General features: G+C 58.9%; 223 protein-coding genes and 3 pseudogenes (2 of these 226 running past the window's edge). 127 read left to right on the top strand and 99 right to left on the bottom strand.

Features of this window, described 5'->3' with window-relative positions; genetic code table 11:
- Window positions 1-30: the 3' portion of a hypothetical protein gene (locus FHT78_RS10090; protein WP_183743040.1), read on the top strand. It extends 189 nt beyond the left edge of the window; the window shows 30 of its 219 coding nt (coding positions 190-219); its start codon lies beyond the left edge, outside the window; it ends in the stop codon at window positions 28-30.
- 66 nt (window positions 31-96) lie between these two features.
- Window positions 97-471: a hypothetical protein gene (locus FHT78_RS10085; RefSeq protein WP_183743038.1), complete on the top strand. Its 375-nt coding sequence runs from the start codon at window positions 97-99 to the stop codon at window positions 469-471.
- Window positions 472-504: 33 nt separating this feature from the next.
- On the opposite strand, the pseudogene FHT78_RS10080 reads toward FHT78_RS10085, so the two are convergent.
- The 3 genes and pseudogenes from FHT78_RS10080 to FHT78_RS10070 form a co-directional block, all read right to left on the bottom strand.
- Window positions 505-714: pseudogene (locus FHT78_RS10080) on the bottom strand (DUF2934 domain-containing protein); the annotation flags it as partial.
- A gap of 32 nt (window positions 715-746) precedes the next feature.
- Entirely contained in the window at window positions 747-929 is a 183-nt protein-coding gene (locus FHT78_RS10075; RefSeq protein WP_183743034.1) for a hypothetical protein, read from the bottom strand.
- Between the two features lie 144 nt (window positions 930-1,073).
- Window positions 1,074-1,595, bottom strand: coding sequence for an SIP domain-containing protein (locus FHT78_RS10070; protein ID WP_183743501.1), 522 nt, complete (start codon window positions 1,593-1,595; stop codon window positions 1,074-1,076).
- Window positions 1,596-1,898: 303 nt separating this feature from the next.
- Between FHT78_RS10070 and FHT78_RS10065 the strand changes: the two genes are divergently transcribed.
- On the top strand, window positions 1,899-2,210 hold the full coding sequence (locus tag FHT78_RS10065; RefSeq protein ID WP_183743033.1) for a DUF982 domain-containing protein: 312 nt from the start codon (window positions 1,899-1,901) through the stop codon (window positions 2,208-2,210).
- Window positions 2,211-2,244: 34 nt separating this feature from the next.
- The gene (locus FHT78_RS10060) at window positions 2,245-3,171 is read left to right on the top strand and encodes a lytic transglycosylase domain-containing protein (RefSeq protein WP_246715244.1); all 927 of its coding nucleotides are present in this window, start codon (window positions 2,245-2,247) and stop codon (window positions 3,169-3,171) included.
- Window positions 3,172-3,206: 35 nt separating this feature from the next.
- On the opposite strand, the gene FHT78_RS10055 is transcribed toward FHT78_RS10060, so the two are convergent.
- Together FHT78_RS10055 and FHT78_RS10050 are read right to left on the bottom strand one after the other, a co-directional pair.
- Window positions 3,207-4,697: a glycosyltransferase family 39 protein gene (locus FHT78_RS10055; protein WP_183743029.1), complete on the bottom strand. Its 1,491-nt coding sequence runs from the start codon at window positions 4,695-4,697 to the stop codon at window positions 3,207-3,209.
- Window positions 4,698-5,271: 574 nt separating this feature from the next.
- Window positions 5,272-5,418, bottom strand: coding sequence for a DUF1127 domain-containing protein (locus FHT78_RS10050; RefSeq protein ID WP_183743027.1), 147 nt, complete (start codon window positions 5,416-5,418; stop codon window positions 5,272-5,274).
- 410 nt (window positions 5,419-5,828) lie between these two features.
- Here FHT78_RS10050 and FHT78_RS10045 point away from each other — a divergent pair, with 410 nt between their 5' ends.
- A complete protein-coding gene (locus FHT78_RS10045; RefSeq protein ID WP_183743025.1) occupies window positions 5,829-5,978 on the top strand; it encodes a hypothetical protein in 150 nt (49 codons plus the stop codon).
- Window positions 5,979-6,085: 107 nt separating this feature from the next.
- On the opposite strand, the gene FHT78_RS10040 is transcribed toward FHT78_RS10045, so the two are convergent.
- A complete protein-coding gene (locus FHT78_RS10040) occupies window positions 6,086-6,865 on the bottom strand; it encodes a DUF1194 domain-containing protein (protein ID WP_183743499.1) in 780 nt (259 codons plus the stop codon).
- Between the two features lie 224 nt (window positions 6,866-7,089).
- Here FHT78_RS10040 and FHT78_RS10035 point away from each other — a divergent pair, with 224 nt between their 5' ends.
- On the top strand, window positions 7,090-7,332 hold the full coding sequence (locus tag FHT78_RS10035; protein WP_183743023.1) for a DUF6074 family protein: 243 nt from the start codon (window positions 7,090-7,092) through the stop codon (window positions 7,330-7,332).
- Window positions 7,333-7,336: 4 nt separating this feature from the next.
- Here the strand turns inward: FHT78_RS10035 and FHT78_RS10030 are convergent, their stop codons facing one another.
- From FHT78_RS10030 to FHT78_RS10020, 3 genes are all read right to left on the bottom strand, one after another.
- On the bottom strand, window positions 7,337-7,639 hold the full coding sequence (locus FHT78_RS10030) for a hypothetical protein (protein WP_183743021.1): 303 nt from the start codon (window positions 7,637-7,639) through the stop codon (window positions 7,337-7,339).
- 139 nt (window positions 7,640-7,778) lie between these two features.
- Window positions 7,779-8,000 (bottom strand): hypothetical protein, encoded by a 222-nt coding sequence (locus FHT78_RS10025; protein WP_183743019.1) that lies wholly within the window; start codon window positions 7,998-8,000, stop codon window positions 7,779-7,781.
- A gap of 46 nt (window positions 8,001-8,046) precedes the next feature.
- Window positions 8,047-8,766 carry a Crp/Fnr family transcriptional regulator gene (locus FHT78_RS10020; RefSeq protein ID WP_183743018.1) on the bottom strand — a complete coding sequence of 240 codons (720 nt, stop codon included), beginning with the start codon at window positions 8,764-8,766 and terminating at the stop codon, window positions 8,047-8,049.
- 119 nt (window positions 8,767-8,885) lie between these two features.
- Here FHT78_RS10020 and FHT78_RS10015 point away from each other — a divergent pair, with 119 nt between their 5' ends.
- Both FHT78_RS10015 and FHT78_RS10010 read left to right on the top strand, forming a co-directional pair.
- Window positions 8,886-9,119, top strand: coding sequence for a hypothetical protein (locus tag FHT78_RS10015; protein ID WP_183743497.1), 234 nt, complete (start codon window positions 8,886-8,888; stop codon window positions 9,117-9,119).
- 283 nt (window positions 9,120-9,402) lie between these two features.
- Window positions 9,403-11,064, top strand: a complete 1,662-nt coding sequence (locus FHT78_RS10010; RefSeq protein ID WP_183743016.1) for an alpha-amylase family protein — start codon at window positions 9,403-9,405, stop codon at window positions 11,062-11,064.
- A gap of 72 nt (window positions 11,065-11,136) precedes the next feature.
- On the opposite strand, the gene FHT78_RS10005 is transcribed toward FHT78_RS10010, so the two are convergent.
- Both FHT78_RS10005 and FHT78_RS10000 read right to left on the bottom strand, forming a co-directional pair.
- Window positions 11,137-12,477 carry a sorbosone dehydrogenase family protein gene (locus FHT78_RS10005; protein ID WP_183743014.1) on the bottom strand — a complete coding sequence of 447 codons (1,341 nt, stop codon included), beginning with the start codon at window positions 12,475-12,477 and terminating at the stop codon, window positions 11,137-11,139.
- Window positions 12,474-12,923 (bottom strand): DUF2231 domain-containing protein, encoded by a 450-nt coding sequence (locus tag FHT78_RS10000; RefSeq protein WP_246715224.1) that lies wholly within the window; start codon window positions 12,921-12,923, stop codon window positions 12,474-12,476. The genes FHT78_RS10005 and FHT78_RS10000 overlap by 4 nt, the downstream gene beginning before the upstream one ends.
- Window positions 12,924-13,029: 106 nt before the next feature.
- Here FHT78_RS10000 and FHT78_RS09995 point away from each other — a divergent pair, with 106 nt between their 5' ends.
- From FHT78_RS09995 to FHT78_RS09985, 3 genes are all read left to right on the top strand, one after another.
- Window positions 13,030-14,250: an HlyD family secretion protein gene (locus FHT78_RS09995; protein WP_246715222.1), complete on the top strand. Its 1,221-nt coding sequence runs from the start codon at window positions 13,030-13,032 to the stop codon at window positions 14,248-14,250.
- Between the two features lies 1 nt (window position 14,251).
- On the top strand, window positions 14,252-15,862 hold the full coding sequence (locus FHT78_RS09990; protein ID WP_183743012.1) for a DHA2 family efflux MFS transporter permease subunit: 1,611 nt from the start codon (window positions 14,252-14,254) through the stop codon (window positions 15,860-15,862).
- 106 nt (window positions 15,863-15,968) lie between these two features.
- On the top strand, window positions 15,969-16,160 hold the full coding sequence (locus tag FHT78_RS09985; protein WP_183743010.1) for a hypothetical protein: 192 nt from the start codon (window positions 15,969-15,971) through the stop codon (window positions 16,158-16,160).
- Window positions 16,161-16,217: 57 nt separating this feature from the next.
- On the opposite strand, the gene FHT78_RS09980 is transcribed toward FHT78_RS09985, so the two are convergent.
- The 6 genes from FHT78_RS09980 to FHT78_RS09955 all read right to left on the bottom strand — a co-directional run bounded on the left by FHT78_RS09980 (window position 16,218) and on the right by FHT78_RS09955 (window position 22,362).
- Window positions 16,218-17,288: an ABC transporter ATP-binding protein gene (locus tag FHT78_RS09980; RefSeq protein WP_183743008.1), complete on the bottom strand. Its 1,071-nt coding sequence runs from the start codon at window positions 17,286-17,288 to the stop codon at window positions 16,218-16,220.
- Window positions 17,285-18,112, bottom strand: coding sequence for a carbohydrate ABC transporter permease (locus tag FHT78_RS09975; protein ID WP_183743006.1), 828 nt, complete (start codon window positions 18,110-18,112; stop codon window positions 17,285-17,287). Before FHT78_RS09975 ends, FHT78_RS09980 begins: the two co-directional genes overlap by 4 nt.
- Complete coding sequence (locus FHT78_RS09970) at window positions 18,109-19,011, bottom strand: sugar ABC transporter permease (RefSeq protein WP_183743004.1); 903 nt, start codon at window positions 19,009-19,011, stop codon at window positions 18,109-18,111. Before FHT78_RS09970 ends, FHT78_RS09975 begins: the two co-directional genes overlap by 4 nt.
- Window positions 19,012-19,115: 104 nt before the next feature.
- Window positions 19,116-20,348, bottom strand: coding sequence for a sugar ABC transporter substrate-binding protein (locus tag FHT78_RS09965; RefSeq protein ID WP_183743002.1), 1,233 nt, complete (start codon window positions 20,346-20,348; stop codon window positions 19,116-19,118).
- A 65-nt stretch (window positions 20,349-20,413) separates the two neighbouring features.
- Window positions 20,414-21,316: a sugar phosphate isomerase/epimerase gene (locus FHT78_RS09960; protein WP_183743000.1), complete on the bottom strand. Its 903-nt coding sequence runs from the start codon at window positions 21,314-21,316 to the stop codon at window positions 20,414-20,416.
- 11 nt (window positions 21,317-21,327) lie between these two features.
- Window positions 21,328-22,362 (bottom strand): Gfo/Idh/MocA family oxidoreductase, encoded by a 1,035-nt coding sequence (locus FHT78_RS09955; protein ID WP_183742998.1) that lies wholly within the window; start codon window positions 22,360-22,362, stop codon window positions 21,328-21,330.
- Window positions 22,363-22,651: 289 nt separating this feature from the next.
- On the opposite strand from FHT78_RS09955, the gene FHT78_RS09950 reads away from it, so the two are divergent.
- Window positions 22,652-23,698 (top strand): substrate-binding domain-containing protein, encoded by a 1,047-nt coding sequence (locus tag FHT78_RS09950; protein WP_183742996.1) that lies wholly within the window; start codon window positions 22,652-22,654, stop codon window positions 23,696-23,698.
- Between the two features lie 95 nt (window positions 23,699-23,793).
- Here the strand turns inward: FHT78_RS09950 and FHT78_RS09945 are convergent, their stop codons facing one another.
- Window positions 23,794-24,387, bottom strand: a complete 594-nt coding sequence (locus FHT78_RS09945; protein ID WP_183742994.1) for a transglutaminase-like cysteine peptidase — start codon at window positions 24,385-24,387, stop codon at window positions 23,794-23,796.
- Between the two features lie 688 nt (window positions 24,388-25,075).
- Here FHT78_RS09945 and FHT78_RS09940 point away from each other — a divergent pair.
- The 4 genes from FHT78_RS09940 to FHT78_RS09925 all read left to right on the top strand — a co-directional run bounded on the left by FHT78_RS09940 (window position 25,076) and on the right by FHT78_RS09925 (window position 29,293).
- Window positions 25,076-26,152 carry an O-antigen ligase family protein gene (locus FHT78_RS09940; RefSeq protein WP_246715220.1) on the top strand — a complete coding sequence of 359 codons (1,077 nt, stop codon included), beginning with the start codon at window positions 25,076-25,078 and terminating at the stop codon, window positions 26,150-26,152.
- A 254-nt stretch (window positions 26,153-26,406) separates the two neighbouring features.
- Entirely contained in the window at window positions 26,407-27,615 is a 1,209-nt protein-coding gene (locus FHT78_RS09935) for a polysaccharide biosynthesis/export family protein (protein ID WP_183743491.1), read from the top strand.
- 236 nt (window positions 27,616-27,851) lie between these two features.
- On the top strand, window positions 27,852-28,376 hold the full coding sequence (locus FHT78_RS09930) for a hypothetical protein (RefSeq protein ID WP_246715216.1): 525 nt from the start codon (window positions 27,852-27,854) through the stop codon (window positions 28,374-28,376).
- A 146-nt stretch (window positions 28,377-28,522) separates the two neighbouring features.
- Window positions 28,523-29,293: a hypothetical protein gene (locus tag FHT78_RS09925; RefSeq protein ID WP_183742988.1), complete on the top strand. Its 771-nt coding sequence runs from the start codon at window positions 28,523-28,525 to the stop codon at window positions 29,291-29,293.
- A 14-nt stretch (window positions 29,294-29,307) separates the two neighbouring features.
- Here FHT78_RS09925 and FHT78_RS09920 read toward each other — a convergent pair whose 3' ends face one another.
- On the bottom strand, window positions 29,308-30,285 hold the full coding sequence (locus tag FHT78_RS09920) for a metallophosphoesterase family protein (protein WP_246715214.1): 978 nt from the start codon (window positions 30,283-30,285) through the stop codon (window positions 29,308-29,310).
- Window positions 30,286-30,654: 369 nt separating this feature from the next.
- Between FHT78_RS09920 and FHT78_RS09915 the strand changes: the two genes are divergently transcribed.
- The gene (locus FHT78_RS09915; protein WP_183742986.1) at window positions 30,655-32,955 is read left to right on the top strand and encodes a polysaccharide biosynthesis tyrosine autokinase; all 2,301 of its coding nucleotides are present in this window, start codon (window positions 30,655-30,657) and stop codon (window positions 32,953-32,955) included.
- A 61-nt stretch (window positions 32,956-33,016) separates the two neighbouring features.
- Here the strand turns inward: FHT78_RS09915 and FHT78_RS09910 are convergent, their stop codons facing one another.
- From FHT78_RS09910 to ung, 3 genes are all read right to left on the bottom strand, one after another.
- Window positions 33,017-33,625, bottom strand: a complete 609-nt coding sequence (locus FHT78_RS09910; RefSeq protein WP_183742984.1) for an alpha/beta hydrolase — start codon at window positions 33,623-33,625, stop codon at window positions 33,017-33,019.
- Window positions 33,626-33,639: 14 nt separating this feature from the next.
- Window positions 33,640-34,572, bottom strand: coding sequence for a VOC family protein (locus FHT78_RS09905; protein WP_183742982.1), 933 nt, complete (start codon window positions 34,570-34,572; stop codon window positions 33,640-33,642).
- A gap of 128 nt (window positions 34,573-34,700) precedes the next feature.
- Window positions 34,701-35,393, bottom strand: a complete 693-nt coding sequence (gene ung / locus FHT78_RS09900) for a uracil-DNA glycosylase (protein WP_183743487.1) — start codon at window positions 35,391-35,393, stop codon at window positions 34,701-34,703.
- A gap of 300 nt (window positions 35,394-35,693) precedes the next feature.
- Between ung and FHT78_RS09895 the strand changes: the two genes are divergently transcribed.
- From FHT78_RS09895 to FHT78_RS09885, 3 genes are all read left to right on the top strand, one after another.
- Window positions 35,694-37,118, top strand: a complete 1,425-nt coding sequence (locus tag FHT78_RS09895; RefSeq protein WP_183742980.1) for a phosphomannomutase — start codon at window positions 35,694-35,696, stop codon at window positions 37,116-37,118.
- A gap of 42 nt (window positions 37,119-37,160) precedes the next feature.
- Entirely contained in the window at window positions 37,161-38,588 is a 1,428-nt protein-coding gene (locus FHT78_RS09890; protein WP_183742978.1) for a mannose-1-phosphate guanylyltransferase/mannose-6-phosphate isomerase, read from the top strand.
- 102 nt (window positions 38,589-38,690) lie between these two features.
- Entirely contained in the window at window positions 38,691-40,007 is a 1,317-nt protein-coding gene (locus tag FHT78_RS09885; RefSeq protein WP_183742976.1) for a UDP-glucose/GDP-mannose dehydrogenase family protein, read from the top strand.
- Between the two features lie 201 nt (window positions 40,008-40,208).
- Here the strand turns inward: FHT78_RS09885 and FHT78_RS09880 are convergent, their stop codons facing one another.
- The 3 genes from FHT78_RS09880 to FHT78_RS09870 all read right to left on the bottom strand — a co-directional run bounded on the left by FHT78_RS09880 (window position 40,209) and on the right by FHT78_RS09870 (window position 44,643).
- A complete protein-coding gene (locus tag FHT78_RS09880) occupies window positions 40,209-41,699 on the bottom strand; it encodes an SGNH/GDSL hydrolase family protein (RefSeq protein WP_183742975.1) in 1,491 nt (496 codons plus the stop codon).
- A gap of 307 nt (window positions 41,700-42,006) precedes the next feature.
- Entirely contained in the window at window positions 42,007-43,206 is a 1,200-nt protein-coding gene (locus tag FHT78_RS09875) for an O-antigen ligase family protein (protein ID WP_183742974.1), read from the bottom strand.
- Between the two features lie 582 nt (window positions 43,207-43,788).
- Window positions 43,789-44,643, bottom strand: coding sequence for a calcium-binding protein (locus FHT78_RS09870; RefSeq protein ID WP_183742973.1), 855 nt, complete (start codon window positions 44,641-44,643; stop codon window positions 43,789-43,791).
- Window positions 44,644-45,652: 1,009 nt separating this feature from the next.
- Here FHT78_RS09870 and FHT78_RS09865 point away from each other — a divergent pair.
- Window positions 45,653-46,918, top strand: a complete 1,266-nt coding sequence (locus tag FHT78_RS09865) for a nucleotide sugar dehydrogenase (protein ID WP_183742972.1) — start codon at window positions 45,653-45,655, stop codon at window positions 46,916-46,918.
- 68 nt (window positions 46,919-46,986) lie between these two features.
- The gene (locus FHT78_RS09860) at window positions 46,987-48,240 is read left to right on the top strand and encodes a glycosyltransferase family 4 protein (RefSeq protein ID WP_183742971.1); all 1,254 of its coding nucleotides are present in this window, start codon (window positions 46,987-46,989) and stop codon (window positions 48,238-48,240) included.
- A gap of 178 nt (window positions 48,241-48,418) precedes the next feature.
- Here FHT78_RS09860 and FHT78_RS09855 read toward each other — a convergent pair whose 3' ends face one another.
- The 4 genes from FHT78_RS09855 to FHT78_RS09840 all read right to left on the bottom strand — a co-directional run bounded on the left by FHT78_RS09855 (window position 48,419) and on the right by FHT78_RS09840 (window position 55,321).
- Window positions 48,419-49,675: an HlyD family type I secretion periplasmic adaptor subunit gene (locus FHT78_RS09855; protein ID WP_246715241.1), complete on the bottom strand. Its 1,257-nt coding sequence runs from the start codon at window positions 49,673-49,675 to the stop codon at window positions 48,419-48,421.
- A gap of 48 nt (window positions 49,676-49,723) precedes the next feature.
- Window positions 49,724-51,472, bottom strand: coding sequence for a type I secretion system permease/ATPase (locus tag FHT78_RS09850; protein ID WP_183743483.1), 1,749 nt, complete (start codon window positions 51,470-51,472; stop codon window positions 49,724-49,726).
- A gap of 383 nt (window positions 51,473-51,855) precedes the next feature.
- The gene (locus FHT78_RS29625; protein ID WP_183742970.1) at window positions 51,856-54,234 is read right to left on the bottom strand and encodes a calcium-binding protein; all 2,379 of its coding nucleotides are present in this window, start codon (window positions 54,232-54,234) and stop codon (window positions 51,856-51,858) included.
- Window positions 54,235-54,397: 163 nt separating this feature from the next.
- Window positions 54,398-55,321, bottom strand: coding sequence for an endonuclease/exonuclease/phosphatase family protein (locus tag FHT78_RS09840; RefSeq protein ID WP_183742968.1), 924 nt, complete (start codon window positions 55,319-55,321; stop codon window positions 54,398-54,400).
- A 255-nt stretch (window positions 55,322-55,576) separates the two neighbouring features.
- Here FHT78_RS09840 and FHT78_RS09835 point away from each other — a divergent pair, with 255 nt between their 5' ends.
- Window positions 55,577-56,071 carry a DapH/DapD/GlmU-related protein gene (locus tag FHT78_RS09835; RefSeq protein WP_183742966.1) on the top strand — a complete coding sequence of 165 codons (495 nt, stop codon included), beginning with the start codon at window positions 55,577-55,579 and terminating at the stop codon, window positions 56,069-56,071.
- Between the two features lie 9 nt (window positions 56,072-56,080).
- Here FHT78_RS09835 and FHT78_RS09830 read toward each other — a convergent pair whose 3' ends face one another.
- A complete protein-coding gene (locus tag FHT78_RS09830; protein ID WP_210289802.1) occupies window positions 56,081-57,316 on the bottom strand; it encodes an alginate lyase family protein in 1,236 nt (411 codons plus the stop codon).
- 44 nt (window positions 57,317-57,360) lie between these two features.
- Here FHT78_RS09830 and FHT78_RS09825 point away from each other — a divergent pair, with 44 nt between their 5' ends.
- From FHT78_RS09825 to FHT78_RS29760, 3 genes are read left to right on the top strand one after another with little or no spacing between them, the layout of a single operon-like run.
- Window positions 57,361-58,272 (top strand): hypothetical protein, encoded by a 912-nt coding sequence (locus FHT78_RS09825; protein ID WP_183742962.1) that lies wholly within the window; start codon window positions 57,361-57,363, stop codon window positions 58,270-58,272.
- A 48-nt stretch (window positions 58,273-58,320) separates the two neighbouring features.
- Window positions 58,321-59,757 carry an oligosaccharide flippase family protein gene (locus FHT78_RS09820; protein ID WP_183742960.1) on the top strand — a complete coding sequence of 479 codons (1,437 nt, stop codon included), beginning with the start codon at window positions 58,321-58,323 and terminating at the stop codon, window positions 59,755-59,757.
- A 19-nt stretch (window positions 59,758-59,776) separates the two neighbouring features.
- Complete coding sequence (locus FHT78_RS29760; protein ID WP_183742958.1) at window positions 59,777-60,325, top strand: serine acetyltransferase; 549 nt, start codon at window positions 59,777-59,779, stop codon at window positions 60,323-60,325.
- An 88-nt stretch (window positions 60,326-60,413) separates the two neighbouring features.
- Here the strand turns inward: FHT78_RS29760 and FHT78_RS09810 are convergent, their stop codons facing one another.
- From FHT78_RS09810 to FHT78_RS09800, 3 genes are all read right to left on the bottom strand, one after another.
- Window positions 60,414-61,043, bottom strand: a complete 630-nt coding sequence (locus FHT78_RS09810; RefSeq protein WP_183742956.1) for an SGNH/GDSL hydrolase family protein — start codon at window positions 61,041-61,043, stop codon at window positions 60,414-60,416.
- A complete protein-coding gene (locus FHT78_RS09805; RefSeq protein WP_183742955.1) occupies window positions 61,043-62,164 on the bottom strand; it encodes an acyltransferase in 1,122 nt (373 codons plus the stop codon). The genes FHT78_RS09810 and FHT78_RS09805 overlap by 1 nt, the downstream gene beginning before the upstream one ends.
- A 317-nt stretch (window positions 62,165-62,481) precedes the next feature.
- On the bottom strand, window positions 62,482-63,546 hold the full coding sequence (locus tag FHT78_RS09800; RefSeq protein ID WP_183742954.1) for an acyltransferase: 1,065 nt from the start codon (window positions 63,544-63,546) through the stop codon (window positions 62,482-62,484).
- A gap of 314 nt (window positions 63,547-63,860) precedes the next feature.
- Between FHT78_RS09800 and FHT78_RS09795 the strand changes: the two genes are divergently transcribed.
- The 6 genes from FHT78_RS09795 to FHT78_RS09770 all read left to right on the top strand — a co-directional run bounded on the left by FHT78_RS09795 (window position 63,861) and on the right by FHT78_RS09770 (window position 69,607).
- Window positions 63,861-65,120 carry an ABC transporter substrate-binding protein gene (locus FHT78_RS09795; protein ID WP_183742953.1) on the top strand — a complete coding sequence of 420 codons (1,260 nt, stop codon included), beginning with the start codon at window positions 63,861-63,863 and terminating at the stop codon, window positions 65,118-65,120.
- A 63-nt stretch (window positions 65,121-65,183) separates the two neighbouring features.
- Entirely contained in the window at window positions 65,184-66,053 is an 870-nt protein-coding gene (locus tag FHT78_RS09790) for a sugar ABC transporter permease (protein ID WP_183743482.1), read from the top strand.
- Window positions 66,043-66,852, top strand: a complete 810-nt coding sequence (locus FHT78_RS09785) for a carbohydrate ABC transporter permease (protein WP_183742952.1) — start codon at window positions 66,043-66,045, stop codon at window positions 66,850-66,852. Before FHT78_RS09790 ends, FHT78_RS09785 begins: the two co-directional genes overlap by 11 nt.
- Window positions 66,853-66,877: 25 nt before the next feature.
- Window positions 66,878-67,627: a glycerophosphodiester phosphodiesterase family protein gene (locus FHT78_RS09780; protein WP_183742951.1), complete on the top strand. Its 750-nt coding sequence runs from the start codon at window positions 66,878-66,880 to the stop codon at window positions 67,625-67,627.
- The gene (locus tag FHT78_RS09775; protein WP_183742950.1) at window positions 67,624-68,670 is read left to right on the top strand and encodes an ATP-binding cassette domain-containing protein; all 1,047 of its coding nucleotides are present in this window, start codon (window positions 67,624-67,626) and stop codon (window positions 68,668-68,670) included. Before FHT78_RS09780 ends, FHT78_RS09775 begins: the two co-directional genes overlap by 4 nt.
- A gap of 49 nt (window positions 68,671-68,719) precedes the next feature.
- A complete protein-coding gene (locus FHT78_RS09770; RefSeq protein WP_183742949.1) occupies window positions 68,720-69,607 on the top strand; it encodes a MurR/RpiR family transcriptional regulator in 888 nt (295 codons plus the stop codon).
- A 78-nt stretch (window positions 69,608-69,685) separates the two neighbouring features.
- Here FHT78_RS09770 and minE read toward each other — a convergent pair whose 3' ends face one another.
- The 3 genes from minE to minC are packed head-to-tail and all read right to left on the bottom strand — an operon-like array spanning window position 69,686 to window position 71,529.
- Window positions 69,686-69,943 carry a cell division topological specificity factor MinE gene (minE, locus tag FHT78_RS09765; protein ID WP_183742948.1) on the bottom strand — a complete coding sequence of 86 codons (258 nt, stop codon included), beginning with the start codon at window positions 69,941-69,943 and terminating at the stop codon, window positions 69,686-69,688.
- The gene (gene minD, locus FHT78_RS09760) at window positions 69,940-70,755 is read right to left on the bottom strand and encodes a septum site-determining protein MinD (RefSeq protein ID WP_183742947.1); all 816 of its coding nucleotides are present in this window, start codon (window positions 70,753-70,755) and stop codon (window positions 69,940-69,942) included. The genes minE and minD overlap by 4 nt, the downstream gene beginning before the upstream one ends.
- Window positions 70,756-70,785: 30 nt before the next feature.
- Window positions 70,786-71,529 (bottom strand): septum site-determining protein MinC, encoded by a 744-nt coding sequence (gene minC / locus FHT78_RS09755; protein ID WP_183742945.1) that lies wholly within the window; start codon window positions 71,527-71,529, stop codon window positions 70,786-70,788.
- A gap of 746 nt (window positions 71,530-72,275) precedes the next feature.
- Here minC and FHT78_RS09750 point away from each other — a divergent pair.
- A complete protein-coding gene (locus FHT78_RS09750) occupies window positions 72,276-73,001 on the top strand; it encodes a sugar transferase (protein WP_183742943.1) in 726 nt (241 codons plus the stop codon).
- A gap of 24 nt (window positions 73,002-73,025) precedes the next feature.
- Here the strand turns inward: FHT78_RS09750 and FHT78_RS09745 are convergent.
- A pseudogene (locus tag FHT78_RS09745) lies at window positions 73,026-73,367 on the bottom strand (helix-turn-helix transcriptional regulator); the annotation flags it as partial.
- Window positions 73,368-73,523: 156 nt separating this feature from the next.
- Between FHT78_RS09745 and FHT78_RS09740 the strand changes: the two are divergent.
- Window positions 73,524-74,153 (top strand): alpha/beta family hydrolase, encoded by a 630-nt coding sequence (locus tag FHT78_RS09740; protein WP_183742941.1) that lies wholly within the window; start codon window positions 73,524-73,526, stop codon window positions 74,151-74,153.
- A gap of 189 nt (window positions 74,154-74,342) precedes the next feature.
- Window positions 74,343-75,611 carry an acyltransferase gene (locus tag FHT78_RS09735; RefSeq protein WP_183742939.1) on the top strand — a complete coding sequence of 423 codons (1,269 nt, stop codon included), beginning with the start codon at window positions 74,343-74,345 and terminating at the stop codon, window positions 75,609-75,611.
- 64 nt (window positions 75,612-75,675) lie between these two features.
- On the opposite strand, the gene FHT78_RS09730 is transcribed toward FHT78_RS09735, so the two are convergent.
- Window positions 75,676-75,870: a hypothetical protein gene (locus tag FHT78_RS09730; protein WP_183742937.1), complete on the bottom strand. Its 195-nt coding sequence runs from the start codon at window positions 75,868-75,870 to the stop codon at window positions 75,676-75,678.
- A gap of 66 nt (window positions 75,871-75,936) precedes the next feature.
- The gene (rpsU, locus tag FHT78_RS09725) at window positions 75,937-76,173 is read right to left on the bottom strand and encodes a 30S ribosomal protein S21 (protein ID WP_183742934.1); all 237 of its coding nucleotides are present in this window, start codon (window positions 76,171-76,173) and stop codon (window positions 75,937-75,939) included.
- A gap of 480 nt (window positions 76,174-76,653) precedes the next feature.
- Between rpsU and xth the strand changes: the two genes are divergently transcribed.
- On the top strand, window positions 76,654-77,451 hold the full coding sequence (gene xth, locus FHT78_RS09720) for an exodeoxyribonuclease III (RefSeq protein WP_183742932.1): 798 nt from the start codon (window positions 76,654-76,656) through the stop codon (window positions 77,449-77,451).
- On the opposite strand, the gene FHT78_RS09715 is transcribed toward xth, so the two are convergent.
- Window positions 77,405-77,701 (bottom strand): hypothetical protein, encoded by a 297-nt coding sequence (locus tag FHT78_RS09715; protein WP_183742930.1) that lies wholly within the window; start codon window positions 77,699-77,701, stop codon window positions 77,405-77,407. The two genes, xth and FHT78_RS09715, sit on opposite strands and share 47 nt — an antisense overlap.
- A 196-nt stretch (window positions 77,702-77,897) precedes the next feature.
- On the opposite strand from FHT78_RS09715, the gene FHT78_RS09710 reads away from it, so the two are divergent.
- Complete coding sequence (locus FHT78_RS09710) at window positions 77,898-78,449, top strand: hypothetical protein (RefSeq protein WP_183742928.1); 552 nt, start codon at window positions 77,898-77,900, stop codon at window positions 78,447-78,449.
- 66 nt (window positions 78,450-78,515) lie between these two features.
- Here FHT78_RS09710 and FHT78_RS09705 read toward each other — a convergent pair whose 3' ends face one another.
- Window positions 78,516-78,779, bottom strand: a complete 264-nt coding sequence (locus FHT78_RS09705; protein ID WP_183742926.1) for a hypothetical protein — start codon at window positions 78,777-78,779, stop codon at window positions 78,516-78,518.
- A 327-nt stretch (window positions 78,780-79,106) separates the two neighbouring features.
- On the opposite strand from FHT78_RS09705, the gene FHT78_RS09700 reads away from it, so the two are divergent.
- The 3 genes from FHT78_RS09700 to treS all read left to right on the top strand — a co-directional run bounded on the left by FHT78_RS09700 (window position 79,107) and on the right by treS (window position 81,462).
- Window positions 79,107-79,370: a hypothetical protein gene (locus tag FHT78_RS09700; RefSeq protein WP_183742924.1), complete on the top strand. Its 264-nt coding sequence runs from the start codon at window positions 79,107-79,109 to the stop codon at window positions 79,368-79,370.
- Between the two features lie 12 nt (window positions 79,371-79,382).
- Window positions 79,383-79,757 (top strand): GFA family protein, encoded by a 375-nt coding sequence (locus tag FHT78_RS09695; RefSeq protein WP_183742923.1) that lies wholly within the window; start codon window positions 79,383-79,385, stop codon window positions 79,755-79,757.
- Window positions 79,758-79,818: 61 nt separating this feature from the next.
- On the top strand, window positions 79,819-81,462 hold the full coding sequence (gene treS / locus FHT78_RS09690) for a maltose alpha-D-glucosyltransferase (RefSeq protein ID WP_183742920.1): 1,644 nt from the start codon (window positions 79,819-79,821) through the stop codon (window positions 81,460-81,462).
- 21 nt (window positions 81,463-81,483) lie between these two features.
- Here the strand turns inward: treS and FHT78_RS09685 are convergent, their stop codons facing one another.
- Both FHT78_RS09685 and FHT78_RS09680 read right to left on the bottom strand, forming a co-directional pair.
- Window positions 81,484-81,876, bottom strand: a complete 393-nt coding sequence (locus tag FHT78_RS09685; RefSeq protein ID WP_183742919.1) for a hypothetical protein — start codon at window positions 81,874-81,876, stop codon at window positions 81,484-81,486.
- 231 nt (window positions 81,877-82,107) lie between these two features.
- Entirely contained in the window at window positions 82,108-83,619 is a 1,512-nt protein-coding gene (locus FHT78_RS09680) for an oligosaccharide flippase family protein (RefSeq protein ID WP_281412838.1), read from the bottom strand.
- Window positions 83,620-83,850: 231 nt separating this feature from the next.
- Between FHT78_RS09680 and FHT78_RS09675 the strand changes: the two genes are divergently transcribed.
- The 8 genes from FHT78_RS09675 to FHT78_RS09640 all read left to right on the top strand — a co-directional run bounded on the left by FHT78_RS09675 (window position 83,851) and on the right by FHT78_RS09640 (window position 90,942).
- The gene (locus FHT78_RS09675; RefSeq protein WP_183742915.1) at window positions 83,851-84,522 is read left to right on the top strand and encodes a hypothetical protein; all 672 of its coding nucleotides are present in this window, start codon (window positions 83,851-83,853) and stop codon (window positions 84,520-84,522) included.
- The gene (locus tag FHT78_RS09670) at window positions 84,519-85,148 is read left to right on the top strand and encodes an HAD family phosphatase (protein ID WP_183742913.1); all 630 of its coding nucleotides are present in this window, start codon (window positions 84,519-84,521) and stop codon (window positions 85,146-85,148) included. Before FHT78_RS09675 ends, FHT78_RS09670 begins: the two co-directional genes overlap by 4 nt.
- A complete protein-coding gene (locus FHT78_RS09665) occupies window positions 85,145-86,638 on the top strand; it encodes a glycosyltransferase family 2 protein (RefSeq protein WP_183742911.1) in 1,494 nt (497 codons plus the stop codon). The genes FHT78_RS09670 and FHT78_RS09665 overlap by 4 nt, the downstream gene beginning before the upstream one ends.
- A complete protein-coding gene (locus FHT78_RS09660) occupies window positions 86,631-87,380 on the top strand; it encodes a hypothetical protein (RefSeq protein ID WP_210289800.1) in 750 nt (249 codons plus the stop codon). Before FHT78_RS09665 ends, FHT78_RS09660 begins: the two co-directional genes overlap by 8 nt.
- 102 nt (window positions 87,381-87,482) lie before the next feature.
- Window positions 87,483-88,460 carry a glycosyltransferase gene (locus FHT78_RS09655; protein WP_183742909.1) on the top strand — a complete coding sequence of 326 codons (978 nt, stop codon included), beginning with the start codon at window positions 87,483-87,485 and terminating at the stop codon, window positions 88,458-88,460.
- Window positions 88,461-88,699: 239 nt separating this feature from the next.
- On the top strand, window positions 88,700-88,870 hold the full coding sequence (locus FHT78_RS09650; protein ID WP_183742907.1) for a hypothetical protein: 171 nt from the start codon (window positions 88,700-88,702) through the stop codon (window positions 88,868-88,870).
- 58 nt (window positions 88,871-88,928) lie between these two features.
- The gene (locus FHT78_RS09645) at window positions 88,929-90,317 is read left to right on the top strand and encodes a sensor histidine kinase (RefSeq protein ID WP_183742905.1); all 1,389 of its coding nucleotides are present in this window, start codon (window positions 88,929-88,931) and stop codon (window positions 90,315-90,317) included.
- A 1-nt stretch (window position 90,318) separates the two neighbouring features.
- Window positions 90,319-90,942, top strand: coding sequence for a response regulator transcription factor (locus FHT78_RS09640; protein WP_183743478.1), 624 nt, complete (start codon window positions 90,319-90,321; stop codon window positions 90,940-90,942).
- Here FHT78_RS09640 and FHT78_RS09635 read toward each other — a convergent pair.
- Window positions 90,939-91,448, bottom strand: a complete 510-nt coding sequence (locus FHT78_RS09635; protein WP_183742903.1) for a hypothetical protein — start codon at window positions 91,446-91,448, stop codon at window positions 90,939-90,941. The genes FHT78_RS09640 and FHT78_RS09635 overlap by 4 nt on opposite strands.
- Window positions 91,449-91,633: 185 nt before the next feature.
- The gene (locus FHT78_RS09630) at window positions 91,634-92,212 is read right to left on the bottom strand and encodes a BA14K family protein (protein ID WP_183742901.1); all 579 of its coding nucleotides are present in this window, start codon (window positions 92,210-92,212) and stop codon (window positions 91,634-91,636) included.
- 216 nt (window positions 92,213-92,428) lie between these two features.
- On the opposite strand from FHT78_RS09630, the gene FHT78_RS09625 reads away from it, so the two are divergent.
- The 10 genes from FHT78_RS09625 (at window position 92,429) to FHT78_RS09580 (ending at window position 102,448) form a co-directional block, all read left to right on the top strand.
- The gene (locus FHT78_RS09625; RefSeq protein WP_183742899.1) at window positions 92,429-93,721 is read left to right on the top strand and encodes a DUF763 domain-containing protein; all 1,293 of its coding nucleotides are present in this window, start codon (window positions 92,429-92,431) and stop codon (window positions 93,719-93,721) included.
- A gap of 97 nt (window positions 93,722-93,818) precedes the next feature.
- A complete protein-coding gene (locus tag FHT78_RS09620) occupies window positions 93,819-94,118 on the top strand; it encodes an acylphosphatase (protein WP_183743476.1) in 300 nt (99 codons plus the stop codon).
- 150 nt (window positions 94,119-94,268) lie between these two features.
- Window positions 94,269-94,910 (top strand): Rieske (2Fe-2S) protein, encoded by a 642-nt coding sequence (locus tag FHT78_RS09615; protein WP_183742897.1) that lies wholly within the window; start codon window positions 94,269-94,271, stop codon window positions 94,908-94,910.
- Entirely contained in the window at window positions 94,907-95,755 is an 849-nt protein-coding gene (locus tag FHT78_RS09610; RefSeq protein WP_183742895.1) for an aromatic ring-hydroxylating dioxygenase subunit alpha, read from the top strand. The genes FHT78_RS09615 and FHT78_RS09610 overlap by 4 nt, the downstream gene beginning before the upstream one ends.
- Window positions 95,752-96,411 carry a glutathione S-transferase family protein gene (locus FHT78_RS09605; protein WP_183742893.1) on the top strand — a complete coding sequence of 220 codons (660 nt, stop codon included), beginning with the start codon at window positions 95,752-95,754 and terminating at the stop codon, window positions 96,409-96,411. Before FHT78_RS09610 ends, FHT78_RS09605 begins: the two co-directional genes overlap by 4 nt.
- Window position 96,412: 1 nt before the next feature.
- Window positions 96,413-97,792 (top strand): amidohydrolase, encoded by a 1,380-nt coding sequence (locus tag FHT78_RS09600; protein WP_183742891.1) that lies wholly within the window; start codon window positions 96,413-96,415, stop codon window positions 97,790-97,792.
- A gap of 23 nt (window positions 97,793-97,815) precedes the next feature.
- Window positions 97,816-98,916: a BMP family ABC transporter substrate-binding protein gene (locus tag FHT78_RS09595; protein ID WP_183742889.1), complete on the top strand. Its 1,101-nt coding sequence runs from the start codon at window positions 97,816-97,818 to the stop codon at window positions 98,914-98,916.
- Between the two features lie 3 nt (window positions 98,917-98,919).
- Window positions 98,920-100,443, top strand: coding sequence for an ABC transporter ATP-binding protein (locus tag FHT78_RS09590; protein WP_183742887.1), 1,524 nt, complete (start codon window positions 98,920-98,922; stop codon window positions 100,441-100,443).
- The gene (locus FHT78_RS09585) at window positions 100,440-101,540 is read left to right on the top strand and encodes an ABC transporter permease (protein ID WP_183742886.1); all 1,101 of its coding nucleotides are present in this window, start codon (window positions 100,440-100,442) and stop codon (window positions 101,538-101,540) included. The genes FHT78_RS09590 and FHT78_RS09585 overlap by 4 nt, the downstream gene beginning before the upstream one ends.
- Entirely contained in the window at window positions 101,537-102,448 is a 912-nt protein-coding gene (locus tag FHT78_RS09580; RefSeq protein WP_183742885.1) for an ABC transporter permease, read from the top strand. Before FHT78_RS09585 ends, FHT78_RS09580 begins: the two co-directional genes overlap by 4 nt.
- Window positions 102,449-102,490: 42 nt before the next feature.
- Here the strand turns inward: FHT78_RS09580 and FHT78_RS09575 are convergent, their stop codons facing one another.
- Both FHT78_RS09575 and FHT78_RS09570 read right to left on the bottom strand, forming a co-directional pair.
- Complete coding sequence (locus FHT78_RS09575) at window positions 102,491-103,405, bottom strand: proline iminopeptidase-family hydrolase (RefSeq protein ID WP_183742884.1); 915 nt, start codon at window positions 103,403-103,405, stop codon at window positions 102,491-102,493.
- Between the two features lie 53 nt (window positions 103,406-103,458).
- A complete protein-coding gene (locus FHT78_RS09570; protein ID WP_183742883.1) occupies window positions 103,459-104,241 on the bottom strand; it encodes a LuxR family transcriptional regulator in 783 nt (260 codons plus the stop codon).
- 120 nt (window positions 104,242-104,361) lie between these two features.
- Between FHT78_RS09570 and FHT78_RS09565 the strand changes: the two genes are divergently transcribed.
- The 5 genes from FHT78_RS09565 to FHT78_RS09545 are packed head-to-tail and all read left to right on the top strand — an operon-like array spanning window position 104,362 to window position 110,330.
- Window positions 104,362-105,252 carry a proline iminopeptidase-family hydrolase gene (locus FHT78_RS09565; protein ID WP_183742882.1) on the top strand — a complete coding sequence of 297 codons (891 nt, stop codon included), beginning with the start codon at window positions 104,362-104,364 and terminating at the stop codon, window positions 105,250-105,252.
- Between the two features lie 51 nt (window positions 105,253-105,303).
- On the top strand, window positions 105,304-106,242 hold the full coding sequence (locus FHT78_RS09560; protein WP_183742881.1) for an ABC transporter permease: 939 nt from the start codon (window positions 105,304-105,306) through the stop codon (window positions 106,240-106,242).
- The gene (locus FHT78_RS09555; protein WP_183742879.1) at window positions 106,239-107,090 is read left to right on the top strand and encodes an ABC transporter permease; all 852 of its coding nucleotides are present in this window, start codon (window positions 106,239-106,241) and stop codon (window positions 107,088-107,090) included. The genes FHT78_RS09560 and FHT78_RS09555 overlap by 4 nt, the downstream gene beginning before the upstream one ends.
- Entirely contained in the window at window positions 107,087-108,796 is a 1,710-nt protein-coding gene (locus FHT78_RS09550; protein WP_183742877.1) for an ABC transporter ATP-binding protein, read from the top strand. Before FHT78_RS09555 ends, FHT78_RS09550 begins: the two co-directional genes overlap by 4 nt.
- Window positions 108,797-108,815: 19 nt before the next feature.
- Complete coding sequence (locus FHT78_RS09545; protein ID WP_183742875.1) at window positions 108,816-110,330, top strand: ABC transporter substrate-binding protein; 1,515 nt, start codon at window positions 108,816-108,818, stop codon at window positions 110,328-110,330.
- Window positions 110,331-110,457: 127 nt separating this feature from the next.
- Here FHT78_RS09545 and FHT78_RS09540 read toward each other — a convergent pair whose 3' ends face one another.
- The 9 genes from FHT78_RS09540 to FHT78_RS09500 form a co-directional block, all read right to left on the bottom strand.
- Window positions 110,458-110,988, bottom strand: a complete 531-nt coding sequence (locus tag FHT78_RS09540) for a winged helix DNA-binding protein (RefSeq protein WP_183742873.1) — start codon at window positions 110,986-110,988, stop codon at window positions 110,458-110,460.
- Between the two features lie 24 nt (window positions 110,989-111,012).
- Window positions 111,013-114,639, bottom strand: a complete 3,627-nt coding sequence (locus tag FHT78_RS09535) for a hydantoinase B/oxoprolinase family protein (protein WP_183742871.1) — start codon at window positions 114,637-114,639, stop codon at window positions 111,013-111,015.
- A gap of 228 nt (window positions 114,640-114,867) precedes the next feature.
- Window positions 114,868-115,662, bottom strand: coding sequence for a transporter substrate-binding domain-containing protein (locus FHT78_RS09530; protein ID WP_183742869.1), 795 nt, complete (start codon window positions 115,660-115,662; stop codon window positions 114,868-114,870).
- Window positions 115,663-115,768: 106 nt separating this feature from the next.
- Window positions 115,769-116,497: an amino acid ABC transporter ATP-binding protein gene (locus FHT78_RS09525; protein WP_183742867.1), complete on the bottom strand. Its 729-nt coding sequence runs from the start codon at window positions 116,495-116,497 to the stop codon at window positions 115,769-115,771.
- Window positions 116,481-117,134, bottom strand: a complete 654-nt coding sequence (locus tag FHT78_RS09520) for an amino acid ABC transporter permease (RefSeq protein WP_183742865.1) — start codon at window positions 117,132-117,134, stop codon at window positions 116,481-116,483. The genes FHT78_RS09525 and FHT78_RS09520 overlap by 17 nt, the downstream gene beginning before the upstream one ends.
- 8 nt (window positions 117,135-117,142) lie before the next feature.
- Complete coding sequence (locus tag FHT78_RS09515) at window positions 117,143-117,826, bottom strand: amino acid ABC transporter permease (protein WP_183742863.1); 684 nt, start codon at window positions 117,824-117,826, stop codon at window positions 117,143-117,145.
- A gap of 87 nt (window positions 117,827-117,913) precedes the next feature.
- Window positions 117,914-118,669, bottom strand: coding sequence for a 2-dehydro-3-deoxy-D-gluconate 5-dehydrogenase KduD (gene kduD, locus FHT78_RS09510; protein ID WP_183742861.1), 756 nt, complete (start codon window positions 118,667-118,669; stop codon window positions 117,914-117,916).
- Between the two features lie 5 nt (window positions 118,670-118,674).
- On the bottom strand, window positions 118,675-119,511 hold the full coding sequence (gene kduI, locus FHT78_RS09505) for a 5-dehydro-4-deoxy-D-glucuronate isomerase (protein WP_183742860.1): 837 nt from the start codon (window positions 119,509-119,511) through the stop codon (window positions 118,675-118,677).
- Window positions 119,501-120,286: a GntR family transcriptional regulator gene (locus tag FHT78_RS09500; RefSeq protein WP_183742858.1), complete on the bottom strand. Its 786-nt coding sequence runs from the start codon at window positions 120,284-120,286 to the stop codon at window positions 119,501-119,503. Before FHT78_RS09500 ends, kduI begins: the two co-directional genes overlap by 11 nt.
- Before the next feature lie 485 nt (window positions 120,287-120,771).
- Between FHT78_RS09500 and FHT78_RS09495 the strand changes: the two genes are divergently transcribed.
- From FHT78_RS09495 to FHT78_RS09480, 4 genes are all read left to right on the top strand, one after another.
- Window positions 120,772-121,770, top strand: a complete 999-nt coding sequence (locus FHT78_RS09495) for an ABC transporter substrate-binding protein (RefSeq protein WP_183742856.1) — start codon at window positions 120,772-120,774, stop codon at window positions 121,768-121,770.
- Between the two features lie 102 nt (window positions 121,771-121,872).
- Complete coding sequence (locus FHT78_RS09490; RefSeq protein ID WP_183742853.1) at window positions 121,873-122,760, top strand: proline/glycine betaine ABC transporter permease; 888 nt, start codon at window positions 121,873-121,875, stop codon at window positions 122,758-122,760.
- Complete coding sequence (locus FHT78_RS09485; RefSeq protein ID WP_183742851.1) at window positions 122,753-123,772, top strand: glycine betaine/L-proline ABC transporter ATP-binding protein; 1,020 nt, start codon at window positions 122,753-122,755, stop codon at window positions 123,770-123,772. Before FHT78_RS09490 ends, FHT78_RS09485 begins: the two co-directional genes overlap by 8 nt.
- A 141-nt stretch (window positions 123,773-123,913) precedes the next feature.
- Window positions 123,914-124,114, top strand: coding sequence for a hypothetical protein (locus tag FHT78_RS09480; protein ID WP_183742850.1), 201 nt, complete (start codon window positions 123,914-123,916; stop codon window positions 124,112-124,114).
- A 238-nt stretch (window positions 124,115-124,352) separates the two neighbouring features.
- On the opposite strand, the gene katG is transcribed toward FHT78_RS09480, so the two are convergent.
- Entirely contained in the window at window positions 124,353-126,536 is a 2,184-nt protein-coding gene (gene katG / locus FHT78_RS09475; protein WP_183742849.1) for a catalase/peroxidase HPI, read from the bottom strand.
- A gap of 203 nt (window positions 126,537-126,739) precedes the next feature.
- Between katG and FHT78_RS09470 the strand changes: the two genes are divergently transcribed.
- Complete coding sequence (locus FHT78_RS09470; protein ID WP_183742847.1) at window positions 126,740-127,654, top strand: hydrogen peroxide-inducible genes activator; 915 nt, start codon at window positions 126,740-126,742, stop codon at window positions 127,652-127,654.
- Between the two features lie 184 nt (window positions 127,655-127,838).
- A complete protein-coding gene (locus FHT78_RS09465) occupies window positions 127,839-128,543 on the top strand; it encodes an MgtC/SapB family protein (protein ID WP_183742845.1) in 705 nt (234 codons plus the stop codon).
- Between the two features lie 44 nt (window positions 128,544-128,587).
- Here FHT78_RS09465 and FHT78_RS09460 read toward each other — a convergent pair whose 3' ends face one another.
- Window positions 128,588-130,102: an FAD-dependent oxidoreductase gene (locus FHT78_RS09460; RefSeq protein WP_183742843.1), complete on the bottom strand. Its 1,515-nt coding sequence runs from the start codon at window positions 130,100-130,102 to the stop codon at window positions 128,588-128,590.
- 50 nt (window positions 130,103-130,152) lie between these two features.
- On the opposite strand from FHT78_RS09460, the gene FHT78_RS09455 reads away from it, so the two are divergent.
- Window positions 130,153-130,638, top strand: coding sequence for a MarR family winged helix-turn-helix transcriptional regulator (locus tag FHT78_RS09455; protein ID WP_183742842.1), 486 nt, complete (start codon window positions 130,153-130,155; stop codon window positions 130,636-130,638).
- 82 nt (window positions 130,639-130,720) lie between these two features.
- On the opposite strand, the gene FHT78_RS09450 is transcribed toward FHT78_RS09455, so the two are convergent.
- From FHT78_RS09450 to FHT78_RS09425, 6 genes are all read right to left on the bottom strand, one after another.
- A complete protein-coding gene (locus tag FHT78_RS09450; RefSeq protein ID WP_183742841.1) occupies window positions 130,721-131,494 on the bottom strand; it encodes an SDR family oxidoreductase in 774 nt (257 codons plus the stop codon).
- Window positions 131,495-131,505: 11 nt separating this feature from the next.
- Window positions 131,506-132,231, bottom strand: coding sequence for an SDR family oxidoreductase (locus FHT78_RS09445; protein WP_183742840.1), 726 nt, complete (start codon window positions 132,229-132,231; stop codon window positions 131,506-131,508).
- 24 nt (window positions 132,232-132,255) lie between these two features.
- Window positions 132,256-133,530, bottom strand: a complete 1,275-nt coding sequence (locus FHT78_RS09440) for a class II D-tagatose-bisphosphate aldolase, non-catalytic subunit (RefSeq protein ID WP_183742839.1) — start codon at window positions 133,528-133,530, stop codon at window positions 132,256-132,258.
- Entirely contained in the window at window positions 133,530-134,507 is a 978-nt protein-coding gene (locus tag FHT78_RS09435; RefSeq protein WP_183742838.1) for a sugar kinase, read from the bottom strand. Before FHT78_RS09435 ends, FHT78_RS09440 begins: the two co-directional genes overlap by 1 nt.
- Before the next feature lie 27 nt (window positions 134,508-134,534).
- Entirely contained in the window at window positions 134,535-135,749 is a 1,215-nt protein-coding gene (locus FHT78_RS09430) for an ROK family protein (protein WP_183742837.1), read from the bottom strand.
- Between the two features lie 64 nt (window positions 135,750-135,813).
- Window positions 135,814-136,698: a sugar phosphate isomerase/epimerase gene (locus FHT78_RS09425; protein WP_183742835.1), complete on the bottom strand. Its 885-nt coding sequence runs from the start codon at window positions 136,696-136,698 to the stop codon at window positions 135,814-135,816.
- Between the two features lie 293 nt (window positions 136,699-136,991).
- Between FHT78_RS09425 and FHT78_RS09420 the strand changes: the two genes are divergently transcribed.
- The 6 genes from FHT78_RS09420 (at window position 136,992) to FHT78_RS09395 (ending at window position 142,310) form a co-directional block, all read left to right on the top strand.
- Window positions 136,992-138,425: an extracellular solute-binding protein gene (locus FHT78_RS09420; protein ID WP_183742833.1), complete on the top strand. Its 1,434-nt coding sequence runs from the start codon at window positions 136,992-136,994 to the stop codon at window positions 138,423-138,425.
- Between the two features lie 96 nt (window positions 138,426-138,521).
- A complete protein-coding gene (locus tag FHT78_RS09415; protein ID WP_183742831.1) occupies window positions 138,522-139,397 on the top strand; it encodes a sugar ABC transporter permease in 876 nt (291 codons plus the stop codon).
- A 4-nt stretch (window positions 139,398-139,401) separates the two neighbouring features.
- On the top strand, window positions 139,402-140,238 hold the full coding sequence (locus FHT78_RS09410) for a carbohydrate ABC transporter permease (RefSeq protein ID WP_183742829.1): 837 nt from the start codon (window positions 139,402-139,404) through the stop codon (window positions 140,236-140,238).
- 4 nt (window positions 140,239-140,242) lie between these two features.
- On the top strand, window positions 140,243-140,449 hold the full coding sequence (locus FHT78_RS09405) for a DUF2160 family membrane protein (protein WP_183742825.1): 207 nt from the start codon (window positions 140,243-140,245) through the stop codon (window positions 140,447-140,449).
- Window positions 140,450-140,510: 61 nt separating this feature from the next.
- Window positions 140,511-141,572 (top strand): sn-glycerol-3-phosphate ABC transporter ATP-binding protein UgpC, encoded by a 1,062-nt coding sequence (gene ugpC, locus FHT78_RS09400; RefSeq protein WP_183742823.1) that lies wholly within the window; start codon window positions 140,511-140,513, stop codon window positions 141,570-141,572.
- Window positions 141,573-141,584: 12 nt separating this feature from the next.
- Window positions 141,585-142,310 carry an SDR family oxidoreductase gene (locus FHT78_RS09395; protein ID WP_183742821.1) on the top strand — a complete coding sequence of 242 codons (726 nt, stop codon included), beginning with the start codon at window positions 141,585-141,587 and terminating at the stop codon, window positions 142,308-142,310.
- A gap of 142 nt (window positions 142,311-142,452) precedes the next feature.
- Here the strand turns inward: FHT78_RS09395 and FHT78_RS09390 are convergent, their stop codons facing one another.
- From FHT78_RS09390 to FHT78_RS09375, 4 genes and pseudogenes are all read right to left on the bottom strand, one after another.
- Window positions 142,453-143,247 (bottom strand): aldolase/citrate lyase family protein, encoded by a 795-nt coding sequence (locus FHT78_RS09390; protein WP_183742819.1) that lies wholly within the window; start codon window positions 143,245-143,247, stop codon window positions 142,453-142,455.
- Window positions 143,248-143,282: 35 nt separating this feature from the next.
- Window positions 143,283-143,438: pseudogene (locus FHT78_RS09385) on the bottom strand (aldehyde dehydrogenase family protein); the annotation flags it as partial.
- A 108-nt stretch (window positions 143,439-143,546) separates the two neighbouring features.
- Window positions 143,547-144,407 (bottom strand): TIM barrel protein, encoded by an 861-nt coding sequence (locus FHT78_RS09380; RefSeq protein WP_183742817.1) that lies wholly within the window; start codon window positions 144,405-144,407, stop codon window positions 143,547-143,549.
- Between the two features lie 70 nt (window positions 144,408-144,477).
- Window positions 144,478-145,848 carry an amidase gene (locus FHT78_RS09375; protein ID WP_183742815.1) on the bottom strand — a complete coding sequence of 457 codons (1,371 nt, stop codon included), beginning with the start codon at window positions 145,846-145,848 and terminating at the stop codon, window positions 144,478-144,480.
- A 234-nt stretch (window positions 145,849-146,082) separates the two neighbouring features.
- Between FHT78_RS09375 and FHT78_RS09370 the strand changes: the two genes are divergently transcribed.
- Entirely contained in the window at window positions 146,083-146,415 is a 333-nt protein-coding gene (locus FHT78_RS09370; protein WP_183742813.1) for a hypothetical protein, read from the top strand.
- 71 nt (window positions 146,416-146,486) lie between these two features.
- The gene (locus tag FHT78_RS09365; protein WP_183742812.1) at window positions 146,487-146,927 is read left to right on the top strand and encodes a DUF1810 domain-containing protein; all 441 of its coding nucleotides are present in this window, start codon (window positions 146,487-146,489) and stop codon (window positions 146,925-146,927) included.
- Here the strand turns inward: FHT78_RS09365 and FHT78_RS09360 are convergent.
- Both FHT78_RS09360 and FHT78_RS09355 read right to left on the bottom strand, forming a co-directional pair.
- A complete protein-coding gene (locus FHT78_RS09360) occupies window positions 146,924-147,109 on the bottom strand; it encodes a hypothetical protein (protein ID WP_183742810.1) in 186 nt (61 codons plus the stop codon). The two genes, FHT78_RS09365 and FHT78_RS09360, sit on opposite strands and share 4 nt — an antisense overlap.
- An 87-nt stretch (window positions 147,110-147,196) precedes the next feature.
- Complete coding sequence (locus FHT78_RS09355; RefSeq protein WP_183742808.1) at window positions 147,197-147,820, bottom strand: TetR/AcrR family transcriptional regulator; 624 nt, start codon at window positions 147,818-147,820, stop codon at window positions 147,197-147,199.
- Window positions 147,821-147,950: 130 nt separating this feature from the next.
- Here FHT78_RS09355 and FHT78_RS09350 point away from each other — a divergent pair, with 130 nt between their 5' ends.
- Both FHT78_RS09350 and FHT78_RS09345 read left to right on the top strand, forming a co-directional pair.
- On the top strand, window positions 147,951-148,166 hold the full coding sequence (locus tag FHT78_RS09350; RefSeq protein WP_183742806.1) for a hypothetical protein: 216 nt from the start codon (window positions 147,951-147,953) through the stop codon (window positions 148,164-148,166).
- A 548-nt stretch (window positions 148,167-148,714) separates the two neighbouring features.
- Window positions 148,715-149,545 carry an IclR family transcriptional regulator gene (locus FHT78_RS09345; protein ID WP_183742804.1) on the top strand — a complete coding sequence of 277 codons (831 nt, stop codon included), beginning with the start codon at window positions 148,715-148,717 and terminating at the stop codon, window positions 149,543-149,545.
- 126 nt (window positions 149,546-149,671) lie between these two features.
- Here FHT78_RS09345 and FHT78_RS09340 read toward each other — a convergent pair whose 3' ends face one another.
- Window positions 149,672-150,541, bottom strand: a complete 870-nt coding sequence (locus tag FHT78_RS09340; RefSeq protein ID WP_183742802.1) for a sigma-70 family RNA polymerase sigma factor — start codon at window positions 150,539-150,541, stop codon at window positions 149,672-149,674.
- 166 nt (window positions 150,542-150,707) lie between these two features.
- Between FHT78_RS09340 and FHT78_RS09335 the strand changes: the two genes are divergently transcribed.
- The 3 genes from FHT78_RS09335 (at window position 150,708) to FHT78_RS09325 (ending at window position 152,874) form a co-directional block, all read left to right on the top strand.
- Entirely contained in the window at window positions 150,708-151,370 is a 663-nt protein-coding gene (locus FHT78_RS09335) for an HAD-IA family hydrolase (RefSeq protein ID WP_183742800.1), read from the top strand.
- 31 nt (window positions 151,371-151,401) lie between these two features.
- On the top strand, window positions 151,402-152,094 hold the full coding sequence (locus FHT78_RS09330; protein ID WP_183742798.1) for a RibD family protein: 693 nt from the start codon (window positions 151,402-151,404) through the stop codon (window positions 152,092-152,094).
- Between the two features lie 321 nt (window positions 152,095-152,415).
- Window positions 152,416-152,874, top strand: coding sequence for a carboxymuconolactone decarboxylase family protein (locus FHT78_RS09325; protein WP_183742796.1), 459 nt, complete (start codon window positions 152,416-152,418; stop codon window positions 152,872-152,874).
- Window positions 152,875-152,892: 18 nt separating this feature from the next.
- On the opposite strand, the gene rhaI is transcribed toward FHT78_RS09325, so the two are convergent.
- Together rhaI and FHT78_RS09315 are read right to left on the bottom strand one after the other, a co-directional pair.
- Window positions 152,893-154,185 carry an L-rhamnose catabolism isomerase gene (rhaI, locus tag FHT78_RS09320; RefSeq protein ID WP_183742794.1) on the bottom strand — a complete coding sequence of 431 codons (1,293 nt, stop codon included), beginning with the start codon at window positions 154,183-154,185 and terminating at the stop codon, window positions 152,893-152,895.
- 50 nt (window positions 154,186-154,235) lie between these two features.
- Entirely contained in the window at window positions 154,236-156,332 is a 2,097-nt protein-coding gene (locus FHT78_RS09315) for a bifunctional rhamnulose-1-phosphate aldolase/short-chain dehydrogenase (protein WP_113114428.1), read from the bottom strand.
- Between the two features lie 208 nt (window positions 156,333-156,540).
- Here FHT78_RS09315 and FHT78_RS09310 point away from each other — a divergent pair, with 208 nt between their 5' ends.
- The 12 genes from FHT78_RS09310 to FHT78_RS09255 all read left to right on the top strand — a co-directional run bounded on the left by FHT78_RS09310 (window position 156,541) and on the right by FHT78_RS09255 (window position 169,827).
- Window positions 156,541-157,353, top strand: a complete 813-nt coding sequence (locus FHT78_RS09310; protein ID WP_183742792.1) for a DeoR/GlpR family DNA-binding transcription regulator — start codon at window positions 156,541-156,543, stop codon at window positions 157,351-157,353.
- Between the two features lie 47 nt (window positions 157,354-157,400).
- Window positions 157,401-158,396, top strand: a complete 996-nt coding sequence (gene rhaS, locus FHT78_RS09305) for a rhamnose ABC transporter substrate-binding protein (RefSeq protein ID WP_183742790.1) — start codon at window positions 157,401-157,403, stop codon at window positions 158,394-158,396.
- A gap of 72 nt (window positions 158,397-158,468) precedes the next feature.
- Window positions 158,469-160,004 (top strand): sugar ABC transporter ATP-binding protein, encoded by a 1,536-nt coding sequence (locus FHT78_RS09300; protein WP_183742788.1) that lies wholly within the window; start codon window positions 158,469-158,471, stop codon window positions 160,002-160,004.
- 10 nt (window positions 160,005-160,014) lie between these two features.
- Window positions 160,015-161,004, top strand: coding sequence for an ABC transporter permease (locus FHT78_RS09295; RefSeq protein WP_183742786.1), 990 nt, complete (start codon window positions 160,015-160,017; stop codon window positions 161,002-161,004).
- Window positions 161,001-162,011, top strand: coding sequence for an ABC transporter permease (locus FHT78_RS09290; RefSeq protein ID WP_183742784.1), 1,011 nt, complete (start codon window positions 161,001-161,003; stop codon window positions 162,009-162,011). Before FHT78_RS09295 ends, FHT78_RS09290 begins: the two co-directional genes overlap by 4 nt.
- On the top strand, window positions 162,008-162,328 hold the full coding sequence (rhaM, locus tag FHT78_RS09285; protein ID WP_183742782.1) for an L-rhamnose mutarotase: 321 nt from the start codon (window positions 162,008-162,010) through the stop codon (window positions 162,326-162,328). The genes FHT78_RS09290 and rhaM overlap by 4 nt, the downstream gene beginning before the upstream one ends.
- Window positions 162,325-163,692 carry an FGGY-family carbohydrate kinase gene (locus FHT78_RS09280; protein ID WP_183742780.1) on the top strand — a complete coding sequence of 456 codons (1,368 nt, stop codon included), beginning with the start codon at window positions 162,325-162,327 and terminating at the stop codon, window positions 163,690-163,692. Before rhaM ends, FHT78_RS09280 begins: the two co-directional genes overlap by 4 nt.
- Window positions 163,693-163,770: 78 nt before the next feature.
- The gene (locus FHT78_RS09275) at window positions 163,771-164,526 is read left to right on the top strand and encodes a fumarylacetoacetate hydrolase family protein (RefSeq protein ID WP_183742778.1); all 756 of its coding nucleotides are present in this window, start codon (window positions 163,771-163,773) and stop codon (window positions 164,524-164,526) included.
- A 116-nt stretch (window positions 164,527-164,642) separates the two neighbouring features.
- Window positions 164,643-165,527: a helix-turn-helix domain-containing protein gene (locus tag FHT78_RS09270; protein WP_183743472.1), complete on the top strand. Its 885-nt coding sequence runs from the start codon at window positions 164,643-164,645 to the stop codon at window positions 165,525-165,527.
- A gap of 162 nt (window positions 165,528-165,689) precedes the next feature.
- The gene (locus FHT78_RS09265; protein ID WP_183742776.1) at window positions 165,690-167,864 is read left to right on the top strand and encodes a TonB-dependent siderophore receptor; all 2,175 of its coding nucleotides are present in this window, start codon (window positions 165,690-165,692) and stop codon (window positions 167,862-167,864) included.
- An 86-nt stretch (window positions 167,865-167,950) separates the two neighbouring features.
- Entirely contained in the window at window positions 167,951-168,730 is a 780-nt protein-coding gene (locus FHT78_RS09260) for an ATP-binding cassette domain-containing protein (protein WP_183742774.1), read from the top strand.
- Window positions 168,731-168,777: 47 nt separating this feature from the next.
- Complete coding sequence (locus FHT78_RS09255) at window positions 168,778-169,827, top strand: siderophore-interacting protein (protein ID WP_183742772.1); 1,050 nt, start codon at window positions 168,778-168,780, stop codon at window positions 169,825-169,827.
- A gap of 7 nt (window positions 169,828-169,834) precedes the next feature.
- On the opposite strand, the gene mmsB is transcribed toward FHT78_RS09255, so the two are convergent.
- The 7 genes from mmsB to FHT78_RS09220 all read right to left on the bottom strand — a co-directional run bounded on the left by mmsB (window position 169,835) and on the right by FHT78_RS09220 (window position 177,016).
- Window positions 169,835-170,716 carry a 3-hydroxyisobutyrate dehydrogenase gene (gene mmsB, locus FHT78_RS09250; protein WP_183742770.1) on the bottom strand — a complete coding sequence of 294 codons (882 nt, stop codon included), beginning with the start codon at window positions 170,714-170,716 and terminating at the stop codon, window positions 169,835-169,837.
- A gap of 9 nt (window positions 170,717-170,725) precedes the next feature.
- Window positions 170,726-172,321, bottom strand: a complete 1,596-nt coding sequence (locus tag FHT78_RS09245; protein ID WP_183742768.1) for a GMC family oxidoreductase N-terminal domain-containing protein — start codon at window positions 172,319-172,321, stop codon at window positions 170,726-170,728.
- Between the two features lie 110 nt (window positions 172,322-172,431).
- A complete protein-coding gene (locus tag FHT78_RS09240; RefSeq protein WP_183742766.1) occupies window positions 172,432-173,421 on the bottom strand; it encodes a branched-chain amino acid ABC transporter permease in 990 nt (329 codons plus the stop codon).
- Between the two features lies 1 nt (window position 173,422).
- The gene (locus tag FHT78_RS09235; RefSeq protein WP_183742764.1) at window positions 173,423-174,310 is read right to left on the bottom strand and encodes a branched-chain amino acid ABC transporter permease; all 888 of its coding nucleotides are present in this window, start codon (window positions 174,308-174,310) and stop codon (window positions 173,423-173,425) included.
- A gap of 4 nt (window positions 174,311-174,314) precedes the next feature.
- On the bottom strand, window positions 174,315-175,016 hold the full coding sequence (locus tag FHT78_RS09230; protein ID WP_183742762.1) for an ABC transporter ATP-binding protein: 702 nt from the start codon (window positions 175,014-175,016) through the stop codon (window positions 174,315-174,317).
- Window positions 175,016-175,801, bottom strand: a complete 786-nt coding sequence (locus tag FHT78_RS09225) for an ABC transporter ATP-binding protein (protein ID WP_183742761.1) — start codon at window positions 175,799-175,801, stop codon at window positions 175,016-175,018. The genes FHT78_RS09230 and FHT78_RS09225 overlap by 1 nt, the downstream gene beginning before the upstream one ends.
- A 3-nt stretch (window positions 175,802-175,804) precedes the next feature.
- Window positions 175,805-177,016 (bottom strand): ABC transporter substrate-binding protein, encoded by a 1,212-nt coding sequence (locus tag FHT78_RS09220; RefSeq protein WP_183742759.1) that lies wholly within the window; start codon window positions 177,014-177,016, stop codon window positions 175,805-175,807.
- 252 nt (window positions 177,017-177,268) lie between these two features.
- On the opposite strand from FHT78_RS09220, the gene FHT78_RS09215 reads away from it, so the two are divergent.
- Window positions 177,269-178,213: a LysR family transcriptional regulator gene (locus FHT78_RS09215; protein WP_183742757.1), complete on the top strand. Its 945-nt coding sequence runs from the start codon at window positions 177,269-177,271 to the stop codon at window positions 178,211-178,213.
- Here FHT78_RS09215 and FHT78_RS09210 read toward each other — a convergent pair whose 3' ends face one another.
- Entirely contained in the window at window positions 178,214-178,552 is a 339-nt protein-coding gene (locus tag FHT78_RS09210) for a cupin domain-containing protein (protein WP_183742756.1), read from the bottom strand.
- A 171-nt stretch (window positions 178,553-178,723) separates the two neighbouring features.
- On the opposite strand from FHT78_RS09210, the gene FHT78_RS09205 reads away from it, so the two are divergent.
- The 4 genes from FHT78_RS09205 (at window position 178,724) to FHT78_RS09190 (ending at window position 182,431) form a co-directional block, all read left to right on the top strand.
- Window positions 178,724-179,911 (top strand): acyl-CoA dehydrogenase, encoded by a 1,188-nt coding sequence (locus tag FHT78_RS09205; RefSeq protein WP_183742754.1) that lies wholly within the window; start codon window positions 178,724-178,726, stop codon window positions 179,909-179,911.
- A 96-nt stretch (window positions 179,912-180,007) separates the two neighbouring features.
- Window positions 180,008-180,466, top strand: a complete 459-nt coding sequence (locus FHT78_RS09200; RefSeq protein ID WP_183742752.1) for a DUF4126 family protein — start codon at window positions 180,008-180,010, stop codon at window positions 180,464-180,466.
- On the top strand, window positions 180,466-181,827 hold the full coding sequence (locus FHT78_RS09195) for an FAD-containing oxidoreductase (protein WP_183742750.1): 1,362 nt from the start codon (window positions 180,466-180,468) through the stop codon (window positions 181,825-181,827). Before FHT78_RS09200 ends, FHT78_RS09195 begins: the two co-directional genes overlap by 1 nt.
- A gap of 34 nt (window positions 181,828-181,861) precedes the next feature.
- Window positions 181,862-182,431 (top strand): VTT domain-containing protein, encoded by a 570-nt coding sequence (locus tag FHT78_RS09190; RefSeq protein ID WP_183742748.1) that lies wholly within the window; start codon window positions 181,862-181,864, stop codon window positions 182,429-182,431.
- Between the two features lie 6 nt (window positions 182,432-182,437).
- On the opposite strand, the gene FHT78_RS09185 is transcribed toward FHT78_RS09190, so the two are convergent.
- Window positions 182,438-183,481: an NAD(P)-dependent alcohol dehydrogenase gene (locus FHT78_RS09185; RefSeq protein WP_183742746.1), complete on the bottom strand. Its 1,044-nt coding sequence runs from the start codon at window positions 183,479-183,481 to the stop codon at window positions 182,438-182,440.
- Between the two features lie 238 nt (window positions 183,482-183,719).
- Here FHT78_RS09185 and FHT78_RS09180 point away from each other — a divergent pair, with 238 nt between their 5' ends.
- The 9 genes from FHT78_RS09180 to FHT78_RS09140 all read left to right on the top strand — a co-directional run bounded on the left by FHT78_RS09180 (window position 183,720) and on the right by FHT78_RS09140 (window position 193,346).
- On the top strand, window positions 183,720-183,920 hold the full coding sequence (locus FHT78_RS09180) for a hypothetical protein (protein WP_183742744.1): 201 nt from the start codon (window positions 183,720-183,722) through the stop codon (window positions 183,918-183,920).
- Between the two features lie 71 nt (window positions 183,921-183,991).
- On the top strand, window positions 183,992-184,354 hold the full coding sequence (locus FHT78_RS09175; protein WP_183742741.1) for a copper resistance CopC family protein: 363 nt from the start codon (window positions 183,992-183,994) through the stop codon (window positions 184,352-184,354).
- Window positions 184,355-184,701: 347 nt separating this feature from the next.
- Window positions 184,702-184,791, top strand: a complete 90-nt coding sequence (locus FHT78_RS09170; protein WP_007825856.1) for a K(+)-transporting ATPase subunit F — start codon at window positions 184,702-184,704, stop codon at window positions 184,789-184,791.
- Window positions 184,792-184,842: 51 nt separating this feature from the next.
- Complete coding sequence (gene kdpA / locus FHT78_RS09165; RefSeq protein WP_183742739.1) at window positions 184,843-186,546, top strand: potassium-transporting ATPase subunit KdpA; 1,704 nt, start codon at window positions 184,843-184,845, stop codon at window positions 186,544-186,546.
- 209 nt (window positions 186,547-186,755) lie between these two features.
- Window positions 186,756-188,816 (top strand): potassium-transporting ATPase subunit KdpB, encoded by a 2,061-nt coding sequence (gene kdpB, locus FHT78_RS09160; RefSeq protein ID WP_183742737.1) that lies wholly within the window; start codon window positions 186,756-186,758, stop codon window positions 188,814-188,816.
- An 11-nt stretch (window positions 188,817-188,827) separates the two neighbouring features.
- Window positions 188,828-189,397 carry a potassium-transporting ATPase subunit KdpC gene (kdpC, locus tag FHT78_RS09155; RefSeq protein ID WP_183742736.1) on the top strand — a complete coding sequence of 190 codons (570 nt, stop codon included), beginning with the start codon at window positions 188,828-188,830 and terminating at the stop codon, window positions 189,395-189,397.
- 63 nt (window positions 189,398-189,460) lie between these two features.
- Window positions 189,461-192,172, top strand: coding sequence for a sensor histidine kinase KdpD (locus FHT78_RS09150; protein WP_183742734.1), 2,712 nt, complete (start codon window positions 189,461-189,463; stop codon window positions 192,170-192,172).
- Complete coding sequence (locus FHT78_RS09145) at window positions 192,169-192,861, top strand: response regulator transcription factor (RefSeq protein WP_113430669.1); 693 nt, start codon at window positions 192,169-192,171, stop codon at window positions 192,859-192,861. The genes FHT78_RS09150 and FHT78_RS09145 overlap by 4 nt, the downstream gene beginning before the upstream one ends.
- A 29-nt stretch (window positions 192,862-192,890) precedes the next feature.
- On the top strand, window positions 192,891-193,346 hold the full coding sequence (locus tag FHT78_RS09140) for a PTS sugar transporter subunit IIA (RefSeq protein ID WP_183742732.1): 456 nt from the start codon (window positions 192,891-192,893) through the stop codon (window positions 193,344-193,346).
- Window positions 193,347-193,435: 89 nt separating this feature from the next.
- Here FHT78_RS09140 and FHT78_RS09135 read toward each other — a convergent pair whose 3' ends face one another.
- Window positions 193,436-194,461, bottom strand: a complete 1,026-nt coding sequence (locus FHT78_RS09135) for a porin (RefSeq protein WP_183742730.1) — start codon at window positions 194,459-194,461, stop codon at window positions 193,436-193,438.
- Between the two features lie 355 nt (window positions 194,462-194,816).
- On the opposite strand from FHT78_RS09135, the gene FHT78_RS09130 reads away from it, so the two are divergent.
- The 5 genes from FHT78_RS09130 to FHT78_RS09110 all read left to right on the top strand — a co-directional run bounded on the left by FHT78_RS09130 (window position 194,817) and on the right by FHT78_RS09110 (window position 199,604).
- Window positions 194,817-195,842: a sulfate ABC transporter substrate-binding protein gene (locus FHT78_RS09130; protein ID WP_183742729.1), complete on the top strand. Its 1,026-nt coding sequence runs from the start codon at window positions 194,817-194,819 to the stop codon at window positions 195,840-195,842.
- 8 nt (window positions 195,843-195,850) lie between these two features.
- On the top strand, window positions 195,851-196,708 hold the full coding sequence (gene cysT, locus FHT78_RS09125; protein ID WP_183742727.1) for a sulfate ABC transporter permease subunit CysT: 858 nt from the start codon (window positions 195,851-195,853) through the stop codon (window positions 196,706-196,708).
- Window positions 196,698-197,585 carry a sulfate ABC transporter permease subunit CysW gene (cysW, locus tag FHT78_RS09120; RefSeq protein WP_183742725.1) on the top strand — a complete coding sequence of 296 codons (888 nt, stop codon included), beginning with the start codon at window positions 196,698-196,700 and terminating at the stop codon, window positions 197,583-197,585. Before cysT ends, cysW begins: the two co-directional genes overlap by 11 nt.
- 10 nt (window positions 197,586-197,595) lie before the next feature.
- Window positions 197,596-198,636 carry a sulfate/molybdate ABC transporter ATP-binding protein gene (locus tag FHT78_RS09115; RefSeq protein WP_183742723.1) on the top strand — a complete coding sequence of 347 codons (1,041 nt, stop codon included), beginning with the start codon at window positions 197,596-197,598 and terminating at the stop codon, window positions 198,634-198,636.
- 158 nt (window positions 198,637-198,794) lie between these two features.
- Window positions 198,795-199,604, top strand: coding sequence for a cell wall hydrolase (locus FHT78_RS09110; RefSeq protein ID WP_183742721.1), 810 nt, complete (start codon window positions 198,795-198,797; stop codon window positions 199,602-199,604).
- Between the two features lie 17 nt (window positions 199,605-199,621).
- Here the strand turns inward: FHT78_RS09110 and pepT are convergent, their stop codons facing one another.
- From pepT to FHT78_RS09065, 9 genes are all read right to left on the bottom strand, one after another.
- Window positions 199,622-200,854 (bottom strand): peptidase T, encoded by a 1,233-nt coding sequence (gene pepT / locus FHT78_RS09105; RefSeq protein ID WP_183742719.1) that lies wholly within the window; start codon window positions 200,852-200,854, stop codon window positions 199,622-199,624.
- Window positions 200,855-200,980: 126 nt separating this feature from the next.
- The gene (gene ugpC / locus FHT78_RS09100) at window positions 200,981-202,039 is read right to left on the bottom strand and encodes a sn-glycerol-3-phosphate ABC transporter ATP-binding protein UgpC (protein ID WP_183742717.1); all 1,059 of its coding nucleotides are present in this window, start codon (window positions 202,037-202,039) and stop codon (window positions 200,981-200,983) included.
- Window positions 202,040-202,043: 4 nt separating this feature from the next.
- Window positions 202,044-202,874 carry a carbohydrate ABC transporter permease gene (locus FHT78_RS09095; protein WP_183742715.1) on the bottom strand — a complete coding sequence of 277 codons (831 nt, stop codon included), beginning with the start codon at window positions 202,872-202,874 and terminating at the stop codon, window positions 202,044-202,046.
- A gap of 3 nt (window positions 202,875-202,877) precedes the next feature.
- Window positions 202,878-203,813 (bottom strand): sugar ABC transporter permease, encoded by a 936-nt coding sequence (locus FHT78_RS09090; RefSeq protein WP_183742713.1) that lies wholly within the window; start codon window positions 203,811-203,813, stop codon window positions 202,878-202,880.
- Between the two features lie 94 nt (window positions 203,814-203,907).
- Window positions 203,908-205,167: a sugar ABC transporter substrate-binding protein gene (locus FHT78_RS09085; RefSeq protein WP_183742711.1), complete on the bottom strand. Its 1,260-nt coding sequence runs from the start codon at window positions 205,165-205,167 to the stop codon at window positions 203,908-203,910.
- Window positions 205,168-205,203: 36 nt separating this feature from the next.
- The gene (locus FHT78_RS09080; RefSeq protein ID WP_183742708.1) at window positions 205,204-206,370 is read right to left on the bottom strand and encodes a PLP-dependent transferase; all 1,167 of its coding nucleotides are present in this window, start codon (window positions 206,368-206,370) and stop codon (window positions 205,204-205,206) included.
- The gene (locus tag FHT78_RS09075) at window positions 206,367-207,089 is read right to left on the bottom strand and encodes a FadR/GntR family transcriptional regulator (protein WP_183742707.1); all 723 of its coding nucleotides are present in this window, start codon (window positions 207,087-207,089) and stop codon (window positions 206,367-206,369) included. The genes FHT78_RS09080 and FHT78_RS09075 overlap by 4 nt, the downstream gene beginning before the upstream one ends.
- Window positions 207,090-207,316: 227 nt before the next feature.
- Window positions 207,317-207,583, bottom strand: a complete 267-nt coding sequence (locus FHT78_RS09070; RefSeq protein ID WP_183742705.1) for a DUF2277 domain-containing protein — start codon at window positions 207,581-207,583, stop codon at window positions 207,317-207,319.
- 192 nt (window positions 207,584-207,775) lie between these two features.
- A complete protein-coding gene (locus FHT78_RS09065; protein WP_183742703.1) occupies window positions 207,776-208,249 on the bottom strand; it encodes a hypothetical protein in 474 nt (157 codons plus the stop codon).
- A 309-nt stretch (window positions 208,250-208,558) separates the two neighbouring features.
- Between FHT78_RS09065 and FHT78_RS09060 the strand changes: the two genes are divergently transcribed.
- Window positions 208,559-208,999 (top strand): hypothetical protein, encoded by a 441-nt coding sequence (locus FHT78_RS09060; protein WP_246715211.1) that lies wholly within the window; start codon window positions 208,559-208,561, stop codon window positions 208,997-208,999.
- A gap of 198 nt (window positions 209,000-209,197) precedes the next feature.
- Here FHT78_RS09060 and queE read toward each other — a convergent pair whose 3' ends face one another.
- From queE to FHT78_RS09035, 5 genes are all read right to left on the bottom strand, one after another.
- Entirely contained in the window at window positions 209,198-209,926 is a 729-nt protein-coding gene (gene queE / locus FHT78_RS09055; RefSeq protein ID WP_246715209.1) for a 7-carboxy-7-deazaguanine synthase QueE, read from the bottom strand.
- Complete coding sequence (gene queD, locus FHT78_RS09050; protein ID WP_183742699.1) at window positions 209,923-210,279, bottom strand: 6-carboxytetrahydropterin synthase QueD; 357 nt, start codon at window positions 210,277-210,279, stop codon at window positions 209,923-209,925. The genes queE and queD overlap by 4 nt, the downstream gene beginning before the upstream one ends.
- Window positions 210,279-210,989 carry a 7-cyano-7-deazaguanine synthase QueC gene (queC, locus tag FHT78_RS09045; protein WP_183742697.1) on the bottom strand — a complete coding sequence of 237 codons (711 nt, stop codon included), beginning with the start codon at window positions 210,987-210,989 and terminating at the stop codon, window positions 210,279-210,281. The genes queD and queC overlap by 1 nt, the downstream gene beginning before the upstream one ends.
- A 269-nt stretch (window positions 210,990-211,258) precedes the next feature.
- A complete protein-coding gene (msrA, locus tag FHT78_RS09040; RefSeq protein ID WP_183742695.1) occupies window positions 211,259-211,771 on the bottom strand; it encodes a peptide-methionine (S)-S-oxide reductase MsrA in 513 nt (170 codons plus the stop codon).
- Between the two features lie 195 nt (window positions 211,772-211,966).
- Window positions 211,967-213,070 (bottom strand): NADH:flavin oxidoreductase/NADH oxidase, encoded by a 1,104-nt coding sequence (locus FHT78_RS09035; protein WP_183742692.1) that lies wholly within the window; start codon window positions 213,068-213,070, stop codon window positions 211,967-211,969.
- Between the two features lie 353 nt (window positions 213,071-213,423).
- On the opposite strand from FHT78_RS09035, the gene FHT78_RS09030 reads away from it, so the two are divergent.
- Window positions 213,424-213,801: a hypothetical protein gene (locus FHT78_RS09030; protein ID WP_183742690.1), complete on the top strand. Its 378-nt coding sequence runs from the start codon at window positions 213,424-213,426 to the stop codon at window positions 213,799-213,801.
- Window positions 213,802-213,854: 53 nt separating this feature from the next.
- A complete protein-coding gene (locus FHT78_RS09025) occupies window positions 213,855-214,751 on the top strand; it encodes a LysR family transcriptional regulator (protein ID WP_183743470.1) in 897 nt (298 codons plus the stop codon).
- Window positions 214,752-214,807: 56 nt separating this feature from the next.
- On the opposite strand, the gene FHT78_RS09020 is transcribed toward FHT78_RS09025, so the two are convergent.
- The gene (locus tag FHT78_RS09020) at window positions 214,808-215,779 is read right to left on the bottom strand and encodes an alpha/beta hydrolase (RefSeq protein WP_183742689.1); all 972 of its coding nucleotides are present in this window, start codon (window positions 215,777-215,779) and stop codon (window positions 214,808-214,810) included.
- A gap of 262 nt (window positions 215,780-216,041) precedes the next feature.
- Here FHT78_RS09020 and FHT78_RS09015 point away from each other — a divergent pair, with 262 nt between their 5' ends.
- From FHT78_RS09015 to FHT78_RS08975, 9 genes are all read left to right on the top strand, one after another.
- Window positions 216,042-216,989, top strand: coding sequence for a sensor domain-containing diguanylate cyclase (locus FHT78_RS09015; RefSeq protein ID WP_246715205.1), 948 nt, complete (start codon window positions 216,042-216,044; stop codon window positions 216,987-216,989).
- Between the two features lie 24 nt (window positions 216,990-217,013).
- Window positions 217,014-217,367: a hypothetical protein gene (locus FHT78_RS09010; RefSeq protein ID WP_183742688.1), complete on the top strand. Its 354-nt coding sequence runs from the start codon at window positions 217,014-217,016 to the stop codon at window positions 217,365-217,367.
- 188 nt (window positions 217,368-217,555) lie between these two features.
- Window positions 217,556-218,578: a LacI family DNA-binding transcriptional regulator gene (locus FHT78_RS09005; protein WP_183743466.1), complete on the top strand. Its 1,023-nt coding sequence runs from the start codon at window positions 217,556-217,558 to the stop codon at window positions 218,576-218,578.
- A gap of 41 nt (window positions 218,579-218,619) precedes the next feature.
- Window positions 218,620-219,858, top strand: coding sequence for a sugar ABC transporter substrate-binding protein (locus FHT78_RS09000; RefSeq protein ID WP_183742687.1), 1,239 nt, complete (start codon window positions 218,620-218,622; stop codon window positions 219,856-219,858).
- Window positions 219,859-219,936: 78 nt separating this feature from the next.
- Window positions 219,937-220,848 carry a sugar ABC transporter permease gene (locus FHT78_RS08995; RefSeq protein ID WP_183742686.1) on the top strand — a complete coding sequence of 304 codons (912 nt, stop codon included), beginning with the start codon at window positions 219,937-219,939 and terminating at the stop codon, window positions 220,846-220,848.
- Complete coding sequence (locus FHT78_RS08990; RefSeq protein ID WP_183742685.1) at window positions 220,848-221,711, top strand: carbohydrate ABC transporter permease; 864 nt, start codon at window positions 220,848-220,850, stop codon at window positions 221,709-221,711. The genes FHT78_RS08995 and FHT78_RS08990 overlap by 1 nt, the downstream gene beginning before the upstream one ends.
- 27 nt (window positions 221,712-221,738) lie before the next feature.
- Window positions 221,739-223,667, top strand: coding sequence for a glycoside hydrolase family 127 protein (locus FHT78_RS08985; protein WP_183742684.1), 1,929 nt, complete (start codon window positions 221,739-221,741; stop codon window positions 223,665-223,667).
- 1 nt (window position 223,668) lies between these two features.
- The gene (ugpC, locus tag FHT78_RS08980; RefSeq protein ID WP_183742683.1) at window positions 223,669-224,748 is read left to right on the top strand and encodes a sn-glycerol-3-phosphate ABC transporter ATP-binding protein UgpC; all 1,080 of its coding nucleotides are present in this window, start codon (window positions 223,669-223,671) and stop codon (window positions 224,746-224,748) included.
- A 100-nt stretch (window positions 224,749-224,848) separates the two neighbouring features.
- Window positions 224,849-225,391, top strand: a complete 543-nt coding sequence (locus tag FHT78_RS08975) for a transcriptional regulator (RefSeq protein WP_183742682.1) — start codon at window positions 224,849-224,851, stop codon at window positions 225,389-225,391.
- 3 nt (window positions 225,392-225,394) lie between these two features.
- Here the strand turns inward: FHT78_RS08975 and FHT78_RS08970 are convergent, their stop codons facing one another.
- On the bottom strand, window positions 225,395-226,282 hold the full coding sequence (locus FHT78_RS08970) for a LysR substrate-binding domain-containing protein (protein ID WP_183742680.1): 888 nt from the start codon (window positions 226,280-226,282) through the stop codon (window positions 225,395-225,397).
- A 273-nt stretch (window positions 226,283-226,555) separates the two neighbouring features.
- Between FHT78_RS08970 and FHT78_RS08965 the strand changes: the two genes are divergently transcribed.
- Window positions 226,556-227,001: the 5' end (the start) of an aldo/keto reductase gene (locus tag FHT78_RS08965; RefSeq protein ID WP_183742678.1), read on the top strand. It continues 550 nt past the right edge of the window; only the first 446 of its 996 coding nucleotides appear in the window; its start codon is at window positions 226,556-226,558; its stop codon lies beyond the right edge, outside the window.

The following is a 227,001-nucleotide window of genomic DNA, read 5'->3' as shown; positions in this document are numbered from 1 at the left end:
CTGTCGGAAGATTTTTCCGGCGCCGCCTGAGGCGCCCCACTTGTTTTTGCCGTATTGGCGCTACCTCACTCTGGACGATATCAGGAGGCGACGCCTTTGCGTAAACATCTAGTATTATTCGGCATTATCCTGTTTCCGGCAGCAGCTTTCGCGCAATCCCCGGATCTGGAGGCGACATGTCAATCCGTCGCCAAGGCCTTCTTCATGAGCGATCAGCTTTCGATCGGCATGGTTCAATCCTTTCCGGAACTCAAGCCGCCGGGTGTTCGCATGACCTATTCGACACGACAGGGAACTGCACCGGGCGAGATGACCGATGCGTTCGAATGCGAGTTCGACAAGGTCGGCAAGCCGCATCAGCTTACGCGGTTCTGCGTGTCAAATACCTGTTATTCGCCGAGTGAAGATGATGCCGATCGAAAGCGTCGCTTCGAGGAAGCCCGGATTCTGCTGGAGCGTAGTGAGAAGTAATCTACCTATACGTGACTAACGGCGCCCGTGAATATCACCGCTCTCGCCGGCACCCTGGAGCAGAGCCGCATCGTTGCGATCGTCTTCGTCGATCAGCTCCTGCATCGTCTCGTGTTCGTCATCCTCGCTGAGCTCGTCGGATGCCTGCAGCCAATGGCGAAGTGCCGCTCCTTCCGGACGGCCTTCCTGCTCCCAGATCTCGTAGGCGCGCTGCCGAATTGCTTCTTCCTTGTCTCTGGCCATTCTCTTACCTCCAATCTGCCGGCTTCCTCTCGTCATTGGGCGACGCCGGTGATCGGATCGACGATTGGCCGCTCGCTTTCATCCCGGGCGCCCGGCGGCTGGACCGTCGCGGGAGCGATGGACTGTTTATCTGCACGCTCTGGCGCTTCCGCGATCGGCCCGACATCCCTGGGACGGCGCTGTTCGGCTTTGGCGTTGGTATCCTTTGTGCCCATGACGCATCTCCTTTGCTAGGAAACACCGGCATTCGTTCGAGGTTCCGCCGCCGAATTCAAATGAGTGCTGGGCAACAGGCTCCCTTCCCTATCGCTCCAGCCAACCGGCAGGAGCGATAGGGGGAATCGGGAATTTTCCGGCTGTCAGAACTTCTCGGTCGTATCGGCCTTGCCCTTGACCCAGTAGCCCGAGGCCTTGATCCAGCTCAGCGGATAGCCGCGTTCTTCGACACGATACGCACGGACGGATCGCACCACCGATGCTTCGGCTGCGATCCAGACGAATGTCTGGGGAACGATATCGATCCCTGCCAAAGCAGCAATCAGCGGTTCGGCATCCGTTACGTTGAAAAGAGGACGGTAGACCCAGCGCGTTGTGAGCGCTGCCGCTGTTTCGAAAGATTGCTCTTCTTCCGGGCCTGCGACTGCGGCGATTGCCACAATGGTGGTATCGGCCCCGCTCTCCTCGATACGCCGGCCGATGGCAGGCAGAGGCGCAAGGCTGGTAAAATCGGCGAGGTCTTCTCCCGTCAGCACGATGCGCCGCATGCCAGGGGTGATATCGGTGACACTTTCGACCGTCAGCGAACGGCGGCGCAATTCGTGGCGGACCCGCTCGATAACGGGTGCGGGAAACTGATGATTTATGGATCGATTATTGTCCATCATGTCCTTCCGGGGCCTCAGGAGACGATCCGCAGGACACAGTCGCGCAGACCGAAGCCGCAAAGCCGTTCGATCATACGCGTTGAGTGACGTTAACGCTTACGTGGCCGAAAGGTCATCAGCCAATGATGTTTCCTTTAGCGAAAGCCGGAATAGGAGGCAATAAAAACTTGAACCACATTCTCCGTTTTTGACATTGCCGGCAGAGCCACCCTGAAGTTGTCATATACATTATCTTTCACACGCAGTCGGTATGGTTCTTGCAACGTTACCAATATCCATACGTTGGGGAGACCAAGTGTAATGGAATGGAACATATACGAGCGCTTTCCCCCTCTGGTGCTGATGCTGGGTGGCCGGGAAAAATACAGGGTCCTCAGAACGTTGAGAGACGCCGCTGAGGTTTTGATAGCGGACTGGCCGTCCGAGGACGGCGAGGAATATGTCGTGGCCGTCAAGGCCTGCGTCGATGCGATCACCGGGCAGATCGATGTCAGTGAACTGCAGGACGCTATTCGCCGTGCGGCAGCTGAGGCTGGCATTGGGGTCTTGACGGTTGTGCAAGCACATCGCTCGGAGCAACGGACCGACAAGGACGCTTGCCGTCTAGCCTGAAAACCGCGACGATGTCGCCAGAAGGTTGGTGACGATGAGATGCGGCATAGGCTTAATAGCTGCAGTGTTGGTTTGCGCAGCATGGGTTATCGTGGCGGCCACGGCTAGCGCTGGCGAGCCGTCAGCTTCCGAAGCGGCTTGCCTTTACCAGGGTGACGCTGGTGACGGACAAACCATGTGCATTCGAAAAGATCACTTCAATGCCGATCTCTGCGCCGTGATGGACCGTTTCGCGGCGATCCACAACCTTCCGCCTGCTTTCTTCGCCCGCCTGATCTGGCGCGAAAGCCTGTTTCGCCCGGAAGCGGTCAGTCCGAAGGGCGCGGAGGGCATTGCTCAATTCATGCCGGGAACCGCCCGGCTGCGAGCGCTCGAAAACAGCTTCGATGTCGTCCAGGCGCTCAAGGCGTCGTCCGGCTATCTTGACGAACTCAGGCTTCGTTTCGGCAATCTCGGACTTGCTGCCGCTGCCTATAATGCCGGTGAATTCGGGCTCAGCCGGTTTCTCTCCTCCGGCCGTTTGCCGATCGAGACCCGCGACTATGTGTTCGCGATTACCGGCCAGACCGTGGAAACCTGGCGGGACAGCACTCCGGAAATCGCTGCGCCGGAGCTGCGGGACGGCATGCCGTTCCATCAGGCATGTGTGGCGCTCGCAGAAACCCGGCAGATGAACGAGCCGGTGCTGACCGGATCGGCCGACTGGGCGCCATGGGGCGTACAGCTTGCCGCCCACTACAATCCGTCCGTGGCGGACCGGCTTTTTACCGTATCGCTTACAAAGCTTCCTGAGCCGCTGAACGCCGAGCGCGCCCTGATCGTGCGCCAAAGGGGCGGAAACTTCGGCTACCGCCCCCGCTATGCAGCGAGAATCGGCCGGGAGACCCGCGCCGAAGCGGCCGAGCTCTGCAGCACGATCCGCGCTGCAGGCGTTGCCTGCACTGTCTTCCGGAACCGCTGACGTGGATTTAGCGAGTTTCGGGCACAGTAGCGGGGCTACTTCGCCCCACCTTCGATCCAGGCATAGCCAATAGCAAACGCGTGTTTCCGATGTCCGAAGAGATAGGGCATCGCAAGGGTGTTTGTTTGCGCCACCTCGATGCCTGCGGCTTTAAGCCTGGCCGCAAAATCTGGCGTCATCGTCGCTTCCTTATCGCTGGGGCCGCGCCAAAGGACGAGAACAGGGCCTTTCGTGTTGGCGTAGTCGGTCGCTGCCGTGTCCGGGAAGTCCGGAAGCACGGTCGGCACCTCTGGCAATTGCAAACGAAAGTTGCCGGCAAGGTATTTGTTGGAGGCGATGATGAGGTTCGGTCTTCGAGTCGCCGTCAGCTCTGACGCGAAACCCGCCATGGGGGCGTTCAGGATCGGATAGTTGCCGACATATTGAGCCCCAACGATCCTGACGGTCAGAACCGTCACGATGATGACCATTGCCACCGGCACAACAGGCAGGAGGCGGCGAATCCCGACAGACAGGTCGATGCCTGCAGCCTGCATTTTCAACAGCATGTAGATGGGCAGGACCAGCAGAAACGGGTCAAGCCAGCGCTCATGGATATGGCTTGCGCCACCAACGACGACGAGGGCTACGGCAAGCAGGCTTGCCATCATCATCCGCTCGATCAGGCGGATCATCGGGCTCGTCGCCCTGAGCGCGCGCAAGAGGTCGCGACGGAAGGCGGCGGCGAACAGCACGATCGGCAAGGCTGAGAACCCGATGACGGCAACGACAAGGGAAACGAGCCCCTGACCGATACGCAGGATGGCGCTCGAGGCTTCGTGCCTTGCCGTCATCCGCTGCAGGGTCGCTGTCGAGGCGCTGTCGATATTGTCCTTCAGCCAGAGCGCGTGCGGCAGGACGATCAAAACGCTGATGGCAATTGCAGCAAGCACGCGCCAGTCGAGCAGACAGCGACGCCAATCCTTATCCGCCAACACCGCGAGCAGAGCGGCGGCAGGCAGGATGGCAAAATTATACTTGGAAATCATCCCGATGCCGGCAGCGGTGCCGACCAGGAGATAGGAGGTGAGTGTCGGCTTTTGCAGCGTTCTGAACAGGCCGTAGAGAAACAGCCCGGTTGCGACGAGCAGCGCCACGGTATGGGTCAGCTCGCGCTGCGCAAGAAAGCCAACCTGTGGGAGGGTGATGAGGCTTAGCATCGCGACTGCGGCAAGCGCCCTGTCCTTCAACGCCTCTCGAGCAGCGAGTCCATAGAACACGTAACAGAGAAAAAGAATGATGTTTTTGGGGATCACCAGCGTCCATATCGACAGGCCGGCTACTGAGACGACCGCATATTGCAGCCAATTGTAGAAGGGTGGCTGAGGGCCGTAGCCTAAGAAGAGATACTGCGAGAAGAACGCCTGCTCGGATTCATCAAGACCAAGCGTGTCGGGAAGCGCGATCCGAATGAGTGCGTGGGTGATAAAATAGGCAGCCAGAAACAGCATTGCGGCAGGAAGGCTGCTGCCGATCCGCGACAGCATCGATCGCCGGCCCGTGTCGCTTTTCTCAGGCGGCGGAAAAGGAATGCTTTCGACGCTCACGATCTGACGACCGATTTGGCGACAGCATAATCCGCAGCTTCTCGAATTGCTTGTCGAAACTTTGGGACTTCTCTTCGAGGCATTCCTGGCATTCCCCCTGTAAGCGCTACCCTGAATAGCAGGCCACTCCGCCTGATGAAAGTCTAAATGGGTTCAAGAGAGGGAAACCGTGCGGCGGTAGACTCTGGATAGACCAAGACCGTCGCCTAAAAGAGTAAGGCTATGCCGGGGAGGAGGAGATCCGGCAGACGCCTTTCATGACGCATGGCGGCGGGAGGAGGAGGCCACCACGTTGACGCCGGCCTGGGAGAAGGTAAACCGCGTCTCAGACAAAGCGACGGGGAGGAGTTTCATCGCTTCGCTTAATCAGGATATGCGCCGATCGCTGCCAATCTTCTAGGCACATATTTGCAAAGGTGCCATGCGCTATGCGCCAGAAGAAGAGCTCACGTGATACGAAAAACGCGCCCGCCTTGGTCGGGCGAGCGCGTTTGATATTCGTTAAGAACCGGTCTTAGCGGCCAACGGCAGCGCGTGCGACGTCGCGGATATCGCTACGGGCAATACCCAGATCGTTCAGTTCGCGGCCCGACATACGGCCAAGCTCAGTAACGGTTTGCCGATACTTGCGCCAGTTGTTGAAGGTGCGTGCGATGTTCATTTTAATCCCCTTTCCTTGGGTCCAGCGATAGCTGCCAAATAGCGGCGCTTCGTTCGCTTTGATGAGAGATATATAATATGGGGCGGCGAGAAAGAGTAGCGTTCAGACTACAGTTCACCTATGCAGGAAATGCATGACTAACCAGACTGATGGCCTCTTTTGAGGCACCGTCCTATCCGTGAGTATAGTTTGAACGACGCCTGCTTAAGCCCCATGTGATCCCTACGATCCTTCCAAGCCGATGAGGGGCACATTCGATGTCTAAATCAGTCTGCGAAGCCTATCCTAGAATATGCAGTAAATCCCGTCTCGCGCACCCTCGTCCTGTCCGCCTGTTCCATCCCGCAAACGACAACCGACAAAATGCGATCCGGCCAACCCTCGTCGTCGCCCTACCCACAAGCCTTTCAGTGCCCGAGGCCAGATCGATATCTGCCCTGGAAGTCGGATCAGCTATTTCACTGCTGGGGCTGCTGATCTTCGCCGCCCATGAGGAGATCATGGCGGCCGCTTCCGCTCTCGAACAGTTTCTCGCGAGTGCGCCGGTCGCCCTCTGGTAGCCACAGCATCTCATCCTGCCCCAAATCTTGGCGATCACCCAGGTGGTTCTGCCACGGCTGGACCAGCGGGCAGAACTTCAGGCGTCTTGATAATTTGGGGGCGGCGGTCAACGATCGAACAAATTCTGCCAGAGCTTCTCGCCAACCAGGCAGTCTGTTGTCGGAGGATTCATCGCAATTTTGCCGATCTCTGCCGGTAGTTCGCGCCCGCTGATTTCCCAGACCAGCTTCCTGCGAACGGCAACGGCAAAATCCTCGATCTTATAGACAGGCAAAACGAAGGAGCCGGGGCCGCCGATCACGCAGTCACCGTAATATTTGTCGAGCCCTTCGGGCACATCGGATGGTCGCAGCATGATGGCCAGCCCGTTGATGACGATGCCCGCCTCCAGAGCCGCATCGCGCGCAGGTGTGACCGGATCGCCGGAATTATTGGGACCGTCGCCGGAGACGTCGATCACCTCGCGATGCCCGTTATACGGGCCCGCGGCAAGCATTGACGCCCCTTGAACAATCGCTGCGGATATGGAGGTGCGGCGCTGGGTAGCGATCGGCCGCATCTCCAGCTTGTCGGCAAAATCCAGCGCATCCTTTTGCGTCTCGATCACCTGCCAATCGATGACGGAACCAGGCACGACATAGCCGGCCCATTCGAAATAGCTGACAGCAATCCGCCCGGTCAGGCCTCCTTTCACAGCGTCGAGGAACTCCCTGTGCCGCAGCGCCTCGACATAGCCCTCGCGCTGGATGCGGACTTCTTCGTAATCCATCGAGCGGGACGTATCCACGGCCAGCACCAGCTCGACATCGACTTCGTTTTGGCTTGACTGCGCGATCGTGGCGGCAGCGCCGGACAGGCTCGCGAGGATCGCAAGTGTCGTGAGCATCATCACTTCCCATCACTGCGTCATGGGGAGAACTCTAACATAGCTCGGCGTGACGACGGCGACTGCTGCCAGATACATTCTGTCAATTTTCGGTGATCTGTCGCCAGCGAACGAACGGGCAGCAGACGAGGAGCGGTGTCCTCGGTTGGTTCACCACTTGTGAAGAACTCATAGCCATTCTGCGGGACACTTGGCGATTCGCCCAGCACAATGACGGAGATAGCATGCCGCTTCTGCAGTTTCCCGCCGACCGACGCACAGCCGATATCAGGCGCTGCGCCGAGGCCCTTCAGACCCTTCACGGCGAGGCCGCCAACCGCTTCTGGCGGTCGGAGATGGCCGGGTTCGCGGCCAACTTGAGAGAACAGGGCTGCAGCGACGCTGAGCTGTCGCGGCAGGCTGCCCTGTTCATGGATGCGGTACAGATGGAGCTTCAGGTCGCCTACGCCACAGCGGCAGAGCGATAGAAACTTACTTGGGAAAGCGGTTGTAGAAGGATTGCGGGTCGTAAACGCACTCGTAGTCGAGCACGCACATCTCCCCGTTGGCGGCGCGCACCCTTGCGACATCATATTTGTCGCCGAGCCGGCATTGCGCAGGCGGGTAACGGAAGCTCCTGCCGCCGATGCCCATGCGAACGAAGACGGCCTTTTTCTGCTGGATAATCTGCCGGAGTTCGCGGCAGGAATGGTCGCGCGCATTGACCTCCACCGCCTCGAGAGCAAAGGCAGCCGTGGGGGCCAGAAGGGCGACCGCTAAAACCAAACTTCTCATAAGACCTCCGGATGCGGACGGCTTGGCAGCAGCCGTACGGCCCTCAACGGCGACGGCTGCGCCGACGTCGCGCGATAAAGGTAGGGTTTGGGCGGATGGCATACCAGATCGACGCACCCATATCGATGATACGGTTGCTTCAGATCTTGCCGCGCGTGGCAAAGACCAGCGTCTTCAGTTGTTCTTCGTCGTGGACGCCCTGGCGGTAGAGTTCGATGATGATCGCAGCCGAACGGCTCACCTCCTCCTCGTCATCGGCAAACTTGAATTCGGCCTTCACAGCATCCAGCACTTTCTGGCAGACGGCGAGATCATCCGATGTCAGCGCTTCGTCGCGAGGCTTGATGTAACGGCTGATCATGATGCGTTCCCACGTTGGATCCGACAGGTTTCTGGCACAGCTACTCCTAACGCGCTTCGACCGACAACGACAGATACCCAGCGTCGAAGCCCGCAATCTTCTGCAGCTTGTCCCAGTCAAGAATGGTGATAACCCTACCCTCCCAAGCGAAAGCCTTTTCTTTCCTGAGCGACTGCAGCGTCTTGTTCAAATGAACCAGGGAAACACCGAGAACATCTGCCATGGCGTTCTGCGTCAGCGGCAGCTGAAAGGTCGGCCCGTTCGTCCGGCGCACCGTGCGAAGCCGCACGTAGAGTTCACAGATGAGATGGGCGATATGCGCCTTCTTAGACCGGCGCCCCATGGCAACGATCCATTCGCGGTGCACTGCACCGTCCACCAGCGTATCAAGCCACAACAGCCGCGTCAGATGGGGATTGGTTTCGGTGATCGCCTTCAGTTCCTGATGATCGACGGAGGCGATGCGACAGTTGGAGATTGCCAGGACACCGTGGTCCACCACTTTCAATGGGAAGGCATGCAGATCGACGAAATCACCGGCAACCTGCAACGCGGTGATTTGGCGAGTGCCATCCTCCAGAACCTTATAGCGGGCCGCAAATCCATCCAGCAGCAGCGTCGAATGATTGGGTCTGCTTCCCTCCGATACGAGATCTTCACCCGCGGCCACGGATCTTTCCCGTCCGACGATCGCGCGCAAGAGCTCGATCTCCGCAGTGGAAAGCACATCGTGACTTTCGAGATTGAGAAGGAGCGGCTCGATCAAGAACGGCTCTCCCCGCATAGGACGAAAGCGGAAAAACGGTGACTTCCCAACAGAATAGACGAATGGAACAATTTGACCGGTCGGCACTTCATGATGAAACATTTCAATGGGGTGAGCAGATGGCCCGATACTTCTTTGACCTTCACAACGGTGACGGCCCGATTCGGGACGATGCGGGAACGGAACTTGCGTCACGAGACGAGGTGCTTAAGGAAATGGCGCGAATTCTAGTAGATGTCGCACGCGACGAACTGCCAGCCGGCGAGCGGACGATCATCTCGGTGACTGTCCGTTCCGAAGAGCGGCCGATTTCCGTCGCGAGTCTCGCTTTTTCGAACGAATGGCTGGATTGATTCCGCGCCATGCGAGGCTGTGTAGCCCATAAATAACGGATCAAACCTGCCAAACTCGCGCCCCCGACATGACATGCAAGACCATGCATGCGGCGGGACCATAGCTGGCAGTCCATCTGCCGGCATTTAAATTTGACACAACCGGCTGCCGCTTCGAGATGCCGGCGGGCCGGCTCGGCATGTCCTCCGACTCCATCAAGAAGACCGTCTGACAGCGCCATTTCCGCGGTACCGGAACAATCCGCCGATGACAGCCTTTTGGCTTGCGAACGAGGAGAAAGCGATGATCAACGACCTTTGGTATAAGAATGCAGTCATCTATTGTTTATCGGTAGAAACTTTCATGGACGCCAATGGCGACGGCATTGGCGATTTTCAGGGCCTCATGCGCCGGCTCGATTACCTCGCAGGCCTCGGCATTACTGCCATCTGGCTGATGCCCTTCCAAGCCTCTCCCGGAAAAGACGACGGCTACGACATATCCGACTATTACAATGTCGATCCACGCTATGGCACGCTGGGCGATTTCGTTGAATTCACGCATGGTGCCAAGCAACGCGGCATCCGCGTATTGATCGACCTTGTGGTCAACCACACGTCCGATCAGCATCCGTGGTTTCAGGAGGCGCGACGAGATCCGACATCTCGCTATCGCGACTGGTACGTCTGGTCCGAGCAAAAGCCTGAGAATGCCGATCAAGGCATGGTGTTTCCGGGGGTGCAGAAATCCACCTGGACCTACGACCAGGCGGCAAAGGGCTATTACTTCCACCGCTTCTACGATTGCCAGCCGGATCTCAACACTGCCAATCCGCATGTCCAGGCCGAGATCCTGAAGATCATGGGATTCTGGATACAGCTCGGCGTCTCCGGCTTCAGAATGGACGCCGTCCCTTTCATCATTGCCAAGAAGGGAGCGGCTGTGAAGAAGCCGGCGGAGCAATTCGACATGCTGAGAACCTTCCGCGAGTTCCTGCAGTGGCGGCAGGGCGATTCCATCATCCTGGCCGAGGCCAATGTCCTGCCGGAAACTGATCTCGATTACTTCGGCGAAGATGGCGACCGCATGCAGATGATGTTCAATTTCCAGGTCAATCAGGCGCTTTTCTATGCGCTGGCAACCGCAGACACCGGTCCGCTCGTAAAAGCCATGGAAAAGACGCGCGCCCGGCCGCAAACGGCGCAATGGGGCCTGTTCCTGCGTAACCACGATGAGCTCGATCTTGGGCGACTGAGCGAAAAACAGCGCCAAGCCGTGTTTGCCGCCTTTGGACCGGACAAATCCATGCAGCTTTACGACCGCGGCATCCGGCGCCGGCTGGCGCCGATGCTCAAGGACAGCGCCCCGTACATTCGTATGGCCTACAGTCTGATGTTCTCGTTGCCGGGAACGCCTGTTCTTCGCTACGGCGACGAGATCGCTATGGGCGATGATTTGTCGCTGCCGGAGCGCAATTGCGCCCGCACGCCGATGCAATGGTCAAGAGAGCCCAATGCAGGCTTCACCAAGCACGATAAACCGGTCCTGCCGGTCATTACGAAAGGCCCTTACGGATACCAGCACGTGAACGTTGCGGCGCAACGGCGCGATCCACAGTCAATGCTGAACTGGACAGAGCGCCTGATCCGCATGCGCAAGGAGGCACCGGAGATCGGCTGGGGCGACTTTACCTGCCTCGATGCCGGCGACCCGGGTGTGCTCGCTATCCGATACGATTGGCGAAACAACGCCGTGCTGATCGTCCACAATCTCCATTCGAAGCCCGTGGAAGTTGAAATCGATCCTGATGTCGGCGAACAAGGAAACTTGTTGATCGACATCGCCGATGGCGACAACAGCGAAGCCGACGATCGCGGCAAACATTGCCTGCTCCTGGAGCCTTATGCCTACAGGTGGTTCAGGGTCGGGGGATTGGATTATCTGCTGCGGCGAACCGAGATCTGAGGGCTGGCAAGGCAGATCGCCCGCCTACACGCGGCAAGGCCGGCGGTAAGAGGAACGGTCGACCTGCGCGGCCTACCTCGCGGCGGTCACGCGCCAAACCGTGTTGCCGACATCGTCGGCGATCAACAGGCCGCCGGCCTTGTCGACTGCCAGTCCGACCGGCCTGCCATGCGTCTGGTCGTCCCCTTGAAGAAAGCCTGTGACGACGTCCTGCGGTTTGCCGCTCGGCTTGCCATTCTGGAATGGGACGAAAACGACCTTGTAACCATTGAATTCATGGCGGTTCCAGCTTCCATGCTCGCCGACGAAAGCGCCACCCGTATATTGGGCCGGCAGGTTGTCGGCCGTGTAAAAGGCCATGCCGAGCGGCGCAACATGCGAACTCAGCGAATAGTCGGGAACGATCGCCTTTGCCACGAGATCCGGCCTTTGCGGCATGACGCGCGGATCGACATTCTGGCCGAAATAGCTGTATGGCCAGCCATAAAAGCCGCCATCCTTGACGGAGGTCATGTAGTCAGGAACAAGATTGGGGCCAAGCTCGTCGCGTTCATTGACGACCGTCCAGAGCGCATGGGTCTGCGGCTCCCAGCTGAGACCATTGGGATTGCGCAACCCATCGGCAAAGATCCTGAAGCTGCCGGTCTGCCGGTCGACCTCCAGGATAGCGGCCCTATTCTTTTCCGCCTCGATGCCGTTTTCCGTTATGTTGCTGTTCGAGCCGACGCCGGCGTAGAGCTTGTTGCCGTCTTCGCTGGCGACGAGGCTCTTCGTCCAATGATGGTCGATCGGCCCGCCTGGGAGTTCGGTCAGCACGGTGCCGCGCTCGGTTATCTTCGTCTCGCCCTCCTGATAGGGATAACGCCTGATGGCATCGGTATCGGCGACGTAGAGATCGCTTCCGACAAGTGCCACGCCGAAGGGCGAATTGAGATGGTCGAGGAAGGTCTCCTTGACTTCGGCGACCCCGTCGCCATCGGCATCGCGCAGCAGGGTAATGCGGTTGCTGCCCTCGTTGCCGCCGCCCGAGGTCGCTATGGATTCTATCCAGCCCATGATCAGATCCTTGGGCCGCTTGATCGACGCGGCAGGCGGCGCAATGGATTCCACCGCCAGTACATCGCCGTTTGGCAGGACATAGACCGAGCGCGGATGTTTCAGCCCCGCCGCCAGCGCCTTGATCTTCAATCCGTCGGCGACTTTCGGCGTTTCGCCCTCCTTCCATCCGATGACCGAGGCGACGTGCATCGGGGGTATCAGATATTGCGCCTGTTCGGGCAGCTTGGGATTGGGGCCGATTTCGCTTGTCGGGTCGGGCTCATTGTCGCTGCAGCCAGCGAGAAGCGCGCCGCTGCTGCAGAGCAGGATCAGAGCCAAAGCGTTGAAATAAGAGAACGCAAGGGAGCGGTTCATTCTTCGAGCCCTCCTGCACGCTGGCGCAAGATAACCCAGCCGATGCAAGCATTGATCACGATCAGCACGGCTGCGACGACTGAGAGTGTTAGCCCCGTCGGCACGACCGAGGTCCATGCATCGCGGCTATGTATGAAGGCGTTGAAGAGCGACACAACAAAGGCGGCGATGTTGCCAATGATATAGAGCCAGCCCAAACCGCCCCGCAGGAGAAGCCGTCCGCTGAAGATGTCGATGAGCACGGCAATGGCCGCCAGAGCGCCGAGCAGCAACCCAAAGGTGAGAAGCCAGGCGGAAAAGTTCGTCCACATCATCTCGGCTGTCCGCCAATAGGTAATGTCGGTCAGAAGCGCGCCAACAAGGCAGGCGGCTGAAAAATGGAGCGGAACTGAACGCGGAGGTGGCGCCACGATTGCAATGTAAGAGCGCATGGTCGTGTAGGTCATGGTCGTGATCCGTAAAGGTTCGCCGGGCGCTTGCCTAACCACTACCACCGGAAATTGTTCCGGATATGCGAATTGAAAAAGCGGCCATGCCCGGACTTGCGACATTTTGACCGGAACCGAAGCCGATGATCCGGCGTTGGTCTCCGGTTTCAAGATGAAAGATTTTGCCGTGCCCCAAAACCAGCGCGCCGCCGCCAGGCAACAGCAACCCTCCGCTCCCACAAAAGATGAAGCCCCGGTAAAAGAGGCGGAAAACAATGCCGAGGAGGGCCAGGAGAAGGAGCAGCGACCCTCCGTCGTCAGGCGTCATCCGATCGCTGCTCTTCTCATCGTTCTTGCGCTGATTGCCCTTGCTGTCGGCGGTTACTTCATCTGGCTCATCTATTTCCATCCTTATGAGACGACAGACGACGCGTTCCTCGATGCGCGCAGCTTCTCCGTCGCGGCCAAGATCTCAGGTTACGTGTCGGATGTTCCTGTCTCCGACAACCAGCATGTCGATGCCGGAACGGTGATCGCCAAGATCGACCCGCGCGACTACCAGATCGCGCTCGATCAGGCGCACAGTCAGATAGACGTCGCAAAGGCTGCCATTTCGAGCGCCGAAGCCCAGATCGCCGCGGCAGCGGCGGCAATTGACGAAGCAAAGGCGCAGCTGACATCGGCAGAGGCCGCCCTTCAATATGCCAAGGACGAGAACAACAGACAACAGCAACTGGTCAAAAGCGGTGCAGGCTCCGAGCAGGCAGCCCAGCAGGCGGTGTCCACCTTGCGGCAGAACGAGGCGAGCACCGCTCAGGCCCAAGCAAGCGTTACCTCAGCCATCAAGAATAAGGCGGCTGCCGAAGCGCAGAGGGCAAGCGCGGTCGCCAATCTGCATCAGGCGGAAGCACAGGTCGAGACGGCCGAACAGAACCTCAGCTACACGACGATCACGGCCGCCCAGCCGGGTCGTGTCGTGAAGCTCAGCGGCGCGAAGGGGCAATATATCCAGGCCGGACAGGCAGTCTCCATGTTCGTGCCCGACGAGATCTGGGTGACGGCCAATTTCAAGGAAACCCAGCTGACTGACATGCGGCCGGGCCAACCTGTCGACGTGACGATCGATGCCTATCCAGATCATTTGCTTCGTGGCCGTGTCGATTCCGTCCAGCCCGGTTCGGGCACTGCCTTTTCACTGCTTCCGGCTGAAAACGCGACCGGCAACTATGTCAAGGTCACACAGCGCGTGCCCGTCAAGATCGTCGTCGACAATTGGCCCCAAGATGTGGCGATCGGTCCCGGCATGTCCGTCGTTCCGACGGTTACCGTGCGGCCGAGGAACTGACATGAGTGATGCCATGACAGCGGATGGCATGCCGGCATCCGGTGCCAGGGTCGTCAATCCGTGGCTGATTGCCCTGGTCGTTTCACTCGCAACCTTCATGGAAGTTCTGGATACGACAATTGCCAATGTGGCGCTGCGCTATATCTCCGGCGGTCTTGCCGTCAGCGCCGATGAAGCTTCATGGGTCGTCACGACCTATCTCGTCTCCAACGCCATCATTCTCGTCGCCAGCAGCTTCATTGCCAAGCGTTACGGGAGACGGCGCTTCTACCTTCTGTGCCTTGCGACGTTCACCATCGCCTCCATCTGCTGCGGCCTTGCCTGGAACCTGGAATCCCTGCTGATTTTCCGCATGATCCAGGGCTTTGCCGGCGGCGGCATGGTGCCGATCTCCCAGTCGATCCTCGCCGATTCCTTCCCGCCATCGAAACGCAGCCAGGCTTTTGCCCTGTTCGGCGTCGCCGTGGTCGTCGCTCCCGTGGTCGGCCCGACGCTCGGCGGCTACCTCTCTGACAACTTCTCCTGGCACTGGTGCTTTCTGATCAACGGACCGGTCGGCCTCTTCGCATTCGTCCTCGTATACGTCCTGGTGAACGAACCGGATTCACTGCGTCAGGAACGGGCGCGGATGCGTCGGCAAGGCGTGCGTTTCGATATTATCGGCTTCCTGATGGTTGCGACCTTTCTCGGGGCACTCGAACTGGTTCTCGACCGTGGCCAGACGGAAGACTGGTTCGGCTCGAACTTCATCATAGTCGCGACGACAATCTGCGTTGCAGCTTTTCTTCTCGCGATTCCCTGGCTGATGAACGCGGCCAATCCTGTCGTCGACGTCCGCCTGCTGGCAAGCCGGCAATTCGGCTCCTGTTTTATCGTCATGCTGGCGACGGGCGCAATTCTGATCGCCACGACCCAGTTCATCCCGCTGGTCCTGCAGCAGAATTTCGGCTATACGGCGACCTGGGCCGGTCTTGCGCTTTCGCCCGGCGGCCTGGTCACGATGTTCATGATGTTCGTGGCGGGGCGGATTTCCAATAAGTTCCAGCCGAAATACCTGATCGCCATCGGCACAGCGATCATTGCTGCCGCCATGTACGACATGACGCGCCTCAACGCAGACCTCAACTTCGGTTTCTTCGTCTGGTCGCGCATCTATCTCGGCCTGGGCCTGCCGCTGATCTTCATCCCGATGACCGCAGCCTCCTATGACGGCCTGAGACCCGACCAGACGGACCAGGCATCGGCCCTGATCAATGCGGCGCGCAACACAGGTGGTTCGATCGGCGTTGCGATTGCGTCAAACGTGCTTGCCCATCGGGAGCAGTGGCATCAAAGCCGGCTGGTCGAGCACGTCATCCCTTCCGATCCCGCCTACAACCACGCACTGCAGGGCGCCACGCAATATTTTGTCGGCAAAGGGGCGGGAGCTGTCGATGCACAATCGCAGGCCATGGGTTGGATCGGCCAGCAGGTACAGATCCAGGCGAGCTATCTTGCTTATATCGACGTTTTCCACACGCTAATGTGGCTGTCGCTTGCCGTTCTGCCGCTCGCATTCATCCTGCGCAGGATCGATCTTGGCGAGGGTTCCGGCCATCAGGGCGGACACTGATCTGCCTGATGTCGGCAACTTCTTGTATATCCCCTTATCTGGGGGTTCATTCGAATCGCCGCATGGACTATGTATGTGGCGTGATCCTCGCACGAGACAGGTACTGATGACTCCAGAAATGTCCGGCTTTGAATGCACCCGCGGCAATGCCGTTTCCGGCAAATTCAAGCTTTCGAGCAAACTCCCCTACTTTATCGTCGCCGGACTTGCTGTGGCCATGTGGGCAAACTCGAGCGAAGCGCCCCATGGTACAGAGGTGGCGGCCAAACAAGCCACGCCGGCTTCGCTCGCTCGATAAGAAGGGCAATGTCCCGCCGCTGACCGGTGCGGAAATTGATCCGGCAGAAGCCGGATCTCAAATTCTGACGCCGCTCGCCTCATCGAAGAGATGCACCTGAGCTGGAGCCACCGCCACGCCGATCGTCTGGCCCGGCTGAACCGTTCCCCTGCCGGTTTCGACGATCGTCAGCTCAGGCGTCGTCGCCGCAGTGATGAAGGTCGAGGAGCCCGTCGATTCGACGACCGCGACCGGCACGTCAAAACTCCCCTGCCCCTGATTGGTGATGCCGATATGCTCGGGACGGATGCCGACGGTAACCTTGCTGCCGGGCTGAATTTGATGATCGATGTCAATCGGCTGCCTGATCACGCCGAGATCGAGCGTCAGCTTTTTTCCATCTTCGTCGGCAATTGCGGGAATGAAGTTCATCGCGGGCGAGCCGATGAAACCCGCGACGAATTTGTTGGCAGGCTTGTCGTAAAGGTCGAGCGGCCTGCCCTGCTGCTCGATAACGCCGTCCTTCATGACGACGACGTGGTCGGCCATCGTCATCGCCTCGATCTGGTCATGCGTCACATAAACCGAGGTCGCGTGCAGACGGTCGTGCAGCGCGCGGATCTCCTTGCGCATATGGACGCGCAGCGCCGCATCGAGATTTGATAGCGGCTCATCGAAAAGGAAAGCCTTCGGGTGGCGGATGATGGCGCGGCTCATGGCGACGCGCTGGCGCTGGCCGCCGGAGAGTTCACGCGGATAGCGCTTCAAGAGATGCGAAAGGCCTGTCGTGGCCGCAACCTCCTCGGCCGCCTTTCTCGCCTCCGCCTTTGCAACGCCGCGCATGCGCAGGCTGTAGGTGAGATTTTCCTCAACGGTCATATGCGGATAGAGCGCATAAGACTGGAATACCATGGCGACATCGCGTTTACGCGGCGGCACTCCGTTCATCAACTCGCCGGCAATCTTCAGGCTGCCATCGGAAATGGTCTCCAGGCCGGCGAGCGAACGCAGCAAGGTCGACTTGCCGCAGCCGGAAGGACCGACGAGCGCGACGAAGGTGCCCTTGGCGATGGAGAGGTCGATATTCTTCAAGGCATGGAAGGCGCCGTAGTGTTTGTTGACGCCGGCAAGCTCGATCTGAGGGGTCATTTGAGGGCTCCCGAGGTGAGGCCGGACACGATGCGGCGCTGCAAAAGAACGAAGATGACAAGAATCGGCGTCACATACATCGTGGCGTAGGCCATGATGTTGTTCCACTCATTGGTGTTCGGCCCCATGAAGGAATTGAGCCCGACGCTTGCCGGCTGAAGCTCGGCGGCCTGGATCATCGACTTGGAATAGACGAACTCGCCGAAGGCCTGCATGAAAATGAGAATGGCGCTGACCAGAATGCCGTTGCGGGCAAGCGGCAGCACGATGTTGAAGAAGGCGCCGACACGCGAATTGCCGTCGACGAGAGCAGCCTCTTCGAGCTCCATCGGAACCGCCATGAAGGTTGCCCGCACCAGCACCACGAAGAACGGCATGCTCTTTGCGGCAATGGCGATAATGACGGCAAGCCTTGGATAATTCAGCATGCCGATCTGAGAGAAGCCGACGAAAATCGGTGTGATCATCAGCGAAGCCGGCAGAACCTGCAGCATAAGGATCAGGAAGAGGCCGATATCCACCCAGATATTACGGTAGCGCGCCAGCACATAAGCACAGCCGACGCCGAGCACCGTAATGATGACGACAGCACCGATCGCTATCAGCAGCGAATTCCAGAGATAGAGGCCCATGTTCCGGGTTTCCCAGACATAGGCATAAGTGCTCCATTGCGCAGAGGTCGGCCAGAAACTTGGCGGTGTGGCAAACATCTCCGAGCCACTCTTCAGCGCGGTGATGTACATCCAATAAAGCGGGAAAAGGTAGATCGCCGCCATGATGATGGCGATCGCGAGCATAAGACGGTTGCGTGCAGTCTCGCTCATCCGCGCACCTCATGGCGGGTCGAGCGGACGTAGACGACAGAGGCGAACATCACGAAAACGATCATGATGACGGAAATGGTCGCGCCCTTGGCGAAATCATATTGGCGGAAAGACAAATCCCAGGCCCAGTATTGCGTAACGTTGGAGGAGTTGTTCGGGCCACCCGAGGTAATGGCGGCAAAGAGGTCGAACTGCTGCAGCGTGAAGATCAGGCCGAGCGCGATAATAGCGCCGATCGTCGAGCGCATCATCGGCAGCGTAATCGTCCAGAAGCGTTGCCAGGCCGTGGCGCCGTCGAGTTCGGCGGCCTCATAGAGATCGCCAGGAATACCGGAAAGGCCGACAGAAAGCAGGATCATGTTGAACGACGTGCCGAGCCAGATATTGGCGATGATGACAGCGTAAAGCGAATAATGCGGGTCCGAGCGCCAGAAGATATTGCCGGAGATGATACCGCTTTCCTTCAGAATGAAATTCAGGACACCGAAGTCGCCCGAGAGAATCCAGTTCCAGATCGCGCCGACGACGAGACCCGGCATGACCCAAGAGACGAGGAAGAGACCGCGCAGCCAAGAAGCGCCCGGAAAATTGACCCAGAAAAATAGTGCCAGGCCGAAGCCGATCAGGAACTGGCCGGCAATCGAGCCGACGACGAAGATCGCCGTATTGTAGAGGATAGGCAGCGTTTCCGGCTGGGCGAAAAGATCCGTGTAGTTCTTGAAGCCCACCCACGGGCGCGAGAAGGTGCCGAGGCTGAACATGTCAACCTCCTGGAAGCTCATCACCACATTGTAGATGAGCGGCAGGCCTGCCATCAGAAACAGAAAGCCAAGCGGAAAGGCGACAAGCACGATATCGAAACCGCGGCCATCCCTGACGCTGGAAAGGATCCTTCTCATGGGTCCTCCGATGCTCCGAACGGGGCTGCCTGGCCAAAGCCGCAGCAGCCCCTTCCGGGAGGAAAATCTTGGATGGCCGCCAGGCCATCCGGTGATGCGGGAGATCAGCCGAGGACCGCCTTGATCTTGTCGGCTGCCTGATCAAGTGCATCCTTAGCGCTCATCTGGCCGGTGAGCGCAGCCTGAATGGCATCCTGGATCGCCTTGGAGATCTTCGGCCACTGCGGATGCGGACCACGCGGCTTGGCGTATTTCAACTGCTCGAGGAAGACCTTCAGCGCGGCGTCCTTCAGCGGCTGGCCGGTCTCGGGGATGGAGATGTCGGAACGGGCCGGCAGCTGGCCGAAGTTCTTGAACATCTTGTCGTCCTGCGAGGCGAAATATTCGAGCGCCTTGAAGGCCTCGGCCGGATGCTTGCTGGTCGAGAAGATCGCCCAGTTGAAGTCCCCCATCGCCGAAGAGCGCTCTGCACCTTCCTTCGGAACCGGCAGCAGCGTGACACCCCAGTCGAACTTGGCTTCCTTCATCATACGGTCCAGCTCCCACGGACCGGAGATCGCCATGGCGGCATTGCCGGAATTGAACGTGCCGGTCGAATCCCACTGGCCGCGGGTCAGCGTATCCGGCGAGGCAAGCTTCTCGTCCATGATCGTCTTCCAGACTTCGAGCGCCTTGACCGCACCATCGGCATTGATGTGCTCGTAGCCGCCGCCGCCCATCTGCGCCCAGGGCAGGAACTGGAAGGTGCCCTCCTCATTGGCCTTGGCCGAGAAGGCAAGACCATAGACGTTCTTGGCCGGATCGGTCAGCTTGCGGGCATCCTCGACGAGTTCGTCCCAGGTCTGCGGCGGCTTGTTCGGATCGAGGCCTTTCGCCTTGAACATGTCCTTGTTGTAGTAGAGCGCGATCGTGTTCGTCGCCTTAGGCACGCCGAAATATTTGCCATCCCACTCGACCGATTTCAGCGGTCCGGGGAAGTAGTTTTCGGGCTTGATGACCTTCGAATTCTTGATCATGTCAGTGAGATCAAGAAAGGCGCCGCGCGATGAAAACAGCGCGTGCTCAGGATTGTCGACGGCGATGATATCAGGCGCCTGACCCGTGGCATAGGCGCGCATCGCTTCAGTAACGACGTCATCGAACTGGATGAGGCGATATTCGATGGTGATGCCGTTATGCTGGTCATTGAATTCCTTGACCAGGTTCGGCGCCGGCTGCGTGTCCTTGTCCAGCGACCAAAGCGTCAGCTTGACGTCTTCCGCCTTGGCAGACAAGCCGAAGAGCGAAACGCCAGCAAGCGCCAGCGCGCCCAGAACTGCAAATTTGCGGATAGCCATGGTTCTCCTCCTTTGTGGTTATCCTTTGAAATGGCCGGCATGTCCTCCGTGCCGGCCATGTTTCCTCACACCGGATCGACGACGAAATCGCCGCCCCGGGCATGCTTCAGATGATTGAGTGCATAGACCTGGCCGGTCATTTCCAGGGCGTCACGATAGACCGGGTCATGCCAGCCTTCGATATCGATGGAGCCCGACCAGCCGGCAAGCCGCAGTTCGGAAATGATGTCGGTCCAGTTGCTGTCGCCGAAGCCCGGCGTGCGCATGAAGACGAACTTTTCCTTGCCGAAGATGCCGTGTTCCTTGATCACATCCCAGCGGATCGTCGCATCCTTGCCGTGGACGTGAAAGATCTTGCTCGCCCATTTGCGGATCTGCGGCAGCGGCTCGATCAGATAAACCATCTGATGGCAGGGCTCCCATTCCAGGCCGATATTGTCGTCGGGCGTCTCGTTGAAGAGCAGCTCCCAGGCATCGGGATTATGAGCGATGTTCCAGTCGCCGGTCGCCCAGTTGCCATCCATGGCGCAATTTTCGAAGGCGATCTTGATGCCCTTATCGGCGGCGCGCTTGGCAAGTTCGCTCCAGACCTGCTTGTAACGCGGCAGGCTCTCAGTCAGCGGCTTGTTGCGGATGCGGCCGGTAAAGCCCGCGACGCAGGTGGCGCCGAAGTGATGGGCGTTATCGATGCAATCCTTCCATCCCTGCAGCGTCTGCAGGTCCATATCCGTCTCCTCCAGCGGATTGCCGAACATGCCAAGCGTCGAGATGGTGATGTCGCGATCACCGATCGCTTCCACGCTGCGCTTGCCGAGTTCTGCGAGATCCTGGCCGTTGGTGGTCTGCCAGAAGAAGGGCTCGAAGCTTTCGAAACCCATATCGGCGATCTGGGCGATGCGCTTGTCGGCGCCGCCCTTGGAGGCGCTGACCATGGTACCGATGCGAATGGCTTTGGCGGGATTGCTCACGTCATCTATCCTTATGCTGAAATGTCAACGCGACGCCCGGTCTTGGCACTTTCGATTGCGCCGAAGACCATGGCGAGGCTTCTGATATTGTCGGAGCTGACCGTCTCCGGCCGCTTTCCGGTGCGGATCGCCTCGACGAAGCTTGCGATCACGCTCGCATGGCCGTGGGTTTCCTCGACACGTTCCGGTGCGGGAACTTCGACGGGTGAAAAGCCGCGGAGCAGGCCCGCCTCGTTGCCGGCGACAGCAGCCTTGAACCCATCCTCGCCATCCCAGGTCAGCATTCCCTTCGAGCCGACGATCCGCCACTGGCTTTCCCAGCTCGTGCGCTCACCTTCGGCACACCAGGAGCCACGATAGGTGAAGACCACGTCGTCGGAGAATTCGAAGGTCGCGTTGGCAGAAGCGCCATGCCGGTACCAGGATCCTTTGGGATTGCGCTCGACGCAGTAGACGGCGAGCGGCTTCTTGCCGGCCACGTAGCGGGCGGCATCGAAAGTGTGGATCGCCATGTCGAGGAGCAGGACATTATCCATCTCTTCGCGGAAGCCGCCGAAATGGGGAGCAATGAAGAAATCACAATGTATGCCGGTCAACTCGCCGATCGCCCCGCTTTCGACGAAACGGCGCAGGCGGCGGACGCCGGAAATGAAGCGACGGTTCTGAATGATCGCGTGGATCTTGCCGGTTTCGGCGGCGAGATCGATCAGCGCCGCCCCTTCTGCAAGCGAGGTTGCCATCGGCTTTTCAGAGAGCACATGGCAGCCGGCCTTCATGGCCGTCGAGACGACATTGAAACGCGCAGCCGGGATAACGACGTCGAAGAGGATATTGGCTTCGGTCTGATCAATGATCTCAGCGAGATCCGTGCCGACCCGAGCCGCTCTCAAACCGAATTCCGCGGCGAGCGCTTCGGCGGCAGCCGGATTGACGTCGACCAGGCCGACGATCTCGATTGCCTCGGCAAGATCAGGCGTTTCCTTGATAGCACGCAGCCAGCCTTTAGACATAGCTCCGCACCCGCACAGAACGGCATTCAATTTCACGATTTCCTCCAGCGGTGCGCTTCAGATTCCTCCCGAAACGCCTTCCGTAAACGTTTACGATACTAAGCGGAAACGTTTACTGCTGTCAATGCCTATGCCGGTAGCTCAAATACTGCGAAAAATCGCAATGCGAACGGGCGCTTAGCCAAAAACCTTTCGCAATGCAGCACTATTTTATTTGAAGGGTTTTGCAAAATGGCGCCTCTTCCTCGCTGTGGCGCTTTCCGTAAACGTTTTCTCATGGCAATAAGATCGGATAACACACGTTCCGGAAGAAAGATCGCCGCAGATGAAGGGTATCCGCCAGCTCGCAGAACATCTCGATGTATCCATCGGGACGGTTTCGCGCGCGCTGAACGGCAAGGCTGATGTCAATGAAGAGACGCGAAAGCGAGTATTGGCCGCCGCCGAAGAGTTTGGCTACGTCGCCAACCAGTCTGGCCGCAGCCTTCGCCAAGGCACGACCAACGTTATCGGCTTGATGATCGAGACCAGCAAGGAAACGGTCGAAAATAGCGACAACTTCTTTCTCGGAGTGACGGGCGGGCTGCAGAGCGTGTTTTCACGCCACAAGCTCGATCTCGTCATGCTCCCCTGCCCGAGCGACGAGGACCCTTACGAATATTTGAAGCGCATGGTGGCGCGCCGCGTGGTCGACGCGATGATCATCTCCGCGACACAACGCATCGACAAGCGCATCGATCTGCTCGTCAAGGCAAAAATCCCCTTCGTCGCGCTCGGCCGCAGCTCTTCCGGCGGCGGCAACTTCACCTGGATCGACCTTGATTTCGAAGGTGTCGCGACCAGCGCCGTCGACCGGCTTGTCGCCAAAGGCCATCGCCGCATCGCGATCGCCGCTCCTTCGGGCGAGATCAATCTCGGCTATATCTTCGTGGACGCCTATCGAAAGGCTCTGGAGACGCACGGGATCAAATATGATCCGAAGCTGGTGATCCGCGTGAAATCAAGCGAACAGGGCGGCTACCAGGCCGGCCAGGAGTTGCTGCTGATCGAAGACAGGCCGACGGCTATCATTCTCATCTACGAACTGATGGCGATCGGCCTCTATCGCCGCCTTGTCGAAGCCGGCATTGTCCCAGGCCGGGATCTCGCTGTCATCGGCTTTCGCGAGGAACCACGCGCAAAATTCCTGCAGCCGACGCTGACATGCTTCCGCATGTCGCTGCCTGACCTCGGCGCGGCACTTGCCGAAACCCTGCTTGCGGCCATGCCGGCCTATTCCGAGATCTACCGAAACGGCGCTCGCAACCGGATTTGGCCGCTGGAGCTTGTGCCCGGGGAAAGCGATGCTTTTTTCACAGAACCTAAAACGTGACGCAATGTGCGTCGCTCGATCCATGTTTCTGACAAGAGACGAACGGTCTCACGCAAGCCCCCTATGCCGCCCGTCTCGTCGGCGGCAGATTTCAATCAAAGTTGGTACCAAACGCGTGGGTTGTCGCCCGACTGGATCATCAGCCAGCGAAGATCCGTATCCCTCCAGCCCTTGATCGCGTTCGAGCGGTTGTCGAGCACCAGGTCGCCCTGATCGGTCTTGACGACGAGAACCGCATGACCTTCGCCGGCGGGCGTCTTGGTCACGGCGATCCGAAGCGCTTTCGCTGACCAGCCCATGGCGATGAGACGGTCACGCTTCGTCAGCGCGAAATCTTCACAGTCGCCGGATTTCACATTCACCTGCCAGACATCGCCCTGATCGGGCCTGTCATTGACCGGCCTGATCGAGCGGTTGACGGAGGCGTTGACGGCCCGAAGCTGCTTGTCTGCGAAAGGGCTCAGGAAGATTTCGGACGCGCCGCCGCCAGCAGCACATTCAGCCGGATTCTGAGCGCAAAACATCACATGCGCGAAAGGGGCTGAAGTGCGGCGCCTCTCCGAGATATAGCTGATTGCCGGCGCTGTCTTCAGCCCGCGGGCAAAGCCGGCCGGACCAGCAGCCTCAGCAGTCTGAACTGCAAACAGAGATGCAAGCGCCACCGTCGCAATCAGTGCATGCTTGAACATTTTCTTACCCCGCTTCGACGACCGCGGCGCGGTCAGATGCACATGCCGGTTAACCCGGTTTCTAATCCTTAGGCTGAAGCTCTAGCCAGCTTTGACCAATGACCGGGACCATACGGGGAAGGAATCTCGATCCCTTTAAATCGATCCGAACAATTTTAATGGATCCCGTTTTTGGCGGCAGTCGAACGCACGTTGGCCGCTTCCAATCCGAATGCCGCATCGGCATAGGACAGGGTTGCAAAGTCCGATTAATTCTTGCAGAGACAGGCGTAGCGGTGCCGGAGGGGCGACCGCTATCTAAAAAGTTAGTCACGTGGCTGTAACGGACAGATTGAAGACCATTTTTGCCGGCCTTTACAGCACTCTCGTGCTGGCTGCCGTCATTCCGTTCGGTCTCGTCGACGCCAGACCTTTCGCCGCGGTCGCCATCTGCATGTTTGCTCTGAGCGCAGCCTCCTTGCTGCTATTCGGAGAGCCCCGGCGCGGCCGCTGGGTCTTCGTCTTTGCACTGCAGCTCTTCATCGTCACCTCGGCTTGGATCGTTATCCAAACCGTCCACCTACCCTGGCCCTCTCTCGTCAATCCAATCTGGAAGGACGCAAAACTGCTCGCTGGCGCATCGAGGGATACGATTTCGGTCGCGCCGGCCGACACACTCGCCTCCCTCCTTTATATAGCGCTGCCGGCCATGACTTTTTTGACCGGCCTCATCATTGCCGATACAGACAGGCGGGCGCGTCGCATCTTAGTCACGCTTGCCATTGGTGCAGGCTTGATTTCGCTGTTCAGCCTCTGCCAGTTTTTGATGTTTCCAAAGATGTTGCTGACCGAGAACAAGCGGTATTATCTCGACAGCCTCACCGCCGTCTTTGTCAACCGCAACACGGCAGCAACCTTCCTGGGGGTTGGTTTTCTGCTGCTTGCAACATTCGCTTCGGAAAACGGCCGCGCCTATTTCGGTTTCTCATCCGCTCCCTCCGGAAGTTTCAACGAACGCCTGGCTTTCTGGTTTTTCGCCGGCCTTGGCCTTTGTTGCCTGACCGCTTTGATGCTTACTCAATCCCGCGCCGGGCTTGCCGCAACGGGCATCGGCTCCCTCCTGTACCTCCCTTATCTTGCCAGCCGGTGGAAGGGCAGACGCTCAAGGCTTTCCTCTCGAGCGAGCAGATCGCTGACTCGGAAATGGCTGCCCGCAGCCGGTGCAATTGCCCTCATTCTCGTTTTCGCGATCATTTTTGGCGGGAGAGCGATCTTGCGCGCTGACCAGAAGGGGGCGGACGACGACCGCTTTTGTGTATGGTCGGGTACGATGAACGCTCTCTCTCAGAACTGGCTGCAGGGGACCGGGTTCGGCACGTTCCGCACCGTCTTTTCGGCCTATCGTACGCCCGATTGCGGGATCGGTGGGATTGTCGACAGGGCGCATAATTCCTACTTGGAAGGCTTCTTGACGCTTGGGATCATGTTCCCGATCGTCGTTATCCTGATTTTTCTCGTCCTCGCGCGTGTTTTTTGGGACGGCTACCGAGCTCGTCGTCGTCAGAGACACTATCCAATTCTAGGTTGCGCCTCGGTTCTATTGGTGGCGACACATTCTGCTATCGATTTCTCGATTCAGATTCCCGGTTTTGCCATCTTCTTCACGGGCCTTCTGGCGGCGGTCATTTCAATTTGCTGCAGTCGCGAAGAAAGAGTCAGCGAAAACAATAGCGACGTTCCGGCCGGGCTGCGAATCGAGCGCTCGGCTGAGATTTTTGAAATATGACCATTTGAAGGCTGACATCACATAAAATCACCATCAAGAAGACTCCAAATATTCGTTCTAGTTGTATCCGAATTACTGCAGAATCCTTACGTATCGCGCCCTGCTAATTTACCATAACCGAGAGAATGCTAGTTGCCCTATTGCCACAATAACCTTCTGTTAGGTATGCAGCAGCTGGCGGGGTCGGATATCTACTTGTCTTTTAAGCTAGCACCGGGCTAAACGGTTTCAGTGCTATACCAGATAGGGTCATGATGGGCATTCCTGTAACTCGACGCGGCGGCATCATTGTATCGATGCTGATCGCGCTTTCCAGCTGCACTTCTCTCCCTCGGTCCGGTCCGGACCATACGGAAATCGACCGCGCTGCAGCAATTAAGGTCACGACACCCAACCGAAAGGTTGGCATCGACTACGTGCTGATCGACTTAAACAAGGGAATTTTACCCTATTTCGACAAGATCCCGACGAGCTCGCTGCGCACCGGTTTCGGCGGTGGTCGCGGTGGAGCCCCGGATATCCCGCTTGGTTTCGGCGATGTCGTGCAGGTTTCAATTTTCGAAGCTCAGTCGGGGGGGCTTTTCATTCCGTCCGACGCAGGCAGCCGTCCCGGCAATTATATTACCTTGCCTCAGCAGACGATCGACAAGGCTGGTACGATCAGCATCCCCTACGCAGGCCGAGTTCCCGCCGCCGGCCGCATGAAGGAGGAAGTCGAGAAGGATATTGAAGACCGGCTGGCAAGCCGTGCTATCGAACCTCAAGTGGTTCTCACGACCAGCGGCAGCCGTTCCGCTGAAGTGGCCGTCGTCGGTGACGTCAACAATCCGCAGAAGGTCGTTCTTTCGCCGGCCGGTGATCGCATTCTCGATGCGATTTCCCAAGCGGGCGGCCTCACGACGCCGAATATTGAAACCAACATCACATTGCAGCGCCGCGGCAAAACGGCAACTGTCGCTTACGAAACTCTGTTGAAGAATCCGTCCGAGAATATTTTTCTCGCGCCGGGCGACACCGTTTCGGTCGAACACGAGCGCCGGACGTTCATCGCGCTTGGTGCATCCGGCGTCAACAATCGCATTGATTTTGAGGATTCAAACCTGACGCTCGGCGAAGCTATGGCTAAGGCCGGCGGCCTCGTCGATACGCGCGCGGACCCGCGGGAGGTCGTGGTTTATCGTAAGGTCGACCGCGGCATTCTCCAGCGTCTGAACATCGACACCAGCCGCTTCAAGGGCGACCAGGTGCCCGTCATCTTCCGGGCGAACCTGCGCGATCCGGCAACCTTGTTCGCGGTTCAGGAGTTCCGCATGATGGACAAGGACGTACTGTATATCTCCAACTCGGATTCTGTTGAGCTCGTGAAGTTCCTCGACGTCCTGAACTCGGTTACCTCCACGGTCAGGGGCGTTTCCAATGATGCCCTCGATACCCGCGACGCCGTCCGAGATCTTGGGAATTAAATATATCGAGTAATACTTGGAGAACCTGATATCGAACGGGCTGGTGCGTAACGGAACTTATGTTATGAGTTCCGTTATCTTTCAGAGTCCGTTGTCTTTAAGAGCCCTGGGGTATGATAAATACAAGTAATCTAGTAAAAGGCACGGCCGCCTTTGCATTCGGCGCTCTTTCCTTTGCGACTTCGTCTTTTGCAGGTAGTTGCATTTTGCGTCCAGGCGCGGCGAGCAGTTTGCAGATGGACGCCTTCAAAGCCGCTCCGGCAAGCATTCTTGTGGGCAATCCATCCGACGGTCTGCTCGCTGGCTCAGTTCGCACTCTCGCAGCAACCGAGACAACCCTGACGGCAACGCTGCTGACGCTGGCAGCCGACCCAGCAACAACGGATGCTCAAAGAGCAGCTATCGGCGCCGGCCTCGGGCGCGCCGTCAACGTTTGCCGTCCGCTGCACTCCGATCTCGCTGACGAGATTGCGGCAGCTGTCGCAGCGGCAATCGTCAGCAACCCGGCGCTCGAGAGCTTCCGCACGGCATTTGAAGCTTCGCTGACCGGCCAGACTGCTGTTGCAGCACTCGGTGGCGCGGGCGCAGGCCCTGCAGGTGGCGGTGATATCAGCGGTCTTGGTGCATCAGGTTTGGGCGGACCGGCAGGTGGCGCGAATAGTGGCGGCGCTACCCAGGGTGGGGGTTCGCTCCAGACGGGCGCTTCAGGCGGCGGCAATTTTACGACTATCCTCAACAATTCTGTCAGCGGCAGTATCTAATCCGATTTCAAAATTGGCGTAGTGCATTCAGGAAGGGCCGTTCGGCCTCTCCTCTTTTCCCTTCATTTAAAGAAAAGCTCCTATCTCGCACGAGCCATGCAGGCGGTGGAGCCGATCGTTCCTGAAGCAGGTCGGACCCGTAGGACATGTCTCATCACGTCAATGCAAGCAGACAAACGCGGCGAAGAGCCGCGGCCCCGATCGCGCTGCCAATTCCTTCTCCCTTAGCCCTCCTTTTCATTCTGACTGCCATCACGTTGCTCACCTTTGCCGTTGCCGATCTCAGGCAATCGGCACGATTTGCCGATATCTTTCTCGTCGCGACGAGACTTGAGCAATCTGAACAGGTAAGCCCTGAAACGCTTGCAAGGACGGCCGCCGACACTGACACGATCGTCTCCGGGGATTATTGCCGCTCCGATATAGTTATGGCGGGCACGACACTCGTCCTGAATAGGCTGGATACGGCCGATGAGATCACCGGCTACGAGGCATGGGCCAAGGCTGCAGACGACGCCGCGCGATATATGCGCCACGCCGTCTCCTGCATGCCAACGGAAAGCAATCTCTGGCTCCGGCTTGCGATTGTTCGTGCCGTAATCGCCCAAGAGCCAAAATCAATTGCCCGGCTGATGACGATGTCAGCGCGGCTCGCGCCTGCGGACGAGCTCGCCCTTCTCGCCCGCCTCTACTTCTGGAACCATCTGAACGTAACAACGCTCAAAAATGCGCGAACCACCGTCGAGAGCGATGTCGGCCTGCTCTTAAAGGTTGGAGATTCACGGAGAGTAGCGCCCGCATTGAAGAGGATCAGCCCTGCCCTGCTGCCCTATGTCAAGCAGGCCGGTATGCAATTGCCAGCCAGCAAAAAGGGCTCACTCACGTGGTTCGGTTTCAGTCTCGACAAACTGCCGTGAGGTAAGCAGCCGCTTCAGCGCAACACGATTGCCTGGCGGTTCATGATGCGCAGCACCGTCAACTTACCGGTCGCAAATGCCCCGGTATCGATGGCGATACGGCCATTACCAAAAAAAGGTTGAGCGACAGGCGTATGACCATGCACCACAAGCAAAGGCAGCTCGGGCCCTCGCGTTAGAAAGGGTTCGCGAATCCAGAATAAATCTCTGTCCCTTTGCTCAGAAAGAGCAATGCCAGGCCGGATCCCAGCATGCACGAAAACAATGTCCCCCACTGTGACCATTGATGGCATCTCAGCCAATAGTTTTTTATGATGAGCTGGAATGGCATCGCTGATTGCACGCTCTATCGCTCTCTTGCTGCCGTGCTTCAGCAAATAGGTGACATCGATCCCGTATGACTTGAGCGTTTCCATGCCGGCAAAGCGATACCAGCTCGGGAACAGGCCCGGCTCCTCGAGCAATCGTAGAAATGCATCGTCGTGATTGCCGCACAACGTAACCTGTTTAATATTTTCTGGGGTTGGTTTACAGAGATGCTCAACAACGTCCTTGGAGGATGAACCACGGTCTACGTAATCTCCGAGCATGACTATCAAAGCGGTGCCTGTGCATCTTGAGAAGTCCTCGAATATCTTCCGTTCTGCTTCGAGAAGTTTGCTGTAGCAGCCATGTATGTCGCCGATAGCATAGATGGCAGAGAAATCAGCCGCGTCGAAATGGAGCCTTTGCCGAGGTTGACCGCGAACCGCCAGAAGAGGCGTTCTTTTTCCTGTAAGCTTCTGAAACACCCCAAATAGAGTTGGCTTTATAGAGCTTTGGTGGCGCTTCGCGTGTGAACTTGGCATGCTATTTTTGATCCTCATGTCCTTATATTTGTCGGTCTCAGTTGGACTTGTCGCGCGCGCAATAAAGATCTCTTTGTCAGTGGAGTTTGCAGGCATTTCACGTTCGAAAATCCACGAAAACCAGTAGCAGTTCTCAAGACGCAATCCAGAATAAGCCTAAAGATATTTGCTTTTTCCAGGATTTACATGATTTCTCTTGGTAAATCGGTCCACCATCGCCGTTCACTACATGGAGATACTATGTGCATGCCGGCCAGAGAAAGTTACATCCTTCCAACAAAATTCGAACACGTTGAGGTGTCACAGCGACGTTGCAGCAAGCTTGGATAATCACTAAAAATCATCGCGGTGCAAACTCGGCGTTGGAGCGGATTGACGGTATTGCAGTCGGAGCACTTTGTCCTGTTTGAGCTTAAATATTGATTGACGCTATCCCTTCATGTAGCGTGCGCCCACTTTCGATTGGCTTCCTGGAAGCGTTTGATAGGCGCACCTACAAGACCTTTCACCGATATGACTCAACTCAACGGAGGCTCCGGATTGCTTTCACCAGATAAGGTCACGGAACACACAAACGAGGAGTGGGAGCACTCTGAATCGGGGAGCACTATTGATGTCGAAAAGTTGATTGCGATTGCGGCACGCCAATGGCGTCCGGTCGCGCTCTCCGCGTTTCTATTTATCGTCCTGGGAATTATCTATATTGTTACCGCGGTTCCCAAATATACTGCTTCAGCAAGCGTGCTTATCGACCGTGGCAACAGCGAACTCCTGAGCCAACTTTCCAACGCCGGCGTTCCTGTAGAGGATGACTCGTCGGTGTTAAGCGAAGTGGAGCTTTTCAAATCTGATTCAATCAGCTCCGCCGTTATCGACAAGTTGAAGCTGCTGGATGACCCTGAGTTTTCCTCGCCGGACAACTCGCCGATTGCCATGCTTCGTTCATTGCTTAAATTCCGCAGCTGGTTTGCAAGCGACGACGTCGATGCCGATGATATCGACTCCAAACGGCGTGATGCGGCTCAAAAGCTCACCGACAATATGGATGTTGATCGGGTTGGCCGCACCTATGCTCTCTCGGTGAGTTACACCTCGACCTCGCCGGATCTGGCTGCCAAGATTGCCGGCTCAATTGCTGATGCTTACCTCGTGGATAAGCTGAACTCGAAATACGAGGCGACACGGCGCGCCAGCGATTGGCTCCAGGAACGAATAGACGAGTTGCGACAAAAGGCGCTCGACTCCGATCTTGCGGTCCAGAAATTCCGCACCGCACACGGGCTGCTTGCCAGCGGTGGCCAATTCCAGCTTCTCAGCGACCAGCAGCTTTCAGAGCTGACGACCCAGCTTATCTCGGCACAAGCCGAAACGGCAAAGGCGCAAGCAAAATACGACCGCGTCAAATCGATCATCGACAACAAGCGCACGGATGCAATCGTAACCGATGTTCTTGATAATTCGATTTCCAACGACCTGCGAAAAAAATATCTCGAAGCATCGAAGATCGAGGCTGAGATATCTGCCCGTCTGGGGCCAGATCACATTCAAGCGGTTCGTTTGCGGAGCGAAATGGCCGAATATCAACGGCTGATGTTCGAAGAACTTAATCGTATCGCGGAAAGCTATCAAAGCGAGCTCCAGGTCGCGCAAACCCGCGAGAAGGCCCTTCAGGCAAGTGTCACGCAAGCAAGCAGCGTATCGGCCACCGCCGGCGAAACGCAAGTGCAGTTGCGCGAACTCGAGCGCACCGCCGATACCTATCGGAATCTTTATCAAACTTTCCTTGCTCGCTTCCAGGAGGCAACCCAACAGCAGACCTTCCCAATCACGGAAGCGCGCGTCATTACCAAACCACAGGTACCGACATCCGCCAGCGCGCCGAAAAAACCCCTGGTGCTTGCTCTTGCCCTGGTACTTGGCTCACTCGTCGGCGGCGGCATCGGAGCCTACCGCGAATTCCGCGACCGCTTCTTCAGAACAGGCGATCAGGTTCGGGATGTCCTGTCGCTGGAATATATCGGCCATGTACCGGCCATCGACGCGAAGGAAGCCGCGAGCGGCGCCAGCGAAGTAGAATCGACCCGCGGCGTGCAGACCGGCAACGGCGTTACCAATTACGTGGTCAACCACCCGCTGTCGGCTTTCGCGGAAACAATGCGCAGTGCGAAAATCGCTGTCGACATGGAAAACCCGAGCGCCCGCAGCAAAGTCATCGGTGTCATCTCCTGTCTTCCGGGTGAAGGTAAGTCCACTATCGCGATTAACCTTGCTCAGCTCCTCGCGATGCAGGGCGCTCGCACCCTGCTGATCGACGCCGACCTTCGCAATCCAGGAGCAACACGCGCCATCGGTCGGCATGCCGAACAGGGCATTCTGGAGGCGTTGCTGGAAGGAAAGCCGCTCAAGGATCTGCTGCTTCTCGATAGCAAGACAAGGCTTGCCTTCCTGCCGGCTGTGGTCAAGCGTCGCGTGCCCCATTCCTCTGATCTGCTCTCTTCATCCATCATGGCAAACATGCTGGAAGAACTGAAAGCACATTTCGACTATATCGTTCTCGACCTGCCGCCGGTTGGCCCGGTCGTCGATGCCCGTGCGATCAGCCCGATGCTCGACGCCTCGCTCGCCGTCATCGAATGGGGCCGTACCTCGCGTCGCGTCGTCCGCACGACCTTCGCAGTTCAGCCGGAACTCATGCAAAAGTGCATTGGCGTCGTGCTGAACAAGGTCGACACGGAAAAACTAAAGCTCTATCGCACCTACGGTTCCGGCGAGTACTATTACAATCGCTATTCCGCCTATTACCACGAGGCGTAGTAGCGCTTTTCAGCGAAATCTGAACTGAGTTATGCGGCGAAATTCGCCGCATAATTTTTTGTCACATCCATTCCGAGAAGAACCCGCTGATTGCCTCGATCTCATTCGGGCGGATGTCATGTCCTCCCGAATGCCATTCCGTCTGCACTTGCGCCTTCTGACCCTCGAAATAGGTCGAAAGCGCTTCAGTCAAGGCGACGGGCGAGATCGGATCACGCTGGCCTGCCGTGATCAATATCCTGCGGCCGCTCAGATCGGGATTTGCGCGTGGCCGGAAAGGAATGAGCGGATGGAGCAGAGCTGCCGCGTCGAACAAGCCTTTCTCGATAAGTACATTCGCCAGAATGTTGGCGCCGTTCGAAAATCCGAGCCCGAGGATTCTGGATGCGCCCTGTGCAGACGCTAGATCTTGGACATACCCACTCATCTTTTCGGTCGCCCGCGCAAGGTCGGCCATATCATAGACCCCTTCACCGGTGCGCTTGAAAAAGCGGGCTGCCCCATATTCGAAGACATCGCCACGCGGCGACACGATCGTCGCCTCCGGCAGCAATCGCCTGCCGAAATCGAAGAACTGGTTTTCGTCGCCACCCGTTCCGTGAAGTACGAAGAGGATAGGTTTGCCGGATGCACCGGAATGCAGCCGGTGCACATAACCATTATCGGTCATTTTTCTGACTCCGTTTAGCCTTCGAGGGGCTCCAGATGCTGCTCGATGAGGGCGCGCAGATGAGCATGCTGCTGTGGCAGCTTCAATGCCTCGCCGAGATGGGCCGTATCCTCGTCACGGTCGAAACCAGGCTCATTGGTAGCGATCTCGAACAACACGCCGCCTGGCGTGCGGAAATAGATCGCCCAGAAATAATCGCGGTCGATGACCGGGGTCACCTGATAGCCGGTATCCATGAGCGCCTTGCGCACTTCAAGCTGCTTTTCGCGGTTCTCGACGGCGAAGGCGACATGGTGGACAGAGCCGGCGCCGGGAAGCGCGCGGGCGATATTGGGCATGGTTTCAAGATCGACCAGATGGGCACCATTGCCACCGGGAATGATGAAACGCTTCACGCCATCCTGCTCCTCCTGGACGTCATAGCCCATAAACCTCAAAAGTTCGGCCGTAGCGCCATCATCCCTCAGCCGCATCGCGACGGAGTGGAAGCCGCGGATAGCATGATCGTCGCTGACACCCCCATGCGTCCAGGGAGCGCGGGTATCGTCCTTGACCTCGACGAGCGCGAAGCCGTCGCCATCCGGACCGGCAAAATTCAGGCGCTTTTCGCCAAACGACTCTTCCGTCTTCAGGCCGGTGACATTGAGCTTCGCCAGCCGATCACTCCAGAAACCGAGCGACCCCTCGGGAACCGAGTATACCGTGGTGCCGACTTCGCCGGTTCCCGGACGCCCCTGCGCCATCTTCGGGAATGGGAAGTAGGTCATGATCGTGCCGGGGGAACCGGTTTCGTCACCATAATAGAGGTGATAGACGTCCGGGGCGTCGAAATTGACTGTTTTCTTGACGCGGCGCAGGCCCAGCGCATTGGTGAAGAATTGATTGTTGGTTCGGGCGTCCTCCGCCATTGATGTGACGTGGTGCAGACCCTTGATCTGATCAAGCATTTTAGACCCTTTCTGCCCGCGTCGGGCGGGCTTTCGATAGGTCTTAGATGAGCCTTTTGCGCCGTAAGTCATAGCCCGACAAGACGGCACGCATTGTCTTCATTTTGTGAACAACAACACGCAAGCGTTCACGGACTGGCAGGGAGCTGCCAGTCGATGGGGGCGCGGCCGTGCGTCTGCAGGAACGCATTCGCCTTGGAAAAATGCCGGGATCCGAAAAAACCGTTATGGGCCGAAAGCGGCGACGGATGCGGCGCCTTCAGCACCAGATGTCGCCGTGCATCAACGAAAGCCGCCTTCTTTTGAGCATAAGAGCCCCAGAGCATGAAAACGACAGCCTCGCATTCGTCATTCACCTTGCGGATGACGGCATCGGTGAATCGCTCCCAGCCCTTGCCCTGATGCGAAGCGGCTTGCGATTCCTCCACCGTCAGCACGCTGTTGAGCAGAAGCACACCCTGCTTTGCCCAATGTTCCAGGAAACCGTGGCGCGCCGGCGAAATACCGAGATCGGTCTCCATCTCCTTATAGATGTTGACGAGCGAAGGCGGAATACGCACGCCGGGGCGAACACTGAAGCAAAGCCCGTGAGCCTGGCCGACGCCGTGATAGGGATCCTGCCCGAGAATCACGACCTTCACTTTCGCAAGCGGCGTCAGATCCAGGGCACGAAAATACTCGCCGCCCTTTGGAAAAATTCGCCGTCCAAGCTGCTTCTGTTCCACGAGAAAGATCTTGAGCTGCTGCATGTATGGACTTGCGAACTCGCCGGCGAGAGCTGTCTTCCAGCTCTCTTCAAGAGTGACTGACGTGTCGTTCACGACGCAAACCTCCCGGATCGATAAGCCCCTGCAAGAAAACCGTTCTAACAAAAATATGCAAAGCCACAATACGCGGTAATCGCAATGCCATGCCTTGTCATCTCGCAGATGCGAAGAACACTCGGAGCTGTCATAAATCGGAAATTCTCCGCCGTTACCAAAAGGGCTGGCAACGATGCGCAAATGATGGCAATACTTCCCTAATGCCCATCTGCCGTTTTAACTCTGCCTTAATTTTGCTGTTTACCCAAGCAAATCAGCACAGTAGAAATTGGTGGTTCACAGCGCGGGGTGCTTCGCATGAAGTTTGGAACAAGCGGCCTTCGTGGTCTTTCGGTGGATCTCACGGGACGGGCATCGGCGCTTTATGCCATGGCTTTCGGCAAATATTTGCTGCAGAGCAACAAAGCCGCACAGGGTGACGTCATCCTAATCGGCCGCGATTTCCGGGAGTCCAGCCCGGAGATTGCCGGTAACTGCGCAGGCGCCCTCGCAAGCCTCGGCTTCAAAATTCTCGACTGCGGCACCGTCCCGACACCAGCCCTTGCGCTCTACGGCCTGGAAAGAAAGGCTGCCTGCCTGATGATCACGGGTTCGCATATCCCGGCGGACCGCAACGGCATCAAGTTCTATCGTCCGGACGGCGAGATCGACAAGGCGGACGAAGCCGCGATTACCCGGTTTGCAACCGCAATCGAAACTTCCGGCGAAGTCGTTGTCAGCGAGGCCGCCGCCGTGGAGGACCACTCGGCGCAATGCCTGCAGCTCTTCTTTGAACGCAATGCCGCCCTCCTGCCATCGGACGCGCTTGCCGGCATGAAGATCGGCATTTATCAACACAGCACGGTTGCCCGTGACCTGATGGTCGATATCCTCGCCCACTACGGCGCTGAGACTGTCGCGCTCGGTCGATCCGAGACTTTCATTCCAGTTGATACGGAGGCGGTTTCCGAGGAAACGATCGCCCTCCTGCAAGGCTGGAGCTCAACCCACAGCCTTGATGCGATTGTCTCCACAGATGGCGATGGCGATCGTCCCCTGGTTGCCGACGAAACCGGGACGCCGTTGCGCGGAGATCTTTTGGGGCTGATATCAGCGAATTTCCTTGGCGCCGGTACTGTCGTCACGCCAGTCACCTCCAATTCCGGAATTGAAGCCGCGGGATCTTTCAAAGTCGTTCGCACCCGCGTCGGCTCTCCCTTCGTCATCGCCGGAATGGAAGAGGCCGTCGCCGCCGGCAAGAATCTCGTAATGGGTTTCGAGGCGAATGGCGGGCTTTTGACGGCAACGTCCTTCGATATCAACGGCAGCAGTGTCCGGGCACTGCCTACGCGCGATTGCTTCTTGCCGATGCTGGCAACGCTTTTGCTCGCCGCAACCCGCAAGCAGCCGCTTTCGATTGTCGCGGCCTCCTATAAACTGCCCGTTGCCGCGGCCGACCGCCTTGAGAATTTCCCGGTCGAAACCAGCGCAGCGTTGATGGCATACCTGCGTGAATCCGATGCTAATCTCGCGCAATTCCTGCAGCCCATCGGCGAGGTCGGTTCGAAAAGCGATATTGATGGCTTGCGCGTGACGTTACGCGATGGCCGTATCATTCATTTTCGTCCGTCAGGCAATGCGCCGGAAATGCGCTGCTACGTGGAAGCCGGAGGAGAGGCAGCCGCCTTAGAACTCCTGAATATGGGATTGACCCGAATTAAGCACTGGGCAGAAGCCCGGTAACCATGCGACAACCTGTCCGTTCATTTCAAGGAAGAGTATCCTATGACACAGAAAATCGTCCCCGTGATCATGGCTGGCGGCAAGGGCACGCGCCTTTGGCCGCTCTCGCGCGCAACTGCGCCGAAACAGTTCATCCAGTTCGTCGGGGACAAGACGCTGTTTCAGGAAACCCTGGTTCGCGTTTCCGATCCGGCGCTTTACGAAGCCCCCGTCGTCGTGACGAATGAGGACTTTCGCTTCCTCGTTGCGGAACAGGCTCGCGAACTCGATATTCCCCTCGCCGCGGTATTGCTGGAGCCGGTTGCTCGCAACACCGCCGCGGCAGTGGCAGCGGCTGCAAGCCTGACCTCCGAGCATTTTGGCAAAGAAGCCATCATTCAAATGCTGGCCTCCGACCACGAGATCCTTGCAGACGAAGCCTATTTCGACGCCATCCACACGGCGCGCGATGCGGCGGCCAAGGGTAAGCTTGTCACCTTTGGCATCACCCCAACGGAGCCGGCCACCGGCTATGGATATATAGAGGTCGGAAAGCAGCTGCCGAGCGGCGCGCATGAGGTCAAGCGTTTCGTTGAAAAGCCTGTTCGTGAAAAGGCGGAAGAAATGCTGGCCCGCGGCGGGTTCTACTGGAACTCAGGTATCTTCATGTTCCCCGTCGCCGAACTGCTTTCTGAAATGCAAGACTACGCACCAGATGTGCTGACGGCGGCCACCAAGGCTCTTTCAAGGGCGACGCGAGATCTGGACTTCACACGCCTGGACGCAGAACAGTTCGCCACAAGCCCCGATATTTCCATCGATTACGCCATCATGGAGAAGACGTCGAAGGCTGCAGTTGTTCCGTCGGCCTTCAAGTGGTCGGACATGGGCAGCTGGGATGCCGTGTGGAAAACCGGGATCCAGGATGAAAACGGTAATATTGCTGCCGCCAATACGACTGTTGTAAACACCCGCAACTCGCTCGTCATGACCCACGGCGTTCATCTCGCTGTTCAGGGAATGGATGACGTCGCCGTCATTGCCAGCGAGGATGCTGTTTATGTAGGACCCTTGAAGGAAAGCCAGGAAGTCGGCAAGCTCGTCAAGCTCCTTGCCGGCCACAAGAAGACGTCGAAGCTGACGGAGACGCATCCCACGTCCTACCGTCCGTGGGGCGGCTATACCTCGATCTTCAACGGCGATCGTTTTCAGGTGAAGCGTATCTTCGTAACGCCTGGCAAGAAGCTATCGCTACAGAAGCACCATCACCGCTCCGAGCACTGGATCGTCGTGAAGGGAACGGCGGAAGTCACGATCGGCGACAATGTGCAGATGTTGCGCGAAAACGAGTCGGTCTATATCCCGCTCGGCGAGGTCCATCGCCTCGCAAACCCCGGCAAGATTCTGTTGGAGCTCATTGAGGTTCAGACCGGTTCCTACCTTGGCGAAGACGATATCATCCGTATCGTCGACGAGTTCGGCAGAACCTAAACCTAAGCTTTTGGGCGGTCTTGAACTTGGTTCTCCGCCCCTGTAACGGATAGTGGTCCGCCTTTATGGTCGGACCACTTTTTGTTGAATGAAGGTTACGCCATGCGCATTGTGATGATTGGTTCGGGTTATGTTGGCCTCGTTTCCGGTGCCTGCTTTGCAGATTTCGGCCACCATGTAACCTGCGTCGACAAATCTGAAGCCAAGATCAATGCTCTTGAAGCCGGCGAAGTGCCGATTTACGAGCCTGGCCTCGAAGCCATTATCCAGCAGAATCGCAGCGCTGGCCGCCTCGATTTCTCGAAGAATCTCGCCCCTTCCGTCGGTGAAGCCGACGTGGTCTTCATCGCTGTCGGCACGCCGTCCCGCCGTGGAGACGGCCACGCGGACTTGAGCTATGTCTATGCAGCGGCGCGAGAGATCGCCGCCGCTGTCAGAGGCTTCACGGTCGTCGTGACAAAATCCACCGTACCCGTCGGTACCGGAGACGAAATCGAACGGATCTTCCGAGAAGAATTTCCGCAAAAGGATATTGAGGTCGTCTCCAATCCGGAATTCCTGCGCGAAGGCGCAGCTATCACCGACTTCAAGCGTCCCGACCGTATCGTGATCGGTACTGAGGATGCGCGTGCTATCGAGGTCATGCGCGAGGTCTACCGCCCGCTTTACCTCAATGAAGCGCCGCTCTATTTCTGCGAACGCCGTACCTCTGAACTCATCAAATATGCTGCAAACGCCTTTCTGGCAATGAAGATCACCTTCATCAATGAGATCGCTGACCTCTCCGAAAAAATCGGCGCCGACGTCCAGAAGGTCGCCAAGGGTATCGGCATGGATAAGCGCATCGGTGACAAGTTCCTGCATGCGGGACCCGGTTACGGCGGTTCATGCTTCCCCAAGGATACGCTCGCTCTCGTCAAGACCGCGCAGGATTTCGATAGTCCGGTACGCCTGATCGAGACGACCGTTGCGATTAACGACAATCGCAAGCGTGCGATGGGCCGCAAGGTTATCGCTGCCTGCGATGGCGATGTGCGTGGCAAGAAGATTGCCGTCCTCGGTCTCACCTTCAAGCCGAATACCGACGACATGCGCGATGCGCCGTCGATCACCATCATCCAGGCTCTGCTGGATGGCGGTGCAACGGTTCACGCCTACGATCCTGAGGGCATGGAAGCGGCGAAAGATATGCTCGGCCCCGTCACCTACGGCAACGATCCTTACGAGATCGCCGCGGATGCCGACGCGATCGTAATCGTCACCGAATGGGATGAGTTCCGCGCACTTGACCTCAAGCGCCTGAAGACGGTTATGAAAAGTCCGATTATCGTTGATCTCAGGAACATATATCCCGTCAGCGAAGTGACCAAACATGGATTCGGCTATTTTGCCATCGGCAAAAAACCAGAGAAAAGGTGAGATCCGCTACTTCGTTTCGAAAAACTGGCTTCAAAGGGTTCCATTTTGAGCCCCCTATCCAGACGGTAACGGAAACGAGAGGCTAGCGGTTTCTCGAAGCGGACTTACGGCAACCTGCGACATCGTCACACTGCCCGGCGCAAGCGGGCCTTGCAAGACCGAGCACTATCTCATACGTGCAGCACCGCAAGACCGATAACGTCACAGATTCCAGGCAGGGCGAGGATCTGTGCTTTTGCGGATGATGAATGGAGAGAATTTCGCGACGAGCGTCTCTGTCGCATTCTTGTTCCAGTGGAGGCGAATTGGCCGCAGTGAGGTCCGGAAATAATCCGCCGGAGCTGCGACATCATCAGTTCCAAGCAATTTAAACCGCGGTATGGTTGCCCGTCCGGACAACGGCGTCGTCAATCGTGGCCCGTCTTGCGTGGTGTTGAGACGCACGACCATGCCGCCGACCGCTGAATAACGGCATGTCGCGGGACGGCTGTTCGCCTCGAGGCTGAACTCAAGCCCGAGCCAGCTATTGCTCGCTGACAACTCGTAATCCAACCCTGCCTCGACCCAATCCCCTTCAACGAGACCGAGTTTCTCAAAATCCATATCCGCCCAAGATAGCGTCAAAGTACATACACGAGAATCATTGGCATTATCGGCCGGGGTGATCGTAAATACCTGCCTCTCGACGCCGTCGGCTAAAGGCTCCTTTGACCCGATGATCGTGTCGTTCTGACCGCTGCCGCGTCTTGCCACAAGGCCATCGGCGACAGCGCCTGTCACACCCGACCGCTTGCCGGCACCTCCCGAAAAACCGCCAAGAGGCGAGAGGTTGGCCAACTTCACATCTCGGCTATAGAAGTCGCCTTCCATTACCATATCGCGCAATATCGGAAGCAGCACGGAATAGCGCAGCCACTGTCCATCGGTATTCAGGTGAACGCCGTCTTCGGTGATAGCGATACCTTGCTGAATTGCTTTGGCGAGCACGTCGCGATCGTCCACGACCCTGACACCTTCGCGGCTGCCAATCGAAACCAGATATTCGGTAAGGCCGCTGTTAAGCGCGTGCCGAGCATCTTCCGCCGCCCAAGTCCCTTTTGTCTTGCCAATTCTATCCACAGGCAACAGGCAGACAACCCAGATTCCTGCCTCCCGAAGCGGCTTCAACAAGGCTTCATAACGCTCGACAGCCTTCTCCACAGTGAGTTTATCGCTGGCAATATCATTGGTTGCAATATCCAGGAGGACGATGTCCGGCTGCCGCTCGAGGCACCACGGTAGTCGCGCCAAAGTCTGCGGCATATGCTCCCCGCCACGACCCGATATCGCCCCGGCCAGCCTTGCAGTCGGAGCGGCGGCAGTCGGAACTTTGGGATCATACCAGCAATCGAGATTGAACCGGTTGTCTATGTTGCGAAGCGGGCCGATGGTCCCGAGCCAGTTCGCCGTGACCGTATCGATACGCGGCGTCGGGCTTCCAGGATAGATTACCGTGTAACCACTATTGGCGACGAAGCTGTGACCTATCGCCATCACCTTCGCGCCTGTCTTGAGCGGCAGGGGCGGTAATGGACGCGATGAGGATGACGCCAATGCGTGAGAATTTCCAACGAGATAGGCGCCGGTTGCCGCCAATGTTCCAGTCAAAAAGCGGCGGCGAGTGATCGACGTAAGATATGATTGCAAATTCACAGCAAAACACCTTCTACCTTGGCTAATCGCCGCACGAGTGATCACCGCAAGCTCGACATTTCTGTGACCGAGGACCGGAAACCTCTGCGAGACGGGAGGCGAAAAACCCTCTCCTGTCAGGAAGGTGCAGGTTTGCGAGTCCCAAGTTTGCGAGTCCATTGTCGCGGCAAGAGTGGCACGGCGGCATTCACGGCTAGGAGATCTTCCTCGCATGCCGTTGTGCATGATCGTCCAAGGGGTGGTTTGCCAGCAACACGTGATCTCTTGGATGCGAGGAAGCGCATTGGCACGATCACGACCGACCGCGTCACCCCCCTTGCGAAACCGCTGCGGCAGGACGACTGCCTCTCTGCATTTGCGGCAAACTTCGAGTCTGGACGAGCCTTCGCGGATAAGGTTTCTCGTGCGTTGAAAGCAATGCCAAGAATATGAGAGGAAACTCCAGCGGTGACGAGAGAGCATTGTCGGAGTTGGACAAAAACAGGAAGCCTGCATAAGCCAAGATCGCGACGACGTTTGGGCGCCGGCCCCGGAAGCTGGCTTTGAGAACTGCAGCAGTAAGCAGCACGTAAAAAATGATCATGCCGGGAGTGCCAAGCTCGACCGACAGCCGAATGTAATCATTATGGGCAGCAGCAGAACCGGTGAGAATCTCGACTTCATGAGGCGTTATGAAGAACTGGTGTCCGAAGCCAATGCCTGTATAGGGAAATTCGGCAATGACGGTCCGCAGATAGTCCCACATGATAAATCGACCGTTATCGCCACTTTGAGCAAGCCGGGTCGCGAAACTCTTCCAAAAAATCGCCATTACAGCGAGCCCGCCTACCGAGCCTAAAACAATCAACGACAATTTGGTCGTAATGGCGATCCCTCGCTGGATGAGAACTGAAGCCCCTGTCACTACGACACAGACAGCCAGGGTCGCTCTGCCGCCAGCAGCAAGCAAAACCAGCAGATCGACGATAACCAGTATCGCGTAAGCTTTACGACCCGACAGGACGAGCTGCACCGCCGCAAAGACGCCGCACATTCCCAACGCCGATGTGAAAGCGGCCGCAGACAAGGAGCCCAAATACCGGTTGAGACCCGTCGCAAACTCGACCGCCGTCATCGGCTTCATGCCCGTGAAGTGATAGGCAAACCCCAGGAGTGCGCATAAGAGAGGCAGATATGCCGTCGCCTTCCAAACCGCTTGTTGGTCCCGAAAACCGGTTTTGCCTGCCAGTAGCGCAAACAAAATTATGATTTGATTGAGAGAGGCAAAAAAGATCGACCAACTGAAGCCCCTATAAGGGGTCGCGGCGGCAAGAATAAAAACGAGAAATATCTCTCCGACAAGAAGGAATATAATGCTCTTATCGGCCCCTTTCCGGAAAAGAAGCGCGAAAGCGGCCATTAAGAAGGAGGTCTTTTCAACCGCATTGCTGCCTGAGAAGTGCAGTGCTCCACCGATATTGAACACCAACAATATCAACGACGCTACATAGGTTACTCTAAATGCCATTCACCGCTTCCACTTTAATCGCGAGCCTAAATCCTAGCGAATCACAACCTATCCTAATGGATCTGAAAACCGGCTTCCGACCTGGCGCGAACACCCGCAAGCCAGTGTGCCGGAAAATGCTGTTTTCCTGCCCCGACGAATACCAACGTGATGCGTCCTGAATCCTGCAGCGAAGTCGAGACATCTGGTGGATCGTTCCTAACGGGCTTCCAGTGCTGACATCTCCCGTGATCCTCCATTGTTTGCTCTATGCCGTCAAGGAGTTCGGAACAGGGCCTTCCACGCCAGAACGCCAGCCCCATTTTAAAAAAATATATGTCAGCGTGATGGCTGGAGACGCTCCTGCCGGATATTAGGGTTGTTACGGCGCACGCCATGTCCATGCCACCGACGAAACCTGCTGCAACAGTCCCCGCTGGTAAGAGGCCACCAAGACTGACAAAAGCCGCCTCGTGACACAAGAAAAAAGGGCGTATCCTGGGGATACGCCCTCTCCACAATACTGCTTCCACAAATATCAACGAGATTCGCGGAGGAGTTTGAGCACAATCAGACAAACTGGCACGAAGTGCCAATCAGGAGTTATGCAAACAGGAAGTCGGAAGAATGAAGGTCCGCCATGTTAACGTTTTCCAGCGTTATCACATGATCGGGATCAAGGGTGATGACCGTATTTGCACCGACTTGCGCCATATGATCATGGATGAAGTTATAATTATACTGGCTGACGCCAAAGGCGCCGAACTTTAGCTTATCCTCACCCACGGTGAAGTCGGCAATGCGATCCTGGCCGTTTTCGAAAACGAAGGTATCGTGGCCTGAGCCGCCGACCAGGTAGTTGTTCCCCGATCCGCCAAATAGGAAATCGTTGCCGGCACCACCGTAGACGCCGTCATCGCCATCGCCGCCGTAAACGAAGTCATTGCCGTCATCGCCAAGCACCTTGTCGTTGCCGGCGCCACCATAGACATAGTCATTACCGGCGCCGCCGTGGACAATGTCATTGCCTTCATCGCCGTAAACACGGTCGTCGCCAGCATCTCCGTTGATACGGTCATCGCCGATTCCACCGCGGACGATGTCGTTGTCGTCGCCGCCGCTCAGGTAGTCATCGCCTGCGCCGCCATAGAGCTTGTCGGCACCGGTGCCGCCGAAAACGATGTCGTTTCCGTCGCCCGAGACAACGATGTCATTGCCGTCGCCGCTGTAAACAACGTCGTCGCCCTGCCCAGAATTGATGGCATCGTCGCCGGATCCGCCGTAGACGTGATCCCAGCCACTGCCACTGGTGATGAAATCGTCACCGTCACCGCCGAGTATCTTGTCACCACCATTGCCAGAATAAATTACGTCGGAGCCATCTCGGCCACGAATCTCATCGGCTGCTGCAGAACCCTTGAGAGTGTCGTCTGAATTGGAGCCCAGAACGTAGACCATTACAATTCTCCCTTTGAAACAAAAACAACTAGTTTATATTGAAGCGCTACTCGCTTTCGCCGATTGATTATGGGATATTTAATATATTGTAAACCCTGATGAAGAGCTAAATTCCTGTTAGGAAGAATATACTTAACGCACATTCTCCCGTTAAAGTAGCAAGCTCGGATACGGCCTTTAATGCCATCGATGCTGGCGAAATACTTTCATGATAGTGTCATATAAGAAGGTTCTCGCGATTAGGCGGGCGTTTTCCGGTGAGATCACGTATAAGCTGGACGAAATACAAATATATACTAATGTACGGATGATCTCCGCCTTCTTCCACTTCAGAAAATAGGCGTCGCGCTATCCAGCAGAATGAGAGGGTTCCGCTGCTGCAATTGCAGGCAATCGAGGGCAGGCAGAGGCAAGACGTCAAAGAAGTGGCAATTGTAAATGAGACTTCGGGCGCACTTTTCGCGAGCGATTACCGCTGATCCGGCCTCCTTCCAAGCCAAGCTCAATTCCTTCGGTCGACGGCTTGGCTTGAGCTTAACCCCGCCCGAGGGGCGCTGTTCGCACATAGCCTAAGGTTGCTTTCAAGACGTCTGTTCCCCATGCGGCCTTTTTTGGGTCTTTACCGCGTAGGCCACTTTTTTCCGACTCGCTCGGTTATCTCCACGGAGGTCTGGAGAGCCCTGTTTGCTGCGCTGCAAAATGCCTCGGCAACCGAACCCGATACGTGCGAAAATCTCCGCAGCGGTAAGGTAGGCGTGTAAAATTTAAATCAACTCAACGAAAAGGCGCATGCCATCTCATTGAAAAAAAATGAATTTTAGCATTGATGAGCATAGCGATTCCAGGTTTTCCGAAAAAAATCCCATGGCGGCTATTTCGAAAATGTCATATGCCCTATACAAACATGATTGAAATTGATCATCGGCGAAACGTTCATTTTTTTGCGGTTGCGTAATCGATGTAAATTTTCGAATATCGCCGCAAAGTCACAAACAGCAGGAGCGCGCGAATGAAAATTGCAATCTTTGGCCTTGGCTATGTCGGCCTCACAGGTGCCGGATGCCTGCTCAAAGAAGGTCATTCGATCGTCGGCGTGGAACCTCACGAAGACAAGGTAAAACTCATCCTTTCCGGCCATTCTCCAATCTACGAGCCGGGACTTGACGATCTGCTGGCGATGGGTCTGGCTGACAATCGACTGACGGTTGTCTCGCAGGTAGGCAAATTACTCTCGGAATGCGACCTCGCGATCGTCTGCGTTGGCACGCCTAGCGCAGCTGACGGTTCACACAATATGACATTCATCGCAGAGGTCTCGCGCCAGATCGCCCTTAGCGTAGATGCCTCTCGCGAAAAACCGCTGACGGTCGTTTTCCGCAGCACGATCCGGCCGGGATCCATCGACGGGCTTATCGCGCCGATCTTCAGGGCGCATCTCGGCAAGGACTTCGCCAAGGCGGTAGAAATTGTCTATAATCCGGAATTCCTGCGTGAATCCGTTGCGATCAAGGATTACTTCAATCCGCCGAAGATCGTTGTTGGCACCCACAACGGCCAGCCCTCGGAGCGCATGACCGAGCTCTACAAGAACATCGACGCGCCGATGTTCGTCACTGGTTACCGCGAAGCCGAATTTACCAAATTCGTCGACAACACCTGGCACGCCGTCAAGGTTGCGTTTGCAAACGAAATTGGGCGTGTGTGCGTTCAGCTCGATATCGACCCGCAGACCGTGCACAAGATATTCGTCTCGGATACCAAGCTGAACATCTCGCCCTACTACATGCGTCCCGGCGGTCCGTTCGGCGGCTCCTGCCTTCCGAAGGATGTCAGAGCACTGGCCCATATCTCGGAGGAGGTAGGCGCCTTCAATCACCTGGTCGATTCATTGCTGCGTTCGAACGAAGCCCATAAGCGCTTCATCTTCGACTACGTTACGCGCGATATTGCTCCGAAGGCGAATATCCTCATGCTCGGGCTGGCCTTCAAGGCGGAGAGCGACGATCTTCGCGAAAGTCCCCAGCTTAACCTTGCGCACAAGTTGATCACGGCCGGCTACAAGCTCAGCATTTATGATCCAGCCGTCAAACCGACGCAATTGCTGGGTCAAAATATGGGCTATGCCTTCTCACATCTTCCGTCCATCTCCGAGATCATGGTTTCCAAGGAAGACGCAGAGAGCATCGAATACGATCTGGTGATCGATACAAATGGCAGTTTGGCAAAGATAGACGTGAAAGCCGCAAAGACGGTTGATACAAATACTTTGCACTAAAACAAAAGAAGACATCGTCGGCCTCTTCGGAGGCCGACTCTTTAAGAGTTACCAAGAGTAGGCAATCGATGGCAATTCAAGAAACGTTCGATACAGCCCTTGATGACGCAGCAAACGTCAGCGCTTTACCCCTGAAAGGGCGGAAAGTGCTGATCATCGTGGAGAACCTGCCGGTTCCCTTCGATCGTCGCGTCTGGCAGGAAGCCCGGACTTTGACGGCCGCCGGTGCACAGGTTTGCGTCATCTGCCCGACAGGAAAGGGCTTCACGGAACGCTACGAATGCATCGAAGGTATTCACGTTTACCGGCACCCGCTGCCGCTCGACGCAAGCGGCGCGCTGGGCTACCTGCTGGAATATGGTGTTGCCCTCTTTTGGGAAACTGTCCTCGCCTGGAAGATTTTCTTCCGTCACGGCTTCGACACGGTTCATGGCTGCAACCCGCCGGATCTGATTTTCCTGGTTGCTCTGCAGTTCCGGCTTTTTGGCGTTCCCTATATTTTCGACCATCACGACATCAATCCGGAACTCTACGAAGCCAAGTATGAAAAGCGTGGCTTTTTCTGGCGGCTGATGTGCTGCTTCGAATGGATCACCTTCAAAAGCGCGCGTGTGGTCATCTCGACTAACGAAAGCTACCGGGAGATCGCTCAGGTACGCGGAGGCAAGAAAGCCGACGACATCTACGTGGTCAGGAGTGGTCCCGATCTTTCTCGTTTCGTCGCCGTCGAGCCCAATCCGTCGCTTAAGAAGGGCCGGAAATACCTGGTTGGTTATGTTGGCGTTATGGGTGCCCAGGAAGGCGTCGATATCCTTCTGGACGCGGTCGCATACATTAAGAACCAGATGGGCCGCGATGACATTCAGTTCGTTCTCGTCGGAGGCGGTCCGAGCGCCAAGGGCCTTGCGGCCGATGCGGAAAGGATGGGCCTTTCGGAATGCGTAACCTTCACGGGGCGCGTCTCCGACCACGACCTTCTCGAAGTGCTTTCAACGGCTGATGTCTGCGTCAATCCCGATCGCGTCAACCCGATGAACGATAAGTCGACGATGAACAAGATCATCGAGTATATGGCGCTCGGCAAGCCGATCGTTCAGTTCGACGTTACGGAAGGCAGGCGCAGCGCCGAAGAGGCTTCGCTTTATGCAAAGGCCAACGATGCGAAGGATTTTGCAGAGAAAATCGTCGCTCTCCTTGAGAACCCCGACGAGCGAGCGCGGATGGGTGCTATCGGCAGGCAGCGCGTCGCAAGCAGCCTTGCGTGGCCTTACCAGATCCCCAACCTGATCGCGGCCTACAAGAAGGTAAAGCGTCAGGCCTGAGCCTTCTTTTATAAACACAAAGAAGAGCCGCATGAGCAACCGTCATGCGGCTTTTTTATTGCCCGCTTGCGCGTGGCCGGAAAAGCCGCTCAGGCGGCGTGTTTCCTTCCATTTATATTCGTAATCTTAGAAGCGTTGTCCCGAGTTGGAGCCGATCAGCCTTCAAGCTCGGCGACGGCTATTCCTCGCGGAACGTGTGGTTCATTTGGTCTGTCAACGGCTTGGTCAGATAGGATATGACCGAGCGGTCAGCGACTTTGATGAAAATCTCGGCCGGCATGCCAGGATAGAGGGCCATGCCCTGCAGTTTCGCGAGGCTTTCCGGCTCCGGCTTGATACGCACAGGGTAGAATTTTGCGCCCGTGCGTTCGTCAGTAACGACATCTGGAGATACCGAAAGAACCTTGCCCTGAACTTCAGGCGTGGTCCGTTGGTCGAAAGCAGTAAATCGAACATCCACGTCCTGGTCGACATGCACCTGATCGATATTGCGCGTCGCGATCTTGCCTTCCACCGTCAGCGCGCGATTGTCAGGTGCCAGCAGCATGAGCGGTTCACCCGGATTAACGACACCACCAACCGTATGGATTGAAAGCTGATAGACTCTGCCTGTCAGCGGCGCCTTCACATCCAATCGCTGGAGTTGATCGAGAGCTGCAATCCGCCGCTCCTCCATCTCTGCGATCTTGGCTTCGACATCCGTCAGATCCTTGGAATTGTCGGCACTTTGATCAGCATCGAGCTGCAGTATCTGCAGCTTGATTTCTGCGATCTTACCTTCGGCCTGCGCACGAGCAGCAACCCGGCCACCACGATTGCCATCAAGATCGGCCTTCTCACGTTTCAGGCTATTGATCTTCTGCATCGTAACGAGCTTTCTGGCATAAAGCTCTTCGGTCGCTGCCAGCTCTTCGTCAACGAGCGCTGTCGCATCATCGATCGCCTGCAACTGTATGGTGTCGCCCTTGATCTCTTCGGCGAGTTGCGCCGTTTTCTCTTCAAGCTGCTTCTTACGCCCCACCATCGAAGACTGGCGCGTCTTGAAGAGCTGCATTTCACCGTCGATCAGCAGCTTGTTCGCTTCCAGATCGACGCCCTTTGCTTCCAGTTCGTCCAACGAAAAATTGGGAGCGGCAAGACGCTCTGCCTGTAGCCGGCTTCGACGAACATAGAGCTGGGCAAGGCTGCTGTTGATGATGCCGAGGTTGGCCTTTACCGACGTCCCGTCCAGTCGCAACAAAATATCACCGGCTTGGACGTGCTCGCCTTCGCTGACGGAGATCTCCGAAACGATACCGCCGACCAGATGTTGAATCTTCTTGACGTTATCGTCGATGATGACAGTCGCGTCACCGACGACCGCGTTCGAAAGCGTCGTCGTGGCTGCCCAGCCGCCAATGCTTCCCACAAGCACGATTGCCATTGCGACAACCATCACGGCATGGCGCCGGAGTGAGTGTTGAGATTGTAACATCGCCACGGTTTACTGCTCCTGCGTGTCGCCGACGACCTTGAGCGTCGGCGATCGTTCCGCGTGGATCGGCTTGATATCGCGGCGCAAGATTCGAGCGAGCACTTCATCCTTGGGTCCGAATGCCGCGAGCTTCCCGTCATTCATCATCAGCACGAGATCGCAGCCTTCCAGCGCGCTCGGCCGATGCGCGACGATGAAGACGATGCCGCCTCGCCGGCGTACGGCAAGAATGGCTTCAGCAAGCGCCGCCTCGCCCTCTCTGTCGAGATTGGAATTCGGCTCGTCGAGAACGACAAGGAATGGATCTTTGTAAAGAGCCCGCGCTAGCGCGATGCGCTGTCGCTGACCGGCAGAGAGCATCGAGCCGCCTGGACCGATCTGGGTTTCATAACCTTTCGGAAATCGCAGGATCATTTCATGGACGCCGGCGATTTCGGCAGCCGCAATCACCGCAGCTGGCTCAGGCGCATGTTGAAAGCGCGAGATGTTCTCGGCAACCGTCCCGGAGAAAAGCTCGATATCCTGTGGGAGATAGCCGATATGGGCACCGAGATCAGCATCATCCCACTGGTCCAGCGTGGCGCCGTCGAGGCGGACGGAGCCGCGATAGGAAGGCCAGATGCCGGTCACGGCGCGCGCAAGCGACGACTTGCCGGAGGCGCTGGGGCCGATCACCCCCACCGCGCTGCCGGCATTGACCGAGAAGCTGACGCCGGCGATGGTAATCTCCTGTTTGCCCGGCGGTCCGCTGACGAGCTGCTCGACGGTTAACTGGCGGTAGGGCGCGCGCAATTTCAGCGGGCTTTCTTTCTCCGGCAGCTCACGGAAAGCATCCTTGAGCCGGCGCCAGGCCTGTTGGGCCGCAACGAAGCCACGCCAATTGGCGATTGCCTGTTCCACCGGCGCAAGTGACCTGGATGTCAGGATCGATGAGGCGATGATGATGCCGCCGGATGCCTGATTTTCAATGACCAGAACCGCACCGGTCGCAAGGACTGCAGATTGCAGCACCGCGCGGAAAATCTTGGAGATGGTGGAATAGACATTGCCCGTATCTGAAGCCGCTCGCGAAGTCATTCGATAAGTACTGTTCTGGTGCAGCCACCTTTCTGCCAGATCCTTGCTCATTCCCATCGCGTGAACGACCTCGGCATTTCTCTGGGCAAACTGGAGAAAGCTGTTGCGCCTGTTGCCAATTTCGGTCGCCTGCTTCGAAGACGCCTGAGCGCTTCTATGTGTCAAGAACGTCAGTGCGATCAAAACAAGCGCGCCGCCGATGGCAATGATGCCGATGATCGGATGAAACATAAAGCAAATGGCGATGTAGAGCGGCATCCACGGCAGATCCAGGAAGGCCGCCGGGCCCGAACTCGAGAGGAAGCCGCGGACCTGGTCGAAATCCCGGAGCATCTGCAATCCGTCCCCTTCGACCTTGGTTTTAACGGGGGCTTTCATCACCGCCCTGAAAACACGTCCGCTCAGCACTTCGTCGAAGACGCCGGAGATACGGATGAGCATGCGGCTGCGCATCACCTCAAAGGCGCCCTGGAATATATAGAGAAGCAGTGCCAGCAGCGACAGGGCGACCAAGGAGGGGATGCTTCGGCTGGGAATAACCCGGTCGTAAACCTGCAGCATGAAGAACGAGCCCGTGAGATAAAGGATGTTGACAAGCGCACTTGCCAGCGCAACTGCCACCAGCGCGCTTTTGCAACGCGAAAAGGCTTCGGCCTCTGTATCTTTCTTCGGCTGTCGCATGAAGCCGGCTACAAGATTATTCAACCTTCGACACCCTCTAAAATAGCGCCTTCCGAGACCCGGTAGGCGATTTACTCTCACTCGACTTCAGAACGCCCCTGAAGACACACGATCCGACGTTACGGGTTACATCTCATGCCACAGAAATTACGGTGAAATAAATAGACAGTCTGGCAAAATTGCTCCGTAAGTTAACGCCGATACTCTCGTCGGCGACTATTCTGCTGGCTTCGAGTGAGCCCGAAAGAGCTAAAAAACTTACTGCGGACCTTTTGGCTAAGAAATCCTGCGAGACGGACCGGTTGTTATGGCCAAGCCATCTACAGCGACCGCCGCGGCTATCAGCCGCAGAACCCAGCGCCTGACCGAACAAGCGATTTCCGTCAATAAGTCAGAAGCACGTCATCATAGCTAAAGAACGCTTTGTTGGCTCCAATAAAGGCTATGTCCTGTGCAGCTTTTTCACCCGATCCATCTGCATCATAGGATACGATACCGCTTGCCGAATTATAGATTATCTGCGGCCCCGCGCCCGTCGCCAACGCTCCCACTTTGCCGACGACCAGAAACGCGGAGGGATCGAGGACGTGGTCACCGTTTGCATCGAGGCCTGCAAATATCGACTGTGACAGGGCTACCTTGTCGTCATCGCTGAAATCCCAGATCGAATCTTTGTTGGAGGCACCCATTTCGGAGAAATAGAAGGTATCGGCTCCGCCACCGCCATAAAGAGAGTCGTTTCCCCCGGCGCCGGCAATAGTGTTGCTTTGCGCGTTACCGGTGATCAGGTTGGAAAGAGCGTTGCCGATTCCGTCGATTTCGGCGGTTCCGCTGAGCCGCAAGTTTTCGACGAAGGATTCGTTGCGAAGGTCTACGCTGACGCTTGACCATATCGTGTCCTTGCCGCCATCTGCCAGCTCTCCCGTGACGTGATCTCGCGCGTCATTAAACACATAGCTGTCATCACCCGCAGAACCATAATAGAGATCGGCACCCTTGGCCGCGGCAAAGCTGTCAGCTTTATCCGTTCCCGTGTGTGGCGTTGGAGACGGTAACGACGCCGAAGGATCGCCAGCGTTCCATTGTGTCGTCGCTGAAAGTGCCGTCTGGAGATTGCGCGTATCGAAGCCCGGCGCACTTGCATTCTGGAGCGTGGCCAGCGTCGACCAGCCTTGGCCATCATTGGCCTGCACGACGGCAGATGTCCCACTCTGGATGACGCGGATATGGCCGTCGGCAATAAGGTCGCTTCCGCTGCCCCAGCCCAGCCGGGCGGCGAGCACCGAAACATCGATGACATCGCCATTACCACCAACCTGAAAGTCGGTGATGATGTCGCCGCCTTCGCTCAACGCGTGATAAGCGAAACGGTCATGTCCGGCACCGCCGGTCAGAACATCAGCCTTGTCGCCGCCCCATAGGTAGTCGTCACCACCGCCGCCGGATAAATTATCGGTGCCGAGGCCGCCGAGAAGTTTGTCTGCCGCCGCCGTGCCGACCAGCGTATCGTCGCCGGGCACCACCTTAGTCAGAATCAGCGTGTTAATGAATTTAACCATCGATTCCGGGATATTGTATCCTTCAAGATAGCTCTCGAAGGTGCTGTTCTGGACGATGTTCCCCTCAGGCGAATTGGATATCATGAACGCGTAATTCTTGATTTCACGCAGTATGAGGTTGTCGACAAGCGAGTTGCGACCATCTCCGTCGCCGTATTCATAGAACTGTATGCCGTAGGCGTCCCCGGCGCTTCCGCTGTTTGTGAAGGCGTTTCCTATGCCGCGAAAATCTCCGAACATTCTGGAATTGAAGGAGAGATCGTCCGTGTAAACCCCGTTTCGGCTTTCGGAATGGAAATCATACGCCGAGTTCGCCCCATCGTAGACGACCGAATTTTTGGCGAGGAAACCGATCTCCGCGCCATAGCTCGCCGCGCTTGAGGCGTTCAGAGCCGTTCCTATACCCTGGACTACAACGCCCTGGCCGACATGCTCGGCAAAAAGGCCATCGATCTCGGTGCCAAGCGATGAACCTGTATGAATGCCGCAGTAGAGATTGGTGGCCGTGATGTCAGTCAGCGTAGCATTGACGTTGTTGACGACGTTGACGCCAAAGCCGCCGTCTTTCACAGTCACATTTTCCACGACGGCATCAACAAGATTGCGTAGATGAAGAAGATCAGCAGTCGCAGCGCTGTATTCGCCGGCTGCGCCATCGATCGTGCCGTTCTTGATCGTGAACTGGCCCTCGGCATAGACCGTGGCGCGGACATTCGTCGCGTAGAGGTTCTGCTCGACCAGCGGACCCTCCAGAGTGACGGTGTTGCCATCAATGGCAATCACCTTGGCGGCCTGGCCGAGCTTGGTGGTCTGGCCTGCATCGCCCGGGTCGATATGGTCTCCTGGCAGGTTGTCGTCCGCGGTCACCTTTACCCAACTGCCGACCGCAAGGTTCTGCGGCAAGGACGCGTAGGTAACCGTTGCATTGTTCATCGAATCAGATCCGAGCGTGACAGTCTGCAGCGGTGCCTCAGCACCGAACACACCCAGAACCCTTTCGGAGCCTGTAGCTTGGTGCAGTGTGCCGCCGTTGAGATCGATGGTAACGTCGTCTGCTCCGACCGACATGTAAATCGTTTTGCTGACTGTAATGTCGGCATCCTTCGCAAGGACAACTGTGCCCCCGCCGTTTGCGACAGTTGTCAGCGCCTTACGAAGTTCGGTCTCGCCGGCTGTGGCATCGAGATAGATTGTCGTGGGCATTCGGAAACTCCTGCATCAACTGAACTGCAGGGACAGCCTGTAGGAGCAGGGTTAAGATTAGCATTCCATGTCCGTTAAAAGTCTAAACAATCGGGTTTTTTCTGAGTTATATTCACAAAACACAGCCAAACCGAGAGTTATACGCTCTTAGCGTGTGACCAGGTTATTTAATCGCTACATTAGAAAGAAGTGAAACATACCCCAATCGACCATTTGCATCGATACGGTTGACGGAGAGAACAGACAGCGGCGCCTTGAAAAAGATATGATCGTTGCTCACGCCGAGAGGTCCAAGCCAGGCCGGCCACGTCGCCGGCTCAGGGTAGACGCTGCTCAGTTTGTTGTTTCCAAGGAACCAGCGCATGTCCGCGACAATGACAGGCGCGCTGAAATCTCCGGCAAGCAACACGGGTTCCGTCGTCTCCCTCAGGACACGCGTAATATTGAAAAGTTCGAAGCTGTGAAATGTGTCGAACCATGTCTTCGAAAGTCGGGTCGCAAAAACCCGCATGCGCTGGCCGTCAATCGAAAGAGTAGCGGCGATCAATTCGCTTCCGACCGGACTCAACTGCTGGAAGCGGATATCGGAAAGCGGTCGACGCGACCACAGCATGACGGAACAGCGTGAATTGACCGGATCGTCGCAACCGGCGCGAAATGGATAGGATTGGCCCGCAAGATTCATTCGGCCGGCAAGAGAGCTGGTGCTGGTCATAACGAGGATATCGGCATTCGCCTCTTCGATCGTTTGATCGAGCGCGGCGTCCCCCGCCGCGCTGTCGACGATATTGATCGACAGCAGACGGAGTGCAGGCACCGCGTCCGGTGCTGGCGGGCGAGCAAAAGCTCCGAGCATGAGCATGGGGTGAGCGGCTAACAAGACGGAAGCCACGCCGAGCAACAGACCATACCAATGTCGAACCAGAAGGCTGGAGAGAAGAACTATCGCCAGGCATAGCGCGCCGATCTGCATCTGCATCGCACCGATAATTGTCAGAGGCCACGTATCGGCGAAATACCGCAGACAAACGGCCAACAGCACGATTGAAACCACGGTGCAGGCGACGCAAAAGACGATGTGTTTCATTCATTGATCCTGCGATGCGGAAAATGCTTCAAATACAAGGAAGTCAGGTCGAGCGAAAAGGACGGCCGGGTCTGTCGGCCGTAAGGCGCCTGCAGAAACCGCCGTTAGCATCATGCGAAATGGCGGCAAAAATCCAATGGTTTTTCTTGCACCGCACACAAAGCGGCTTCCACTGACCTGTCGTCCATGCTTTATAGGCCCCGCGTTCAGGACCGATGAAACTGAAATGTTCGCGCAACAAGGAGAGGGTGTTTAATGGCACGCAGCTTGAACAAATTTCTCTGGCTGAGATCGCTTCTGGTAAAAGCTAAGTACCATTACTACACGAAGGTCTGGGGGATGAACATTCACCCGACAGCGACGTTCTCGTTGAGCGTTCGCCTGGACAAGACCTATCCCAAAGGCATCCATGTGGGCGAAAAGTCGTACGTCGCATTCGACGTAGCCATACTCACGCATGACAGAACGCGCGGCGTCTACCGTAACACCAAAATCGGCAAGCACTGCTTTATCGGGGCCAGAAGCATCATTTTGCCCGGTGTCGAGATTGGCGACGAATGCGTCATCGGCTCCGGCAGCGTCGTAACCAAAAACATTCCGTCGCGCTGCATCGCAGCCGGCAATCCGGCGACCGTCATTCGCGAGAATATCGAAGTCGGCCCCTATGGCCGTTTCCTGTTTGCCGACATCCCTGAAGCCGAAAGAGCGGCAGATCAGAAAAAGAGCGGCACGGCCGTGCGAAAGGCATAGTGCCAGTCTTTACTTCGCGTCTGCCTGACCGATCAGGCGCGTTGAAGGCAAAGCGATGAACGTATTGGTCATCGGCCGCAAGGGCCGCGCGATAGCGTCGAGCTTTTCAGCAAGTTGCGGATCGGTATGCTTGAAATGCGGCAGCAGGACGTCGATCCACGCAATCATCCCCGGCTCGACTTCCTGGCGATATCCCGTTCGCGCTTCCAATTCGTCGGGATGAAGATACATGGTGGCGGCGAACCCGGCGGCCGACTGCAGCTTCTTCTCCTGATCGGCATCGAGCGCAACATCGTTCGTATCAGCAAGCCGCACGAGGATCGCGATCGCGTCCATGGCAAAATTCTGATATTTAAGCGCACGTCCGCCGCGAGCAAGCTCACGCGGCAAACCGCCGTCCTCCGGGACTTCATCCAGCGCCGATTTCAAGATGTCCATTGACCAGTTGAACCGTTTGCGATCCTGCAAATGTACGGCCATCAGACCGACGGCAGCTGCGCCCCAATATCGATGATTGCTGTTGCCGTCGAGCCACTCATATTTGTGCTCACGCGGGGCGGGCGTGAATTCCGCTACGATCATATCCGAAAGCTTGGCGAACCAGGCTTTGATCGGAACGTCGGCGGCACTCGCCGGCGGTGCGACGCCTTCAGCCACGGCATAAGCGTTCGAAAAGGAAATGCTGGTCCAGCCCCCGACAAGGACCGCCTGACGATGCCCGAGCGGGTCGTTGTCCTCGACATTACCGAGCAAAGCATCTGCATTAGCCCAGACGCGCGTCTGCCGGATGATGCAATTGGCGACATTCTTACCTTGCCCCGGCACATCAAGCGCCGTCTCCATCATTTCCAGCATCTTCTTGCTGACAGTACCTGTCGGCCATAAACGCTTCACGTAAGCCTTCATAGCTGCAGGATCGACCTCCGACTGGGTGTGACTCGGTTTATAAAAACCAAATAGCTTGCTCATATCGACCAGCGGAGCAATTGGAACTGAGCAGACGAAAGGCCGCGCTCCCTTGGCAGAACCCGCCTCCTGCGTTTCGGCGGGCGCTCTCTCGAACATGTATCGGAGAGGCTGCTCGGCAGTCGCGGGCGCTGCGAAAAAGAGAAAGCTGGAAAAGAGCCAGGAACCCGTCCAACCGAAAATTCCAGCTTTCCGTGAAGCCATCAACATAAAACTCCCCAAGAGCGGTGATCGTGACTGCCGGTTGTGGCAATATCGAGAAACGAGTGTTTCCAGCAAAGTAATCTGTATGGGCTATTTTCTACTTTTCAACGCAGACCTCAATGTTTATGTTGCACCGCAAGATAGGGTCGCCAGCCGCGCCGCTCGTGCTGATGGTTCGCAGCTCCACTGACAAGTTCCCGAACAATAGAGTAGTCATGCCGAAAATTACCCTCTTTTCGACGAGCAATCTCAGGCAAGGCCGCTCCGAGCACCTCCAGAGGATGGTTGACTCGATTGCGCGTGCCAAGGTCGAAGATCCATCTATCGACGTCCATCTGTATCTCCTTCTGCAGAATGTCCCCGACGATGCCGCCGATCCTGACTTTCCGGACTGGATAAGCACACGGCGAATCAATCATCAGATTTCGCTTTCGGCAGCCCGTAATCTACTTATGCGTGAGGTCGTGAAGGCCGGCGTCGTCACCGCAGACAGCATATACGCCTTCCCCGACGACGATTGCTGGTATCCGGAAAAATTCTTAACGCTGGTCGCCGGCCTCTTTCGCGATAAACCCGAGATTGATTTCTGGTTCTGCCGCTATAGCTCCACTCCGGAGATAAAGAACGCATTGCCAACGGAAAAACCTGCTTTGCAGAAAGTGATATCGCGAGCGTCATCGAACACGTTCTTCTTCCGCGGAAGACTGCTGCCAGAGTTGCAGACGTTCGACGAGACACTGGGGGTAGGCGCGCGTCTGAACGGCGGCGAGGACACGGATTATGCAATTCGCGCTTTCTACCTTGCCCGTGGTACTCTTTTCACCGACGCCCCGCTCGTCGGCCATCGTGATCACGATTCAAGCCTCAAGCCTAAATATTTCCCCGGCACGCTCTACGCCATTGCCGCCCACAAGACCCGAAGCCTCCCCGGCATCATCGCGTTTGTACGCAAACTCCTTGTTGGAGCATCCCTGGTCGCAGGTGGCAAGCTGACTCTGTCAAGCTATATCGCTGCGGTGCGGAATGCATAGTCGCAGGGGAAGGCGTTTGCCTCCGTTCAATGGCAAAATGAGGCGCCGATGAATCGCAGTTCGGTAATCTGGTCGGCCGTCCGCAACTGGGGGCCACGCTTCGGCACTATCATCACATTTTTCGTGCTGGCACGCATTCTCGACAAGACCGAGATCGGCATGTTTGCGGCAGCCTATGCGCTTGTGTCGTTGACCGAGCTATTTGCCGATAACGGTTTTGGTGACGCCGTTGTTCGCACCCAGGACGTCACACGCGGAATTGCAACAAGCATTCTGATCCTGAACTTCGCTCTTGCCGTCATCATATATGCGCTGCTGACAATCTTCTCGACGGAAATCGGCAGTCTTCTTGGTGTTACCGGAATTGAACCGGTGTTGCAGCTCGTCGGGCTCTCGCTGGTCCTGAACAGCTTCGGCTATGTTCCGCAGGCTTTGCTGCGCAAGGAGTTTCAGTTCAAGCGACTGGCCTTCCGCTCTCTCGCCTCGACGGTCATCGGTGCGCTGACGGGCCTGGCGATGGCGTTCCTGGGGTTTGGCGTCTACAGCATGGTTGGCCAGCTGCTGGCGACGACAGTAATCAACGTCGTTTTCTTGTGGTATCCTGTGGTCTTGCGGCCGGCATCTCCCCAATTCGCCGGAATCGGCCACATTCTGCATTTTGCCTTCGGCGTCTTCGGGTCGCGCGTCCTGAATTATGCTTCCCTGCGGATGATCGAGATCGTTATCCCGATTTTCTTCGGGCCGGCAGCACTTGCCCTCTACATCATGGGCTCACGTGTCCCGGCCGTGGTAGCGCAGATGCTGACGGCTGTGATGGTAGACGTCAACCTTCCGCATCTATCACGTCTGGTGAACAACCCTCCCCAGATGAAGCAGGCGTTCTATTCTAGCTTGCGCTCGCTTTCGATGATTTCCGCTCCCGCTTTTATTTCCATCGCAGCGCTTTCTCCCGAAATTGCTCGACTTTGTTTTGGAAGTAACGGGTTCGATTCAGAGCTTATCATGTTCCCCGCCGCCATTCTGGGCGCCGCCCAGTCGATCGGCTACAGCAATGAAGTCATGCTGAACGCCTGCGGCCTGCCGCGCATCGTCTTGCGCATGCAGATCTGCGCAGCAGTGCTCATCGCGATTATACTGACAGTGCTTCAACATAGCACCGTGTTCACGCTTGTCACAGTCTACGTCTGCTGCCACATCTTCGTCATATCAGTAGGTATCCTTTACGGATCGCGAAAAACGCACGTTTCATTGAAGACGATGTTCGCCAAGTGCGGCGCGTTTTTCCTGGCATCGTTCGCCGGCCTAGCCGCGGTTTATTTAGCAAGAGCCTATGCGATGCCCGCTTCGCCCGCCCTGTTGCGGGCTGTAATCCTGGCGCCCCTTTTTGTGATTGTCTATGTCGCAGGCATTGGGATGCTCGATCGAGACGCGCTGCGTAGTTGGCTGAATAGAGCAAGAAAGATCAGAGCCTGGAAACAGGCGTAATTTCCGAGGAGAGCGCGTCGTGTTTAGAGAGATTGCTCAAGATTTTCGAAGTCATAAAAGGGCCTTGATCGCGCAGGGTTTCTGGGCGCTCGCTTTCCACAGGTATGGAACCGCTGTCCGCGCGATCAAATTTGCGCCGATACGCATACCGCTGAAGATCGTACATTTCTTCCTTATAAAATTTTCCGAGGTCTTCTTCGGAATCTACATAGGAGCGAATGCAAAGATTGGTTCTCGATGCGTCATCGAGCATTTCGGATCGATTATCATCCATTCCGAAGTGCGGATCGGTGACGACGTTCGTCTTCGGCAAGGCGTGACAATCGGCAACAAATCGGCTGAAAAACCAAACGAAGTGCCGATATTGGGCAATGGCGTGGACGTAGGCGCCGGCGCCAAAATCCTCGGACCCGTGGTCATTGGCGAGGGCGCCGTCATCGGCGCGAATGCCGTGGTGGTCAGAGACGTTCCGGCCGGAGCGATTGCAGTCGGCGTACCGGCAGCAATCAAGTACCGCAAGACCGCAGATACGGCCCAGATCCCGACAGAAATCGAACATCAGGACTGATAGGCTGCAGTCCTTCCTCCACGAACGAACCCGACACGGATTTGCAACTGCGTCCCTTCCTCCCGGCGGAGCGAATTCGAAACTTGAGTCAGTCCCCACACGCTCCGGCTAACGCCTCGACGATCGTCGGCACCATAACCTTGGCTGCTATCGACGCGACAGGGTGAGCACCATCCGGGATAGCCTTCGACAGGTTCTCCGCAGACAACATCGACCAGCCGTTGGTGTGGTCGATGACTGCAACGTCTCTTTCCGCCGCAACGCTGCGATGGGCCGAAATATAACTGCTTAGAAAGGGTCTAATCGCCCCCCGCAGGCCAGACATCGGATTCATCACCATCATGTAGATCCGAGCCCGGGGAAGCCCTGCCTTGAGCCTGTCAACAATGGTGGAAAAATTCTGGCGGCTGCGGCTGACGCTCATCCAGCGGTTCAACGCCGCATCATTAGCGTAGAATTCGACAAGCACGATGTCCGGCCGCTCGGCGACGACGCTTTCTACGGAAGACAGGCCCCATTCCGTCGTCGCCCCACTCTTTGCCACTATGGCAATGTTCACCGGACGATGGATGCAACGCTCCAGATCTTGTTGAAGGCTTTTCTGCCACCCTCCCCGCGCCGTCAACGAGGTCCCGAACGTCACGATCTTCAGAGACGCCGCCTTCACGTCAGCAACCGACAAAAGAAGGATCACAAAAAGGCCGGCAGAGAACCTCATCAGCCATTTGAACCGGCGGCCACAGCCGCCGATGGCGCACGGCGCTTTTTCAACTGCATGAGCCGCTCCTCGAAGAAGATGAAGGAAATGATCGAAACGATCATCGTAAGAACGAAGGCAGTCGCTATCTGAACAATCTGGAAGGCCGTCCCTTCCCGCATCCCTGTCACCAGCGCGACAAGGCGCCCGGATGGGCCGAGCAGGAGATTGTGAAAAAGATAAAAGCCGTAGCTGACGACGCCGACACCCCGGATCAACGGAATTTCAAGGAATTGAGTGGCCGTCGAATTCTGGCACACCGCCAAAAGCATAATCAGGAATCCGGCGAGAAGCGGTGCGATGATTAAGGCAGCGTTTGGGTGGCCGTTCAGCACGAAATAGAGGTGTTGCAGAACCAGAACGACGCCGAGAGCCGCGATCAACAAACCGGAAAAACGAAAGTCGATCGAGCCAAGCCGCCGGGCGGCAAGGCCAAAAAGCCCACCGACTGCAATGGCATAAAAACCCGAAAGTGAATTGACGCGAAACTTAAGCACGTCGTCGAACACCCACCAGCAGGAGACGACGAGCAGCACAAGCAGAGAGACCAGCATGGCGGATCGCCAGAACCGCGACGGCAGCCAGATGAACAGAAGTGGGAAAAACACATAGAATTGCTGTTCGACGGAAAGGGTCCACAGATGCGATAGCGGCCCCAGCCAGTCATGCCTGACGAAGCCGATGTAGATATTCGTCGTATAGGTGAGAATCCAGCCGATACTGCCGTAGAATTTATCGACATTGTCGCCCGAAACCACTGTTACGGTCGACATGAAGATCAGCGCGAGTGTCAGGTAATAGATCGGGAATATCCGCAACGCTCTATTGCGCATAAACAGCACGATTTCTGTCAGACCATCGGACGTGCCCGCTTCGATCCGCTGCCGCGCCTTGAAGAGAATTGGCACGATGAGAAAGCCGCTCAACGCGAAAAAGACCCAGACCGCGAGTGTACCCGTTTCCTGAGTTTTGGTCAGTCCCGCATGGTCGGTGAGCACGAAGAGAACGCAAATCGCCCGGAGGCCATCGAGACCTTTAATGGCCTTGGCAGCGCCAAATACCCTCTGATAGATTTCGTGCATATTCGTTCCTTGCGCGCGTTTATAGCAAATGAAAAGATGAGCCGAGTGCTTCGTTGCTGGGTAATCGTGCCGATTTCAGCACGCTCAGCAGCATGGGGTGCCGAAACCCTTTGCAAAGGACGAGCGGTAGAGTGCTCGCGCGTTTTCTATTCAATCGAGCCCGGAGTATCAATCGAAAACAGCCTGCCAACATTACGTCACCCGTGGCACTGATTTGAGCGGTATTCCTCACAATGAAAGAACGCTGCGCTGGGACCCGCTTTAACGAGCGCATGCTCCTTCAACCGATCGAAACTGGCTTGGCCGCATCTGTCTTCTCATTCCATGGCGGCTGCGATTGGCCGCAGCGATCCAATCCGACCGATGACATATTTGACGACGATCGGGCCCGCAACGCCTGCGATCGTCGCGCCCACGAGAAGCAGCAGCGCCTGATCGCTGACAGAAAGGAACCGACCGAAGACGGCCTTCACCCCACCGACGAAAATTGTGTTCAATAGATAAATGGCAAAGGCATTCTGCCCGATGAACTCCAGGAACCGGCTTTGGTTGCAAAGCCGGGAGCGGATCAGCCCATGGAACACGACGAGAGATGTCATTCCGACGAAGAAATAACGCCATTCGGAATTGAATGTCACATAGAGAAGGATGAGGAATACGGCGGCGGCCGGAATGAAATAACGCTCGACGAATGGCTCCCAGGCATCCTTATGCAGGCAGGCAACGCAGCCTGCCATGAAGAAGGCATAAAACATGAAGATGCGATTGATGTAGATGTAGTCCACTATCGCATCGTTGTAGAACATAAGCACATGTAGGCCGAACATGATGATCGAGGCCGCAAACAAGATATTCAGGCTTACGTTTATGCGCGAGAAGAGAAACGTCGTACCGATCGAAAGGTAAAAGAGGACGATCAGGTACCATACGAACATCGACGGGCTCTGCTCGGTATGGATGAAGACGTGCTGAACCGAGAGCAATAGGTCGTTGACGGGCTTATCGACCGATACAAACTGTCCCGCAAAGAACTTTGCGAAAATGACGATCGCCGCCATGATGAAGAACGGAATAAGCAGCCGCTTTGCGCGTTTCGCCGTATAGGTCGCCAGCGAACCCTTCAGTTTATGGGCACCGACATAGACGAAGACATAGCCGCTGAGGAACATAAAGAGCGGCATATGGAAAGCATAGATTGCCTGTCGCAGATCAATGGCCCATGCCGGGAAAGCGGCGTCGTAGGTATGCCCCCATACGACAAGGATGATAGCCAATCCCTTGAGGCGCTCGATATCAGCCAGCCATTTCCGCTGAGGCCTGACCGCGGGGTGCTGGGCTGCATTCATCTGCGACGCATTCGCCGTGTCTTCTTGCTGGGGCATATGATCTCTATTTGCACTTGACGATGAAAGACGGGCAGACAGCGGGATATCATGTCGCTGTCGACCTTGGAAGCATAATCTACCGCAGTGCACACAAAGCCGGCCGAGAACAGTGGCCGCTGGCAGTGCGACCTTTTCCACAGGAAGGCTCTTCGACGCGCCAGAACGGCTTGGCGGATACCCATCCGCCGCTCACGCTTTGAGCGGGCGGGCCCTCGGTCACCAAAACTTCACACAGCCTTCAAGAAACTGTCTCGTCTGCGCGCTAATCGTCGCCAAAACGAATTGCAATTTTTTTTGCAGAGGAGAAAATTATGTCAAATAAATTGCAGAATACGGTCGCAGCCAGCGTCGTCGCCCTGATGTCCATGGTCGGTTCGGCGCATGCCGATACGACCGTGAAGTTCTGGCACAGCTTCAGCAAATCCTCCGGCGAGGCGCTCAACAAGATCATCACCAACTTTGAAGCCGCCAATCCCGGCATTCATATCGAGGGCGAGTTCGTGGGCGATTACAATGATATCGTCGCCAAGCTGCAGGCCGCCATTCCCGCCAGACGTGCGCCTGATGCCGTCATTATGGAAGTCACCCGCTACGGTCTCTTCGCCGACCGCGGCGCGCTGATCGATCTCACGCCCTATTTCAACGCCGATCCGCTGAAGGACGACCTTTACGACTACGCGCGCGAAGTCGGCGTCTATAACGGCAAGAACTATATCGTGCCGTTCAACTCCTCCACGCCGGTCCTCTATTACAACAAGGACATCCTGGCGCGTGCCGGCTTCGCGACGGAACCGTCGCTGAAAACTTTCGCAGATATTCTTGCCGTTTCGAAGACAATCACCGAAAAGCTCAGCTCGGAAGGCATCACCGGCATTGCGGCCCCCGGCCAGTTCGCCCGCTGGGGCCTCGTCATGTCCAACGACAGCGAGCTCATCGATTCCAAGACCAACGATATCCTGCTCGACTCGCCGAATACGATCGAAGCCTATCAATGGATGGCATCGCTCGTGCACGACCAGAAGGTCGCCTCTCCGGATGGCGTTACCGATGAAGACGTCGGCCGCGACGCTTTCTTCGCCGGCAAAGTTGGGATCTTGCTCAACTCGACGGGTGACTATGGTGGCGCTAAGAAGGCGCTCGGTGAAAAGCTCGAAGTCCGTCCGATGCCCTGCAACAAGGTTTGCTCCGTTCCGATCGGTGGCGCCGGTATCGGCATCCTCTCGACCTTGTCGAAGGAGGTCCAGGATGCCGCATACAAGTTCATCAGTTACGCCGCTTCGCCGGAAGCCAACGCCATCTGGTTTGCCGCAACCGGCTACCTGCCGATCAACAAGAAGAGCGCCGCCCAGCCGATTGCCGCCGAAGCGCTCGCCAAGAAACAGGGTATCGATGTTGCCATTAAGCAGCTCGATTTCGCTCGTGGCCGTGCCCGCCCGCCCGTCGTCACCTGGATGCGCTCGACCGAATACAAGATGTGGGAAGCCATGGCGCTCGGCCAGCGCGGTGTCACGGAAACGATGAAGGATTTTGCCGCCCAGACCCGCGACGAAGCCAAGCGTTCCAGCAATTGAGCCTCTCCCTCGAGCCAAGACGGCGTGCCTTGAATGGCCCGTCGTCTCAACTGTACCGGTCCGATGCTGCGCAAACTCACACCCTATCTTCTCGTCGCACCGCTGATGATCTTCATCGCGGTCTTCACCTATATTCCCGTAATTGCCAGTGTGAACCTCAGCTTCCGGCATTGGGACTTCCTGTCGCCGACGATGCCTTTCGTCGGCTTTGAGAATTACCGCCTACTTTTGAACTCCCGCGACTTCTGGAATTCGCTGCAAGTCACCGCCATCTTCGCGCTGATTTCAGTACCGATCAGGCTGGCACTGGCACTCGCTGTCGCAAGCTATCTCGTCCGCGAGACATTACCCTCGCGGCTTCTGCGCGGTGCACTCTTTCTTCCGTCCGTAACCTCGACCGTCTCGATCGCCGTCGTCTTCTCCTGGGTCTTTGCCACCGATTACGGCATGGTCAATGCTGCACTGACCTCGCTCGGTCTCGGCAAGGTGCAATGGCTGCAGGACCCGCAGCTCGCCCTCTGGGTGCTGATAATAGTCAACACCTGGAAGCAACTCGGCTATGACATAGTCATCTATATCGCCGGCCTGCAGGCCGTACCGCAGGAACTCTATGATGCCGCCGCCGTCGATGGCGGCCGGCGCTTCCATGTGTTCCGCCGGGTCACCGTCCCGCTTGTCATGCCGACCACCTATTTCCTGTTGGTGATTTCCGTAATCGAGGCCTTCCAGGTCTTCACCATCGTCAACATCATGACCCATGGCGGCCCTGCGGGTGCGACCGACATGCTCGTCAATCTGCTCTATCGCGTGGGCTTCACTCTCTTCGACATCGGCAGAGGTTCGGCGCTCGCCGTTCTGCTTTTCATCTTCCTGATCGTGCTGGCACTGATCAAATCCGTCGTCATCGGCCGGAGGGTTCATTATGAAGCTTGAAAACCCTGTTGTGACCGGTCTCGCGCTCGTCGCCGGGCTAATCTTCCTGTCGCCCGTGCTCTATTCGATCTGGATGTCCTTCGAGACCGCGCAATCCTATTACACAGGCAAGTACGAGTTCACGCTGGACAACTATGTTCGTGCCGTCGGCGAATACAATTTTGCTCGCTATCTTTTGAACAGCATCATCGTTTCCGGCCTAGTGACGCTGCTCGGCATCACGGTCGCTACCATAGCCGCCTTTGCCTTCGCCCGCTTCCAGTTCCGCGGCGGCAACCTGCTCTTCGGCGCGACGGTTGCCACATTGATGATCCCCAGCCACATCAGCCTGATTCCCAACTATCTGACGCTTGCCAAGGCCGGCCTGCTCGACACCTATACAGGCCTCATCCTGCCTGCGATCTCGAACGGCTTTGCTGCTTTCTTCCTGCGCCAGTACATCAAGGGCATTCCAAAGGCACTGGATGAAGCCGCCTATATGGATGGCGCGACACCGCTGCAGGTGCTCTGGCGGGTGATCGTGCCGATTGCAAAGCCCACCATCTTCTCGATGGGCCTCTACATCTTCATCACCGAGTGGAACAACTACATTTGGCCGCTGGTGGCCGTCGGCAAGGAAGACCTCTACACGCTGCAGATCGGCCTTGCCCGCCTCTATCGTATCAATCCCGGCGAAGGCCTGGTCGACTGGCCGCTCGTCATGGCCGCCTGCACCCTCAGCATGTTGCCCGTGCTGCTCGGCTTCCTGCTGGTCGAGCGCCATCTCGTGCGCGGCATCACGCTCGGCGCGGTCAAATAAACCCATGAAGAAGGACAAGTATGCAATGACACGCATCGCATCGCATCGCGGCGGCACTCTGGAATTCGGCGACAGCACCCCGCAAGGCTTTGCTGCGACGGCAAAAATGCCGCTGGAGGAGGTGGAATTCGACGTCCATCCGACAGCTGACGGAGCGATCATGATCCACCACGACCCAACGCTTGACGGTACGACGGACCGCAGCGGCGCGATCGCCGCCATGAGCGAAGCAGAGGTCCGAGCCGCTCTCATCAACTACGGGGCCGGCGGACATCCGATCTCGCTGGAAGAACTCTGTGCGATCTATTCCAACAGCAAGGTAAATTTCCGCTGCGAGATAAAGCCTGGGGTCAATGGTCGCCCCTACGACAACTTCGTGCCTCGCGTCGTCGAAACCCTCGCCCGTCACGGCATGCTCGAAAGGACGATCTTCTCTTCCTTTCTGATGGAATCGCAGGATGCGCTGTCGGCGGCCACCAGCCAGCCGAAGCTCTGGCTCGTCAGCCCGCCAGTGTTGCGTCAGCTTGGAACCAGAGCTGTGATCGAAGTCGCGAAAGCGCATGACATCCCCGAAATCGGTGTTCATGTGGATACCGCCGATTCCGCTCTCATGGCCGAAATCATGGCAGCCGGTCTCGATTTCGGTTGCTGGGCCGCCCATTCGGCCCGGCAGATCGAAAAAGTGCTGGCGCTCGGCGTCAAGGTCTTCACAACGGACCGGCCAAGCCTTGCAATTGCCATTCGCAACGGCTTCGGAGCAGAGGCCGCGCGATGACCGGCATCACCCTTCGCGACATCAGAAAGTCCTACCCCGGCGGGCCGGAAGTCCTGCACGGCGTGTCCATGGACATCAAGCCGGGCGAGTTCGTCGTCATCGTCGGCCCGTCAGGCTGCGGCAAGTCCACATTGCTGCGCCTGATTGCCGGGCTTGAACGCTGCGAAGAAGGCCATATCGAAATCGGGGGGCGGCGCGCGAATGATCTTGCCCCGCAGGATCGCGATATCGCGATGATCTTCCAGAACTACGCGCTCTATCCGCACATGACGGTGCGCGAGAATATCGCCTTCGGTCTGGAGCTGCGCGGCATGCCGAGAGCCGAACGCAATGTGCGCGCTCAAAGTGTGGCCAAGACGCTGCAACTCGAACCCTATCTCGATCGCAAGCCGGGGGCGCTTTCCGGTGGCCAGCGTCAGCGTGTGGCGATGGGCAGGGCCATGGCGCGCAACAGTTCCATCTTCCTGATGGACGAGCCGCTGTCGAACCTCGACAACGCGCTGCGCGTCGCCATGCGCACCGAAATCAAGGAGTTGCACCGCCAACTCGGCGCTACCATCGTCTATGTGACGCATGACCAGACCGAGGCGCTCTCATTGGCCGACAGGATTGCTGTGATGAAGGACGGTGATCTCCTGCAGTTCGACACGCCTGAAGCCATCTATGACCAGCCGCAGAATCGCTTTATCGCGAGTTTCCTCGGCGTTCCCGCAATGAATTTCCTTCCTGTCGAACACCTTCCCAGTTGGCAGGGCCGGCAGGGTCTGACGGCGGGACTGAGACCCGAATCCATGGCAATCAGTGTCGAAGAACCGCATGAACCTGCCTTGCCCGTCCGGCTTGTGCTGTCGGAGATGACCGGCTCCGACATCATTCTGCATTGCGACAGTCCGGCTGGACGCATTACGCTAACCAGCCCGCGCAAGGATGTGCCGCGCCATGCCAATAATTTCTGGGTCATGTACGACCTTGACCGGGCGGCGTTTTTCGATAACCGGAGCGGGAGCCGCGTCGATCTTTCAGCCGTAGATCGCGGTATTTAGGCGCCCTGGCCAATCTGCGCGGGACAGCGACTCGGCGAGAAGTGACACAATGGAAAGACAGAGCGAAATCCCGCAGCTTCTCGGCGATCTTATCAGTCGCAACTCGACGAAGCTCACAGAGGCCGACACCCGCCTTCTCGACGTGATGATGCGGGACCCGATCCGCGCGGCGATGGAAAACGGCAAAGCCGTCTCCTTCCGCGCCGGCGTGCACCCGGCTTCGGCCGTGCGGCTGGCTCGCCGGCTCGGCTTCAAAGGCTATCCCGAATTCCGAACTTTCCTGCAGGCGAACCTCATCGAAGGCGGCGGGGATTTCGAAAGCCCGGCCGTCCGCATGGCCGCTCGTCTCGTTCGCGCGGAAGACGGCGGCGTGCTTTCCTCCGTTCTCGACAGCGAGATTGCCGCTCTCCAGCAGGTACGCAACGCAGTCTCGGACGCCGATGTCAGAGGCTTTTCGGAAGTGCTGCGCGATTGCCGGCGGGTCTTCGTCTTCGGGCGTGGCCATTCGGTCGCCCTCGCCTCTCTCATCGCGCTGAGGCTCAATCGCTCGGGCTATCCGGCAGTCGATCTCGCCAGCCAGATGCATCTGATCGCCGAAGCACTGGTAACATTGGGGTCTGGCGACGTTGTCTGGCTGCTCGCTTTCCGCAAGTCCTCTCCACTCATCCATCAGATCAGGAAGATTGCCGCAGAAAGAGGCGCTAAGGTCCTGGCGCTGACCGATCTGCTCAGCGCCCGCATCGATCCTGCACCCGACCGCCAGATCTCGGTTTCTCGCGGTGAAGCCGGCGAATCCCAATCGCTCGTCGTTCCCATGACCATCGCCAACGCTGTCATTCTCGATCTCGCCGCCATCGATGGCGGCCGTTCGCTGCACGCGCTCAGTGGTTTCAAGACGTTCCGTGCGGACTGCGGTCTATCGCCAGTGATCCTGTAGGGCCAGAAATCCGCCATCATGAGAAATATGAGAATTTCCGGGAGACATTTCGATCTCCCGGATAAATCACTTCGAACCTCAAGCCGCCCGGGCGGCCTTGGCGGGGATCTCGACGTCGATTTCGAGGATCGAGACGTTCTCGCCGCGATCGATCCTAATCTGCAGGCGATCGCCTTCGATTTCGACGTGTTTAGCGATCACCGCGAGAATTTCCTCTCTGAGAAGAGACACGAGATCCGAACCGGGAGAGATACGCTCGTGCGCCAGAAGCAGTTGGAGACGTTCGCGCGCAACCGGCGCGGTTTTCCTCTTCTGAAAGAAATCGAATACGCTCATGCTGCCCTCCGTCCGAAGATCTTACCGAACAGACCGCGCTTCTCGCCTGGTACCGTCACCGGGAGAACTTCACCGTTGAGGCGGCGGACTGCTTCGAAATAGGCCTTTGCCGGGGCGCTGCTTTGATCTGCGAGCGTGACCGGGGCGCCGAGGTTGGAAGCACGCAGCACATCCATGCTTTCCGGGATGATGCCGAGCAGCGGGATCGAGAGGATCTCGAGCACGTCATCCACCTTCAGCATGTCGCCGCGTTCGGCGCGGGTGACATCGTAGCGGGTCAGAAGCAGGTGCTTTTCAATGCGCTCGCCCCTCTCCGCCTTTTCCGTCTTGGCGTCCAGAAGACCGATGATGCGGTCGGAATCACGCACCGAGGAGACTTCCGGATTGGTGACCACGACTGCGATATCGGCATGACGCATTGCCAGCGTCGCACCGCGCTCGATACCCGCCGGGCTATCGCATATCACCCAGTCGAAATGTTTCTTCAGCTCACCGATGACGCGCTCGACACCTTCTTCGGTGAGGCAATCCTTGTCGCGGGTCTGGGATGCCGGCAGCAGGAATAGTGTCTCCAGTCGCTTATCGCGGATCAGGGCCTGAGTGAGTTTCGCATCGCCCTGGATGACATTGATCATGTCATACACGACCCGACGTTCGGCACCCATGACGAGATCGAGGTTGCGCAGACCGACGTCGAAGTCGACGACGACAACCTTCTCGTTCCTTTGCGCAAGCGCTGCCCCCAACGCTGCAGTCGAGGTTGTCTTGCCAACGCCACCTTTACCCGAGGTTACAACAATGACTTTTCCCATATCCCTCTCCTGTTTCAACCATTCACCCAGTTAAGTCAGTCGCGATGCGATGATCGCGTCGTTCTCCAGCCATAGCTGTGCAGCCTGACCGCGCAGATCTGCCGGCAGATCGTCCGCCGTCTTGTAGATCCCGTCGATTGCCAGAAGCTCGGCTTCCAGCTTGCGGCAAAAGATTCGCGCCGCCGAATTGCCGACCGATCCAGCGAGCGCGCGTCCACGCAGCGCGCCATAGACGTGGATCGATCCACCGGCGATCACTTCGGCCCCCGACGCGATGGACCCGATAACCGTCACGTCGCCTTCGGGAAAGATAATCGACTGGCCGGAGCGAACCGGTTCACGCAACACCAGAGATGGCGGGGCGGCGCGGACAACCGGGGCAACGACCTCCTGCACCTTTGCAGCCTCCGCCTTACGCGGAGCCTGCCCGTCGACCCGAGCCTCTGCGGCCGGCACGTCGACATCCGCTGCCGGACGGCCGCCGACCATGCCAGGTGGCATACTGGCATCGAGCTGCGACGGTCGCGCGCCTTCGATACCCATGACCCGCACTCCTCGCTCCCCCAGCGCCTGCACCATCGCCTTTAGCGCGGCGCGATCCAGCGAAAGCTCGGTCACATCAAGAACTACTGGCCTGCCGAGAAAAAACCCGGCGGAGCGCGCAGCAAGGTCATCGAGGCGAACCAGCCAGTCCTCGAACGGCAGATCGGGGGTCAGCACGACCGCGAGAAACGATCTGCCTTTGATGCGAATAGAGCGTGCGTCGGTTAACACGTTAGTAAACTTGGTTAATTTCGATTTAAAAGGATTAGCCGCTTCATAGTTAACAAATCGTTAACATTGGGGCTGACTCTAACGCAAAATGCGTCTTTCTATTCATAGACATCATATGTCACAGCACCCGACGGGGGCCTGCAAGCGCCGCCGTGTGAAGTTCGATGTGAGAGACTCGCTGCGCCCCTTCAACAGCCCATAGATCGACAGTGCGAATCAAGCGACTGCCGGATCGACGTCGGCCGCAATTGCCTCGACATTAATATCGCCAAGCCCCAAGAGACACCCTTGATGCGGGCGATGCCATCTCACAGCTGTGGGGACCGCAGCATCCGCCCAGTCTCATTGCGGCACAATAGCCGCCAGATTCGATCCCGACCGGACCGGGATTGCTGTGGACCTGCCGGGAATGGAGCGTTTTGGCGCGGTGTAAGCCGTGGCGATCACACCTTCCCGTCTGCCGTCCCAAATCGGCCAAGCACATAAGATTGCTAATAAAAACCCCGGTTGAAAATTAAAACTCCTGATTTTGCATAAACTTAACGCAACTGCGAAGTTTGCTGCGATGCGAAATTTCTCTGGACTCGGTTAAACAAATGTCGCAAATTTAGGATGTAGTAGGGTTAAACGTCGCCTAACACCGTAGCGCCTTAATCTGGCGCTAACCAAGCCAGCGATGACACCGCCGAAAGCTTCAACGTCCCAAGCTTCGAAATCCAAAGCTTCAAAATACAAAGGGTAGATCCTTGAGCGTCATGGACCTTAACAAGAGTATTTCTGAAGAGAGCTTTCGCGTTGCCCCTGTTCGTCAGGTCAACGCGAGGTTCCCTGTTGCCGCACTCGACAGCATCGCCGCCCCGTCCGCCTCCGTGCAGTTCGCGCTGAAGCGGGCCTTCGATATTGTCGCCGCGGTCAGCGCCCTCATCGTGCTGGCGCCGCTTCTTCTCGTCGTCGCCGCCCTGATCAAGATGGACAGCCCCGGTCCGGTGCTCTTCAAGCAGACCCGCTGGGGCAAGAACTGCCGGGCCATCAAGGTCTACAAGTTCCGCTCGATGCGCACGGACATGCAAGATGTCACCGGCGTTGCCCAGACCGTGAAGAACGATCCGCGCGTCACCCGTGTCGGCGCTTTCCTGCGCCGCTCCAACATCGACGAGCTGCCGCAGCTTCTCAACGTGCTGAAGGGCGACATGTCGGTCGTCGGACCGCGCTGCCATGCAATCGGCATGCGTGCCGGCGGCATGCTCTACGAAGAGCTGGTTCCGGAATATCATCACCGCCACGCCATGCGGCCCGGCATCACCGGTCTGGCGCAGATGCGCGGTCTGCGCGGCCCGACCGACCGCCCGGCCAAGGCACGCGCCCGCATCGCCAGCGACCTCCACTATGTCGAGAACTTCTCGCTGCTGATGGATATCCGCATCATCATCGGAACGCTGATTTCCGAACTGAACGGCGGCAAAGGCTTCTGATTGGAAAGAAGACGGTATCGGCTGTTACAGCAGCCGATACCGGAATGCCCGGGCGACCGCCTGCATGCGGTTGACCGAATCCAGCTTGCGCATCGCGCTCTTCAGATATCCCACCACCGTATGCGACGACAGATCGAGAATGATCGCAATCTCGTCGCTGCTCTTGCCCGCAGCCGACCAGCGCAGGCATTCGATCTCCCGCCGGGTGAGGCTTTCCGATGGCCGGTCTTGCGGCTTCTCGTCGCTCGCCAGCCTGTCCAGAAGCTCCATGCACCCATAAACCAGCGCCATCGCTGCATCCCGGCAAGGCATGCCACCCGATCCCGAAAACGCGAAGATGTATTGTTTCAGGTCAGCGTCGTGGAGATTTTTGTCGGGAGCAGCTTGTTCTGATTTGAGACGCAACAGGAAATCGAAAACTATCGCTTGCTCGAGGAGCCATGCTCTTGCCAAAGCCGAACGTGCTCTCGCAGAATGAATTTCCGATGCGGTCGGCCCGAAATTAAAGTAGGCGGAACAGCAATGACCAGCTTTTTGATCACAGGACCGGAAACGGCCGCCTTCACGATTCTCCTGGCCCATGGCGCAGGCGGAGCAATGGATTCTGCGTCGATGACCGATCTTGCCAAAGCGCTGGCAGACGGCGGTTTCAGGGTGGCGCGCTTCGAGTTCGCCTATATGGCGCAGCGCCGCCTGACCGGAGCGGTCAAGCCTCCTCCGCGCGCCGACCATCTCCTGGATGAGTATCGCGCCGCAGTCGGCGCACTAAACGCGAGCAAATTGATCATCGGTGGCAAGTCGATGGGAGGCCGCGCTGCAAGCATGATCGCCGATGAGAGCTTCGCGGCGAAGAAAGTCCGGGGCTTGCTTTGCCTCGGATATCCGTTTCACCCGCCGGGAAAGCCGGACCAGCTTCGCACTGCGCATCTGGAACGCCTGCGCACGCCTACACTGATCTGCCAGGGAACGCGTGATCCCTTCGGTTCAAGGGAAGAAGTTGCATCCTACGCGCTCTCGGATCAAATCGATCTCCTCTGGCTGGAAGATGGCGATCACGATCTCAAGCCACGAAAGAAAATCTCCGGATTTTCCGCTGGCGACCATCTTCGGCGCCTGTCCGAATATACGACTGCTTGGGCAGAGCGATTATAACTGGCAGATCCACTGCTCGCCGTGAGATCGCTAATATCGACCGCTCATTCAATATTTAAGCTTATTCAGTAAACACTTTTAAAAGGTTTGCTTGATCGAATGGCACCCTCGCGCATCAGCGCGAAACCAGTTCCTGACAAAGCCGCTCTTGGTTGAACATACGCTTTGTCATCTAACGGGAAATCAGTCATGGGTGCGATCCAAAGCAGGAAGATTGACGGCAATCTTTCCAACTATCTTGATCTGCTGCGGCTCGGCGCAGCCATCGTCGTATTTCTTTCCCATGCGCATGTTTTCCTGCTCCCCTCCATCAAGATCGGACCTCTGGGCTGGGGACGGGAGGCAGTCGCGGTTTTCTTTGTTCTTTCTGGATTTGTCATCAGCTATGTCGGGCAGGTGAGTGAGAAGGACTGGCGCGCATACCTCGTCGCCCGCGTCGCCCGAATAATGCCTGTTGCTCTGCTGGCGATCGCGGTGATCTTCGTTGCCGATAGCATCGGGATGCACGCAAACGCCTTTTACTATGATTTCATCAACACCGGATTTTTTACCCCGGTATCAGTCGAAGCGGCGCTGGCCTACGTGACCTTCACCAATCAGTTATGGTTTGCACATGCCGTTTTTGGTAGCGGCGAACCGTATTGGTCGCTGGGCTTCGAAGTTCAGTACTATTTGTTCTTTGGGCTCTTCGCCTTTTTGCCGCGGCGCGCGAAAGTGCCGTTGCTGTTTCTGTGGGCCGCTGCCGCCGGCCCGAAGATCCTGATGTATATGCCGCTGTGGCTCATGGGCTGGTTGACGATGAAGTGCGTCATCGAACGCCCGCCATTTCGGCGCACCATTTCCATCGCGATGATAACCGCATCGCTTTTGCTGTTCTTCAGCCTGAAATTTTTCGCCGACCGCGCTGCTACCAACATGTACGAGACTTGGTCACTCACTCAAGAAGCGATCAATTTCGTCTACTTCAATCTCATCGGCGTTGCCGTGGTCCTGCACCTCATCGGCACCGCATCATTGCTTTCCCAGGCTCCCGCACTGTTTACGAAGACAGGCCCGGTGATCAAATGGCTGGCCGGCGGCAGCTTCACGCTCTATCTCGTCCACCAGCCGCTCATCCTCATGTTTGCATCTTTTCTGCATCCGGTGGAGGAGCATATTGCGATGGCGGCCGCCCTGCTCGTCGTCTGCTTCATCCTTTGCTTCCTGCTTGCGGAAGTCGCCGAACGCCGAAAGAAATTCTTCGCCTCACTCATCGTAAGCCTGCTCCCGGTGCCATCGCAGACGGGCCAGAAAACGCCCGCCAATATTGCCTCCGGCACAGTTTTCTCAGACGATGCAGCACCCGCGACCTCGCAGCTCATTCGCGTTTTCACGGAAATGCAAAATGCTCTGGACGGGGAAGAAAAAGTGGCCGGCAGTCAGGATGCAGTGCCTCGCGATCGCGTGTCACGCGCTTGAGGAAGCGAGCTTCCAACGCCTCTCAGATCTGGATCTGATGGACACGCGACCATGATCTTTCGCCTCAGTGAACGCTCGGGATATTCACTGCGGAAGCGAAATCTTCCGCCACCAGTTCGCTGATCGCGATCAAGGTTTCCTCGATCGTAAAACCGGAGGCCACAGTCGCCTCAATCAGATCCTGTAGATCCGGTCCGATCGCCTCACGGCAATCGTCGAGCCGATCGTCGGAAACTGTCAAACTGCGCAACTCTTCCATGATGTCCCTTTCCAGAATTAAAGCCAAGGATAGGGCCGCCGGCATGGTGCGGCGGCGCTGCTCTTATCAGCGTGTAAACGCACCACGTCTTGCGGCTGGCAGAAGCCCTTCTCGCTGCATCTTCTTTCGGGCAGCCTTGCGCTGTCGGGCAATTGCCTGGGCTTTTTCGCGGACACGCCTCTCGGAGGGTTTCTCATAGGCCCGCCGCTCCTTCATTTCGCGAAATAATCCTTCGCGCTGCATCTTCTTCTTCAAGGCGCGGAGAGCCTGTTCGACATTGTTATCTCTGACGATGACCTGCATGTTTTCTCCTTGCGGATGGTGGGTTGAGCCCGCTCGCCCCAATCCCTCGGCACTCGTTCTGCGCGAATGGGGCAATCGAAGGTAGCTTTGAATGAAACGATCAAAGGATTGCGCTTGCCGGCACGGCGGCAATGATGCAGAGCCAGCCGATGGTCCGGCTTGCGAAAGCCTTGGCTGGACCGCAGCAATCTCTCCTCAAGAGGAGAGCCTGTCGCCCTGTGGTCCCTGCCCAGGCCGATACGGGTGATGTCGCTTAAATAAGAGCGGCATGACGCTATTGCAAGGCAGCCCGATCCGCCTCAGTCACAAGCCAACGGGAACTTTCTGAAGCCATGCACATTCCATTCGCCGAGTGCGGGCCGTGTCAACCGGACGCGACAGGGATGGTGAACATGGCGATTTTCCGGTTTCCCGCCATGGCTAACGCAATGGCAGACGAGCACCCAACCTGTCCGGTCCGCCTCGCCGTCTGGAGGTCGATTGAAAATAGCCACCTATAATATCAACGGAATCCTCGGCCGCCTTCCGATACTCCTACGATGGCTGAAAGAAGATGCGCCAGACGTCGTCTGCCTTCAGGAACTGAAGACTTCCGATGACAAATTCCCGCGACGGGAGATCGAACGTTCAGGGTATCGCGCCGTCTGGCATGGCCAAAAAAGCTGGAACGGTGTGGCAATCCTTGCGAGAGGCGCCTTACCGGTACTCACGCGCCGAGGCCTGCCTGGAGACCCGGACGACAGCCACAGCCGTTATATCGAAGCTGCCATAAACGGCTTGTTGATCTGCTGCCTCTACCTTCCAAACGGCAACCCTGCGCCCGGTCCCAGGTTCGACTATAAGCTGCGCTGGTTTGATCGACTGCATCACTATGCCGGCGAGCTCTTAGACCTCAAAGTCCCAGCCCTGCTCATTGGCGACTTCAACGTCATGCCGACAGAGATGGATGTCTATTCCCCGGAACGATGGCGCGACGATGCCTTGTTCAGACCCGAGGTCAGAAAAGCCTATGTCAGGCTGGTTCAACAGGGATGGACGGATGCGCTTCGCCACCTTCACCCGGATGAGCGGATCTACACATTCTGGAAATACTGGAGAAACTCATTCGAACGAGACGCGGGACTGCGGATCGACCACGCTCTTCTCAGTCCTGATATCACCCCACATCTTCGCTCTGCCAGCGTTCGGCGCAATCCGCGGAGCTGGGATCATACGAGCGATCATGCGCCCGTCATGATTGAGCTCGATCTGCCTTATGTGAGCGACGGGAGCCGGTGAGTCCACAGGTGTAGAGTGCCGGCGAAACCTCTTCGTCCGCACGATCTGGAAAGAGTTGACGGCGCATGCGATCGAGAGCTTCCGCCTCCTTGCGCGTTCTTGCAAGCAGATCGGTGGTAACATCGCCATAGCGCAAGCCGTCCGCCGGAGCGACGCCGACAGTCCCGCCGCTCGACAAAAACTCGCAGAAGGATCGAACCGATCGAAGACGCGTGGTGATCTCGATATAGTAGCTATCGTGTCCAGCCATGCTCATCTCCCTTCGCACTCAAAGGTTAACGCGCACTGCGTCAATATGATGGCACTCTTCGCGCATTTCAGCAGCACCGTATCGAAAGCACCGCGTCATGATCGAGGCCATCGTCATTGTGCCCGCACAGGAAGTAATTCTCTTTTGACAGGAACATTCACCCGCCGGCCGCCTTTGTCCCTCAAGGAGAATCGCTATGGCCAATGCTCGCACCACCTATCATGAAGTTATAGCGGAAATCGCGGCGCTCGCGACTAATGCAACAGACCATTCAGGTCGTTGGACAGTCGAATATCTCACTCGCCGTGAGATTTTCTACCAGTTTTCGGGTAATCGCAGCCTCGCAGGCGAGGACGCAACCGGGCACCGGTTTGATGGCAGCCGCGATACGCTGACGGTCCTGCCCGCAAATCTGCTCGTTCCGGCCATCGCCGACTTCGACAACAATCCAATCATGGCTTTCTATATCGGAGCAAGCACGTCCGTGACGACAATCGCCCGCGAAGCGATCGATTGCTGCGTACGGGCGCCGGAGGTGCTGCTGGTAGACATCACCATCGATGACGAAGATCTGCTTGCAGGCACAAAATCCCTCACGAGATTGGCCTTCGTCGGGCTTGATGCCAATGAAGGATGGCAGCCGCTTGTCCCATGTGCCGACACCCTGACCATCAATGACATGATCCACCCGTTCTGGTGCCACGGCAGACAGGTGGCCCGAGGTGGTCTGTTGCAGATCAGGATCTGACGAGACGATCCCGCCAGTGGCACGCTTCGGCCGTTTGTCCTGTTGCGACGACCGGTGGGTCATCGCTCAATCAAATAACTCACCACGTCCGATCTGTCCTTGCTTCGCATCGACATCGCCGATTGCCGGATCGCTGGCAGGGTCAGGATCTCCCGTGTTGGCGTCTTTGAGAGACCGTGCCGCCTCGACGAGCGCCACGGCGATTTCATCCGTGCCCCAACCCGCGGCATTGGCATCGGCGATAACCGCCTCCAGGGCAGCGCGGGCGGCATCAGTCGCTTCCTGAAAACGACGCGTGGGATCATTGCTGGTCGGGACTGGAAAACTCATATGCGTTCCTTTCGAGGGTTCGAGCAAGATGCGTCCTTGAAGTGAACGCAGAGGACGGCAAATAGATGCGTCGATCGTCTCTATGCGCGACCGCCGAGCCGAAGCTTATCTCGACCGCTCCTCCTCAATGAACGTTCATGTCCCTCGGCAGATGCGGACAGAATGAAGGCCGGCGAAATGAAGGATTGAGTGAACCGCGCCGGCAGGCCGTCAGTGCAGAACCGGAGGAGGAAAGCTCCGGAACCAATCGCCATCATATCGGTTGATACACTGATCTCCATGCCACGCAAGAAGGCAAACCAGCGGAAAGGCCGGAGGAAAGTTTCCATGCATCCGAACGAGGCAAAGGTGACACATCAGCAGGAGGGCTGGCATGTCGATTTCTTCGGCGACGCCGGTGAGCAGCTGACGGTGCATCTCCCCGAGGCGGCAGCGCGGAGCGAAGAAGACGCAATCGATCGCGCCAGGGAAATGATGGTGCAGCTGACGCCCTTCGGTACCCGCGGCGGCGAACCAAGCCTCAATCGCTACGACAGTTTGAGCAACGGCAATTTCGACGACGATCAATCGCCCTTCGAGGTGAAACACTGAGGGAGGTCCTGGATGACCACACGACACGGGAGCTGCAATTGCGGCAAAGTGCGCTATCAGGTGGAGGGCGAACCGATACGCGTCGGGCTTTGCCACTGCACCGATTGTCGACAGGAGAGCGGCTCGGCCTTTACTTATTACGCGATGTGGCGGACATCCGCCTTCAAAACCACAGGCGAAACGGTTGAGCATCACGGCCGCCGTTTCTGCCCGAACTGCGGTTCACGGGTCTTTGCCTACGGCGAAGACGAGGCCGAGATCAAACTCGGAACCCTGCAAGACGCACCGACCGGCCTCAAGCCCACCTACGAGCTCTGGATCAAACGGCGCGAACCCTGGCTGCAGCCGGTCGAGGGCGCGGAACAGTTCGTGGAAGATCGGATTTGATAGATGCGCGATTCAGCACTCTACGGCGCCTTGCGAATTGGCGTAAACCGAGAGAATCTTAATGTCGGATAGCGGGCTGCAGCATCCCCTCTGGCACAAGGATGCGATCATTTATCAATTGCATGTCAAATCTTTTTTCGATGCCAATGGCGACGGGATCGGCGATTTCCAGGGATTGACGCAGAAACTGGATTACCTGGCGCAGCTCGGCATCAACACGATTTGGCTGATGCCTTTTTACCCGTCGCCGGGCAGAGATGACGGATATGATATTTCCGATTATGAGGGCATCCGACCGGAATTTGGGTCAGTCGATGACTTCAGCCGGTTCGTCGAGGAAGCCCACGCGCGCTCGATCCGTGTCATCGCCGAACTCGTCATCAACCATACGTCCGATCAGCACCCTTGGTTCCAGCGAGCAAGGCGGGCGCCTGCCGGTTCGCCTGAGCGAGAATTCTACGTCTGGTCGGACACTGACAAAAAGTTCAAGGAAACGCGCATCATCTTTGTCGATGCCGAAAGGTCCAACTGGACGTGGGATCCCGTGGCGAAGTCCTATTTCTGGCACCGCTTTTATTCCCACCAGCCGGATCTCAACTATCGAAACCCGGCAGTTGTCGACGCTCTGCTGAATACCATGCGTTTTTGGCTCGATCTCGGTGTCGACGGCTTTCGGCTCGATGCCATTCCGCATCTTGTCGAGCGCGACGAAACACGCAACGAAAACCTGCCGGAAACTCATGCTCTCTTGAAATACATCCGAAGGACACTGGATGGCAGCTATCCCGGCAAGGTGCTTCTTGCCGAGGCCAATCAATGGCCGGAAGAGGCGCGCCAATATTTCGGCAAGGGCGATGAATGCCATATGGCTTTTCACTTTCCGCTGATGCCGCGGATATTCACGGCGATCGCCAAAGCCGACAAGCAGCCTATCGTCACCATCATTGGCCAGACCTACGATATCCCGAACAGCTGCCAATGGGCGATCTTCCTGAGAAATCATGATGAACTTTCGCTGGAGATGGTCAGCGAAGAGGAACGCTATTTCCTGTGGAACACCTATGCCGCAGACAAACGGGCAAGATTGAACCTCGGCATCCGACGCAGGCTTGGGCCGTTGATGGGCCAGGACCGCAGGCGCATCGAACTCCTGCACATCCTGCTCCTATCATTGCCGGGCAGCCCGGTGCTCTACTATGGCGACGAACTGGGAATGGGTGACAATATCGAGCTCGGGGACAGGAACGGAGTGCGCACGCTGATGCAATGGTCGCCGGACAAAAACGCCGGCTTTTCGACTGCGCCTGAGGAGCAGCTCGCACTGCCACTGATCGACGATCCGCAATATGGCTTCAAGGCGATCAACGTCAGGGAGCAAGAAAGCGATCCGCATTCGCTGCTCAACTGGCTCCGCCGCATCCTGCAGCTGCGGACAGGGCACCAGGCTTTCGGGCGAGGAAGCATCCACTTTCTCGAAAATGATACCCCTGCTGTCATCGCCTATTTGCGGGAATATGGCGAAGAGAAGTTACTTTGCGCTGCCAATCTGTCGGACGCGTCCGTCGCGACCGATGTACAGCTCGTCGGATTGGAGGGCCGCACTCCCGTCGAACTCATCAATGGCTTGGCGTTTCCCCCAATTTCCGAAAGCGGCTACCGGCTGACCTTCCAGCCCTACGGTTACTATTGGCTGCGCCTTGACTGAGCGTTTGGCTTAAAAGTCTAATCACACCCAGCCGAAGCGTAAAAGGGAGAGGGGCATCGTTGTCCTTCCCGAATGAGGCAGCCACCGCAACCGTCTTGCCACCAGAAACGTTATGGCAATGATCCCGGCGAGCTTCAGCCAGGGATAGTTTCCAAACTGCCTTTGGGTGCTCGCATCCATCCGTGGAGCGCATGCCGAGATCGCGGTCTTTGTCTGCTCGCGCAGGAGAGCAAGATGTCTGCGCAGCAATGTCAGCTCCTCCTGCAATCTTGCGAGCTCGACGGCCTCCCCTTTCTCCACCGCAACATCGACCCGGGGCACCGTAGCCGCTTCGGTTTCGGCGGCCTCGATGTCGGCAAGATATTCGTCTAACTCGGCCTTCGTATTGAATCCGCGTGCGCGTATATCCGTCATTGGCTCCTCCCCATCCGGCGGGTCTATTGTCACGTGATAAGAACGCGCTCAGTCGTCATAAGTTCGAAGCTTGCCGACACATCCCGCGTCGCGCCTCAATCCAGAGCGACCGCCAGTCGAGCGGGCAATCTCACCGTCATCTGAGCGCGAACAGTCCTCGCAAGGATTTACTTCAGGTTGTTTGACGGGATCGGCAAAAGCTCGACTTTGAAAGGCACCGCATTGATGCCGCTATTGCGCACCCGTAACATGGTTGAGTTCCGCCATTAAGGCGCGACCGCTGGACCATGCGATGACCACATAGGCAAGGCTCCCCACCACAACTCCCATCAACAATTCCAGCAAGGGAAGATGCAGGCTGCCGCCTGCCATATGGAGAGCCAGGCCGACCGCACCGACCATGACACACGCGCCGAGCCCCGCGGGAAAGATCCGATGCAATAGGGAGGGCCACCGGAAACCCGTGCTGCATTGCAGGAAGTAAAGCGACACCGAGGTCGTCAATGCCGCGGCCGCGACCTGCGCAACCGCAATGTTGATGAGGTCCGGACGGACCCAGCCGGCGATCGCAAGGCAAGCGAGGCTCGTTGCCGTAAACAGCATGTTCAGCCGCGGCAGCAGGGCAACCCGCCCGGTGATGCTAAGTACGGGCTCGTTGAGCATCTGGACGACAGCGATACCGCGCGCAGCCGCCAGCAGGATGAGGACCGGCGCGGCTGCCAGCCATTGCGCGCCGAGCAGCACGCTGACGAGCTGTTCGGATATGACGGCAAGGCCCATAAAGACGGGAAGAGCGGCAAAAGCGGTGGCCGCCATGATCAGTCCCGCAAGCCGGGCAAGGCCTTCCACCCCGCCACCCGCCTCGCCCTGCTGGCGGGAGAAATAGCTCCATGCCAGCATCCGTACAGGTTCGGAAATCAACTCCGTGACGGCGCCGACGATACGGCTTGCCATTCTATAGAGGCCGACTTCCGTCGCGCCGATGAAGAACACGATCAGGAACTCCGCTCCGTAACTTTGCGCAAATTGCATCAGGCGCGATGCCAGGAGCCGAGAAGAATAGGCAAGCGCCGCGCGGGCAGTGGCGAGCTTAAATTCAAAGCGCGGAAGCCAGCGCGCAAAGCCCGTGGACATCAGGAGTGCGACAAGCACGACGCAACAGCGCCCTGCCGCGAGCGCAATGATGCCCCAGCCGAGCAATAGCCCCCCGGTCGTGACGAGAAGGCCCGAAAACTCCGAGGCTGCCTGATAGGAGGCAAGTTCACGCAGACGTCGGCCTCTGACCAATACGCCACTCTGGCAGATGATGAAGGTACCCGGAACGATGGTCGCCATCAGCAGCAAGAGTGTGAAGAAGATCGAGCCAGTCGGCGTCAGCCAGACGAGGGAAACAGCAAGCCCGATGAAGCCGAGAATGGTGAAGGCCAGGCCGCTTGCGAGCGCGCAATAAAGAACCGTGCCGGGCAGCTCCCTACCGTGCGGTGCAGCAATCAGATATTCGCTCCAGCCGGCCTCCGCAATCTTTGATTGCAGCAATACGGTCGACGAAACCATGGCAAATACACCGACCTCTGCCGGTGAAAGCACGCGGGCTGCGACCAACAATGTACCAATGCCGCAGAACTGGCTGACCAGGCGAGCGCCAGAAATCCATAACGCATCCCGTGATGTAGAGGCGGTACCTCGCCCTTGATCTTCCTCTGCGTCGGACAAATCAGCTGAATCTGTAATAGTAGTGCCCATGGTCACATGTTTTTGAGTTTATCTCTCATATATCTTGGCATTTCTGGACATACTTCGTATGTTACCTAAGTAACAACTTTCGCATATATTCCAGGTTGACGATTTATACTCAATTCCGCATAGTTAATATGAATTACAACCACGCGCGCAAGGATTAGTCGACAGACGCATGAGGATTTCATCCGGCCGTTTGCGACAGGTTTATTGGCCGATTTGGCCCGGAGGGACGTAATGATGATACTCGCACATCGTGGCTGGTGGCTTACATCCCACGAGCGGAACACTTTAGGGGCATTCGACAAGGCATTTGCCGCCGGACACGGTGTTGAACTGGATGTTCGCGATCTGAATGGCGAGCTGGTTATTTCACACGATCCTGCCACAACCGGGGCACTGTCCTTCGAGCGCGTTCTCGAGTGCTATGCGGCACAGGGCGCTCCGGGATGGCTGGCCATCAACATCAAGGCGGACGGCCTCTGCCCTGCCCTGGTGCCGATGCTGGAACAGTACGGGGTAACGAAACGCTCCTTCGTTTTCGACGCGTCGGTTCCCGATCTCAGGCCGTATCTCGACAGCGATATCCCGGTTTTCACCCGCTACAGCGAGGTCGAGCTCTACCCGTCCTTCTACGAACGCTGTGAAGGCGTCTGGGTGGATTCCTTCACCGAGACGCCGGCCTCGATCGAACGCGCGATCGACGACCTCAGACGCGGCAAATATGTCGCAATGGTCTCTCCGGAACTGCACAAGCGCCCGCACGAAGCGGTCTGGGCCGCCTGGTCGGCTGCATTGCGACAAGCTGCAAAGAGCGGTCTTCAGCTCGATCGGCTGATGATCTGTACCGATCTGCCCGACGCGGCCGAGCGGAGTTTTGCCTGGATGGTTGAGGAGGAAGTCGCATGATCCGAGCTGTCTTGTTCGACATGGATGGCGTGCTGATCGATGCCAAGGAATGGCATTACGAGGCGCTGAACAGGGCGCTCGATCTTTTCGGTATGCCGATCGACCGCCAGGCGCATCTGACCACGTTCGATGGCCTGCCAACCCGTCGCAAGCTGGAGATTCTCTCCCGTACCAATGGCCTGCCGAAGGGCCTGAACGAGCTTATCCACGAGCTGAAGCAGGACTATACGATGGAGCTGATCTACACCCGCTGCAAGCCTGTATTTGCTCATCAATACGCGCTGAGCCGTCTTAAGCACGACGGCTACAAGATCGCCGTCTGCTCGAACTCCATCCGTGTCACTATCGAGTCCATGATGCGGCGCGCCGGATTGACGGAATATATCGACCTCATCGTGTCCAACGAAGATGTCACGCGCGCCAAGCCGGATCCGGAAATGTATGTGACGACCATGGAGCGTTTCGGCCTCAGACCGGATGAGTGCCTGATCCTCGAGGACAATGAATATGGCCTGAAGGCCGCGCGCGACAGCGGCGCTTACGTCATGCAGATCGGAACGCCGGCCGACGTTGTCTACGGCCGGATCGTGTCGGAGATCAAGCGTGTATCGGAGGTGATGGCATGATCGTCCTGTTCCCTACCACGGGCACAAGCCCCCACTTCAGCCCGGAAGACTATGCTTATCCGCGCCCGCTCATCGAAGTGGCCGGAAAGCCGATGATCCTGTGGGCCGTCGAAAACATGAAGTCGCTCGGCAGTGGCGCGCGCTTTCTCTTCGTCGTCGACCAGCAGGATGCCGTGAAATATTCCTACGAGCGGATCTTCGACCTCAGCACCAACGGCCGCTCGGAGGTGGTCATGCTGAAAGGCCCGACGGCCGGCGCACTCTGCACCTGCTTGATGGCGGTCGACAGGATCGATCCCACCGAGCCGCTGGTGATCGCCAACAGCGACCAGATCATTGACACCCGGCTTTCATCCGTGATTGCAGAATTCGAGGCAGCCAAGGCGGATGCCGGCGTCATTACCTTCGAGACGATCCACCCGCGCTGGTCCTATGTGACGCTCGGCGACGATGGGCTCGTCAACCGAACGTCCGAGAAGGATGTCATCAGCAACAAGGCAATCGCCGGATTCTACTATTTCCGCGAGGCTCAGATCTTCTTCAAGGCCGCCACTGCTGCCCTGCGGCATGGAGTGACGGTGGACGATCGCTACTATGTCAGCTCGTCGCTGAACGAGGTGATCCTGGATGGCGGCCGCGTCGTTTCCGCAAGCGTTCCCGCAGACCGCTACCACAGTTTTTACAACCCAAAAATGATCGAGAATTTCGAGGTTAACGGAGTACGACGCCTATCCTCCGCACAAGCGGCACGACCCGTGCAACTTGTCGTGCCGGCCGCCGGCCGGGGCAGCCGCTTCGCCAAAGTCGGGTTTACCCGCCCGAAGCCCTTCATCGACGTGCTTGGCCGGCCGATGATCCAGCATGTGCTGGAAAACACGCTGCCGCCAGATGGACAGCCGACGGTCCTGCTGCTGCGCGAGCATCTGGACAGCCAGGCGGATGCGGTGGCCGAACTTCGCTCGCAGGGTGTCGGGATCGTTTCGGTCGATCAACTCACCGAAGGCACCGCCTGCACCGTTCTGCTGGCGCGTCAGCATCTCGATGAGGAAGCTCCCCTTCTCATCGCCAATTCCGACCAAGTCGTGGACATGCGTATCGTCGACTTTATTGATGACTGCATGTCGCGCGATCTCGACGGATCAATCCTCGTGTTTCGCGATCCGAAGCGCGACCCGAAATGGTCTTTCGCCGAAACCGATGCGGCAGGCTTCGTGCTCAGGGTTGCCGAAAAGCAGCCTATTTCCGAACTTGCCACGGTCGGCATCTATTTCTTCCGCCGCGCCGGCGATTTCATGAAAGGCGCGCTCGACATGATGGTGCACAACGACCGCACCAACAACGAGTTCTACGTCTGCCCCGCCTATAATTATGCGATCCGCAACGGTGCGCGCATCGGCGTTTACGAGATCGATGTCAGAAACATGCACGGGCTTGGCACACCCGAGGATCTGGCCGAATATCTACGGGGCCGCGAGCCTGCCTATGCATGACGTGGGCGTCAGACCGGGCGCGGCAGCGCCGCTGAATATCATTATTCCCATGGCCGGAAATGATTTTGAACAGGCTGACGGCGCGGTGAAGGCGGAAATGCCGGTTGGAGAAACGACATTGCTCGGCGCCACGCTGGAGGCTCGTCCCTGGTGGAGCGACGCGGCTGTGCCTGTTTTCGTGCTGCGGGACAGGCCTGCTTCGCGGCGCTACGCTCGTGACACATTGCTGGTCCGCTATCCAACAGCGCGGATCGTCTGGCTGTCCGATACGAGCGGCGGCGCTGCCTGGAGTGCTGCGGCCGGCGCGGCACTTGTCGCCTTTGCGGATGCGCCCGTCGTCGTCGATCTCTGCGACATCATGTTCGACAGCGATGCAGACATTGCCGCAATCTTTGCCGCCGACTCTAAGCTTGGCGGTCTCGCGCTCACATTTTCCTCCCGCCATCCGCAATACAGCTACCTCAGGATTGGAGATGATGGCCGGATGCTGGAAGCGAGGGAGAAGATCGTCATTTCCGACATTGCATCGGCGGGCGTCTATGCATTCCGCAGCGTCGCCGTTTTTCATCTGGCTCTGGCCCACAGCCTGCAGAACAGGACGAGCCTCTCGCATAATGGCCTACTCTTCGTCTGCCCGATGCTGAACGGCGTGGTCGCACACGGTTTCGATGTCCGGACGTTGCCGGCGCGTGAGGTGTTCGATGTCAAAATTGCAGACGCGACCCTTGCTGCTAGCGTCTGAGGGAAGCAGTGGTGCCATTCCGCTTCGACAGGCGGAGCCTTGCCAACGATCTCCTCAATCCGCGTTCGCGGGATCGGGGAGCCTAGTAAACGGGAGTTCGTCATGACAGCCGGGACATCGAGCAAGTTACCCTCTCTCGCCATCATCATACCCTGCTTCAACAATGCAGAGACACTTGCCGAGGCGCTCGACAGCGCTCTGGCACAGGATTATCCGGACTTCGAGGTTCATATTTGCGATAACGGCTCCACAGACGGCAGTCGAGAAATAATCGCATCCTACTCATCTCCACTGCTGAAGCCGGCCCTGCACCCGGACACCCTGCCTCGCACGGATAACTGGAATCGCGCCTACGCCGCCGGTGCGGATGCCGACTACCTCGTCACGCTGCATGCCGACGATCGTCTCGCGCCGGGGGCGTTGCGCGCCATCGGGCGCGCGGCGATGCGCCACCCCGCTCTGATCCATGGCCGTTTCCGGCAGATCACCTACGAAGGTGATCCGATTCCCGGCCGCCGCTTCGGGTGGAGTTACAGCAACAGCGGCGAGGCGTTTCGGGAATTGCTGCTGCTCAACAATATGGTCGCAATGCCGGGCGCGACGATCCGCACGGATGTCTTCTTCAAGGCCGGCCGCTGGGACCCGGCCTGGCAATATCTCCAGGATATGGAGCTCTGGTGGCGCTGCGGAGAACTCGGAGAAGTGGCCTTCGTCGCCGACATGCTTGGCGATCACCGGGCCTATAAGCATCCGCAGGCGCTACACCGGCATGCCGAAGAACATCTGCGCTGGGCGACGCGTAAACTTCGCAACGCACCCACCCGCCGGCTGCGGCAAGCCGCTGCAGACGGGCTCAACGCCTATCTCACACGCCTCGAGGCTGAAGTGGATGCCTTGCCCGAGGTTGCCGCAAGTCTGGTGGGTCCGGTGAGAGACGCCCGGGCCGCGCTCGCAAAGGCACCGGGCACCCGCGTCGACGCCCTTCGCCGGCAAAGATTGTTGCGCATGAGAGCCGCCTCGCTCTCGGCCATTGCCAACGTCTTTGGAAAAATCTCGCCGTGGCAAGCCTTATCGCGTTGACGGCAGCGCTATCGACTGGCGTGGATACAGCTAGCTCGGCAGCCATTCGATAGCGGCGGGCGGCAGCTGCCATTGCGGGCATTCACATCCCGCTGCCGAGGAACCAATACCCGCCCGCCGCAACGCATTCAGTCGGGTCGCCTCCGACCTTCGTCTGACGACGCTCGGACTGAAGTCCCAGATCCGGAACGCACGATCTCCCACACCGTTCGACTCTCTGTCAAAAGAGGAGTTCGGTCATGGACGACAGGAACGAAATCCCGGCAATTTCCAGCGCATGGAATGCCTCCCTGGCGGCGCTCGTCATCTTCCTTGCCGCCATGCTCTATGTCTTCGGTACGGTCATGTCTGGCGACACGAGCCAGTTGACCGCCAAAGTCCCGGGCGCCGACGTCATCGAGGTCAAGTGAGCTGGAAAAGTCCAGCCAATGCGATAGTTTGATTGAATCGTCGCAACTCAGGTCGGAAATGAACTGGCTCATACGCTGGAATGCCCGCTCCCTCGCCTCCCAATTCCTCATCATGGGAGGGCTCGTTTCCCTTGGCGCGATGTTCGTCATAGGGCTTATCGTCACCCACCTCATCGAGGATGCCGTCATTCACAATTCCGGGGCCGCAACGGCGCTCTATGTCGATAGCGTCGTCGCGCCCTTGCTTCCGGACATGCAGAAGGAATCACTGCTAGACGAAGCAAGCGCTCAGGCGCTCGACGAAACGCTCGGACAGGGCGCCCTCGGCCGGCGTCTCGTGTCCTTCAAGCTATGGCGTCGTGACGGTACGATCCTCTATTCCAATGAAAAGGAACTGGTGGGAAAGGCATTTCCGGTCAATGGCAAGCTTGCCCAAGCATTTGCAGGCTCGCTGGTCGCACGTTACGAAGTCGCAAGCGACCCCGAAAGCGCCAAGGAGCGTAGTCTCGGCAGGGCGCTCATGGAAATTTACAATCCTGTTTTGCAGCCTTGGTCCGGAGAGGCTGTGGCCGTGCTTGAATTTTATGAGACAGCCGAAGGGCTGGAAGACAGCCTCGCGCGAGCACGGCTCTGGAGCTGGCTGGCTGTTGCCGGCCTGACCGCAATCTTCTTCCTCGTTCTCTCCATTCTCGTCTTTCGCGGCAGCCATACGATCGAGGTCCAGCGCGAAGCCCTAAAGGCCAGAGTGGACGAACTCTCCGCACTTCTCGCCGAAAATCGCGGCCTGCAACGCAGACTTCAATTGTCCTCCCAGCGCGCCGCAGCCTTGAACGAGACCTATTTGCGCGGCATCGGCGCCGATCTGCATGACGGCCCCGCCCAGCACATCGCCTATGCCTCGCTGCGTCTCGACAGCGACCTGCTGATCGATGCCGCCACCCTGCCGGAGACGCGCGAGAAGGAACTTTCCTGGATCCGTTCGAGCCTTGCCGAAGCGATGAAGGAGATCCGCGATATCTGCAAAGGTCTGGTCCTGCCGCAAATCGAGAAGGCTTCGATTACGGAGATCGTGAAACGCGTTGTTGAAGCCCACCAGCAGAAGACCAAAACCGCGGTCGATACGACAATTGACGAGGACGATCCAGAACTTGCCCCCGCTCTCAAGATTTGTATCTACCGCTTCATTCAAGAGGCACTCAACAATGCTTATCGCCATGGCGGCGGCGTTCAGCAGGCTGTCAGGGCAATATCACACGGCGGCGCCGTCCGCATCGAGGTCAGTGACCAGGGCGAGGGTTTCGATCCGACGCAGGTGAGGCCGACGAGCCTCGGTCTGGTGGGACTCAAAGAGCGTATCGATAGCCTTGGCGGGGAATTCGACATAAGAACCGGCGAAGGTGGTACGACCGTCATCATGACCTTTTCGCCTATGGAAGTGGAGGAATAGAATAGTGCCCATCAAAATCGGCGTCGTGGACGACCATCCCCTGTTTCGCGAAGGGGTGACCCGCAGCCTCTCCGAGGTCAGCGATTTTGTTGTTGTCGGAGAAGGCGCCAACACATCCGATGCCGCAATGATCGCCGCCGATAGCCGTCCGGACGTGCTGCTGCTCGATGTGTCGATGCCTGGGAACGGGCTTTCGGTCATCGACGATATCCTTTCCTTAAGCCCGGATACCAAAATCCTCATGCTCACGGCTTCAGAGGAAGTCGATACGCTCGTCGACGCCCTGCAGCGCGGAGCAAAGGGGTACATTCTCAAGGGGGTCGGTTCCCGCGGCCTGGCGGAAGCGATCCGCACCGTCTTCAAGGGAACCCGCTACGTCTCCCCGACAATGTCGGCCAAAGTCATGGAATATTCGTTGAGCGGCCAGGCATCGGACAGGGACACACTTACCCCGCGGGAACGCGAGGTGATGGACCTCGTTGCGCAAGGCCTTTCAAACAAGCACATCGGCTTACGTCTCGATCTACAGGAAAAAACGGTAAAGCATCATATGACCCAGATTCTGACGAAACTCGGCGTCACGAACAGGACGGAAGCTGCCTTGCGGTGGCGCGAAAAACGTTAGCGCAGGAGCCGCGTGAGCCGCGTACTATCAGCAGATGTCGCCCGCCTGTTGATGATCGTGCGGCCTTTCGAGTCCTTCATGATATAGCGTCCAGCACGAAGCGTTTCGGTTATTCCATTCGTATGCCGGATATCGATCGAGCCGTCCGTATCTTCAGTCGCGCGCGCTCCTGATATCGAGGGCGCATTGTCCGTACTACCGGTTCCGGTCGAGCCCGATCGGCCGCCACCACTGCTATTGCCGTTGCCGCCCGAATTACCGTTACCGCCACCCCCGCCATTACCGCTTCCATTTCCTCCGCCGCTGCCGTTTCCATTACCGCCGCCATTACCGCCATTGCCGTTTCCATTCCCCCCGCCATTGCCGTTTTCGTTCTTTGCGAATGCGGCCTGAATGGCGAGTGAGGGAAACGTACCCGTGACCTCGATCTTCAGCGGTGCAAGCGTCGCGACGGCAAAAACACTCGCGCCGCAGCCCTTCAGGAAATTACGTTTCGAGATCACCATCGTCCTTTGCCTTGTGCCTCATCCAGCCTGTTCTATCGGGAACAGAAGCATGAGATTGACCGCTTGTTCCGAAATTGCAAGGCGGTCGGACATAGGTACCAGACGGTCTGGGACTTTGGTCCGGGATCACGAGCAATAGTAGCTCCCAAGCACGCAATCTTCTCATAGGAGAATAACGGCGCCGCTCAGATGACGGGGGAAACGCACTGGCGCCTTGGTCCGCTGAAAGGCTGGTAGGTATTATCCGAAGCACGATAGGAATTATAGCGGGCGGCGCACCATGACATATGTGGGTCGGGGCTTGGATATGCAGCAGGCAGTCCGACGGAAAGCTCCCTTTCTTCGATCACGCAGGGCTTCCGGGGGCCGCCGTCAAGAGGCTGGTATGTATTGTCGGCGACGTTATAAGATCGATAGCGTTGCTGGCACCGGCTGAGATGGCGGCTGTCGGCCATCCACTCCTGCGTCGGCTGCTCAATTGCCCCCGTCACGGTTGGGTCAGGCGGTGCAATGGCCGACACGCCGACGAGATTGGCCGGTGTTGAAGACGAGGCGTCGGCCGTGGCTTGAAGAGGTGGAAGGCGCTCGTAATCCTGCGTTCTGGGATCAACGCGCCTTGGTGTCGTCGTCCAAAGCGGTGCATCGAGATTAGCGAAATGATGTGGTTCCGGACCGCGGAACCCATAGGAAACAAACCCGAGACTGCCAGCCAGAACGGCCCCGACCGCTGCCAGACATATGAATGGTGCAGCAAACGACTTCATGACGCGATCTCCCATTCCGTCCGTATAGAAATTAGGAACGCCGCGCTTCGGTTCCGCCAACAGGTCGAAAATCGCATTTTTAGGCGCTAATTTGCTGGTGCAGCGGACAGGGCTCTCGGAGATGGGAATTTATTGCCATCGCCGCGATTTTGACGGATAGCTGTTTTATTGGGTGATCCGATCCATCACAGCAGATCGCAGGCAGAAAGAGGAAGCATGTCGCAAAGAGCGGGCAGCGCCGACCTCCCCCTTCACGGAGGGCGCGTGCCACCATGGCTGGGCAACCGTATGACGACGCTCGGTGCGCTGATAACCGAAGCCATCGTTCACCACTACGGGCGTGACGAATTCCTGCGCCGGCTTGCCCATCCTTTCTGGTTCCAGTCCTTCGGTGCCGTCATGGGCATGGACTGGCATTCTTCGGGAATTACGACCAGTGTTTTGGGAGCATTGAAGCGCGGGCTGAAGCCGCTTTCGAGGGAACTCGGACTGCATGTCTGCGGCGGCCGCGGCGCGCAATCGCGCAAGACGCCGGATGAACTGATGGCGATCGGCGAACGGACGGGGTTGGATGGCGCTGTCCTTGCCAAGACGAGCCGGCTGGTCGCCAAAGTGGACAGTGCAGCCGTCCAGGATGGTTTCGACCTCTATCTTCACGGCTTCATCGTCGCTGATGACGGCCATTGGGTGATCGTTCAGCAAGGCATGAATGGCGACAAGCGTCAGGCGCGGCGCTATCACTGGTTCTCGGAAGGATTGGAAAGCTTCGTCAATTCCCCGCATGCGGCCATCGAAGGCCGGTCTCAGGGCGAAATCATCAATCTCGCCGACCGGCGCGCGGAAAAATCCCGCCACGACCAGCTCGATCTTCTCGCAGCTCTTGGGCCGGACCGCATTATCCGCGAGGCTGCCGCCCTTGCCCCGGCCGCCGATCCTGCACCCTTGCCGGAGTCAGCCGGACAGCTGATGCTGCCGCATCTCTTCATGCCCGCACATCACGATGTGCGCGAAAGCGACGTCAACATGCGGCGTTTGCATGGCAATCTTGCCGCGGCTGCCGATCGCGGACCGGTCGATTTCGAGGATTTGCTTCTCGTGCCGGGCGTTGGTGCCCGCACGGTCAAGGCGCTGGCGCTCGTTGCCGAAGTCGTGCATGGCGCGCCCTGCCGCTTCTCCGATCCCGCCCGCTTTTCGATCGCTCACGGCGGCAAGGACAGGCACCCCTTCCCTGTGCCGCTCAAGGTTTATGACGAAACCATCAATGTGATGAAATCGGCAGTCATGAAAGGTAGGCTCGGCCGCGAGGAGGAGCTGCAGGCCTTGCGCCGGCTCGACGACCAGTCGCGCAGCCTGGAGCGCTATGTCACCGGCCCAGACCTCAAGGAGATCGTGGCCGGCGAATTTCGGCAATCCTCGACCTTCGGCGGCCGAAGCGTCTTCGGCTGGGAGCCGCCAACGGAAGATATGCCAGTGGATGCAGCGCCGCCGCACCACACAAGCCGCCGCTGATTGCGAGCGTGCAGATGGGGCGCCGGGGCCAGATATGCTGCCGGCTCACCGCCCATGCCGGTTGTCATGGCGCTTTCATTGCCACTATGCTGTCATCATGAATGAAACAAGAGATAAATCAGTGATACAGGGACGGCAGGGGGGCGAATTGCACGAGCGAATGACGATCCTCGGCGAGGTCAATGCCGCATCGTTCGTCTCGTGGATCCGCCGCCATGCCGATAAGCTCGGACTATCCCAGGATTTCATTCACACCGGCGCCGACCGAATCGAACTCGAGGTCGCAGGCCCGATAGAGCTGATCGACATGCTTGAAATGGGATGTTCGCTTGGCCCGATCGACGTTTGGGTGGAGGAGATTCAGCGCAGGATTGTAGATCCCGCCGACACACGGTAGCGCAGGCGGCATTGATCCTGTGCCCTTTATTTAATCATTGTTGCCAATGCGATTTTTTTATGCAAGCCTCTGATCACTGACGCCGCAAGCTCGGCAACAGTGCGCGGCCAGCGGCGCTAAAGCATTGGTAAAATTGAGGAAGTAAAGGTCATGCCATCTGATACGGCCGGCTCGTGGACGCCTGTCGCCCTTTCTGCTGATCTGCCGTCGGCAACCGTCATGCCAGCGTGGATACCAGCAGGATCGATCGCCCTCTGGCGCAGTCAGTCCGGGCGTGTGTCGGCATCGTCGGATCGCTGTCCGCATCGCGGGATGCGTTTGTCCCATGGCTTCGTGCGCGGCGAGTCACTCTCCTGTATTTATCATGGCTGGAGCTATTCTCCTGCAGGAACCTGCATTCGCATCCCTGCCCATCCCGATCTTGTGCCGCCGGAAACGATCCGTGTCGCGGTCCACAAGGTCGAGGAATCGGCTGGTATCATCTGGGTAACTGTCGGAGAGCCGGCGGAACAGCCGCCACGCTTTACCGATCTCGTTCCGCTGCGCTCGATGACGGCAGACGCTGATATTTCGGCCATTGAATCGGCGGCTGGCTCCAAAGCCGGCGCCGATGGGCTTATCCATATCGCGCACTCTCCATGGATCAGGCTGCTGCCGACTGAGCAAGCTGACTGCACGCTCATTCACCTGCTGATCGAGCAGGGCCGCAGCCCGGCGGACCGTGTCACGGCGTCCCGTGTCGCCGAAGCGGTGCGTCGGCAGGCGGAATCGCGGCAGAAGGAGGTCGCATGACGAAGGCTGCTGCGATGATCAACGAGTGGTATCCAGTCGGCCTTTTTTCCCAACTGACCGAGGCAGGAACGAAAACCGCTTTAATGGGTGAACCCATCGAAGTGGCGCGCACGCCCGATGGCAATGCGCGGGTGACATCTACCGATGGGCGCAGCCTGCCGGTCCGTGTCCGCTACGGCCATGTCTGGTCCTCCCTCGGCAATCCCGCCAAGGAACTTTTTGCCATTCCAGAGGCGGATCAACCCGGCCGCCGTTTTGTCGACGTCGGCGTGGTACGTGTGCGCTGCTCGCCGCTGCGCGCGGTGGAGAATTTTCTCGACATCGCCCATTTCCCGTTTGTTCACACCGATATTCTCGGCGCCGAGCCGCACACGGAAGTCGAGAATTACAAGGTCGAGATCCGCGAGGACGAAGACGAGGTCTGGGCGACCCAGGTAAAATTCTATCAGCCGCAGGCCGCCAAGTCGGCGAGCGGCGGGATCACGACTGAATATATGTACCGCGTGCCGGCACCGACCTGCTCGGTGCTCTACAAGACCTGCCCTCCCCGGCCGGGCGAATGGGATGTCATTACGCTCTTCGTGCAGCCGCTTGCGGAAGACCTTTGCGACGTATGGCCGTGGATGGCCCTCTTTGATGACGTGACACCAATGACAGACCTCATCCATTTTCAGCAGATGATCTTCCTGCAGGATCGCTCGATCCTTGAGAACCAGATCCCGGCCCTGCTGCCGCTCGATCCCGGCATGGAAATCCCGACGAGGGCCGACCTGACCTCGGTCGCCTATCGGCGCTGGCTCAAGCGCCATAATTACACCTACGGCGCACAGTTGGTCGCGCAATGAAGCTCTACGACTACATTCTCTCGCCGAGCTGCTACAAGGTCCGCCTGATGGCAGCGATCCTCGGCATCAAGCTGGATATCCGCCCGGTCGATTTTCATCCCGGCATCGAACATCGTCGTCCAGAACTCCTGGCGCTCAATCCGGCAGGTTCCATCCCGATCCTTGTGGATGGCGATCTCGTCCTGACGGAATCCTCGGCCATCCTAGCCTATCTCGCCGCCCAAAGCGCCCGGGAATGGCTGGGCAACGGTAAGCCTGAAGAGACGGCGCAGGTGCAGCAGTGGCTTTCCTTCTCGCATCGGCTGACGGCCAATCTCGGCGGCGCGCGGCTGCATGAAATGCTCCTGCGCCCCGGCAATATCGAGACCCTGCAGGCCCAGGGCATCGCCGCGCTGCGCGAGCTGGAGGCTGGTCTCTTCGAACAGCAGCTTCGCGGTATGCGCTTCCTGGCATCGAACCGCGCCACGATCGCCGATATCGCCTGCTTCCCTTACGTCGCGCTCGCCCCCGATGGCGGCATCTCGCTCGATCCCTATCCAAACATCCGGCTGTGGCTGCGGGCCGTCCGCAGCCTCGGCGGCTTCATCGAGATGCCCGGCATTCACCGCCTGCACGAGCTGAAGCCCGATCCTCATCCTGCGAAGGAGGAAAGCTGAGATGGCCGGCTACCTCCTGAAAAATTGCGCAGCCGTCGTCGTCAATGAGGGCAACGGACCAAGCGTGCGCCGGAACGTGGACGTGCTGACCGATGGTCCGGCGATCCAGGCAATTGGCACAAACCTGTCACAGGAGCCCCTGCCATCAGGCACGATCGTCCAGGATGCCGCCGGCTGGTTCGTTTATCCCGGCCTCGTCAACACGCATCACCATTTCTTTCAGTGCTTCGTGCGCAACCGGGCCGATCTCGACTGGACGAAACTGTCGGTGATCGAGTGGCTGGACCGCATCTACCCGATCTTCTCGCGGCTGAACGAGGATTGCTTCTACCATTCCTCGGTCACCGCCATGGCCGAGATGATCAAGCATGGCTGCACCACGGCTTTCGACCACCAATATTGCTTTCCTCGGCACGCCGGAAAGCGCCTGATCGACCGACAGTTCGAGGCGGCCGAGCTTCTCGGCATGCGTTTCCATGCAGGCCGCGGCGGCAATACGCTGCCGAAATCCGAGGGATCGACGATCCCGGATGCCATGCTGGAAACGACGGATGAATTCATAGCCGATTGCGCCCGGCTGATCGACAGCTACCACGATGCCGGTCCCTTCAGCATGCGGCAGGTGGTCGTTGCGCCCTGCCAGCCGGTCAATTGCTATCGTGAGACCTTCGTTGAATCCGTCGCACTTGCCCGTGATCGCGGCGTGTTTTTGCACACCCATGTCGGCGAAGGCGAAAGCCCTGTCATCGAGGCACGGCACGGCATGCGTACGGTCGATTACTGCACGGAACTCGGCTTTGCAGGTGCCGACACCTTCTATGCTCACTGCTGGGAACTGACGCATGACGAACTCCGCAAGATGGCGGCAAGCGGCACCGGCGTCTCCCATTGCCCGGAACCGGTCTACCTTGTCGGCGCTGAGGTGACGGATATTCCGGCCATGTCGGCCTTCGACCTGCGCGTCGGGCTTGGCTGCGACGGCGCTGCCTCGAACGACAATTCCAACCTCATGCACTGCATTCACTCCGCCTATATGCTGCAATGCCTGTCGGCATCGACACGCGCTCACCCTGTTCCGCCGCCGGCCGATTTCCTGGGTTACGCAACGACGGGCGGCGCAAGCCTGCTCGGACGCAGCGATATCGGCCGTTTGGCGCCGGGCATGGCCGCCGATCTCTTCGCGATCGATACGCGGCGGATGGATTATGTCGGCACGCGGCATGACCCGCTGAGCCTGATCGCCAAGGTCGGGATCGGCATGCCGACCGACCTCACCATGATCAATGGACGCATCGTCTGGCAGGCCGGTGTATTCACCGGCCTCGACGAAGCCAAGCTTTTCGCGGACGCCGAAGCGGCGCTCGCGACCGTCGAATTCTGAACAACCAAAAGAGGGGAACTGACATGTCCAACAATCTGACCCGCAGAACGTTGATGAAGAGCGCAGCCGCGGCCGGCCTTGCCACCGCTTTTGCCGGCCGCTCTGTACTTGCTGGCGACGAACCGCTCGGCATCGCTCTCGTCGTACCCTCGCCGATCGGCGATGTCGGCTGGGGTCATGCGCTTGCCGCCGGCATCGATCCGATCAAGGACGCCTATGGCGATAAGGTGAAAGTCACAGTTATCGAGAACATCGCCGAAGGTCCAGATGCCGACCGCATCATGAACAAGACGGTTGCCGACGGAAACCATTTCCTGATCGCCGGTTCCTTCGGCTATCAGAACGGTGCGCTGCAGATTGCCCGCCGCAATCCCAAGGTCACCGTCCTGCATGCTTCCGGCTTCCAGGTCGCGCCGAACTTCTCGCCCTTTGCCGCCAAATATTTCCAGGGCACCTATCTGCTCGGCATGGCGGCCGCCGCCGTCTCCAAAACTGGCAAGCTCGGCTCGGTGTCGGCCTTTGCCATTCCGGAACTCATCACCTCCATCAACGCGTTCACGCTCGGCGCGCAGTCCGTCAAGCCTGACATCGAAGTCTCCGTCGTCTGGGTCAATTCCTGGTTCGATCCGGCCAAGGAGCAGGAAGCCGCCAAGGCGCTGATCTCGCAGGGCTGCGACGTCATCTTCTCGAATGCCCAGGATACGCCCTCGGTGATCTCGGCCTGCGAAGAGGCCGGCATCTATGCCTTCAACCTGAACTCCTCGATGAAGAAATATGCCGAGAAGACCTATCTCGGCTGCGTCGCCACCGACTGGTCGCCCTTCTTCAAGGCTTCGGTCGATGCCCACCTCGCCGGCACCTTCAAGGGCGCCAACGCCTTCCTTGGCGTTGCCGACAAGGTAGTCGAGGTTGTCGACTGGAACCCGGCCATCCCAGCCGACACGATGAGCAAGATCAAGGAAATCGAGGCCAAGATCGCCAGCGGCAGCTTCTCGCCGTTTATAGGCCCAATCGCCAAGGCGGATGGCAGTGAAGGTGTCGCCTCCGGCACCACGCTGACGGATGCCCAGATCGTCGCGATGGATTGGCACGTCAAGGGTGTCAAGACGCCGTTGCCGAAATAAGCCATGGAAAGCCCGCTCCTGTCGCTACGCGGCATTTCCAAGAGCTACGGCCAGGTCCATGCCAACCAGCAGATCGACCTTGACGTCGCTCCCCGCTCGATCCATGCCATCCTCGGAGAAAACGGGGCCGGCAAATCGACTCTGATGAAGCTGATCTATGGCGTCGAGCAGCCGGACAGCGGAACCGTCGCCTGGAACGGGCACCCCCTCAGCCTTGCCTCTCCCGCAGAGGCAAGGCTCGCCGGCATCGGCATGGTCTTTCAGCATTTCTCGCTGTTCGAGAGCCTGACGGTGGTCGAGAACATCAGGCTTATCGTGGCCGGCAAGAAAGCCGAACTGGCGGAGCGCATCCGCGAGCTCGGGCACGAATTCGGCCTCGAAGTCGATCCGCTCGCTCATGTGCATTCGCTCTCCGTCGGCGAGCGGCAGCGGGTGGAAATTATCCGCTGCCTGATGACCGATCCGAAACTGTTGATCCTCGACGAACCGACATCGGTCCTGCCGCCGCAGGCTGTGGAGAAGCTGTTCGAGACCTTGCGCCGGCTGCGAGACGGCGGCGTTTCCATCCTCTTCATCTCCCACAAGCTGGAAGAGATCCAGTCGCTTTGCGACCGGGCGACGATCCTGCGCGGTGGACGCGTGACCGGCCACATCGATCCGCGCGAGCATGATGCCCATGACCTTGCCCGTATGATGATCGGCCGTGACATGCCGGAACCCATGCCAGCGTTGCCGCTTTCCGAGGGCGAGAAGCGACTGGAGCTGATCGGCCTCGATTACAGGCCGGATGATCCCTTCGCCGTGCCGCTCTCGCAAGTCAGCCTTAGCGTCCGCGCGGGCGAGATCCTCGGCATTGCCGGAATTTCGGGCAACGGCCAAAGCGAGCTTGCCGCACTGATCTCAGGCGAGACGATCCTGCCGCGCGAGCAGCGCGACCAAATCTTCATGATGGGCAAGGATGTCGGCATGCTCGACCCGGCGACCCGCCGGAAACTAGGATTTGCCTTCGTGCCGGAGGACCGGCTCGGTCGCGGTGCGGTCCCCGAAATGTCGCTCACGCTCAATAGTCTGCTGACGGCCCATCCTCTGAACCTCGTCAAAAACAGCTTACTCGACAAGGCGCAAGCAACCGCCTTCACCAACGCGTGCATTCGTGATTACGACGTGCGTACGCGCGGTCCCGAGGCCGAAGCCGGCTCCCTTTCCGGCGGCAATCTTCAGAAATTCATCGTCGGGCGCGAAATCATGCTGGCGCCGAAACTGCTCTTCCTTGCCCAGCCCACCTGGGGCGTCGATATCGGCGCAGCCTCAGCAATTCGCAAGCGGCTGATCACGCTGCGCAACGAAGGCATGGCGATCCTCGTCATTTCCGAGGAGTTGGAAGAACTGTTCGAACTCAGCGACTTCATCCAGGTCCTCCACCACGGCATGCTGAGCCCGCCGCTCGTCACGCGCGACACCAAACCCGAAGAGATCGGCCGATACATGATCGGCGCCCAGTCGCAGCGCGAGAAAGCGATCGCATGAGCAGACCTCTGTTTGCCGCCCTGCCAACCCTCGTGCGCCGGGAGCGCGCCTCGCTTGTCGCTACCCTGCTTGCCCCGCCCATCGCACTCGCTGTCACGATCATCCTCAATCTCGGCCTTTACGTCGTCATGGGACGTGATCCGGCTGCGGTCATCTATGCGATGCTGATCGAACCCTTCTTTTCCTGGGCATCCTTCTCCGAAGTCCTGCTGAAAACCGGGCCGCTGCTGCTGATCGCGCAAGGATTGGCGATCGGCTTCCGCGCCAAGGTCTTCAACATCGGCGCCGAAGGGCAATTCGTGCTCGGCGCGATCTTCGCCTCGGCTATCCCGATCTGGTGGCCTGATGCAGCGGGCCAGTGGATCTGGCCGGCAATGCTGCTGCTCGGCATGATCGGCGGCGCTCTCTGGGCATCGCTAACCGCCTTCTGGCGTGTCCGGCTCAACGCCAACGAAATCTTGGTCTCGCTGATGCTGAGCTTCGTTGCGGTGCAGCTTCTCAATTATCTACTGCTCGGCCCCTGGAAGGATCCGAATGGCTTCAACTTCCCGCAGTCGGTGATGTTTCAGTATGATGCGATGGTGCCGATCCTGATCGAGGGAACGCGCGTCAATGTCTCGTTGATCCTTGCCGTTCTTCTGTCGATTGCCGCGTGGATCTTCATGCAGAAGAGCTTCATCGGCTACAAATTGCAGGTTGGCGGATTGGCGCCACGTGCGGCGAGCTATGCCGGCTTCAAAGAGGGCTGGGCAATATGGCTGTCGCTGCTGATCGGTGGCGCAGCCGCCGGTCTTGCGGGCGCGGCCGAAGTCGCCGGCCCGCTCGGCCAGCTGCAGCGCTCGATCTCGACCGGTTATGGCTATGCCGCAATCATCGTCGCCTATCTCGGCGGGCTGCACCCGATCGGCATCGTCATATCGTCGGTCGTCATGGCGGCCCTCTACATTGGCGGCGACAATGCCATGGTCTCCGCCAACCTGCCGATCGCTGCCGTCCGCGTTTTCCAGGGCAGCCTGCTGCTCGCCTATCTGATCGCCGTCGCCTTCGTCCGCTACCGCCTTGCCTGGCGCTCTGCCGCCGTTCGGAGCCCATCATGAATGCTATCGAGTTCATCCTGGCCGGCATGCTGGCGGCCGCGACGCCCTTTTTGCTCGCAGCGCTTGGCGAGCTTGTGGTCGAGCGCGCGGGCGTGCTCAATCTCGGCGTCGAAGGGCTAATGGCGTTCGGCGCCGTCATTGCATTCATCGTCGTCTATCACGGCGGCGGCCACTTTCTTGCTTTTCTTGCAGCCGGCATCGGCGGCATCCTGCTCTCGCTTGTTTTTGCCGGGATCATTCTTGGCTTCAACGCAAACCAGGTCGCGACGGGGCTTGCTATCGGCATTTTCGGTCAGGGCCTGTCGGCGCTGTTCGGCAAGAGCTATGAGAGCCTCACCATCAAGGCGCTGCCGAAAATCGCTATTCCGGGCCTTTCCGACATTCCTGTCATTGGCGGATTGTTCATCCAGGATATCGTCGTTTGGCTTTCGCTTTTGGTGACACTCGCGATCTGGGCGACGTTTGCCTATAGCAAGATCGGTCTCGTCATTCGTGCCGTCGGCGAAAACCCAAAGGCTGCTCACGCCATCGGCTATTCCGTCATCGCCGTACGCTTCACCGCTGTCGCATTCGGCGGGATGATGGCCGGCTTTGCCGGCGCTTACGCGTCGACGATCTATACGCCGCTCTGGGCGGACGGCATGATCGCCGGCCGAGGCTGGATCGCTATTGCGCTCGTCGTCTTCGGAACCTGGCTAACGGGGCGGATATTCCTCGGAGCTTGCCTCTTCGGTGCCGTCTCGCTGATGGGGCTTGCAGCCCAGGCAACCGGGCTCGACGTGCCCTCGCAGCTTTTGTCTTGCCTGCCCTATCTCGTGACGATCATCGTGCTCGGCATCATCTCGGCAGATCGCCGCCTGCTGAAGCTCAACGGCGTCGCCTCGCTGGGTGAGCCATTCGAGCGGTAATGGAATGCGGCCTGCACTGACCGCGCAGGCCGCTGACTGCGTTCAATCATGCCTGGTGAGAAAGGCTGAGACGACGTCGAGGCAAAGATCCTTTTCCTCGACATGCGGCATGTGGCTGGAATTCTCGAAGAGCACCCACTCGCAACCCTTCACGTGATCGACATAGGGTTTGACGACGAGCGGGGTCGCCTCGTCATATTTGCCGGAGATCAAAAGCGTCGGCACCTGAATGAGCGGCAGGCGATCCTCGATCGTCCAGTCCTTCATGCTGCCGATCACGTGGAATTCGGTCGGGCCGTTCATGTTGCGGTAGACAGTATTGTCTTCGTCCATGATCGCAAAAGTGCGCGCAACTTCCGGCGGCCATGGGGAAACGCGACAGACATGCCGGTCGTAAAAGACGCGCGAGGCCGCAACATAGTCCGGATCGGTAATGGTGCCGGCATCCTCATGCCTCAGCAGCGTGTCCTGTACCTCCTTCGGCAGTTCTTCCCGCAGACGGTTCGCCTCCGCCACCCAAGTATGCATGTTGGCCGGCGAATTGGCGATGACGAGCGCCTTCAGGCCGTTCGGCTGGCGTACGGCATGTTCTGCGCCCAGCATGCCGCCCCAGGACTGGCCGAGAAAGGCGTAACGATCCTGAATGCCGAGATGCTTCAGCAGCGTATCGAGTTCGTCGAGAAAGAGCGCCGGCGTCCAAAAATCCGGTCCCTTCTCGGGTAGCCGGGTCGAGTTGCCGTTGCCGAGCTGATCGTAATGGATGACGGCGCGGTCATCGAGCTCGGAGATGCCCTTGAAGGAATCGACATAGTCATGCGTACAGCCGGGACCACCATGGGCGACGACGAGTGGCAGTTTTCTGGAATCAAGCGAACCGGTGATGCGATACCATGTCCGGTATTCGCGAAACGGCAGAAAGGCTTCCTTCGTCGGAACTGGGGCCACTGATATCTCCATCCTCTAGGGCAACGATGGGAACCATAGCGCGGCCGAAAAGGCGAAGGCAGCTATCAGAAGTTATAGGATGGGCGATCTTCCAGCAGCCGGTAATGGGTGGCACGCACCACCGCCTGCGTGCGGTTGCGGGCGCCAAGCTTCTTGGCGGCCGCATTGAGATGCATGACGACCGTTGGCACCGAACGATTGATGACGCGCGAAATTTCCTTGGCCGAAAGTCCCTCTGCCGAATGGCGCAGGCATTCCCGCTCCCGCTCCGTCAAACGGACCTTGCCGACCCGCAGCGCCTCGGCGTCAAAAAGCGAATAGGCGGCCTCGTGGAAGACATGGGCCAGCAGGTTGAAATCGGCGATATAACGCAGTGCATGGTGTTCGAAATCGCTGTCAACGCCGAAACGAATGCCGGTCACAGTCGCATAATCGCCGCGCGGCATATGGACGGGAACCGTCACGCCCGTCGACATGTCGCGCTCGTTAAGGAAACGCGTCACCGGCGCCGTGTCGTCGCTCATGAAGCGGTTGATCAGAGTGTCGGCGTCCCTGTCATAATTCCAGAAGAAGGGCGCCGAGGTGCGCAAGGCCACCTGTTGCACCGGATCGATGCGGAAATAGCCGCGGTCGAACCAGTATTCGCGCATATCTTCGGAGATATTGCGCAGCTTTAACAGTGACGGGATCATGATCCCTCCGTCGAGATCATAAGGCACTGGCGTATAGTCGTAGATCAAGGCTTCGAAGCCTATCCCCTTCATCGCCTCGAAGACCTGATCGATGCGCCCCTCAAGTGTCTGGTGTGCTGAGAATTGCCGTCTTATCGTGCCGATTTCGTCAAGCATGGCAGGCTCCGGTGGTTTCCCACCCTATCACTTCTTATAGCTGGCAAAGAACATAGTTTCGGATAAAAATTTAGCCATGCCCAATTATTGAGCAAGCGAAATCTTCTGCCGGAGCGGTGAATGTGGCGTGAAATCGAGCCTGAGGCGCGACATGAGATCGAAGTCGACGGTTACAGGGTGGTCACCTACAGTTTCGGGAGCGGCAGCGAGACCGTCTTCTGCCTGAATGGCGGCCCCGGCCTGCCCTGCGACTACCTGCGTGAGGCTCATTCCTGCCTCATCGATAAGGGTTATCGCGTGGTGGCTTTCGATCAGCTCGGCACCGGCGCCTCCGACCGTCCGACCGACCGATCACTCTGGACCATCGGCCGCTATGTCGAGGAGACCGAGACGGTGCGCAAGGCACTCGGACTCGGCAAGGTGCATATGCTCGGCCATTCATGGGGCGGTTGGCTGGCGATCGACTATGCGCTCACCTATCCGGAAAACCTGCAGACGCTGATCCTGGAAGACACCGTCGCTGACATGCCGCACCTGATTTCCGAGCTGGAACGGCTGCGGGCTGCCCTCGGGCCTGAGACGGTCGCGATGATGCAGAAGCACGAGGCGCAGGGTACCTACAATCATCCGGAATATCAGGCCGCGGTGACGATCCTGAATTACCGCCACGTCTGCCGACTGCCGGAATGGCCGGCGCCTGTACGCCGGTCGCTCGACGACTGGAACATGAGTCCCTACGAGACGATGCAGGGGCCGAACGAATTTCTCTATATCGGCAATCTGAAGGATTGGAACCGCATTCCCGACCTGGAGCGCGTGACGACGCCGGTGCTGATCACCACGGGCGAACATGACGAGCTGACGCCGTCCTGCGCGCTGCGCATGAAGCTTGCCTTGCCGAATGCCGAGCTCAAGGTCTTCGCCAATGCCAGCCACATGCCGTTCTACGAAAATCCGCAAGATTATTATCCTGCGCTGGTCGATTTTCTATCGCGACACAGGGCAAGCTGATGCAGGATCAGGTGATCGGAACCCGCCGGAGACAAGGGGGCGAGCGCCGCCATGCATCGCTATAAATTCATACTGATCCGGCCGATCCAGTTTCTGCCCGTCATCTTCGGTATCAGCATCATCACCTTCATTCTGGTGCGATTGATCCCCGGCGATCCCGCCCGCAATATTCTTGGCACGCGCGCGACACCGACGGCTCTTGCCAATATCCGCGCCCAGTACGGCCTCGATCAGCCGATGTGGCTGCAATACTTTTACTTTCTCAAGAACCTCGCGAATGGCGAAATGGGCAAGTCGATCCTCTACAAGATCGACGTATTTCCGCTGATCGCCACGCGCATCGAGCCGACGATCGCGCTGGTACTGACAAGCGTCATCCTGTCGATCCTGATCGCCGTGCCGATGTCGGCGATTGCCGCTCGCAACGCTGGCCGGGCGCCTGATCACGCAGTACGCGTCATCTCCACATTCGGGATCGGCTTTCCGCCTTTCTGGCTCGGCCTGATGCTGATTATTCTTTTCAGCGTCGAACTCGGCGTCCTGCCCGTCTCCGGCTACGGCACGACACTGGGCGACAAGCTCTCCCATCTCATCTTGCCGGCGCTGACCGTTGCATTGTCACTCTCGACGGTGCTGACCCGCAGTCTGCGCTCCGCGATGATCGAATCCCTGAAATCGGATGTAGCGACAGCCGCGCGCGCTCGCGGCATGCCCGAGAGTATCGTCTTCTGGCGGCACGTCCTGCCGAATTCGCTGGTACCGACAATCAATCTTCTGGCCGTCAACATTGGCTGGCTAATCGGCGGCACTGTCGTCGTGGAAAGCGTTTTTGCCCTACCCGGCATGGGCCAGTTGCTGGTGCGCGCCATCTTCTCGCGCGATTACATGGTGGTCCAGGGCGTCGCCATGACATTCGCCTGCGCCACCGTGCTCGTCAATTTCATTGCCGATATCGTCACCGTCGCCGTCGACCCGAGGGTGAAGCTGTGAGCGTCGAGGCCCTTGCCCCCTCCGCAGCCGCCTGGCGCCGTTTCATCGGCCGCCGGCTGACACTCGTCCTTGGCGCCGGCATACTGTTGTTCTTTCTGCTTCTGGCAATTGCCGCCCCCTTAGTCTCTCCCTACGATCCGATCCTGCAGAATGCCGACGTGCGGCTGCAGGCGCCGTCACTTACCCATCTCTTCGGCACGGATAATTTCGGCCGTGACATCCTGTCTCGCGTTATCTGGGGCGCCCGCATCGATCTGCAGATTGCCGTCATCGGTGTGATCTTCCCGTTCCTGATTGGCACGACAGTCGGCACCATCGCCGGCTTCTTCGGCGGCATCGTCGATGCGGTTTTCATGCGCCTCGTCGATATCATCCTCGCCTTTCCGTTTCTCGTGCTGATGCTGTCGATCATCGCCATTCTCGGGCCGGGCCTCAGCAGCTTCTATATCGCCATGGCGCTGGTCGGCTGGGTTTCCTATGCGCGCCTCATCCGCGCCCAGATGCTGGTTCTGAAAAGCAGCGACTATGCAGTTGCCGCCGTCAGCCTCGGCTTCAGCCGTTTCAGGATCATGTTCCGCCACCTTCTGCCGAATGCCATTGCAGGCTCCATCGTCTTTTCCATGTCGGATGCCACGCTGGTGCTGCTCAGCGGCGCAGCGGTCAGCTATCTCGGCCTCGGCGTACAGCCGCCGCTCGCCGAATGGGGTGTCATGGTCGCCGAAGGCCAGAGCTTCATCACCACGGCCTGGTGGATTACGCTTTTCCCCGGCCTGTCCATCGTCTGCCTCGCCTTCGGTTTCAGCATGCTGGGTGATGCGCTCGGCGAACTTCTCGGAGTTCACGAATGAGCGCTTCGGTCCTTTCCGTCCGCGACTTGACGGTCAAGGTTCATCTCGATGGCGGCGTGCGAACGCTGATCGACCATGTTTCCCTTGATCTCGCCAAGGGCGAAATCCTCGGCCTCGTCGGCGAAAGCGGCTCGGGCAAGAGCCTGCTCTGCCGCTCACTCGTCCGGCTGCTGCCCTCCTCTCTGATCAAGATCGAGGGCGGGACCGTCCTGCTCGAGGGGCGCGATCTGACGACGGCAAGCGATGCCGAGATGCTTGAAGTGCGCGGCGGCGAGATCGGCATGATCTTCCAGAACCCGACGAGCCATCTCGATCCGGTCATGCGCATCGGCGACCAGATTTCCGAGGGCATCCGCTATCATCAGGGGCTTAGAGCCAAGGAAGCGCGGGCGGCGGCTATCGAGATCCTGACGCAGGTAGGCTTTCCCGATCCCGTTCGCCAATATGACAGCTACCCGCACGAGTTTTCCGGCGGCATGCGCCAGCGCGCCATGATCGGCGTGGCGCTCTCATGCAACCCGAAGATCCTGATCGCCGACGAGCCGACGACCGCGCTCGACGTGACGATCCAGGCGCAGATCCTGAAACTCTTGCTGGAGATCCGAGAAAAGCGTGGCCTATCGATCATCCTCATCACCCACGATCTCGGCATCGTCGCCCAGACCTGCGACCGCATCGCCGTCATGCGCAATGGCAAGCTGCTTGAACAGGGGCCGAAACGGACGATCCTCTCCCGGCCGCAGGACGCCTACACGATCAATCTGATCAACAGCCATCCCTCCATGCCGGACGAGGCGCCAATGCCGGAGCCGCTGCTCGCGTCTTCGGCAGCATCGACCAAGCCGCTTCTTGAGATCGACGACCTGCATGTGCGTTTCAAGGTTGGCGGCAGCCTGTTCAAGAGCAGTGCCAAGACGGTAAGCGCCGTTTCCGGTGTCAGCCTGCAGGTCATGCCGGGCGAAACCATCGGCATCGTCGGCGAATCCGGCAGCGGCAAGAGCACACTCGCACGCGCCGTGCTGGGGCTGACGCCGATCTCCTCAGGCCATGTGTCCTTCGGAGGGATCGATCTTGCTCAGCAGCGGGCCGCCGGACTCGCAAAGCTGCGGCGTGAGACAGCCATGGTCTTTCAGGACCCTTATAACGCACTCAATCCGCGCCTCACGATCGGGCAGATGCTTGCCGAGGTGCTGAAGGTGCAGGGCAAGGTGCCGGCATCGGCCATTCCGGAGAGGATCGGCGAATTACTCGATCTTGTCGGGCTTGAGCGGGAGTTTGCAAATCGCAAACCCCGCAGCATGAGCGGTGGTCAGTGCCAGCGCGCCGGGATTGCCCGGGCGCTCGCTGTCGATCCGAAGCTCATCATTGCTGACGAATGTGTTGCGGCCCTCGACGTCACGATCCAGGCACAGATCATCGCGCTTTTCCGCGAACTAACCGCAAGAATGAACCTGACGCTGATGTTTATCGCCCATGACCTGGCGATCGTGCGCAATCTCTGCGAACGCGTGGTCGTCATGTATCGTGGAGAGATCGTCGAAGAAGGCCTCTCGGAAGAGGTCTTTGCGCGGCCGAAACATCCCTATACCGCGGCGCTGATCGCCGCCATTCCCGATATCGATCCGGACAAGCCGCTTCTGAGCAGCGCCAGCTTGGAAGACGAGCTGCAATCGATGCCGGCACTACCCGTCAAACGCATGCCATAACAACGAAGGGAACGAACGCATGATCACCAGATGGAAATCAATCGGGCTTGCAGCGCTTCTTGCGGGCCTGACGCTCAGTGCATCCTATGCCGAAGCCGCCGGTGTGCTCACCATCGGCCGTCGCGAGGATTCGACGACATTCGACCCGATCAAAACGGCGCAGAACATCGACAACTGGGTCTTCTCCAACGTCTATGACGTGCTGATCCGCGTCGACAAGACCGGCACCAAGCTGGAGCCCGGCCTGGCCGAGAGCTGGACGGCGTCCGACGACGGACTGACCTATGTCTTCAAGATCCGTGATGCGAAATTCTCCGACGGCTCGCCGCTGACGGCGGAAGACGCGGCCTTCAGCCTGCTGCGTATCCGCGATGACGCAGGCTCGCTCTGGAGCGATTCCTATAAGGTCATCGACACGGCTGTAGCTACCGATCCGCATACGCTGACGATCAAGCTCAAGAACCCTTCCGCGCCCTTCCTGTCGACGCTGGCACTGCCCAATGCCTCCGTCATTTCCAAGGCTGGCATCGAATCCATGGGTGCTGAAGCCTATGGCGAAAAGCCGATCGCATCGGGTGCTTTCATCGTCGACGAATGGCGTCGCGGCGACCGCGTCATCCTGAAGAAGAACCCGAATTTCTGGCAGGCCGACCGCGTGAAGCTCGATGGCGTCGAATGGATCTCGGTGCCCGACGACAATACACGCATGCTGAACGTGCAGGCAGGCCAGCTCGACGCCGCCATCTTCGTGCCCTTCTCACGCGTCGAGGAGCTGAAGAAGGATGCCGGCCTGAACGTGCTGATCGACCCGTCGACGCGTGAAGATCATCTGCTGATCAACCATGCGCATGGTGATCTCGGCAAGAAGGAAGTCCGTCAGGCGCTCGATCTCGCAATCGACAAGAAGGCGATTGTCGAAGCAGTCACCTTCGGCCAGGGCACGATCGCCAATTCCTATATTCCGAAGGGCGCGCTCTACTATTACGCCGACAACCTACAGCGTCCTTATGATCCCGATAAGGCCAAGAAGCTGCTCGCCGATGCTGGCGTTTCCAACCTGACGCTGAACTACCTGATCCGCGCCGGCGACGAGGTGGACGAGCAGACCGCCGTACTGGTGCAGCAGCAGCTCGCCAAGGCCGGCATCACCGCCAACCTGCAAAAGGTCGACCCCAGCCAGGAATGGGACATGACGGTTGCCGGCGATTACGACATCTCGGTCAACTATTGGACCAACGACATTCTCGACCCGGACCAGAAGACGACCTTCGTGCTCGGTCACGATTCCAACAACAACTACCTGACCAACTACAAGAACGAAGCGGTGAAGGAACTGGTCGCCAAGGCCCGCCTGGAACTCGATCCCAAGAAGCGCGAGCAGATGTATATCGACTTGCAGAAGATGGCGAAGGACGACGTCAACTGGATCGATCTCTACTATAGCCCCTATATCAATGTGGCGCGCAAGAACATCGACAACTTCTACCAGAACCCGCTCGGCCGCTTCTTCCTGGAAGATACGGTCAAGAACTGAGCCCGAATCTCGCTATCGTACTCCGCCCTTGAAAGGGCGGAGTACGCTTCTGACGAGAGATCGGAACCGACGGACGCCGGTTAGAGAGCCGAGAGAAAGGCGGCGTCTCTGCTTTCGGCGGTTTCGATCATAAGGTCGCCGCTGATCTCGCCGCCTGCTCGTAATAGCCCGAGAGCGCTCTCAGGTGGGAGGCGATACCGGACAAATCCTCCTGCGATAGTCCTGACACTTTCGTCGCCTCGACCAGAAGCCGCTCGCGGATTTCCGAATAACGCGTCAGCGCCTCCAGGCCTTTGTCGGTGACCTGGATGACTTTTTCCTTGCCGGATTTTCCGGTTTTGACAAGGCCGGCCGCATCAAGCTTTTTTACCGCGTAGTTGGCGACATGCGTGTCTTCGATATCGAGCACGAGGCAGAGGTCGGACAATGTTTTCGGCCGGTCGCGATGGCGAACCGAGTGAATGATGAGGATCTCGACCGGCGACAGGCTCGGCACCCCGGCGGCAGCCATACAGCGCACCATCCAGCGATTAAACGCGTGAGAAAAGAGGACCGATCCGTATTCGAGCTCCGAAAGAGCCGGCGAGTTGCCGAGCGCCAGATGAGCCGACGAGACGATCAGATCGCGGGGCGCCTTTTGATCTTTCGATTTTTCCATTGAACGCACTTTCATCCCAATTGCTCAGGCATCTCTCGGTCCGTACCCGCCACCTGTTGGCGTCACGACCGTAAAGGCTTCGCCAGCTTCCAACACCGTGTGGGCAGCACCGATCAGTTCATCGATCGTACCGTCGTTTCGGCGAACGTAGTTGCGGCCGGTCTGTCCATCTTCGCCGCCGTTCAGCCCGAAGGGTGCGACGCGGCGATGGCCGGAGAGAACGGCAAATTCCAGTTTCTCAAGTGTGCGGATCGTCCGCTGCGTGCCGTTGCCGGCATGCCATTGACCGCGGCCACCGGAATTCGGCCGGATATGGAAATCCTCGAGCACAACGGGGAAACGGCTCTCCAGGATTTCCGGATCGGTGAGGCGTGAATTGGTCATATGCGTGTGCACGGCATCCGCACCGTTGAAGCCCGGGCCTGCCGGCGCGCCGGAGCAGATGGTTTCGTAATACTGGTACTTGTCGTTGCCGAAGGTCAGGTTGTTCATCGTGCCCTGGGCCGCGGCCATAGCGCCGACAGCACCGATCAGGCAATTGGTAACGGCCTGGCTGACTTCGACATTGCCGGCAACGACAGCTGCCGGATAGGCGGGCGTCAGCATGGTGCCGTCGGGAATGACGATGCGGATCGGCCGCAGGCAGCCGGCATTCATCGGAATATCCGCCTCGACCAGCACGCGGAAGACATAGAGCACGGCAGCGCGCGTGACCGGCGCCGGCGCATTGAAATTGTCGGGACGCTGCGCTGACGTGCCAGTAAAATCGACCGTCGCCTCGCGTTTTTCCCGATCGATGGAAATCTTGACGACGATCTTGCAGCCTTGATCCATCTCATAGGAAAATTCGCCGTCCGGCAGGCGGTCGAGTACGCGGCGGACACTTTCGGCGGCATTGTCCTGCACATGGCCCATATAGGCATCGACAACATCCTCCCCGAAAAGCGCGATCATCTTCTTCAGTTCCGCCACGCCCTTTTCATTGGCGGCAACCTGCGCCTTCAGGTCGTTGACGTTTTGCGCCAGCGTGCGCACCGGATAACGCGCACCAGTCAAAAGATCGGCAAGGGCATCCTCACGGAATTTGCCGCGATCGAGTAGCTTGAAATTGTCGATATAGACGCCTTCCTCCTCGATATGCGTCGCAAGCGGCGACATGGAGCCCGGCGAGATACCGCCGATATCGGCATGGTGACCGCGGCTCGCCACCCAGAAGCGGATGCGCGTGCCCACATCGTCGAAGACGGGCGTGCAGACGGTCAGGTCAGGCAGATGCGTGCCGCCATTATACGGCGCATTGATCAGGAAGACATCGCCCGGATGAATGACCGGATTTTCGCGGATGGCAGTCGCGACAGACGCGTCCATGGAGCCGAGATGAACAGGCATATGCGGCGCGTTGGCGACGAGATTGCCGTCCGCATCGAAGACAGCGCAGGAGAAATCGAGCCGTTCCTTGATGTTGACGGAATAGGCCGTGTTCTGCAGTGTCACGCCCATCTGCTCGGCAATCGACATGAAGAGATTGTTGAAGATCTCCAGCATGACAGGATCAGCCTTGGTGCCGATCGCCGTGCGCTCCGGCAGGGCCTTGATGCGGGTCAGCACGATGTGATCTCGCGTCGTCAGCTTGGCCTGCCAGCCATCTTCCACGACGATAGTCTGGTTCGGCTCGATGATGATGGCCGGCCCCGTCACGGTCTGGCCGGGAAGGATACGATCGCGCACCACGACCGCCGCATCATGGCTTTCGCCCTGCGAATGAAACAGGGTCCGCCGGACGGGCGAAGCCTCGCCCTCACCCACTTCGCCGCGATCGATGTGGATTTCGGCAGCCGCGCCGCCGATGCATTCGACCTCGACGGCTTCCACGACCAGCGGCTTGTCTTCGGCGACGAAGCCGAAGCGGCGCTTGTGCAGCACCTCGAATTCCCTGCGAAGGCGCGCCGGATCATCATCCTGCGGGAACAGCGCCTCTACGGCGAGCAGCGTATCGGTGCCGGCATAACGAATATGAGCGCGCAGCACCGTCTTGATCTTGTCGGTCTCGACGCCCTGCGCCACCAGCTCCGGCCGACACTCGCCCTGCAGCTCCCTACCAAGCGTAGCAATCGCAGCAGGCGCATCCGTGTTCAGCGGCACGCCGAGCGCCTTTTGGCGGGTGGAGCGAATATCGGCAAGGCCCATACCATAGGCAGACAGCAGGCCGGACATCGGATGAAGGAGAATGCTCTTCATGCCGAGCGCATCGGCAACCAGGCAGGCATGCTGGCCGCCGGCGCCGCCGAAGCAGTTGAGCGCATAACGCGTCACGTCATAACCGCGCTGGACGGAAATCTTCTTGATCGCCTCGACCATATTGGCGACGGCGATGCGGATGAAACCGTCAGCCACCTCTTCCGGGCTGCGCCCGTCACCGATCTCAGTCGCGAGTTCGGCGAATTTCCGCCGCACCGTCTCGACATGGAGCGGCTGATCCTGGTTCGGGCCGAAGATCGCCGGGAAGAAATCCGGCAGCAGCTTGCCGGCCATCACATTGGCATCGGTCACCGCAAGCGGCCCGCCATTGCGATAGCAGGCAGGACCTGGATAAGCCCCAGCGGAATCGGGCCCGACACGGAAACGGCCGCTCTCGAAATGCAGGATGGAGCCCCCACCGGCAGCCACCGTATGGATCAGCATCATCGGCGCACGAACGCGCACGCCCGCCACTTCCGTTTCGAAAGCACGCTCATATTCGCCGTCGAAATGCGCGACGTCAGTCGAGGTGCCGCCCATGTCGAAGCCGATCACGTGGCCGAAACCGGCCTGCTCGCCGGTCTTGGCAAGACCAACAACACCGCCGGCCGGGCCGGACAGAATAGCGTCCTTGCCCTGAAACATGTCGGCCGCCGTCAGACCGCCAGAGGACATCATGAACATGACGCGCGCGCCGGTGCGCGCTACATCGAGCTCATCCGAAACCTGGTCCACATAGCGACCGAGGACCGGCGAAAGATAGGCATCGACAACGGTCGTATCGCCGCGGCCGACCAGCTTGATCAGCGGCGAGACCTCGTGGCTGACGGAAACCTGCTCGAAACCGATGGCGCGGGCAATGCGCGCCGCTGCCGCCTCATGCTCCGAGTATTTATAGGCATGCATGAAAACGATGGCGACAGCGCGGTAGCCCTTTGCGCGCAGATCGCGCAGCGCCACTTCCGTCGATGCTTCATCGAGATGAAGCTCGACCGTACCGTCAGCCAGTACGCGTTCGTCGAGCTCGACCACATCCTGATAAAGCGCTTCCGGCTTGATGATCTCGGTCGCAAAAATCTTCTTGCGTTCCTGGTAGCCGATGCGCAGAGCATCCCGGAAACCTTTCGTCGTCACCAGCGCCAGCCGTTCGCCCTTGCGCTCCAAAAGCGCATTGGTCGCGACGGTGGTGCCCATGCGCACCTCGCCGATCAATCCGGCCGGGATAGCTTCACCAGCTCTCAGACCGAGATGCAGACGGATCCCGTGGACAGCGGCATCACGATAGGCTGCCGGATTTTCAGACAGCACCTTTCGTGCGTGCAGGGCACCGGACGGGTCGCGTCCGACGATATCCGTGAAGGTGCCTCCACGATCGATCCAGAAATCCCAGCTACCAGCCGCAATGCCCGACAAAATCGCCTCCACCGTTCGTTTTCGACATCACTAAGAAATTATCGATAAATCGTCAACGTTTTATAGAAGACACAAACGCCGAGGGATATCGATGGGTGAAAAACGTAGGACCGGCCAGACATTCAGGCGCACGGAATCGAACGCCGCGACCCAAGGCCGCGGCGACAAGATTGGAATGATTAACGGATTCTTGAAGGCCAGCCCTCAAACCCCGCCCTTCCCGCTTGATCAACGCGAGGTCAGATCGTCGGGCAGTTCGGCATTGTGGTACTTACGGTAGATGTCGCGCAACACCTTGTTGTCGAAATTAGTTTTCACCCACTGGTCGAGCCAGGTCTTGAGGCCGGTTTCACCCTTTGGAATGCCGATGCCGAGGTTGGTTTCCTTCTGCGTGAATTTCACCTGCAGCGGGTGATCGGCCATCTTCTTGTTGATGCCGTTGATGACGGCCGACTGGCTGGAAACGGTATCAACCTGCCCTGACACGACCGAGGTGATCAGTGTTGCGTCATCCTCGAAGCGGACGATATTGGCACCCTTCGCGTTGGCAGTGATGTCCTGATCATTGGTCGTGGCGCGGGTCACACCGATGCGCTTGCCGTCGAGATCGGCATAGCCCTTGATCTCGATGCTCGGCTGAGAAGCAACGACGAGCGCGAGCGTCGCATAGGGAACGGAATAATCGATCGCCTTTTTGCGCTCTTCGGTGATGCCGAGCGAGGAGACGACCATGTCGGCCTTGCCGGTCTGGACAGAGGGAACGCGGGCGGCATTGGTGATTTCCACCAGTTCGAGCTGGACGCCAAGATCCTTGGCGATCAACTTGGCCGTTTCAATATCGGAACCCGACGGCTGCAGGTTTTCATCAACGAAGGAATATTCCGGAATGCCCATTGCGACCGCGATGCGCACCTTGCCGGCCTTCTTGATATTGTCGAGCACGTCGGCATGGGCAACGCTTGCCACCGCCAGCAGGCTCGCGCCCGCCAACAGTGCCAGTTTCGAAATCATTGTCTTCGGCATACTCCAAGTCTCCTCTACCTGATTGCCTCTGCCCGCTCTCTGTCGGGCCTCCTCTCAAACCTGCGCCGGCTCATCCGGGACAGGCAATTTCCCCCGATGACGGGGTCTAAAGTTCTGCGGCCATGAATTCCTTGAGTTCCGGTGTCTGCGGATTGCTCAGAATGCCGGCGCCACCCGTCTCCCAGACCTTGCCGGTATGCATGTAGATGACGCGGTTGGCAGCACGCTTGGCAAAGCCCATCTCGTGGGTGACGACGATCATCGTCATCCCGCCGCGGGCTAGATCTTCCATGACGCGCAGCACTTCGCCCGTCAGTTTCGGGTCGAGAGCTGAGGTCACCTCGTCGAACAGCATCACCTTCGGCTGCATGGCAAGCGAACGGGCGATCGCCACGCGCTGTTGCTGGCCGCCGGACAGCTGTTCCGGATAGGCGTCGATCTTTTCCGAGAGACCGACCTTGGCGAGCACCTGCTTGGCGATCTCGAAGGCCTGATTCTTGCGCATGCCCTTCACGCGGCGCAGCGCCAGCATGATGTTTTCGGCAACCGTCATGTGCGGGAAGAGATTGTAGCTCTGGAACACCATGCCGATATCGCGGCGCAATGTCCTCAGATCGAGTTTCGGATCCTCCACACGATGGCCACACACCTCGATCGAGCCGTCTTGGATCGTCTCCAGCCGGTTGATACAGCGCAGAGCCGTGCTCTTGCCGGAGCCGGACTGGCCGATCAACGCCACCACTTCGCCGGGATTGATCTCGAAGGAAACGCCTTTCAGCACTTCCAGGGCGCCGAAGCGCTTGACGACATTGGTGAGTTTAACGGCGACCGACATTGAGCTTCCTCTCGAGAGAGCGGCTCCAGACCGACAGCGGATAGCAGACAGCGAAATAGAGAAGCGCTGCGACGCCGAAGACCAGGAAGGGCTGGAACAGGGAATTGTTGATGACCTGTGCTGCACGCGTCAGCTCCAGGAAGCCTACGACGGAGGCAAGCGAGGTGTTCTTGACGAGCTGGACGAGGAAGCCGACCGTCGGCGGCGTGGCAATCCGCAACGCCTGCGGCAGGATCACATCGCGCAGCATCTGCCAGCGCGTCAGGCCGAGACATTCGGCCGCCTCGAACTGGGTGCGCGAAATGGATTCCACCGAGCCGCGCCAGATCTCTCCGAGATAGGAGCTCGAATAGATCATCATGCCGAGGCCTGCTGCCACCAGCGGCGGCACGGAAATATTCACCACCCCGAGGCCAAAATAGAGGATGAACATCTGGATCAGCAGCGGCGTGCCCTGGACGACCTGGATATAGACGAGGGCCGCGCGCCGCAGCCACAGGAAGCGCGAGATGCGGCAGAGCATGACGAAGAAGCCGGCAATGCCGCCGAGCAGGAAGGCGAGTGCAGACAGCACGACTGTCCAGACCAAGCCATCCAGCAGATAGATCAGGTGATTGAAGGAAAACCCACCGAGCATGGCGACCTCTAAAGCGACGTGCCGAGCCGACGACGGCGTGGGAAGGCGATGAGACCGAGGCCGTAAAAACCTGCCCGCATCAGATAGGTGATGGCGATGTAGAGGACCGCGACAACAACATAGGTTTCAAGCGATCGGAATGTGTTCGACTGGATGTTGTTGGCGACGCCCGTCAGCTCCTCGGCGGAGATCTGCGAAGCGATCGAGGTTGACAGCATCATCAGGATGAATTGGCTGGAAAGCGCAGGATAAACGCGTTCGATCGCCGGCAGGAGAATGATGTCGCGATAGATCTGCAGCTTAGACAGGCCGAGCGCTTCAGCCGCCTCGATCTGGCTCGGATGGATGGAATCCATGCCTGCACGCACGATCTCCGCCGTATAGGCGCCAACATTAATAACCATGGCAAAGACAGCGGCAGCTATGATCGGCAGACGGATGCCGACCGAGGACAGGCCGAAGAAGATGAAGAAAATCTGCACGATAAAGGGCGTGTTGCGCACCGCCTCGACATAGATGCTGACGAGAGTGCGGAGCGGCCCGAAATTGGAACGGCGGGCGATGGCGCAGGCGACACCGATCAACAGACCGATGATCACCGAAAAGACAGTGATCTCCATCGTGACGAGCGCGCCCGACAGGAAATCGCTCCAATAGGGCAGCAAGGCCGAAAAATCGAACTGGTACTGCATGTCCTCCTCCATTCCGGCCGCGCCAACTCCACCAACGCTGCCTCGCCTTCCCGTAGGAAGGCGTCATGTCTCCTCCTGGCTGTCGCGTCAGCGCGCGAGCCAGCCTCCATCGACGGGCAGAACCGTGCCGTGCACATAGTCGGATGCCGCCGACGCCAGGAACACCGCGGCACCGCCGATATCGCCGGGCTCACCCCAACGGCCCGCCGGGATTCGGGCCAGGATGCTGGCATTGCGATCGGCATCCTCGCGCAGCGCCGTCGTGTTGTTGGTGACGAAATAGCCGGGTGCGATGGCGTTTACATTCACGCCCTTGCCCGCCCATTCGCACGCTAGCAGCCGCGTCAGACCTGCAAGGCCGCTCTTCGAGGCCGTGTAAGACGGGATGCGGATGCCGCCCTGAAAGGACAGCAGCGAAGCGATGTTGATGATCTTGCCGCCCCCTTTTTCGAGCATGTGGTGGGCAGCCGCCTGAGACAGAAAGAAGGCTGTCTTCAGGTTGACGTTCATCACCGCGTCCCAGTCTTCCTCGGTGAAATCGATCGCGTCGGTGCGGCGGATGATGCCGGCATTGTTGACGAGGATATCGAGCGCCCCAAAGCGCTCCAGCGCTTCCGCAACGATCGGCTTGACCGGTTCGATCGTGCCGAGATCGGCCTTGATCACGTGGAATTTCGTGCCGGCGCTTGCCACTAGCGCCTCCGTCTCATCCATCGACGAGCGACCGACGGCGACGATCGACGCACCGGCCTTAGCCAATGCGACGGCGATCCCCTGCCCGATGCCGGTATTGGCGCCGGTGACGACGGCGATCTTGTCCGAGAGGTCGAAAAGAGCCTGCATCACCATCACCTCAGATCGCCGATGGCGATGTGGTCCATATCGGTGAAGCTCTTGTTGTCTCCGGCCATTGCCCAGATGAAGCTGTAATTCTTGGTACCGGCGCCGGAATGGATGGACCAGGGCGGCGAAATGATCGCCTGCTCGTTGGCGACGAGCATGTGGCGCGTCTGCTGCGGCTGACCCATGAAATGGAAGACGCGCTGGTCGGCATCGAGATCGAAATAGAGATAGGCCTCCATGCGCCGGTCATGCGTGTGGCTCGGCATGGTATTCCAGATGCTGCCGGTCTCCAGGCTGGTGAAGCCCATGGTCAACTGGCAGGACTGGCAGACCTCCGGGTGGATATATTGATAGATCGAACGCTTGTTGGCGGTTGCGGCCTCGCCCGGCGTAAGGTGCCGCGCCTTGTCACGCGTTAAGAGCACCGTCGGATGGCTGGCATGAGCGGGCGTCGAAACGAGGTAGAATTTGGCAGGATTGCCGGCGTCGGCGCTTTCGAAGCTGACATTGACTGCCCCTCGGCCGATATAGAGGCAATCGTACTTCGCCAACTCATAGGCTCTGCCATCGACGACCACGCGGCCGTCGGCGCCGACATTCAGCACGCCGAGTTCGCGCTCCGCCAAGAACGTCTCCTGACCAATCGCTTTTGGTGCCGTCAGCGCGAGCGCCGCCCCGAGTGGCGCGGCGCCACCGATCACCATGCGGTCATAGTGGGAATAGGTGAGCCTGATGTCATCGGGCGCAAACACCGTCTCGACCAGAAAGTGACGCCGCAGCGTTTCCGTATCGAAGCCCCGGACCGCTTCGGGATGGGAGGCGTGTCGCACGTCAATCTGCATTGGAATTGTCCTTCTCTCCTCCGGGTGCCGGCATCTGCGGGGCATCCTCAATGAAATAGGCTGGGTCGAGCATCTCGGCCTTTTCGACCTCGTGCAGCAGCTTGCCGAGATGGAACTCCATGGCGGCCTTTGCTCCGTCCTTGTCACCGATTCGCATGCAATCGACGACGGCTGCATGTTCCTCGATGACGCGCGTCAGACGGCCCCGTTGCGGCAACGTCAGCAGGCGGTAGCGATCACTATGAACCTTGACCTGCTGAATGATCGCCCAGATGCCGGGAAAGCCGGCGATAGCACTGATGAGCTGGTGGAAATCATTGTCGATGATATGGAAGGCTGCGACATCACCTTCACGGTGACAGGCATCGAGATCAGCAAGATTGCGCTCCAGCGCCCTGAGACCCGCCGGCGTCATCTTCTCGACTGCGATCGAAACCGTTGTATCTTCCAGCGCCTTGCGCACGAGGATCGCTTCGTAAAGCGCCCGGCGCGGAATACGGGAAACAAACGTGCCCGACTGCGGGAAGACGTCGACCAGACCGTCATCGGCAAGACGGATGATCGCCTCGCGGATCGGCGTGCGGCTGACGCCGAACTGGGCTTCGAGCTCTTTCTCGTTCAACAACTCCATCGGCTTGCGCCGCAGCGAAACGATATCATCGAGAAGCGCATTGTAGACCAGCGTCGCTGCCCGCGGGGCAGCCGCCCGCTGATGCGAAAGCACCGTGACCCCTTGCAGGGAGCGCTTCCTGCGCACGATTGCGGACGAGTTCATTGCATTCCTTCCAAGAAGCAGACCAGCAATCCAGCGTTTGAAATCATCGAGGGACCGCCCCACTCGTTCCGATGCCAAAGTAATATATTAGTATCCAACTTTTGGCAAGCGGGTCGATGAACCGTAGTTTTGCGGTTGTGGAAAAACGAAGCTGGTGGGAATCTCACAGGCGCATAGAGGACGAGAGTGTCGACGCTATCAGTCCGAAGGATTCTCGAAACCATCCCTGTAATCGAATGATGTCCGAGCTCCGAGGCGAGGATCTTTCGAACGAAAAGCGCAACCGAGGCGCGACTACGCCCCATCACCATTCCGTCAACGACGCCGTATTTAAGACAGCCTTGAAAGAAGGCTCTAATACGCCATTTTCTGGCGCAACCAGAATGGCCGTTGCGGTCCTAAAGCAGGCTCAATGCAAGGGTCGGCGCGCGCGGTGCCGCCGGCGCCCGGGTTAAGGATGCACCGCGACCAGAGGGAACAAAAAAATGAAAGTACTTTTGGCATCCACCATCTTGGCAGCCGGCACGATGCTCGCGGGCGGCAGCGCTTTTGCAGCCGATTGCGGCAATGTCACGATCGCGAGCATGAACTGGCAGTCCGCCGAAGTGGCCGCAAGCCTCGACAAGCTCATTCTTGAGGAAGGGTACGGCTGCACGGCCGAAATCGTCACTGGCGATACCGTGCCCACCCTGACCTCCATGGCAGAAAAAGGCGAACCCGATATCGCCCCGGAAGCCTGGGTCAGCCTTCAGCCGGAACTGGTGAAACGGGGCCTTGAAGGCGGCAAGGTCGTCGAAGGCGCCAAGATCCTCTCCGATGGCGCAATCCAGGGCTGGTGGATCCCCAAATACGTCGCCGACGCTCACCCCGACATTAAGACTATCCCCGACCTTCTCAAGCATCCCGAACTCTTCCCGGCACCAGAAGACAAGAGCAAGGGCGCCGTCTTCAACGGCCCTCAGGGCTGGGGCGGCACAGTCGTCACCGCGCAGCTCTTCAAGGCCTATAATGGCGAGAAAGCAGGCTTTACGCTCATTGATACCGGGTCCGCCGCAGGCCTCGATGGCTCGATCGCCAAGGCCTATGAAGGCAAGCAGCCCTGGGTTGGCTATTATTGGGCACCGACTTCACTGCTCGGCAAATATGAGATGGTCAAACTCGGCTACGGGACGGAATATGATGCCGCCGAATGGAAGCGTTGTACCTCCGTTGCCGATTGCGCCGATCCCAAGCCGAATGCCTGGCCCGCAGACGATGTACAGACGCTGATCAGCAAGAGTTTTGCCGATCGCGGCGGCCCTGCCATCGACTACCTGAAGAAGCGGGCATGGACCAACGACACCGTCAACAAGCTGATCGCCTGGATGACCGATAACCAGGCAACCGGCGAAGACGGCGCCAAATACTTCCTCAAGAACAATGAGCCCCTCTGGAAGGACTGGGTCTCGCCGGAAGCCGCCGAGAAGATCAAGGCTTCGCTCTAATCACTCAGATATGGGCAGCCTCGGGGCTGCCCAGACAATCCTTCGGCGCGACGGTCAAAATAACAATCGGCCGCCGCCACTATCTATTTTTGGGGAACCGGTATGGATTGGCTCTGGAAATTTCCGACAATGAACGACGACGTGCTGCGTGAACTGAAGAAGAGCGTCGATGAAGGATTTCGCGCCTTCACACGCGCTTATGGCGACAGCATCGAAGCGGCCTTCAGCCCACTGCAGAGTTTTCTTATCTGGGCCGAACGGCTGCTGACCGGCACGCCCTGGCCAATCATTCTGATTGCTTTTGCCGCCATTGCCTGGTTTGCCAGCCGCAGCTGGAAAGTCGTCATCGGCTGCGTTCTGACGCTGGTTGTCATCGGCTATTTCGACATGTGGCAGGATACGATGAAGACCGTGTCGATGATCTTCGTCTGTACCGTGCTTTCGATTGTGATCGGCCTGCCGCTCGGCATCCTGATGGCACGGTCGAATACGATGCAGAAGATCGTCAATCCGATCCTCGACGTCATGCAGACCATGCCGAGCTTCGTGTACCTGATCCCCGTCGTCATGCTTCTCGGCATCGGTCGCGTGCCTGGTGTCATTGCCGTCGTCATCTACGCCCTGCCGCCGATGATCCGCCTCACCAATCTCGGCATCCGCATGGTGGACGAGAACGTGCTGGAGGCAGCCGACGCATTCGGTTCCTCAAGTTGGCAGAAGCTTCGCAACGTCCAGCTGCCACTGGCGCTGCCGACCATCATGGCTGGTATCAACCAGACGATCATGATGGCGCTCGCCATGGTGGTCATTGCCTCCATGATCGGCGTGCAGGGTCTTGGTCAGCCGGTTCTCAAGGCCATTTCCAACCAGTATTTCACCCTCGGCGTCTTCAACGGCCTCGCAATCGTCGGCATTGCTATCATCTTCGACCGGATCAGCCAGGCCTATGGCCTGCGACTCCAGAAGCACCGGGAGATCGTGCATGGCTAGCAATTCGATCGAGATTCGAAACCTCTTCAAGATTTTCGGCCCGCGCGGCGGCGACTATGTGGAAGCCGTCCGTAAGGGCATGTCGAAGACCGAGCTCAACAAAGCGCATGGTCATGTGCTGGGGCTGAAAGATATCAACATCACCATTCCCGGCGGCAAGATCACCGTCATCATGGGTCTTTCCGGGTCCGGCAAATCGACGCTGATCCGCCACATCAACCGGCTGATCGACCCGACTTCGGGCGAAGTTCTCTGCGGTGGCGAAGATGTCTGCCGCATGGATGCCTTGCAGCTTCGCGAATTCCGCCGCCGGAGGACTGCCATGGTCTTCCAGCGTTTCGGCCTGTTGCCGCATCGCAACGTGCTGCAGAACACCGTCTATGGTCTAGAAATCCAGGGCGTCCCCAAGGCGGAACGTGAAGAACGGGCCAATGCCTGGATCAGGCGCGTCGGCCTAGAGGGCTTCGGCGGACACTATCCGAACCAACTCTCCGGCGGCATGCAGCAGCGTGTCGGCTTAGCGCGGGCACTCACCAATGATGCCGAAATCCTGCTGATGGACGAGGCATATTCGGCGCTCGATCCGCTGATCCGCGTGGACATGCAGACCGTCCTCCTCGATCTGCAGAAGGACCTGAAGAAAACGGTCGTCTTCATCACCCACGATCTCGATGAAGCTCTCCGGCTCGGAGAGAAAATCGCCATCCTGCGCGACGGCGAGGTCATCCAGCAGGGTTCGGCGGCTGAGATCGTCCTCAACCCTGCCAATGATTACATCGCGGCATTCGTCAAAGAGGTCAATCGCGGCAGGGTCATCAAGATCGGTGCCGTCGCGAAACAGATTTCGGTCGAAAGTCAGCTGCAGCTTTCCGAAGATATGGATATCGAAGGAGCACTACGTGAAATGTCGCGCGCCAACGTCTCGTCTGCCGCTGTCATGTCACAGGAAGGTCCGCCACTAGGCGGGGTTTCGCTGCAGCAATTGCTGGCGCTGCTTTTGCATCAGGCATGAAAATCTTAAGCAATCAGGCGGCATGCGCTCAAACACATGCCGTTTGTTTAAACATGGTTAATTTTTTCATTATAATCATCTGGGAGAAGGAACCGAACGACACGTCCGGGTGTTGATAGCACGCCGTGGAGGAGCCTGAAAATGTTCAAATTTTTCTCGATCAAGCCGTCGACTGAAGACTTCGGCGCCGCTACCGGCACTTATGCCGACGGCATGACCGACCGCTATTATCGTGATCTGACCGGTCACACCGAGCACCGCTTCCGCTCGGCTCATGAGCGCGATTATGGCGCCGCCCGCGAGATTGCCGAACATGCGCCGCATGGCGTAGTCAGCAACTGACCTGCGCATCGCCTGCTTGCTGATATCAGCCACGTGACGCACGCCGCGATCGGTAGCGGTTGGCTGATCAGTTAGGTCCGTGCGATTTGCCCGGCTTCACGTGACCTTTCCGACCACGCGGGCTGACATCCCGTACACTTTTCCCAGGGTCTTTGCTCAGCGTCATTCCATCGATGCCAAATCGCACCGACATCTGGACGCCGCGGGGAATGCCGCAGCGTCCAGACAGAGCTTTCAATCAGACAAGATCGAAGCGATCGGCATTCATGACCTTGTTCCATGCCGCAACGAAATCCTTCACGAATTTCGCCTTGGCATCCGACTGGCCGTAGACTTCGGCGATAGCCCGAAGCTGCGAGTGCGAGCCGAAGATCAGGTCGACGCGGGTGCCGGTCCACTTCAGTTCATTCGTCTTGCGGTCGCGTCCTTCGTAAACGCCGTCCCTGCCGGCAACAGGCGCCCATACGGTTCCCATGTCGAGCAGGTTGACGAAGAAGTCGTTCGTCAACGCCTCCGGATGCGCGGTAAAGACGCCATGCTCCGGCTTGCCGACTGTCAGTACGCGCAGGCCGCCAACGAGAACCGTCATCTCAGGTGCGGTCAGCGTCAGGAGTTGCGCGCGATCGACGAGCGCTTCCTCGGGCTTCATGAACTGCAGGCGCTTGCTGTTCACATAGTTGCGGAAGCCGTCAATGCGCGGCTCGAGCGCTGCGAAGGAAGCGGCATCGGTCTGCTCCTGCGAAGCGTCCATGCGGCCCGGCGCGAACGGAACGACGATATCGTGACCGCCGGCCTTCGCCGCCTTTTCGACGCCGGCTGCACCGGCAAGCACGATCAGGTCGGCGAGCGAGATCTTCTTGCCACCGCTCTGGGCAGCGTTGAAGTCCTTCTGGATGCCTTCCAGGACGCCCAGAACCTTGGCGAGCTGTGCCGGCTCGTTGACTTCCCAGTCCTTCTGCGGCGCAAGGCGGATGCGTGCGCCATTGGCGCCGCCGCGCTTGTCGGAGCCGCGGAAGCTCGAAGCGGAAGCCCAGGCGGTCGAAACCAGTTCCTGCACCGACAGGCCCGAGGCAGCGATCTTGGCCTTGAGAGCGGCGATGTCCTGGTCGTCGACGAGCGGATGATCGACTGCCGGGATGACATCCTGCCAGATCAGATCTTCCGCCGGGACTTCCTTGCCGAGGTAGCGGACCTTCGGACCCATGTCGCGGTGGGTCAGCTTGAACCAGGCGCGGGCGAACGCGTCGGCAAACTGGTCCGGATTTTCCAAGAAGCGACGCGAGATCTTCTCGTAGATCGGATCGAAACGCAGCGCCAGGTCGCTCGTCAGCATGGTCGGCAGTTGCTTTTTCGAAGGGTCGTAGGCATCCGGAATCGAAGCCTCGGCGTTCTTGGCCACCCATTGCTTGGCACCGCCCGGGCTCGTGGTCAGCTCCCACTCGAAAGCAAACAGATTTTCGAAGAAGTAATTGCTCCACCGGGTCGGCGTCTGGGTCCACGTGACTTCCAGGCCACTGCCAATGGCATCGCGACCGACGCCGCTGTTGAACTTGCTTGCCCAGCCGAGGCCCTGCGCCTCGAGTTCGCCACCCTCTGGATCGACGCCGACAAACGACGGATCGCCGGCGCCATGGGTCTTGCCGAAAGTATGGCCGCCGGCGATCAGCGCCACGGTCTCCTCGTCGTTCATCGCCATGCGGGCGAAGGTCTCGCGGATGTCGCGAGCCGATGCGAGCGGGTCGGGAGTACCGTTCGGGCCTTCTGGGTTGACATAGATGAGACCCATCTGCACGGCGCCGAGCGGCTCTGCCAGCTGGCGTTCGCCGCTATAACGCTCGTCGCCGAGCCAAGTGCCTTCCGGACCCCAGTAGAGCTCTTCCGGCTCCCAAACGTCGGCACGACCGCCGGCAAAACCGAAGGTCTTGAAGCCCATGGATTCGAGCGCGACGTTGCCGGTGAGGATCAGCAGGTCGGCCCAGGAGATGCTGTTGCCGTATTTCTGCTTGATTGGCCAAAGCAGGCGGCGCGCCTTGTCGAGGTTGACGTTGTCAGGCCAGCTGTTGAGGGGTGCAAAACGCTGCTGGCCCTGACCGGCGCCGCCGCGGCCGTCAGTGATGCGATAGGTTCCGGCGCTGTGCCATGCCATGCGGATGAACAGGCCGCCGTAATGGCCGAAGTCTGCCGGCCACCAGTCCTGCGAATCCGTCATCAGCGCATGAAGATCCTTCTTCACCGCGTCGAGGTCGAGCTTCTTGAACGCCTCGGCGTAGTCGAAATCCTTACCCATCGGGTCGGCAAGACCGGAGTGATGATGAAGGATCTGAAGATCGAGATGGTTCGGCCACCAGTCGCGATTCCGTTTGCCGCGCGCCGCCGAATGATCAACGGGACATTTGCCCGCGCTGTCAGGTTTCTGGTCCATGATTTTCTCCTGTTGCTTGCTGTGACTGCCGCCTTACGGCGGCCCGTGCGTTTAATCATTCGGCTTGGCTGCCTGCCCGACTGCCTCCCACTCCCTCAGGAGCCAGCAGCAGGATCGCTGCGCGCCCTCCCTTAACTCCTTCTTATCGGAAGCCCTTCATAAATTTAAGTTGGATTTGCTGATAGCTGCGATAAGCTGAGATTATGACCAATCTTACGCTCAAACAGCTACGCTATTTTGAAGCCCTGGCACGCCATGGCCGTTTCCGGCACGCCGCAGATGCCTGCGCGATCTCGCAGCCCGCCTTGTCCATGCAAATCAAGGAGCTCGAGGAACAATTGGGTGGCGATCTCTTCGAAAGAGGCGCCAAAGAAGTGAAACTCTCCGCCTTCGGGCAGCTGTTTGCGCTGCGCGTCCGCGACATTCTTCGCGCCGTGGACGAGCTTGCGGATCTTGCCCGTGTTTCGCAGGACAAGCTGCTGACGCGGCTCAGAATCGGAATCATCCCGACTATCGCGCCCTATTTGCTGCCGGCGATCATCAGCGATCTGAATAGGACCTTCGACAACATTGAAATTCAGGTGCGCGAAACGCTGACTGCCAGGCTGGTACACGAAGTGGCGCAAGGCGAGCTGGATCTGGCGGTGGTCGCGTTGCCAGTATCGAAACCATCACTCACCGAGCTCAAATTGTTTGAAGAAGAGTTCGTGCTGGTCCGGCGACGAGAAGACGAAGACAAGCCGGTGCCGGAACCCGAGGCCCTGCGCGAAATGCGACTGCTTCTGCTCGAGGAGGGGCACTGTTTTCGCGATCAGGCTTTGTCATTCTGCGGCATAGAATCGACCCGTCCCCGGGAAATAATGGAGGGCAGTTCTCTTTCGACTCTGGTTCAGATGGTCAGTGCCGGCATTGGCATAACCCTGATCCCTGAAATGGCAGTGCCGGTTGAGACGCGCTCGGCGGATGTCTCCATCTCCCGCTTCCGCACGCCAAAGCCCTTGCGAACAATCGGAATCATCTGGCGCAATTCGACGCCTCTCGCCAAGCAATTGCTTCAGATTTCGGAGGTCATCCGCCATTCGGCCGCAAGCCTGCGCCATCAGGTCTCCACGGGGTGAGCCTGAACTTGCCCCTGCCGAATTCGTGACCGGTTCACAACCCCACTGGCCGACTTGCAGGTTTCGCTCTAGCTTCCCGCACTAACCGATTGGCAGGAATCCGGCTTACGGAAGCCATCCCGGTAGAGCCCGAAGGTCTTCATCCTAGGAGGAGAGACGCTGATCGGTGACAAGGGAGCATGGAATGGATTTGATCGACCTGATGCCGATCACGCCGAGCTGGGCGGACATCGCAATCCGTCTGGCGGCAACGATCATCGCCGGCGCATTCATCGGCCTCGACAGAGAGCGAGGGGGACATGTCGCGGGGCTGCGCACGACCATCCTCGTCGGATTAGCGGCGTGTCTCTCGATGATCCAGGCGAATATCCTCCTGGCGACGAGCCAGAGCGCGAATGGATCGATGGACATATTGCGCTTCCCGCTCGGCGTACTCACCGGCGTAGGCTTTATCGGCGGCGGAGCGATCCTGAAAAGGGGCGACATCACAACCGGCGTAACCACCGCGGCTACGCTGTGGCTGATCACGGCAATCGGCCTGTGCTTCGGCGGTGGACAAATCGTGGTCGCGGCTATCGTGACCATTCTTGCCGTTCTGATCCTTTCCCCGCTGAAGCAGGTGGATCGATGGATATCAGGTCAACAGAAGGGCATGGTCGCGATCAAACTGCCGGTTGACGCCGGCATTCCAGATCTGACGACAACGGCTATCGAACTCTCCGAGGCAACGTTTACCGGGCTCACGGATGGCAATGACGGGCATCGCGAGCTGATCTACGAGATCAGGTGGAAATCCGTGCGGGGCGCTCCGGGCACGGATCAAATCGCTGCATCGTTGGAAAAGAACTTCCGCGTCATCCGTTTCGAACATCGCACCACCGTGTCATAGACCATCGGCCATCATGAGACCTATGTGAGGTGCCGCGAAAGCATTCATCGGCCGGTTGCCGCCCCTGCTCGCAACCCGACATCATGGAGATAGGCTTCCAATGCCGCCACTTCGCCCTGCGAGACGATTGCGCCGACATAGCCATCCGGACGAATAAGAACCCGGTCGCCCGGCGCAACTTCGTAGGTGTCGCGGAATCGGTTCTCGCTGTCCACAAAGTCGTCACCTTGCCCGACGCCGTGAATATGCAGTCCCTTGCGTGGCTGGATGGCATCCGTCTTCACCTGGAATTCCAGCAGCGTCCAATGGGGACCCTTAAAGAGGTCAAACAGCCGCGCGGGTTGCCCTGCGGCGCCGTTCAACGGCGCGTCGGGAGCGCGGTTGCCGGCGAGGACGCGAGCTTGACGCGGAGGTCCTTCGAGCGAAAGGCTCGAACCGAGATAGCCGATGTCCAGCTGCCTGACCTCACGGCCACGCCGAATGTCGCCGCGCTTCATGTCTTCGAGCAGTCTGGAAGCAAGTCCCAGCATGTCTGCCGCGATCGGGCGGCGCTCTTCCTCGTAGCTATCGAGAAGCGTCTCCGGGGCGCCTGCTAGGACGGCTGCGAGCTTCCAACCAAGATTGTAGGCGTCCTGAACGCTGGTGTTCAGACCCTGGCCGCCCGTCGGCGGATGGGTGTGGGCGGCGTCACCGGCGAGAAAGACGCGGCCGACGCGATAGCTGTCGGCAAGCCGGGCATTCATGTTGAATGCCGATGCCCAGGAAACAGACTGGATAAGGATATCCGCCCGGCCTGTGCGCTCGGCGCTCAGCGCTGTAAGCCCCTCGGCCGACAAATCTATGTCGCCTTCCAGAGGTATTGGTCCCTGCAGCTGGAAAAGCCCTGTTTCGGCCAAGGGGCAAAAGGATATCTGTGTCTCCATCGACCCTTCGTTGAAGCGATGCCAGACATCGCAGCTGAGCCCCGTCAGCGTGACATCGGCAACAATGGCGCGAACGCCGAGCGTCTTTCCGGGGAAGCCGACGGCGAGGGCCTGGCGTACGAAGCTTCGGCCGCCGTCGGTGCCGACGAGATAACGTGTGCGGACAGTCTGCTCTTTACCGCCATTGGCAATCTTTGCAATTACCCCTTGGCCATCCTGTTCGAAGGCGGTCAAAGCGCAGCCGAACTCGGGAGCATGTCCGAGTTCGGCAAGGCGCTCCCGCATTGCTCGTTCCGTCAGGAATTGAGGCACGAGCAAAGGCATACCGTAAGGTTCCGACGGGAGCTGCTGGCCGGCCTCGACAAGCGCGACATCTTTCGTGCTACCGTCGCCGCGATATTCGCGCTGATGCGGATAGAAACCACCGGATGCGGCAACCCTATCGACGATGCCAAGGTCCTCGAACACTTCCATCGTTCGCGGCTGTATCCCCTTGCCGCGCGAGCCTCGGAACGGATCGTCCATCTTCTCAATCAGCCGGAAGGATACACCCCGCCGGGCGAGGTCGATCGCCAGTGTGAGGCCGGCTGCGCCGGCTCCACAAATCAATACATCGATTGCGTCATCTTCTGTCATTGCTGTCGCTCCCTATCTACGTGTATTATGCACATAACAGGAGATCAGAAATGCCGTCAACAAAAAATGTGCAAAATACACATATCTTAAAACGCATACATGAACTTCATGGATCGCTGCTTGAGATCGTCAGCGTCATGAATCGGCCGCAGCGGGATGAGGCAATGGTCAAGGAGGCAGGAATTTCGCTCGACCGGGCCCTCTTTCCTCTGCTCGTCGGAATCGAAAGACTGGGACCGATTGGCGTGGTCGAATTGGCCGACCGGACCGGCCGGGACTACACGACGGTCAGCCGTCAGGTCGCCAAGCTTGAGAGCCTAGGCCTCGTCAAACGACAACCAAGCGCGTCGGACCGTCGCGTGAGCGAAGCGACCGTTACCGTGAAGGGAAAAGCGATGACGGATCGCGTCGATGCGGCGCGTGAGAGGATAGGAATCGAGATATTCAAGACATGGGATCCGGATGATCTGGACAATCTGGTCCGCCTGATGCGGAAGTTTGCCGATGCCGTGAAGGTTGATCCGGCCAAAAGCTGACGGCGATCGTGCGGCAGGCCAGCGAAAAGAAGGGAAGCGCCGGCAGGATCGCAGGCGCTTCGAAACTTTCACCCGGACCGGTCTACCAGCAGGTAAATCCTGCATCGACGTTGACGATTGCTCCCGTCATCAGGCTTGCCGCACCGGATGCTAGGAAGAGAACTGCGCTTGCGACCTCCTCCGGCGTGCCCATCCGACCCATCGGCGTATCGCTGAGCCAGATCGGTATCCGCTCGCGATTGGCTTCGACTGCCGCGACCATCGGCGTTTCGATATAAGTCGGAGCGACCGCGTTGATCCTGACACCGTGCTGGGCCCATTCGGCAGCCATGGAACGGGTGAGGTGATGAACGGCGGCCTTGGAGACGTTATAGGCTGTCTGCGGCTGCGGCCGATTGCAGATGATGCCAGACATCGAACCAAGATTGACGATCGCCCCGCGTTTCATCGCCACCATATGGCGGCCGAACGAGCGCGAGCACCAGAAGACGCCGTTGACGTTGACATTCATCATCCGCAGCCAATCGGCATCCGTGACGTCTTCTGCGGCAATCCCGTTCTGGCCGATCCCGGCATTGTTTACCAGGACCGTCGCCGGACGGCCGCTTTCGGCGAGTTCATTGGCGATCGCCTCCATGCGGGAGGAATCAGTCACGTCACCAAGGCGCAGTTCGACGTCATATCCCTTGTCTCTAAGCGCCAACGCCTGCTCGGCGTCCGATTCATTACGCTCGATCACGACGACAGCGGCGCCGGCTTCGGCGAGCGCGTGGGCGCAGCAAAGCCCGATGGCGCGCCCGCCGCCGGTGACGACTGCCCGTTCACCATCGAGACGGAATTTTTCCTGATAACTCACAGTTCGGCTCCTCAGATGTCGAATGCGCTTGGGAGAACGACGATGTCGCGGATCGTCACGTTACGGGGCCGCGTCAGCATGAACATGATCGCGTCTGCCACCTCTTTGGGTTCGATCAGGGCACCGGTCTCCTTCGCCTTGCGGAGATTCTCCTCGGGCCAGTCGGCCAGCAGCGCACTGATGACTGGACCCGGCGAAACCGAGCCGACACGAATTCCGTTTTTCAGAAGTTGGCGGCGCATCGTCTGGACGAAGCAGTGCATCGCCCATTTTGACGGCGAATAGACGGGCTCCCATGGAACGGGCGAATGGCCAGCCACCGAGCTCGTGACCACGATGTCGCCTGTACCACGTTCGATCATGTGCGGAATGACGCTCCGGACATTCTTGATCACAACATTGACGTTAAGGTTCAGCATCCGGTCGATGGCATCGAGATTGGCATCCGCAAGGTCGCCGCCGATATAGGTGCCGGCATTGGCATGCAGAATGTCCAGCTGCCCTACCTTCGACAACACGCGGTCAAGAAGGCTGGCGCATGCCTGAGAATCCAACAGGTCCAGAGCGAGAGGTATCGCCCGTTCCCCGAGACGCTCGCAGGCTGCCTTTAACGCCTTCTCGTCACGATCGACGAGAACGACCGTGGCGCCCGCCGCCATCATCGCCTCCGTCGACGCCATTCCGATACCCGAAGCCGCGCCCGTGATCGCAGCGACCTTCCCATTCAATTCGTTCATTCTTTCCTCCTCGGTTAGGCGGCCTCATCTCGCTCCGCCGCATGCTGCATGATATTCGGCAAGGCTTCTCGTCACCCGCCAGATCAAGACCTCTTGCGGGTCGAACGGCGCATCAGAAAACCGTTCGGCTGCCGGCATGTGCTGCCAGAAGAGCGGAAGCGGTATCAATTTTCCGGCAAGTGCGCCGCAAAGGCGCGCAACCGCGGATTGGGCCTGCTCAGCGACCCAATAGTATCGAATGCGATCGGATAGCGAATAATGCCGAAGCCAGCGCTGCTCATCCTCCGTGCCGTGATAGTGACGGCTCCAGTGCTCCGGATGCGCCAGCATCAAAGCCTCCATCGCGGCATAGAGGGGACGCTCGCCATAGCCTGGCACCAGGTCGGACGCGATCAGATCCAGCCCGTAGAGGGCCTCCCGCAGGACGAAGGTCAATTCCGGTCCGACCTTGAGGATCGAAAAACCGTCTTCGACGAGCGCGGCCAGCGAACTAGCGCCCTGATAATCGGTGGAATGCGCTTCGAACACGAATTGCGGCTCGTCATCGAGCACGTGCTTCAGCGCGTCGATCTTGCTGTGATCATACCTGATGACATTGTGGTTGCCGAACTCGACGCCCGGCTGCACCACCAGGCCGATGACGCGTGCAAACGCCTCCATGAGGCCGAATTCGGCGAAGACGCGACGATGGACTTCGATCGTCTGTCTGGCGGCCAAAGCCGCTGTCGGCTCGATCGTGGTCAGCACGTGATCCGCGCCACCGGGAGGAGGAACTTCCGTGCCGATCACATAGACCGGCATGGCGCTCCCCGCCCGCCTTGCCGCGGTCTCTGCGACAGCAGCAAGGCGGGCAGCGCGACGAGCGGTCGTATCGTCGTTCAATGCGGCGGGTTCACCCATGCAGCCCATCGACGCGTCCAGATGGATCTTGCGGAACCCGGCTGCGACATAGGCTGCCACCATCTTCTCGGCTTCCGCCATCGCCTCCTCGGCCGCACGATCCCGCCAGGGGCTCGGTCCGAGGTGATCGCCCCCAAGCACGATGAGATTTTCCGGGCAGCGCTCCTCCTGAGCGATGCGCAGCACGAGAGCCGCAAATTTCGCGGGGCTCATCCCGGTATAGCCGCCCAGATGGTTGACCTGGTTGCAGGTGGCTTCGATCAGGACGGTGCTTGAATGGTCACGCCCATGGCGCAGCGCTGCCCGCAACACGATCGGATGGGCCGAGCAGACGGAGGTGATACCGGCAGGGCGACGCAGGACCCTGAGTGCAGCCAGTTCGTTGAGTGCTACCTGCATCAGGAGCGCCTTTCCGTCGAAGCGATGAACGCGTCGAGCTCCTGGCGGGTGCCGGCACCTTCCATCGGACCGCGGACCGTCACATTGCGCGCACCTGCAGCCGAACCATAGGTGAGAGCCTCGTCCGGCGACATTCCGAGCCGCCGGCAGGTGAGGTAGGCTCCGCCGAAGCAGTCGCCGGCGCCGGTCGGATCGACCTCCTCGACGAAGAACGCAGGCGCATCAATACGCTCCCCGTTCCTGCCGAAATAGGTCGCACCCTCCGCTCCGCGCTTCAGAACGATTTCATTCACGCCGATCTCGAACAGGCGGCGGATCGCATCGGCTTCGCCCCTAATGCCTGCAGCACGCTCGAGTTCCTCCCCTGACGGCAGGAGAAGATCAGCGGCGGCGACAGTTCGCAAAAATCGGCGCTCGGTCTCCACATCGAGTTGCAATTCCTTGCGGATGTTCGGATCGACCGAGAGCGTGCCGCCGCGTGCCTTGACGATGTCGACCGCCCTTTCGATCACCTCCCGCGCGCTTGGAACCGAGAGAGCCGACCCCATCACATGGAGATGTCCGGTGCGGTTGATGAGATCGCTGACGCCCTGAGACCAGCCGAAGCGGGCGGCCGCGGACCTGGCGATATTGTAGACGAAGTCGCGAGAGCCGTCCTTGCGGTAGCGGACGAAGGCGCTTCCGGTCGGATAGTCAGGATCGACGGCAATGGTCGACACATCGACGCCATCGCGCTTGAGGCGATCGATATTGACGCGACCGAAATCGTCATCGCCGACCGCGCCCACCATCGCTGCCGCTCCGCCGAGCCGGCCGCATTGCGAGATGAAGATCGCCGGCGCACCGCTCGCAAACGGCCCGACGAGCGGCTGGGCTTCAAGGAACCCGTCTCCGACCGTCGTGGCAACGATCTCCACGAGGATCTCGCCAACACAAACCGTAGGGCCGAGATGATCCGGAGCCAGCACTGAAACCATTGCATTCCTGCCTTCGATAGGTGTTTGCTAAATCGCCGTTGACCGCTGTAAGCCGCCGTCTTCGCTGCCGAACTCCTCGTTTTCGAGAGAGAGAAAGCGCCGGTGCAGCATGCATGCCGCCCCGAAGGCGGAACCGAACTCCGCATCGCCATCGACGACGATCTCGGGTGTCGGAAAGGGAATGTTCTGACCTTCCGACATGTGAACCGCCACGCGGGCCGCCACCATCGGATAGAGCGAGGCCACAGAGCCCCCCAGCACGATCCTGTCAGGATCGAGCAGGCGACAGGCCTGGAGCAGCGCATAGGCAAGATGCCGCGACCAGATCTCCGCTATGTTTACCGCGTCAGGAACACGATCACGAACGTCTGCGAGGAAGTCCTGCAGATCGACGTCGGTGCGGCCGGTCGCATCCCGGTACCGCCGGATCAATACCTCGCGGCCGATCAGTTGCTCGAATTTCTGTCCGCCGCTTCCGGGCACGAGAGTATGGCCGATTTCGCCCGCAAGGCCGTGACCGCCACGAAACAGCCTTCCGTCGATCATGATCCCGCCGCCGACACCGGTCTCCATGAGCAGGAAGAGCGTCACGCCGCCAAGGCCGTGACGATAACTGTCACCGATCGCGAAAGCGTTGGCGTCATTTTCCACCGCGATCGGCACTTCGGCCGGAAAGGCACTGCGCCCGATCTCCTTCAATGACACCTCCCGCCAGCCGATGATCGGCGCAAGGGTTACAATTCCGTCCGGCCGGATATGTGCCGGCACAGATATGCCGAGGCCCTTACAGCGCTCGATCATCTGCTTCGACGTGGCGTCCATGATGAGCCCGACTCCACGCGCCACAGCCTCCTCGACCGTCGAGGACTGCGCGTGGAAGGCTAGCCTGCGGGAGGCCCGCACATCTGCCGAAAAATCCACGACAACAGCAGATATATGCTCGACGCCAAGTTCGATCCCAGCGAAGAATGCAGCATCCGGAACCAGCTCCAGCATGATCCCCGGACGGCCGGCGCGGGATTGCTCCGGACGCAGTTTGCTGCTCCCCTCCGACTCCTGGACCAAGCCGCCTTCCGTCAGTTCGGCAACGATCTCTCCCGACGACGAACGGTTCATTCCGAGCTTCCGCGCCAGATCGGCCCGGCTCAGGCGGCGATGGCTGTAGATCGTCTGCAGGGCTGCGACAATATTGTTTTGCCTGATCCTGCGCGGCGAGCTTCCGATGGAGACGGTGTCGTTCATGTTCACTTCTCTTCAAATCGACTGCTCCAGCCTACACTTACGAAGCAGATCGGCAGAAGGATTATCAGGGGCGCGCGTTCGTGACACGGCGCCGTTTGGCATCTTGATATTTCAGCTCGATATAGCGCTTGGCATGCGCCGCCAGCGGATCATTCTCGGTCCAGGTGTCGCGCCAGATTGCGCAGGCGAGCGAGAGGCCTTCATCGACGACGGTGGTTGAAAAGCTTTCGAACACGATGTCGCGCTTGTAGTCGATATCGAGCAACGCATCGAAGATGAGATCGAAGTTGATGACGCCATCGCCGAGATAGCCGCGATTGCTTTCACCGATGTGGAAATAACCGATCTTATCACCGGCGAGCCGGATCGCAGCCGCCGGATTTGCTTCCTCGATATTCATGTGGAAAGTGTCGAGATGCAGGCGAACATGATCCGACCCGGTTTCGGAGATGAACTTCAACCCCTGGGCCGTCGTATTCAGAAGGTTCGTCTCGAAGCGATTCACGATCTCCAGGACCAGATCGACGCTCGCATCTTTTGCGATATCCGCAGTCGCGGCGATCGCCGCGACGCTGTTATCCCAGCCCTTCTTTGTCGGCTGCCGGTTATATTTGGTGTGCGCGGAATAAAGGATGCCGCCGAGCTTGTTTCCGCCGATGTCGCGGACTGCACGCACGGCGTCGGCCAACATCTGCCTGCCGGCGGAGACCGCCGCCGTATCCTCGCTTGAGATATCCTTGTCGACAGGCAGCCCCATCGTCACACCGATCTCGACATCCAGCGATTGCGCAAGCTTCGCCAGACGATCGAGATTAAATCTCTCGGGGCGCAGATAGGCAAATTCGATTGTGCGGTATCCATGCTCGGCCGTCCTGTTGAGAGCCATCTCGAGGCCCTCCTGCGTTTGACCGCCTGTCCATACAAATGAATGGATTCCCAATCGGCGCATAGCTAATTCTCTCCGTCGGACGTCTCAATCGCGCAACAGCTATGTTATTTAGTATGGAGAAGCAACAAATAAATTCGGGAATCGCACTTTGGAAACAGAAGAAAAATTCGTTGCGATGCAGCAATTTTTTCTGAAACTCCTGTTGAGGTAGCTCTCGTGAAAATTACTTTCCACCGAAATCAACGAGATAGCCCTCATATTTGCAGGTTCAGACAACAAATATTGCGTGTCCGGGGATTTTCATCTACACAATGGCCCAGCGAATGATCTCGCTGCTATCTGGGAGGATTGAAATGAATTACGCTTGGAAGGCCAGCGCGCTTGCGCTGACGCTCAGCCTCGCCACCGCCGCATCGCCGGCTTGGGCAGACTTCTGGTCCGACGCGGGCGCCAAATTCAAGGGCGTGACCCTGCATGGCGTGACCGAAAGTACCCCGCCGTCCAACTACATCAAGAATGTGCTGGCGCCGGAATTCGAGAAGAAGACGGGCATCAAAGTCGAAATCGAGACGACGTCCTGGGATCAGATGTACGACAAAGCCATCAAGGACATGGAGGCCAAGACCGGCATCTATGATATGGTCTACATTGAGCAGGACATCATCTACTCGTATCTGTCGCGCAATTTCCTGGTCAACATAACACAGACGCTGAAGGATCAGCCGGACCTGAAGGCATCGACCTACGATGACGCAAACTTCACCAGCTTCGCCGACTACTTCAAGGACAAGAAGGGCGATCTCTTCGGCGTGCCGATGGAAGCCTTCCTGAAGACTTACCTCTATCGCAAGGACCTTTTCGACGATCCGAAGATCAAGGAGGCCTTCAAGAAGGAGACCGGCAAAGATCTAAAGCCGGCGACCACGCATGAGGATTACACGCAGATCGCCGAATTCTTCACCAAGTATGGCAAGGACAACGGTCTCGAACTTTGGGGCACCACCGCTCAAGCCCATACAGGCCATGCTGCATCCTGGTACGAATATTTCGAATCCATCGCGCCGACCTTCGGCGTCTACAACTGGGGCATCGACGCCAGCAACAACTATGCGGCGACGGTCGAGCATGGCGGTGCGATGAACAGCGACAAGGCGAAGGCGGCGCTGAAATACTGGCTGCACCTGCGCGACATCGCCCCGCCGGAATCGACGCAATCGACCTGGACGGAGACTGCTACGACGTTTGCTGCGGGCCGCGTTGCTCAAGGGTTGATCTACGGCGAGAACGCGGCGTGGATCGCGAGTGATCCCGCACAGTCTAAGGTGGTCGACAAAGTAGGCTTTGCCCTGCCGCCGCTCGAACCGGGTGTTCTGGAAGATGCGAAGTCCGGAAAGGGCTACATCGGCTATTATGACGGCGGCGCCTTCGGCCTGCCAGTCACATCCAAGAACAAAGAAGCCGCTCTGCTCTTCCTTGAGTTCATGGGTCAGAACGACGTGCAACCCGACTGGGCGATCGCGGCACCCCGCATCACCAACAAGGCGACCTTCGACGATCCGAAGGTGAAGGCGATGGACGTCAAACTCGGCGGCTTTTACACAATGCTGAAGGACGAAGGCAAACTCTTCGCCGGCGCCCCTCCGTATCCGTTCCACGCACAGTTGCGTGAAGCAACCCTGCCGATCTTTTTCGACATCCTGACCGGCAAGATCGCGCCCGACGAAGGGCTCGACCAGATGGCCGCCAAGACGGAAGAAGAGCTCACGTCGCTCGGCTATCGCAAATAAGTCATCCTCCCCACCTTGGCGGGTCGTCTTCAGTTGGCGGCCCGCTCCTTTCCTGACCCGAGAGGGCGCCCCAATGGGTGCCGAGAGGATGAGGCAATGCACTCACAAAAGCTTGGATGGCTGCTGCTGTCACCGACGATCCTGATCCTCGGGCTCTTCGGCATCTTTCCTTTCATCTACGTCGTTTGGGTTTCGTTTCACCAGTGGAACCCGTTTGCAGCAAATCCGCTGATGGTTTTCAATTGGGCTTCGAACTACCGGAGCCTCGTCTTCGACACACAGTTCCTGGCCTCGCTGGGCATCACGACCGCCTTCGTCTTTTTCGCAGTCGTTTCCGAACTCGTCCTCGGGTACATGCTCGCGCAGGCGCTGATGAAGGACTTTCCGGGAAAAGCCTTCTTCCGAACCATCCACACCCTTCCTCTTATCATGGCACCCATCATCGTCGGATCGGTGTGGAAGCTGATGACGACACCGTCGATCGGCATTATCCCATACCTGCTGCGAAGCTGGTTCGGCTATGATCTGAACATCGGCCAGAGTGCCGCCGCGGCCTTCACAATAACTGTTATCATGGACGTCTGGCACTGGACGCCGCTGGTCACCCTCTCTCTGATCGCCGCATTGGTCTCGCTTCCGCCAGATCCCTTCGAGCAGGCGCAGATCGACGGCGCCGGCAAAAGCCAGATCTTTTGGCATATCACGCTCCCACTGATCCGCCCTGCCCTGCTGGCTACAGTATTCATCAGGCTCATGGACGCATTGCGCACGGTCGACGAGGTCCTGATGTTGACAGGCGGCGGTCCAGGGTCGTCAACGCGCTACATCGGCGTCCATATCTTCAGGGAGGTCTTCCCGAAGACGAACTACGGTTACGGTTCGGCGATCTCCGTCGTCGTTCTCTACCTGACCATCGTCGTCTGCTGGCTGCTCTACGTTGGCCTGATTGCTCCGCGCGCAAAGAGAGGCTGATGCTATGAAAAGACAGAACCCCTGGCTTCCGGTTCTCTTGTGGACGCTGATAAGCTTTGCAACCCTCTTCCCCATCTATTGGCTCTTCGTCATATCGGTGAAGCAGCCTTTCGACCTGTTTTCGACGCCGGACGTCGTCATCAGGAGCTTCTTCTGGAAGAACTATCAGGACGTGCTGACGAATGAGACTTTGCGGCGATACATGATCAACTCGCTCGTCATCTCGTCGGGAAATGCGATCCTGGTGACGACCCTCGGCTTTCTTGCCTGCTATGCGCTGACGCGCTTCGATCTTGCAGGCAAGGAGAGCATTTTCTTCTGGACGATCACCAATCGCATGGCCCCGCCGGCGGTCTTCCTGCTGCCGCTCTTCCTGCTGCTGACACAGGTCTACAGGATCGGAGACTTTTCGCTGGCCGATTCCCGGCTGGGCATGATCCTCGTCTACTGCTCCTTCAACCTCCCCTTTGCCATTTGGACCCTGCGACCGACAGTAGAGGGGATTCCCAAAGAACTGGACGAGGCTGCCTATATGGACGGCGCAAGCCCGTGGATGGTCCTCTACGATATCGTCTTTCCTCTAGCCCGACCCGGACTTGCAGTGACGCTTATCCTCACCTGGGTCTTCGCATGGAACGAATATCTGCTTGCCGCGACGCTTACCAACTTCAACGCCCGCACACTCACCACCGGCTTGTCGGAATACGTGACGACGACAGGGACGGCCTGGGGCATCATGGCGGCAATCTCGATGCTGACATTGGTCCCGGCGCTTATCGTCTTCTCGGTGGTGCAGCGTCACATCGTTGCCGGTCTGACCTTCGGCGCAGTGAAAGGATAGCGACATGGCCTCGGATTCTCGAAGCAACGAAAAAGAGCCAGGCTTCCTGCCGATCGAAACGAACTGGTTCGACCGGTTGTTCATCTCAATCGTGATCTGGGTCGCGCTCTCTCTGCTCTGGATGCGCTTCATCGAACCGCTCGGGCTGTCGGTGTGGTTTGCGGCGGCAATATCCGCCGTGCTCGGAGCCTACATCATCTGGAAAGGGTAAGCATTTGAATTCTTTCTGCATTGTCAAGAGACAGGCCGTGCTGCACTAGGGAGAAACGACATTGGCAAACGTACAGGTTAGCGACGTCACCAAGAGATATGGCGCACTTCAGGTGATGCACGGCGTCAGCGTCGATATCGAAGACGGCGAGTTCGTCGTGCTCGTTGGCCCCTCCGGCTGCGGCAAGTCCACGCTGCTGCGCATGATCGCTGGCCTCGAGACCGTCAGCAGCGGCGACATCAGGATCGGCGGCCGCGTAGTCACCAACGCTCCGCCGAAGGAGCGTGACATCGCCATGGTTTTCCAGAGCTATGCGCTCTACCCTCATAAGACGGTTGCCGAGAACATGGGCTTTCCGCTGAAAATGGCGAAACGTCCGAAGTCGGAGATCAACGAGAAGGTCGGCAGGGCAGCCGAGATTCTCGACCTGACGCGTTATCTGGATCGCTATCCGAAACAGCTGTCGGGTGGGCAGCGGCAGCGCGTCGCTATGGGACGGGCTATCGTCCGCGACCCACAGGTTTTCCTGTTCGACGAGCCGCTGTCCAACCTCGATGCCAAGCTTCGCGTGACCATGCGCGTCGAAATCAAGGAGCTTCACCAGCGGCTGAAAACCACCACCGTCTACGTCACCCATGACCAGATCGAAGCCATGACGATGGCGAGCAAGATCGTCGTCATGCGGGACGGCAGAGTGGAACAGATCGGCAAACCGCTCGACCTTTACGATTTCCCCGCCAATCTCTTCGTCGCCGGCTTCATCGGCAGCCCCGCAATGAACTTTCTCCAGGGCAAGATCGCATCCCGGGAGGGCAAACAGGTCGTCGTCACCGATCAGGGTGTCGTCCTGCCCGTGGATCGCGTGAATGCCGAGGACGGCAAGCCGGTGACCTACGGAATTCGCCCTGAGCACATCACCATCAGCGACGACGGCATTCCGGTTGAGGTGTCGGTATATGAGCCGACCGGCTCCGAAACACTGATCTTCGGCCGCGTCGGCGGGGCACCGATCGATGCTCTCATCCGCGAACGTATCGAGGTCGAGCCCGGCAAGACGGTGCATTTTTATCTTGATCCCCGACGTATTCATATCTTCGATCAGGCAACGGGTCAGCGACTGTAAGGCGAGGAACAAATGAATTTCGACGGTAAAAAAGTAATCGTCACCGGTGCCGGCAAGGGCATCGGTCGTGTCGTCGCGGAAATATTGGTCAAGCGTGGGGCCAAGGTCGCGGCCCTGACCAGAAGTGCTGACGATATTGTTTCCTTAAGGAAGGATTTAGGCTGCCAGGCCATTCAGGTCGATCTTGCCGATGCAAAGGCAACGCGCGAGGCCGCGCGTGCAGCGCTTCCTGCGGATTTTCTGATCAATTGCGCCGGAACGACCGAACTGCAGTCCTTTCTCGAAACCACCGTCGAAGCCTTTGACCACCTGATTGCGGTGAACACGCGCGCCCCGATGATCGTCGCGCAGGAATTTGCGCGATCGTTGATCGAGGACCACCGCCACGGCGCTATCGTCAATGTCTCCTCCGTCGCCGCTTTCGTCGGCATCCCAGACCATGCCGCCTATTGCGCTTCGAAAGGGGGGCTGGACGGCCTGACGCGCGTCATGGCTAAGGAACTCGCGCCTCAAGGGATCCGGGTGAATGGCGTGCATCCAACCGTTACGCTGACGCCAATGGCGATCAAGGCCTGGAGCGATCCGGAAAAGGCTGCCGGAATGCAAAAGCGCATCCCGGTCGGCCGGTTTGCCGAGCCCGAGGACGTAGCGGAGGTGATCCTGTTCCTGCTCTCCGACGAAGCCGCAATGGTCAACGGCATCTCAATGCCTGTTGATGGCGGCTACATGATTGCGTGAGACCTTCTTCATCTGGCCAGAGAGCCTGGGCCTTTATTGCGTCAAGCGTAGAAAGCTGGGAAACCGTGTTCACGATTGAGCGATGAAAGCGCCGGAACTCTTCATCGGGCGCATCCGCCAACTCCAAGGCGGCCGAGTTAGATCAGCCGCCGGAAGCAATCTTCCTTGCGGTGTTGATTGCCCGGCGAGCCCCAGACCGCAACTGCGCGGTCTCCGCCCCGGCAATGACCAAGGCAAAACCAAATTTCAGAAGTTCGCCGGCGCGTTCGCCATCACCGGCAAAGGCGCAGGCGAATTTTCCGTGCGCACGGCAACGGACAACGGCGTGCTGCATGGCGCTATCGATTTCGGCAGCGTTCGGCGCGACCTGGTCGCCGTTGGATAGCGCAATGGAGAGATCCGAAGGACCGATGAAGATGCCATCGATGCCGGGGACGCCAAGGATATCGTCGATCGCTTCGAGCGCCGCACGCGTCTCGACCATGGCAATCGCGACTGTCAGGTCATTGGCCTTCTTGAGATAATCATCTGCCGAGAGGCGGGTATGGTTGAGCGCGAGAGACGGCCCCCAGCTGCGCTCACCGACCGGCGGATATTTAGTTGTCCTCACGAAAGCCTTCGCATCCTCGGCCGAATTGATCATTGGCGCAATGATGCCGGACGCGCCAGCATCGAGGAGGCGGGAGGCAGAGGCGAAATCGCCGACCGGAATACGTGCGATTGCCGGCTTGCCGGCAACTCGTGCATGGCCGACGGCGGAAGCAGCCGAGGGGAGGTCCCACATGCCATGCTGCATATCGAGCACGACGGCATCGAAGGCTTCCTGGGCCAGATGATTGACCAGCAGCGGGTCGGGAATGCCCACCCAAGCGGAAATCATCGCGCTGTCATGGTTCCTGATCCGGGCTGCAAAGCCGTCGATGTCGATTGCGCTCATGGCATTCTCCTCAATTCGCCAGGCCATCAATAGCCCTATATTAAGCTTGGGAAACGCTTCGATGCGTATTTCGAACCGTCCCGGCCGATGCCGGACCTCTTCATGCCGCCGACAGATGCGATCGCCGTCGAGATGAGTCTCTTGTTGACACCGACAATGCCGAATTCCAGAGCTTCGGCAACCCGGAAGATGCCGCCGCCGGTACTGACATGGCAACATAACCGAAATCAGAGCGCGTATCGGCCGCGATCATTTGAAAGCGACGTGCGGTGAGGATTGGAAGAACGGGCTGGAACAGCCTAGGCCGTGCGGCGCATCGGGGCGTCTTGAAGAAATTCCTCGATGAAGCGCTTCTGCAGCAGGATGCCATCCCACTCATCCGCAAAGAACGGCGAGTCGTAGATCAGCGTATAGGGACCCTGATAGCCGGCCTCTTCGCACATTTCCAGGCAAAGGCGGTAGTCTGCAGCATCAAGTCCGAAAGCATTATAGTCGGCCTTGGCATGGCAGATTTCGGCGCGGCGCATGATATTCGCCAGCCCTTCATATTTAGCCGGTGCCGCCCAGTTTCCGAGGTCGCCATTGAGGCCGATCTTGCCGTCGAATTCATCCAACAGCCAGTTCATTTCCGTCGGCGAGGGCAGAAGTGCAAACCAGTTTTCGGTCACGACACGCACGCCGCTTCCCTCCGCCTGCCCAGCGAGCCACTTCAGATGGTGCGCCGAACGCGCAAGGTTCTCCTCATTCGGTGCCTGCTTGCCGGCAATGACGCGGATGCGCTCAGCGCCGAGCTTTTCTGCAATATCGATCCAATCGGCAATCCAGCCTATATCACGCTCAGCCGTCTCGGCATTGCTCGGATCGCCGTCCTCAACGAGCAGCGTCTGGAAAAGGATGTTGGAGGCTTCCAGCGCATCGCGAAATTCGGCGAAATAAGAGGCGTCCAGGTTCGGCAGGTGGAACGAGCAAACCTCCAGTCGGCCTAATCCGCGTTCGGCAAGCATGCGCGGCACGTCGAGCAGGCTCACCGTGCCCGGCCCATAGGGCTCCTGGCGTGCCGCGCTTTTCTTCGGATCGGGACTATAGGGGTAAGTTGCACCCAGCATCCTGTGAAGCGACCATGTAGAAACTGCAAACCGGCCGTTCTGCAAAGCCTGCATCTTTCATCTCCTCCCGTTTCCTCGTGAGAACTCTGGCAAGAATGCCGCGCCGCATCAAGCCCGCAATCGCCTAAATCCAGTCGCCGCGAATGACCGTTTCCGCCGCCAGCGAGACGGAAAGCAGCGCTTCGTCCCTATTAGCCGGGGCCGAGAGAAGGAAACCGACCGGCATATCCGCCTCGCCCTTGCCGCAGGGAATTGAAACGCCACACCAGTCCAGGAAATTGCCGAGCGCTGTGTTGCGCAACGTCTTGACGTTCGTGGCGAAGAAAAGCTCGTCATCACGCTCAAGTGCCGCTATCGGCGGCGCCACGTGGGCGACCGAAGGAAAGGCGAGGAAGCGCTTGCCGACAAGCCGGTCGACTTCGGCGATCAGGCGGGTACGTTCGGCAAGAATAGCAATGTAATCGGCCATGCCGGTCTTTTCGCCGAGCCGTGTGCGCAGGACGACGCGATGATCCATCCGCGCTGCCTCCGGCCCTGCAAGTCGTTCGCGATGGAGAGCGAAGGCTTCGGCGGTGACCAGAGCACCATGCTTTTCCATCAGCGCCAGGATTTCCTCAAAGGCTGGAATGTCGATGAAGCTGATATGCGCGCCAGCGCTGCGCAGCCGCTCCACACCGCCTTCAAAGGCTTCGGCGATGCCCGAGCCCAAGCCGTCGAACACGATATTCCTGACAATGACGATTTCTACGCCCTTCAGCGACTGCCGGATTACCGTCGGCGCCGTCAACCCGCGCATGGCTGCGTCGATCCAGACGGCGTCCTGCACGGAACGGCAGAGGGGACCGAGCGAGTCGAGGCTCGCAGCCAGCGGATAGACGCCTTCCATGGCATAGCGCCCGCGCGTCGCTTTATAGCCGACGATGCCGTTCAGGGCGGCGGGAATACGCACCGAACCGCCGGTATCCGTGCCCATTGCAACCGGTACAAGGCCTGCGGCAACCGCCACGCCGGCGCCGGAGGACGACCCACCGGGAATGCGCGGCTCGTCCTTGCTGTGAGGATTTTGCGGCGTGCCGTAATGCGGATTGATGCCGAGGCCGGAGAAAGCGAATTCGCTCATATTGGTACGGCCGACGGCCAACATGCCGGCATTCTTGAGCGTTGTGACGATGGCCGCGTCCTGTTTCGCAGGCGGATCCTCCGCCAAAACCACCGAACCGGCCGTAGTTGCTATGCCTTCGATGTCGAAAAGATCTTTCCAGGCGATCGGAATGCCATCCAGCGCACCGAGCGAGCGGCCGTCGCGGATACGCTTCGAAGAAGTATGAGCCTCCCGCACCGCGCGCTCGCGCAACAGCACAGTGAAGACGGCCTTGTCGGCATATTGCTCGATCCCGTCGAAGATGGCCTCTGCGACATCGACCGGATCGGCCTTGCCGCTTTGGATGAGGAAGGAAAGCTGCGCGACAGACATCGCGCCGAAAGTCAGGGCCATGAGGGAGAGTCCTGTGGATATCACCCAGGATTTACCGCCTATCATTTCGCAGGACCAGCCCTTGCACGGCTTTTCATGATGATTGGTACGATTTTGTGAACACTGAGTTTGATTTAGCCCTCTTCTATTTGCCGCAGTTAAGACACACATGCGGTGCTGCGCGCGGGAAGCGGATAGGCACGCCATTAGCTTGCCTTCCCAAGCCGCATCCCGGTGCATTGCAGGAGACTTGAAATGACACAATCTGAAACTTGGACGTCCGGTCACCAGGATACGGTGCATCAGCATGTGAAGGAGGACGTGACCTCTGGCGAGGCTGAACGCGATTACGCCGACCACGTCAGCGCACAGAAGCTGTCGGTGCTGGAGCGGATTGTCGTCGTAGGTGCCCTCGTGCTGCTGAGCTTTGTAGGTTTCACAGCACCGTCGGCACAGACATCAGCGACCGATCCGATGACGACGTCGGCTGTTGAGGAGCAGACATCTCCCGGTGATAGTCTGGTGCCGCACCACCAGCGCTACGGGCATTGCCGTGAAACGAGCCCTTATGCAGACAAGGTCTGCTAAGAGCCGGCCATTTCGCCGGGCATGGAAATCTTTCGTCTGACGTGCATAAGAAGCATAGAAAAGGAAGAACCATGGCCGGTGACGTAGATTACGACCTCCACCGCTTCATCGAAGCGCAGAACGGCATATATGAACAGGCTCTTGCAGAGCTGAAGGCCGGTCGCAAACGCTCCCACTGGATGTGGTTCATCTTCCCCCAGATCGCCGGACTCGGGACATCTTCCATGGCGGAAAAATACGCCATTCGCTCGGTAGAGGAAGCCACAGCCTACCTTTCCGATCCGATCCTCGGCAGCCGTCTCTTGCGCTGTGTCGAGGCAATCCTCTCCGTCAGTGACCGCAGCGCTCACGATATCATGGGTTCCCCTGATGATCTGAAACTGCGTTCGTCGATGACACTGTTTGCCGCGGTCAGCGATCACGGCTCACCCTTTCACAAAGCGATCAACCATTTTTACGACGGGAAATTCGACGAACGGACAATTTCCATCCTGATCGCCGGCAACGATTAGCCGGGAGAGTGTTCCAGCGCTGCAATCTCCTCGGAGATTTCCTCGATGCGCTGTCGCAGATCGATTTGCGTACCGTCTTCCACTTCCTCTTCGCCGAAGCAATAACGTGCGTCGTGCAGTTCGAGCTTGGCTTCAAGTTCGGCCCGTCTGGCATATAGGCGCCGGAGATAAGCGTAATTCATCTCTGCCTCCAGATTGCTCCTGGATCAGCAGAAAACGGCCATCCAACCCCAAGGTTCCCAAGCGTGAACACTTGGGCCGCGGCAAGGTCAGCAGAAAGCGGAAATCGCCACGTTGCAGGCTTTTTCAAAATGACAGGAACAGCCGCCGTCCGCCATGGCCTGGCGGGTAACGCGCGCGCCTTCGAGCAGCAGCGTCAACGTATCGGCAAGAAGTTCTGGCTCGCGCGCGCCGGCAGCAACGCAAAGCGCTGCTAGACGGTTGCGCTGCATCGCTTTGTGGCGCTCGATCAACTCATGCGCCGGATGGCCCTCGCCCTTCAATTCGATGGCGGCATTGGCGAGATCGCAACCTGCGGGCTCGCCGCTCAGACAGTGAGCCCGGTCCTCGACCCAGGCAAGCAGCTGGCCGCGCGCATCGCCGGGGTGGGCGGCTTCGAGATCGCGCCAGATCTTCTCGGCCTTTTCGGAGGCGCGGCGCAACGTCTCGCAGACCAGCTCATCCTTGGAGCCGAAATGCCGATAGAGGGTCATCTTGTTGGTGGCGGCCGCATCCGCAATGGCATCGACGCCGATGCCACGAATGCCGCGCTCGCGGAAAAGCTCCGAAGCGGTCGAAACAATACGCTCCCGCGGGGGGATTCGATCGTCTGAAACAGCTGCGGAGATTTCATTCAATGATTCTGATTTTTTTGCGGACGAAGTCCTTGACATCAATGTGACCGATCGGTAACAAATGCACTGTTACTTACCGGTAACACCACTCTTTGCAGAAGTCAATGCCGGGATCACTTGGCAGCAGGAGTGGAACACGGGCGACCGCCCACGAAAGGAGGACCGTACCATGAGAAAGACCAGAGAAGATTTGACTATTTCCGAAGCCCTTCGCGACCCGCTGATCGCCATGGTGCTCCGCGCCGACGGCGTAAAGCTTGACGACTTCAAGCAACTCCTTGAGGTGGCTGCCCGTAAACGCGAGCCGCGTCCCTCCACGGCGAGCGATATGATCGGGTCCTTTGCCAGCCGCGCCAATCTGCCGGCAATGCCCTGCTTCGGCTGATCTGACCGCTGGCCCTGAAAGGCCCGATCGGCACTGGGGATAAGCCCTGTTCCCAGACGGGCTGCCGCTGTCAACAGGCGGCAGCCCTTGCGACGTATTTGTTGCTTGCTTCCCGCCTCGGCATTGCAGAGATGCGAGCTCTTTTTAACATCCCAGGCAATTCCGACTATGTTTCTAAGGCGATAGAACGCTCGCCGCCGGCGATGCCGTCATCATGACGACGCCCGCCGGCGGTGGCCTCGGCAAGCCCGAAGGCTTGCCATTGCTGACCGCAATGCCTGGCCGGAGACATAGCCCGCATGCGATCAGCCGATATCTGCTGATGGGACAAAAACTCGGGCTGAGGCTCGTTGTTCCGGGATGGCAAGTGTATGCGCCGAATTCCGTACTCCACACCAACTTCTCCAGATCTCTTTCAACGCTGTACTGCTAACCAGCATTTCCGTCGGCGCTGAAGATTTCTATCTCCCCACTTTTTGCGATTTGCTTTGCAAGTAGCTATGCCATAGTAATGTAACAGGCTCGTATAGCATCAGAGGTACGTTGAGTTGGACGGAAACACATCACCCGCAATCTCCGAAGATGAAAGCCCGATCGAAGAGACCGGAACTAAGGGCAGTCGCCGCGCACGCGTCAGCGGTATCGACCGGGCGCTGCAGGTGATCGATCATCTTTACGAGACGGGATCTCCGGCGGGTGTCTATGCCATCGCCAAAGCTGTGAAGGCGCCGCTTTCAACCATCTATGTCATCGTCGACGATCTGGTCGAAAAGAACATGCTGACGCGCCAGTCCGACGGTTCGATCTGGCTCGGCTCGCGGCTATACCACTACGGCCTTGCCTACGCGCGTTCGCTCGATTTCATGAGCATAGCGACGCATGAGATGCATGATCTTTGTCGTCAGGCCGGTGAAACCGTTCAAGTTTGCGGTCGCGACGGCGATTTCATGCTGGTGCTGGCCATGGCCGACGGCCCCAGCCATTTCCAGGTTGCCTCGCGTGTCGGCACCCGGGTACCGCTCAACTGGACGGCCTCCGGCCGCCTGCTCGTCGGCCACCTGCAGGAAGACGAACGCCTCGAGCTGTTCAAGCGATGCGCCCGTTCCTCGCCGACCGGACGCGCCGAGATCGACCCGATCACGTTGTCTGAATCGGCAGGCAGGGCCTTCGAATCGCGCCTATCGATCCAGGCGGGTGAATCCGATTATGCGGTCGCCTGCATCGCCTCGCCGATCTGCGATCGTGAAGGCAAGTGCGTCGCCACTATCTCCATCGTCCTGCCGGAACAAAAGGCCTTTTCGGACGAAAGTCATTACACGGCGCAGGTTCGAAGCTCGGCCGAACGCATTGAAAAATTAATGGGCTGGCGCGGCCACTAAGCCGCGCGGTCCTTGATACGGGGATGAGAACAAGCGCTCACGATCGGTATTTTCGCGTGGTCCAACTCCGAGGCCAGGCGACCGATCGGAGGCCGCCTGTCTGAAAAACTCACTGGTTGCGATCCGTCAGCCTTCCAAGATCGAATAGTCAATATCGCTGAGATGATCCGGATCGGCGATCGCATCGACGGTCGAAATCCTATCCCCGTTAAAACTCAGCGCCAGCACCACGCGCAGCTGCCCCCCCATGAAGACAACGAGACCTATTTCGCCGTCGACAAGCGCGACTTTAGCCGACGTTGCCCGTCCTTTGAAGCTTTCGGCGACGGCATTGGCGCCACGAAGCGGAATAACATTGCCGAGACGGGTCGCGGCCGCATCCGGCAGAAAGACGGCATCCGGTGCAAGGACTGCGATCAACCCTTCCAGATCGCCGTTGCGGGACGCGATGAGGAAGGCCTCAGCTATGCTGCGCTTGCGCGCGAAATCGACATCTGGCGTTTCCGGCTGCCCCTGCACCCTGCGTCGGGCACGGCTGGCGAGCTGCCGGGCGGCGGCGGCACTTCGCCCGATCACTGCGGCGATCTCTTCGAAGGGTAGATCGAACATGTCGTGCAGCACGAAGGCGACGCGTTCTGCCGGCGAAAGCGTTTGCAGGACGACGAGCAGGGCGATGCCGACGGAATCGGCGAAGGCTGCCTCCCGCTCCGGATTGCTGGCGATATCGACAATCGCACCATGTGCCGGCAGGTCGAGCGGCTCTTCGCGGCGTGTCTTGCGTGATCGCAGCATGTCGAGGCATATCCGCGCGACGACCGTCGTCAGCCAGCCGCCGAGATTATCGACACTGCCTCTGTCCGACCTTGTCAGGCGCAGCCACGCCTCCTGCACCGCATCTTCCGCCTCCGCACGGGAGCCAAGCATGCGGAAGGCGACGGCCCGCAGATGCCCACGGTTCGCCTCGAACTCCTCGGCCAGCCATTGTTTCTCGTCCATCGATCCATTCCTCATCCTGTTGCGTCAAAGATGGTGACGAACGGAAGCGGGACGATGTGACAGGAGCGGCATCATATCAAGCCTAATGAAATTTTGCCGGCGGCTTGACCTGCCGCATTTTTCATTGGCTGATGGCGCGCATATCCCTCCCTATGGTGTTTCCCCGATGTCCTTCCGATTTGACAGTTCCAAACAATATGCTGCCTTCCTGTTCGACATGGATGGCACAATCCTCAGCTCGACGGCGTCAGCAGAGCGCGTCTGGGGACGCTGGGCCGAGCGGCACGGGCTGGATGTGGAAAAGTTCCTGCCGATCATGCACGGATCGCGTGGCATCGACACGATCCGGCGGCTGAACCTTCCGGGCGTCGATGCAGAAGCAGAAGCGGCCGAGATCACCGAAGCGGAAATCCAGGACGTCGAAGGCGTCGTCGCATTGCCGGGTGCTGCCGATTTCCTGGCATCTCTTCCGCCAGACCGCTGGACCATCGTCACTTCTTCGCCGCGTCGCCTTGCGGAGCGGCGGCTCGAGGCAGCCGGGCTGCCAATGCCGCAGGCTATCGTGACGGCGGAAGACGTGACCATCGGCAAGCCCGACCCGCAATGCTATATCCTCGGCGCCGAAAAGCTCGGTTTCTCCACGCATGAATGCCTGGTATTTGAAGACGTCGAAGCCGGCGTGAAGGCGGGACTGGCAGCTGGAGCCGACGTCATGGTCATCACGGCTGCCGGTCACAAGCATTCGCTGGAGGGTTATCCGGAGATCGAACATTACGCGGACGCGACTGTTGTGATTGCTGACAGCGGCCACCTTTCGATCAAGTTCTGACGCCTGCCGCATCCACCGGAAAGGAATTCCCATGAAACCGGAAATCGTCTGCCTGATGATGTCGTCGCTCGACGGCGGCCTGCATCCGAGCAAATGGACCGAGAGTCCCGATGGCAGCCGCAAGGAATGGTCGGCGCTCTATCAGCAGATCCATGAAGAACTGCGCGGCGACGCCTGGATTGTCGGGCGCGTGACGATGGCCGAAATGGCGAAGGGAGAGCCGCATCCGCCACAATCTGCCGGCTCGGTCGAACGGCCGAACCATTTTGCCGATCGCAAGGCAAATAATTACGCGATCGCACTCGACACGTCGGGCAAGCTGCATTTCACGCGAGCGGATATTGAAGGCGACCATATCGTCGTCATCCTCGGCAATACCGTGCCGGACACCCATCTCGCAGAACTCGCTGCCGACGGCATCTCCTACATCGTTTCACCATCAGCAGATATCGACCTGCCCGTAGCGCTCGATGTGCTGGAAAAGGAACTCGGCATCCGGAAACTTCTGCTCGAAGGCGGAGCCGCGATCAACGGCGCCTTCTTTGCTGCTGATCTTATCGATGAACTCTATCTGCTTGTCGCGCCGGCCCTGGACGGTAGCGGCGGCCAGCCTATCGTCACCTTCGAAGGCGGATTGGCGGGCAAGACACAGCTCTCGCTTATTTCGGCCGAGACGAAAGACAATGGTGCGGTCGCCCTGCGATACAAAGTCCGCATCCGATAGCGATGGTGGGCGGCCATAGTTGCGACCCGCCAGATCCACGTTCCCAACCACCTCTGACCCTGATGCCATTGTCGCCGGCGCAGGAGTCCGGGTCGGAACTTCACGGCCATTGAGAGCCTGCGGGCTGCTGCCGCGACGAGCCGCGAAGCGGTTTTGACGGTGACCGTCAATTCCTGACGTAGCAGATGCTCACCAGTTCGCTTCTCATCTTTTTACCCTCCCCCGTCACACTCTCTGCCCCTGATCCGTCAAATCCATGACGAACGAAATCGGCAACAGCCGGCTCTGCGTCAAACGGAACACGCCATCAGGAGATTAAACATGCAAGAGAGAATGGGAAATCCTGCCATCGTCATCCCCGACGCCATGCAGGCACTGAATGCCCTCGGCAAGCTGCCGGCCACGGCCGGACTTGCGCCAGGATTTCTGGAAATCGTCTACCTGCGGGCCAGCCAGATCAACGGCTGCAGCGTCTGCATCGACGGCCATTGGCGCATTGCCCGCAAACACGGTGAGACCGACGAGCGACTCTTCGCGGTCGCGGGCTGGCGCGAAGCCCCTTATTACAGCGATGCCGAACGCGCAGCACTGGCGCTGACGGAGGCCGTTACCCGCCTCAGCGACCGCGCAGATCCGGTGCCGGATGAGGTCTGGGACGAATGCACCCGTCACTACGACGGCAAGAGCGTTGCGGCCCTCGTCATCGCAATTGCCAATATCAATGTTTGGAACCGGCTGAACGTCGCCACCCGGCAGGTCGCGGGACAATGGAAGCCGTGATGGACGGCTTCCAACCGATTAGATGATACCACCGCCGCCGGAGACGGAGGCGGGACGCTCAGCGGCTACCTTTTTGCGGTAGCCGCTGGTGCGGTAGGCAGCGATTGGGTCGATCGCCCCGCCCGCACGGCGGCGCGCTTCGGCCAAAATCGGCTCGACATCGGCGCGGTAGGCGCGCTTCAGTGTCTCCGAAGCCATTAGCGCATCATTGTCCTGCTGATAGCCATCGAGCGCCTTGCGATCGACGATGAGCGCCTGTGCGTAGGCTCGACGGATTTCGTTGGCGCTGTTGATCAGGCTTTCGATCGGATCCGTCACATTATGCGACTGGTCGATCATATGGGCTGGATGGAAATCGTTGACGCCGCGCTGTTCGGCATCGACGAGCTCGTTGAAAACGAGGAACAGGCGATAGGGCTCGATCGAACCAGCATCGAGATCGTCGTCACCATATTTCGAGTCATTGAAATGGAAGCCGCCGAGCTTGCCGAACTGGATAAGACGGGCGACGATCATTTCGATATTGGTGTTCGGTGCGTGATGACCGAGGTCGACAAGACAATAGGCCTTGGGACCGAGCGTCTGGGCGATCAGATAGTTGGTGCCCCAATCCTGCACGATCGTCGAGTAGAAGGCTGGCTCGTACATCTTGTGTTCGGAAAAGAGCCGCCAATCGTCCGGCAGCGCCTTGTAAATGTCGGCCATCGAGGCGAGATAACGCTCAAACGCCTTGGTGAAGTTGCTCTGGCCGGGAAAGTTGGAACCGTCGCCGATCCAGACGGTCAGCGCCTTGGAGCCGATCGCCTTCCCGATCTCGATGCATTCGAGATTGTGCTCGATTGCCTGCTGTCGCGTCGCCGCATCTGTGTGGCTGAGCGAGCCATATTTATAGGTCAGCTTCTGGCCGGGCGCATCCGAGAAGGTGTTGGAGTTCATCGCGTCGAAACCGAGGCCGAGCGCATCGCCCTTCGCCTTCAGCTCCTTCACATCGGTCTTGTCCCAGGGAATATGCAGGGAAACGGTCGGCGTTGCTTGCGTCAGCTGGTTGATGACGGCGCAATCGTCGAGCTTGTCGAAGATACCGCGCGGCTCGCCGGTGCCCGGGAATCGTGCAAAGCGCGTGCCCCCGGTGCCCACGCCCCAGGAGGGCACGGCCACGGTGAATTCCGAAACCTTGCGGGTGATCGCCTCGATATCGACGCCGCGACGGGCGAGTGTGGCACCAAGCGCTTCGTAGTCAGCCTTCAGCGCGCCAGCGCGCTTGTCGTTTTCCGTTGCGACCAGATCCGGCGCAATCCTGAATTCAGCCATGTCTTCCTCCCAGAGATTTTGTTGCGGCGGGCAACGCCCGCCGCTGGCGATCAGCGCGTGAAGCTTTGAACATTGCCGGCATCGACATTGATGATATTGCCGGTCGACTTGGCCGAAAGATCGGATGCCAGGAAGTAGACGGCTTCGGCGATGTCTTCCGGGAAGACGTTGAGCTTCAGCATGGAACGCTTGCGGTAATGTTCCTCGAGATCGTCCACTTCGATCTTTGAAGAAGCCGCGCGCTGTTCACGCCATTCGCCGCTCCAGATCTTCGAGCCGCGGAGCACCGCATCCGGATTGACTGTGTTGACACGGATGCCGGCCTCTGCGCCTTCGAGCGCCAGGCAACGGGCAAGGTGAATTTCGGCAGCCTTTGCCGTGCAATAGGCAGCCGCATTCGGCGAAGCGGCAAGACCATTCTTCGATGCGATGAAGACGACGTTGCCGCCAAGCGCCTGACGGCGGAAGAGACGGAAAGCCTCGCGCGAAACGAGGAAATAGCCGGTCGCCAGAATGTCTATGTTGCGATTCCACGTCGAAAGCTCTGTCGTCTCGATCGGCGCCGAAGACGCGATGCCGGCATTCGAAACGAGGATATCGATGCCGCCGAACTCGACGCAGGATTCGGCGAAGGAGGCGATGACTCCGTCTTCCTTGGTAACGTCGAGCTTCAGAGTGCGCACCGCATCCGCGCCGTACTTCTTCACGAATTCGGCTTCGGTCGATTCAAGTGCGGCCTGATCGATATCGGCAAGCACCACGCAGGCGCCCTCGCCGACGAGGCGCGCAGCCGTGGCGCGACCGATACCGCCGGCGCCGCCGGTCACGAAGGCGACCTTGCCTGCCAGGCTCTTCGGCTTCGGCATGCGCTGCAGCTTGGCTTCTTCAAGCAGCCAGTATTCGATATCGAAGGCTTCCTGCTCCGGCAGGCCCTGATATTCCGAGACCGTCGAGGAACCGCGCATCACGTTGATTGCGTTGACATAGAATTCGCTGGCGATACGAGCCGTCGCCTTGTCCCGGGCAAAGGACAGCATGCCGACGCCCGGCACCAGGAAGATGACCGGATTGGCGTCACGCATGGCGGGCGAATTGGCGTGCTTGCAGGCATTGTAGTAGCGCGCGTAATCGGCGCGATAATCTTCAAGCGCCTTGTCAAGGCCGGCGATGATGGCATCGACATCAGGCTTTGCCGGATCGAGATCGACGATCAGCGGGCGGATCTTAGTGCGCAGGAAGTGGTCAGGGCAGCTGGTGCCGAGCGCACCAAGCGGGCGCAGGTCCTTCGAATTGACGAATTCAAGTACGGCGTCCTGATCATCGAAGTGTCCGAGCTTGCGCTCCTGCTTGCCGATACGTCCGCGGATTTCCGGCATCAGGCGGGCAGCAATCGCGCGGCGCTCTGCTACCGGCAGGCTCTGCACGACGGCACCGCCGAAGATCGTCTTGCCTTCGGTCTGGCCGGCGAACCATTCGATTGCCTTGTTGATGATATCGAGCGTCAGTTCGTAGCAGGCCTTGGCATCGTTTGCCCAGGTGAAGAGGCCGTGGCTCTCGAGCACGACACCCTTAGCCGTGGGGTTCGCCTTGACGAAAGCTTCAAGGTCGAGGCCGAGTTGGAAACCCGGGCGGCGCCACGGTAGCCAGCCGATCGCGTCACCGAAGATCTGCTTGGTCAGTTCCTTGGAGTTTTTGGAGGCGGCGATGGCGATGATCGCGTCCGGATGCATGTGGTCGACATGGGTAAAGGGCACGAAACCATGCAGCGGCGTGTCGATCGAAGCGGCGCGGGCATTGAGGTTGAAAGTGCAATGCGGCAGGAAGCCGACCATGCGGTCTTCGTCTTCGACGCCCTTGTAGATGCCTTTCAGCGATTCCAGCTTGTCCTGATAAAGTGTCGCGAAACCGTCGAGCTTGATCGTGCCGACATCACCGCCCGAGCCCTTGACCCAGAGAACCTGAACCTTGCCGCCGCTTAGCGGGTCGGTTTCCATGACCTTGGCCGACGTGTTGCCGCCACCATAATTGGTGATGCGCTTGTCGGCGCCGAGCAGATTCGAGCGATAGAGAAGCTTGCCGGGCTCATCGAGGCCCGCCGCATAAGCATCATCCCACCGGTTCTCGAGAAGTCGAACCTTTGCCGCCATGTCATCCTCCCATATAGGCTTGTGTATAGGCCTGCGGGCACCGCGATAAGCACGCCCTTTCGCTCACGGTATCGCGCATCAAAATGGCGCTTGTCAATCGAAAACGATCAAATTCGATTATGCTGCATCGCAATATGAAAATTTATGATCGTTTCTGATTGACAGGCTTTAACGGATACGAAATAAATATGACAAGAGGAGGAGCCCAATGCACGAACGCGAACGCCATCGCATTATCTTAAGCGCTGTCCAGGAAAAGTCCGTCGTTACGATTCAGGACATTTCCGAGCTGACGGACGCTTCTGAAGCGACGATCAGGCGCGACATTGCGGCTCTTCACGTGCAGGGTAAGATCCGGCGCGTTCGTGGCGGCGCGGAGGCTGTGCACCCGCCGCAGCTTGGAAATCTTGCAGGACGCCCGTTCAGAGTTTCAGAATCAGTCAATATCGATAAAAAACGCTCAATCGCGCGCGCAGCCGTCGATCTCTGTGAGGCGGGCGACGCCATCATCATAAATGGCGGCACGACGACCTTCCAGATGGTGCATTATATGGCCGGCCATCGCATGCAGGTCATGACCAATTCCTTCGCCATTGCCGAACATCTGGTGAAGCATTCCAAGAACAGTGTGACGGTGCCGGGCGGCGCGATCTATCGCGAGCAGAGCCTGATCCTGTCGCCTTTCGATAATGATGCGATCCGCAATTTCTATGCGCGGCGCATGTTCATCGGCGCCCAGGGCGTCGGCCCGCTCGGCATCATGGAGGCGGATGCCCTCATCATCCAGAGCGAGCAGAAACTGATGCACCAGGCCGACGAGCTCGTCGTCATGGTCGATTCAAGCAAATTCAATCGCCGGTCGAGCCTCATTCTTTGCCCGCTCGACCGCGTATCTGTGGTCATCACCGACGACGGCATCTCGGAGGAAGCGGCTCGCATGATCGAGAATGCCGGCGTCCGGCTCGTCGTGGCGAGCGCGGTGGCCCAGGCTGTGAAGGAGGATTCCTCGTCGGTCGCATGAGGCGTCGGCGAGGTGTGGAAGTCTAAATCTTAGTGGGAGGACATGACATGAAACTTGCAAAGACACTTGCAATCGGTGTGGCTTTTGCCGTTGCCATGATGGCTGGCGCCGCAAGCGCCAAGGACATCAAGATCGGCCTCGTCGTAAAGTCGCTCGGCAACGGCTTCTTCGACGCTGCCAATAAGGGCGCTCAGGAAGCGGCCAAGGAACTCGGCGGCGTGGAAGTCATCTACACCGGCCCGACGAGCACGACGGCCGAAGGCCAGATCGAAGTGATCAACTCGCTGATCGCTCAGGGCGTCGATGCCATCGCGATCTCGGCAAATGACCCGGATGCCGTCGTTCCGGCGCTGAAGAAGGCTACCCAGCGGGGCATCAAGGTTATTTCCTGGGACTCCGGCGTTGCTCCGGAAGGCCGCATCCTGCAGCTCAACCCGTCCTCGAACGAACTGATCGGCAAGATGTGCCTGACGCTCGCCAAGGATCATCTTGAAGGCGGCAAGGGTGACTTCGCCATCCTGTCGGCAACCACGACCTCGACCAACCAGAACATCTGGATCGACCAGATGAAGAAGCAGCTGAAGGACTTCCCGGGCCTGAACCTCGTCACCACCGTTTACGGCGACGACCTCTCGGACAAGTCCTATCGTGAAGCCGAAGGCCTCTTGAAGTCCAACCCGAACGTCAAGGTCATCGTCGCTCCGACGACGGTCGGCGTTCTCGCTGCTTCGAAGGTCGTCGAAGACAAGGGTCTGGTCGGCAAGGTCTACGTCACCGGTCTCGGCCTGCCCTCTGAAATGGCTGGCGCGATCAAGTCCGGCGCGACCAAAGAATTCGCCATCTGGAACCCGATCGATCTCGGCTACTCTGCAACGCAGATCGCCTATCACCTTGCAAAGGGCGATGCCGACGGCAAGCCGGGCAGCGAAATCGAAGCCGGCCGCATGGGCAAGATCAAGATCGGCGACAATGGCGAAGCCGCTATGGCCGACCCCTTCGTCTACAATGCCTCGAACATCGACCAGTTCTCCAAGGTCTTCTGATTTCAGAGATCATGAACGGACACCCGGCGGCTCTGCCGCCGGGCTTCTCTTTCGATGGTGGTAAGCTTGCTGATGTCCCCTGCCCTTCAACACCCCGTCGCGGATCAAAAAACCGATGACGCACCCGCCATTCTGGAAATGCGCGGCATCTCGCAGATCTTTCCGGGCGTGAAGGCGCTCGATAATGTCAGCATCGCGCTCTATCCTGGCAAGGTGACGGCACTGATCGGCGAAAACGGCGCCGGCAAGTCGACGCTCGTCAAGATCCTGACCGGCATCTACCGCCCCAACGAGGGCGAGATCATTGTCGATGGCAAACCGGTGCACTTTGCTACGGCTCAGGCGGCCATCGATGCAGGCGTCACCGCCATTCACCAGGAAACCGTGCTCTTCGACGAGCTTTCGGTCGCCGAAAATATCTTCCTCGGTCACGCCCCCCGTACCCGCTGGCGCACCATTGACTGGAGCGAGATGAACAGCCGCTCCCGCGCGCTGCTGACCTCGCTTGAAAGCAATATCGATCCGATGATCCGCCTGAAGGATCTCTCGATTGCGCAGCGCCACCTCGTAGCCATCGCCCGCGCTTTGTCGATCGAGGCCCGCATCGTCATCATGGACGAACCGACGGCTGCGCTTTCGCGCAAGGAAATCGACGATCTCTTCCGTATCGTCGAGGGACTGAAGGCGAACGGCAAGGCCATCCTCTTCATTAGCCATAAATTCGACGAGCTCTACGAAATCGCCGACAATTATGTCGTCTTCCGCGACGGACGCGACGTCGGCCACGGGAAGCTCAAGGAAACGCCGCAGGACGAAATCGTCCGCATGATGGTCGGCCGCGACGTCGAAAACGCCTTCCCGAAGATCGACGTGGCGATCGGCGGGCCGGTACTCGAAGTCGAAAAATACAGCCACCGCACCGAATTCCGCGATATTTCGCTGACGCTGCGCAAGGGCGAAATTCTAGGCATCTACGGCCTGATCGGCGCCGGACGGTCGGAACTAGCCCAATCGCTCTTCGGCATCACCAGGCCGCTCTCCGGCAGACTATCGCTTGAAGGCCGGGAGATTTCGATCAATTCTCCGCATGACGCCATTCGCGCCGGCATCGTCTATGTGCCGGAAGAGCGCGGCCGCCATGGACTGGCCCTGCCAATGCCGATCTATCAGAACATGACGCTACCCTCGCTGACGCGCACCTCGCGCAAGGGCTTCCTGCAGGCGGCGGAAGAATTCGCGCTCGCCCGCAAATATGCCGAACGCCTGGACCTGCGTGCTGCTGCCCTTTCAGTGCCGGTCGGCACGCTTTCGGGCGGCAACCAGCAGAAGGTCGTCATCGGCAAGTGGCTCGCCACCATGCCCAAGGTCATCATCCTGGATGAGCCAACTAAAGGCATCGACATCGGCTCGAAGGCTGCTGTCCACGGCTTCATCAGTGAGCTCGCTGCCGAGGGCCTTTCTATCATCATGATCTCTTCCGAATTGCCCGAGATCATTGGCATGTCGGACCGCGTTCTGGTCATGAAAGAAGGCCTGTCGGCCGGGCTCTTCGAACGCGATCAGCTTTCGCCGGAAGCGCTGGTGCGCGCGGCGACCGGAAATGCATGAGGTGACGGGTATGATGAGACTGATCAGAAAACGCGAAACCCTGCTCTTCGCCATCATCGTGGTGATGATCGCCGTCTTCTCGACGCGTGCTGCCGATTTCGCCACCCCGGACAATCTCGCCGGCATCTTCAACGATACGGCAATCCTGATCATCCTGGCGCTTGCCCAGATGACGGTCATCCTGACAAAATCGATCGATCTTTCGGTCGCGGCCAACCTTGCCTTTACCGGCATGGCGATTGCGATGATGAATGCTGCCTTCCCTGGACTGCCGCTCATCGTCCTCATTCTCGCAGCCGTCGTAATTGGCGCAGCCCTTGGTTCGATCAACGGCTTCCTCGTCTGGCGCCTGGAAATCCCGCCGATCGTCGTCACCCTCGGCACGCTCACCATCTATCGCGGCATGGCCTTCGTGCTCTCGGGCGGCGCCTGGGTGAACGCGCATCAGATGACGCCGACTTTCCTTGCCGTTCCCCGCGCGCCGATCCTCGGCCTGCCGGTCTTAAGCTGGGTTGCGATCATCATCGTCGGGCTGATGTATATGTTGCTGCGCTACAGCCAGTTCGGCCGGTCGGCCTATGCGACCGGCGGCAATCCGACGGCCGCCGTCTATGCCGGTATCAATACGGGCAAGACGAAATTCTTGGCTTTCGTGCTCTCGGGGGCGCTCGCCGGTCTTTCCAGCTATCTCTGGGTTTCCCGTTATGCAGTCGCCTATGTCGACATTGCCAACGGTTTCGAACTCGATAGCGTCGCGGCCTGCGTCATCGGCGGCATCTCGATTGCCGGCGGTGTCGGCTCGGTAGCCGGCACGGTGCTCGGCGCACTCTTTCTTGGCGTCATCAAGAACGCCCTTCCCGTCATCGGCATTTCGCCTTTCACGCAGATGGCAATCTCCGGAACCGTCATCATCCTCGCCGTCGTCTTCAACGCAAGGCGCGAGCGCAATCGCGGGCGTATCATCCTGCGGGATCGCGCAGCAGCGGAGGTCGCAGCATGAGCGCCGTTTCGTCAACACCTGAAAAACGCGTCATCCCCGATCGGCTCGGCACGCCCTTCAAGCGCATCATGTCGAGCTGGGAAGTGCTGCTCTTCGGCGTCGCCGTCCTGATCTTCATCTTCAATTCCGTGGCTTCGCCCTATTTCCTCGATGCCTGGAACCTGTCTGACGCGACCTTCAACTTCACCGAAAAGGCGATGATCGCCTTCGCCATGGCGCTGCTCGTTATCGCAGGTGAGATCGACCTGTCGGTCGCCGCGATCATCGCGCTTGCTTCCACGGCCATGGGTGCTGCGGCACAAGCCGGCATCGGCACGCCGGGCCTCGTGCTGATCGGCGTCGGTACCGGCCTTCTCTGCGGCATCTTCAACGGTGTGCTCGTTTCCGTGCTGAAGCTCCCGTCGATCGTCGTCACCATCGGCACGATGAGCCTCTTCCGCGGCATTTCCTACATCGTGCTCGGCGACCAGGCTTATGGCAAATATCCGGCTGATTTCGCCTATTTCGGCCAGGGTTATGTCGTCTGGGTTTTCTCCTTCGAATTTGTGCTGTTTATCGTGCTGGCGATCCTTTTCGCCATCCTGCTGCATGCGACGAATTTCGGCCGACAGGTCTATACGATCGGCAACAACGATTTTGCCGCCCGCTTCTCCGGCATTCCGGTCGAGCGCGTGAAATTCATCCTCTTCCTGTTGACCGGTGTTATGAGCGGTATCGCCGCCGTTTGCCTCACCTCGCGCCTCGGATCGACGCGCCCGTCGATCGCTCAAGGATGGGAACTGGAAGTCGTCACCATGGTCGTGCTCGGCGGCATCTCGATCCTCGGCGGCTCCGGCACGATCGGCGGCGTCGTCATCGCCGCCTTCGTTATGGGCCTTGTCACTTTCGGTCTGGGACTCCTGAACGTACCCGGCATCGTCATGTCGATCTTCATCGGCCTGCTCCTGATCATCACCATCGCGATCCCGATCATCGCCCGCCGCATCAACGCCATGAGCGCCAAATGACCCTGGAAAAACACGCCTTCAAGATGAAGCTCAATCCCGGCATGGAGGCCGAATACAGGAAGCGGCATGACGAGATTTGGCCGGAACTGGTCGAGCTGCTGCATCAGTCCGGCGCCAGCGACTATTCCATTCATCTTGACCGCGAGACCAACACGCTTTTCGGCGTGCTGACCCGGCCGCAGGATCACACGATGGCAAGCCTGCCGGACCATCCCGTCATGAAGAAATGGTGGGCGCATATGGCTGATATCATGGCGTCCAATCCGGACAATTCGCCCGTACAGAGCGACCTCGTTACTGTTTTTCATATGCCATGAGCGATTACCGCCGCATCGCCGTTCTCGATATCGGCAAGACAAACGCCAAGGTCGTCGTTCTCGACAGCGCGACGGGCGCAGAAATCGCCGTCCGCAAGCAGCCGAATACGGTCATCCGCGACGGCCTCTATCCGCATTATGATATTGAAGCACTCTGGAGCTTCGCTCTCGCTTCGCTGAAAGCCTTTGCCAGCGAGCCGGGTTTCGACGCGATCTCGATTACCACGCATGGCGCGGCCGCGGCCCTGCTCGCCGCGGACGGCAAGCTTGCGATGCCCGTCATCGACTATGAGCATGAATACCCGCAGGAGATCCGCGACGCCTATGACGCGTTGCGGCCGCCCTTCGCCGAAACCTTCTCGCCCCGTCTTTCAATGGGTCTGAATATCGGAGCGCAACTCCATTACCAGAAAACAGCTTTTGCCGGAGAGTTCGCCAAAGTCGCAACCATCCTCACCTATGCGCAATATTGGTCGGCACGATTGACCGGCGTGGCGGCAAACGAGGCAACCTCGCTCGGCTGCCACACGGACCTCTGGAACCCGAAGACAGGTGTCTACTCTTCGCTGGTCGATACCCTCGCCATTCGCGACCGGATGGCGCCGATCCATTCGGCCTTTGATCCACTCGGTCCCGTTCTGCCGGACATTGCCGAAGAAATCGGTCTCTCGGTGCCGGTCTACTGCGGCATCCATGATTCCAACGCGTCACTGCTGCCGCATCTCGTCGGCCGCGAAGCGCCCTTTGCCGTCGTCTCGACCGGCACCTGGGTCATCAATTTCGGCGTCGGCGGGGATCTCGCCCATCTCGATGCCAAGCGCGATGCGCTCGCCAATGTAGATGCCTACGGCCGCGCCGTGCCCTCCTCCCGCTTCATGGGCGGTCGCGAATTCGAAATCCTCTCGGCCGAGATCGGCAAGGTCGGCGATGCAGAGGCAAAAGCTGTTATCGCGGATGTCGTCGAAAGGGGCATCATGTTACTGCCGAACGTGGCGCCCGGCTCCGGTCCCTTTCCGGGCAAGGTCAGCCGCTGGATCAACGCGGAAGATGCGAGCTGCGACGAACGATATGCCGCTGCCTGCCTCTATCTCGCATTGATGACGGAGGCCTGCCTCGGGTTGATCGGCGTCAAAGGCCCAATCATCGTCGAGGGTCCTTTCGCATTGAACGAGACCTATCTGTCGCTGATTGCCGCAATCACCGGCCGCGATACGATGGCGCTGCCGGGCTCTACCGGCACCAGTCAGGGCGCTGCCCTGCTTGCCGGCATCAAGCCGGTATCCGGGGTAGAAAAACACTTCTCGCCGCAGGCAATTCCAGGCCTTCCCGCCTACCGGGAGCGCTGGTACGCCGCGATGGAATAACAGCCTTTCCAAGACTAGCCTTGTCCACGTCGGCTGCGCCGCTACTGTGGCACCTCTCGATTTGATGGAGGAAACAGCATGACTGATTCATTCGACCCGCGCGCACTAGCCACCAAACTCCGCGGCTTGCGCCAGGCCGCAAAGCAGGAGCCGACGCGCGCCTTTTCGCTGCCGGCTGATCTGAACCAGGCGATGGCAACCCAGGATGCCCTCAAGATTGAAGAAGGGGTTACGAGCAACGCCTGGAAAGTCACGGCCTCGCCCGAGGGCCAGCCGGTCACCGCACCTCTCCATCCCTATGCCGAAGCCACCTCCGGCGCCACCATTGCCTGGTATCCGGGCCTGAAATTCGAAACCGAAATTGCCGTTCGCTTGGGCAGGGATCTGCCCTATCGCAAGGGTGCCCCCTATAGCCGCGCCGAAGTGCTGGAGGCGATCTCCACCGCTTATCTTGGCGCCGAACTGCTGGTCAGCGCGGTCAAGGAAAGCGGTGCTGTCTCCTTCCTTCTCTTCCTCGCAGACCGCCTCGGCAATAGCGGCTATGTGCTCGGCCCCTCCGTCGCAAAAAGTTTTATCGATACCGCGGCAAGCACGCCGCTGAAGGTCACCCAAGACAGCAAGACGATCTATGACGGTCTTGCCAAACATCCGAAGGGCGACATCGTGACCTGGCTGGTCGATTACGCCAACGACCCGCTGCGCCCGGAAGATTCACTGAAATCGGGCGCGCTTGTCACGACGGGTACTCTTAGCGGGGCGGTCGAACTCACCGAACCCGGGGAGATCGACATCCGCTTCGGCGACAGCGCTAGGTTGACCTTCTCCGTCGCCTGATAGCGGCATTTCCACCCGCATGAACTGGGTGATTGTCATCCCACTCCGCCTCCTGTATTAAACTTGAGTTTAACACGAAGGTTTATTTCGGCCGTCGGTCGGAGACAGAAGTGGAAATGACGTTTCAACCGCGCATGCAAAACAGGATTCACGGCTTTTCCGTCACCAAAGGCGTCAATCGTCGGGTGTGGAACGGCATCGTGGCCGATGTCTGGGATGTGGACTGCGCTCCCCATTCCGGTGGCTATTACGTATCGCGCGACCCGCGGCTTTTCATCCTCCTTGAAAAGCGTGGGCCGGGCAATTCGCGAGTAAAGCTTTCGCCACGCGCCCACGGCACGGTTCAGGACACCGAAAAGCGGCCAATCTCCTATGTGCCGGCCGATATGGAAGTCTGGGCCGATCTGGTGGATGTGCATTCGCTGCGCCATCTCGACATTCATTTCGATGTCGAGACGATCAGCCGAAGGCTCGGCGACGATCTCGATCCGCAGCGCCTCGCCAATGCCCAACTCCTGTTTTCCGACGAGCGCCTGTTGTCGCTCGCCCAGCTGATTGCCGCCGAATGTGTCAATCCGCAGCCGCTGCATGATCTCTATGGCGACGGCCTGTCGCTCTCCCTCATCATCGATGTGCTGAAGCTTACCAAGGTGCAGCCGCGCAAGCGCAGCAAGCTTGCCGGCTGGCAATTGCGCCGTGCCACCGATTTCATTGAGGAAAACTGCCTGCGCAATATCCGGCTTGAGGAACTGGCATCCGTCACGGGCCTGTCGCAATCGCACTTCAGCCACGCCTTCAAGGCATCGACCGGTGTGGCGCCGCATCAATATCAGACCAATCTCCGCCTCGATCGCGCAAAACATCTGCTCGTGCGCAGCGAATATCCCTTGACGACCATCGCTGTCGAAACCGGCTTTGCCGACCAGGCCCATTTCACCCGTGTCTTCCGCAAGAATCTGGGAACCACGCCGGCGAACTGGAAAAAGGCACAGATTGCGTAAGTGCAACACGCCTGAGCTTTTGCACGCCGCCCGGAATATTGCCCAAGAACGTTCAATTTCCACCCGATCGCGACAATCCGGCAAATTAAAATTGAGTTAAACACTCGACTTATTCAAAGCCATACCGTGGCAGGAAAAGCCGCGGCACGAGTGGGGTATTCTATGCGATCGCAGACTGAGCGGCTCATCTTCAGGGCATATCTAATGGCAGGAACGGCCGTCGCCGGCATCATGGCGGCATCCTCCGCTCTTGCTCAGGACGTCAGCCCGACACAACTGGCGCCGATCGTCATCCAAGGCGGCGATGACAGCGCCACCGGCCCGGTCAAAGGTTATGTCGCGAAGAATTCGACTGCCGGCTCCAAGAGCGACACGCCGATCAACGAAATCCCGCAGTCAGTCTCCGTCATCGGCAAGCAGGAAATGGAAGACCGTGGTGTCACGAACAAGGTCGATGAGGCGCTCCTTTACACTCCCGGCATCACAACCCAGCCCTTCGGCAATGACCCCGATACCGACTGGTTCTACATCCGCGGCTTCAACGCCACACAGACCGGTGTCTTCTTCGACAACCTCACCCTCTTCAGCTATGGCTTCGGCGGCTTCCAGATCGATCCTTTCATGCTGGAGCGCGTCGATGTCCTGAAGGGTCCTGCCTCGGTTCTCTATGGCGGCGCCAACCCGGGCGGCATCATCAATCTCGTGCGCAAGCGCCCGCTGGACGAGCCACTCTATTACACCGATATCGGCATCAACAGTAATGGCAACGCCTTCACGGGATTTGATATCTCCGACAAGGTCGGCTCCAGCGAGACCATGACCTATCGCATCACCGGAAAGGTTGCCGGTGGCGATAACTATTCGGATTTCTCTCATGATTTCCGCGGCTTCATCATGCCGCAACTGCAAATCGCCCCTGACGATGCGACGAGCTTCACGGTATGGGGTTATATTGGCGGCCTCAATCAGGTCCATACCGGCAACGGCTTCTTCCCCTATGTCGGTACGGTCAAGGATGCACCTTTCGGCAAAATCCCACGGGATGCCTTCTATGGCGAGCCCGATATCGACGACGGCAGCTATGTCCAGAAGATGATCGGCTACGAATTCGAGCATGAATTCGACAATGGCATCAAGTTCTCCCAGAACCTGCGCTATGGCCACCTCGACAAGCATGAGATCGGCCCATATCTGAATGGCTGGAACGGCGGGGCGCCAACAGATCCCGATTATCTGCTGGCGCGTGTCGGCTTCGAAGGCCGCTCCGGAGTCGATTCCTTCGGCATGGACAATCGGCTGGAAGGCGAAGCCGAGTTTGGCGGCGCCACGCATAACATGCTCGTCGGCCTGGACTACAAGTATTACAAACTCGACAATCTGCAGAAATGGCCGACATGGCCGACCGTCGCGACGCCGATCAGCGCCACCGATCCGATCTATGGCCTGCCCCAGCCGGCAAACGACATTCAGATTGATCAGACAGTCACTCAGAGGCAGCTTGGTCTCTACGCTCAGGACCAGATCCATTTCGGCAACGGCTGGTTGCTGACGCTGAACGGCCGTTACGACTATGTTGATACCAATTCGGATGCCATTGTCGGAACGTCTTACAGTTCGGACGACAATGCCGTGAGCGGTCGTGCCGGTCTTGCCTATGAATTCGACACCGGCCTGACGCCCTATGTCAGCGTCGCAACCTTCTTTAATCCGCTGATCGGCACAGGCGTCTCCGGTCCGCTGAAGCCGGAAGAAGGCTACCAGATTGAGGGTGGCGTCAAATACGAGCCGACCTTCTTCGATGGCTCCATCACCGCGTCCGTCTTCCAGATCGACAAGCGCAACAACACGGTTACCAACCCGGCGACCTTCGCCCAGAGCCAGCTTGGCAAAGTGCGCTCGCGCGGCTTCGAACTGGAAAGCAAGATCAACGTCAATGATAACTGGAAGGTCATAGCGGGGGTCGATTATACCGATATGGAAGTGCTTGAGAACGAAGCCGACCCACGCCTGATCGGCAAATCGCCTTACATCGTGCCGAAGGTGACAGCGTCGCTTTGGCTCGACTACACGGTTACGACAGGTACGTTGGAAGGCCTGAGCTTCGGCGCAGGTGTCCGTCACCAGGGAACGTCCTGGGCCAATGAGCTCAATACCGAGAAGGTACCGGCCGCCACCCTCTTCGACGCGGCGATCCGGTATGAGAACGAAAACTGGGCCGCCTCGCTCAACGTCGCCAATCTCTTCGACAAGGAATATGTGTCGAGCTGCCAAGGTCTGACGGTCTGCGGTTACGGCGATGCACGCACGGTCACTTTCAAGCTCAGCAAGAAATGGTAAGTTGACAAATCAAGTTTAGTTTTTGAGGAGCCTGCTATAAAGGGAGGGCTTCTCCCGAACCTTTGCAGCGAAACCGGAGTTTCCTTGTGTCCACGCCCTTCCTGAACCTTTCCGGAATAGACTATGCCATCGGCACCAGGCCCATCCTCAACGGCATCGATCTGACGCTCGAGGCTGGCCGCATCTATGGCCTTGTCGGCCCGAACGGTTCCGGCAAGAGCACACTTCTGAAAATCATCGCCCGGCAGATCGCCCCAAAGAACGGTATGATCTCCTTCGACGGCAAGGCCGCCGCCGACTGGAGCAGCCGCGCCTTCGCCCGCCATGTCGCTTACATGCCGCAGTTCACGCCGGCAACTGACGGCATGACCGTGCTCGAACTCGTGGCGCTCGGCCGCTTTCCCTGGCACGGCACACTCGGCCGTTTCAGCGCCGCAGACCGCGAGATGGTCGAGGAAGCAATCATCCGTACCGAACTCGAGGATTTTGCCGACCGTCTCGTCTCCAGCATGTCCGGTGGCGAGCGCCAGCGCGCCTGGATCGCGATGATGCTTGCGCAGAACGCCCGTTGCCTGCTGCTCGACGAACCCACGTCGGCGCTGGACCTCGCCCATCAGGCAAGCGTTCTTTCGCTGGTGCAGGAACTCAGCCACGAACGTGGGCTCACAGTCATCATCGTGCTGCACGACATCAATCTCGCGGCCCGCTATTGCGATGCGATCATCGCCCTCAACCACGGCAAGATCACCGCAGAGGGAACGCCGGCCGAGATCATGCAGGCCGACAAGCTGCAGTCGATCTTCGGTGTCGGCATGGGCGTCTTCCCGCATCCGGTTCGCAACGAGCCGGTCAGCTATCTGTTGTAGCGCATGGCATTGTTCACCCGAGCAGTTTGGCAAAAGGACATCAAACAATGCTAGCTGAGCCTTTTATCGCATCTGGCGTCGCAATCGCCGCCGATCCCGGCAGGATGCTCGACGCCCTTTGCTCGCATTTTGCCGAACACAGCACCGTCAAGCGCGAAGGCGATCTGGTGACGCTGGAGATGATTACCGGCAGGGCCGATATCCGCCACGAAGGCCGCAAGCTCGCAATCCAGCTTTCCTGCAGGAGCGCGCGGGCGCTTCAGAATGTCCGCTCGGTGCTTGCCGAGCATCTCTTCCAGTTCGCCGGTGAAGAGAGATTGAAGCTCATTTGGTCGGACGCGCCGAACGCGGACCAGCTGCCGGATTTGCGCGAAATCCGGGTGGTCGGCGCCCGCAACGTCAGCCCGCATATGCGCCGCGTGACCGTGGCCTGCGACGATGCCAGGCATTTCGCTCACGGCGGGTTGCACTTTCGTCTGCTCATTCCGCCGAAGGGTCGCACGCCCGTCTGGCCAAAACTGCGTGCGGACGGCCGCATCGAATGGGCGAAGGACGAGGATGCGCTGACCGTGCGCATCTACACGTTCCGCAGCATCGATCTGGAGCGCGGCGAGATCGATATCGACTTTGTGCTGCATGAGGGCGAAAACATGCCTGGCGCCGAATGGGCGATGAATGCGAAGCCCGGCGATATCGCCGGCGCACTCGGCCCCGGCGGAGGCGGCGTGCCGGAAGCCACGTCAATGATCCTCGCAGGAGACGAGACGGCCTTGCCCGCCATCTCGCGTATCGCCGCCGAAGTTCCCCCTGGAACGCAGCTACGGATTTTCCTGGAAGTCGATGGTCCATCGGAAGAGCTTGGGATGCCATCGGCCGGCAAGGTCGACCTCGTCTGGATGCATCGTCATGGCGCGCCCGCCGGCACGATGGGTCTCGTCGAGAGCGCCGTCAGAAACGCGCTGGCCGACGCCGATGCCGACACTTTCGTCTGGGCCGGCTGCGAACGATCCGAAGCAAAACGCATCCGCGATTTCCTGAAGACCGAGCGCAGCCATGACCGCCGTAGGATGAGCATCGGCGCTTACTGGGAGCGATAAATCCGCCTCACGTCTTTTCGCGGAACAGCTCGATGATGGCGGAGAAATCCCTGCCGCCGTTGCCGAGCTTCTCGAAGAGCGCATAAAGCTGCGCGGCCTCTGCGCCAAGCGGCGTGGAGGCGCCGCTTGCAAGTGCGGCCTCCTGCGAGAGCCTGAGATCCTTGAGCATCAGTGCGGCGGCAAAGCCCGGTTTGTAGTCGTTATTGGCAGGCGATGTCGGCACAGGTCCCGGCACCGGGCAATAGGTATTGATCGACCAGCACTGCCCGGATGACGTGGAGGCGACATCGAAGAGCGCCTGATGCGAAAGGCCGAGCTTTTCGGCAAGCACGAAGGCTTCGCACACGCCGACCATGGAAATGCCGAGGATCATGTTGTTGCAGATCTTCGCTGCCTGTCCGGCGCCGGCCTCGCCGCAATGGACGATCTTCTTACCCATGGCCTCCAGGATCGGTTTCGCCTTGGCGAAGGCTTCCTCGGATCCGCCGGCCATGAAGGTCAGCGTGCCGGCACTCGCCCCGCCGGTACCGCCGGAAACCGGTGCATCGAGCGACAGGCAACTTGCGGCCTTGGCCATCTCATGCGCCTTGCGGCTGCTTTCGACATCGATCGTCGAGCAATCGATGACCAGCGCCCCCTGATTGGCCGATTGCAGGATATCCGCCCAGGCCGTCAGCACGTGTTTTCCCTGCGGCAGCATGGTGATGACGATCTCGGCCTCTTTGACCGCCTGGCTTGCATGGCTCGCGGGCTTCACGCCGCTCTCCTCGGCGGCCTTCAGCACCGGTGCCGCCAGATCGAAACCCAGAACCTCGTGGCCAGCCTTGACGAGATTGGCGGCCATCGGCCCGCCCATATTGCCAAGCCCGATGAATCCGATCCTTGCCATGGTCATCTCCTATCTGTTGTCTTCGAGGATCATGGCCGCTGCCTTTTCGGCGATCATGATCGTCGGTGAATTGGTGTTGCCGGACGTGATGGCCGGCATCACCGAGGCGTCCGCGATCCTCAGCCTGGCGAGCGCCCGCAGCCGGAGCCGCGGATCCACCACGCTATCCCGATCGACGCCCATGCGGCAGGTGCCGACGGGATGGAAGATCGTCGTGCCGATATCGCCTGCCGCCTTTTCCAGTTCCGCTTCGCTCTGATAGCTCGGACCCGGCTTGAATTCCTCCGGATGGAAACGGGCGAGCGAGGGCTGAGCCACGATCCTGCGCGTCAGCTTTATCGAACGAACAGCTATGTCGCGATCGCGCTGCGTCGAGAGGTATCTTGGCGCAATGATTGGCTGGGCGGCAAAATCCGGGCTGGAAACATGCACGGAGCCGCGGCTTTCCGGCCTGAGATTGCAGACGCTCGCTGTAATCGCAGGAAAGGCGTGGACCGGATCGCCGAATTTCTCCAGCGACACCGGCTGCACGTGATACTGCAGATCGGGCGTTTCCTTGTCCGGTCCCGACCGGGTGAAGATACCAAGCTGGCTCGGTGCCATAGCCATCGGCCCAGAGCGGCGCATGAGATATTCAAGCCCGATCGCCGCCTTGCCGATCAGCTTCGACGCCTTTTCGTTGAGGGTCGGCACGCCCGTCACTTTGTAGGCAAGCCGAAGCTGCAGGTGATCCTGCAGGTTCTCGCCTATGCCCTTCACCTCTGTCAGCACATCGATGCCAGCCTGACGCAGAACCTCGCCGCGGCCGACGCCCGACAGTTCCAGAATGTGTGGCGAACCGATGGAGCCGGCCGACAGCACGGTTTCCTTTGCGGCATAGGCCCGCTTTGCCGTGCCGCGATGTTGGAATTCGACGCCGACAACGGCGCCTTCGTCGATCAACAATCGCCGAACCTGCGCCTTCGTCATCACAGTGAGATTGCCGCGTTTCATCGCCGGGCGCAGGAAGGCCTTGGTCGCGTTCCAGCGGATGCCGGAGCGTTGGTTGACGTCGAAATAGCCGGAGCCTTCGTTGCTGCCGCGATTGAAATCCGCCGTTTCGGGAATGCCGGCCTCCTTGGCCGCCTGCTGGAAGGCATCGAGCACATCCCAGCGCACGCGCGCCTTTTCCACGCGCCATTCGCCGCCGGCGCCATGCATCTCGTCCCCGCCCCTGTAGTGATCCTCCGACTTGCGGAAGAACGGCAACACGTCCTCCCAGCCCCAGCCGGTGCACCCCATCTGCCGCCAGAGATCGTAATCGCGCGCCTGGCCGCGCATGTAGATCATGCCGTTGATCGAGGAGCAGCCACCGAGCACCTTACCACGCGGATAGTTCAGCGCCCGCCCGTTCAGCCCGTCCTCGGGCGCGGTGATAAAACACCAATCGGTGCGCGGATTGTTGATGCAGTAGAGGTAACCGACGGGAATGTGGATCCAGTGGTAATTGTCGTTGCCGCCCGCCTCCAGCAGCAAGACCCTCGTGTTGCGGTCAGCTGACAACCGATTTGCGAGCACGCAGCCGGCGCTACCTGCCCCGACGATGATGTAGTCATAGCGATCCATGGATCATGCACTCCGAAATGCCTGCATCCCGCCTCCCCGGGGCCGAGGAGGCGGGATTTCGCGGCGCCGCTGCACATCCCTTCCCATTGCAGGAAAAGAGGTCCGCCCGTTCAGCGGCGATAGACAAAGCCCAGTTTACGCCCGAGCCGCGAGGCGTAGAATTCGCCGATGATGCCGCGGCGAAAAATCAGCACGCAGATCATGAAGACCACACCTGTGATGATGGTCACCGGAAATTCCGAAGTCGCCAGATAGTTCTGCAGCGTCACGACGAGGCCCGCGCCGAATACCGGGCCAATCAGCGTGCCGATGCCGCCAAGCAGCGTCATCAGGATCACCTCACCCGACATCTGCCAGGCGACATCTGTCAGCGTCGCAAACTGGAAGACCAGCGATTTGACCGATCCGGCAAGCCCGGCAAGGGCTGCCGACATCACGAAAGCGCCGAGCTTGTAACGCGCCACGGAATAGCCGAGCGAGATCGCCCGCTGCTCGTTCTCGCGGATCGATTTCAGGATCATGCCGAAGGGTGAATTGATGAAGCGCCAGATGATCAGAAGTCCGATCAGGAACAGTGCCAGCACGAAATAATACATGTTGGTAGAGCTGTTGAGATCGATGAAGCCGAAGAGGTGGCCGCGCGGCACGGACTGGATGCCGTCCTCGCCTTCGGTAAATTCGGCCTGCAGGCAGAAGAAGAAGAACATCTGCGACAGCGCCAGCGTGATCATGGCGAAATAGATGCCCTGGCGGCGGATCGCGAAGAAGCCCATGACGAAGCCGAGAAGGGCTGCCCCGGCAACACCAACGAGAATGCCGAGCTCCGGCGGGAATCCCCAGGATTTGACTGTAAAGGCGGTGAAATAGGCCGCCCCGCCGAAGAAGGTCGCATGACCAAAGGAGAGCAGCCCGGTGTAGCCGAGCAGCAGGTTGAAGGCGCAGGCAAAGAGCGCGAAGCAGAGCAGCTTCATCAGAAAGATCGGATAGAAGAAGAAGGGCGCGAGCAAGAGAAGCAGGAGCCCGATGATCAGGAAGCCGGCCTGCACCGAAAGGGCGGTGCGGCTCTTTTCCGTTCGGATCGTTTCGGTGATGTCAGCCATGTCACGCATCCCGTCCGAAGAGGCCCGCGGGCCTGATGAGAAGCACGATCGCCATGATGACGAAGATGACGATGTTAGAGGCTTCCGGATAGAAGACCTTGGTCAGACCTTCCGCGATGCCGAGCACATAGCCGGTGATGATGGCGCCCATGATCGAGCCCATGCCGCCGACGACGACCACGGCGAAGACGACGATGATCATGTTGGAGCCCATCAGCGGCGAGACTTGATAGATGGGTGCGGCTAGCACACCGGCAAAGGCAGCAAGGCCGACGCCAAGCGCATAGGTGAAGGTCAAAAGGACCGGTACGTTGACGCCGAAGACCTGCACCAGAGTGGCGTTTTCCGTTGCCGAGCGCAGATACGCACCGAGCTTGGTCTTTTCGATCAAGAGCCAGGTGCCAATGCAGACGACGAGCGAAACGCCCACTACCCAGCCGCGATAGATCGGCAGGAACATGAAGCCAAGGTTCATGCCGCCGGCAAGTGCGGGCGGCGTTGCATAGGGCTGGCCCGACGAGCCGTAGAGATAACGGAACGTGCCTTCGACGGCGAGCGCCAGGCCAAAAGTGAAGAGCAGGCCATAGAGCGGATCGAGATCATAGAGCCTGCGCAGGAAGAGCCGCTCGATGACAGCGCCGGCAAGCCCAACGATGACGGGCGCCAGGACCAGCGACGGCCAGTAGCCAATACCGAGATAATTCAAGAGCAGATAGGCGACGAAAGCGCCGAGCATGTACTGGGCGCCATGCGCGAAATTGATGACGCGCAGAAGACCGAAAATGATCGCAAGACCAAGGCTCAGCAGCGCATAGAAAGACCCGTTGATCAGGCCGATCAACAGCTGACCGAACAGCGCCTGCAAGGGAATGCCGAAGATCATCGTCATCGCATCACACTCCCAGAACCTTGTGCAGCATATCCATGCGCTGCGGCAGTTCGCTGACCGGGAATTCGGAGACCATCTGCCCATGATCCATCAGATAGAAGCGATCGGCAATACGGCTTGCGAAACGGAAATTCTGTTCGACAAGCACGATGGTCATGCCGCGTTCCTTCAGCGTCTTCAAAACCTCGCCGATCCGCTGGACGATAATGGGCGCCAGCCCCTCGGTCGGTTCGTCGAGCAACAAGAGGCGCACACCCGTGCGCAGGATGCGGGCGATCGCCAGCATCTGCTGCTCGCCGCCCGAAAGCTTGGTGCCGGAACTCGTGCGCCGCTCATAAAGGTTTGGAAAGAGTTCATAGATCTCATCGAGAGTCATGCCGCCGGGCGCCACGACAGGCGGCAGCATCAGATTTTCCGAAACCGTCAGCGTCGCGAAGATCCCACGCTCCTCCGGAACGAAACCGATGCCCTTGTGCGCTGTCTTGTGAAGCGGCACCTGCATCATGTCGGTGCCGGCAAAACTGAGCTTTCCCTTTCGCGCACGTACGATGCCGGTGATGGTGCGCAAAGTTGTCGTCTTGCCAACGCCATTGCGGCCGAGAATGGTGGTCATCTCACCCTCACCGACCGTCATGTCGATGCCGTGGAGAATATGGCTTTCGCCGTACCAGGCATTCAGACCTTGAATTTCGAGAAGCGGCGCCATCAGTGGTGCTCCTCCGTGCCCATGTAGGCCTGCCGCACGCGCTCGTCCTGGCTGACAGCTGCATAGTCGCCCTCGGCGAGGATTTCCCCACGCTGCAGAACGGTCACATGCTGGCAGATATTGGCGACGACGGAGAGATTGTGCTCGACCATGAGAACCGCCCGGTCGCGGGCGACGTCGCGAATGATGGCGGAGACGACGCTGACATCTTCCTGCCCCATGCCGGCCATCGGCTCGTCGAGAAGCAGCACTTTCGGATCGAGCGCCAGAGTGGTGGCAATCTCCAGCACACGCTTGCGGCCATAGGAGAGATCTGCGGCGACGTGATCGCGCTCCTTGGAAAGCCCCACGCTCGCAAGCAATTGCTCAGCGCGGTCATTCAGGCTGTCGAGTGCCGAAAGCGGCCGCCAGAACTGCGTGGACAGATTGTTCGGCCGCTGCAGGGCGACCCGAACATTGTCGAGCACCGAAAGGTGCGGGAAGACGGCGGATATCTGGAAGGAGCGGACGAGGCCCATGCGCGCCACCCGGTCGGGCGGCGTCCGGGTGATGTCAGTGCCCATCAGCGTGATGGTGCCTGATGTCGGCTGCAGGAACTTGGTGAGCAGGTTGAACACCGTCGTCTTGCCGGCACCGTTTGGCCCAATCAGCGCATGCACGCTCGCATCATGCACATCGAGATCGACATTCCTGACGGCCGTGAAGCCGCCGAAATCGCGGCGCAGGCCGCGGGCGGAAAGCACCACCCGCGGCTTGGCCCGAGTTTCAAATGCGGAGACCGCCATATCTTATTTCACCAGATCGCAGCCGCTCTTGGCGGGATCGATATAGGCTTCCTTGCCCGGAATGGTGGCGAGAACGTTGAAATAGTCCCACGGCTCCTTGCTTTCCGACGGCTTCTTGACCTGCAGCAGGTACATGTCGTGGATCATACGGCCGTTCGGGCCAACCGTGCCGCCGCGGCCGAAGACATCATCGACAGGCATTTCATGAAGCTGTTTGGCGACGGCTTCCGTCTCATCCGTGCCAGCCTTCTGGATCGCCTTCAGATATTGCAGAACGGCCGAATAGGTGCCGGTATGTATCATGTTGGGCATCTTGCCGGTGCGGGCGAAGAACTTCTTGGCGAATTCCCGGCTCTGGTCATCGCGGTTCCAGTAATAGCCTTCCGTCAACGTCAGGCCCTGCGCCGCCTCCATGCCGAGGCCATGGACTTCTGCAAGCGTGAACAGCAGCGCCGCCAGATGCTGACCACCCTGGGTGATGCCGAATTCAGAGGCCTGTTTAATGGCGTTCGACGTGTCGAGACCTGCATTGGCAAGGCCGATCACCTTGGCGCCCGACGATTGCGCCTGCAGCAGGAAGGACGAGAAGTCCTGGGTCGACAGGGGATGACGCACCGAACCGACGACCGTGCCGCCGCTCGCCTTCACGTAATCGGTGGTCTGCTGTTCCAGCGAATAGCCGAAGGCATAGTCCGCCGTCAGGAAGAACCAGCTGTCGCCGCCCTGTTTGACCAGCGCGCCGCCGGTGCCGACAGCCAGAGCATGGGTGTCATAGGCCCAATGGAAGCCATAGGGTGAACACGCCTTGCCGGTAAGATCCGTCGTCGCCGCACCGGTGACGATATCGATCTTCTTCTTTTCCTTGGCTATGGCCTGCACGGCAAGCGCCACGGAAGATGTCGTCAGCTCCATGATGGCATCGACCTGTTCGGTGTCATACCACTGGCGGGCAATGTTGGAGGCGATATCAGGCTTGTTCTGGTGGTCGGCATTGACGATCTCGACCGGCATGTCGAGCACCTTGCCGCCGAAATCCTCGACGGCCATCTTGGCAGCCTCGACAGAGGACTTGCCACCGAAGTCGGCATAGACGCCCGACTGGTCGTTCAGAATGCCGATCTTCACCTTGCCATCGGAAATGGCCGCACTTTGGGCGAACACGGCAGTGCTGCTTGCGAGCAAAAAGGCAACGGACGCAATGAATTTCTTTCGCATAGTCTCTCCTCCCAGAGATTGGCCAGATTGAGAATCTGTTCAAAATTGGCGACCCGCCCTCCTCAAAGCGATCACTCCTCCCTTACGATCACGGAATTTCCTCCATGAGGCAACTGGCGGTTTACATCTAATTCCAAACAGTATCTGTTCGTTTTTGAACAGACCCCGTCATAATGCCGCCGCGGTGACAATCACAACGCGCGCCTTTGTGGGCGACATTAGACCAAAGACGTAGACGGATGGGCGACGCCGATGAGCCACGCTTCGCAATTTACTTGGGACGATCTGCAGTTTTTTCTAGCTGTCGCCCGCACCGGTCAGCTTTCAACGGCGGCGCGGCAGTTGCGCTCAAGCCATGCGACCGTCTCGCGGCGCATCGACCGGCTGGAATTTGCCCTGAAGGTCAAGCTTTTCGAGCGAAATCCCCGCGGCTACGTGCTGACCGCTATGGGCACGCGCTTCGTCGAAACCGCCGAGAAGATGGAGCAGGAAACGGAGCGGCTGCGATCCGATCTTGCCGATGGCTCGCTCAGCCAACGCGGCCTCGTGCGCTTGAGTGCGCCGGAAGGCTTTGCGAATTTCTTCTTTGCGACCGTCCTGCCGCAATTTGCCGCCCGCCATCCGCATCTGGCGCTTGAATTGGTCACCATTCAGCAGATCATGTCGCTCTCCCGCAAGGAGGCGGATATTTCCGTCGTCCTCGACGAGCCCAAAGGCGGCCCCTACTTTGCCGAAAAGCTGACGGACTATCATCTGCAGGTCTATGCTTCGCGCGACTATCTCGCCCGCGCAGCACCCATCACCACGCGTGACGACCTGCTGAACCACCCCTTCATCAGTTATATCGAGGAAATGATCTTCGCGCCGGGGCTCGATTATCTCGGCGACGTGCATCCGCGCATCAAGCCCCAATTCCAGAGTTCCAGCATCTTCGCGCAGCTGACGGCCACCAGAAACGGCCTCGGCCTCGGCATCCTGCCCTATTTCTTCGCCTGCCGTTATCCTGAATTGGTGCGCGTGCTGCCCGACGAGATCGATCTCAAACGGCATTACTGGATCACCTGCCACCGCGACTTGAAGCAAGCGCCGCGCGTGCGCGCCGTCATCGATTTCCTGAGGGAAACGGCACGCAGCGAAGACGCCTGTTTCATCCCGCCCTATATCGGCACAGCACGAAAGGCGAAGGCGGAGATGTGATTATTTCAGGAATTCGGCGCGATGCGGAGTGAATGTGTCGATCAGGCGCCCCTTTTCCAGCGCCTTGACGCCGTGGACCAGATTGGGTGGCACAATGAAGCTGCCGCCCTCCTTCAAGACTGCAGTGCGGCCGTCGATCGTCACTTCGAAGCTGCCTTCGGCAACATAGCTCGCCTGTATATGCGGGTGGAAATGCGCAGCACCGACCGCACCCGCCTCGAACGCAACTTCCACCATCATCATCTCGGGCAGATAGGTCATGATCCGGCGGGTCACGCCCGGCTCCGGGTTTACCCATTCGGCGCCTTCGGCCGATACGAAGAGATCGCTTGATGACATGTCTGCCTCCTCATCCCAGAATCTGTCGCCCGCAAACTGGCGCAACGATCCGCATTTGAAAAGATGACTTCTGCATCTTTGGTGCGCGACCCCGTCTTGTTGACGCCGTAACCGGGCAGGTCTATGCGACCATAGAACAGGCATGCCTAAATGATGGTGAGGAGATTGGACATGCAGCATAGGCGCGAGGTTTTCGACTGGGCAGATCCCTTCCGGCTCGTGGAGCAGCTGACCGACGAGGAGCGCATGGTGCAGGAGACCGCACATGCCTATGCGCAGGAGAAGCTCGGCCCCCGTGTGCTCGAAGCCTTCCGCAATGAGAAGACCGACCCGGAAATCTTCCGGGAGATGGGTGAACTCGGCCTTCTCGGCCCGACGATCGATCCGGAATATGGCGGCGCCGGCCTCGGCTATGTCGCCTATGGTCTCATCGCCCGCGAGGTGGAGCGCGTCGACAGCGGTTATCGTTCGATGATGAGCGTGCAGTCCTCCCTCGTCATGGTGCCGATCGACGCCTTCGGCTCGGAAGAGCAGAAGCAGAAATATCTGCCGAAACTTGCGACCGGCGAATGGATCGGCTGTTTTGGCCTGACCGAGCCCAATCACGGCTCCGATCCGGGCTCCATGGCAACGCGGGCAAAGAAGGTCGATGGCGGTTATAGCCTGACAGGCTCCAAGACCTGGATCTCGAATGCGCCGATTGCCGATGTCTTCGTCGTCTGGGCAAAGACCGACGATGGCCTCATTCGCGGTTTCATCCTGGAAAAGGGCTGGAAGGGTCTCTCGGCGCCGAAGATCCAGGGCAAGGTTGGGCTTCGCGCCTCGATCACAGGCGAAGTCGTCATGGACAATGTCTTCGTGCCGGAAGAGAACCTGCTGCCCAACGTCAGCGGCCTCAAGGGTCCGTTTACCTGCCTCAACTCCGCACGCTTCGGCATCGCCTGGGGCGCGCTGGGTGCAGCCGAAGCCTGCTATGCAACGGCCCGGCAATATACGCTGGACCGCCAGCAGTTTGGCCGGCCGCTTGCCGCCAACCAGCTCATCCAGAAGAAGCTTGCCGATATGGCAACTGAAATCTCGCTCGGTCTTCAGGGATGTTTGCGTCTCGGCCGCATGAAGGAAGAGGGCCATCCGCCTGTCGAACTGACGTCGATCCTCAAGCGCAATTCCTGCGGCAAGGCACTGGAGATTGCCCGGGCAGCCCGCGACATGCTTGGCGGCAACGGCATTTCCGACGAGTTCGGCGTCGCCCGTCACCTCGTCAATCTCGAAGTGGTCAACACCTATGAGGGAACGCATGACATTCATGCGCTCATTCTCGGTCGTGCAATCACAGGCATTGCCGCCTTCTCCAACTGATTCCGTGGCATGCAAGGCGAATTGCAACCTGGATGACAATGTGCAAACCTCCCCTCACCGCGGCAGAGAGGCCGATGGTGCAAGGGGGATTTGCATATGTTTCTGCTGCTCGCACTTCTGATCGGCGTCATTGCCGGTCTTCGCGCCATGACCGCACCTGCTGCCATTGCCTGGGGCGCTGCACTCGGCTGGTTCGATATCTCTCAGACACCGCTCGCCTTCATGGGTTACCAATGGACGCCGTGGATCTTTACGGCGCTCGCCATTATTGAGCTCATCACCGACCAGTTGCCCTCCACCCCCTCACGCAAGGTGCCGATCCAGTTCGCTACCCGCATCATCGTCGGCGCGCTGTGCGGTGCCGTCATCGGTGTCGCTAGCAGCCTGCTCTTCGGCGGCCTGATCGCCGGCATCATTGGCGCTGTCATCGGTACGCTCGGCGGCGCAGCCGCCCGCGGCAAACTTGCAGCCTCCTTCGGCCAGGATCGTCCGGCTGCCCTGATCGAAGATGCCGTCGCTGTCGTCGGCGCCTTTGTCATCGCGTGGGCAGTCTGATGAAGAGCTTCGACGCAATCTTCATCGGCGCCGGCCAGGCCGGCCCATTCCTCGCCGCCCGCATGGCGGAAACGGGCATGAAGGTGGCGCTGATCGAACGCAAGTTCCTTGGCGGCACCTGCGTCAATGCAGGGTGCATGCCGACGAAGACACTGGTAGCAAGTGCGCGCGCCGCCTATGTGGCGCGGCGCGGTGCCGACTACGGGGTCCAGATCCCGGGCGAAATTGCAATCGACATGAAGATCGTGCGCGATCGTGCAGAGACGATCATCATGAATGCCCGAAATGGTTTGAGCGACTGGTTCGGCAGCATGAAGACCATGACCGTCATCCACGGCCATGCCCGCTTCACAGGCCCGAAAGAAGTCGTCGTCAATGGCGAAACGCTGACGGCACCTAAGATCTTCCTCAATGTCGGCGCCCGTCCGACAATCCCCGACATGCCGGGCCTTGCCGATATCGATTATCTGACCAGCACCGGCATCATTCATCTCGATAGCCTGCCGAAGCATCTCGCTATTATCGGCGGCAGCTATATCGGCCTCGAATTTGCACAGATGTACCGACGTTTCGGCGCGGCGGTAACGGTGATCGAGCGCGGCCCGAAACTCGCCTCCCGCGAGGACGAGGATATTTCCGATGCGATCGCCGATATCCTCAGGTCCGAGGGCATAAGGATCCATACCGACGTCAAGGACATCCGCTTCGCCAAAGGCGCTGATGGTGCAACTGTTACGGTCGACTCCGAAACGATCGAGGCAAGCCACGTGCTTGTCGCCACCGGCCGGACGCCGAATACCGACGATCTCGGCCTCGATGCTGCAGGTGTGGCTATCGACAAGCGTGGCTTCATCAGCGTCGACGACCAGTTAGCCACCAATATCGAAGGCATATGGGCGCTCGGGGACTGCAACGGCCACGGTGCCTTCACCCATACGTCCTATAATGACTTCGAGATCGCCGCAGCCAATCTGCTCGACGGTGGCGATCGCAAAGTGTCGAGCCGCATTCCGGCCTATGCGCTCTATATCGACCCGCCGCTCGGCCGCGTCGGCATGACGGAAAAGCAGGCACTCGCCTCGGGCCGCAAGATCATGGTCTCGACCCGCCCGATGAGCAAAGTCGGCCGCGCCAATGAGCGTGGCGAAACCAAGGGCTTCATGAAGGTGGTCGCGGATGCGGAGAGCAAGGAAATCCTGGGTGCAGCTATCCTCGGGATCGAGGGCGACGAGGTGATCCACGGCTTCATCGACGCCATGAATGCCGGCACAACCTACCCGGTGCTGAAGTGGTCCATGCCGATCCACCCGACCGTTTCGGAATTGATCCCGACGCTGCTGGGTGATTTGAAGGCGATCTGATCCGCAAAGATCGCAATCATCCGGAGGCAGGCTATTGAATATCGAACTGCTGATCGAAAATTATGGCCTGCCGGCAATCTTTCTCGGCACGGCCTTCGAGGGCGAAACCGCCGCCTTTCTCGGCGGCGTCATCGCGCATCGCGAGCTTCTAACCTATTGGGCCGCCTCAATGGCTGCTTCGGCGGGATCATTCGCCGGAGACCAGATGTGGTTCTTTGCCGGCCGCTATGCCGCCCAATGGAACTTTGTTCGCCGCGTGATGGAGACGCCGGCGCTCGCACGGGTCACGCAGCTTCTCGAAAAATATCCGACCGGATTCATTTTCGCGTTCCGCTTTCTGGTGGGATTGCGCACGATCAGCCCGATCGTCATTGGGACGACGCATATATCGACGCAGAGATTCCTCGTGCTCAACCTTCTGGCGGCGCTCGTTTGGGGGCAGCTCTTCACCGCGCTTGGCTATGCCTTCGGGCACGGAATAGAACAAATGCTCGGTCGCCTGCCGCTGCATCATCACCTGCTGATCGCACTTGCCGCCGCGGCCCTTATCGCGGGCGCGGCGCTGGTGCTTCGCAAGAGGAAATTTGGAATCAAATACCCGTAAAGGGCCTTAGTCCATGACGATCTGCAGTTTGACATCATCAGGACGTGCCTCGACCGCGCGGTCAAAGGCCTTGATCGAATCCTCGAATGTGAAGGTTTCCGATATCAGTGGCTTCAGATCCACCCTTCCCGAGCCGAGCAGCGCGATCGAGCGCTCATATTGATGGGCGTAGCGGAACACCGTCTCTATGCGGATTTCCTTCGTCGAGGCCGTCGAGACGTCGAAACCAACAGGGTTGACCGGCAGGCCGACAGCGACGATGACGCCGCCAGGGCGCGGCAAAGCCATGATCGTCTCCCAGGCTTTTGGCGAGCCTGAGCATTCGAAGACGACATCCGCACCCCAGCCATCGGTCAGCCGGCCGACTTCCTCGGCAAGGTTCTTTTCGCGGATGTTGACCGGAATGACGCCCTGATACCGCGCAGCAATATCGAGCTTCGGCTGGGCGAGGTCGGCAACGATCGCGCGGGCACAGCCGCCGGCGAGGGCGGCGATCGCAACCATGGTGCCGATCGGACCGGCGCCAAGCACGACGGCCGTGTCGCCGGGTGCGATCTTCGCCTTGGTGGCTGCCTGCATGCCGACCGCGAAAGGTTCGACCATTGCGCCTTCGGCGAAGCTGACATTGTCCGGCAGCTTGAACGTATAATTGGCGGGGTGCACGACCTCGGGGGTCAACACGCCGTGGATCGGCGGCGTCGCCCAAAAAATGACGGCCGGATCGACATTGTACATGCCAAGCCGGCTTGCCTTGGAATTGGGATCAGGAATGCCGGGTTCCATGCAGACGCGATCGCCGACCTTCAGATGCGTCACACCGGCGCCGACCTCGATCACCGTGCCTGCAGCCTCATGGCCGAGCACCATAGGCTCATTGACGATGAAGGGGCCGATCTTGCCGTGCGTATAATAGTGCACGTCGGAGCCGCAGACACCCACGGTGTGGATCTTGATCTTCACCTGCTCGGGGCCTGTCTCCAGAGGCAGATCGATATCGCGAAGCGCGAGCTCATGCTGGCGCTCGAGTACCAGCGCACGGACTTTGGTCATGATCGGTTTCCTTCCCTATGGCTCCCATGATTCATCGGGCGCCGTTGCGCCGACTATAAGACCGCACGGGACGACAATTCAATCATCTCCAGCAGGCTTCTGCTCATTATGTGACGAAATGCTCAGATGGTTATCACCCGAAAGATAAGCTTGCCCTAAACGTCTGTATGATTCCGGAAAAGGGCGGCGAGGACTACATTACCCTCAACGACCACGACAAGCGGGAAGGAGAAAAGCGATGAAGCACGACAATGATAACGTCGGCAGAAACTTGTCTTCCACCACGCAGATGGCCAAACAGCTCCGCGATTTCTGGCGCAACCTGATGGATGAGGCTCTCGCCGCACTTCCGCAAAGCCGCCAGCGGCAGCCACTGCTTCAGCCAGTGCGGATTATTGCACGGGCACGGGATCGAAATCGCCCCTCGCAGCGTTATTAAGCATGCGCCGGCATGGTGTGGCGGGCATGACGCCCCCGGCCTTGCGGATCGGCACCTAGGGAAAGACCGTAATGAAATCGATCGCGTCATTCTGCCTGTTTGCATCCCTTCTCTTGGCCGCAGGCCAGGCGTCCGCAGCGATCGAGGAAGCATCGCTTCCGCCGCTACAGCAGGAAGAGCAGCTGGTGCCGGCCAACCTCGAGCTCACCTTTACCGGCCCTGTCGATCTTGCCCGCTCGACCGCTACGCTGCTCGATGCCCAGGGTCTCACATTGCCGATCGGCAAGCCGTTCCTTTCGGGACCGGAAGGCTCCGTCTTCAAGATTCCACTCGATCCCGCCATGGCGCCCGGTGTCTATACGCTCAACTGGCGTGTTCTCTCGATGGATGGCCACAGCGCTGAAGGCCGCTACCAGTTCCGGGTCGATCCCTGAAGCTTTCGACATTGAGCAACCCATCTATCGGGCCGCCCTAAAGCAAGCTTTGATCGCATAAAAGCATTTATAAGATTTTTATATTGATACCCTCGGCGCAATCTCGAACCTTTATGCACTTCGGCCGCATATTGATGCCCGAGAGATCGCAAAGATCATCTCCATGCCAGAAAGCATAAAGGCGCCACCTCACCGCAATGGCGCCCTTTGTCTTGTCTGACTCCAAGAATAACCAACCGGAGTCAAGATCGATGATGGATATAATTCTACTCGGCACTGCAGTCGTGTTCTTCGGACTTTGCTTTGCCTATACGCGTGCCTGCGACCGGCTTTGACAGGAGAGAACGATGACCCTCGACTATGTCCTGAGCGGTGCCGTGACCGTGTTTCTCACCGTCTACCTCACCTACGCTCTCATCCGCCCAGAACGTTTCTGACAAAACCGGCGCTTCTGATCCCGAAGCGGCCGGGTACTGAAAGTTTTCTCCATGACCCTCAACGGATGGCTTCAGATCCTGCTTTACTGCGGGATCGTCCTCGTGCTCGTCAAACCGCTCGGCGGCTATATGACACGCGTCTACAGCGGCGAGCGCACATTCCTCTCACCGGTTCTCGTTCCGATCGAACGGGGGCTTTACGCCGCCGCCGGCACCAGCGAGCGCGAGGATCAGCACTGGATGTCGTATGCCTTCGCCATGCTGATGTTCAATCTGATGGGCGTCGTCTTGCTTTATGCGATCATGCGTCTGCAGGGCGGGCTCCCTTATAATCCGGCAGGCATGACAGCCGTGCCGACAGATCTTGCTTTCAACACTGCCGTCAGCTTCCCGACGAACACCAACTGGCAGAATTACGGCGGCGAAAGCACCATGTCGTACTTGACCCAGATGATGGGTCTGACGGTGCAGAATTTCGTGTCGGCAGCGACCGGGATGGCGATCGCCGTGGCTTTCATCCGCGCCTTCTCGCGCGCATCGGGCAAGGCGATCGGCAATTTCTGGGTCGATCTTATCCGCTCCACACTCTACATTTTGCTGCCGATCTGCATTGTGCTGACGCTCGCCTATGTCTGGCTCGGCGTTCCGCAAACGCTTGGCCCCTATGTCGAAGCAACGACGCTGGAAGGCGCTAAACAGACGATCGCCATCGGCCCGGTCGCTTCTCAGCTTGCCATCAAGATGCTTGGCACCAATGGCGGCGGCTTCTTCAACGTCAACTCCGCCCATCCGTTCGAAAACCCGGACGCGATCTCAAACCTCATCCAGATGGTCTCGATTTTTGCGATCGGTGCGGCACTGACCAACGTCTTCGGCCGCATGGTCGGCAATCAGCGCCAGGGCTGGGCGATCCTGGCTGCGATGGGCATTCTCTTTATCGTCGGCGTCGGCATCACCTACTGGGCCGAAGCCGCGGGCAACCCGCTGATGCATGCCTTCGGCCTTGAGGGCGGCAACATGGAAGGCAAGGAAGTCCGCTTCGGCATCACCTTGTCCTCGCTGTTTGCGGTCATCACCACGGCCGCCTCCTGCGGCGCGGTCAATGCAATGCATGGCTCGTTCACAGCGCTCGGCGGCTTGATTCCGCTCATCAACATGCAGCTCGGCGAAATCATCGTCGGCGGTGTCGGCGCAGGCTTCTACGGCATCCTGCTCTTCATCATCGTCGCCGTTTTCGTGGCGGGTCTCATGGTCGGCCGCACCCCGGAATATCTCGGCAAGAAGATCGAGGCGAAGGAGATGAAGATGGCCGTTCTTGCCATCCTCTGCCTGCCGCTCGCCATGCTGATCTTCGCCGCGATCGCCAGCGTCCTGCCCTCGGCAGTGGCTTCGATCGGCACGGCAGGCCCGCACGGCTTCTCCGAGATCCTCTATGCCTACACGTCGGCTGCGGCCAACAACGGCTCGGCTTTCGGCGGCCTCACGGGCAACACGCCGTGGTACAACATCACGCTCGGCATCGGCATGCTCATGGGCCGCTTCCTCGTCATCATTCCGGCTCTTGCGATTGCCGGCTCGCTGGTCACGAAGAAGACGGTTCCGGCCTCGGCAGGCACCTTCCCGACGGATGGACCGCTCTTCGTCGGCCTGCTGATCGGCACGATCCTGATCGTCGGCGGTCTCACATTCTTCCCGGCACTCGCCCTTGGCCCAGTTGTCGAGCATCTGGTCATGATCGCCGGCCAGACCTTTTGAGGCTCTCCATGATTATCCGTCACAGGCTCCGAAAAGCCTTTCATCTACGTCCCGGTCTGCCGGGGCGTGGAGCTCAGCGGATGCCCCGCGCCTCCGACATCATCCTGGTGATGATGGCAGGCCTCCTCGTCGTCGTCTGCGCCATCAGAATTTTACAGGGCTGACCGGCAATCCGGTTTGCCATCCTCGTTTCAAAGCTGGAGTCTCTTATGAGCCAGGCAAAATCCGCGAGCATCCTCGATTCTCGCATCCTCATTCCGGCCGTGGGCGCTGCTTTCACCAAGCTCAACCCGCGCACTCTTTCCAAGAACCCGGTCATGTTCGTCGTGGCCACGGTTTCCGCGCTAACCACAGTCCTGTTCCTGCGCGACCTCGTTTCAGGTAACGGCAATCTCGCCTTCTCCTTCCAGATCAACCTCTGGCTCTGGTTCACCGTGCTTTTTGCCAACTTCGCCGAAGCCGTCGCCGAAGGCCGCGGCAAGGCGCAGGCAGACTCGCTGCGCAAGGCGCGCACCGAGACCCAGGCGAAGCTCCTGACCGCCAACAACGGCACCGGCTACCGCATGGTCCCTGGCACCAGCCTGAAGGTCGGCGATCTCGTTCTCGTCGAAGCTGGGGATATCATTCCCTCAGACGGCGAAGTCGTCGAGGGTGTTGCCTCCGTCAATGAAGCGGCCATCACCGGCGAATCCGCCCCTGTCATCCGTGAATCCGGCGGCGACCGCTCCGCCGTAACAGGCGGTACGCAGGTTCTTTCCGACTGGATCCGCGTGCGCATCACCGCGGCTGCAGGCTCGACCTTCCTCGACCGCATGATTTCGCTCGTCGAAGGCGCCGAACGTCAGAAGACGCCGAACGAAATCGCGCTCAACATCCTGCTTGCCGGGATGACGCTGATCTTCGTTCTCGCCACGGCAACGATCCCGAGCTTTGCGGCCTATGCCGGCGGCTCGATCCCGATCATCGTGCTCGTTGCCCTCTTCGTCACGCTGATCCCAACCACGATCGGCGCCCTGCTTTCGGCGATCGGTATTGCAGGGATGGATCGTCTCGTCCGCTTCAACGTGCTCGCCATGTCCGGCCGCGCCGTAGAAGCTGCCGGTGACGTCGACACGCTGCTGCTCGACAAGACCGGCACGATTACCCTCGGCAATCGCCAGGCCACCAGCTTCCGGCCGGTCCGCGGCGTCTCCGAACAGGATCTCGCCGATGCCGCGCAGCTTGCCTCGCTCGCCGACGAGACGCCCGAGGGCCGCTCCATCGTCGTGCTCGCCAAGGAAAAATACGCAATCCGCGGCCGCGACATGGCAAGCCTGAAGGCCACATTCGTGCCCTTCACCGCCCAGACCCGCATGAGCGGTGTCGATCTCGAAGGTTCGGCGATCCGCAAAGGTGCGGTCGATGCAGTGCTCACCTACGTCAATGGCGATGCCTCCTCGAAGAACGGCGCCGAAATCGTTCGCGAACTGCACTCGATATCAGACGAGATCGCCAAGGCCGGCGGCACGCCGCTTGCGGTTGCCCGAGACGGCAAGCTGCTCGGCGTCATCCAGCTCAAGGATATCGTCAAGGGCGGCATTCGCGAGCGCTTCAACGAGCTTCGGCGCATGGGCATCCGCACCGTCATGATCACCGGCGACAACCCGATGACGGCAGCCGCCATCGCCGCCGAAGCCGGTGTCGACGACTTTCTCGCCCAGGCAACGCCTGAAAACAAGCTGCAGCTGATCCGCGAGGAACAGGCCAAGGGCAAGCTGGTCGCCATGTGCGGCGACGGCACGAACGATGCCCCGGCTCTGGCTCAGGCCGACGTTGGTGTGGCCATGAACACCGGCACGGTCGCTGCCCGCGAAGCCGGCAACATGGTCGACCTCGACAGCGACCCGACGAAGCTCATCGAAATCGTCGAAATCGGCAAGCAGCTGCTGATGACCCGCGGCGCGCTGACGACCTTTTCGATCGCCAACGACATCGCCAAGTACTTCGCCATCATCCCGGCGATGTTCCTGACCTTCTACCCGCAGCTCGGTGTGCTCAACGTTATGGGTCTCGCCACACCGCAGAGTGCCATTCTCTCGGCGATCATCTTCAACGCGCTGATCATCATCGCGCTGATCCCGCTATCACTGAAAGGTGTGCGCTACCGTCCGATCGGTGCGGGAGCGCTGCTCTCCCGCAATCTGCTGATCTACGGTGGCGGCGGTATCATCGTCCCCTTCGTCGGCATCAAGGCAATCGACATCGTCATCACCACCGTCGGCCTCGCCTAAGGAGTAATTCAATGTTGAAAGAATTTCGTCCGGCAATCGTCATGATCGTTGCCACCACAGCCATCACCGGCCTTCTCTACCCACTTGCCATGACAGGGGTCGCCCAGGTGCTCTTCCCGGTCCAGGCAAACGGCAGTCTGATCGAAAAGGACGGCCAGGTTATCGGCTCCACGCTGATCGGCCAAGCCTTCACCAGCGACAAGTATTTCCACGGCCGCCCGTCGGCCGCAGGCGATGGCTACAATGCCGCTGCATCCTCGGGCTCCAACCTCGGCCCGACCAGCCAGAAGCTGGTCGATCGCGTGAAGGGCGACTATGACGCTGCCAAGGCAGCCAACCCGAATGCCCAGGTTCCAGCCGACCTCGTCACCGCTTCGGGCAGTGGCCTCGATCCGCATATTTCACCCGATGCCGCCTACTTTCAGGTGCCGCGTGTCGCCAAGGCGCGCGGTGTCGATGAAACCAAGGTCAAGGCGCTGGTCGATGCGGCCGTCACGGACCGCGAACTTGGCCTGCTTGGCGAGCCGACCGTCAATGTTCTGGCGTTGAACCGGGGCCTTGATGCTTCTATGAATCAGTGAAGGTCGAGAGCCCCGGAACGCGACAAGCGGACCGGGGCTTGCTCGTAAAGAAAGACCAAACCGATGCCAGACGACAACCGCGATCAGGCCGGCAGGCCCTCGCCCGATGCGCTGCTTGAAAAAGCGCGGGCGGAGGCGCGCGGGCGCCTCAAGATCTTCCTGGGTGCCGCCCCCGGCGTCGGCAAGACCTATGAGATGCTGGTCTCCGGCCGCGCCAAGGTGGCTGACGGCCTCGACGTGGTAATCGGCGTTGTCGAGACCCATGGCCGCAAAGAGACCGAGGCGCTGCTAGCCGGTTTCGAGATCGTTCCGCGTGTGAAGATCGCCTATCGCGGCCAATCGCTCGAAGAGATGGACCTCGATGCCATTCTCGCGCGCAAGCCCGATCTCGTTCTGGTCGACGAACTCGCCCACACCAATGCCGAGGGCAGCCGCCATCCGAAGCGCTATCTCGATGTCAAGGAACTGCTCGACCGCGGTATCGATGTCTATTCGACGCTGAACATCCAGCATGTGGAGAGCCTGAACGACGTCGTTTCGCAGATCACTCGCATCCGGGTGCGCGAAACCGTGCCGGATTCGGTGATCGACATGGCTGACGATATCGAGATCATCGACCTGACGCCCGACGATCTCATCAAGCGCCTGCATGACGGCAAGGTCTATGTCGCACGAACAGCCGAGCGAGCGCTAACCAACTATTTCACGCCCGGCAACCTGACGGCGCTGCGCGAACTTGCCCTGCGTAAGACTGCCCAGCGTGTCGACGATCAGTTGCTGACCCATATGCAGGCACACGCCATTTCCGGCCCGTGGGCCGCTGGCGAACGCGTGCTGGTATCGATTGACGAACATCCCCGCTCCGCGTCGCTCGTCCGCTACGCCTCTCGGATGGCGGCGCGGCTGCGAGGGCCGTGGGCGGCGGTCTATATCGAGACCAACCGGTCCATCAATCTCTCGGAAGCGCAGCGCGACACGATCGCGGCCACCTTGCGACTTGCCGAACAGCTTGGCGGCGAGGCGATTACCATTCCCGGCCGCGAAGTGGCCGAAGAGCTGGTGCGCCACGCCACCAGCAACAATGTCACCCACATCGTCATCGGCGCGCCGAAGAAGCCGACATGGCGCGAATGGTGGTGGAGCCGCTCGACGCCGGATGAGCTGATCCGCCGAGCCGGCGACATCAGCGTGCATGTCATCTCCGGCAACGACAAGGACACCGCCTCGCAACGCGGCGTCAAAGCGGCTTCAAGTGTCCCAACGCTGAATATCAGGTCCTATCTCCTCTCGACCGTCTATGTCGCGATTGCGCTGGCTGTCGGTGTGGTGCTCGATCAGGTTCTGGACGTGCGCAACCTGGCTCTCGTCTTCCTGATGGCCGTCTTGACCTCGGCCGTCATCCATGGCCTGAGGCCGGCGCTCTATACCTGTATCGTCAGTGCCCTCTCCTTCAATTTCTTCTTCCTCCCGCCGCGCTATACGCTGACGATTAGCGACCCTGAAAGCGTGCTGGCGCTCTTCTTCTTCCTCGGCGTCGCCATCATCGCCTCCAATCTGACCGCAACCGTGCAGCGGCAGGCAGCGGCAGCCCGACAAAGGGCGCGAACGACGGAAGACCTCTATCTGTTTTCCAAGAAGCTTGCCGGCACCGGCACGCTGGACGACGTTCTCTGGGCAACCGCCTTCCAGATCGCCTCCATGCTCAAGGTGCGCGTGGTTCTGCTCTTGCCGGAGGATAATTCCATCGCCGTCAAGGCCGGATACCCGCCCGACGATACGCTCGACGACGCCGATATTGCCGCCGCGCGTTGGGCCTGGGAGCACAATCATGCCGCCGGTCGTGGCGCCGACACTCTGCCCGGCGCCAAGCGTCTCTATGTACCACTGCGCACCGGCCGCACCGCCGTCGGCGTCATCGGTCTCGACAGCGACCGCCGTGACGGCCCGCTGCTGACGCCCGAGCAGCAGCGCCTTCTGGACGCGCTCGCCGACCAGGCGGCCCTCGCCATCGAACGCGTGCAGCTCGTTGCCGATGTCGACCGGGCGAAACTTGCGGCGGAAGCAGACCGCCTGCGTTCGGCGCTGCTGACTTCGATCTCGCATGATCTGAAGACACCGCTTGCAGCGATCCTCGGCGCGTCCGGCACGCTGCGCGACTATTTCGATTCCATGTCGGCCGACGACCGCACGGACCTTCTCTCGACTGTCGTCGATGAATCCGAACGGCTCAACCGCTTCATCGCCAACCTGCTCGACATGACGAAGATCGAATCCGGCGCTATGGAACCGAATTACGCGCTGCACTATGCCGGCGACATCGCCGGCAGCGCGTTGCGCCGTGCCGCCAAGATTCTCGACCGTCACAAGACGGAAATGACGATCCCCACCGATCTGCCCATGGTCCGCGTCGATCCCGTTCTCTTCGAACAGGTCCTCTTCAACCTGCTCGACAATGCGGCCAAATACGCGCCGGAAGGCTCCGTCATCCGCATAGAGGGTTGGGCGGATGCCGACAACGTCGTCGTACAGGTCTCCGACGAAGGGCCCGGCATTCCCCCTGCAGACCTCACCCGTATTTTCGACACCTTTTATCGTGTGCGCAAGGGCGATCAGGTGCGCGCCGGCACCGGCCTCGGCCTCTCCATATGCCGGGGCTTCATCGAGGCGATGGGTGGCACGATCACTGCCAGCAACCGAATGGGCCGGTCCGGCGCTGTCTTCACCATCCGCCTTCCCAAACCGAATGACATTCCCAAACTGGATGAACTCAAATGACTGGTTCAGCCGTCAAGATTCTCGTCGTCGACGACGAGCCCCCGATTCGCAAACTCTTACGTGTCGGCCTCACCGCGCAGGGCTATGAAGTCCATGAGGCGCCGAATGCTGGTGCAGCCCGCCAGTCGGTCAAGGACGACCAGCCAGATCTCATCGTGCTCGATCTCGGCCTTCCCGACATGCCAGGCCATGACCTTCTGCAGGAATGGCGCGAGGACGGGCTCACCATGCCGGTCGTCATCCTGTCGAGCCGCACCGACGAGGCGGGCATCGTCAAGGCGCTGGAAACCGGCGCCGATGACTATGTCACGAAGCCCTTCGGCATCAACGAGCTCGGCGCCCGCATCCGCGTGGCGCTGCGCCACCGGCTGCAACAGCAGGGAGAAAAGGCGATCTTCCAGACGGGTGGCCTGTCGATCGATCTCGTCAAGCGCATCGTCAAAGTTGACGGCAAAGAAATTAAGCTGTCGCCGAAGGAATACGACATCCTGCGCGTGCTCGCCCAGCATGCCGGCAAGGTGCTAACACATCAATTTCTTCTGAAACAGGTGTGGGGCCCGGCAGCGGACGTGCAATATCTGCGCGTCTACGTGCGCCAGCTGCGGCAAAAGGTCGAGCAGATTCCCGACCAGCCACACTATATCACCACCGAGACCGGCGTCGGCTATCGGCTCCGCGAGCCTGACTGATACGCGCCGAAAACAGCATCGAGAAAGAAATGAACCTCTCCAATATCATCCGGCCGGAGCACACTTTCATCGGCCTGTCGGTGACGACTAAGTGGCGCGCGCTGCAGGCGATATCCGAAAAGGCCGGCAAAGCCTTCGACATTGACGGTCAGGCCGTCCTGAAGGCACTTGAATCCCGCGAGAAGCTCGGCTCCACCGGTATCGGCAACGGCATTGCGGTTCCGCATGCGGCTATCGACGGTATGACGAGCCCCCGTGGTCTGCTGATCCGTTTCGCTCAACCGCTGGATTTCGATGCGATCGACGATATCCCGACAGACATGGCCTTCGTGCTGCTCTTCGGGGAAAACAATCGCGGGGAATATTTGAACGTGCTTGCCGCGATCGCCCGCAGGCTTCAATCGGAGGGCGTCTTGGCCGCCATGCGCAAGGCCAGAAGCGTCGATGAATTCTATTCGGATTTCATCGCCGATTCGCGCGTGTGAGTAAAATTCGTTTCGCGCTTTCGACCTTCTCCCCGCCGTAGCGGGGGGAAGGCAAATCGAGAACAGGGGCCGCGTCGGGCAGCCCTTTATTAGAAGTCGCGCTGCAGACGCAGGAAACCGAAGGTTTCGTCGTCGCCGTCTTCTTCGTCGTGGTACTGAACGCTGACCTTACTGCGCAGGTTTTCAGCGATCTGGTAGTCGACGGTAACACCCGTGGTGTAGGCGCTGCCGCCGGTGAAGTCACCGTTGGCATCGAGATCGATCTTGTCGAAGTACTGGAAGGCCGGGGTAACGGCCCACTTGTCGGTGAGCTTGACCTTGTACTCGGCAGCGACCGTCCATTCGGACTCTTCATAGTAGTAGTTAGCGCCGCTAGCCCAGATGCCAGCGAGGCCGAGGGTGCCGGGACCGATGTCGGCATACAGGATTGCGCGGATGGCGCCTTCCTCGTTGTCGGTATCGTAGCTGCCGAGCAGGTAGCCGCTGAATGCGCCGCTCTTGAAGGAAACCTGGGCTGCGACGCCGAAGTTGTTCGGGCCTTCGCCATCCTTCTCGACATAGTCTTCTTCAAGTTCGTCGAGCGAGATACCGGCTGCGAAGCGGTCCGTCTCGTACTGATAACGGATCGAGTTGTGGGTCGTCTCATTGCTCGAGAGCGTGTCCGTCTCGCCGCTCAGATCGTCATCCCACCAACTGTACTGCTTACCAACGCGGAAGCCGGCAATGTCGATGTAGCCTTCATCGAGCGTGGTCTTCTGGTCGGTGGCGTTGTCAGCGTTGGTACGCAGCGTGATAACGCCCGTGAGCGTGCCATACTCGGTGTCGTTCTTGGTCTGGAAGGTGACCTGACCACGGGTAACGGCATCCCAGTCAGAGTCGTTGGCATCCCGGCCGCCAGCGTTCTGGCTGACATTAAGCTGGAAACGGATGTAGCCTTCGATCTTCAGGCAGGTTTCCGTGCCCGGGATGTAGAAGTAGCCAGTCCCGTAGGCGTCGCAAACGCGAACATATTCTACGGGCTCCGGCTCGGCGGCGACGATAGCGTCGGCTGCATGTGCTCCGGAAACCGCTGCAAGGGCGGCAACGGAGCCAAAAAGGATAGTTTTAATAGACATCAGAAAGACCTTTTACGGTTAGTAAAGAGGCAGGCAATGCTTCAAGGACACCCCCACCGTCGGTCGCCGAATCCCAACGACCGGAAGTCCATGTAGGCACTCGAAAACGTCAACGCTGTAAAAGATGACCAAAAATCGACACACCAATGTCACTTTCGCGATGGAACTGTGGCAGAAAAAACACAATTGCGACGAGGTGCCATAATTGGCCGCGGCCAACGGCAGGACGTCTCATTCGCAAACGTCTGGTGAAAATGGGATGGCTTTCTAAGGTTGGCCCCCGGAACCGGAACAATCTTCGTTTCATTATACGACCTAGTTGATAGAGTTTAGCGTATAAACACGGAGGGTTTCCATGCAGGCTTTAAGGTTCACCCGGCTCGTTGCGGCCGCGGTCGTGGCAGGCAGTTTTGCGATCGGCAGCGTCGCACCTGCATTCGCCGATCAGACGCTTCTCAACGTATCCTATGATCCGACGCGCGAATTGTATAAGGATTTCAACGTTGCCTTTGCCGCCAAGTGGCAGAAGGACACCGGTGAAACCGTGACGATCCAGGCATCGCACGGCGGTTCCGGCGCCCAGGCCCGCTCCGTCATCGACGGCCTGGAAGCCGATGTCGTGACGCTCGCCCTCGAAGGCGATATCGATGCCATCGCCAAGAAGACCGGCAAGATCCCGGCCGACTGGAAGACCAAGTTCCCGAACAATTCAACCCCCTACACTTCGACGATCGTCTTCCTCGTGCGCAAGGGCAACCCGAAGGGCATCAAGGATTGGGGCGACCTGGTCAAGGAGGACGTGCAGGTCATCACGCCGAACCCGAAGACGTCGGGCGGCGCTCGCTGGAACTTCCTGGCTGCCTGGGCATGGGCAAAACAGGCCAATGGCGGCGACGACGGCAAGGCGCAGGAATATGTGGCGAAACTGCTGCAGCACGTTCCGGTTCTTGATACTGGCGCTCGTGGTGCTACGACCACCTTTGTCCAGCGTGGCCTCGGCGATGTCCTGCTCGCGTGGGAAAACGAAGCCTATCTCTCGCTCGAGGAACTCGGCCCAGACCAGTTCGAGATCGTGACTCCCACCTTCTCGATCCGCGCTGATCCGCCTGTTGCAATCGTCGATGGCAACGTCGACAAGAAGGGCACACGCAAGGTCGCGGAAGCCTATCTGAACTACCTTTATTCGGATGAAGGCCAGAAGATCGCGGCAAAGCATTATTACCGGCCGATCAAGCCGGAAGCAGCCGATCCGGCCGACATTGCCCGCTTCCCGAAGCTGACGCTCGCCACGATTGACGACTTCGGCGGCTGGAAAGAAGCACAGCCGAAATTCTTCGGCGATGGCGGCGTATTTGACCAGATCTACAAGCCGGCCCAATAATAGGTCTTATGAGCGCACATAACCCCACACGGTGGCGGTTCAAGCGGCCGAGCGTCATTCCGGGTTTCGGACTGGCGCTCGGCCTTACCTTGATCTGGCTTACCCTTATCGTCCTTATCCCGCTGTCTGGCCTCGCCTGGCGGTCGAGCGCACTCGGCTGGGAGAAGTTCTTCGGCATTGCATTCGACCAGCGGACGCTGAGCGCGCTGCGCATCAGCTTCGGCTGCGCCTTCATCGCCGCCTGTCTCAATGTCGTCTTTGGCGTTATCCTTGCCTGGGTGCTGGTGCGTTACCGGTTCCCCGGCAAACGCGTCATCGATGCCATGGTGGACCTGCCCTTCGCCTTGCCGACAGCTGTCGCCGGCATCGCATTGACCACGCTCTATGCTCCGAACGGCTGGGTCGGGCAGTTCCTGACGCCACTCGGCATCAAGATCGCCTTCACGCCGGCTGGCATTGTCGTCGCCCTCATCTTCGTCGGCCTGCCCTTCATCGTGCGAACGGTCCAGCCGGTCATGGAAGAGATCGACAAGGAGGTGGAGGAGGCTGCCGCCACGCTCGGCGCCAATCGCTTCCAGACAATCGCACGCGTGCTGCTGCCGGGCCTTGCGCCTGCGGTCCTGACGGGTTTCGCTCTCGCCTTCGCCCGCGCGGTCGGCGAATATGGCTCGGTCATCTTCATTGCCGGCAATCTGCCGTTCAAATCGGAAATTGCCCCTCTGCTGATCGTTATCAAGCTCGAAGAATACAACTACGCGGCAGCGACCGGCATTGCGGCGATCATGCTGATTATCTCCTTCACGATGCTGCTTGTCATCAATCTCATCCAGAGCTGGAGCAGGCGGAGGTACGGTTATGGCGTCTAATGCTACCGCAACCGTTTCGACCGCAGAGCCGCACAAGGTTCATTCGGCTGTCACCGAAAGCAAGGTCGCCCGTATCACGCTGGTCGTCGTCGCGCTCGTCTTCCTGCTCTTGATCCTGCTCCTGCCGCTTGCGGCCGTCTTCGTCGAGGCCTTCCGCAAAGGTGCCGGCGCTTTCTTCACAGCCCTTCAGGACGCCGAAACCTTCTCGGCGATCCGCCTGACGCTGATCGTCGCCGGCGTCAGCGTGCCGCTGAACCTCGTCTTCGGCATCGCCGCTGCCTGGGCGATCGCCAAGTTCGAATTCAAAGGCAAGGCGTTCCTGACCACGCTGATCGACCTGCCCTTCTCGGTCTCACCTGTTATCTCGGGCCTGGTCTTCGTGCTGCTCTTCGGCGCCAACACCTGGCTCGGCCAATGGCTGAGTGCCAATGACATCAAGATCCTGTTTGCAGCGCCGGGGCTGATCCTCGCCACCATGTTCGTCACTTTCCCCTTCGTTGCACGTGAGCTCATTCCGCTCATGCAGGAACAGGGAACGCAGGATGAAGAGGCAGCCCTTTCGCTTGGCGCAAGCGGCTGGCAGGCCTTCTGGCACGTCACGCTGCCGAACATCAAATGGGGCCTGCTCTATGGAGTGCTGCTCTGCAACGCCCGCGCCATGGGTGAGTTCGGCGCCGTGTCGGTTGTATCAGGCCATATTCGCGGGCAAACCAACACGATGCCGTTGCAGGTGGAAATCCTCTACAACGAATATAACTTCACCGGAGCCTTTGCGGTCGCTTCGCTTCTGGCCTTGCTTGCCCTCGTCACGCTTGTTTTGAAGACGCTACTGGAAATGCGCTATAGCGCGGAAATCGCCGCCAGCCGGCGGCACTGAAGGAACTAGCATGGAAGTACGCGTCCAAAACCTACGCAAGGAATTCGATCGCTTTCCGGCGCTGCACGATGTCTCGCTCGACATCCGCTCGGGAGAACTGATCGCACTGCTCGGCCCCTCAGGCTCTGGCAAGACCACGCTGCTGCGCCTCATCGCCGGCCTCGAAAGCCCGACCGATGGTCTGATTTTCTTCGGCGACGAAGATGCATCGAGAAAGACAGTCCAGCAACGCAATATCGGCTTCGTGTTCCAGCACTATGCGCTTTTCCGCCATATGACGGTGCTCGACAACGTCTCCTTCGGCCTGAAGGTGCGCAGTGCATCGCGCCGTCCGCCGAAGGCAGAGATTCGCAAACGGGCGCTGGAACTGCTCGATCTCGTACAGCTTTCAGGCCTTGAAAAACGCTATCCAGCGCAGCTTTCTGGAGGCCAGCGCCAGCGCGTGGCGCTGGCCCGCGCCATGGCCGTGGAGCCGAATGTCCTGCTGCTCGATGAGCCCTTCGGCGCGCTCGATGCGCAGGTGCGCAAAGACCTGCGCAAATGGCTGCGCGAAATCCATGATCGCACCGGCCACACCACCGTCTTCGTCACCCACGATCAGGACGAAGCGATGGAGCTCGCCGACCGCGTCGTCGTCATGAGCCAGGGTGCGATTGAGCAAGTTGGCACGCCGGATCAGGTCTACGACAGCCCCAATTCACCTTTCGTCTTCGGCTTCGTAGGCCAGTCCAACTGCCTGCAGGTGGAGGTCGCCGGCGGCGATATCCGCTTCGAAGGCCGTTCGCTCGGTCTCAACGCCGAGGGCGAAGCTGATGGCGCTGCGCAGCTCTATTTCCGCCCGCACGATGTCCGGCTTTGCGAATCCGCCGAAAACTGCATTGCCGGCCAACCGATCGCAAGCCGGCGCGTCGCTGGCACTCGCCATATCGAACTCGATATCGGTAAGGAGCGGCCGCATATCGAAATCGAACTTCCGCCGAGCGAAGCCGACAGGTTGGATCGCTTACGCGTCGCCTTCAAGCCGACTCGCTGGAAGCTCTTCCGGAATTGATATCGCCGCAATACCGGTTCCCGCCAGAATCGTATTTCAGCGGGAACCCTTTGTTATTTTTGTTATCTCCGGTTGTTTGTATTTTTGTCACATGCCGGGTAAAACGTTTTCGCTGAATCGAAAAGGGCTGGACTAATTCCAATAGGAGGCACCTGGCGTTGAGGGCGGAGATTTCCTTTGGAAAATCCCTGGTTGGGATTTTATTCGTAGGACTAGCAGCCGCAAGCTGCACAACCACACCGAAACCGGCGGCAGCGCCGGTCAAAGCCAAGCAGAAACAGGCTCAGTCGGCAAAAGTCACTTTCAATTATACCACCAAGGATCGCGACTGCCTCAAGCGAGCGATGTATTTCGAATCGCAGCATTCGGACGAGGCTGGCTATCTGGCCGTCGGCAGTGTGATCATGAACAGGCTGACCTCCGGCGCCTATGCCGACTCCATCTGCGGCGTCGTGGCCCAGAAGAAGCAGTTTGCGCCAGGCGTCATGACCCGCGAGGTCAAGCCGCAGGCCGAACCTGAACTTACGACAGCGGCTGATGCGGTCCTGAAGGGCGAGCGTCATCCAGCCGTGGGAGATGCGATGTTCTTCCACACCGCGGGATTGAAATTTCCCTACAATAACATGCACTATGTGACGGTAGCGGGCGGCAACGCCTTCTACGAAAAGCGCGACGAAAATGGCACGCTCGAAACGCCGCCACCACTGCCGTCCTACGAAGTCGCAATGAACTATGTCCCCGGCGAGAGCATGCTGCCGCCACAGTTCGAGATGCTGATTCCGTCGGAGGTTCCGGTACCTATCCCATCTCCCGACCCAGCGGCGACGGCAAGCATCAACCCGATGCCGATGCCCGCAGCGGCGACGGCAATCGAGCCTGAACCCGGCACACCGATCGCCATCCCAACACCGCGCCCTGCCTATGACAGCGTGATGTTGCGGCCAAGCATTCCGGCAGACGGCGGCTGATCCTGGAGGGAGGAGCGCTAGGCGCGCTCTTCCCAGACCTTCGCAAGCTCCACGATCGTTCTGACAGCCTTTTCCATATCCTGGCGGCTGATCCATTCGAGTGGCGAGTGGAAAGCGTGACCGCCAGCGAAAATGTTGGGACACGGCAGGCCCATGAAGGAAAGACGCGAGCCGTCGGTGCCGCCGCGGATGCTGCCGCGCACCGGCGTCATACCCGCCCGGCGCACCGCCTCGACTGCGTTCTCGACGATCTCGGGATGACGGTCGAGCACCACCTTCATATTGCGGTACTGTTCCTTCACGTCGAAATCATAGGTCGAGCCCGGATAAGCTTTCATCACATCCTTGACGATCGCTTCGAGCATGGCCTCCTTTTCGGTCAGACCCTCGTTTGTGAAATCGCGGATGATAAGGCTGATTGCGGTCTTTTCCATCGAGCCGGCCACTCCTGTAGGATGAATGAATCCGTGCCTTCCCTCCGTCGCCTCCGGCGCGATCTCCTTCGGTAGCCGGTCGATGATCGCGCCGGCGATCTTGATGGCGTTTTCCATCCGGTCCTTGGCAAAACCCGGATGGATTGCTACGCCTGTGATAACAATATCGACGCTATCTGCCGAAAAGGTCTCGTCCTCGATATGGCCGGCGGTTTCGCCGTCCATCGTATAGGCGAAATCCGCGCCGAGCTTCTCCAGGTCGACCTTGTTGACCCCACGACCGACTTCTTCGTCCGGCGTGAACAGGATCTTGATCGGCCCGTGTTTGATCTCACGATTGTCGACGAGGACCTGGGCCGCAGTCATGATTTCTGCCAGGCCAGCCTTGTCGTCGGCGCCGAGCAAGGTCGTCCCATCGGTGGTAACGATATCGTTGCCGATCTGGTTTTTCAGCTCGGGATGTTCCGACACGCGGATCACCCGGCTCGGATCACCGGGAAGCTGGATATCCCCGCCCGCATAAGCCTTCACCATCTGCGGCTTGACGTTCTTGCCGGTGAAGTCAGGCGCAGTGTCCATGTGCGAGCAGAAGCAGATGACCGGCACGCTCTTGTCGGTATTGGCCGGAATCGTCGCATAAACATAACCATGCTCATCGAGATGAGCATCCGAAAGGCCGATCTCCAGGAGCTCGGCGACCAGAACCTGGCCGAGATCCTTCTGTTTTTCGGTGGTCGGCTGCGTGGATGAGGCGGGATCGGATTGGGTGTCGATGACGACGTAGCGGAGAAAACGGTCGAGAACAGTGTCTGTCATAATATCCATTCCAGCATGATCAACGTTCGATCATATAGCCATCGGAGGCCCTGTGATGAAAGGTCTTTTCCGCTTGTGACGGATTGCATCGCATCCGCCCCGAGCCGGGCTATCGCCTTTGCCGGCTCAATCGATGCGATTGCCTTCACCATTGAACACATGCAGGTGTTTGGCCGGAAAAGCGACATTGACCGTCGGTCCCGCGCTCAGCGCATCACGATCAAGCGTGAAGATCTTGAACGGCAGGCCGTGCAGAGAGAGATGCAGGATTATGCCGAAGCCTGTCGGTTCGACGAGTTCGACATCGGCGGCAATCCCGACCCCATCGTTCGTCATCACGACATGTTCGGGCCGGATGCCGAGGGTCACCTTTTCGCCTGTCGATAAAGACAATGATGTGTCGAGTGGCACGATCGTGCCGTCCTTCAGCTTCACGCCGCCTGGCTCATAGCTCGCATCGAGGAAGTTCATGCCTGGCGAGCCGATGAAACCCGCCACGAAGAGATTGGCGGGGCGGTCATAAAGTTCCAAGGGGCTGCCGACCTGCTGCACGACCCCGCCATGCATGGCGACGATCCGGTCCGCCAGCGTCATCGCCTCGATCTGGTCGTGGGTTACGTAGATCGAGGTCGCCTTGAGGTCGCCATGCAGTTTCTTGATCTCGGCGCGCATCTGCTCGCGCAGGCGCGCATCGAGGTTCGACAGCGGCTCGTCAAACAGGAAGGCTTTCGGCTGGCGCACGATGGCGCGGCCCATGGCGACGCGCTGCCGCTGACCGCCCGAGAGTGCCTTCGGCCGGCGCTCCAGCAACGGATCGAGGCCGAGCTTCGTCGCGGCGCTGGCCACCGCGCTGGCGATCTTTTCCTTCGCCGTCTTTCTGAGCTTCAGGCTGTAGCTCATATTGCCGGCGACATTCATATGTGGATAGAGCGCGTAGGATTGGAACACCATGGCGATGTCGCGGTCCTTCGGATGCAGCTCGTTGACGCGATTGCCGGCGATGCGGATCTCGCCGCCCGTCACGTCTTCCAGGCCCGCGATCATGCGCAGCAGCGTAGACTTGCCGCAACCGGACGGGCCGACGAGGACGACGAATTCGCCGTCCTTGATCTCCAGATCGACGCCATGCAGCACCGGGAAATGACCGTAGGATTTCTTGATATTCTTGATGTCGATCGATGCCATGTGACTAACCCTTGACCGCGCCGGCCGTCAGGCCCTGGACGAGATAACGCTGGATGAGCAGGAAGAAGAGGCCGGCCGGAATGAGCGCCATGATGCCTGCAGCCATCATCTGCCCGAAATCTACGGAGAATTTCGAAACGAAGGTGAGAAGACCGACCGGGAAGGTCGCCGCGTCATTGCCGTTGATCAGCATCAGTGCGAAAAGCAGCTCGCTCCACGCCGCGGTGAAAACGAAGCCGAGGGTTGCCGCGATGCCGGGCAAGGTCAGCGGCAGGATGATTTGCCGGAAGGCCATGAATTGGGTGGCCCCATCAATCATGGCCGCCTCTTCGAGATCCTTCGGAATGCCGTCGAAGAAGGACTGCATCAGGAAGGTCGCGAAGGGCACGTTGAAGGCGGTGTAGACAATGACGAGGCCGGTCAGGCTGTTCGTAAGATGCAGCGGCGACAAGATCTTGAAGATCGGCGCCACCAGCATGACGAGCGGAAACATCTGCGTCAGCAGCATCAGCGCCACGATCCAGTATTTTGCACGGAAATTGAAACGCGACAGCGCATAACCCGACAGCGACGCGCAGATCGTCACCGCTACCGCGGTTGAGGCGGAAACGATGACGCTGTTCTTGAAGAAGGTCGGGAAGGCGCTGTGCTGCAGCACGAAACTATAGTGCTCCCAAGTGGTCCGCGACGGCCACATGCGAACACCCTCGGTATAGAGCAGGTCATTCGGCGTTACCGAGACCTTCAAGAGCCAAAAGAGCGGGAAAAGCGCGAAGACGACATAGACGAGGATCGCCAGACGATGCGCGATGACGGGGAGAATGGTTCGTCTCATGGCTCAATCCTTGGACAGCAGGCTCTGCCGCAGCAGGATGATCAGCATGGAATAGGCGAGAAGCAGGACCAGCAGCACCAGCGCAATCGCCGAGGCATAGCCGAAATCGAGCCGCTTGAAGGCCTGGGTGAAGATGTAGCTCGCGACAATCTGCGTCCTGTCCGCCGGGCCGCCGCCGGTCATGACGACGATGAGATCGGCGAAATTCGAAATCCAGACGGTGCGCAGCATGACGGTAATGGCAATGGTCGGCGCCAGAAACGGCAAGGTGATCGACCAGAAGCGCTGGAACCAGCCGGCGCCATCGATCGAGGCCGCTTCATAAAGATCGCGCGGGATCGCCTGCAGGGCTGCAAGCAGCGTGATGGCAAAGAAGGGAATACCCCACCAGACATTGGCGATGATCGGGCCCCACATCGCATATTGCGGATCGGAGAGAATATTGCCCGGCTCACTCATCAGCCCGAGCCCAAAGAGCCAGTGCGGGATCGGCCCGATGACCGGATTGAAAAGCCAGGCCCAGTTTAGGCCGGCAAGGAATGACGGTACGGCCCAAGGCAGGAAAACGAGCGCCTGGATCACACCCCTGCCCCAGAACGGCTTGTCGAGCAGGAGGGCGAGGATCAGGCCGAAGATGAATTGCAGGATGACGGAAGCGCCGGTCCACCAGAGCGTATTCTTCAGCGCGCCATAGAAGGCCTTGTCCTGTGCAAGCTCGCGGAAATGCTCGATCCCGACGAAGCCACCGGAAAAAGGATTGAGAAGCTGGATATCGCGGAAGGCATAGGAAACGCCGACCACCAGCGGGACCAGCATGACCGCAATGATCAGGATCAACGAGGGCGCGCTATAGAGATAAGGCTCCGAGGCATCGGCCAGGCGGCGCAGCCATGGCCGGCGGTCGTGGCGCATCTCGAGCGTGTCGGCGGTGATAGTCATTTACCCGATACTTCCCCTTGCGGCACTTCTGCGCGCCGTCTGTCGTTGCATGAGCGGCGGCGGAAGATCTCCGCCGCCGTTTGCGATTTTGGCCTTACTTCTTAGCGAGGAACTTCTGTTGCGCCTTGGTGAGGTAGTCGGCCCACTGATCGGCAAGATCCTTGGCCGAGATGTCGCCGAGCAGCGCCTGCTGCGAGGTCTTGATCGCCATGGAATCCTTGAAGAAGGCGAATTCCTCTAGGTAGGTCGGCATGACGGTCGGGACCGTATTCTTGTCGGCAAGCTCCTCGAACCAGCCCTTGAACTGGTCACCAGCGTAGAACGGATCCTTCTCGGCCGCCGTATAGGCCGGCAGGGCGCCGATCTTCTTGTTCCACTCGATATTGCCTTCAGGCCCTTCGAGCGTGGCGATCAGCTTCCAGGAAAGATCCTTGTTCTGGCTCGTCGTGAACATCGACCAGCCGCCGTAACCAATGGTCGGATAGGACTTGCCGGCGGGACCCTTCGGCAGCGGAATGACGCCGAAATCGTCCTTCTTCATGCGCTCGGCAATCGCGATCAGCGCGTCGGGATCTTGGTCGAGGAAGGCGCAGGTGCCGGAATAGAAGCCGGCGACGACTTCGTTGAAGCCCCAGTTGACGCTGTCCTTCGGCGCATAGCCCTTCTTATAGAGGTCGACCATCCACTCGATGCCCTTTGCCCAGCCTTCGCTGTTCATGGTCGAGGTGCCATCCTCCTTGAAGTACTTGTTGTCGCCGGCCATGGAGGCGGCGAAGATCATCCAGCCGTTCAGGCCGCCCGGACCACCACGCATGCAGTAGCCGTATTTGCCCGGCAATTTGGAGACGGCTTCAGAGGCCTTGGTGAAATCCTCCATGGTCTTCGGCGGTTCCTTCACGCCGGCTTCCGCGAGCAGCTTCTTGTTGTAGAACATGGCGCGCAGATAGAAGCCGTAAGGCAGCATGTATGCCGTGTTCTTGACATCGCGGCCGAGTTCGAGCGCACGCGGCGTCAATTCCTTGGTGTGCTCCCATTTTGCAAGGTAGGGCTCGAGGCTTTCGAGCATGCCGTTATTGGCATAGAGCGACAGCCAGGTATCGGGCATTTCCATCACGTCGGGCACATCGCCGGCCGAGACCATAGTCGCGAACTTCTGGAAGGCTTCGTTCCAGGGCAGCGAGATGATGTCGACCTTGGTGCCGGGATTGGCGGCTTCGAACTTGCCGACAATCGATTTCAGCGTTTCGGTGCGCTCCGGGCTGGTAATGACTTCGACAAGCTTGAGCGTCGTGTCCGCAAAAGCCGTACCCGCCATCATCGTGGCAAAGAGCGTTGAAAGAATAAGCTTTTTCATTTTTGGTTCCCCTCCGTAGTTGTTGTGAGGTTTCGGTTAAGAGGCGACGGCAATCGCCTCCTCGATATCCCTCCACAGGGCCTCGGTTCCTTCGAGGCCAATGTGAAGGCGCACAGATCGCGGGCTGATGCCGAAAGCTTGTGCGGAATTCGGCTGTGCCTTCTGCTGCAGCACAACTTCGCCCGGTACGATCAGGCTTTCATGCCCACCCCAGCTGACACCCAGTTTGAAAAGCTTGAGGTGGTCCGCGAAGGCTCTGATGTCGATTCCTTCGCGGAATATGAACGAGAAAAGACCCGACGTGCCGTTGAGGCCGGCGGGCAGGCGGTTGGCGAGGCCCGGATGGCAGACCTGCTCGACCACGTCGAGCGCCTGCAGGCGCTGCGCGATCGTCATGGCCGCCGCCTCATGCGCCCGCATGCGCAAAGGCAGGGTCCGCAAGCCGCGGATCAGCAGCCAAGCGTCAAAGGGCGACAACTTGCCGCCGAGATAAGGATAGGATTCGGCCTTGATGCGGGCGATCATCTCCTTCGAACCGGCAACAACACCGGCAACGACATCGCTGTGGCCGCCGAGATATTTGGAGGCGGAATGGATGACGAGGTCGACGCCGAGCGTTACCGGCCGCTGAAAGAACGGACTCGCCCAGCTATTGTCGATCATGGTGACGACGCCATGGTTCTTGGCGAGTGCGGCGAGCGCGCCGACATCATGGGCTTCCATCACCCAGCTCGTCGGGCTCTCCATATAGAAGACTTTGGCGCCTGGCAGCGCCTTGGCAATGGCCTCTTCATCACGGCCGTCGACATAGGTCACCTCGACCTTCATGCGCTTCAGGATCGTGCCGAACAGGCGGAAGGCATCGGGATAGACATGCTTGACCGCGACGATGCGGTCGCCCGGCTCCACGAAGCTCAGTACCGCAGAGGAGATTGCCGCCATGCCGCTTGCAAAACCCAAAGCATCCTCGGCACCTTCGAGCTTTGCCAGCATCTCCTCGAACATACGCACGGTCGGGTTGAGGCCACGCGTATAGATCGGCCGCACCTTTTCGCCGCGATAGGAGGCGATCATGTCATCGTAGTCGGAGAAGGTGAAAAGCGAGGTTTGGAAAATCGGCGGGACGACTGCTTCTGCGAAGTTGCCTTCGTCATGAGCGGTGATCAGCGAGGCAAGGTCGAACGGTTCGAGGCCGTCAGTCATCGGGACATTTCCTTGATGTCTTCCTCGACCACGTCGAGGATTTTCAGTGTCTCACGCCGCGCCGCCTCGGTGTCCTGGGCGGCAATCGCGTTGAAAAGGGTTCGGTGGAAGGGAAAGGAGCGGCGGGCAAAATCCTGCCGGTCAAAGGGATGCGACCAAAAACGCTCGAAGGTTTCGCGCATCTGCTCCAGCAGTTGCCGAAACAACGGATTGTGCGTGGCGTCATAGACAGCGAGGTGGAAAGCAAGGTCTTCCGGCCCGGACGTACCCTTGGCAATATGCACCCGCTCCATTTCGTCGAGCTTTTCCTCGATGATCGCGAGATCTCTGGCAGTTCGCCGCCGGGCGGCCACCATGCCGGCTTCGCATTCGATACCGCGGCGAACCTCAAGCGTCTGTAAAAGTGCGTCACGCTGGTGCGTCGTATCGAGCGACAGCGGCATGTGGACCGTATCTCGGGAAACCGGTTTCAGCAGATAAGTTCCGCTGCCCTTGCGCGTCTCGATGACGCCGAGCGCTTGAAAATGCCGGATTGCCTCGCGAATGGTAGACCGCCCGACGGCAAGCGCTGCCATCAATTCACGCTCCGCCGGCAGTCGGTCGCCCGCCTGAAGCCGGGCATCCTCGACATAGTGCGCCAGCGCTTCCGTCACCTGACGGGCGCGGTCCATCGCCGGAAGCGGCCGGATCACCGGCCTGTCGCTACCATTTGCCTTCATGTTCCCCAAGTTCTCTTATTCAGGTAGCCGACCGTAAAATTGGTCTGACATCTTAGCATTTCTCAAAGATGGAGAGGCGTCAAGTCATACTGTTTGACGTCGCAGGATATCTTCGCCAAGGGACTGATCAGCTTGGAGTATCGTATCCAAGCAATGCGAAATCACGAACGTACTCCAGGTGGCAGGGCGAACCACCCGCCAAATGGAGGAATTGCAAGGCGGCTTTCTTAGGCGAAGCGGGTCGCTGCTCGTGCCCGCGCTTTCGCGGCTACTTCGTCGCGGTCGCGAGGAGGCTGAGAGGTCTCCAGCGAGTTAAGCAGCTCCCTGGCGCATTTCGCGATCGATACCACCGCGTGTTCAAAAGCCGCCTCATTGCGTTTTGATGGCCTGTTGGTACCGCTCAACTTGCGTACGAATTGAAGCGCCGCATCATGGATTTCCTCGTCCGTCGCTGGGGGATCGAAGTTGAATAGGGGCTTGATATTTCGGCACATGCCTTGCTTTCCTTTTTCGTCACTCCGCCGCTTCAAACGGCTACGTGGTATAAAAGCTAGTTCCGTGAGCGCTCATTGCAACGGACTAGGCCACCGATCCCGTTAAGTGGACGGCCGTCTGAAACGGCTCCCATGAGAAGATCTTCAAGCTCGCTTCTAACACGACCTCTATAAAGGCGGAGCCGCCCACGTCTACCGACTGCTTGCGAACTCAACCGATGATATTTCGACTGACCAATCCAGTTCCTGTGGCGTCAATTTATCCGGCAAAGTCTGCAGGCCTCGGTATTGGTTTAGCGCCCAGCAGTCGTCATAGGTGCCACCAGGCTCGATGATTTTGTAGCTTGTGAGGTGGTCGGAATAATACTCAATACTGAAGCCGCGACGTTTTGCGATCAGCCGGAAGCGGACGACATTCACCTGCTGCCGAGAGCCGTTGAAAAGCCGAACGAAAACTGGCCTGGCGGGATCTGGGCATCCCTTAGTTCCACTGCTCAGCCTTCTACCGAGGCACTCGATCCATCGCGGTTTGTTTTGCTGGAAGTAGATGAAGGTCGCAACAACGCCGCCCACGACCACCACTCCGGTGAGGGTAAGCAGCGTCGGCTTTGGAAACAGAAAGAAAAAGACGATAACGATGACCACCGCGACTATCAGTAAAATCATATGGCGGGTCTCGTTTCTCTACCTTTGTGCCGTCCAAAAGGACGACGTGATATGAGGCCTTTGTCATCGCCCAACTCTTGGCCGCTTGAATTAGTCGCGAACGCGATGTTTTGGCGTCTCAACATGTAGGTGTTTGCTGGTTGATCTTCCAGCCAGTTGTGGGCGATCAAGCGTCTGCTGGAGCGAGGCATTACTTGACCCCGGCATGCAGAGACATGATTTTTCCTTTTTCATTGGGATGATAGTTATAGGCGGCGCAGTAACAACCGACGAAGGTCACAGGCAGATCCCATGGTTTTAATGCGATGGATGACATACGGCTTCGCAACTGCGTTTCTTCTTGCCAGCATTGCCGATGTCGTCGCGGCAGATGAGCCGGATCCCTTTGACCAGTTCAATGAACGCTGCCTCAACCGGGGAACGGATTATCAACGAGCGGTCGCCTTAGCAAAGGAACGGGATTGGCCAGCACTGGCGGAGGATATGACTAGCAGTCTGGTGCCGATGGAAAATCCCGTCGCGTTGGAGGGCTGGAATTTGAGCGCCGGCGAAGACGTACCATTCCGGGCGCTGGTAGTGGCACGGGCGTCCGTCGGCGACAATACCGTCGAAAGCTGCACCATGGCGTTCGCGGAGATCGATGCTGCGGCCTTCGAACGACGCCTGGTCAGCGAGACGCATGCTCAAGCGTCCGGAGAAGGGAATGGACAGGGGCGCGCCAGAAAGTTCTTCAAAGCATCGTCCCCATAGCGCCGGGAAGCGATTACGCTCGACCTGCCACTTTACCCGAACGGAAGCGACGAGGTCATCGTCAGCGTTGTTTCGGACCAACTGATCGAGAACTGATGCGAACCGAGACCGGCGTCTTTCAACTGGAAACGATGCCAAAAAGCCCGCCGAAATCGGGGCGCATCAAGCCGCTGAGGTCGTAACCTTCCTCAAACGTGATCACACCCCGCGCATGTTTCCCCAAAGCAGGACATGGAGCTGCGGGAGAACGCGCGCATCAAACCACCGGTCTGAGGCGACCCTGTCGACCAGCCACCGCATCCGGTTGAGAATACCTTCGAGATCGATCAAGGCTTCATCTTCCACCGGCGGCGTATGATTGCCTGGCTGCAGGAAGATCGGAAGTTCTTTGAATTCCTTCGCGACAGACCTCGCAAAAGCATAGTCGGCCTCATCGAAGATGACGATCTTCAGCGCGATTCGGGGACCGCTGCGTGCGGCCGCCACGCAGTTCCTCAGTTCGCCTGGCTTGAATTCCATACCACTGGACGGTGGTTTGGGACTGAGGATCAAATGATCCAGCTCTGCAAACCAGTCCTGAGCGATTGATCCCTGCGTTTCCAAGGCAAATTGATAGCCATCGCGCTTTCCCCTGGTTATCAGCGGCCCGAGCGGCTGAATCGCCGGGTTTCCACCGGACAGGGAAATCGTCAGCGGACAGCCGTCAGAGAGTGATTCCACTTTCGACCAGATATCCTCGACCGACATCGGCGTCCACTCGTCACGGAAGGCGCTGTCGACGGCATGGAGGGTATCGCACCATTCGCAGCGATAGTCGCAGCCGCCTGTTCTGACGAAAACGGTCGGAAGGCCCACGAGCGGCCCTTCCCCCTGGATCGTCGGTCCGAAGATTTCGCTGATGCGGATCTTTTGCTCCCTGCCCGTCATGGACGATATTCCGCCCATGTCTTCGGCGTTTCGCTCACCCTGACAGCAGACGTCTCCGGCAGGCGTTGCTTGCACCAGTCATAAAAATGCCTGGCGAGCCATTCGGATGTCACCCGGTCATGGCCGAGTACATCATTGAGGTGGCGGTGATCGAAACTCTCATCGATGTAGTGCTTGAGTGGCGAAAGCTCGTGATAATCACGGACAAAGCCATCCTCGTTCAACTCAGAGGCGGCAAGCTCGATCTCGACTATGTAATTGTGGCCGTGAAGACGTGCGCACTGATGGTCATCAGGAAGATGGGACAGTTGATGCGAGGCCGAGAAATGGAACTCCTTGGTGATCCGGTACATTACTTAGCCTCTTCTGCTCTGAATGCACTCGTCGCAGTGGCCCAGAAATCCGGGTCGCCATAGACGGTCGGATCCTCGACACCGGCGAGATGGAAAGCTTCGCGGCGCTCAACGCAGGTTCCGCATCTTCCGCAGTGCAGGCGATCGCCCTTGTAGCAGGACCAGGTCTCTTCAAAAGGCGTCCGGTTTTTCGCGCCATCAGTGACAATGTCAGCCTTCGTGGCATTCACGTACGGCGCAAGCAGCCTGACATTCGCATACCCCTCGAGCGCATGCTGTTGCATCACCTCGAACGAAGAAATGAATCCAGGCCGGCAGTCCGGGTAGATGAAATGGTCTCCACCGTGGACCGCAATCGCCACGGCGTCTGCGTGACGAGCAGCAGCAAGGCCGAACGCGATCGACAGCATGATGGCATTGCGGTTCGGCACGACCGTTGCCTTCATCGTCTCTTCGGCGTAGTGCCCGTCAGGAACCTCAATATCGTCCGTGAGGGCGGAGCCGGTCAGGTGCTTGCCCACATTCGATATGTCTATGATGTCGTGTGGCACGGCGAGCCTTCGCGCGCAAAGAGCCGCGAATTCCAGCTCTTTGACATGCCGTTGACCGTAGTTGAAGGAGATCAGACCGATCAGTTGGTGGTCCGCCGCAATCTTGTATGCAAGCGAAATAGAATCAAGTCCGCCTGAGCAGACGACAAGTACTTTCATTTTAGGATCCCTTGTTTTGTTGAACCGGGTGGGCTGCGACCGGTTAGCGGGGCACCTACTAAACTTCTGATGCCGTGATGTCTAGTAACTTTGCAGGCAAAAACCTTCGCCACCCACTCCTCCAAGCAGGCACAAAAGGGGACAGTTTGGGAGGAGGATCGTGCGGCGGAAAAGAAGGAAGACCGTGACGTCGCCGGCCTCGTGTCACCAAAACCTCTCGGGCGACGGCCCGAGGCCGCCGCTCGTGAAATTCGAACGTAGTCAGAGGATTAAGCGAAGTTTGCCTGGCGCTTCGGCAGTTTCCAGCCGGGGCGGGCGAAATGGCATGTATAGCCATTCGGAATGCGCTCGAGATAATCCTGATGTTCCGGTTCGGCTTCCCAGAAGTCGCTGACGGGAACGACTTCCGTCACGACCTTACCTGGCCAGAGACCGGAAGCATCCACATCAGCGATCGTATCTTCGGCCGTCTGCCGCTGGTTTTCATCCGCGTAGAAGATTGCCGAACGATAGCTTGTGCCAATGTCATTACCCTGGCGATTGCGGGTCGACGGATCATGGATCTGGAAGAAGAATTCCAGAATATCGCGATAGCTCGTCTTTTGCGGATCGAAGATTATCTCTATCGCCTCGGCATGGTTGCCGTGGTTGCGGTAGGTTGCATTGGGGATTTCACCGCCCGTGTAACCGACACGCGTCGAAACAACGCCGGGAAGCCGTCGGATAAGGTCCTGCATTCCCCAAAAGCAACCGCCAGCAAGTACTGCACGTTCTGTCGTCATGGACATGTCCTTTCCAGTGCGCGAGATGGGCGGGAATCGTCTGGTGCGCTCCGCTGACGCCTATATGGGTATTCGGCTCAATCATCGCCAGCCCACTGGGGCGATGCCGGGATATCCTCTTCCAGCGACAGGTCCAGCTTAAAGCAACGATCAACGCAGATAGCGCGTTTCTCGCGCGGAGATTCGCGCTCCATCCTATTTTGCAAACAGGTTTTTGAGCTGCGACGGCTGGCAACGGAGATATTGATTGGCCGCTTTCACCTGCCCACCGAGTTCGGCGGCTGCGTGCCATGGCCATCGCGGATCGTAGAGGATGGCACGAGCGAGCGCGATAAGGTCTGCATCGCCCGTCGCAACGATTGCCTCGGCCTGCGTCGGCTCGGTGATCAGTCCGACGGCGATAACAGGCATTTTTACGGCGCTTTTGATGGCCCGGGCGAGCGGCACCTGGTAGTTCGGGCTGACCGGGATCGCCTGAGAGGGGTGCAGACCGCCGCTCGATACGTGAATGGCATCGCAGCCTCTCGCTTCTAGCATCCTGGCAAATTCCACACTCTCGGAAATCCCCAGACCGCCTTCGACCCAGTCTGTGGCGGATACGCGCATCGTCACCGGCCGATCGGAGGGAAAGGCATCCCTCACCGCGTCAAGGACCTCCAGCGGAAACCGGGCACGGTTTTCCAGCGAGCCGCCATATTCATCGGTTCGCTGGTTCGATAGAGGCGACAGGAACTGGTGCAGCAGATAGCCATGGGCGCCATGGATCTGGATGGCATCAATGCCGATTTTCGCCGCCCGCCGCGCAGCAGCGGCAAAGGCATCGCGGACACGCTTCATGCCATCGCGGTCGAGTGCAGTCGGCGGCACATAGTTCGGGTTGAAGGCGATAGCGGAAGGCGCTTCGGTCTGCCATCCGTTCGGATCGGTCGGCGAAAACTGGCCGCCGCCTCTCCATGGAACCTCGGTCGACGCCTTGCGGCCGGCATGCGCCAATTGGACCGCAATCGGCATATCCGACCATTTCCTGATGCTTTCGAGCGTGCGGGCCATCCCGGCCTCGGAAGGGTCGTCATAAAGGCCGACATCGGCAAAGGTGATGCGTCCTTCGGGAACGACAGCGGTCGCTTCGATGGTCAGCAGTGCCGCGCCGGAAAGCGCCAGCTGTCCAAGATGGATCAGATGCCAGTCCGTCATGCAGCCGTCGACGGCCGAGTACTGGCACATGGGCGCGATCACGATGCGGTTGGCGAGTTCGAGATTATGCACGGCGAAGGGCGAAAACAGGACAGGTTGGGGCATGGCGTTCCTCGAAGTGGTATTCGGTTGTCTTGGTTTATAGCACCCAGTTGGATCTTTGCGACGGTTAGCAGAGCCTCGCGATGTCAGGAACTGTCCTTTGGTGTGGGTCCACTTTGCGGAGAGGCCTGCGAAGCAGCTTCGTCCGATTGTTGCATCACGAGGAAGAAAGCCTTCAGCAGAACGTTAGTTCAGGCTCACTGCGGCCGGGTGTATCGCTGCACCGACGATATTCCATCTGCAAACGGCCAACAGTCCGCGATCGCCCCACCTGCCAAAGTATCAAGCGATATCGTCCCGCAGGCTCGAAACGGTGACCGAAGAGACGATGGCTATTGCAGCCCATGGAGAACGACGTGAGCAAGGACCTTATTTCTCCCCTCATGCGCATACAAATTCAACTTGCAATTGCAAGTTCGAGACGTGATTTCGACGCTCTTCGATTCCTGGAACTCGAGGCGAAGCAAATGACGCTCAGTGGAGCTGAAATCGACGCCGCGAAGCGCGGAGTCAGTTTCGACCTGTTTGTCGAAATCGCCGTCAAATTCGCGCTGGCGATAGAAGCCGGTGACGGAGCGGCAAGCGCCCTCGCAAGTCGCCAACTAAGGGCTTTCGGTGCTCCTGACATTGCTTCGGAACTGCGAGCCTTCATCAAGAAACTGGAGCCCTCGAAGGCGAGATCAAAAGCAGGACGTCAGCGGCTTGCCTTGGCTGATAGATTGCGATCGGAATAAAAGCGTTTAAACCTCTGTCAGGGGCTTAGGCTTTTGAAGACAGTGTGAACCGCATGGATCGATGGCAGGCAATGAGGGTCTTCGTGAAGGTCGCGGAGGCCGAGAGCTTTGCAGACGCAGGACGGCAACTCCACATGAGTCCTCCCGCAGTCACTCGCATGGTGTCTGCCCTGGAAGATATCATTGGCACGCGCCTTCTCACGCGCACGACACGGTCCGTCAAACTGACGGAGGCGGGTGTCCAGTATTTTGCAGACTGCCAGAGGCTCCTCGCCGATCTCTCGGAGGTCGAAGCAGCCGCAGCCGGCGCGTATGGCAAACCTACTGGCACGCTTACCGTCACCACCTCCGTCATGTTCGGCACGATGTTCGTCCTGCCACTAATGACCGAATATCTTGATCTCTATCCCGATGTGATCGGTCGCGGCCTGTTCGTCGACCGGGTCGTGAGCATGATCGACGAAGGTATCGATGTTGCGATCCGCATCGGTCATCTGCCCGACTCCGGCCTCACCGCAACGCGCGTCGGCCAAGTGAGACGCGTGATCTGCGGATCCCCTGGCTATTTTGAAAAGCATGGCGTTCCGATGACGCCCGGCGATCTGTCGACCCATCGCATTGTCGCCTCGACCAGTGCGTGGACATCGCTCGAATGGCGTTTCGGGGTGCGGAAGAAGTCAACCGTCCACGTCAATCCTCGTCTCTTCTGCAGCACCAACGAGGCTGCTATCTCGGCGGCGGCTTCCGGCTGGGGTCTGACGCGCGTTCTGTCCTATCAGATTGCGCCGCAGCTTGAGGCTGGCGAATTGCGCACCGTCCTCGCTGATTATGAAGAGGAGGCTTTGCCGATCCATGTCGTCCATCCCGAAGGCCGGCATGCTTCGGCAAAAGTGCGAAGCTTCATCGATTTTTCGGTGGAAAAGCTGAGATCCAACAGACACTTCAATTAGTGGGGAAAGACCCGCGTATTCAGCTCTGAATGCGCGGGCTCTCATGAAAGCGATTGTTACCTTGCAATCTTGCGATCGAGGAAATCGCGGATGAGTGGCACCATCTCCTCCAGCTTGTCTTCAAGGGCGAAATGACCTGTGTCGAGGAGGTGCATTTCAGCGTCCGGAAGATCACGCAGGTAAGGATGGGCGCCGACCTCCGGGAAGATCTTGTCGTTCTTGCCCCAGACGATCAGCGTCGGCGGCTTTCGTTCACGGAAGAAGGCCTGGAACTGCGGGTAGAGCGGGACGTTCGTGCCGTAATCGTGGAAGAGGTCGAGCTGGATATCCTTGTTGCCGGGACGGTCGAGCAAAGCCTGATCGTGAACCCAGTTGTCTGGGCTGATGCGGGTGAGGTCCTTGACACCGTCCGTGTACTGGAACTTGGTGGTCTCAAGAACCACGAGATTGGAGAGCGCCTCGCGCTTCTCCTTCGAATCGTCGGCCCAGTAGGCCTTGATCGGATCCCAGAACTCGCGCAGGCCTTCTTCATAGGCGTTGCCGTTCTGGACGATCAACCCGCTCACCCGTTCCGGATGCTTGAGAGCCAGACGGTAGCCAACCGGTGCGCCGTAATCCATGAGATACATGGCGTATTTCTTGGCGCCGAGCTCAGTCATCAGCGTATCGACCATGTCTGCATAATGGCCGAATGTGTAGGCGAACTTGGTGTGATCCGGTGCGTCACTCTGACCAAAGCCCGGATAGTCGGGGGCGATGACGTGGTAGCGATCTGCCAGCAACGGAATGAGGTTGCGGAACATGTGCGAGGATGTTGGGAAGCCGTGCAGAAGCAGGACGACCGGGCCGTCGGCCGGGCCGGCTTCCCGATAGAATATGTCGACGCCATCGATCTTGGTCGAACGATAGTGTACGGTCACCGGCACCTGCTGGGCGATCGCAACCTGCTTGGCAGGAGCGGCGACGGCTTGGGAAAGGGGAGCAAAGCTGACGGTTGCCAGCATCAGGGAAAGGATCAGTCTGTTCATCTCAGTTCTCCGTTTTTGACAAATTCACCAACAGCCCTTGCTGGCCTGGCACCAACATAGCCATTCATCGGAATCCGTTAATCGGCAGAACGTGGAAGTTATTATTCCACTTGCAGGAAGAATTCGCCCCCTATCGCGAGCAGGCATCGCGATCCAGCCAGCGGTGAGGGCACAAAACCACCTGTGCATGTGCAAACCAGCTAACTGTTTCTTCACGCCAGGCAGATAGTTCAAGAAAATGATGATCTGTTCTGAGGGCATGATGACCTTGGGTGACATGGAAGCAATGTTGCAAATGGCGCAGCTGATGGAAGCTGCGGGCGTGATGGTTGCGGTCTACGACCAGGATGACCGGTTACGCTTTGCCAATCGTGCGTTTCGCGATGCCTGGTTCATCGCAGAGGACGAACAACCACTCTGGTCCGAGCTGATGCGGCGCAACTTTCACGCCCGCCGCGGAACGATCATTGCCATGACCGACTTTGAGAGCTGGTTGCTGTCGACGCTCGCCCGTCGAGGCAAAGCCGGGTTTCGCGCCTTTGAGACCGACCTTCATGACGGCCGATGGTTATGGATGACCGAGACCATGCAGGCCAATGGCTGGATGCTCTGTGTCGCAAGCGACGTGACATCGATCCGCTCCGACCAGAGGACGCTGCGGCAAGATCGCGACAGCGCGATCAAGGCCTCCCAGACCGACGAGCTGACCGGTATCCCCAGCAGACGTTTCGTCATGTCGAAGATCGAGGAGCTGGTGCGCGGCTGTGGTAACCAGCAGGAGAAGGGCGGTTGCCTCGCGGTTCTCGACATCGACAATTTCAAATATATCAATGACCGTTTCGGCCATATTACCGGTGATGCCGTTCTCAGGGATTTCGCAGCCACGCTGCAGAAAATGGTGCGCAAGACGGATATTCTCGGTCGCGTCGGCGGCGAAGAGTTTGTTCTGGTTCTTCCGAACACGGTTCCCGAAGAAGCGGCAGAGATCGTCAATCGCATGCTGGTTGCCGTGAGGCAGTCTCGCCCGCTGGCCGATCAGCTCAGCTTCCGCTACAGTTTTTCCGCAGGCATTGCCTCTCTCATGAGCGGAGACTATGCCAATGATATCTATCGAAGGGCCGATCTGGCGCTCTACGCGGCCAAGATGAGAGGCCGCGACCAGATCAGCATCGATCCCCATGCGCACCCGCTTGGACGGCAGAAATCATAACCGGCCATAAGCCAGAGAGTTTCAATGGTCGAAAAGATCGCGCCCACCTCGCCCACGGCAGCCTCCTCGGCCACACACGTGAACCACAGCACCTCCATCGGCTCTGAACCTGACAATGCCTGGGTCGCCGGGCGACAGGCAAAGATCACCGCTGGCAATGAGAAAAAAGATGATCACCATACCGCTGATAGCGATGGGGATCGTATCGACGCTGATGATGATCGCGCAGCGGATCGGCATCTGGACCATCACTCCCCCCATCCCCGTGCAGAGGCTGCCGATCCGGACGAAGAACGCCTGTCCGGCGAGAGTGACCGCATCGGCAGCGGCAACCTGGATGAGGATGTCCCGTTCGGCGAGCATGTCGGATATCTGTAAGTGATTGCGATCACACACTGACCAGCCCATCGCGCCTAGCTTCGATCAGGAGCCGGCTCATCATTGATACCGGTTCATCTCTACTCATCGCACTCAGACTTGGTCAGCAACAGCTGAGAAAACCTTTTCTCACTTGACACGTTACCTGAGAAAAGCTTTTCTCATCGTAATTTCGATGGGAGGAGCTGCTGGACACAACGGGAGGGAAAAGAGGCCGGATCACCATTCACGATGTCGCGGCTGCTGCTGGAATCAGCATCTCCACGGCATCGAAGGCGCTAAACGATACGGGCCGGATGGGACTGGAAACGCGCGAACGGGTCAAGCGCATCGCGGCGGAGATCGGGTACAGGCCGAACGCTTTGGCGAGGGGCCTGCTCAGCAAACGCAGTTTCACGATCGGGCTTCTCACCAACGATACCTATGGCCGTTTTACCCTGCCGGTCATGGCAGGCATATCGGATGCTCTCGTTGATCATGGCGTTTCGGTCTTTCTGTGCGCGATTGAGGAGGACCCGGCGCTGGCGCAGATTCATGTCGAGGCGATGCTCGACAAACAGGTTGACGGCATCATCGCAACGGGAAAGCGTCTCGATAGAAGGTTACCGGTCGATCTGTCGAATTTGAATGTGCCGGTGGTCTACGCATTTACGGAAGGAGCGTCCGGAAGTGTCACCTTCCGCTCCGATGATGCGCAGGGCGCGCGGCTTGCCGTCGAGTGGCTGGCAAAGCTCGGGCGCAAGCGAATGGTGCATGTCACCGGACCGGAGAATTTCTTCTCGGTGCGCGAGCGTGCCGATGCCTATCGCAGGGTCGCGGGAGAAGAGCGGCCGGTCCTGTTTGGGGTGTGGTCGGAAACCTGGGGCCACGAGGCCGTTGCAAGATTGTGGAGCGACGGCGGCGAAAAGCCGGACGGCATCTTCTGCGGCAATGACCAGATTGCGCGCGGTGTCATCGATGCGCTACGCGAACGGGGCATCCGGGTGCCGCAGGATGTTTCGGTGGTCGGCTTCGACAATTGGGAGATTGTCGCCGCCCAGACACGGCCGCCGCTGACGACGGTGGATATGGAGTTGAAGGAACTGGGGCGACAGGCCGGATTAACGGTTCTGGCGCTTGCGGAGGGACGCTCTGTCGAGCCCGGCATCAGGAAACTGCCATGCCGTCTTGTCGTGCGGCAATCATGCGGGGGTGACACCCTCGGAATATAGCAACGGCGCGAAGGAGACGCGCCAATTTGGGAGGAGAGCCAATGATGAAGCGTCTATTGGTGGCAACTAGTATTGCCACCCTCAGCCTGGTCTCGACAGCCTCGGCTGCCGAAAAAATCGAAATGTGGGTTCGCACGGGTATTGGCGATTCCTTCAAGAAGGTTGTCGAGGCCTATAATGCGAGCCACGAAAACCAGGTCGTCACCACCGAAGTGCCCTTCGGCGAACTGGTGCAGAAATACGCAACCGCAATCGCCGGAGGCCAGGCGCCCGATGCCCTGTCGATGGACCTGATCTATAACCCGGCCTTCGCTGCCGCGGGTCAGCTTGAGGACCTGACGGATTGGGCAAAGAGTCTGCCCTATTTCAATTCGCTGTCGCCGTCGCATGTCAAACTCGGCACCTATCAGGACAAGATCTACGGTCTGCCGCTTTCGGTCGAGACTTCTGTCTTTGCCTGGAACAAGGACCTGTACAAGAAGGCTGGCCTCGATCCTGAAAAGGCACCTGCGACCTGGGAGGAAATCGAAGCCAACGCCGAGAAAATCCGCAAGCTCGGCGATGATACCTACGGCTTCTACTTCTCGGGCGGCGGTTGCGGCGGCTGCATGATCTTCACCTTCACGCCGCTCGTCTGGGGTGCTGGTGCGGATATCCTCTCGGCGGACAGCAAGACCGCAACGCTCGACACGCCGCAGATGCGCAAGGCCATCGGCTTCTATCGCGATATGGTCAAGAAGGATCTCGTTCCGGCAAGTGCTGCGAGCGACAATGGCACCAACTTCCTGAGCTTCACGAACGGCAAGATCGGCCAGCAGAGCCTCGGCGCCTTCGCGATTGGGACGCTGGTTACCCAGTATCCTGACATCAACTTCGGCGTGACGCTGATCCCGAGCGTGGATGGCAAGACTTCCTCCTTTGCCGGCGGCGACAATTTCGTCATCACCAAGGGCACGAAGAAGATCGATGCCGTGAAGGAATTCCTCGAGTACATCTATTCGATGGACGGCCAGAAGGTCATGGCGAAATATGGCAGCCTGCCGACGCGCGGCGATATCGCCGATCAGGTTCTTGCCGGACTCGATCCCCGCATGCAGGTGGGCCTGAAGGCAATCTCCGTTGCCAAAACACCTTATACGCTGCAGTTCAATGATCTGATCAACAGCGCGAATGGACCCTGGGCGACCTTCACCAACGCCGCGATCTTCGGCGATGACGTCGATGGCGCTTTCTCGAATGCTCAGTCCGAGATGCAGTCCATCATCGACAGCGGCCAATAACTCTCCCGGCCGTGGCCGGGGGACGGTGGCAGTTCCCCGGCCGATCCATGACTTTATTCATAAGATGCGGAGGTTTCGATGACCGGTTCCGGTTCACAGCGCACGCGCGCTGTCCGAAAACGGCGAAGATCGCAATGGCGCGGCTTTCTTTATATCGCGCCGGCCATGGCACTCGTCATCGTCTTCTTCGTCATGCCCGTGCTGTTCACTGGGTGGATGAGCCTGCACAACTGGCCGCTGATGGGTGCAGCGCGCTGGATCGGTTTTGCCAATTATATCCGCATGTGGAACGACAGCCGTTTCATGGCGGCCTTGAACTTCACCGCCTATTACACGGTCATCGTAACCATCGCGATCTTCGCAGTCGCCTTCCCCCTCGCGATCTTCGTAGAGAAGGAACGCCGCTTCGTCAGCACCTACCGCACGATCATCTTCCTCCCCGTCGTGGTCGGCTTGGCAACAGCATCGCTGCTCTGGGTGTGGCTTGCCAATGTCGACAGCGGCTTTATCGGCCCGGCCCTTCGTGCGCTTGGCTTCGTCGAGCGAAGCCCCAATATCATGGCAAGCTTCGATACCGCTTTTGCAACCATCATCGTCATGGTCGTCTGGAAAATCGCCGGCTTTACGATGATCATCCTGTTGACCGGACTGCAGGCCATCCCATCCGAGTTGACGGAGGCTGCCCGCATCGATGGCGCCGGCCGTTGGCAGCGCTTCCGGCACCTGACCCTGCCGCTGATGCGCAAGACGATTGCGCTAGCGCTGATCGTCTCGGTCACCGGCTCGATCCTCGCCTTCGACCAGTTCTACATCATGACGGCAGGTGGACCACAGAACAAGATGATCTCGGTCGTCTATTACATCTTCAACCAGTCCTTCGTCTCCTTCAATCTGGGTTACGGATCCGCCCTTTCGATCGTGCTTCTGGCAATCCTCGTTGCGATCTCAATCGTCCAGCTCTGGCTGCTGCGTGTCGGGGAGGAACGCTGATGATCTCCTCCCGTGAACGCCGCGCCCGCAAACGCTTCAGGTCGCAATCGGCCTATCATGTCGCCGGCATTGCCATTTCGATCTTTTTCCTGGCGCCCTTCGTCATCACGCTGCTCGCCTCCTTCCGGCACGGCACGGAGGCGAGCTTGCCGCCGCTCCCGCCCTGGCCGACGACAGGGGTCAGCTTCGATGCCTATGCGCTGCTCGATACGTTCGGCGCCGGCATCTGGCGGCACATGATCAACTCGCTCTTCGTTTCGCTGGCAACAGTGCTGCTGACGGTCACCGTGAGCCTGCTCGCCGGGTATGGCTTCTCGCGCTACCGCTTTCCACTGAAGAATGCGCTTTTCGTGCTGATCATCGCCACGCTGATGATCCCGTTCCAGTCGATCCTGACACCGCTCTTCATCATCCTGGCAAAGCTCGGTCTCAACAATTCGCTGCTGGGGCTGACCCTCGTCTATGTCACTCTGCAACTTCCCTTCTCCGTCTTCATGATGCGCAATGCTTTCGACGCCGTGCCGAAGGAGATCGAGGAGGCAGCGCGCATCGACGGGGCACGGGATCTGAGGCTGCTGATCCGCGTGCTCCTGCCGCTGGTGCTGCCGGGTATTGCGACGGTCGCGATCTTTGCTTTCCTCAATGCCTGGAACGAGTTCCTGGCCGCCCTCGTGCTGCTCTCCAGCAACGAGAAATACACGCTTCCCGTCCTGATGACGGCGGTGCGCGCCGGACGCCTCGGCGCCATCAACTGGGGCGCGGTCCAGGCCGGTGTCGTCGTGATGACGATCCCCTGCCTGATCGTCTTCCTGCTCCTGCAACGCTACTACATGCGCGGGCTGATGGCCGGCGCGGTGAAATGAAGACCTTTCAACAAAATGGATGAAGCCATGAACCAGCTGAAAAGAGATAGCCAGTTCCGCCCCCTGCCCGTGCCGAGTGTCGAATTGCAGGGCCTGTTTGGCGATCGCCAGGATGCAATCTGCGATTCCACCGCCGAAACGCTGCTCGACCGCTGCGTCGAGGCCGGTATGCTGCAAGCGATCGACGTGACGAAGCCAAGCCCCGGCGTCGTCATTCCGATCGGCCCCTGGGGCGGCACGACGCAGATGTTCTGGGACAGCGACCTCGGCAAGTCGATCGAGACCGTGGCCTACTCACTCTACCGCCGGCCCAATCCGCAGCTCGAGGCCCGCGTCGATCAGATCATCGACATGTATGAGAAACTCCAGGACAAGGATGGCTATCTGAACGCGTGGTTCCAGCGCGTACAGCCGGGTCGCCGCTGGACGAACCTGCGCGACCACCACGAACTCTATTGCGCGGGACACCTGATCGAAGGCGCCGTCGCTTATTACCAGGCGACCGGCAAGAAGAAGCTGCTCGACATCATGAGCCGCTATGCCGATTACCTGATCACGGTCTTCGGCCATGGCCCTGGCCAGATCCCCGGCTATTGCGGCCACGAAGAGGTGGAACTTGCGCTCGTCAAGCTGGCGCGCGTCACCGGCGAAAAGAAATATCTCGACCTCTCAAAATTCTTCATCGACGAGCGCGGCACCGAACCGCATTTCTTTACCGAAGAAGCGATCCGAGACGGTCGCAGCGCCGCTGATTTCCATCAGAAAACCTATGAATATGGTCAGGCGCATCTGCCGGTGCGCGAGCAGAAGAAGGTCGTCGGCCATGCGGTGCGCGCCATGTACCTCTATGCCGGCATGGCCGATATCGCCACGGAATATAATGACGATACACTGACGTCCGCGCTCGAGACCCTCTGGGACGACCTGACGACCAAGCAGATGTACGTCACTGGCGGCATCGGCCCGGCAGCCTCCAACGAGGGCTTTACCGACTATTACGACCTGCCGAACGAGAGCGCCTATGCAGAAACCTGCGCTTCCGTCGGCCTGGTCTTCTGGGCGAACCGCATGCTCGGCCGCGGTCCGAACCGCCGCTATGCCGATATCATGGAGCAGGCACTCTACAATGGCGCCATGGCCGGCCTGTCGCTCGACGGCACGCGCTTCTTCTATGAAAACCCGCTCGAAAGTGCCGGCAAGCATCACCGCTGGATCTGGCATCATTGCCCCTGCTGCCCGCCGAACATCGCCCGTCTGCTCGCCTCCGTCGGCTCCTATATGTATGCGATCGCCGAAGACGAGATTGCCGTCCATCTCTACGGGGAGAGCAAGGCGCGCTTCGATCTTGCCGGCGCCAAGGTGGAGCTTTCACAGCAGACCCGCTATCCCTGGGATGGCGCGATCCACTTCGATGTGGCGCTCGACCGTCCCGCCCGTTTCGCGCTGTCGCTGCGCATCCCGGAATGGGCTGAAGGTGCGGCGCTCTCCGTTAATGGCGAAAAGCTCGATCTGCAATCCGTCGTCATCGATGGTTATGCTCGTATCGAGCGCGACTGGAAGAGCGGTGACAAGGTCGATCTGTCGATCCCGCTGACAGTCCGTAAACTCTTTGCCAACCCGCTGGTACGTCAGGACGCCGGCCGCACGGCGCTGATGCGAGGACCTCTGGTCTATTGCGTCGAGGAAACCGACAACGGCGCCGGGCTGAACGGCATTACCCTTTCGGCCGATGTTTCGCAGGCCAAGACCTCCGAAATTGCTGGTCTTCGCGGCGCAGTCGCCCTCGAACTTCCCGTCAGCCGTGATACGGCCGACTGGGGCTCGGCGCTCTATCGCACTTCGCCGCCTGCCACAAAACAGGCGAGCGCACGCTTCGTCCCCTATCCTTTCTGGGATAATCGCGAACCGGGCGAGATGCTCGTCTGGGTCAGAGCCGGCGAGGCGCGCGGTGAATAAAATGGCGGATACGGGCGTCGTGCTGACCGAAATTCGCAAGAGTTTCGGCAATCTGGAAGTCATCCATGGCATCGACCTGACCATATCGGAGGGGTCCTTCGTCGTCTTCGTCGGCCCGTCTGGATGCGGAAAATCGACGCTGCTGCGCATGATCGCGGGGTTGGAGGATGTCACCGACGGCGAGATCGAGATCAAGGGACGCAACGTCACCGATCTCGACCCTTCCGATCGCGGCATCGCCATGGTGTTCCAGTCTTACGCGCTCTATCCGCATATGAGCGTGCGCGACAATCTCGCCTTCGGCCTGAAGATGGCTAGAACGCAGGTCTCGGAGATCGAGATCCGCGTCAAGGCCGCCTCGGCGATCCTGAAGATCGATCATTTGCTTGATCGCCGGCCGGGCCAGCTTTCTGGTGGCCAGCGGCAGCGCGTCGCGATCGGTCGCGCGATCGTCCGCAAGCCGGATGTCTTCCTCTTCGACGAACCGCTGTCTAACCTCGACGCGGAACTGCGCGTCTCGATGCGTATCGAAATCGCAAGACTTCACCGCGAGCTCGGCAATACGATGATCTATGTCACGCATGACCAAACCGAAGCCATGACACTCGCCGACAAGATCGTCGTACTTCGCGATGGATATATCGAACAGGCGGGAACACCGCGCGAGATCTACGAACGGCCGAACAATGTCTTCGTCGCGGGTTTCATCGGTTCGCCGCGCATGAATCTTCTTGAGGCAAGCTGGGCCGGCGACAGCAATATCATGGTGGCCGGCAAGCGGATCCGTTCGCCGATCGGCGGCGCCGGCTTGAGCGAAGGGCAGAAGATTACACTGGGCATGCGTCCGGAGCATCTGAGGGTTGCCGCAAACTCTCAAGATGAAACGCTAAGGGCCACGGTCGATTTTGACGAATATCTCGGCGGCACTCAGTTCCTCTATTGCCAACTTGGCGATGGCCAGCCGCTGACCGTCGAATATCGGGGCTCCTCCGACATCGCGACCGGCAGCCAGCTTGCCTTCACCTGCGATCCTGCCCATCTGCATATCTTCAACGCCGATGGTGTCCGGCTCGACAAGTAAACTCGACCGATTGTAGGCTGCGGTCCGTTCTTCGGTCGGACGCTGCGGCACCGGCCGATCCCATTTCCCGCTGGAGGACAGCCCCGCCTGTCGCGTTGCATTGATCGTTTTCCTGGACTTCGAGGCCTCGTCCCTCAGCAAGAAAAGCGTTCCGATCGAAATTGCCTGGGTGTTCGAAGACGGTCGCTCGCGCTCTATCTTGATCCGCCCTGCCGCCGACTGGGACGATTGGGCAGCCGATGCAGAAGCAATCCATGGGATCTCGCGGGAATTGCTCGCATCGGAAGGCGTGCCGGTGAAGCAGGTCGCCAGCGAAATGATCGAGGTTTTGACCGGCCACGATCTCTATGCGAGCGCGCCGTCATGGGATGGAAAATGGCTGAGCGTTCTCCTGCGCGCCGCAGGCTTTCCGCGCCATGCTCTCCGGCTCGGCAAGTCACGCGATGCCTTTATGGCTGCGGCGCGTGAATTGACAGGAGCGGCGATCACGGAGACAGAGTTATCGAAGCTCATCGACGGTATCGTCGAGGAAAGCAAAGAGGTAATCCCGGCGCATCGCGCATTGGCGGACGCCACGCTTGAGCTTAGCCGATGGAAGCTTGTCCGCGAGGCGGCCAAGAAGCGGATGGCGACAGGCGGGTAGAGGTCAGCGTTTGTGAAAGCTCTCCGTCACCCAGCGCGCAAAATCCGCAGCCGGGGGCGTAAGGCGATCGAAGCTGCGGGCGACCAGCCAGTAGGCGCCATTCGGAACAGCGAGGTCGAAGAGCTGGCGCAAGCGGCCGGCCTTGATTTCCTCTTCTGCAAAGGCTTCGTCCAGGAGTGCAACGCCCTGGCCGCGTAGCGCCGCCTGTAGAACGAGCCCGTCATCGGCATAGACGGGTCCTTTTGCCGTCTCGGGCATGATGCCGGCCGCCTCGAACCACCGGCTCCAGGCGTCGCGGGTCTCCTCATGCAAGAGCTCATAAGCAAAGATCTCATGCGGAGAAGAGATCGGTGGACCACGCGCCAGAAGATCGGAAGCGATTACCGGCACGGAGCGGACGTCGATCAGGTGCCGGCTTTCTGTCCGTGGCCATGCGGCGACGGTGGCGCTGTGCCTGATTGCAATCTGCGCCTGGCCGGTACGGAATTCGATCGTCCGCGGATCGGCATCGAGCAATATCTCCACGTCAGGATGACGTTTGCGGAATTCCGGCAGCCGCGGCACCAGCCAGCAAGCGGCAAAGGAAGGTTCGACACTGACTTTCAGATCCGCTGACATTGAAGCTCCGCGGATATCCTCCAGGGATTCATCGATCTGGTCGAAGGAAGGAGTGAGCACGGCAAGCAGTTGCCGGCCGCTTCCAGTCAGCAGAACACTTCGATGGCGCCGCTCGAAGAGCGGCTGGCCCAATAGCTGTTCCAGTTCGCGGATCTGTCGGCTGACGGCCGCCTGCGAGATGAACAGTTCCTCGGCTGCGAGCGTGAAGCTCTCGAGCCGCCCGGCAGCCTCGAAACTGCGCAATGCCGTCAGCGGAAGCCGGCCGCGTTTCATCCCATAACCTCAAGTTATCCGAAGCCGACGATAAGCTCGTTTGAAGACTGGGCGCAAGAGGAGGAGAACACTTGCGAAAGGAGAAACGCCATGTGGAAGCAAATCATTACCGCCCTGATGGATGCGCTTCGCCTCGTCACCTACACATCTGATGACAGGAAAAACCGGCGCCGCTGGAACACCTGAACGCTCACGCAGTTTATCGGGATTCTCGCGCATTCATAATCCTGCACCGAAGCCTATATAGACCTCTCCCATTTGATAAGCAGGAGCATGATGATGCAGAAGCGCAAACTCGGCGGCCAGGGACTTGATGTATCGGCCATCGGCCTCGGATGTATGGGCATGAGCCAGTCCTACGGGCCGGCTGATGAAACGGAATCCATCGCCACCCTTCACCGTGCCATCGAACTCGGCTGCACATTTCTCGATACAGCCGAGGTCTACGGCCCCTACAGGAATGAGGAATTGCTCGGCCGTGCGCTAAGAGGTCGCCGCAATGAGGTGACGTTGGCCACGAAATTCGGCTTTCGCCTGAAAGATGGCAAGCAGGTTGGCACCGAGCGTGACAGCCGGCCGGAAACCATTCGCAGCGCCGTCGAAGGCTCGCTCAAGCGCCTTGCCACCGACCACATTGACCTCATCTACCAGCACCGCGTCGATCCGGCTGTCCCGATGGAAGATGTCGCCGGTACCGTCGCCGAGCTCGTCCAGGAAGG

The sequence above is a fragment of the Rhizobium sp. BK196 genome (assembly GCF_014193255.1).
Classification (GTDB): domain Bacteria; phylum Pseudomonadota; class Alphaproteobacteria; order Rhizobiales; family Rhizobiaceae; genus Rhizobium.
The sequence above is the reverse complement of the archived record's forward strand: the minus strand, read 5'-3'. Positions and strand labels throughout refer to the sequence as shown.

Bases quoted from the DNA above. Each gene is read 5' to 3' on its own strand.
- FHT78_RS09590 (WP_183742887.1), top strand. From the start codon at position 98,920: ATGGAAAGCCCGCTCCTGTCGCTACGCGGCATTTCCAAGAGCTACGGC.
- FHT78_RS09135 (WP_183742730.1), bottom strand. From the start codon at position 194,461: ATGTCTATTAAAACTATCCTTTTTGGCTCCGTTGCCGCCCTTGCAGCG.
- FHT78_RS09785 (WP_183742952.1), top strand. From the start codon at position 66,043: ATGAAGCTTGAAAACCCTGTTGTGACCGGTCTCGCGCTCGTCGCCGGG.
- FHT78_RS09280 (WP_183742780.1), top strand. From the start codon at position 162,325: ATGAGCGATTACCGCCGCATCGCCGTTCTCGATATCGGCAAGACAAAC.
- FHT78_RS09520 (WP_183742865.1), bottom strand. From the start codon at position 117,134: ATGCTCGGTGGGTTTTCCTTCAATCACCTGATCTATCTGCTGGATGGC.
- FHT78_RS09500 (WP_183742858.1), bottom strand. From the start codon at position 120,286: ATGAACTCGTCCGCAATCGTGCGCAGGAAGCGCTCCCTGCAAGGGGTC.
- FHT78_RS09140 (WP_183742732.1), top strand. From the start codon at position 192,891: ATGAACCTCTCCAATATCATCCGGCCGGAGCACACTTTCATCGGCCTG.
- FHT78_RS09560 (WP_183742881.1), top strand. From the start codon at position 105,304: ATGCATCGCTATAAATTCATACTGATCCGGCCGATCCAGTTTCTGCCC.
- FHT78_RS09550 (WP_183742877.1), top strand. From the start codon at position 107,087: ATGAGCGCTTCGGTCCTTTCCGTCCGCGACTTGACGGTCAAGGTTCAT.
- kdpB (WP_183742737.1), top strand. From the start codon at position 186,756: ATGAGCCAGGCAAAATCCGCGAGCATCCTCGATTCTCGCATCCTCATT.
- katG (WP_183742849.1), bottom strand. From the start codon at position 126,536: ATGGACCAGAAACCTGACAGCGCGGGCAAATGTCCCGTTGATCATTCG.
- FHT78_RS09170 (WP_007825856.1), top strand. From the start codon at position 184,702: ATGACCCTCGACTATGTCCTGAGCGGTGCCGTGACCGTGTTTCTCACC.
- FHT78_RS09310 (WP_183742792.1), top strand. From the start codon at position 156,541: ATGCACGAACGCGAACGCCATCGCATTATCTTAAGCGCTGTCCAGGAA.
- FHT78_RS09525 (WP_183742867.1), bottom strand. From the start codon at position 116,497: ATGTCGGTCGCCGTTAAACTCACCAATGTCGTCAAGCGCTTCGGCGCC.
- FHT78_RS09655 (WP_183742909.1), top strand. From the start codon at position 87,483: ATGACAGCCGGGACATCGAGCAAGTTACCCTCTCTCGCCATCATCATA.
- FHT78_RS09215 (WP_183742757.1), top strand. From the start codon at position 177,269: ATGAGCCACGCTTCGCAATTTACTTGGGACGATCTGCAGTTTTTTCTA.
- FHT78_RS09915 (WP_183742986.1), top strand. From the start codon at position 30,655: ATGACTCAACTCAACGGAGGCTCCGGATTGCTTTCACCAGATAAGGTC.
- FHT78_RS09670 (WP_183742913.1), top strand. From the start codon at position 84,519: ATGATCCGAGCTGTCTTGTTCGACATGGATGGCGTGCTGATCGATGCC.
- FHT78_RS09350 (WP_183742806.1), top strand. From the start codon at position 147,951: ATGAGAAAGACCAGAGAAGATTTGACTATTTCCGAAGCCCTTCGCGAC.
- msrA (WP_183742695.1), bottom strand. From the start codon at position 211,771: ATGACGACAGAACGTGCAGTACTTGCTGGCGGTTGCTTTTGGGGAATG.
- FHT78_RS10060 (WP_246715244.1), top strand. From the start codon at position 2,245: ATGAGATGCGGCATAGGCTTAATAGCTGCAGTGTTGGTTTGCGCAGCA.
- FHT78_RS09615 (WP_183742897.1), top strand. From the start codon at position 94,269: ATGCCATCTGATACGGCCGGCTCGTGGACGCCTGTCGCCCTTTCTGCT.
- FHT78_RS09965 (WP_183743002.1), bottom strand. From the start codon at position 20,348: ATGGCTATCCGCAAATTTGCAGTTCTGGGCGCGCTGGCGCTTGCTGGC.
- FHT78_RS09990 (WP_183743012.1), top strand. From the start codon at position 14,252: ATGAGTGATGCCATGACAGCGGATGGCATGCCGGCATCCGGTGCCAGG.
- FHT78_RS09415 (WP_183742831.1), top strand. From the start codon at position 138,522: ATGCACTCACAAAAGCTTGGATGGCTGCTGCTGTCACCGACGATCCTG.
- FHT78_RS09665 (WP_183742911.1), top strand. From the start codon at position 85,145: ATGATCGTCCTGTTCCCTACCACGGGCACAAGCCCCCACTTCAGCCCG.
- FHT78_RS09710 (WP_183742928.1), top strand. From the start codon at position 77,898: ATGGCCAATGCTCGCACCACCTATCATGAAGTTATAGCGGAAATCGCG.
- FHT78_RS10050 (WP_183743027.1), bottom strand. From the start codon at position 5,418: ATGAACATCGCACGCACCTTCAACAACTGGCGCAAGTATCGGCAAACC.
- FHT78_RS09925 (WP_183742988.1), top strand. From the start codon at position 28,523: ATGTCTCATCACGTCAATGCAAGCAGACAAACGCGGCGAAGAGCCGCG.
- FHT78_RS09910 (WP_183742984.1), bottom strand. From the start codon at position 33,625: ATGACCGATAATGGTTATGTGCACCGGCTGCATTCCGGTGCATCCGGC.
- FHT78_RS09600 (WP_183742891.1), top strand. From the start codon at position 96,413: ATGGCCGGCTACCTCCTGAAAAATTGCGCAGCCGTCGTCGTCAATGAG.
- FHT78_RS09380 (WP_183742817.1), bottom strand. From the start codon at position 144,407: ATGCAGGCTTTGCAGAACGGCCGGTTTGCAGTTTCTACATGGTCGCTT.
- FHT78_RS09035 (WP_183742692.1), bottom strand. From the start codon at position 213,070: ATGCCCCAACCTGTCCTGTTTTCGCCCTTCGCCGTGCATAATCTCGAA.
- FHT78_RS09390 (WP_183742819.1), bottom strand. From the start codon at position 143,247: ATGAGCGCAATCGACATCGACGGCTTTGCAGCCCGGATCAGGAACCAT.
- FHT78_RS09985 (WP_183743010.1), top strand. From the start codon at position 15,969: ATGACTCCAGAAATGTCCGGCTTTGAATGCACCCGCGGCAATGCCGTT.
- FHT78_RS09660 (WP_210289800.1), top strand. From the start codon at position 86,631: ATGCATGACGTGGGCGTCAGACCGGGCGCGGCAGCGCCGCTGAATATC.
- FHT78_RS09145 (WP_113430669.1), top strand. From the start codon at position 192,169: ATGACTGGTTCAGCCGTCAAGATTCTCGTCGTCGACGACGAGCCCCCG.
- FHT78_RS09130 (WP_183742729.1), top strand. From the start codon at position 194,817: ATGCAGGCTTTAAGGTTCACCCGGCTCGTTGCGGCCGCGGTCGTGGCA.
- FHT78_RS09090 (WP_183742713.1), bottom strand. From the start codon at position 203,813: ATGACTATCACCGCCGACACGCTCGAGATGCGCCACGACCGCCGGCCA.
- FHT78_RS09460 (WP_183742843.1), bottom strand. From the start codon at position 130,102: ATGACAGAAGATGACGCAATCGATGTATTGATTTGTGGAGCCGGCGCA.
- FHT78_RS09290 (WP_183742784.1), top strand. From the start codon at position 161,001: ATGAGCGCCGTTTCGTCAACACCTGAAAAACGCGTCATCCCCGATCGG.
- FHT78_RS09445 (WP_183742840.1), bottom strand. From the start codon at position 132,231: ATGAACGAATTGAATGGGAAGGTCGCTGCGATCACGGGCGCGGCTTCG.
- FHT78_RS09365 (WP_183742812.1), top strand. From the start codon at position 146,487: ATGGCCGGTGACGTAGATTACGACCTCCACCGCTTCATCGAAGCGCAG.
- cysW (WP_183742725.1), top strand. From the start codon at position 196,698: ATGGCGTCTAATGCTACCGCAACCGTTTCGACCGCAGAGCCGCACAAG.
- FHT78_RS09585 (WP_183742886.1), top strand. From the start codon at position 100,440: ATGAGCAGACCTCTGTTTGCCGCCCTGCCAACCCTCGTGCGCCGGGAG.
- FHT78_RS09495 (WP_183742856.1), top strand. From the start codon at position 120,772: ATGAAAGTACTTTTGGCATCCACCATCTTGGCAGCCGGCACGATGCTC.
- FHT78_RS10065 (WP_183743033.1), top strand. From the start codon at position 1,899: ATGGAATGGAACATATACGAGCGCTTTCCCCCTCTGGTGCTGATGCTG.
- FHT78_RS09410 (WP_183742829.1), top strand. From the start codon at position 139,402: ATGAAAAGACAGAACCCCTGGCTTCCGGTTCTCTTGTGGACGCTGATA.
- FHT78_RS09675 (WP_183742915.1), top strand. From the start codon at position 83,851: ATGATGATACTCGCACATCGTGGCTGGTGGCTTACATCCCACGAGCGG.
- FHT78_RS09210 (WP_183742756.1), bottom strand. From the start codon at position 178,552: ATGTCATCAAGCGATCTCTTCGTATCGGCCGAAGGCGCCGAATGGGTA.
- FHT78_RS09530 (WP_183742869.1), bottom strand. From the start codon at position 115,662: ATGCCGAAGACAATGATTTCGAAACTGGCACTGTTGGCGGGCGCGAGC.
- FHT78_RS09325 (WP_183742796.1), top strand. From the start codon at position 152,416: ATGCAAGAGAGAATGGGAAATCCTGCCATCGTCATCCCCGACGCCATG.
- FHT78_RS09950 (WP_183742996.1), top strand. From the start codon at position 22,652: ATGAAGGGTATCCGCCAGCTCGCAGAACATCTCGATGTATCCATCGGG.
- FHT78_RS10015 (WP_183743497.1), top strand. From the start codon at position 8,886: ATGGCCCGATACTTCTTTGACCTTCACAACGGTGACGGCCCGATTCGG.
- FHT78_RS08970 (WP_183742680.1), bottom strand. From the start codon at position 226,282: ATGAAACGCGGCCGGCTTCCGCTGACGGCATTGCGCAGTTTCGAGGCT.
- mmsB (WP_183742770.1), bottom strand. From the start codon at position 170,716: ATGGCAAGGATCGGATTCATCGGGCTTGGCAATATGGGCGGGCCGATG.
- FHT78_RS09930 (WP_246715216.1), top strand. From the start codon at position 27,852: ATGGACGCCTTCAAAGCCGCTCCGGCAAGCATTCTTGTGGGCAATCCA.
- FHT78_RS09855 (WP_246715241.1), bottom strand. From the start codon at position 49,675: ATGGTTGTCGCAATGGCAATCGTGCTTGTGGGAAGCATTGGCGGCTGG.
- queC (WP_183742697.1), bottom strand. From the start codon at position 210,989: ATGAAAGTACTTGTCGTCTGCTCAGGCGGACTTGATTCTATTTCGCTT.
- FHT78_RS09205 (WP_183742754.1), top strand. From the start codon at position 178,724: ATGCAGCATAGGCGCGAGGTTTTCGACTGGGCAGATCCCTTCCGGCTC.
- FHT78_RS09465 (WP_183742845.1), top strand. From the start codon at position 127,839: ATGGATTTGATCGACCTGATGCCGATCACGCCGAGCTGGGCGGACATC.
- FHT78_RS09705 (WP_183742926.1), bottom strand. From the start codon at position 78,779: ATGAGTTTTCCAGTCCCGACCAGCAATGATCCCACGCGTCGTTTTCAG.
- FHT78_RS09635 (WP_183742903.1), bottom strand. From the start codon at position 91,448: ATGGTGATCTCGAAACGTAATTTCCTGAAGGGCTGCGGCGCGAGTGTT.
- FHT78_RS09180 (WP_183742744.1), top strand. From the start codon at position 183,720: ATGAAGCACGACAATGATAACGTCGGCAGAAACTTGTCTTCCACCACG.
- FHT78_RS09875 (WP_183742974.1), bottom strand. From the start codon at position 43,206: ATGGCATTTAGAGTAACCTATGTAGCGTCGTTGATATTGTTGGTGTTC.
- rhaI (WP_183742794.1), bottom strand. From the start codon at position 154,185: ATGGCTGAATTCAGGATTGCGCCGGATCTGGTCGCAACGGAAAACGAC.
- kdpC (WP_183742736.1), top strand. From the start codon at position 188,828: ATGTTGAAAGAATTTCGTCCGGCAATCGTCATGATCGTTGCCACCACA.
- FHT78_RS10000 (WP_246715224.1), bottom strand. From the start codon at position 12,923: ATGACCTACACGACCATGCGCTCTTACATTGCAATCGTGGCGCCACCT.
- FHT78_RS09860 (WP_183742971.1), top strand. From the start codon at position 46,987: ATGGCAATTCAAGAAACGTTCGATACAGCCCTTGATGACGCAGCAAAC.
- FHT78_RS09975 (WP_183743006.1), bottom strand. From the start codon at position 18,112: ATGAGCGAGACTGCACGCAACCGTCTTATGCTCGCGATCGCCATCATC.
- FHT78_RS09175 (WP_183742741.1), top strand. From the start codon at position 183,992: ATGAAATCGATCGCGTCATTCTGCCTGTTTGCATCCCTTCTCTTGGCC.
- FHT78_RS09200 (WP_183742752.1), top strand. From the start codon at position 180,008: ATGTTTCTGCTGCTCGCACTTCTGATCGGCGTCATTGCCGGTCTTCGC.
- FHT78_RS09945 (WP_183742994.1), bottom strand. From the start codon at position 24,387: ATGTTCAAGCATGCACTGATTGCGACGGTGGCGCTTGCATCTCTGTTT.
- FHT78_RS09490 (WP_183742853.1), top strand. From the start codon at position 121,873: ATGGATTGGCTCTGGAAATTTCCGACAATGAACGACGACGTGCTGCGT.
- FHT78_RS09485 (WP_183742851.1), top strand. From the start codon at position 122,753: ATGGCTAGCAATTCGATCGAGATTCGAAACCTCTTCAAGATTTTCGGC.
- ugpC (WP_183742683.1), top strand. From the start codon at position 223,669: ATGGCGGATACGGGCGTCGTGCTGACCGAAATTCGCAAGAGTTTCGGC.
- FHT78_RS09605 (WP_183742893.1), top strand. From the start codon at position 95,752: ATGAAGCTCTACGACTACATTCTCTCGCCGAGCTGCTACAAGGTCCGC.
- ugpC (WP_183742717.1), bottom strand. From the start codon at position 202,039: ATGGCATCGATCGACATCAAGAATATCAAGAAATCCTACGGTCATTTC.
- FHT78_RS09245 (WP_183742768.1), bottom strand. From the start codon at position 172,321: ATGGATCGCTATGACTACATCATCGTCGGGGCAGGTAGCGCCGGCTGC.
- FHT78_RS10040 (WP_183743499.1), bottom strand. From the start codon at position 6,865: ATGCTCACGACACTTGCGATCCTCGCGAGCCTGTCCGGCGCTGCCGCC.
- FHT78_RS09780 (WP_183742951.1), top strand. From the start codon at position 66,878: ATGACACGCATCGCATCGCATCGCGGCGGCACTCTGGAATTCGGCGAC.
- FHT78_RS09730 (WP_183742937.1), bottom strand. From the start codon at position 75,870: ATGGAAGAGTTGCGCAGTTTGACAGTTTCCGACGATCGGCTCGACGAT.
- FHT78_RS09255 (WP_183742772.1), top strand. From the start codon at position 168,778: ATGCTAGCTGAGCCTTTTATCGCATCTGGCGTCGCAATCGCCGCCGAT.
- rhaS (WP_183742790.1), top strand. From the start codon at position 157,401: ATGAAACTTGCAAAGACACTTGCAATCGGTGTGGCTTTTGCCGTTGCC.
- FHT78_RS10075 (WP_183743034.1), bottom strand. From the start codon at position 929: ATGGGCACAAAGGATACCAACGCCAAAGCCGAACAGCGCCGTCCCAGG.
- FHT78_RS09820 (WP_183742960.1), top strand. From the start codon at position 58,321: ATGAATCGCAGTTCGGTAATCTGGTCGGCCGTCCGCAACTGGGGGCCA.
- FHT78_RS09405 (WP_183742825.1), top strand. From the start codon at position 140,243: ATGGCCTCGGATTCTCGAAGCAACGAAAAAGAGCCAGGCTTCCTGCCG.
- rpsU (WP_183742934.1), bottom strand. From the start codon at position 76,173: ATGCAGGTCATCGTCAGAGATAACAATGTCGAACAGGCTCTCCGCGCC.
- FHT78_RS09095 (WP_183742715.1), bottom strand. From the start codon at position 202,874: ATGAGACGAACCATTCTCCCCGTCATCGCGCATCGTCTGGCGATCCTC.
- FHT78_RS09240 (WP_183742766.1), bottom strand. From the start codon at position 173,421: ATGGCTGACATCACCGAAACGATCCGAACGGAAAAGAGCCGCACCGCC.
- cysT (WP_183742727.1), top strand. From the start codon at position 195,851: ATGAGCGCACATAACCCCACACGGTGGCGGTTCAAGCGGCCGAGCGTC.
- FHT78_RS10010 (WP_183743016.1), top strand. From the start codon at position 9,403: ATGATCAACGACCTTTGGTATAAGAATGCAGTCATCTATTGTTTATCG.
- FHT78_RS09865 (WP_183742972.1), top strand. From the start codon at position 45,653: ATGAAAATTGCAATCTTTGGCCTTGGCTATGTCGGCCTCACAGGTGCC.
- FHT78_RS09540 (WP_183742873.1), bottom strand. From the start codon at position 110,988: ATGGAAAAATCGAAAGATCAAAAGGCGCCCCGCGATCTGATCGTCTCG.
- FHT78_RS09775 (WP_183742950.1), top strand. From the start codon at position 67,624: ATGACCGGCATCACCCTTCGCGACATCAGAAAGTCCTACCCCGGCGGG.
- FHT78_RS09435 (WP_183742838.1), bottom strand. From the start codon at position 134,507: ATGGTTTCAGTGCTGGCTCCGGATCATCTCGGCCCTACGGTTTGTGTT.
- FHT78_RS09685 (WP_183742919.1), bottom strand. From the start codon at position 81,876: ATGACGGATATACGCGCACGCGGATTCAATACGAAGGCCGAGTTAGAC.
- FHT78_RS09300 (WP_183742788.1), top strand. From the start codon at position 158,469: ATGTCCCCTGCCCTTCAACACCCCGTCGCGGATCAAAAAACCGATGAC.
- FHT78_RS09480 (WP_183742850.1), top strand. From the start codon at position 123,914: ATGTTCAAATTTTTCTCGATCAAGCCGTCGACTGAAGACTTCGGCGCC.
- FHT78_RS09595 (WP_183742889.1), top strand. From the start codon at position 97,816: ATGTCCAACAATCTGACCCGCAGAACGTTGATGAAGAGCGCAGCCGCG.
- FHT78_RS09015 (WP_246715205.1), top strand. From the start codon at position 216,042: ATGACCTTGGGTGACATGGAAGCAATGTTGCAAATGGCGCAGCTGATG.
- FHT78_RS09695 (WP_183742923.1), top strand. From the start codon at position 79,383: ATGACCACACGACACGGGAGCTGCAATTGCGGCAAAGTGCGCTATCAG.
- FHT78_RS09570 (WP_183742883.1), bottom strand. From the start codon at position 104,241: ATGCTTGACGAAATCGGCACGATAAGACGGCAATTCTCAGCACACCAG.
- FHT78_RS09270 (WP_183743472.1), top strand. From the start codon at position 164,643: ATGACGTTTCAACCGCGCATGCAAAACAGGATTCACGGCTTTTCCGTC.
- FHT78_RS09065 (WP_183742703.1), bottom strand. From the start codon at position 208,249: ATGATTTTACTGATAGTCGCGGTGGTCATCGTTATCGTCTTTTTCTTT.
- FHT78_RS09795 (WP_183742953.1), top strand. From the start codon at position 63,861: ATGTCAAATAAATTGCAGAATACGGTCGCAGCCAGCGTCGTCGCCCTG.
- FHT78_RS09885 (WP_183742976.1), top strand. From the start codon at position 38,691: ATGCGCATTGTGATGATTGGTTCGGGTTATGTTGGCCTCGTTTCCGGT.
- FHT78_RS09835 (WP_183742966.1), top strand. From the start codon at position 55,577: ATGGCACGCAGCTTGAACAAATTTCTCTGGCTGAGATCGCTTCTGGTA.
- FHT78_RS09715 (WP_183742930.1), bottom strand. From the start codon at position 77,701: ATGGCTGGACACGATAGCTACTATATCGAGATCACCACGCGTCTTCGA.
- FHT78_RS09895 (WP_183742980.1), top strand. From the start codon at position 35,694: ATGAAGTTTGGAACAAGCGGCCTTCGTGGTCTTTCGGTGGATCTCACG.
- FHT78_RS09645 (WP_183742905.1), top strand. From the start codon at position 88,929: ATGAACTGGCTCATACGCTGGAATGCCCGCTCCCTCGCCTCCCAATTC.
- FHT78_RS09825 (WP_183742962.1), top strand. From the start codon at position 57,361: ATGTTTATGTTGCACCGCAAGATAGGGTCGCCAGCCGCGCCGCTCGTG.
- FHT78_RS09940 (WP_246715220.1), top strand. From the start codon at position 25,076: ATGACTTTTTTGACCGGCCTCATCATTGCCGATACAGACAGGCGGGCG.
- FHT78_RS09355 (WP_183742808.1), bottom strand. From the start codon at position 147,820: ATGTCAAGGACTTCGTCCGCAAAAAAATCAGAATCATTGAATGAAATC.
- queD (WP_183742699.1), bottom strand. From the start codon at position 210,279: ATGTACCGGATCACCAAGGAGTTCCATTTCTCGGCCTCGCATCAACTG.
- FHT78_RS09610 (WP_183742895.1), top strand. From the start codon at position 94,907: ATGACGAAGGCTGCTGCGATGATCAACGAGTGGTATCCAGTCGGCCTT.
- kduI (WP_183742860.1), bottom strand. From the start codon at position 119,511: ATGCAGATTGACGTGCGACACGCCTCCCATCCCGAAGCGGTCCGGGGC.
- queE (WP_246715209.1), bottom strand. From the start codon at position 209,926: ATGACGGGCAGGGAGCAAAAGATCCGCATCAGCGAAATCTTCGGACCG.
- FHT78_RS09700 (WP_183742924.1), top strand. From the start codon at position 79,107: ATGCATCCGAACGAGGCAAAGGTGACACATCAGCAGGAGGGCTGGCAT.
- FHT78_RS09080 (WP_183742708.1), bottom strand. From the start codon at position 206,370: ATGACTGACGGCCTCGAACCGTTCGACCTTGCCTCGCTGATCACCGCT.
- FHT78_RS09225 (WP_183742761.1), bottom strand. From the start codon at position 175,801: ATGGCGGTCTCCGCATTTGAAACTCGGGCCAAGCCGCGGGTGGTGCTT.
- FHT78_RS09315 (WP_113114428.1), bottom strand. From the start codon at position 156,332: ATGGCGGCAAAGGTTCGACTTCTCGAGAACCGGTGGGATGATGCTTAT.
- FHT78_RS09075 (WP_183742707.1), bottom strand. From the start codon at position 207,089: ATGAAGGCAAATGGTAGCGACAGGCCGGTGATCCGGCCGCTTCCGGCG.
- FHT78_RS09630 (WP_183742901.1), bottom strand. From the start codon at position 92,212: ATGAAGTCGTTTGCTGCACCATTCATATGTCTGGCAGCGGTCGGGGCC.
- FHT78_RS09870 (WP_183742973.1), bottom strand. From the start codon at position 44,643: ATGGTCTACGTTCTGGGCTCCAATTCAGACGACACTCTCAAGGGTTCT.
- pepT (WP_183742719.1), bottom strand. From the start codon at position 200,854: ATGACAGACACTGTTCTCGACCGTTTTCTCCGCTACGTCGTCATCGAC.
- FHT78_RS10005 (WP_183743014.1), bottom strand. From the start codon at position 12,477: ATGAACCGCTCCCTTGCGTTCTCTTATTTCAACGCTTTGGCTCTGATC.
- FHT78_RS08995 (WP_183742686.1), top strand. From the start codon at position 219,937: ATGACCGGTTCCGGTTCACAGCGCACGCGCGCTGTCCGAAAACGGCGA.
- FHT78_RS09420 (WP_183742833.1), top strand. From the start codon at position 136,992: ATGAATTACGCTTGGAAGGCCAGCGCGCTTGCGCTGACGCTCAGCCTC.
- FHT78_RS09425 (WP_183742835.1), bottom strand. From the start codon at position 136,698: ATGCGCCGATTGGGAATCCATTCATTTGTATGGACAGGCGGTCAAACG.
- FHT78_RS09335 (WP_183742800.1), top strand. From the start codon at position 150,708: ATGTCCTTCCGATTTGACAGTTCCAAACAATATGCTGCCTTCCTGTTC.
- kdpA (WP_183742739.1), top strand. From the start codon at position 184,843: ATGACCCTCAACGGATGGCTTCAGATCCTGCTTTACTGCGGGATCGTC.
- FHT78_RS09850 (WP_183743483.1), bottom strand. From the start codon at position 51,472: ATGCGACAGCCGAAGAAAGATACAGAGGCCGAAGCCTTTTCGCGTTGC.
- FHT78_RS09085 (WP_183742711.1), bottom strand. From the start codon at position 205,167: ATGAAAAAGCTTATTCTTTCAACGCTCTTTGCCACGATGATGGCGGGT.
- FHT78_RS09735 (WP_183742939.1), top strand. From the start codon at position 74,343: ATGGGTGCGATCCAAAGCAGGAAGATTGACGGCAATCTTTCCAACTAT.
- FHT78_RS10055 (WP_183743029.1), bottom strand. From the start codon at position 4,697: ATGCTGTCGCGGATCGGCAGCAGCCTTCCTGCCGCAATGCTGTTTCTG.
- FHT78_RS09455 (WP_183742842.1), top strand. From the start codon at position 130,153: ATGCCGTCAACAAAAAATGTGCAAAATACACATATCTTAAAACGCATA.
- FHT78_RS10030 (WP_183743021.1), bottom strand. From the start codon at position 7,639: ATGAGAAGTTTGGTTTTAGCGGTCGCCCTTCTGGCCCCCACGGCTGCC.
- FHT78_RS09840 (WP_183742968.1), bottom strand. From the start codon at position 55,321: ATGAAACACATCGTCTTTTGCGTCGCCTGCACCGTGGTTTCAATCGTG.
- FHT78_RS09810 (WP_183742956.1), bottom strand. From the start codon at position 61,043: ATGAGGTTCTCTGCCGGCCTTTTTGTGATCCTTCTTTTGTCGGTTGCT.
- FHT78_RS09060 (WP_246715211.1), top strand. From the start codon at position 208,559: ATGACATACGGCTTCGCAACTGCGTTTCTTCTTGCCAGCATTGCCGAT.
- FHT78_RS09150 (WP_183742734.1), top strand. From the start codon at position 189,461: ATGCCAGACGACAACCGCGATCAGGCCGGCAGGCCCTCGCCCGATGCG.
- FHT78_RS09230 (WP_183742762.1), bottom strand. From the start codon at position 175,016: ATGGCGCCGCTTCTCGAAATTCAAGGTCTGAATGCCTGGTACGGCGAA.
- rhaM (WP_183742782.1), top strand. From the start codon at position 162,008: ATGACCCTGGAAAAACACGCCTTCAAGATGAAGCTCAATCCCGGCATG.
- minE (WP_183742948.1), bottom strand. From the start codon at position 69,943: ATGAGCGTATTCGATTTCTTTCAGAAGAGGAAAACCGCGCCGGTTGCG.
- FHT78_RS09980 (WP_183743008.1), bottom strand. From the start codon at position 17,288: ATGACCCCTCAGATCGAGCTTGCCGGCGTCAACAAACACTACGGCGCC.
- FHT78_RS09790 (WP_183743482.1), top strand. From the start codon at position 65,184: ATGCTGCGCAAACTCACACCCTATCTTCTCGTCGCACCGCTGATGATC.
- FHT78_RS09360 (WP_183742810.1), bottom strand. From the start codon at position 147,109: ATGAATTACGCTTATCTCCGGCGCCTATATGCCAGACGGGCCGAACTT.
- FHT78_RS09115 (WP_183742723.1), top strand. From the start codon at position 197,596: ATGGAAGTACGCGTCCAAAACCTACGCAAGGAATTCGATCGCTTTCCG.
- FHT78_RS09905 (WP_183742982.1), bottom strand. From the start codon at position 34,572: ATGCTTGATCAGATCAAGGGTCTGCACCACGTCACATCAATGGCGGAG.
- FHT78_RS09185 (WP_183742746.1), bottom strand. From the start codon at position 183,481: ATGACCAAAGTCCGTGCGCTGGTACTCGAGCGCCAGCATGAGCTCGCG.
- minD (WP_183742947.1), bottom strand. From the start codon at position 70,755: ATGGGAAAAGTCATTGTTGTAACCTCGGGTAAAGGTGGCGTTGGCAAG.
- FHT78_RS09740 (WP_183742941.1), top strand. From the start codon at position 73,524: ATGACCAGCTTTTTGATCACAGGACCGGAAACGGCCGCCTTCACGATT.
- FHT78_RS09575 (WP_183742884.1), bottom strand. From the start codon at position 103,405: ATGGAGATATCAGTGGCCCCAGTTCCGACGAAGGAAGCCTTTCTGCCG.
- FHT78_RS09070 (WP_183742705.1), bottom strand. From the start codon at position 207,583: ATGTGCCGAAATATCAAGCCCCTATTCAACTTCGATCCCCCAGCGACG.
- FHT78_RS09680 (WP_281412838.1), bottom strand. From the start codon at position 83,619: ATGGGCACTACTATTACAGATTCAGCTGATTTGTCCGACGCAGAGGAA.
- FHT78_RS10025 (WP_183743019.1), bottom strand. From the start codon at position 8,000: ATGATCAGCCGTTACATCAAGCCTCGCGACGAAGCGCTGACATCGGAT.
- treS (WP_183742920.1), top strand. From the start codon at position 79,819: ATGTCGGATAGCGGGCTGCAGCATCCCCTCTGGCACAAGGATGCGATC.
- FHT78_RS08985 (WP_183742684.1), top strand. From the start codon at position 221,739: ATGAACCAGCTGAAAAGAGATAGCCAGTTCCGCCCCCTGCCCGTGCCG.
- FHT78_RS09805 (WP_183742955.1), bottom strand. From the start codon at position 62,164: ATGCACGAAATCTATCAGAGGGTATTTGGCGCTGCCAAGGCCATTAAA.
- FHT78_RS09025 (WP_183743470.1), top strand. From the start codon at position 213,855: ATGGATCGATGGCAGGCAATGAGGGTCTTCGTGAAGGTCGCGGAGGCC.
- FHT78_RS09970 (WP_183743004.1), bottom strand. From the start codon at position 19,011: ATGAGAAGGATCCTTTCCAGCGTCAGGGATGGCCGCGGTTTCGATATC.
- FHT78_RS09470 (WP_183742847.1), top strand. From the start codon at position 126,740: ATGACCAATCTTACGCTCAAACAGCTACGCTATTTTGAAGCCCTGGCA.
- FHT78_RS09195 (WP_183742750.1), top strand. From the start codon at position 180,466: ATGAAGAGCTTCGACGCAATCTTCATCGGCGCCGGCCAGGCCGGCCCA.
- FHT78_RS09800 (WP_183742954.1), bottom strand. From the start codon at position 63,546: ATGCCCCAGCAAGAAGACACGGCGAATGCGTCGCAGATGAATGCAGCC.
- FHT78_RS09020 (WP_183742689.1), bottom strand. From the start codon at position 215,779: ATGAACAGACTGATCCTTTCCCTGATGCTGGCAACCGTCAGCTTTGCT.
- FHT78_RS09375 (WP_183742815.1), bottom strand. From the start codon at position 145,848: ATGGCCCTGACTTTCGGCGCGATGTCTGTCGCGCAGCTTTCCTTCCTC.
- FHT78_RS09620 (WP_183743476.1), top strand. From the start codon at position 93,819: ATGAATGAAACAAGAGATAAATCAGTGATACAGGGACGGCAGGGGGGC.
- FHT78_RS09580 (WP_183742885.1), top strand. From the start codon at position 101,537: ATGAATGCTATCGAGTTCATCCTGGCCGGCATGCTGGCGGCCGCGACG.
- FHT78_RS09330 (WP_183742798.1), top strand. From the start codon at position 151,402: ATGAAACCGGAAATCGTCTGCCTGATGATGTCGTCGCTCGACGGCGGC.
- FHT78_RS09935 (WP_183743491.1), top strand. From the start codon at position 26,407: ATGGGCATTCCTGTAACTCGACGCGGCGGCATCATTGTATCGATGCTG.
- FHT78_RS09770 (WP_183742949.1), top strand. From the start codon at position 68,720: ATGGAAAGACAGAGCGAAATCCCGCAGCTTCTCGGCGATCTTATCAGT.
- FHT78_RS09010 (WP_183742688.1), top strand. From the start codon at position 217,014: ATGGTCGAAAAGATCGCGCCCACCTCGCCCACGGCAGCCTCCTCGGCC.
- FHT78_RS09370 (WP_183742813.1), top strand. From the start codon at position 146,083: ATGACACAATCTGAAACTTGGACGTCCGGTCACCAGGATACGGTGCAT.
- FHT78_RS29625 (WP_183742970.1), bottom strand. From the start codon at position 54,234: ATGCCCACGACAATCTATCTCGATGCCACAGCCGGCGAGACCGAACTT.
- FHT78_RS08990 (WP_183742685.1), top strand. From the start codon at position 220,848: ATGATCTCCTCCCGTGAACGCCGCGCCCGCAAACGCTTCAGGTCGCAA.
- FHT78_RS09430 (WP_183742837.1), bottom strand. From the start codon at position 135,749: ATGAACGACACCGTCTCCATCGGAAGCTCGCCGCGCAGGATCAGGCAA.
- FHT78_RS09235 (WP_183742764.1), bottom strand. From the start codon at position 174,310: ATGACGATGATCTTCGGCATTCCCTTGCAGGCGCTGTTCGGTCAGCTG.
- FHT78_RS09440 (WP_183742839.1), bottom strand. From the start codon at position 133,530: ATGCAGGTAGCACTCAACGAACTGGCTGCACTCAGGGTCCTGCGTCGC.
- FHT78_RS09275 (WP_183742778.1), top strand. From the start codon at position 163,771: ATGACTGATTCATTCGACCCGCGCGCACTAGCCACCAAACTCCGCGGC.
- kduD (WP_183742861.1), bottom strand. From the start codon at position 118,669: ATGCAGGCTCTTTTCGACCTCTCGGACAAGATCGCCGTCGTCACCGGC.
- FHT78_RS10035 (WP_183743023.1), top strand. From the start codon at position 7,090: ATGCCGCTTCTGCAGTTTCCCGCCGACCGACGCACAGCCGATATCAGG.
- FHT78_RS09515 (WP_183742863.1), bottom strand. From the start codon at position 117,826: ATGCAGTACCAGTTCGATTTTTCGGCCTTGCTGCCCTATTGGAGCGAT.
- FHT78_RS09295 (WP_183742786.1), top strand. From the start codon at position 160,015: ATGATGAGACTGATCAGAAAACGCGAAACCCTGCTCTTCGCCATCATC.
- FHT78_RS09220 (WP_183742759.1), bottom strand. From the start codon at position 177,016: ATGCGAAAGAAATTCATTGCGTCCGTTGCCTTTTTGCTCGCAAGCAGC.
- FHT78_RS09890 (WP_183742978.1), top strand. From the start codon at position 37,161: ATGACACAGAAAATCGTCCCCGTGATCATGGCTGGCGGCAAGGGCACG.
- FHT78_RS09650 (WP_183742907.1), top strand. From the start codon at position 88,700: ATGGACGACAGGAACGAAATCCCGGCAATTTCCAGCGCATGGAATGCC.
- FHT78_RS09565 (WP_183742882.1), top strand. From the start codon at position 104,362: ATGTGGCGTGAAATCGAGCCTGAGGCGCGACATGAGATCGAAGTCGAC.
- FHT78_RS09265 (WP_183742776.1), top strand. From the start codon at position 165,690: ATGCGATCGCAGACTGAGCGGCTCATCTTCAGGGCATATCTAATGGCA.
- FHT78_RS09395 (WP_183742821.1), top strand. From the start codon at position 141,585: ATGAATTTCGACGGTAAAAAAGTAATCGTCACCGGTGCCGGCAAGGGC.
- FHT78_RS09625 (WP_183742899.1), top strand. From the start codon at position 92,429: ATGTCGCAAAGAGCGGGCAGCGCCGACCTCCCCCTTCACGGAGGGCGC.
- FHT78_RS09545 (WP_183742875.1), top strand. From the start codon at position 108,816: ATGATCACCAGATGGAAATCAATCGGGCTTGCAGCGCTTCTTGCGGGC.
- FHT78_RS09340 (WP_183742802.1), bottom strand. From the start codon at position 150,541: ATGGACGAGAAACAATGGCTGGCCGAGGAGTTCGAGGCGAACCGTGGG.
- FHT78_RS09000 (WP_183742687.1), top strand. From the start codon at position 218,620: ATGATGAAGCGTCTATTGGTGGCAACTAGTATTGCCACCCTCAGCCTG.
- FHT78_RS10070 (WP_183743501.1), bottom strand. From the start codon at position 1,595: ATGGACAATAATCGATCCATAAATCATCAGTTTCCCGCACCCGTTATC.